182 protein-coding genes, 3 tRNA genes and 1 pseudogene (2 of these 186 only partly in view) are annotated in these 230,686 nt (G+C 56.9%); 74 read left to right on the top strand and 112 right to left on the bottom strand.

All coding sequences use genetic code 11. From position 1 onward, the window contains the following. Positions 1-1,377: the 3' portion of a YncE family protein gene (locus tag IEW09_RS15160; RefSeq protein ID WP_229739348.1), read on the top strand. It extends 105 nt beyond the left edge of the window; the window shows 1,377 of its 1,482 coding nt (coding positions 106-1,482); its start codon lies beyond the left edge, outside the window; it ends in the stop codon at positions 1,375-1,377. A 151-nt stretch (positions 1,378-1,528) separates the two neighbouring features. Here the strand turns inward: IEW09_RS15160 and IEW09_RS15165 are convergent, their stop codons facing one another. Together IEW09_RS15165 and IEW09_RS15170 are read right to left on the bottom strand one after the other, a co-directional pair. Continuing rightward, on the bottom strand, positions 1,529-2,380 hold the full coding sequence (locus IEW09_RS15165; RefSeq protein WP_188555025.1) for an anti-sigma factor: 852 nt from the start codon (positions 2,378-2,380) through the stop codon (positions 1,529-1,531). Next, positions 2,377-2,943, bottom strand: coding sequence for a sigma-70 family RNA polymerase sigma factor (locus IEW09_RS15170; RefSeq protein WP_188555026.1), 567 nt, complete (start codon positions 2,941-2,943; stop codon positions 2,377-2,379). Before IEW09_RS15170 ends, IEW09_RS15165 begins: the two co-directional genes overlap by 4 nt. Before the next feature lie 273 nt (positions 2,944-3,216). On the opposite strand from IEW09_RS15170, the gene IEW09_RS15175 reads away from it, so the two are divergent. Together IEW09_RS15175 and IEW09_RS15180 are read left to right on the top strand one after the other, a co-directional pair. Then, positions 3,217-4,005: a TlyA family RNA methyltransferase gene (locus tag IEW09_RS15175; protein WP_188555027.1), complete on the top strand. Its 789-nt coding sequence runs from the start codon at positions 3,217-3,219 to the stop codon at positions 4,003-4,005. A 260-nt stretch (positions 4,006-4,265) separates the two neighbouring features. Then, positions 4,266-5,123, top strand: coding sequence for an NAD(+)/NADH kinase (locus IEW09_RS15180; protein WP_188555028.1), 858 nt, complete (start codon positions 4,266-4,268; stop codon positions 5,121-5,123). A gap of 93 nt (positions 5,124-5,216) precedes the next feature. Here IEW09_RS15180 and IEW09_RS15185 read toward each other — a convergent pair whose 3' ends face one another. The 5 genes from IEW09_RS15185 to IEW09_RS15205 all read right to left on the bottom strand — a co-directional run bounded on the left by IEW09_RS15185 (position 5,217) and on the right by IEW09_RS15205 (position 9,883). After that, positions 5,217-5,957, bottom strand: coding sequence for an ABC transporter ATP-binding protein (locus IEW09_RS15185; RefSeq protein ID WP_188555029.1), 741 nt, complete (start codon positions 5,955-5,957; stop codon positions 5,217-5,219). A 42-nt stretch (positions 5,958-5,999) separates the two neighbouring features. After that, positions 6,000-7,097, bottom strand: coding sequence for an ABC transporter permease (locus IEW09_RS15190; protein WP_188555030.1), 1,098 nt, complete (start codon positions 7,095-7,097; stop codon positions 6,000-6,002). An 88-nt stretch (positions 7,098-7,185) separates the two neighbouring features. Next, positions 7,186-8,445 (bottom strand): ABC transporter permease, encoded by a 1,260-nt coding sequence (locus IEW09_RS15195; protein ID WP_188555031.1) that lies wholly within the window; start codon positions 8,443-8,445, stop codon positions 7,186-7,188. Further along, the gene (locus IEW09_RS15200) at positions 8,445-8,603 is read right to left on the bottom strand and encodes a hypothetical protein (RefSeq protein WP_188555032.1); all 159 of its coding nucleotides are present in this window, start codon (positions 8,601-8,603) and stop codon (positions 8,445-8,447) included. Before IEW09_RS15200 ends, IEW09_RS15195 begins: the two co-directional genes overlap by 1 nt. Positions 8,604-8,605: 2 nt before the next feature. Beyond that, the gene (locus tag IEW09_RS15205) at positions 8,606-9,883 is read right to left on the bottom strand and encodes a Fe-S-containing protein (protein WP_188555033.1); all 1,278 of its coding nucleotides are present in this window, start codon (positions 9,881-9,883) and stop codon (positions 8,606-8,608) included. 205 nt (positions 9,884-10,088) lie between these two features. Between IEW09_RS15205 and IEW09_RS15210 the strand changes: the two genes are divergently transcribed. Further along, the gene (locus IEW09_RS15210; protein ID WP_229739349.1) at positions 10,089-10,664 is read left to right on the top strand and encodes a hypothetical protein; all 576 of its coding nucleotides are present in this window, start codon (positions 10,089-10,091) and stop codon (positions 10,662-10,664) included. A 135-nt stretch (positions 10,665-10,799) separates the two neighbouring features. Here IEW09_RS15210 and IEW09_RS15215 read toward each other — a convergent pair. After that, a tRNA-Arg gene (locus tag IEW09_RS15215) sits at positions 10,800-10,876 on the bottom strand. 320 nt (positions 10,877-11,196) lie between these two features. On the opposite strand from IEW09_RS15215, the gene IEW09_RS15220 reads away from it, so the two are divergent. Then, positions 11,197-13,008, top strand: a complete 1,812-nt coding sequence (locus IEW09_RS15220) for a hypothetical protein (RefSeq protein ID WP_188555034.1) — start codon at positions 11,197-11,199, stop codon at positions 13,006-13,008. Between the two features lie 134 nt (positions 13,009-13,142). Then, positions 13,143-13,844, top strand: a complete 702-nt coding sequence (locus tag IEW09_RS15225; protein ID WP_229739350.1) for a PEP-CTERM sorting domain-containing protein — start codon at positions 13,143-13,145, stop codon at positions 13,842-13,844. 111 nt (positions 13,845-13,955) lie between these two features. Here the strand turns inward: IEW09_RS15225 and IEW09_RS15230 are convergent. Beyond that, positions 13,956-14,032, bottom strand: a tRNA-Arg gene (locus tag IEW09_RS15230). Positions 14,033-14,066: 34 nt separating this feature from the next. Beyond that, positions 14,067-14,333: a hypothetical protein gene (locus IEW09_RS15235; protein WP_188555035.1), complete on the bottom strand. Its 267-nt coding sequence runs from the start codon at positions 14,331-14,333 to the stop codon at positions 14,067-14,069. 43 nt (positions 14,334-14,376) lie between these two features. Between IEW09_RS15235 and IEW09_RS15240 the strand changes: the two genes are divergently transcribed. Next, positions 14,377-14,973, top strand: coding sequence for an HAD family hydrolase (locus IEW09_RS15240; RefSeq protein ID WP_188555036.1), 597 nt, complete (start codon positions 14,377-14,379; stop codon positions 14,971-14,973). A 120-nt stretch (positions 14,974-15,093) separates the two neighbouring features. On the opposite strand, the gene IEW09_RS15245 is transcribed toward IEW09_RS15240, so the two are convergent. Next, positions 15,094-15,582 carry a TlpA family protein disulfide reductase gene (locus IEW09_RS15245; RefSeq protein WP_188555037.1) on the bottom strand — a complete coding sequence of 163 codons (489 nt, stop codon included), beginning with the start codon at positions 15,580-15,582 and terminating at the stop codon, positions 15,094-15,096. A 30-nt stretch (positions 15,583-15,612) separates the two neighbouring features. Here IEW09_RS15245 and IEW09_RS15250 point away from each other — a divergent pair, with 30 nt between their 5' ends. From IEW09_RS15250 to truB, 5 genes are all read left to right on the top strand, one after another. Continuing rightward, a complete protein-coding gene (locus IEW09_RS15250; RefSeq protein WP_229739351.1) occupies positions 15,613-16,686 on the top strand; it encodes a glycosyltransferase family 2 protein in 1,074 nt (357 codons plus the stop codon). 83 nt (positions 16,687-16,769) lie between these two features. Beyond that, positions 16,770-17,180 (top strand): 6-pyruvoyl trahydropterin synthase family protein, encoded by a 411-nt coding sequence (locus tag IEW09_RS15255; RefSeq protein ID WP_188555038.1) that lies wholly within the window; start codon positions 16,770-16,772, stop codon positions 17,178-17,180. Continuing rightward, positions 17,177-17,599, top strand: coding sequence for a 6-carboxytetrahydropterin synthase (locus IEW09_RS15260; RefSeq protein ID WP_188555039.1), 423 nt, complete (start codon positions 17,177-17,179; stop codon positions 17,597-17,599). The genes IEW09_RS15255 and IEW09_RS15260 overlap by 4 nt, the downstream gene beginning before the upstream one ends. 13 nt (positions 17,600-17,612) lie before the next feature. Next, complete coding sequence (gene folE / locus IEW09_RS15265; protein ID WP_188555040.1) at positions 17,613-18,221, top strand: GTP cyclohydrolase I FolE; 609 nt, start codon at positions 17,613-17,615, stop codon at positions 18,219-18,221. A gap of 34 nt (positions 18,222-18,255) precedes the next feature. Further along, positions 18,256-19,131, top strand: coding sequence for a tRNA pseudouridine(55) synthase TruB (gene truB, locus IEW09_RS15270; protein WP_188555041.1), 876 nt, complete (start codon positions 18,256-18,258; stop codon positions 19,129-19,131). Positions 19,132-19,144: 13 nt separating this feature from the next. Here the strand turns inward: truB and IEW09_RS15275 are convergent, their stop codons facing one another. Then, entirely contained in the window at positions 19,145-19,855 is a 711-nt protein-coding gene (locus IEW09_RS15275; RefSeq protein ID WP_188555042.1) for an arylesterase, read from the bottom strand. A 61-nt stretch (positions 19,856-19,916) separates the two neighbouring features. Between IEW09_RS15275 and IEW09_RS15280 the strand changes: the two genes are divergently transcribed. The 6 genes from IEW09_RS15280 (at position 19,917) to IEW09_RS15305 (ending at position 30,869) form a co-directional block, all read left to right on the top strand. Further along, entirely contained in the window at positions 19,917-20,624 is a 708-nt protein-coding gene (locus IEW09_RS15280; RefSeq protein ID WP_188555290.1) for an ABC transporter ATP-binding protein, read from the top strand. A gap of 2 nt (positions 20,625-20,626) precedes the next feature. Further along, complete coding sequence (locus IEW09_RS15285; protein ID WP_188555043.1) at positions 20,627-23,209, top strand: ABC transporter permease; 2,583 nt, start codon at positions 20,627-20,629, stop codon at positions 23,207-23,209. 254 nt (positions 23,210-23,463) lie between these two features. Further along, positions 23,464-27,279, top strand: a complete 3,816-nt coding sequence (locus tag IEW09_RS15290; protein WP_229739352.1) for a TonB-dependent receptor — start codon at positions 23,464-23,466, stop codon at positions 27,277-27,279. Between the two features lie 87 nt (positions 27,280-27,366). Then, complete coding sequence (locus IEW09_RS15295) at positions 27,367-28,599, top strand: glycoside hydrolase family 88/105 protein (protein WP_188555045.1); 1,233 nt, start codon at positions 27,367-27,369, stop codon at positions 28,597-28,599. Positions 28,600-28,656: 57 nt separating this feature from the next. After that, positions 28,657-29,832, top strand: a complete 1,176-nt coding sequence (gene galK, locus IEW09_RS15300) for a galactokinase (RefSeq protein WP_188555046.1) — start codon at positions 28,657-28,659, stop codon at positions 29,830-29,832. After that, positions 29,829-30,869, top strand: a complete 1,041-nt coding sequence (locus tag IEW09_RS15305) for a UDP-glucose--hexose-1-phosphate uridylyltransferase (protein ID WP_188555047.1) — start codon at positions 29,829-29,831, stop codon at positions 30,867-30,869. Before galK ends, IEW09_RS15305 begins: the two co-directional genes overlap by 4 nt. Positions 30,870-31,165: 296 nt before the next feature. Here IEW09_RS15305 and IEW09_RS15310 read toward each other — a convergent pair whose 3' ends face one another. The 5 genes from IEW09_RS15310 to IEW09_RS15330 all read right to left on the bottom strand — a co-directional run bounded on the left by IEW09_RS15310 (position 31,166) and on the right by IEW09_RS15330 (position 33,516). Then, on the bottom strand, positions 31,166-31,354 hold the full coding sequence (locus tag IEW09_RS15310) for a hypothetical protein (RefSeq protein WP_188555048.1): 189 nt from the start codon (positions 31,352-31,354) through the stop codon (positions 31,166-31,168). 373 nt (positions 31,355-31,727) lie between these two features. After that, on the bottom strand, positions 31,728-32,168 hold the full coding sequence (locus IEW09_RS15315) for a DUF6526 family protein (RefSeq protein ID WP_188555049.1): 441 nt from the start codon (positions 32,166-32,168) through the stop codon (positions 31,728-31,730). A gap of 150 nt (positions 32,169-32,318) precedes the next feature. Further along, positions 32,319-32,666 (bottom strand): ArsR/SmtB family transcription factor, encoded by a 348-nt coding sequence (locus tag IEW09_RS15320; protein ID WP_188555050.1) that lies wholly within the window; start codon positions 32,664-32,666, stop codon positions 32,319-32,321. After that, on the bottom strand, positions 32,647-33,099 hold the full coding sequence (locus IEW09_RS15325; protein WP_188555051.1) for an SRPBCC family protein: 453 nt from the start codon (positions 33,097-33,099) through the stop codon (positions 32,647-32,649). Before IEW09_RS15325 ends, IEW09_RS15320 begins: the two co-directional genes overlap by 20 nt. 240 nt (positions 33,100-33,339) lie before the next feature. Next, positions 33,340-33,516, bottom strand: a complete 177-nt coding sequence (locus IEW09_RS15330; RefSeq protein WP_188555052.1) for a hypothetical protein — start codon at positions 33,514-33,516, stop codon at positions 33,340-33,342. A gap of 196 nt (positions 33,517-33,712) precedes the next feature. Between IEW09_RS15330 and IEW09_RS15335 the strand changes: the two genes are divergently transcribed. Continuing rightward, a complete protein-coding gene (locus tag IEW09_RS15335; RefSeq protein ID WP_188555053.1) occupies positions 33,713-34,183 on the top strand; it encodes a nuclear transport factor 2 family protein in 471 nt (156 codons plus the stop codon). 140 nt (positions 34,184-34,323) lie between these two features. Here IEW09_RS15335 and IEW09_RS15340 read toward each other — a convergent pair whose 3' ends face one another. Continuing rightward, the gene (locus IEW09_RS15340; protein WP_188555054.1) at positions 34,324-34,911 is read right to left on the bottom strand and encodes a hypothetical protein; all 588 of its coding nucleotides are present in this window, start codon (positions 34,909-34,911) and stop codon (positions 34,324-34,326) included. Between the two features lie 385 nt (positions 34,912-35,296). On the opposite strand from IEW09_RS15340, the gene IEW09_RS15345 reads away from it, so the two are divergent. From IEW09_RS15345 to IEW09_RS15355, 3 genes are all read left to right on the top strand, one after another. Beyond that, positions 35,297-37,402, top strand: coding sequence for a TolC family protein (locus IEW09_RS15345; RefSeq protein ID WP_373282827.1), 2,106 nt, complete (start codon positions 35,297-35,299; stop codon positions 37,400-37,402). A gap of 187 nt (positions 37,403-37,589) precedes the next feature. Continuing rightward, complete coding sequence (locus IEW09_RS15350; RefSeq protein WP_188555055.1) at positions 37,590-38,813, top strand: hypothetical protein; 1,224 nt, start codon at positions 37,590-37,592, stop codon at positions 38,811-38,813. Positions 38,814-38,986: 173 nt separating this feature from the next. Next, positions 38,987-40,000 (top strand): MBL fold metallo-hydrolase, encoded by a 1,014-nt coding sequence (locus IEW09_RS15355; protein WP_188555056.1) that lies wholly within the window; start codon positions 38,987-38,989, stop codon positions 39,998-40,000. Positions 40,001-40,088: 88 nt separating this feature from the next. Here IEW09_RS15355 and IEW09_RS15360 read toward each other — a convergent pair whose 3' ends face one another. Then, positions 40,089-40,595 (bottom strand): PEP-CTERM sorting domain-containing protein, encoded by a 507-nt coding sequence (locus tag IEW09_RS15360; RefSeq protein WP_188555057.1) that lies wholly within the window; start codon positions 40,593-40,595, stop codon positions 40,089-40,091. A gap of 195 nt (positions 40,596-40,790) precedes the next feature. Here IEW09_RS15360 and IEW09_RS15365 point away from each other — a divergent pair, with 195 nt between their 5' ends. Together IEW09_RS15365 and IEW09_RS15370 are read left to right on the top strand one after the other, a co-directional pair. Further along, positions 40,791-42,908: a thioredoxin domain-containing protein gene (locus IEW09_RS15365; protein WP_188555058.1), complete on the top strand. Its 2,118-nt coding sequence runs from the start codon at positions 40,791-40,793 to the stop codon at positions 42,906-42,908. A gap of 13 nt (positions 42,909-42,921) precedes the next feature. Further along, positions 42,922-43,464, top strand: coding sequence for an AAA family ATPase (locus tag IEW09_RS15370; protein ID WP_188555059.1), 543 nt, complete (start codon positions 42,922-42,924; stop codon positions 43,462-43,464). A 10-nt stretch (positions 43,465-43,474) separates the two neighbouring features. Here the strand turns inward: IEW09_RS15370 and IEW09_RS15375 are convergent, their stop codons facing one another. Beyond that, the gene (locus IEW09_RS15375) at positions 43,475-44,404 is read right to left on the bottom strand and encodes an NADP-dependent oxidoreductase (protein WP_188555060.1); all 930 of its coding nucleotides are present in this window, start codon (positions 44,402-44,404) and stop codon (positions 43,475-43,477) included. Positions 44,405-44,424: 20 nt separating this feature from the next. Beyond that, positions 44,425-45,357, bottom strand: coding sequence for a mechanosensitive ion channel family protein (locus IEW09_RS15380; RefSeq protein ID WP_188555061.1), 933 nt, complete (start codon positions 45,355-45,357; stop codon positions 44,425-44,427). Between the two features lie 146 nt (positions 45,358-45,503). On the opposite strand from IEW09_RS15380, the gene IEW09_RS15385 reads away from it, so the two are divergent. Beyond that, positions 45,504-45,872, top strand: coding sequence for a hypothetical protein (locus IEW09_RS15385; protein WP_188555062.1), 369 nt, complete (start codon positions 45,504-45,506; stop codon positions 45,870-45,872). Positions 45,873-45,974: 102 nt separating this feature from the next. On the opposite strand, the gene IEW09_RS15390 is transcribed toward IEW09_RS15385, so the two are convergent. Next, complete coding sequence (locus tag IEW09_RS15390; protein ID WP_229739353.1) at positions 45,975-47,600, bottom strand: S8 family peptidase; 1,626 nt, start codon at positions 47,598-47,600, stop codon at positions 45,975-45,977. Between the two features lie 215 nt (positions 47,601-47,815). On the opposite strand from IEW09_RS15390, the gene IEW09_RS15395 reads away from it, so the two are divergent. Together IEW09_RS15395 and IEW09_RS15400 are read left to right on the top strand one after the other, a co-directional pair. Continuing rightward, a complete protein-coding gene (locus IEW09_RS15395; protein WP_229739354.1) occupies positions 47,816-50,125 on the top strand; it encodes a sodium-translocating pyrophosphatase in 2,310 nt (769 codons plus the stop codon). A gap of 132 nt (positions 50,126-50,257) precedes the next feature. After that, entirely contained in the window at positions 50,258-52,441 is a 2,184-nt protein-coding gene (locus IEW09_RS15400; protein WP_188555294.1) for an alpha-ketoacid dehydrogenase subunit alpha/beta, read from the top strand. A gap of 65 nt (positions 52,442-52,506) precedes the next feature. Here the strand turns inward: IEW09_RS15400 and IEW09_RS15405 are convergent, their stop codons facing one another. From IEW09_RS15405 to IEW09_RS15460, 12 genes are all read right to left on the bottom strand, one after another. After that, entirely contained in the window at positions 52,507-54,219 is a 1,713-nt protein-coding gene (locus IEW09_RS15405) for a methyl-accepting chemotaxis protein (protein WP_188555063.1), read from the bottom strand. Positions 54,220-54,259: 40 nt separating this feature from the next. Further along, positions 54,260-54,595 carry an energy transducer TonB gene (locus tag IEW09_RS15410; protein ID WP_188555064.1) on the bottom strand — a complete coding sequence of 112 codons (336 nt, stop codon included), beginning with the start codon at positions 54,593-54,595 and terminating at the stop codon, positions 54,260-54,262. Positions 54,596-54,644: 49 nt separating this feature from the next. Further along, positions 54,645-55,247 (bottom strand): class IV adenylate cyclase, encoded by a 603-nt coding sequence (locus IEW09_RS15415; protein ID WP_188555065.1) that lies wholly within the window; start codon positions 55,245-55,247, stop codon positions 54,645-54,647. Between the two features lie 16 nt (positions 55,248-55,263). Continuing rightward, entirely contained in the window at positions 55,264-56,253 is a 990-nt protein-coding gene (locus IEW09_RS15420; RefSeq protein WP_188555066.1) for an L-threonylcarbamoyladenylate synthase, read from the bottom strand. Then, entirely contained in the window at positions 56,250-57,392 is a 1,143-nt protein-coding gene (locus IEW09_RS15425) for a DNA polymerase III subunit (RefSeq protein WP_188555067.1), read from the bottom strand. Before IEW09_RS15425 ends, IEW09_RS15420 begins: the two co-directional genes overlap by 4 nt. A 177-nt stretch (positions 57,393-57,569) precedes the next feature. Beyond that, positions 57,570-58,277, bottom strand: a complete 708-nt coding sequence (locus IEW09_RS15430; protein ID WP_188555068.1) for a hypothetical protein — start codon at positions 58,275-58,277, stop codon at positions 57,570-57,572. Next, entirely contained in the window at positions 58,274-59,182 is a 909-nt protein-coding gene (locus IEW09_RS15435; protein ID WP_188555069.1) for a hypothetical protein, read from the bottom strand. Before IEW09_RS15435 ends, IEW09_RS15430 begins: the two co-directional genes overlap by 4 nt. Then, complete coding sequence (locus IEW09_RS15440) at positions 59,182-59,712, bottom strand: hypothetical protein (RefSeq protein ID WP_188555070.1); 531 nt, start codon at positions 59,710-59,712, stop codon at positions 59,182-59,184. Before IEW09_RS15440 ends, IEW09_RS15435 begins: the two co-directional genes overlap by 1 nt. A 9-nt stretch (positions 59,713-59,721) precedes the next feature. After that, positions 59,722-60,447: a hypothetical protein gene (locus IEW09_RS15445; RefSeq protein WP_188555071.1), complete on the bottom strand. Its 726-nt coding sequence runs from the start codon at positions 60,445-60,447 to the stop codon at positions 59,722-59,724. Between the two features lie 224 nt (positions 60,448-60,671). Beyond that, positions 60,672-62,318: a glycoside hydrolase family 27 protein gene (locus IEW09_RS15450; RefSeq protein ID WP_229739355.1), complete on the bottom strand. Its 1,647-nt coding sequence runs from the start codon at positions 62,316-62,318 to the stop codon at positions 60,672-60,674. A gap of 190 nt (positions 62,319-62,508) precedes the next feature. Beyond that, complete coding sequence (locus IEW09_RS15455) at positions 62,509-63,297, bottom strand: c-type cytochrome (RefSeq protein WP_188555072.1); 789 nt, start codon at positions 63,295-63,297, stop codon at positions 62,509-62,511. A 133-nt stretch (positions 63,298-63,430) separates the two neighbouring features. Continuing rightward, entirely contained in the window at positions 63,431-64,654 is a 1,224-nt protein-coding gene (locus IEW09_RS15460; protein WP_188555073.1) for a PQQ-dependent sugar dehydrogenase, read from the bottom strand. A 357-nt stretch (positions 64,655-65,011) separates the two neighbouring features. Here IEW09_RS15460 and IEW09_RS15465 point away from each other — a divergent pair, with 357 nt between their 5' ends. Then, positions 65,012-66,046 carry an acyltransferase gene (locus tag IEW09_RS15465; RefSeq protein WP_229739356.1) on the top strand — a complete coding sequence of 345 codons (1,035 nt, stop codon included), beginning with the start codon at positions 65,012-65,014 and terminating at the stop codon, positions 66,044-66,046. Positions 66,047-66,078: 32 nt separating this feature from the next. On the opposite strand, the gene IEW09_RS15470 is transcribed toward IEW09_RS15465, so the two are convergent. From IEW09_RS15470 to tmk, 8 genes are all read right to left on the bottom strand, one after another. Further along, on the bottom strand, positions 66,079-66,573 hold the full coding sequence (locus IEW09_RS15470) for a DUF3455 domain-containing protein (RefSeq protein WP_188555074.1): 495 nt from the start codon (positions 66,571-66,573) through the stop codon (positions 66,079-66,081). A 94-nt stretch (positions 66,574-66,667) separates the two neighbouring features. Then, positions 66,668-69,064 (bottom strand): family 78 glycoside hydrolase catalytic domain, encoded by a 2,397-nt coding sequence (locus IEW09_RS15475; protein ID WP_188555075.1) that lies wholly within the window; start codon positions 69,062-69,064, stop codon positions 66,668-66,670. 761 nt (positions 69,065-69,825) lie between these two features. Further along, entirely contained in the window at positions 69,826-70,449 is a 624-nt protein-coding gene (locus IEW09_RS15480; protein ID WP_188555076.1) for a TetR/AcrR family transcriptional regulator, read from the bottom strand. Positions 70,450-70,451: 2 nt separating this feature from the next. Next, the gene (locus IEW09_RS15485; protein ID WP_188555077.1) at positions 70,452-71,198 is read right to left on the bottom strand and encodes an ABC transporter permease; all 747 of its coding nucleotides are present in this window, start codon (positions 71,196-71,198) and stop codon (positions 70,452-70,454) included. Further along, positions 71,199-71,984 carry an ABC transporter ATP-binding protein gene (locus IEW09_RS15490; protein WP_188555078.1) on the bottom strand — a complete coding sequence of 262 codons (786 nt, stop codon included), beginning with the start codon at positions 71,982-71,984 and terminating at the stop codon, positions 71,199-71,201. A gap of 124 nt (positions 71,985-72,108) precedes the next feature. Continuing rightward, on the bottom strand, positions 72,109-74,640 hold the full coding sequence (locus IEW09_RS15495) for a beta-glucosidase (RefSeq protein ID WP_188555079.1): 2,532 nt from the start codon (positions 74,638-74,640) through the stop codon (positions 72,109-72,111). A 144-nt stretch (positions 74,641-74,784) separates the two neighbouring features. Next, complete coding sequence (locus tag IEW09_RS15500; RefSeq protein ID WP_188555080.1) at positions 74,785-76,173, bottom strand: cytochrome P450; 1,389 nt, start codon at positions 76,171-76,173, stop codon at positions 74,785-74,787. After that, the gene (gene tmk, locus IEW09_RS15505; RefSeq protein WP_188555081.1) at positions 76,170-76,844 is read right to left on the bottom strand and encodes a dTMP kinase; all 675 of its coding nucleotides are present in this window, start codon (positions 76,842-76,844) and stop codon (positions 76,170-76,172) included. The genes IEW09_RS15500 and tmk overlap by 4 nt, the downstream gene beginning before the upstream one ends. 119 nt (positions 76,845-76,963) lie before the next feature. Here tmk and IEW09_RS15510 point away from each other — a divergent pair, with 119 nt between their 5' ends. Next, on the top strand, positions 76,964-77,116 hold the full coding sequence (locus IEW09_RS15510) for a hypothetical protein (protein ID WP_188555082.1): 153 nt from the start codon (positions 76,964-76,966) through the stop codon (positions 77,114-77,116). A 21-nt stretch (positions 77,117-77,137) separates the two neighbouring features. Here IEW09_RS15510 and IEW09_RS15515 read toward each other — a convergent pair whose 3' ends face one another. Continuing rightward, on the bottom strand, positions 77,138-77,509 hold the full coding sequence (locus tag IEW09_RS15515) for a hypothetical protein (RefSeq protein WP_188555083.1): 372 nt from the start codon (positions 77,507-77,509) through the stop codon (positions 77,138-77,140). Positions 77,510-77,526: 17 nt separating this feature from the next. Between IEW09_RS15515 and IEW09_RS15520 the strand changes: the two genes are divergently transcribed. Continuing rightward, positions 77,527-78,549: a nucleoside hydrolase gene (locus IEW09_RS15520; protein ID WP_229739357.1), complete on the top strand. Its 1,023-nt coding sequence runs from the start codon at positions 77,527-77,529 to the stop codon at positions 78,547-78,549. Positions 78,550-78,766: 217 nt separating this feature from the next. On the opposite strand, the gene IEW09_RS15525 is transcribed toward IEW09_RS15520, so the two are convergent. The 3 genes from IEW09_RS15525 to IEW09_RS15535 are packed head-to-tail and all read right to left on the bottom strand — an operon-like array spanning position 78,767 to position 81,205. Next, positions 78,767-79,579, bottom strand: a complete 813-nt coding sequence (locus IEW09_RS15525) for an ATP-binding response regulator (protein ID WP_188555084.1) — start codon at positions 79,577-79,579, stop codon at positions 78,767-78,769. A 52-nt stretch (positions 79,580-79,631) separates the two neighbouring features. Beyond that, a complete protein-coding gene (gene lpxD, locus IEW09_RS15530; protein ID WP_188555085.1) occupies positions 79,632-80,636 on the bottom strand; it encodes a UDP-3-O-(3-hydroxymyristoyl)glucosamine N-acyltransferase in 1,005 nt (334 codons plus the stop codon). Positions 80,637-80,665: 29 nt separating this feature from the next. Then, positions 80,666-81,205 carry a DUF6982 domain-containing protein gene (locus tag IEW09_RS15535; RefSeq protein WP_188555086.1) on the bottom strand — a complete coding sequence of 180 codons (540 nt, stop codon included), beginning with the start codon at positions 81,203-81,205 and terminating at the stop codon, positions 80,666-80,668. A gap of 194 nt (positions 81,206-81,399) precedes the next feature. On the opposite strand from IEW09_RS15535, the gene IEW09_RS15540 reads away from it, so the two are divergent. Then, positions 81,400-83,181 carry a tRNA nucleotidyltransferase/poly(A) polymerase family protein gene (locus tag IEW09_RS15540; protein ID WP_188555087.1) on the top strand — a complete coding sequence of 594 codons (1,782 nt, stop codon included), beginning with the start codon at positions 81,400-81,402 and terminating at the stop codon, positions 83,179-83,181. Positions 83,182-83,484: 303 nt separating this feature from the next. Here IEW09_RS15540 and IEW09_RS15545 read toward each other — a convergent pair whose 3' ends face one another. The 4 genes from IEW09_RS15545 to IEW09_RS15560 are packed head-to-tail and all read right to left on the bottom strand — an operon-like array spanning position 83,485 to position 86,982. After that, positions 83,485-83,694: a copper resistance protein CopC gene (locus tag IEW09_RS15545; RefSeq protein ID WP_188555088.1), complete on the bottom strand. Its 210-nt coding sequence runs from the start codon at positions 83,692-83,694 to the stop codon at positions 83,485-83,487. Next, positions 83,691-84,464 carry a cytochrome c oxidase subunit 3 gene (locus tag IEW09_RS15550; protein ID WP_188555089.1) on the bottom strand — a complete coding sequence of 258 codons (774 nt, stop codon included), beginning with the start codon at positions 84,462-84,464 and terminating at the stop codon, positions 83,691-83,693. The genes IEW09_RS15545 and IEW09_RS15550 overlap by 4 nt, the downstream gene beginning before the upstream one ends. A gap of 32 nt (positions 84,465-84,496) precedes the next feature. After that, a complete protein-coding gene (locus IEW09_RS15555) occupies positions 84,497-86,260 on the bottom strand; it encodes a cytochrome c oxidase subunit I (RefSeq protein ID WP_229739358.1) in 1,764 nt (587 codons plus the stop codon). After that, positions 86,224-86,982, bottom strand: a complete 759-nt coding sequence (locus IEW09_RS15560; protein WP_229739359.1) for a cupredoxin domain-containing protein — start codon at positions 86,980-86,982, stop codon at positions 86,224-86,226. Before IEW09_RS15560 ends, IEW09_RS15555 begins: the two co-directional genes overlap by 37 nt. Positions 86,983-87,053: 71 nt before the next feature. Between IEW09_RS15560 and IEW09_RS15565 the strand changes: the two genes are divergently transcribed. Then, entirely contained in the window at positions 87,054-87,371 is a 318-nt protein-coding gene (locus IEW09_RS15565) for a hypothetical protein (RefSeq protein WP_188555090.1), read from the top strand. Here IEW09_RS15565 and IEW09_RS15570 read toward each other — a convergent pair. The 6 genes from IEW09_RS15570 to IEW09_RS15595 are packed head-to-tail and all read right to left on the bottom strand — an operon-like array spanning position 87,368 to position 96,446. Then, positions 87,368-90,559, bottom strand: coding sequence for an efflux RND transporter permease subunit (locus IEW09_RS15570; RefSeq protein WP_188555091.1), 3,192 nt, complete (start codon positions 90,557-90,559; stop codon positions 87,368-87,370). The two genes, IEW09_RS15565 and IEW09_RS15570, sit on opposite strands and share 4 nt — an antisense overlap. Next, on the bottom strand, positions 90,556-91,848 hold the full coding sequence (locus tag IEW09_RS15575) for an efflux RND transporter periplasmic adaptor subunit (RefSeq protein WP_188555092.1): 1,293 nt from the start codon (positions 91,846-91,848) through the stop codon (positions 90,556-90,558). Before IEW09_RS15575 ends, IEW09_RS15570 begins: the two co-directional genes overlap by 4 nt. Positions 91,849-91,852: 4 nt before the next feature. Beyond that, positions 91,853-93,208, bottom strand: coding sequence for a TolC family protein (locus IEW09_RS15580; protein WP_188555093.1), 1,356 nt, complete (start codon positions 93,206-93,208; stop codon positions 91,853-91,855). Positions 93,209-93,229: 21 nt separating this feature from the next. Then, positions 93,230-94,285 carry a YncE family protein gene (locus tag IEW09_RS15585; RefSeq protein ID WP_188555094.1) on the bottom strand — a complete coding sequence of 352 codons (1,056 nt, stop codon included), beginning with the start codon at positions 94,283-94,285 and terminating at the stop codon, positions 93,230-93,232. Positions 94,286-94,344: 59 nt separating this feature from the next. Then, positions 94,345-95,760, bottom strand: coding sequence for a sensor histidine kinase (locus IEW09_RS15590; RefSeq protein WP_188555095.1), 1,416 nt, complete (start codon positions 95,758-95,760; stop codon positions 94,345-94,347). Continuing rightward, positions 95,757-96,446 (bottom strand): response regulator transcription factor, encoded by a 690-nt coding sequence (locus IEW09_RS15595; protein ID WP_188555096.1) that lies wholly within the window; start codon positions 96,444-96,446, stop codon positions 95,757-95,759. The genes IEW09_RS15590 and IEW09_RS15595 overlap by 4 nt, the downstream gene beginning before the upstream one ends. 181 nt (positions 96,447-96,627) lie before the next feature. On the opposite strand from IEW09_RS15595, the gene IEW09_RS15600 reads away from it, so the two are divergent. Then, the gene (locus IEW09_RS15600) at positions 96,628-97,392 is read left to right on the top strand and encodes a TIGR00266 family protein (RefSeq protein ID WP_188555097.1); all 765 of its coding nucleotides are present in this window, start codon (positions 96,628-96,630) and stop codon (positions 97,390-97,392) included. 8 nt (positions 97,393-97,400) lie between these two features. Here the strand turns inward: IEW09_RS15600 and IEW09_RS15605 are convergent, their stop codons facing one another. Next, positions 97,401-97,838 carry a DoxX family membrane protein gene (locus IEW09_RS15605; RefSeq protein WP_188555098.1) on the bottom strand — a complete coding sequence of 146 codons (438 nt, stop codon included), beginning with the start codon at positions 97,836-97,838 and terminating at the stop codon, positions 97,401-97,403. A gap of 41 nt (positions 97,839-97,879) precedes the next feature. Here IEW09_RS15605 and IEW09_RS15610 point away from each other — a divergent pair, with 41 nt between their 5' ends. From IEW09_RS15610 to IEW09_RS15620, 3 genes are all read left to right on the top strand, one after another. Continuing rightward, positions 97,880-98,656 (top strand): ABC transporter ATP-binding protein, encoded by a 777-nt coding sequence (locus tag IEW09_RS15610; RefSeq protein ID WP_188555099.1) that lies wholly within the window; start codon positions 97,880-97,882, stop codon positions 98,654-98,656. A 60-nt stretch (positions 98,657-98,716) separates the two neighbouring features. After that, positions 98,717-99,472, top strand: coding sequence for a hypothetical protein (locus tag IEW09_RS15615; RefSeq protein WP_188555100.1), 756 nt, complete (start codon positions 98,717-98,719; stop codon positions 99,470-99,472). 108 nt (positions 99,473-99,580) lie between these two features. Beyond that, entirely contained in the window at positions 99,581-101,173 is a 1,593-nt protein-coding gene (locus tag IEW09_RS15620) for a pyrrolo-quinoline quinone (RefSeq protein WP_188555101.1), read from the top strand. Positions 101,174-101,193: 20 nt separating this feature from the next. Here IEW09_RS15620 and IEW09_RS15625 read toward each other — a convergent pair whose 3' ends face one another. The 4 genes from IEW09_RS15625 to IEW09_RS15640 all read right to left on the bottom strand — a co-directional run bounded on the left by IEW09_RS15625 (position 101,194) and on the right by IEW09_RS15640 (position 105,490). After that, a complete protein-coding gene (locus IEW09_RS15625) occupies positions 101,194-101,943 on the bottom strand; it encodes a hypothetical protein (protein ID WP_229739360.1) in 750 nt (249 codons plus the stop codon). A gap of 232 nt (positions 101,944-102,175) precedes the next feature. Next, positions 102,176-103,285 carry a Gfo/Idh/MocA family protein gene (locus tag IEW09_RS15630; RefSeq protein WP_188555102.1) on the bottom strand — a complete coding sequence of 370 codons (1,110 nt, stop codon included), beginning with the start codon at positions 103,283-103,285 and terminating at the stop codon, positions 102,176-102,178. 140 nt (positions 103,286-103,425) lie between these two features. Further along, the gene (gene groL / locus IEW09_RS15635) at positions 103,426-105,093 is read right to left on the bottom strand and encodes a chaperonin GroEL (protein WP_188555103.1); all 1,668 of its coding nucleotides are present in this window, start codon (positions 105,091-105,093) and stop codon (positions 103,426-103,428) included. Positions 105,094-105,190: 97 nt separating this feature from the next. Continuing rightward, positions 105,191-105,490: a co-chaperone GroES gene (locus IEW09_RS15640; RefSeq protein WP_188555104.1), complete on the bottom strand. Its 300-nt coding sequence runs from the start codon at positions 105,488-105,490 to the stop codon at positions 105,191-105,193. Between the two features lie 341 nt (positions 105,491-105,831). On the opposite strand from IEW09_RS15640, the gene IEW09_RS15645 reads away from it, so the two are divergent. Together IEW09_RS15645 and IEW09_RS15650 are read left to right on the top strand one after the other, a co-directional pair. Beyond that, on the top strand, positions 105,832-106,353 hold the full coding sequence (locus IEW09_RS15645) for an Ig-like domain-containing protein (RefSeq protein WP_188555105.1): 522 nt from the start codon (positions 105,832-105,834) through the stop codon (positions 106,351-106,353). A gap of 15 nt (positions 106,354-106,368) precedes the next feature. Next, positions 106,369-107,106 carry an SDR family NAD(P)-dependent oxidoreductase gene (locus IEW09_RS15650; RefSeq protein ID WP_188555106.1) on the top strand — a complete coding sequence of 246 codons (738 nt, stop codon included), beginning with the start codon at positions 106,369-106,371 and terminating at the stop codon, positions 107,104-107,106. Between the two features lie 51 nt (positions 107,107-107,157). Here IEW09_RS15650 and IEW09_RS15655 read toward each other — a convergent pair whose 3' ends face one another. The 3 genes from IEW09_RS15655 to IEW09_RS15665 form a co-directional block, all read right to left on the bottom strand. Beyond that, positions 107,158-107,955, bottom strand: a complete 798-nt coding sequence (locus IEW09_RS15655; RefSeq protein ID WP_188555107.1) for a tyrosine-protein phosphatase — start codon at positions 107,953-107,955, stop codon at positions 107,158-107,160. 37 nt (positions 107,956-107,992) lie between these two features. After that, complete coding sequence (gene purQ, locus IEW09_RS15660) at positions 107,993-108,691, bottom strand: phosphoribosylformylglycinamidine synthase subunit PurQ (RefSeq protein ID WP_188555108.1); 699 nt, start codon at positions 108,689-108,691, stop codon at positions 107,993-107,995. A gap of 63 nt (positions 108,692-108,754) precedes the next feature. Beyond that, on the bottom strand, positions 108,755-110,086 hold the full coding sequence (locus IEW09_RS15665; RefSeq protein ID WP_229739400.1) for an alpha-amylase family glycosyl hydrolase: 1,332 nt from the start codon (positions 110,084-110,086) through the stop codon (positions 108,755-108,757). Positions 110,087-110,222: 136 nt separating this feature from the next. Between IEW09_RS15665 and IEW09_RS15670 the strand changes: the two genes are divergently transcribed. Further along, complete coding sequence (locus IEW09_RS15670) at positions 110,223-110,702, top strand: AI-2E family transporter (protein WP_188555110.1); 480 nt, start codon at positions 110,223-110,225, stop codon at positions 110,700-110,702. A 3-nt stretch (positions 110,703-110,705) separates the two neighbouring features. Here the strand turns inward: IEW09_RS15670 and IEW09_RS15675 are convergent, their stop codons facing one another. Both IEW09_RS15675 and IEW09_RS15680 read right to left on the bottom strand, forming a co-directional pair. Beyond that, positions 110,706-112,496, bottom strand: coding sequence for an ABC transporter permease (locus tag IEW09_RS15675; protein ID WP_188555111.1), 1,791 nt, complete (start codon positions 112,494-112,496; stop codon positions 110,706-110,708). After that, positions 112,493-113,842 carry an ABC transporter ATP-binding protein gene (locus IEW09_RS15680; protein WP_188555112.1) on the bottom strand — a complete coding sequence of 450 codons (1,350 nt, stop codon included), beginning with the start codon at positions 113,840-113,842 and terminating at the stop codon, positions 112,493-112,495. The genes IEW09_RS15675 and IEW09_RS15680 overlap by 4 nt, the downstream gene beginning before the upstream one ends. Positions 113,843-114,005: 163 nt before the next feature. On the opposite strand from IEW09_RS15680, the gene IEW09_RS15685 reads away from it, so the two are divergent. Beyond that, positions 114,006-114,389 carry a response regulator gene (locus IEW09_RS15685; RefSeq protein WP_188555113.1) on the top strand — a complete coding sequence of 128 codons (384 nt, stop codon included), beginning with the start codon at positions 114,006-114,008 and terminating at the stop codon, positions 114,387-114,389. Positions 114,390-114,455: 66 nt separating this feature from the next. Here the strand turns inward: IEW09_RS15685 and IEW09_RS15690 are convergent, their stop codons facing one another. The 5 genes from IEW09_RS15690 to IEW09_RS15710 all read right to left on the bottom strand — a co-directional run bounded on the left by IEW09_RS15690 (position 114,456) and on the right by IEW09_RS15710 (position 120,885). Further along, positions 114,456-115,043 carry an LbetaH domain-containing protein gene (locus IEW09_RS15690; protein WP_188555114.1) on the bottom strand — a complete coding sequence of 196 codons (588 nt, stop codon included), beginning with the start codon at positions 115,041-115,043 and terminating at the stop codon, positions 114,456-114,458. Positions 115,044-115,056: 13 nt separating this feature from the next. Beyond that, complete coding sequence (locus tag IEW09_RS15695; RefSeq protein WP_229739361.1) at positions 115,057-116,196, bottom strand: glycosyltransferase; 1,140 nt, start codon at positions 116,194-116,196, stop codon at positions 115,057-115,059. A gap of 84 nt (positions 116,197-116,280) precedes the next feature. Beyond that, positions 116,281-117,504 (bottom strand): glycosyltransferase family 4 protein, encoded by a 1,224-nt coding sequence (locus IEW09_RS15700; protein WP_188555116.1) that lies wholly within the window; start codon positions 117,502-117,504, stop codon positions 116,281-116,283. Positions 117,505-117,589: 85 nt separating this feature from the next. Then, positions 117,590-118,624 (bottom strand): polysaccharide biosynthesis/export family protein, encoded by a 1,035-nt coding sequence (locus IEW09_RS15705; RefSeq protein WP_188555117.1) that lies wholly within the window; start codon positions 118,622-118,624, stop codon positions 117,590-117,592. Next, positions 118,624-120,885: a GumC family protein gene (locus IEW09_RS15710; RefSeq protein WP_188555118.1), complete on the bottom strand. Its 2,262-nt coding sequence runs from the start codon at positions 120,883-120,885 to the stop codon at positions 118,624-118,626. Before IEW09_RS15710 ends, IEW09_RS15705 begins: the two co-directional genes overlap by 1 nt. Before the next feature lie 195 nt (positions 120,886-121,080). Here IEW09_RS15710 and IEW09_RS15715 point away from each other — a divergent pair, with 195 nt between their 5' ends. Further along, positions 121,081-122,490: a UDP-glucose dehydrogenase family protein gene (locus tag IEW09_RS15715; RefSeq protein WP_188555119.1), complete on the top strand. Its 1,410-nt coding sequence runs from the start codon at positions 121,081-121,083 to the stop codon at positions 122,488-122,490. A 78-nt stretch (positions 122,491-122,568) separates the two neighbouring features. Beyond that, positions 122,569-123,504 carry a UDP-glucuronic acid decarboxylase family protein gene (locus tag IEW09_RS15720; RefSeq protein ID WP_188555120.1) on the top strand — a complete coding sequence of 312 codons (936 nt, stop codon included), beginning with the start codon at positions 122,569-122,571 and terminating at the stop codon, positions 123,502-123,504. A 71-nt stretch (positions 123,505-123,575) separates the two neighbouring features. On the opposite strand, the gene IEW09_RS15725 is transcribed toward IEW09_RS15720, so the two are convergent. The 4 genes from IEW09_RS15725 to argJ form a co-directional block, all read right to left on the bottom strand. Continuing rightward, complete coding sequence (locus tag IEW09_RS15725; protein ID WP_308420562.1) at positions 123,576-125,450, bottom strand: capsule assembly Wzi family protein; 1,875 nt, start codon at positions 125,448-125,450, stop codon at positions 123,576-123,578. 97 nt (positions 125,451-125,547) lie between these two features. Next, positions 125,548-126,408, bottom strand: coding sequence for a thiamine pyrophosphate-dependent enzyme (locus IEW09_RS15730; RefSeq protein ID WP_188555121.1), 861 nt, complete (start codon positions 126,406-126,408; stop codon positions 125,548-125,550). An 87-nt stretch (positions 126,409-126,495) separates the two neighbouring features. Beyond that, positions 126,496-129,162 carry a pyruvate dehydrogenase (acetyl-transferring), homodimeric type gene (gene aceE, locus IEW09_RS15735; RefSeq protein ID WP_188555122.1) on the bottom strand — a complete coding sequence of 889 codons (2,667 nt, stop codon included), beginning with the start codon at positions 129,160-129,162 and terminating at the stop codon, positions 126,496-126,498. A gap of 172 nt (positions 129,163-129,334) precedes the next feature. Further along, a complete protein-coding gene (gene argJ / locus IEW09_RS15740) occupies positions 129,335-130,597 on the bottom strand; it encodes a bifunctional glutamate N-acetyltransferase/amino-acid acetyltransferase ArgJ (RefSeq protein ID WP_229739362.1) in 1,263 nt (420 codons plus the stop codon). Between the two features lie 98 nt (positions 130,598-130,695). On the opposite strand from argJ, the gene IEW09_RS15745 reads away from it, so the two are divergent. Continuing rightward, positions 130,696-131,391, top strand: a complete 696-nt coding sequence (locus tag IEW09_RS15745) for an L-ribulose-5-phosphate 4-epimerase (protein ID WP_188555123.1) — start codon at positions 130,696-130,698, stop codon at positions 131,389-131,391. 71 nt (positions 131,392-131,462) lie between these two features. On the opposite strand, the gene IEW09_RS15750 is transcribed toward IEW09_RS15745, so the two are convergent. Next, positions 131,463-132,536, bottom strand: a complete 1,074-nt coding sequence (locus IEW09_RS15750; RefSeq protein WP_188555124.1) for a Gfo/Idh/MocA family oxidoreductase — start codon at positions 132,534-132,536, stop codon at positions 131,463-131,465. Positions 132,537-132,842: 306 nt separating this feature from the next. On the opposite strand from IEW09_RS15750, the gene IEW09_RS15755 reads away from it, so the two are divergent. Then, complete coding sequence (locus IEW09_RS15755) at positions 132,843-134,552, top strand: tetratricopeptide repeat protein (RefSeq protein ID WP_188555125.1); 1,710 nt, start codon at positions 132,843-132,845, stop codon at positions 134,550-134,552. Here IEW09_RS15755 and xylB read toward each other — a convergent pair. Next, complete coding sequence (gene xylB / locus IEW09_RS15760; protein ID WP_188555126.1) at positions 134,549-136,018, bottom strand: xylulokinase; 1,470 nt, start codon at positions 136,016-136,018, stop codon at positions 134,549-134,551. The genes IEW09_RS15755 and xylB overlap by 4 nt on opposite strands. A 246-nt stretch (positions 136,019-136,264) precedes the next feature. On the opposite strand from xylB, the gene IEW09_RS15765 reads away from it, so the two are divergent. The 3 genes from IEW09_RS15765 (at position 136,265) to IEW09_RS15775 (ending at position 140,241) form a co-directional block, all read left to right on the top strand. After that, entirely contained in the window at positions 136,265-137,773 is a 1,509-nt protein-coding gene (locus IEW09_RS15765; RefSeq protein WP_229739363.1) for a TolC family protein, read from the top strand. A gap of 1 nt (position 137,774) precedes the next feature. Next, entirely contained in the window at positions 137,775-139,076 is a 1,302-nt protein-coding gene (locus tag IEW09_RS15770; RefSeq protein ID WP_229739364.1) for an HlyD family secretion protein, read from the top strand. Between the two features lie 145 nt (positions 139,077-139,221). Beyond that, positions 139,222-140,241 carry a VTT domain-containing protein gene (locus IEW09_RS15775; RefSeq protein ID WP_188555127.1) on the top strand — a complete coding sequence of 340 codons (1,020 nt, stop codon included), beginning with the start codon at positions 139,222-139,224 and terminating at the stop codon, positions 140,239-140,241. Here the strand turns inward: IEW09_RS15775 and IEW09_RS15780 are convergent. Further along, on the bottom strand, positions 140,215-140,937 hold the full coding sequence (locus IEW09_RS15780; protein ID WP_188555128.1) for an energy transducer TonB: 723 nt from the start codon (positions 140,935-140,937) through the stop codon (positions 140,215-140,217). The two genes, IEW09_RS15775 and IEW09_RS15780, sit on opposite strands and share 27 nt — an antisense overlap. Positions 140,938-141,109: 172 nt before the next feature. Between IEW09_RS15780 and IEW09_RS15785 the strand changes: the two genes are divergently transcribed. After that, entirely contained in the window at positions 141,110-142,699 is a 1,590-nt protein-coding gene (locus IEW09_RS15785; RefSeq protein ID WP_188555129.1) for a UbiD family decarboxylase, read from the top strand. Positions 142,700-142,943: 244 nt separating this feature from the next. Next, positions 142,944-143,477 (top strand): putative outer membrane beta-barrel protein, encoded by a 534-nt coding sequence (locus IEW09_RS15790; protein WP_263369179.1) that lies wholly within the window; start codon positions 142,944-142,946, stop codon positions 143,475-143,477. Between the two features lie 288 nt (positions 143,478-143,765). Here IEW09_RS15790 and IEW09_RS15795 read toward each other — a convergent pair. From IEW09_RS15795 to IEW09_RS15805, 3 genes are all read right to left on the bottom strand, one after another. Continuing rightward, a tRNA-Lys gene (locus tag IEW09_RS15795) sits at positions 143,766-143,841 on the bottom strand. A gap of 127 nt (positions 143,842-143,968) precedes the next feature. Beyond that, complete coding sequence (locus IEW09_RS15800) at positions 143,969-144,823, bottom strand: MqnA/MqnD/SBP family protein (RefSeq protein ID WP_188555131.1); 855 nt, start codon at positions 144,821-144,823, stop codon at positions 143,969-143,971. 138 nt (positions 144,824-144,961) lie between these two features. Then, complete coding sequence (locus IEW09_RS15805; protein ID WP_188555132.1) at positions 144,962-145,207, bottom strand: hypothetical protein; 246 nt, start codon at positions 145,205-145,207, stop codon at positions 144,962-144,964. Between the two features lie 237 nt (positions 145,208-145,444). On the opposite strand from IEW09_RS15805, the gene IEW09_RS15810 reads away from it, so the two are divergent. Next, positions 145,445-145,843 (top strand): FtsB family cell division protein, encoded by a 399-nt coding sequence (locus IEW09_RS15810; protein WP_188555133.1) that lies wholly within the window; start codon positions 145,445-145,447, stop codon positions 145,841-145,843. Positions 145,844-145,860: 17 nt separating this feature from the next. On the opposite strand, the gene IEW09_RS15815 is transcribed toward IEW09_RS15810, so the two are convergent. Together IEW09_RS15815 and IEW09_RS15820 are read right to left on the bottom strand one after the other, a co-directional pair. Further along, positions 145,861-146,706: an ABC transporter ATP-binding protein gene (locus tag IEW09_RS15815; RefSeq protein ID WP_188555134.1), complete on the bottom strand. Its 846-nt coding sequence runs from the start codon at positions 146,704-146,706 to the stop codon at positions 145,861-145,863. Positions 146,707-146,714: 8 nt separating this feature from the next. After that, positions 146,715-147,494: an MlaE family ABC transporter permease gene (locus IEW09_RS15820; protein WP_188555135.1), complete on the bottom strand. Its 780-nt coding sequence runs from the start codon at positions 147,492-147,494 to the stop codon at positions 146,715-146,717. 135 nt (positions 147,495-147,629) lie between these two features. Here IEW09_RS15820 and IEW09_RS15825 point away from each other — a divergent pair, with 135 nt between their 5' ends. From IEW09_RS15825 to hpnE, 4 genes are read left to right on the top strand one after another with little or no spacing between them, the layout of a single operon-like run. Continuing rightward, positions 147,630-148,685 carry a zinc-dependent alcohol dehydrogenase gene (locus tag IEW09_RS15825; protein WP_188555305.1) on the top strand — a complete coding sequence of 352 codons (1,056 nt, stop codon included), beginning with the start codon at positions 147,630-147,632 and terminating at the stop codon, positions 148,683-148,685. Next, positions 148,682-149,623: a squalene synthase HpnC gene (gene hpnC / locus IEW09_RS15830; protein ID WP_188555136.1), complete on the top strand. Its 942-nt coding sequence runs from the start codon at positions 148,682-148,684 to the stop codon at positions 149,621-149,623. The genes IEW09_RS15825 and hpnC overlap by 4 nt, the downstream gene beginning before the upstream one ends. After that, on the top strand, positions 149,620-150,516 hold the full coding sequence (locus IEW09_RS15835) for a phytoene/squalene synthase family protein (RefSeq protein WP_188555137.1): 897 nt from the start codon (positions 149,620-149,622) through the stop codon (positions 150,514-150,516). The genes hpnC and IEW09_RS15835 overlap by 4 nt, the downstream gene beginning before the upstream one ends. Continuing rightward, positions 150,453-151,913 carry a hydroxysqualene dehydroxylase HpnE gene (gene hpnE / locus IEW09_RS15840; protein ID WP_188555306.1) on the top strand — a complete coding sequence of 487 codons (1,461 nt, stop codon included), beginning with the start codon at positions 150,453-150,455 and terminating at the stop codon, positions 151,911-151,913. The genes IEW09_RS15835 and hpnE overlap by 64 nt, the downstream gene beginning before the upstream one ends. Before the next feature lie 12 nt (positions 151,914-151,925). Here the strand turns inward: hpnE and IEW09_RS15845 are convergent, their stop codons facing one another. From IEW09_RS15845 to ccsA, 11 genes are all read right to left on the bottom strand, one after another. Beyond that, positions 151,926-152,384, bottom strand: coding sequence for a cupin domain-containing protein (locus IEW09_RS15845; RefSeq protein ID WP_229739366.1), 459 nt, complete (start codon positions 152,382-152,384; stop codon positions 151,926-151,928). Between the two features lie 74 nt (positions 152,385-152,458). Beyond that, the gene (locus tag IEW09_RS15850; RefSeq protein ID WP_188555138.1) at positions 152,459-154,930 is read right to left on the bottom strand and encodes an ATP-dependent Clp protease ATP-binding subunit; all 2,472 of its coding nucleotides are present in this window, start codon (positions 154,928-154,930) and stop codon (positions 152,459-152,461) included. A 245-nt stretch (positions 154,931-155,175) separates the two neighbouring features. Further along, positions 155,176-155,892 (bottom strand): ABC transporter ATP-binding protein, encoded by a 717-nt coding sequence (locus tag IEW09_RS15855; RefSeq protein ID WP_373282831.1) that lies wholly within the window; start codon positions 155,890-155,892, stop codon positions 155,176-155,178. A 37-nt stretch (positions 155,893-155,929) separates the two neighbouring features. After that, the gene (locus tag IEW09_RS15860) at positions 155,930-156,409 is read right to left on the bottom strand and encodes a carboxymuconolactone decarboxylase family protein (protein WP_188555140.1); all 480 of its coding nucleotides are present in this window, start codon (positions 156,407-156,409) and stop codon (positions 155,930-155,932) included. Next, the gene (locus IEW09_RS15865; protein ID WP_188555141.1) at positions 156,402-157,688 is read right to left on the bottom strand and encodes an FtsX-like permease family protein; all 1,287 of its coding nucleotides are present in this window, start codon (positions 157,686-157,688) and stop codon (positions 156,402-156,404) included. The genes IEW09_RS15860 and IEW09_RS15865 overlap by 8 nt, the downstream gene beginning before the upstream one ends. Before the next feature lie 46 nt (positions 157,689-157,734). Then, on the bottom strand, positions 157,735-158,385 hold the full coding sequence (locus tag IEW09_RS15870) for a trimeric intracellular cation channel family protein (protein ID WP_188555142.1): 651 nt from the start codon (positions 158,383-158,385) through the stop codon (positions 157,735-157,737). 59 nt (positions 158,386-158,444) lie between these two features. Next, positions 158,445-159,452, bottom strand: a complete 1,008-nt coding sequence (locus IEW09_RS15875; RefSeq protein ID WP_188555143.1) for an NAD(P)-dependent alcohol dehydrogenase — start codon at positions 159,450-159,452, stop codon at positions 158,445-158,447. Positions 159,453-159,633: 181 nt separating this feature from the next. Further along, a complete protein-coding gene (hemC, locus tag IEW09_RS15880) occupies positions 159,634-160,599 on the bottom strand; it encodes a hydroxymethylbilane synthase (protein WP_188555144.1) in 966 nt (321 codons plus the stop codon). A 281-nt stretch (positions 160,600-160,880) separates the two neighbouring features. Then, entirely contained in the window at positions 160,881-161,900 is a 1,020-nt protein-coding gene (locus tag IEW09_RS18805; RefSeq protein WP_188555145.1) for a FecR domain-containing protein, read from the bottom strand. A 539-nt stretch (positions 161,901-162,439) separates the two neighbouring features. Beyond that, positions 162,440-163,759, bottom strand: coding sequence for a glutamyl-tRNA reductase (gene hemA, locus IEW09_RS15890; protein ID WP_188555146.1), 1,320 nt, complete (start codon positions 163,757-163,759; stop codon positions 162,440-162,442). Then, a complete protein-coding gene (gene ccsA, locus IEW09_RS15895) occupies positions 163,756-164,565 on the bottom strand; it encodes a cytochrome c biogenesis protein CcsA (protein ID WP_188555147.1) in 810 nt (269 codons plus the stop codon). The genes hemA and ccsA overlap by 4 nt, the downstream gene beginning before the upstream one ends. Positions 164,566-164,688: 123 nt before the next feature. Between ccsA and IEW09_RS15900 the strand changes: the two genes are divergently transcribed. Next, the gene (locus tag IEW09_RS15900) at positions 164,689-165,483 is read left to right on the top strand and encodes a glutaminyl-peptide cyclotransferase (RefSeq protein WP_229739368.1); all 795 of its coding nucleotides are present in this window, start codon (positions 164,689-164,691) and stop codon (positions 165,481-165,483) included. A 47-nt stretch (positions 165,484-165,530) separates the two neighbouring features. On the opposite strand, the gene IEW09_RS15905 is transcribed toward IEW09_RS15900, so the two are convergent. Continuing rightward, entirely contained in the window at positions 165,531-165,911 is a 381-nt protein-coding gene (locus IEW09_RS15905) for a VOC family protein (RefSeq protein ID WP_188555149.1), read from the bottom strand. Positions 165,912-166,094: 183 nt separating this feature from the next. On the opposite strand from IEW09_RS15905, the gene mutS reads away from it, so the two are divergent. From mutS to IEW09_RS15920, 3 genes are read left to right on the top strand one after another with little or no spacing between them, the layout of a single operon-like run. After that, positions 166,095-168,905: a DNA mismatch repair protein MutS gene (mutS, locus tag IEW09_RS15910; RefSeq protein WP_188555150.1), complete on the top strand. Its 2,811-nt coding sequence runs from the start codon at positions 166,095-166,097 to the stop codon at positions 168,903-168,905. 2 nt (positions 168,906-168,907) lie between these two features. Then, entirely contained in the window at positions 168,908-170,095 is a 1,188-nt protein-coding gene (locus IEW09_RS15915) for an anhydro-N-acetylmuramic acid kinase (RefSeq protein WP_229739369.1), read from the top strand. Further along, positions 170,092-171,696 carry an ABC transporter substrate-binding protein gene (locus tag IEW09_RS15920; RefSeq protein ID WP_229739370.1) on the top strand — a complete coding sequence of 535 codons (1,605 nt, stop codon included), beginning with the start codon at positions 170,092-170,094 and terminating at the stop codon, positions 171,694-171,696. Before IEW09_RS15915 ends, IEW09_RS15920 begins: the two co-directional genes overlap by 4 nt. Positions 171,697-171,799: 103 nt before the next feature. Here IEW09_RS15920 and IEW09_RS15925 read toward each other — a convergent pair whose 3' ends face one another. After that, complete coding sequence (locus IEW09_RS15925; RefSeq protein WP_188555151.1) at positions 171,800-172,888, bottom strand: tyrosine-protein phosphatase; 1,089 nt, start codon at positions 172,886-172,888, stop codon at positions 171,800-171,802. A gap of 121 nt (positions 172,889-173,009) precedes the next feature. Further along, on the bottom strand, positions 173,010-176,489 hold the full coding sequence (locus tag IEW09_RS15930) for a TonB-dependent receptor (protein WP_188555152.1): 3,480 nt from the start codon (positions 176,487-176,489) through the stop codon (positions 173,010-173,012). A gap of 149 nt (positions 176,490-176,638) precedes the next feature. Here IEW09_RS15930 and IEW09_RS15935 point away from each other — a divergent pair, with 149 nt between their 5' ends. The 3 genes from IEW09_RS15935 (at position 176,639) to IEW09_RS15945 (ending at position 189,971) form a co-directional block, all read left to right on the top strand. After that, positions 176,639-178,897 carry a beta-propeller domain-containing protein gene (locus IEW09_RS15935; protein ID WP_188555153.1) on the top strand — a complete coding sequence of 753 codons (2,259 nt, stop codon included), beginning with the start codon at positions 176,639-176,641 and terminating at the stop codon, positions 178,895-178,897. 595 nt (positions 178,898-179,492) lie between these two features. Continuing rightward, the gene (locus IEW09_RS15940) at positions 179,493-189,344 is read left to right on the top strand and encodes a pectinesterase family protein (RefSeq protein ID WP_188555154.1); all 9,852 of its coding nucleotides are present in this window, start codon (positions 179,493-179,495) and stop codon (positions 189,342-189,344) included. A 69-nt stretch (positions 189,345-189,413) separates the two neighbouring features. Then, positions 189,414-189,971: a PEP-CTERM sorting domain-containing protein gene (locus IEW09_RS15945; protein ID WP_188555155.1), complete on the top strand. Its 558-nt coding sequence runs from the start codon at positions 189,414-189,416 to the stop codon at positions 189,969-189,971. A 96-nt stretch (positions 189,972-190,067) separates the two neighbouring features. Here the strand turns inward: IEW09_RS15945 and IEW09_RS15950 are convergent, their stop codons facing one another. The 4 genes from IEW09_RS15950 to IEW09_RS15965 all read right to left on the bottom strand — a co-directional run bounded on the left by IEW09_RS15950 (position 190,068) and on the right by IEW09_RS15965 (position 198,225). Beyond that, a complete protein-coding gene (locus IEW09_RS15950) occupies positions 190,068-191,627 on the bottom strand; it encodes a DUF8769 domain-containing protein (RefSeq protein ID WP_505661220.1) in 1,560 nt (519 codons plus the stop codon). A gap of 63 nt (positions 191,628-191,690) precedes the next feature. Next, positions 191,691-192,848, bottom strand: a complete 1,158-nt coding sequence (locus IEW09_RS15955) for an acyltransferase family protein (RefSeq protein ID WP_188555157.1) — start codon at positions 192,846-192,848, stop codon at positions 191,691-191,693. A gap of 111 nt (positions 192,849-192,959) precedes the next feature. Next, on the bottom strand, positions 192,960-196,277 hold the full coding sequence (locus tag IEW09_RS15960) for a TonB-dependent receptor domain-containing protein (RefSeq protein ID WP_229739371.1): 3,318 nt from the start codon (positions 196,275-196,277) through the stop codon (positions 192,960-192,962). Positions 196,278-196,962: 685 nt separating this feature from the next. Then, complete coding sequence (locus IEW09_RS15965) at positions 196,963-198,225, bottom strand: hypothetical protein (RefSeq protein WP_188555159.1); 1,263 nt, start codon at positions 198,223-198,225, stop codon at positions 196,963-196,965. 542 nt (positions 198,226-198,767) lie between these two features. On the opposite strand from IEW09_RS15965, the gene IEW09_RS15970 reads away from it, so the two are divergent. The 6 genes from IEW09_RS15970 (at position 198,768) to IEW09_RS15995 (ending at position 209,456) form a co-directional block, all read left to right on the top strand. After that, the gene (locus IEW09_RS15970; RefSeq protein ID WP_188555160.1) at positions 198,768-199,112 is read left to right on the top strand and encodes an STAS domain-containing protein; all 345 of its coding nucleotides are present in this window, start codon (positions 198,768-198,770) and stop codon (positions 199,110-199,112) included. A 79-nt stretch (positions 199,113-199,191) separates the two neighbouring features. Further along, the gene (locus IEW09_RS15975) at positions 199,192-200,745 is read left to right on the top strand and encodes a Gfo/Idh/MocA family protein (protein WP_229739372.1); all 1,554 of its coding nucleotides are present in this window, start codon (positions 199,192-199,194) and stop codon (positions 200,743-200,745) included. A 267-nt stretch (positions 200,746-201,012) separates the two neighbouring features. Continuing rightward, positions 201,013-202,374 carry a hypothetical protein gene (locus IEW09_RS15980; protein ID WP_229739373.1) on the top strand — a complete coding sequence of 454 codons (1,362 nt, stop codon included), beginning with the start codon at positions 201,013-201,015 and terminating at the stop codon, positions 202,372-202,374. A gap of 226 nt (positions 202,375-202,600) precedes the next feature. Beyond that, positions 202,601-204,871, top strand: coding sequence for an alpha-N-acetylglucosaminidase (locus IEW09_RS15985; RefSeq protein WP_188555162.1), 2,271 nt, complete (start codon positions 202,601-202,603; stop codon positions 204,869-204,871). A 19-nt stretch (positions 204,872-204,890) separates the two neighbouring features. Continuing rightward, entirely contained in the window at positions 204,891-206,042 is a 1,152-nt protein-coding gene (locus IEW09_RS15990) for an acyltransferase family protein (protein WP_188555163.1), read from the top strand. Positions 206,043-206,129: 87 nt separating this feature from the next. Next, a complete protein-coding gene (locus IEW09_RS15995; protein WP_188555164.1) occupies positions 206,130-209,456 on the top strand; it encodes a TonB-dependent receptor in 3,327 nt (1,108 codons plus the stop codon). Between the two features lie 276 nt (positions 209,457-209,732). On the opposite strand, the gene ribB is transcribed toward IEW09_RS15995, so the two are convergent. From ribB to IEW09_RS16040, 9 genes are all read right to left on the bottom strand, one after another. Next, a complete protein-coding gene (gene ribB, locus IEW09_RS16000) occupies positions 209,733-210,956 on the bottom strand; it encodes a 3,4-dihydroxy-2-butanone-4-phosphate synthase (RefSeq protein ID WP_188555165.1) in 1,224 nt (407 codons plus the stop codon). A gap of 298 nt (positions 210,957-211,254) precedes the next feature. After that, complete coding sequence (locus IEW09_RS16005; protein ID WP_188555166.1) at positions 211,255-211,977, bottom strand: cupredoxin domain-containing protein; 723 nt, start codon at positions 211,975-211,977, stop codon at positions 211,255-211,257. Further along, on the bottom strand, positions 211,974-213,407 hold the full coding sequence (locus IEW09_RS16010) for a hypothetical protein (protein WP_229739374.1): 1,434 nt from the start codon (positions 213,405-213,407) through the stop codon (positions 211,974-211,976). Before IEW09_RS16010 ends, IEW09_RS16005 begins: the two co-directional genes overlap by 4 nt. 151 nt (positions 213,408-213,558) lie before the next feature. Continuing rightward, positions 213,559-215,454 (bottom strand): sensor histidine kinase, encoded by a 1,896-nt coding sequence (locus tag IEW09_RS16015; RefSeq protein ID WP_188555167.1) that lies wholly within the window; start codon positions 215,452-215,454, stop codon positions 213,559-213,561. Further along, complete coding sequence (locus IEW09_RS16020; protein ID WP_229739375.1) at positions 215,426-216,163, bottom strand: response regulator transcription factor; 738 nt, start codon at positions 216,161-216,163, stop codon at positions 215,426-215,428. Before IEW09_RS16020 ends, IEW09_RS16015 begins: the two co-directional genes overlap by 29 nt. A 304-nt stretch (positions 216,164-216,467) precedes the next feature. Then, on the bottom strand, positions 216,468-217,757 hold the full coding sequence (locus tag IEW09_RS16025) for an O-antigen ligase family protein (protein ID WP_188555168.1): 1,290 nt from the start codon (positions 217,755-217,757) through the stop codon (positions 216,468-216,470). Positions 217,758-217,813: 56 nt separating this feature from the next. After that, positions 217,814-218,200, bottom strand: a complete 387-nt coding sequence (locus IEW09_RS16030) for a c-type cytochrome (protein ID WP_229739376.1) — start codon at positions 218,198-218,200, stop codon at positions 217,814-217,816. A gap of 86 nt (positions 218,201-218,286) precedes the next feature. Then, the gene (locus tag IEW09_RS16035) at positions 218,287-218,652 is read right to left on the bottom strand and encodes a cupredoxin domain-containing protein (RefSeq protein WP_188555170.1); all 366 of its coding nucleotides are present in this window, start codon (positions 218,650-218,652) and stop codon (positions 218,287-218,289) included. A 188-nt stretch (positions 218,653-218,840) separates the two neighbouring features. Continuing rightward, the gene (locus tag IEW09_RS16040) at positions 218,841-219,134 is read right to left on the bottom strand and encodes a c-type cytochrome (RefSeq protein WP_188555171.1); all 294 of its coding nucleotides are present in this window, start codon (positions 219,132-219,134) and stop codon (positions 218,841-218,843) included. 462 nt (positions 219,135-219,596) lie between these two features. Here IEW09_RS16040 and IEW09_RS16045 point away from each other — a divergent pair, with 462 nt between their 5' ends. Next, a complete protein-coding gene (locus IEW09_RS16045) occupies positions 219,597-221,351 on the top strand; it encodes an ATP-binding cassette domain-containing protein (protein WP_188555172.1) in 1,755 nt (584 codons plus the stop codon). 184 nt (positions 221,352-221,535) lie between these two features. Here the strand turns inward: IEW09_RS16045 and IEW09_RS16050 are convergent, their stop codons facing one another. Both IEW09_RS16050 and IEW09_RS16055 read right to left on the bottom strand, forming a co-directional pair. Next, positions 221,536-222,555, bottom strand: a complete 1,020-nt coding sequence (locus tag IEW09_RS16050) for a hypothetical protein (protein ID WP_188555173.1) — start codon at positions 222,553-222,555, stop codon at positions 221,536-221,538. 171 nt (positions 222,556-222,726) lie between these two features. Beyond that, positions 222,727-223,665, bottom strand: coding sequence for a phytanoyl-CoA dioxygenase family protein (locus IEW09_RS16055; protein ID WP_188555174.1), 939 nt, complete (start codon positions 223,663-223,665; stop codon positions 222,727-222,729). A 501-nt stretch (positions 223,666-224,166) separates the two neighbouring features. Here IEW09_RS16055 and IEW09_RS18725 point away from each other — a divergent pair. The 6 genes and pseudogenes from IEW09_RS18725 to IEW09_RS16085 form a co-directional block, all read left to right on the top strand. Next, positions 224,167-225,021, top strand: a pseudogene (locus IEW09_RS18725) (nucleotidyltransferase family protein); the annotation flags it as partial. A gap of 449 nt (positions 225,022-225,470) precedes the next feature. Then, positions 225,471-226,286 carry a class I SAM-dependent methyltransferase gene (locus tag IEW09_RS16065; RefSeq protein WP_188555176.1) on the top strand — a complete coding sequence of 272 codons (816 nt, stop codon included), beginning with the start codon at positions 225,471-225,473 and terminating at the stop codon, positions 226,284-226,286. 251 nt (positions 226,287-226,537) lie between these two features. Then, positions 226,538-227,197, top strand: a complete 660-nt coding sequence (gene ribA / locus IEW09_RS16070) for a GTP cyclohydrolase II (RefSeq protein WP_188555177.1) — start codon at positions 226,538-226,540, stop codon at positions 227,195-227,197. A gap of 152 nt (positions 227,198-227,349) precedes the next feature. Beyond that, positions 227,350-228,846 (top strand): B12-binding domain-containing radical SAM protein, encoded by a 1,497-nt coding sequence (locus IEW09_RS16075; protein ID WP_188555178.1) that lies wholly within the window; start codon positions 227,350-227,352, stop codon positions 228,844-228,846. 66 nt (positions 228,847-228,912) lie between these two features. Then, the gene (locus IEW09_RS16080; protein WP_229739377.1) at positions 228,913-229,836 is read left to right on the top strand and encodes a class I SAM-dependent methyltransferase; all 924 of its coding nucleotides are present in this window, start codon (positions 228,913-228,915) and stop codon (positions 229,834-229,836) included. Beyond that, on the top strand, positions 229,833-230,686 hold the 5' portion of the coding sequence (locus tag IEW09_RS16085) for an amidohydrolase family protein (protein ID WP_188555180.1). Its footprint extends 403 nt past the window's final position; the window shows 854 of its 1,257 coding nt (coding positions 1-854); the start codon lies at positions 229,833-229,835; the stop codon falls past the right edge of the window. The genes IEW09_RS16080 and IEW09_RS16085 overlap by 4 nt, the downstream gene beginning before the upstream one ends.

The following is a 230,686-nucleotide window of genomic DNA, read 5'->3' on the forward strand; positions in this document are numbered from 1 at the left end:
GTAGCGCGGTTCGCATTGAGGTTCGCTCTGGTAGCGGCCGTATCGGCATCTCTTATCGGATGCGGCAACACCTATCGGCCGGTGGTCACAGCGATCAACCCCGTCGGCCCCGGTGCCCAGCCAACCAAATATGCGGTTGCTATCTCCACAACGGGAGCGAGCACGCCGGGCCTGGTAACGTTTGTCGACTTCTCGGGCGACACCGTTCTGATCACTGCCACCATCGGGGTCGATCCGTACTACCTGGCGCTGAGCAGCGACGGAACCACCGGCTATACCCTCAATCGGGACACGACCGTCAACAGCTTCGATATCTCGACCTCGTTGCTGAGCACCAACGTCAACCAGACGACGCTGCTCTCGGGCGCTAACCCCGTCAGCATCCTTCCTCTCAGCACTCACACCTATGCTGTCGAACCGGGAAGATCTGCGGTTGCGGACCTTACGGGAGTGCCGCCGAAGTTGAACCAGGAGTTTGGCCCGGTTGCCAACGGGACCTATATGGTCGGCATCAATGGCGCACCTCGTGTCTATGCGCTTGGTGCGGACAGCTCCGGCAACGGTCAGGCCTACACCATCGAGACCGCGACCAACACCTTTGAGCCCACGCCGATTGCGATCGGCAAAAACCCGGTTTACGGCGTCATGACGGCAGATGCAAAGCGCGTCTTCGTCATGAACAAGGGTGACGGCACCGTCAGCGTCATCAACGCGCAGACCAACCTGCTCGATACCATCCCCGGCACCGGCAACACGTACATCCCTGTCGGCACCAATCCAGTCTGGGCTGACTTTGCGCCTACCCGCAACGAGCTGGTCGTCGCCAACGCCGGCAACGGCACCACACCGGGAACGGTCAGCATCATCAGCATCCCGCTCTGCTCGGCCACCGCGCTGCCCACCAATCCAAACTGCGACCCCAACAACCCGGTCGACTCGACTCAGTTCGGAACAGTCCTTGCGACGGTCCCTGTCGGCATCAACCCGGTCATGGTCGCCGTTCTGCAGGATGGCACCCGCGCCTATGTTGCCAACGCCGGCGATCCCAGCCTTCCCTGTGCGGCGACAGCAGTTCCGGGCGTAAGCACAACCTGCTCGGTCTCGGTGATCAATCTCACCTCGAACACCGTCACCGCAACCATCCCCAGCCTGCCCGATACCGGAACCACCGGCTCGACCTGCGCGACGGCCACTACAAAGACCGTCTGCGGCCATCCGGCCTGGATCGCTGCCACAACCGGAACGCCTGCTGGAAAGGTCTACGTGACCTCGCTCGATTCGAGCAACATGTCGATCATCCGCACCGATGTCGACGCGATCGACACGACCATCCCCCTGCAGGGCAAGGGCGTCTCAGTTCGCGTCACCGCTCCATAGTTGTCTGATTGTTCTAAGCAGTTCCATTGGCTGCCTTCGCTAAGCGGAGGCAGCCAATTCCATTAAGCCCCCAAACCGCGCGTCATCTCGGCCGAAGGCCGCAGTAGAGAGACCCCTGTAATTAGCCTTTTGCCGCGTTAACCAAATACGCTCAGGCCCCAACCATAATGATCGGCAGTGTCGGAGTCTGCGACCCACCCTCGTTCTCGATAGTTACACCAAAGGCCTTCGCCTCAACTCCCTTAGGCAGCGGCGGCATCATCACGCTGGCATAGCCGTGCTCGTCAGGATGGAACGTGCCCGCAGGAATCGGATTGCTGCCATTGGCCGGAATCAGCCACAGCTCATAGACCTTGGCCGGTTCGAGCGGCTCCATATTGTTGGCCTGAAAGATCAGCAAGCCTTTGTCCGCAATGTAGGTGGCCCGCGCCTGCGGCACCGGTGCGGTCTGCGCCTTGGTCAGCGTCACGCGCAGGGCATTGCGATCGGTCATCGTCTCCATGACCTCGCGCGCGGTAGCAGCATCGGTGGTCAGTTGGGCGATCTGGTCCTTCTGCTCTGCGATCGAACCTTGCAGGGCAGTACGCTGCATGTAGAAGTTGCCCGCCGTCACCGCCAACCCCGCAGCCAGCGCCCATCCCAGCCAGGGAAAGACCCTGCCTGCAAATCCTCGCGGTGGCAGATCGTCTTCGGTAAGCGAGCCGCGCCCACTGAACCCGCGGATAGGAAGCTCCGGCTCGGGTTCGGCAGCAGTCTCGACAGGGATAACCTTCTTCTCGTGCGCCACCTGCTTCAGCAGGCGCTCTCTGGCGCTCTCCGGCGCGGCCTGCATCTCGACGCTGTGCGCGTAGACGGCCAGGTCGCCCTGCACCTCGGCCAGTTCGCGGCGGCACTCCGGGCAGCCAGCGATATGCGCTACGGCAATGGCATTCTCCTCCGCCGAGAGAAGCTGCATGGCAAATAACACCAGATTGTCGCGTTCAATGTGTCCGGTTGTGTTCATGCCGTGAATGCCTTTCTCAACGTCAGGAGCGCGCTGCGGATTCTCGTTTTTACCGTGCCGAGCGGATCGCCCGTCATCTCGGCGATCTCAGTGTGAGTCAGGCCATCGAAAAATGCCATCTCCAGCGTCTTGCGCTGCTCCATCGGCAGCAACTGGATGACGCCACGTGCTCTCTCGACCATCATTTCGCGTTCTGCCTCATTGGCTAGATTGTAGTTAGACGCGAGCGCAATATCATCGACGCATTCCGTGGGCCGCTTCCGTCGCAGCGCATCGATCGACCGGTTGCGGGATACCACCGCGAGCCAGCCGCCGAGACTTCCGCGGGTTGCGACAAAACCATCGGGACTTCGCCAGATCTGCATGAATACTTCCTGTAAGACATCTTCCGCTGCCGCGGGATCGCGAAGCACGCGCAACGCCACTGAATACACCACCTTCGAGTAGCGGTCGAACAGCGATGCCATCGCGTATTCGTCGCCCCGCTGTATCAGCGCAAGTAAGGCGGCATCATCCTGCGCCGACGACGAAGACGTGTTGGTGATGCCCGTCTCTCTATACATAAAACGCACCCGCGCCTGTACTGGATTTCAGAAGAAGGAACGATTCGGGGTCCGTTCGATCACTTGCCGCTTGCATCGTAGTTAGCTTCATTACAAATGCAACTTTACCTGAAACAGCACCGCATTTGTTATTCATCTCAACCTCACTCACACCCCAAACACACGTCATCTCGACCGAAGGCGGCGCTTTTGCCGCCGCAGCGGAGAGACCCCTGTATTTCGCCGTTGCTCGTTTTTCCTACTTTCAGGTTCTAATAGAGAGACGCAAAACGAATGACGGACCCAGCCAAAACACGCACCGAGAAGATACGTCTGGACAAACTCCTCGTCGATCAAGGCCACGCCGCATCCCGCGAGCGCGCACAGGCCATGATCCTCGCCGGTCGCGTACTCGTCGACGAGCAGCGCGTCGATAAGCCGGGAACAGCGGTCCGCGCGGACGCTCCAATCCGTCTGCTGGGCTCGGACCTGAAGTACGTCAGCCGCGGCGGCCTCAAGCTCGAACAGGCGCTGGCGCATTGGCAGATCGCATTGACCGGACTCGCTTGTGTCGACATCGGTGCCTCAACGGGCGGCTTTACCGACTGCATGTTGCAAAGCGGCGCGGTCAGCGTGCTTGCCATCGATACTGGCTACGGTCAGATCGCACAGAAGCTGCGCTACGACCCGCGAGTGACGCTGCGCGAGCGCACCAACGCTCGCCTGCTGACCGAGGGCGAGTTGTTGGGCAGCGGCTCAGTGCCGGCATTCGTCTCCATGGACGTCTCCTTTATCTCGGTCACGCTGGTCCTCCCCGCTGTACTGTCCGCGCTCTCAACGGCATCCGAGCCGTGGACGGGCGAGGCTGTGATTCTCGTAAAGCCGCAGTTCGAAGCAGGCCGCGGTCACGTCGGCAAGGGAGGCATCGTCCGCGATCCCGATGCCCGCCGTCAGGCGGTAGAGCGCGTTCGCGAGTGCGTGATCGAACAGGGAGGCAGCGGCATCGAGGTTATCGACTCCCCGATCCTCGGCATGGAAGGCAATCACGAGTACTTGCTTCACGCCCATTTCGGCAAAAAATAAATCACAAACCCCTGCCCCAACCAAAGCACGTCATCTCGACCGGGTGTCGGGTGCCCCATGTCCCGCTTTTGGGACATGGGTTGAATCACCCCAATGCACGCATCATCTCGACCCAACTAAAAGCACGTCATCTCGACCGAAGCCGCGCAGTTTTATCGCGCGGCGCAGCGGAGAGACCCCTGTATTTCGCTTTTGCCTTTGCTGTTATCCTTCCCGCCAACCCATAGAAGCAGAAACCGAAGTGCCGTTACACTAGCGATATGCCTCTTGCTGCAATTATCTCCAAGCCTCAGAAGCCGGAGCTCGCAGGAATTTTGCGCGAGCTTGTAAGCTGGCTCGAAAGCCATGGGTATCAGTACATCTTCGATCCGGATAGTGCAGCATATCTCGCTGGCGCCGTAGGCATTGAGCGGCCTGACTTGCCGAAACACAAGCCTGATCTGGTCATCGTTCTCGGTGGCGATGGCACCCTGCTGGCAGCGGCGCGCGCCTTCGCCCGCACCGTGACGCCAATCCTCTCGGTGAACCTTGGCTCGCTGGGCTTCCTGACCGAAATCCCATTGGGCGATCTCTATGTCACCCTTCAGGACTGGTGCGATCACCGCGCCGACGTCGAGGTTCGCAGCATGATGCACGCCGAACTGCGACGCGACGGCAAGCTGCTGCACCAGTGGGACGCCCTGAACGATGTCGTCGTCGCCAAGGGAACCATCGCCCGCATGGCCGACTTCATGGTCGAGATCGACGAGCAGCTAGTAGCTAAATTTAGAGCGGACGGAATTATCGTCGCTACGCCGACAGGATCGACCGCCTACAACCTCGCCGCCAACGGGCCGATTGTGATGCCTAACGTCAACGCGATGTTGGTGACCCCGATCTGCCCGCATCTACTTACTCTAAGACCTATAGTAGTACCTGGAGATTCCTCTGTAAGTATTCATATTGAAGGAGTTCCAAATCAGACGTATTTGACCGTCGACGGCCAGGAGGCAGTCGAGTTGATGCTCGGTGACATTGTCCATTGTTGCCGCTCGCATTACAGCGTACGCCTGCTGCGTCACACGCCGAACGGAGTCTTCAATGTACTGCGCTCGAAGCTGAAGTGGGGCGAGCGATAGCTCAACTGAGCATGTAACCGGTGAAATGCTGTTTTAGAGGTTACAGAATTTAAATGTAACCGGTAAATCAATCTTTAACCGGTTACATTGAGCTTAGCGCTTCAAAGTGACGACCTGCCCGCCGATAGGATGGCAGAAGACTTTTCCATGACTCAGGGCAATCTTGCGCTGCGCAAGTGCTGCCATTTCAGGGTCATGCGTGACCATGACAATCGTATGGCCATTGCGATGCAAATCCTGCAAAAGCTCAGCAACAATCGTCTGATTAGCCGCATCCAGATTTCCCGTAGGCTCATCCGCTAGCAGAATCGGCGGGTTATTAATCAGCGCCCGTGCAATACAAACACGCTGCTGCTCGCCTCCCGAAAGCTCACTGGGAAGATGTTCAGCGCGTGCAGCAAGCCCAACCCGAGCAAGCGCAGCGCGGGCTTCGGTCTCGTCGGTCATAGAGTGGAAGTACTGCGCCAGCATCACATTTTCCAATGCAGACAGATACGGAATCAGGTGGAACTGTTGAAAGATGAAGCCGATCTTGTCGGCGCGAAAGCGGTCGAGTTCCGTCGCGGACATCGTAGCTACGTTGACGCCGTCGATGCGCAACTCGCCCGAGGTGGGGCGGTCGAGGCAGCCGATGAGATTGACCAGCGTGGATTTTCCCGAGCCTGAGGGACCGGTGATGGCGACCCACTCACCCGCCACAATACTGAACGCCGCGTGATCGAGCGCACGGACGGCTCCGGCGCGACCGGCGTACTCGCGAGTGACTCCGCTGAGGGAGATGACGGCGCAGTCGGGGCGGGTTTCGCTTTCGATGGGGCTTAGGCTTTCGGGCATGGGTTCTCTTCTAGTTTAGCCTCTGGTTTGAAAAGCTCTTCATCATTCGCCCTTCAGTAACGCGGCTGGTTGAAGGCCGCGCAGAACGCGGACGGGGAAGAGGGCGGCGAAGGCTGCGATAGCGATGTTGAGCAGCAGCACCAGAGGAAGCACGGAGAGGCGTGGCAGCGTGGCCGTGTGGAAGTTCACCTGGCTGATGGCCCATGCGGCGGCAGAGCCAACGATGTATCCGAGGACAACTCCTGCGAGCGCGAGAACAAGGGCTTCGAGCAGAAACATGGCCATGAGCTGCGTCTGCGATCCGCCGAGGGCCTTCATCAATGCGAAGTCGCGGCGGCGTTCGAGCACAGAGGCGGAGAGGGTAGCCAGGACGCTGACGGCTACGGTGAGGGCGATGAGCAGTACCGAGCCGTACATGAGCGAGTGGGTGCGGTCGACGATGCGGGACTCGCCTTCGACGAGTTGGCGAACAGGTTGGATTTGTAAAGTTGGGAACTGGGCGCGGAGGCGGTTGAGTGCAGCCTCTACGGCGGCGGCTCCGCCGGGGATTTGGATTTCTATGACGGTAGGCGCGATGCCTGTCCATTCTGTGAAGGCTTTGAGCGGGATGTAGACGCGGCTGTCCTCGTCGCCTCCGGTCTTGATGCGGCCTGCTCCGGTAAGGGTAATGGCTTTGTTGGCGTAGGTGAGCTTGACGGCGTGCTCATCGGCGATGAAGTTGGCGGCGCGGTCACCTAGCAGAGCGGCGTCAGAAGCCGTGGGCCATTGTGTGAGGTCCCACCAGGCGTCGAGATGCTGGACGGCAGGGAAGTCGGTTCCGGCTACGACGACGGAAGTCCCGCGATCGGTGGTGGCTACGGCATAGGCGAAGGGAGCAACGAGTGCGTCTGGGCCTGCGGCCTTTTGAATCTCTGCTAATGCGTTGGGTGGCAGCGGAGAAGATGCCGAGGCGGTGACGACTACGTTGGCTCCGAAGTTACGAAACTCTTTGTGGAGTTTGGCGTTGAGGTCGGCGTAGAGCGTAAGCAGGGCAGTGGCGACGGCGGCGGAGACGGTGAGTGCTACCAGTGCGGAGAAGCTGCGTGCGCGGCGATGAGTCAGCGAGCGGCGCAACATACCGACGAAGCTGAGTTGTTTCATGCTGTCACCTGCGCGGACTGGTGTGGCGCAAAACCCATGTCCCAGAGTCGGGACATGGGGCACCCGGATTGTTGCTTGAGAAGATTTGTCATGCGTCCGCCCTGAGGATGGTGGAGGGGTCTATCTTGAGTGAGGTGCGGATGGAGGGGGTGCTTCCGGCGATCGCTACGACGAGGGCGAGAGCAACGACGACAGGGAGCAGAACGGGGTTGAGAATGGAGCCGGCTGCGGCTGCTCCGTCGCCCGCGAAGATGCGCGCTCCCAGCCATGCGGCGAGGCCGGAGCCGAAGAGGTAGCCGATGGTTCCGGCGAAGACGGCGAGCAGGCCTGTCTCGGAGTAGAAGAGGAAGGCGATGGCGCCTTTGCTGGCTCCGAGGGAGCGCATGAGGCCGATCTCGGCGCGGCGCTCGAGGATGGCGGTGGCCATCGCCGCGGAGACGGCGAATCCGGCGGCAAGCAGGGCGGCGGCGCTGATGAGCCACATGAGTCCGCTGATGCGTTCGAGGACGTTGCCTTCATTTTGCTCGACGCGACGGACCTGTTCGGCCTGTGCGCCGGGGATGGCTTCGCGGATCTGATAGGCGATGGAGTTGGCGTAGGGGCGGCAGTACCAAATCTCGTGCTGCTGGGGGGAGAGCGTGTCGGGGTCTTTGCGGGCGAAGGCGTCTTCGGGTTTGGTGCGGGCAGAGACGTCTACGCGGGAGACGGCGTCGGGAAGGTTGGCTAACTTCTGCGCGGTTTCAATAGGAAGAAGAAGACGCTTGTCGGTGGCGTCTCCGGTGGAGACGAGGCCAGTGATGCGGAGAGGAGTGTTGTCGGCCTGAACGGTGTCGCCGATGTGCAGGCCGGTTGCTGCTCCGGCGACGGCTTCGTTTGATGCGGACGGCCATGCGCCTGTGAGCTTCCACCATGGGTGCAATGGCGGCGCTCCGGTGATCATGCTGCTGCCGCCATTAGCGAGATTGTGATTGAACCAGAGGCCGGTAGCGGGGAGTTGCTGGCCATTGGCGAGGGTGAGCGTGATGGGAAGTTCGGGCGAGACGCCCGTGATGTTGTTGGCCCAGAAGATGGCTTTAAGCTTGGGTAGATCGCTGGCTTTAAGGTATGCGCCGCCGGTGGAAGGCTTGATGTCTACGCCGCCGATCTTGACGTCGAGCAGGTCGGCCTTGGGGGTAACAATGATGTTGGCTCCGTAGACGGCCAGCTCTTTGTGGATGCGGTCGCCGATGGTGGTGGCGAGGGCGAGCATCGCGGTGACGGCTGTTGTTCCGAGCAGGATGGCGACTCCGGCGAGGGCCTTGCGGCGACGCTGGCGGCGGAAGCTTTCCCCTAGGAGCCGGAAGAACATTAGTTGGCCTCCGACGGGAACTGCGACTGCAACCGCGGGTCCTTCGACTTCGCGCTACGCGCTACGCTCAGGATGACAGGTTTGGGGTGGGAAGAGAGCAGCGGAACCCACGTCCGAAGGTCCGGACGTGGGGCACCCAGATGGAGTGGGGTAGTCATGACTAGCGCTCGAAGACCGGGGCGAGGGCGCGGAGGTCTGCGGCCTGGATGACTACTTCGCCGCCGCCGATGGTGGATTGGAGCGGAATGGGATTGCAGCCGCCGGGCTGGCCCATCGACTGAGGCACGAGGGGGGAGGCGCACATCTTGCAGGTGATTCCCTGGCTGCTGATGTAGAAGCCGACCGGGCCGCAGATGTGGCAGGCGTCGGCGACGGAGACGATGTTGCCGTCGGGCTTTTTGTAGAGGAGAAAGCGGACTTCGACGCTGCCGCCCTTGCCGTCGTCGACGTGGACGCCGTAACGGTGGAGCTGGTCGTCGGTGATCTGCGAGGTGGGGACGATGGCCTGGCTGCCGACGAGGGTGACCGCCGTTGTCGGGGAGAGCGCGGTGGTGCTCTTGGCGTAGATGAACTCGGCGGTGGAGAGGAAGATGAAGACGAAGCTGGTGACGACGACGGCGGTCATCCACATCTTTTCGCGGCGCTGGGTCCACTCGGCGCGGCGCTTGTCGGCGGGAGTGGCGTTTGACGGAAGCTCGATGGGGGTGCGGCGTTTGTATTCGAGCAGCATCATGAGGCCGGCGAGGGCGAGCATGGTGACGAAGAAGAAGAGGTCGTTGCGGACGATGGGGCCGATGAGGCGCATCTCGGTGGTGCTGGAGGGGAGGACGCCGTTTTCGCTGAGCTCGTGCAGACCGCTGACGATGAGCTGGAAGGCTACGAAGTAGAGGATGACGGTGGTGACACGGAAGAAGCGCTGCAGGTTGATCTTGACGCTGCCGCGAATGAAGAGGACTCCAAAGACAACGGCGACGGCGATGCCGAGGAGGGTGCCGGTGAAGCTGAGAAGCTCGGTCGAGTTGAGGGTTACGGCGGAGAGGATGAGGACGGTTTCGACGCCTTCGCGCAGGACGAGCAGGAAGACGAAGAGGAAGAGGCCGATGTGGGATGGGCCGTCTTTGCCGCCGGTGAACTTGGCGACCTTGGATTCGATCTCGCCCTTCATGGAGCGTGCGGTCTTGTGCATGAACCAGATCATGCTGATGACGAAGACGGCCGCCGCGAGCATCACCCAGCCTTCGATGATGTCGGAGTTGAAGTTGAGGTGGGCGACGACGATGGCGACGCCGACGCTGGCGGCGACTGCTGCTCCGAGTGCCCAGAAAACGGTGCGCTTCAGCTCGTTGCGGCCGATCTTGGAGAGGTAGGCGAAGACGATGCCCACGATCAGTGCTGCTTCGACCCCCTCGCGGAGGGTAATGATAAATGCCTGCAACATAAGGTGTTTCTCTTCCCCCGAGGAGGTTTCTGCAAGACTTTCCGCAAGGCTTTCTGAGCGCTTGAAGGCTGGTCCCGATGCTGTGCTGGATTGGCCAGCGTTCCAGGTTCTAGTCTAATGCGGACTAAATTGGTCGTCAATTGGCGATGACGAATTTTTGGTGTGTTCACAATACTGAGGGTGGCTTGGGAGATGCTGTTTGGATATGTCAAGAATGAAGTGCGGTCTGTTGCTATTTGTGGTGGCGCTGTTGGCTGCTGCTGGGGTTGCCTGGGGTCAGAATGAGGTTGCACTGCAGCCGCCGGCTACGATTTTGATCATTCGTCATGCAGAGAAGCTGACCGATGGGCGACAGGACCTTTCGCCTGTGGGATATCAGCGGGCTGCTGCGTTGCCTAAGTTGTTCGATGGCTCGCGGTCTGATCTGCCCGTGCCGCAGGTTCTGTTTGCGACGCATGTGAGCAAGCACTCGAACCGTCCGGTGGAGACGATTACACCGCTGGCGGCGGCTTTGAAGCTGCCCATCGACAGCACGATTATGGATGACGATTATGATGCGCTGGCGAAGGAGCTTTTGAGTGGAAAGTATGCGGGGAAGGTGGTGCTGGTGGCGTGGCATCATGGAAAGATTCCGCAGCTTGCTGCCGCTCTGGGAGCGCAGCCGCCCTACACGCCGTGGCCTGCCGAGCAGTTCGACCGGGTTTGGCGGATCGACTACAAGGATGGGAAGGCTATATTGACGGATCTGCCGCAGTCGTTGCTGCCGGGAGATTCGAAGTAGTTTTTTGAGAAGAGAGATAGCGCAGTGGAGAGACAAAAAATACAGGGACCTCTCCACTGCGCTTCGCGATGAGCCTGCATGGCTACGGTCGAGATGACGTATTTTTAGCGGTTAGAGAAATTTGAGGGGGAGAGATGGTGCGCCCGGAAGGAGTCGAACCTCCGACCTACTGGTTCGTAGCCAGTTGCTCTATCCAACTGAGCTACGGGCGCACATTGCGTGAATGCAACTTTCAAAGAATAACGGAAATTTGCAGTTAGAGCAACCCCACATCGCTGCTGCTTTTTCCTGATGCTGTATTTGCAGATGGAGAGAAGGAGCAAACCTCCGACCTGGTTCGTAGCCAGTTGGATGTGCGGAATGCATCACATACCAGAACCTTTGTGCCTGCAAGTATGATGGGTCACATTGTTGGAGCTCTCTACGCGTTCTGTACGCTAGGCGTGTGCGGCAGGACGGCAAGGGAGATGAAAAAGAGCGACGAAGATCGCCGAAAGATTCCAAGGATTGCTAAGGTCTCCAAGGAGCAGCAATGAAACGCATTTTCTCAATTCTCTTTCTCTCGCTCTGTTTTGCTAGCGCTGCTCATGCGACTACCTGGTACGTGCGTACTGATGGCGGCACGGCCACCGAGTGTACAGGGAAGACGAACGCTCCCTATCCGGGGTCGGGTAAAGGAAAGGCATGCGCCTACAACCATCCTTTTTATCTGGTCACCAACAATACGGACGGCTCTAAGTTTGCCTGGAAGATTGCCGGAGGCGATACCGTCCAGTTTGAGGACGTAGGCCCGTACTACATCGGGCAGGCATTGAAAGGCGTTGGACAATCGTGGCTGGCCTGCGTGGGGGACAATCTGGATTGCGTGCTTCCTGCTCTTCCTGCTGGAACCGCAGCAAAGCCCACCAGATTTTTAGGAAAGAATGCGGGAAGCTGTCACACCGCCGGGCATACGGGAACGTTGAATCCTACCCAATGGATCGGGCTCAATGCCGATTTCTGGATGTTGAGCATCATGGATACGTCCAACGTGGATGTGGAGTGCTTCGACTTTACACAACCTGATCAGTGCTCGATGGGAGGAACGGGGTTCTTACCTCACGACCAGATCTGTTCTAACGGTGCCAATAATTTTGTGAAGCACGGTCTGATGCTGAGTTATCTGACCGGGCAAGGGCCGTCGAACGCGAAGGTCGCAGACCTCTCGATCCATGGGCTTGGAGGCGAGGCCATCAGTGGCGGCAAGATGAACAAAGCAGCCGGAGATGTGATGAACCTCACGGACATCTATCTGTATGGCAATGGCGGAGCTGGGTTCGACTCAGATGCCGGTGGGTGCGGAAACTCCTGCGAATCGGTCGGCACCGTCAACATCGCGCACTGGGTGGTGAACTGGAACGGATGTGTCGAGGTGAAGCCCAACGGCGGAACCATCGGCGGGAAGGGCTATACCGATTGCACCGACCAGTCTCATTCAGGGTATGGCGATGGCTTTACCATGATTGCTGAAGGCAACAGCACATGGAACATCTCCGACATCTCTGTGAATTGGAATACGCAGGACGGATTCGATGGACTGCACATGGGGGATGATCCGACTACGACTCCCCTCGTCAACATCTCGCGACTGAGCGCCCAGGGGAATATGGGGCAGCAGATCAAAACGGGTGGAGACATTACGCTTCGCAATAGTTGGGTCAATACGAACTGCCGCAGGCTGGCTTATCCGTTCGCAGATAATCCGGCAGACTACAACAAGGTCTTAGGCGATTTCTGCCGTGCCGGCCCGATTGGAAATGCCATCCAATTGCTCGACGGGCGCTATGCCATCATTCAGAACAACACTACGCTGGGTTATAGCCATACGATGTGGGCCTTTCTATGTGTCGAAGGGCAGAAGTGCGGAAGAGGAACGAAGGTCGTCTTCCAGAACAATCTGAACTATGGAACGCAGGACCCTAACTCGGGCGACATTGCGACACCGGCCGGGCTCTATTTTGGCGAAGACCAGTTTGCGATTACAAACCCATTCGCGAATCCGGGCAGCGCGATCGATCATAATCTGTGGTTCGGAGTGCGCGGAACCGGGCCGTTCAGAGCCTGCCCTCAGGATATCCACGAGAAAAATGCAGTGTGCAAAGATCCTTTGCTGATGGGTGAGGTGCAGACGGGGAAGGAGCAGGACGGCCTTACTCCGTTTCCCCGGGCAAACAGCCCTGCGCTGAAGGCGGGTGCGGCGATTACAGGAATCACTGCCGACTTTACCGGTGCGCCGCACTCTACGCCACCGGCGATTGGCGCCTTTTCTTCCCCGGCTGGAGCAGGCTTGCAGTCCCATCGGTGATCGTTCGGGCTCAAGCGGCATGCCATGACCCGTATCGACCTTGTGGGAAGATTTGTTCCTAATAACTACCTATCAATTGCATATATGAAGCGCATAGCCTCGGTTGGCATAAAAATCCAACTGAGGTTCCTTCGATGCGTTTAGCCGTCAGTTTCCTTGCCGCAGCAGCCTTGACTCTTGTGCTTACCCCCGCAGCCTTGGCGGACAGTATTCAACTTACGGTTAATTCGAGCTTATTGGTTAATGTATCGAGTCCAGATGATAATTTCTGGGGTCAATTTGTTAATGTCTCTTCAGAACCGTACATGTTGGGTCATCCAGAAATTAATTCCGCGGCTTCGATACCGTTTTCAAATATCTCAGTGCTTGTGCCGGATGGCAGTTTGATTACCTCAGCCGTTATGAGTATTGCTGTACAAACGAATACATTCCAAGCTGGCACCGGGATACTGGTGGCTAAAGGAGCGTTTGGATGGGTTATCGATCCTTCCATTCCATCCGTAGCACCTGTCTTTTCTTCGGCGAATGTGGACGCCATCGTAGACGACGCCTTCTATAATCATGAGTTAATTATCAATGGCAATGAGGTTTCAACGAATGTCCAAGATGTTGACCTCGATCTCAGTGGTGTTATCTTCCCGAATGGCTATAGCGGAGGAACTAACTGGGCTGGTTATATTGGAGGCTCCGGACAGGTGGATATTCCATACACCGTCCAACTGGATGTCACGTATACACCCGCACCCGTTCCTGAACCATCCAGCGTAGTTTTGCTCGGCACCGGTCTGCTTGGCCTTGCGGGAGTTGCTCGACGCAGGTTTCTCTCACGAGCGTAGGAGAGAGTGAATTATCTTTCTTGCGCTCGCTGAAGTTTGTGAAGTAGTCCTAATTTCGTACATAACAAACGAAAGCCCCTCATTCCTGAGGGGCTAACTTATTGATTCTTGTGGTGCGCCCGGAGAGATTCGAACTCCCGACCCTTTGGTTCGAAGCCAAATGCTCTATCCAGCTGAGCTACGGGCGCACATTGAAAACTAAAAATAATAATTGCTGCGAAGCTATTGTGCTGCCGTGGGCTCCGGCTCGGGGAGCGGAGGCGCGAACATGGGCATGGTCTCGACGATGTCGAGGCCAGCGCGGCGCAGGAGCTGGTGGATGACCGGCTCGGTGAGGCGGGTGGCGTCGTACTCGATGCGGACGGTCCTTTCGGCTTCGTTCAATGCGATGCGACGAACGCCGTAGACTTCGCGGATTTTAGCGATGGCAAGGGTAGCGGCCTCGGTGGGCGGCACTCCGTAGCGGTACAGAACATCAAGCTGGGTCATGCATTGATGATAGCAGCGGGCCGGGCTACGTAGAATTGAAGATATGGGGATTTCTCTGGTTGAGGGCACGTTTGCGGGGCTGATCTTTGATTGTGACGGGACCCTGGTGGATACAGCTCCGGCACATTGGGCGGCTTTGCAGGTGGGGCTTGATGCGTATGGGCTGACAGTGGCAAAGGAGTGGTATTACCCGAGGGGCGGCCTTACTCCCGATGCGCTGATGGATGACTATGAGGTTCTGTTGGGCAGGCCGGTGCCGCGTGAGGACATCCTTGCGCGACATCGGGCGGCGTTTCAGGCGGGATTACAGGGTTTGCAGGAGGTCAGGGTGGTTGCAGAGATTGCGCGTGAGTGGCATGGCCGGGTGCCGATGGCGGTGGCCTCAAACGGGCGCAGGCAGAATGTCGAAGCTAGTTTGACAGTGACGAAGCTGCTGCCGCTGTTCGACTATGTCGTGACGGCTGAGGATGTGGCGCGGGGGAAGCCCGAGCCGGATGTGTTTCTGGAGGCTGCGCGCCGGATGGGGGTTGCCGCTGCGGATTGCATTGTGTTCGAAGATACTGATGAGGGGCTTGAGGGTGCCCGCAGGGCGGGGATGCGCGGGATTGATATTCGCGAGTACTTCATGCCGGTGCGGTGAGGTTGTGAGGTTTGTGGCTGCGATAACGGCAAAATACAGGGGTCTCTCCACTACAGCGTGCGATGAAACTGCACGCCTCCGGTCGAGATGACGTAGTTTTCTTCGTGAAGACGTGGTGCTCTAAGAGGCCAGATCCTTCAGGTAGTTCATGATCTCGGGGCTGGTCCAGTCCTGAGCGGAGACGAACTTGCGGCGGATCATGCCGTTCTTGTCGATGACGTAGCTCTCGGGGATCTGCAGCGTGCCGTAGAGATGGTTGATGCGGGTGGAGGGGTCGCGGACGGTGGTGAAGTCGATGTGATGCTGGACGAGAAAGCGGCGATAGACCGCGTCGTCCTCGTCCTGGCTGACCGCGAGGACGGTGATGTTGGGCATCTGCTGCTGGAGCTTGATGAGGCTGGGAAGCTCGTCGAGGCATGGCGGGCACCATGTGGCCCATAGGTTGAGGACGACGACGTGGCCGCGGTACTTGCTGAGGTCGATGGTCTGGACGCCGTCGCTGACGGTGAACTGGGGCGCGGGTATGCCGATCTCGTGGGGATGACTTCCACGGTCGCATCCGGCGACCAGCAACAATCCAAGGACTACGCCTGCCCAGACTTTACGCACATTACGCTCCACTTCCTATAATACAAAGTCGTGAACTCAAGTGAGCTTGATCTTGAATTGAAGCCTGCGGCTGCGGAACTTTTGCTGTCTGTGATTATTCCTGCGCGTAACGAAGAGAGCGTACTGGGTGCGTGCCTGGCGTCGCTGGTGCGACAGTCGGAGCCGGGTTTTGCGCTCGGGTCGCAGTGGGAGTTGATTGTAGTCAATGATGACTCCACCGATAGAACGCGAGCGATTGCGGAGGGATATGAGGGCGTGGTGGTGATGGACGCGCCGCCGCTGAATTTGAATGGAGCCGGTGTGTTATCGGGCAAATCGAATGCGTGCTGGGCTGGCGCGCAGCGAGCGCGGGGAAAGCGGTTGCTGTTTACCGATGCGGATACGCTGCACGAGACGGGCGATCTTTCACGAGCGCTGCATGAGATGGAAAAGTATAAGGCGACGCTACTGTCGTATTCGCCGCGACAGATTGTGACCGGCTTTTGGCAACGGGCGGTGATGCCGCTGGTGTTTTCGGAGTTGGCGAGTGTCTATCCCATGAAGCAGGTCAACAATCCCGAGTCTGGTCTGGCGGCGGCGAATGGGCAGTTTTTGATGGTGGAGCGCGACGCTTATTTTCTGGTGGGCGGGCATCGGGCGCTGGGTTCGACGGTGCTTGAGGATGTGGCACTGGCGCACAACATTAAGAGCGAAGAGAGAACGATACGTTTTCGCTATGCGCCCGATGCGTTGTCGACGCGGATGTATCGCAGCACAGCGGAGATGATGGAAGGGTGGACGAAGAACCTTGCGCTGCTGTTTCCGCGGGCGATCTATCTGGCGGCGTGGCGGGTGCTCGATGTGCTGCTCTTCTTTGGCCTGCCGGGGCTGGCGGTGGGAATGTACTGGCTGCAGCCGTGGCAGCGGGGCGTGCTGTGGCTGCTTTGGGTGCGAACGCTGTGGCGGTTTTATTCGCGGGTGGCGCGGTCGAACTTTCCTGCATCTGATGTGGTGATCTCGATTCTTGGGGTTCCGCTGTTTGTGTATCTGTTGGTAAAGAGCGTGGTGGACCACAAGGTGAAGAAGTCGGTTGCGTGGAAGGGGCGCACATATAGCGGCGGATAGGTTTCGTATCCGCTCTTTGCGGCGGATATGATTGAAGGATGTATCCGTGCGGCTGCGCGGAGCGTCTAATAGAAAGAACAACGATGATCTTACTTACTCGCAAGGCCGAGTTTTCTTCCGCGCATTTTTATTGGAATGATGCGTGGTCCGCTGAGGAGAACCAGCGGGTCTTTGGCAAGTGCGCCAACCGCAACGGGCATGGGCATAACTACACGCTTGAGGTTACGGTTGCCGGTGAGGTCGATCCGGTATCGGGATTTGTGGTCGATCTGAAGCAGTTGAAGGACATTCTGGAACGCGAGGTGGTCAGCGTATATGACCATCGACATCTGAATCTTGAAGTGCCGGAGTTCGCGAAGAAGATTCCGACGACGGAGAACATCGCCATTGCGATCTGGCAGCGGCTCGATGGCAAGATTCCGAACGCGAAGCTGCACAGGGTTCGGGTGTATGAGATGCCTGATCTGTTTGCCGATTTTTATGGTGAGCGATGAAAGCCTATCTTTCACGGCGATATCATTTTCCGGCCTCGCACCGTTTGAACAGCGATGCGTATGACGCAGAAGGGAACCGGGCTGTGTTCGGCAAGTGCAACAATCCGCACGGGCACGGGCATAACTACACCGTGCAGGTTACGGTGAGCGGAGAGGTCGATCCGGAGACGGGGATGGTTTGCAATCTTGCTGATCTGGATGCGTTTGCGCAGGCGAATTTCATTGAGCGTTTTGACCACGTGAATCTGAACACGCTCGATTGCTTTCGCGAATCGGTTTCGACTACGGAGAATCTAAGTATTGAGGTCTACCGTATTTTTAGTAGCTTTACTGCCGCTCATCTGGAGCGGGTGCATGTCGAAGAGACGAGCAATAACTCCTTCGATTATGCGGGTGGTATAGATCCCGGTTTTATCTAAAGGAAGGTTTCTTATGGCAGGCACGTCGGCCACACTTGATTCCGTTTCGCTTGAAGCTGCTTCGACGCAGGAGCTGTACCGCGAGTTGCTGCGCCGCATGGGCGAAGACCCCGATCGCGACGGCCTGGTGCGTACACCGGAGCGTATGGAGAAGTCGATGGCCTTTTTGACGAAGGGCTATGCGATGGATGTAACCGAGGTCCTGCACGATGCGCTGTTCGATGTGGACTACGACGAGATGGTGATCGTCAAGGACATCGAGTTTTTCTCGCAGTGCGAGCATCATCTGCTGCCGTTCTTCGGCAAGGCGCACATTGCTTATGTGCCGAATGGCAAGGTGATCGGGTTGAGCAAGATTCCTCGGCTGGTCGACGTCTTCTCACGTCGGCTGCAAGTGCAGGAGCGGCTGACGAAGCAGGTGAGCGAGGCGATTCAGGATGCCATCAATCCGCAGGGCGTTGCGGTGATTCTGGAGGCGCAGCACTTGTGCATGATGATGCGTGGTGTGGAGAAGCAGCACTCGTCGACGGTGACCTCGGCGATGCTGGGTGTGTTCAAGGAACAGATGCAGACGCGCAATGAGTTTTTGTCGTTGGTGCGGCGGCAGGGAAACGGAATTTAGCGAATCGACGTTTAGCAACTAGACTGGGAGATGAATGAACGGTCTTCTGGTATTGGATAAGCCTTCGGGGCTTACGTCGCATGACGTTGTAGCTATTGTTCGCCGGGCTACGGGCGAAAAATCTATCGGACATCTCGGCACGCTGGACCCTATGGCAACCGGGGTTTTACCGCTGCTGCTGGGCAAGTACACGCGGCTGGCGCAGTTCTTCGGGCAGGCGGAAAAGTATTATGAGGGTTCGATTCGCTTTGGATTTGCGACGGACACCTTTGATGCTGAGGGAACTGCGGTAGGCGATCCGCAGCCGCCGACGCGCTCGCTTGAGGAGCTTCGCGAGTTGAGCAAGCGCTTTCGTGGCGAGATCGATCAAGTGCCTCCTGTTTACTCTGCGAAAAAGATCAATGGAGTTGCGGCGCATAAGCTGGCTCGTGCTGGGGTTGAGGTTGCGGTGAAGCCTGCGCGGATTACGATCCACGACTTCAGGCTGCTCGCGTTGCAAGGCGATGTTGCGACGTTCGAGATGCATGTGTCGGCCGGTGGCTATGTTCGCTCGGTGGCGCACGAGTTGGGGCAGCTTGCAGGATGCGGCGCGCATCTGGCTTCGTTGCGGCGGACGCGGGCCGGTTTGTTCACGCTGAAGGAAGCGGTGACGGTGGAGCAGTTGAAGCAGGCGAGTGGGCCGGAGGAGATTGCGGCATTGTTGCCGCATCCCCGGACGCTGCTGCCGGAGATGCCGTCGGTGACTGTCGATGAGCAGATGGCAGGGCGGCTGCGGAATGGAATGCAGGTGAACCTGCCGGAGTTCTCGCAGGCTCCGCTGGTGAAGGTGTTCACCAGTCCGACGGACCTGCTGGCGATTGTGCGGCGTGTGGCAGGGACGCTGATGCAGCCGATTGTTGTGATGGGCTGATCGTTTCTTCTGGCTACTTCTTCTTCAAAAGAGGCAATACCAGAGGCAAGACGTTTTTGGCTACGATCTTGTTTCCCTCTGCGGTGGCGTGGGTCTGGTCGGCCTGCATCATGCCGGGCGTGCCGTAGACGCCTTTGAGCAGAAAGGGAAGCATGGGAACTCGATGCTTCTTTGCCAGCAGTGTGTAGGTTGCGTCGAACTGCTTGATGTAGTCGGGGCCGTAGTCGGGCGGCAAAGTGATTCCGGCGAGCACGACCTTTGCGCCGCTGGCCTGTAGCGTGGTAACGATCTTGTCAAGATTGGCGCGGGAGTCTGCGATGGGCAGGCCGCGCAGGCCATCGTTGCCGCCGAGTTCGACAACGACGACGGAAGGCTTGAGCGAGAGAATGTGGTCGAGGCGGTCGACGGCGTCTTTGGTGGTGTTGCCACTGATGCCCTCGTTGACGACGCGGTAGTGATAGCCACGCGCGTCGAGGTCAGCTTGCAGAAAGTCCGGGTAGCTGTTGCCGGGGTCGGTTCCGTAGCCCGCGGTGAGGCTGTCGCCGAAGCAGACGAGCAGGGGACGGTTGTCGGGAGCTACTGCTGGAGGTGGCGTGGCGGGTTGCGGCTGTACAGTGGAGACTGCGCTGGTGGGCGAAGGTTGTGGCGCGGGTTGGTCTGACTTGCATCCGCACATGCCTGTGGTGACAGCCGCTAAGATAAAGAGAACTTCAATCTGCCGCATACGTATCAAATTATCAGGAGGAGCGACGCCGGTGAATGCTATGGAAGGCAGGACGGCTTCGATGGTCCAGGTGGACGGGTTGCACAAGTCGATCCGCAATGGATCGCGAACGGTAGATATTTTGAAGGGTGTGGACTTCTCCATTCCGCAGGGCCAGTTTGCGGCGATCATGGGGGCGTCGGGCAGCGGCAAGTCGACGCTGTTGGGGCTGCTGGCAGGGCTCGATACGCCTAGCTCCGGCGATGTGCGGCTGAATGGAATCGCGATCAGCTATCTGCCGGAGGACAAGCTGGCGCAGGTGCGGGGAAAGACGATTGGATTTGTCTTTCAGTCGTATCAGCTGATTCCTACGCTGACGGCGCTTGAGAATGTTCTGCTGCCTTATGAGCTGAATGCGGGCGAGACGCAGGACGGCCTGGCGCGGGCACGTGAGCTGCTGACTAGTGTTGGGCTGGGCGACCGGCTGGGGCACTATCCGGTGCAGCTCTCGGGCGGTGAGCAGCAGAGAGTGGCGCTGGCGCGGGCGTTTATTCTGCGGCCTCCGATTGTGCTGGCCGATGAGCCTACGGGAAATTTGGACAGCACCAATGGACAGCATGTGCTGGAACTGTTGTTGAACCTGAATCGGAAGGAAGGCACGACGCTGGTGCTGGTGACACACGATGCTGCGCTGGCCGCCTATGCCGACCGCAGGATTACGCTGCGGGATGGCTTGATTGTCTCCGACGAGACTGGTCGCAGCGCGACCGCGTCTGTGGAGAGCAAGTAGCGATGGCGGGGCTCTCGTACCGCTCGGCTATACGGATTGCCGCACGCGAGATGCGTTCGTCGCGGGGCAAGTTTTTCTTTGTCATTCTCTCGGTTGCAATTGGTGTTGCCGCGCTGACTGGTGTTCGCGGATTTTCTTCTTCGTTTCGCGCGACGCTGCTGACGCGGGCGCGCAGCATTATGGCGGCTGACGTCTCCGCAAGGATGTTTGAGCAGTCGACGCCGGAGCAGCAAAAGGGGTTGGACGCGATTGCCGCCGAGGGTGTGGAGACGACGCCGGTGACGGAGCTGCTGTCGATGGCGAGCTCGCCGAAGACGCTCGATCCTCTGTTGGTCTCGCTGAAGGCGGTCGATCCGGCGATGTATCCCTTTTATGGGACGGTTGAGCTTGCTCCTGCGGCTGCGTTGAAGAGCGTGCTGACGGCCAACAGCGTCGTGGTTGCGGACGATCTGCTGGTGCGGCTGCATATGAAGGTTGGCGACGATCTGAAGATCGGCAACAAGCTATTCCGCATCGCTTCGGTCGTCGTAAATGAGCCTGATCGGTTGTCGGGAAACTTTGCCGCGGGGCCTCGGGTGTTGATCTCACGGGAGGGGCTGGATGCGAGCGGTCTGCTCGCTCCGGGAAGCCATGCAGGGCAGCGATTCTTGTTCAAGCTGCCTGCTCCGCGCGACGGCAGCGCGATGCCGGATGCTAAGGTGGCAGCGTTGCGGGATCGCCTGGAGAAACTGCTGCCGGAGTCGCGGGTGATCGACTACCGCGAGACCAATCCTGCGCTGACGCAGGGGCTGGACCGGGCAACGAACCTGCTTTCGTTGATGAGCCTGGTGGCGCTGATTCTGGGTGCGATCGGTGTCGGCATGGCGATGCGGACCCATCTGCAGCAACGGCTGGACACGATTGCGATTATGAAGTCGCTGGGCGCAAGCTCCGGACAGATCATGAAGATTTACCTGTTGCAGACGCTGTTGCTGGGGCTGCTGGGAGGCGTGATCGGTGTCGCGTTAGGCGTTGGGGTGCAGATGGCATTTCCACATCTGCTCGCGGGCTTGCTGCACATGCAGACCGAGATTCATGTGCAGGGCCGCACGGTGCTGACCGGGCTTGGAGTAGGTATGCTGACGACGCTGCTATTTACGCTGCCTCCCTTGCTCGATATTCGCGGCGTGCGTCCGGTCCTGATTCTGCGAAGAGCGGTCGAGGAGAGCGACGATCCGTTTGTGACGGCGGTCTTTCGCAAGCTGCGCAAGAACGGCGTACAGGTGGGAGCTGCCATTTTAATTCTGGCAGGGCTGGCGGCGATTGCAGCGACGCTGACCGATTCTGCGATGGTGGGCGGAGTCTTTTCGCTGGGGCTGGTCTCCGTGCTGGCGGTTCTGCTGGCGGCTTCGGCGCTGGTGCTTGCCGGGCTGAAGCGCTTGCTGAAAGGGACACGGCTGAGGCTGCCTTCGGCGGTACGGCACGGGCTGGCGAACCTCTATCGTCCGGGTAATCCTTCGGCGGCTCTGCTGGCTGCGCTGGGTCTGGGCGTGATGCAGATCATGACGGTCTACTTTGTGCAGCAGGCCGTAGTGCGCGAGCTGCATATCAGCAGCGCGCCGAATCTGCCCAACGTCTTTCTGGTGGATATTACGCCGAGCGAGATTGACGGCGTGCGCTCCCTGCTGAAGGCGCAGCCGAGCGTGACCGCTCCGGCGGAGATGATGCCGGTAGTGTCGTCACGCATCATCGAGATCGACGGCGTGGCAGTGAGCCAGGCGAAGCTGAAGAACTTTCCCAAGCGGATGCTGCAATCGATCTCGCTGACCTGGGCGACGGCCCCGCCGCCGGGAACCAGTGTTACTGCAGGCAAGTGGTGGCAGGCGGCAGAAAGATCTCCGGTAGTGGCGGTGAATGAGCGGGATGCAGAGCGTCTGGGAGTGAAGGTCGGGTCGCACCTCACCTTTGCCGCGCAGGACTCGCGATTTGTCGCAACCGTTGTGGCGTTGACCAAGGCGGACGGGCAACACGCTTATTCGCGGGCGTCGTTTTTTCTGCCGCCGCCTGTGCTGGCAGGGCTACCGGCGGTTTGGTACGGAGGTGTCCACGCCGATCCGGCGCGAGTCGGGGAGTTGCAGCGGGCCCTTTACAAGAGCTATCCGACGGTGACGGTGATCAATGTTGCCCAGGCGTTGGAGACAGTGCGATCGGTGGTGATCCAGATCACGTATGTGATCCAGTTTCTGGCGGCGTTCTCCATCTTTGCGGGCATCGTCATCCTTGCCAGCAGCATCGCCGGGACACGGTATCGCAGGATCAGGGAAGTAGTGGTGCTGAAGACGCTGGGAGCGACACGGGGCCGGATCGCGACGATCTTCTCGATCGAGTTCGCGGTGCTGGGCCTGGTTGCTGGGATAGTTGGTATTACCTGTGCCAACCTGATCGCGCGAGTTTTGTTGCATCGAATGCAGATTGTGTTCCATTGGCAGTGGGGATGGTCGGCCGTGGCTCTGGTGGGAACGGCGGCGCTGACGGTGGCGACAGGGTGGATGGCCAGCCATCGAATCCTAGGCCAGAAGCCTCTGGAAGTTCTTCGAGAAGAATAGTTTAGGTTGTCTGTGCTGAATTCCATTAAGTCGTGATGTGCGTGTTTCTATAAGTTGGAATAATTTTTCTATTGACATTCATTTCTTCGCTCCCGTAGATTTCAATGCGGCTCGACAATTCCCAAATTGATCAGACCAAAAACAGAGGACGAGCTACATCATTTTCAAGGAGATCCCCGGGGATGCGATTTAAAGGCATGTTGCGCATACAGGACTTAGTCCAAGCAAGTTTGGCCAGATGGATGGGAGCAGGAGTGCTTCTGGCTGCATTCGTTGGTTGCCTGTTGTTGGTTGAACCTGCGATGGCCCAGACAGGCGGTCAGGGTGCGATTCAAGGTACTGTTACAGACGCAACCGGGGCTGTTGTGCCCAATGCGACGATTACGGCGAAGAACCAGGACAGTGGCGTCGTCACGACACGCGTATCTACCTCGGCCGGTGTCTACAATATCAATCCGATCATCCCCGGAACCTACAGCGTGAGTGTGACCGCTCAAGGATTTCAGTCGTTCAAGCAGCAAAACCTGGTTGTAGACGCCTTGAAGGTCACCGGCCTCAACGTAACGCTCACCATCGGCAACGCCAGCGAGACGGTTACGGTAACAGAAGCCCCGCCTGCGCTGGATACTACCAACGCTACCCTTGGCGGCGTCATCGAGAATTCAACTTATACGAATCTTCCGCTTCAGATGAACGGTCAGCAGCGCGATCCGACGGCGTTCGCCACCTTGTTGCCGGGAGCACAGTCGCAGGGCAGCGCGCGCGCTCCGATCATTGGTGGAACTGGAAACTACATTGCCGAAGTTTATGTCGACGGTCTTCCGACCACCACAGCCAATCAGCAGGGTGATAATCGCGTTGTCTCGAACTCGATCCCGGTCGAAGCTGTCGACCAGTTCCAGGTACTGACCAGCGTTCCCGGAGCAGAATATCAGGGCGCGGGCGCGTTGAACTTCACCATCAAGTCGGGCGGCAATCAGTATCACGGTACTGCCGCGGCCTATGTTCGCAATACGATCTTCGACACCTGGGGCTTCAGCGCCCCTGCCCTGACGCAGAAAACTGCTAGCGGAAGTACCGTTCAGGCTCAGAAGCCGGTTGAGCATCAGAATGAGCTTGTCGGAGCCGTAGGTGGTCCTATTCCGTTGACTCATAAGAAGGGCTTCTTCTTTGTGACCTATGACAAGTATCACGGGCGCAATGGAATCAACCCAAATACGCTTACCGTTCCTACTGCTTTGATGCGTACCGGCGACTTTACCGAGCTGTCCTCGACTGTGCCGGTCATCTATGATCCCTCTACCAACTCCTGTACTGCAAGTGGTTGCACGCGTCAGCCGTTCATGGGCATGAAGAACGGTATTCCCACGCTCAATGTCATTCCTGCCAGCCGCCTCTCTCCCATTACCCAGTACATGCAGAAGTTTTTGCCTGCTCCAACCAACGGCGGCATCGTAGGTAACTACCTCGGTGGCGTTCCTTCGGGATACGACAACTGGGAGTTTTTGAGCAAGGTTGACTACGATCTCACCCCTTCACAGCGTCTCTCGGTTGTGCTGACGCTTGGCAGCCGCAAGAATGTTCCGTTCACCGTTGGCGGAACACCGGCAGGCGTTGTTCTTCCGCTGCCCTACACGGCTGGCGGTTATGCAACCATCAAGCCGACCATCATCGACCTGGAGCACTCCATCGTCATCAAGCCGAACCTGGTCAACCAGCTCAAGTTCGGCTTCACCCGGTTCTCGCAGCCGGTTGAGTCGCTGACCGATGGCATTGCACCTTATCGTGCGGCCGCTGATATCGGAATCACCAATCTGCCAGCGGGACAGGCATCGGACGAGTTTCCCGGTGTGACATTCAATGCAAGCACGGCTTATCCAACGGTTCAGAGTAACTGGACTTCGAATGGTGCATCGGGCGCGACCCAGACGACCGTTCCCAATGCCTTTACTCTTGTGGATAACCTACAGTGGATCAAGGGCAAGCACTCGATGACGTTCGGCGTCCAGATGCAGTGGCTGCAGGACAACGTTGCTGCACAGCTTGGGCCTTCAGGCATCTTTACCACGACGTTTAGCCCGAACGACACGGCGAACTACACCGGTACTACGCTCGACAGCACTAAGTCCGGCTACTCCTATGCCAGCTATTTGTTAGGTGCTATCAATAGTTCTGCTACGACGATTCAGGCATTCTCTGAAGAAGGCGGACGCTACCGTCCGATCTCTCCTTACTTCCAGGACGATTGGAAGGTAAACAACAAGCTCACGCTGAACCTTGGTCTGCGGTATGACTTCTTCCCGCCATACCGCGAGGTGCAGGACCGCTGGAGCTATCTCAACCCAACCAAGATCAACCCTGCTACCGGAACGCCGGGTGTGCTCGAGTTCGCAGGTCATCGCGGAGCGGACATTAGCTGCGAGTGCAGCACTCCTGTGCACACCTATATGAAAAACTGGGGGCCGCGTGTTGGGTTCTCCTACTCTGTCAATGACAAAACGGTTGTCCGTGGCGGCTATGCTCTGGTGTTCTCGCGGGCAGGCGGCGTGGGTGGACGTGGCGGAGCCGGCAGCGGAACTAGTCAGGCCGGCTTTACCGCCAACCTGGTTTTGCCTGCGGCACAGACGACGGGAGCCAACGCGGGACCTTCGTATTACCTGAACAGCCAAAATACGGACTTCGGAGGAGCTGGATATCAGTTGACCTCGCCTGCAGCGCCCAGCGCCGCAAGTCTGATCATCGGAACGGGTAACTACATCAATGGTTCAGGCAGCGTGCAGACGGCAGGCGGCGCTCCTGGCTATGCCGATCCTTATCTGTCCGGCCGTGCTCCCGAGGTAAATTTCTATAACTTCGGCATCGAGCGCTCCGTAACTAATGACCTGACGTTGTCGGTGAACTATGCCGGCAGCAACGCACACTTCCTTGCGACCGGATCGAATGCTCGTGGTTACTGGGCGGGTCAGCTTGATCCGGCGTATCTGGCCGGACTGGGCGCGGTGCGCGCTTCGGATGGAAAGACTCCAATCCTGAACGCTCCTGCAACGGCTGCAAACGTCGCCATCGCGCAGACAGCGATGCCGGGAATTGCTGTACCCTATGCTGCCTACACGGCTGCTGCGGCCAAGAGTTCGGCCGCTACGGTTGCCCACATGCTTACTGCATTCCCTCAATACTCCGGAACCACGGATACCTGGGGTAACGTAGGAAACGTTAGTTATAACGCGCTTCAGATCTCGTTGAACCAGCGAGAGTGGAAGGGCCTCAGCTACACACTCAACTACACGTACTCGAAGAACCTTGGCGATGACAACACCTTCCGCAGCGGTTTCAATATCCCGGCAGCGGCGATGTCGAATGGCGTTGCCTATCACCAGGGCCGTGCTGATCGCTCCTACACGACAGTAGCCGTTCCGCAGAATCTTGCAGCGTACGGCGTCTACAAGCTGCCGTTCGGCAAGGGTGGTATAGGCGGAGACAACTTCCTGGTACGGACGCTCGCGGGCGGATGGTCGTTCTCGAGTATCTTTACTTACGGCTCCGGCGTTCCTCTGGCGGTTACCTATGCGGGTTGCACCGCACCTGGACAGGGTCAGTGTATGCCGGACCTGAACCCCAACTTCAGCGGATCGGCTCGTAAGAACGGTAGCTGGGGCAAAGGAATTACCGCAGCCACATTGGGTGCGGCGCCAAGCAAGGGTGGTACTCAGTACATCGATATCAACGCCTTCTCGGTTCCGACCAACTATGGAACGACTGCATCGGGTCAGACTGCTATCACTAAGATCGGCGATGCCCCACGCTCCGCACCGTACCAGTTGTGGAACCCAAGCACCTACGAGCTTGATGCAAGCGTTCGGCGCAGCTTCAATCTCACGCCCGAGCGTGTGAAGTTCATCTTCGAGGTTGATTGCTTGAACGTGCCCAACAAGAACACGTTTGGCGGAATCTCGACGGCATGGGTCGATCCAAACGCGAGTCCCACGGCTGCAGCCAACTCCAACTTTGGCTCAGTCGGTTCCGCAAGCGGAAAGCGAGACTTTCAGTTTGCCGGTCACGTCAACTTCTAATGTTTTATGTAATACCCTCCAGGCGGGTAGTCGCGCTGTTTGCGTCTGCCCGCATTTTTTTTGCAGTCTGACTTAGGAGAGAGAAAAATGGGTCGTTTTAGCTGGAAGTATGGCGTGGTTGTTCCGGTGCTGCTGTTGAGCGTTGGCTTCGGCGAGAGCGTGGCGCAGCAGGTGTCTTATGAGCATGCGACCGCGAAGCAACTGGCGGGAATTGCCAAGGACAACTCGCGGCACTTTGGCGACGATCCGGACGATCCGGGGCCGTTGGCTACCGATCTCTCTTACAAAATCTCGCCTGAAGCCGTAGGCAAGGCCATGCGCAAGGTTGCCGACTGGCAGCTCGCGCGGTCTCAGCCATATTTTGATCGCATCTGGACGTGGAGCATCTTGTATAGCGGATTTATGGCGACCTCGGAGTCGCTGAACGATCCGAAGTATCGCGATGCCATGATGGCGATGGGAACGAAGTTCGACTGGAAGCTGCGCTCGCACCTTCCGAATGCGGACGATCAGAGCGTGGCGCAGACCTATCTTGAGCTTTATCTGTTGAAGAAGGACCCTGCGATGATGCAGCCCACTCGCGATGAGCTGGATGCTGTTCTGGCCGCGCCGCGGATGTCGAAGATTCCGGGCAAGGAGTTGCCGTGGTGGTGGTGCGATGCTCTGTTCATGGCTCCGCCGGTTTGGGCGCGGATGTACGCGGCAACTGGCGACCAGAAATATATCTCTTATCTCGACGAAGAGTGGTGGAAGACCTCGGACCTGCTGTATGACACCAAAGAGCACCTCTACGCCCGCGATGCCAGCTACCTGACCAAGACCGAGGCCAATGGGCAGAGGATGTTTTGGGGACGTGGAAATGGCTGGGTAATGGGCGGCATCGCTCGGACGCTCGAGTATCTGCCGAAGGACGATCCGGCGCGCCCGAAGTACGTGAAGCAGTTGCAGGAGATGTCGGCGCGCATCGCTTCGTTGCAGGGCAAGGACGGGATGTGGCGCTCGGGGCTGCTTGACCAGAGCAACTACGCGTTACCGGAGATGTCCGGTTCGGCCCTGATGACCTACGCGATGGCGTGGGGAGTCAACGAGGGAATTCTCGACAGGAAGGTCTATCGTCCGGTGATTGAAAAGGCCTGGGCTGGGATGTTGCACCATGTCTACGCCGATGGTCGTTTAGGCTGCATCCAGCAGACGGGAGCCGAGCCTGCTCCGTTCAAGGCCAGTTCGAGCTATACCTACGGCGTCGGAGCCTTCCTGTTGGCAGGAAGTGAGATTCGGCGCATGGACAGCCATTCTTCGGCGGGTAAACGCGTACATTGAAGTCCATTTAGGTTGTAGGATGAATATGTCTTGCAATTTAAAGTTCGGGTGCTGTAGATGAAGCTGGATGAAGTAGGTGTGCTGCGTGTGCATCGGCAGCGGTTTGGGCAGGATGGGCAGGCGTTTGGAGCGCCTGCACGCGTCAATTTAATCGGAGAGCACACGGACTATACGGGCGGCTTTGTGATGCCCATGGCAATCGACTTCAGTACGGTTGCCACTATCAGTCCACGCGACGATGGACGTGCCGTCTTTTATTCGCTGAACTTTGACGAAGAGGTTTCCTTTGAACTCGCCTCTCTCGGCCGGACTCCGCGAGGGCACTGGAGCGACTATCCGCTGGGGGTGGTTTGGAGCCTGGCCCAGGAAGGCGTTGCCGTAAGCGGCTTTAGCATGAGCCTCGCCGGTAACGTGCCCGTAGGTGCTGGTCTGAGCTCTTCGGCTTCGTTGGAGGTTGCCACCGCGATGGCTCTGATGGCGCACGCGGGCAGGGAGCTTCCGCTGAAGACGGTGGCGACGCTATGCCGCCGGACAGAGAACGAGTTTGTCGGTGCGAAGAGCGGCATCATGGACCAGTTCATCGTAGCTGGCGGCGTTGCTGGACGCGTGATGCTGCTCGATTGCCGTTCGCTCGAGTTCGAGCTGCTGCCTTTGCCGTCTGAGGTGCGAGTCGTGATCTGCAACTCGATGGTGCAGCATGCGCATGCGGGCGGCGAGTATGGCGACCGGCGCGATGAGGTCGAGGCTGGACAGGCAGTTTTGCGGCAGTTGCGTCCGGGGATCGAGTTGTTGCGCGACGCTACGCTGGCAGACCTTGAAGCCTGCAAGGACAAGATGAGCGCGACGAGTTTTGCGCGTTGCAAACACATCATCAGCGAAAATGCGCGGGTGATGGAGGCGCGTGAGGCTTTGCTACATAGTGATGTCAAGCGGTTTGGCGAGCTGATGGTCGAGGCACATGCAAGTATGCGTGACGACTTCGGGGCCAGTGCGCCGGAGGTGGATACGCTGGTGGAGATTGCGGTGCGGCAGCCGGGTTGTTTTGGCGCTCGAATTACGGGCGGCGGATTTGGCGGATGCACGGTGAACCTGGTTGAAGCGGACAAGGTCGAATCGTTTGTCGAGGCGGTACGCAACGAGTACAAGGCTGCTTCCGGTATCTCGGCGAATTGTTTTGTCAGCGCTCCGGTGGACGGCGCGTTGGCGATGGCGGCGAAAGGCGGTGCACGATGAATCCATTAGCGCAAAAGAATCCTCATCGCCGGTTCAACCCATTGAAGCAGGAATGGGTGCTGGTTTCGCCGAACCGCACACAGCGGCCTTGGCAGGGGCAGATGGAGAAGCCCGTCGTTGCGGCGGCCCTGCAGTATGATCCCGATTGCTATCTTTGCCCGGGCAATGTTCGCGCGGGTGGTGCGCGGACGGACAAGTATACGAGCACGTATGTCTTCGAGAATGACTATGCGGCGTTGAAGCTCGACGCCCCTCGCTTTTCAAGCGATGAGGAAGGCAAGGGAATCCTGGTCGCCGAGGGCGAGAGTGGTGTGTGCCGCGTGATCTGTTTTTCGCCGCGGCATGATCTGACGCTGGCGAAGATGTCGGTGCCGGAGATTCGGAAGGTGGTTGATGTTTGGGCGGAGCAGTATCGTGAACTCGGCTCGCGGGACGATATCTCTTACGTTCAGGTCTTCGAAAACCGCGGTGCGATGATGGGCGCGAGCAATCCTCATCCGCATGGACAGATCTGGGCGAGCCGGTCGATCCCGAATGAGGTCGTGCTGGAGCTGCGTGGGCAGGGCGAGTATCTGCGCGAGCATGGCTGCTGCCTGCTTTGCGCTTATCGCGAGCTGGAACTTCGGCTCGGCGAGCGGGTGATTGCTAAAAACGACAGCTTCGTTGCCGTGGTTCCTTACTGGGCGGTCTGGCCGTTTGAGGTGATGATTCTGCCGCTGCGGCATATCGCGGATGTAGAGGCGATGACCGATGCAGAGCGCGATGACTTTGCCGCGATCCTGCAATCGGTGACCTCGACCTACGACCGCGTCTTCGATACACCGTTTCCTTACTCGATGGGTCTGCATCCCCGGCCCTCCGATGGGGAGGAGCATCCGGAGTGGCACTTCCATGCGCACTTCTATCCGCCGCTGCTGCGGTCGGCCACGATTCGGAAGTTCATGGTCGGCTATGAGCTTCTGGGATCTCCGCAGCGGGACATTACTGCGGAGAGCGCGGCTGAGGTGTTGCGTCAGGCGGCTGCACGGGCGGTTTGAAGTACCCCCACTGGGTACTTTAGTCTGCAAAGTCTTGATTCGATAGACTTTATTTTTCAAAGTATTGATTCTATGAGACTTATTTTTAAACTATTCTTATTGAACAAGTTAGGCCCAGCTTTTGGCTGGGCCTTATTGTTTCTGTATTGTTCCAGTTTAGCAAATCGGGTGAAACTGTTTTGCAGCTTTTCCAAGTCTATTTGGTTAGCGATAAGCTTTTTATTTTGTTTAGTTTATTGCGAATTGCCATGAGGATTTAGCCGATTGAGGGCTTGACATCCTTTTCGCGCACCGCTTCATGCGGCGCAGAGCCACGAATCTTCCTCCATGACGGGAGAAGCCTGCTTCTCTTGCTTGAATGGCGTGCCTCGAAGGCTCTCGATCCAGACGGCGGTGAGGGGAGCGTTCGGGCCTGTATGGGATGGCACCCAGACACACCGGAGTGTGGCGATATGTTGATGGATTCTGTTTGTTGTCTGCAGCATGATTCCTCCTTCACGCATGGCAACGTCCAGGTGCGAGGAGGCACGCCGGGCCATGCAGATCAATTGATTCTTGGAGGGCAGGAGGAAAAAACTCCCACTCGCCGGGTTCTGGTTAGATCGACCCGCGCAGCAAGTGAGAGGCTAGGAAAAACTAGTCGCAAACCGGAAGTACGCAGGAAGAGATCGCCTCCGAGCGACTCGGAGGCTCGTGTTTGCTTGAGCTTTCCATAGATCCTTTCGCAAAGGGGTTGTACCCCCTATGGGTTTTATACTATACCCCGGGTGGGTTTAGTCAAGGGCCCGAATTGCCGGAAGATTTGATCCACGCTCGTGCGTGCATTTTGAGATGAGTCGCTCGAGTAGAAGGTGCGGCTCAGATGCGGAGGTCGTCGGCTCGCCAGTTCTCGATGGCTTGTTTGATTGCTTTGGGTTCGAGGTTCTGGGTGAGGGTGCGGCGGGCGAGCGCGGGCAGCTCGGCATCGGAGGCGAAGCGAAGAGCGATGAGCTGGGCCGTGGTGAACTCGCCGATGTGAGCGCGCTCGTCGGGCGGCAGCAGTGTGGCCAGCCGGAGGCGTTCTTCGAGGCGGATGATGCGGTCCTGCGCTTTGACCGCCTGCATTCTGCCCAGCAGCGCCATCAGGATGAAGGCGATGGACATGACGACCCACCAGTGGAAGAGGTATTTGTGCGCGGGGTAGCGGTGGACGGTGTCGTAGATGGAGAAGAAGAGATTGATGACAAGGATCGGCATCAGGACAAAGTGAAAGGGCGGGAAGCGGCGCTTGTGGTTCTTGTAGTTTTGCGGCTCGGCCATGATCGGTCCTTTCGGCGATGAGAGTGAGTCTGATGCAGAGGTTGCAGGACTCCGAGGGACGAATCAGCATAACATTCGCGTGTGTTTTAAAGGTTGATCCGGGTGCGCCATAGTTGGCTGCGCGTGGTCGAGATGATGGCGGGGGAGAGATCAGTCTTCGACGAAAGATTTTAGCCTGGCGAGCGCCTGGTTCCATTGCTCGGAGACGAGGTCGAGGTACTGCCTGATCTCGTCGATGGGCTCCGGATGAAGCTCGAAGAGGCTCTCGCGGCCCTCGCGATTGCTTTGTACGATGCCCGCGTCTTCGAGGACGCGAAGGTGCTTGGTGATTGCCTGCCGGGTGAGCCGGGAGCCGTGCGTGAGCTGCGAGATCGAGTGCGGCTGCCGGTCGCTGAGCCTGACGACGAGCGACAGCCGCGTCTCGTCGCCAAGCGCGGCAAAGACGACAGCGGGTGGGTGTCTTCGGGTTGTGGCGCGGTTACGGCTTCTGGGTGACATGGCTTTCGATGTTCTTCATCTGCTCGGTCCAGCCGCCGTCGTTCATGCGGAAGGCCTCGAGGCGGCGCTCGCTGGGGAGCTTGTCGAAACCGGACTCGGTGACGGTGAGCAGAGTGCCGCCGGAAGCGGGCTCCAGCCTGAATTCGACCAGGGTCGAAGGCTCGTGCGAGTAGTCCTTGCTGGGGTCGATGGCATAAGGGTGCCACGTGAAGGAAAACAGATGCTCTGGTACAAGCGCCTGCACGACCGCTTCGAACCGGAGATGTTCGTATCCGGGATACGTGATGTTTCCATGTACAGGTTTTCCGGGCAGGAAGGGAGCTTCCAGCTTGACCCGAAACCATTCTCCGAACTCGCGGTAGTCAGTTACAGCACGCCATACTCGCGAGATGGGGGCTTTCAGCTCGATCTTCTTTTCGATTTGATTGCTCATCTTTGGGCAACCTCCTGGTTGCATATTAGCGTGGCTCCAGCCGAAAGCGCAACCATTTAGTTGCTCTTTCTGGCGTGATTGCCATTGGCATAGAAAGATAAGCGGCAACAACGCATCCGTTGTTGCCGCTTATCTTTTTCAGAACAGATTGAGGCTGCTCTCTCGACATATTCCGCACTATTTCAAGCCACTGTGGACGAGCGCAACGATGCAGGATATGGATGAGAGACAGCTGCTCGGTTAGCCGTTATTGTCGTCCTTTTTTTCAAAGTGATCAGCGATGGCTCCGGCGCCTTCGAAGCCGGCGACGGCTGCCGCGCCTTCGGTGAGGATCGATGCATTGGGATCCAATTTCTCGGCCCCTTCGACTGCGACGACAGCTCCTGCGATTTTTTCTGCATCTTCTAAAAAGCCCATGACTGACTCTCCTTACTGCAACAGCGAATGAATTCTACCGGGATGGTAGTGCGATTGAGGATATCACCTGTAGTTGCATCCGCTGAATCAGGGTTTTCAGGCAGCCAACAAAGTTTGGCCTAGATGAGAGATGACGGATCTGGATGGGGACAGGTTCTAGGATGGAGGAAGGAAGAGTTCCTTCAGGAGGGTTGTTATGGCAGCGAATGTCGCGCTTGTACCACCGTTTACACGTGAGATTGCGATTCAGAAAGTTCGGCTGGCAGAGGATGGATGGAACTCCAGGGACCCCGCGCGGGTCTCACTGGCTTATAGCGTCGACAGCCGGTGGCGGAACCGGTCGGAGTTCGTGAACGGACGGGAGGAGATCGTCGAGTTTCTGACACGGAAGTGGAGCAGAGAGCTGGAGTATCGACTGATTAAGGAACTGTGGGCATTTGATGTCAATCGGATTGCGGTGCGGTTTGCCTACGAGTCTCATGATGTGGAGGGGGACTGGTTTCGATCGTACGGCAACGAGAACTGGGAGTTCGATGAGAAGGGGTTGATGAAGGTTCGTCATGCGAGCATCAACGACGTTCCTATTAAGGAGTCGGAGCGGTTGTTTCACTGGCCGTTGGGGCGGAGGCCGGATGAGCATCCGGGGTTGAGTGAGCTGGGGCTTTAGGAATTGTTCCTGGCGAGGCGGCGAGGGCCACAGAAGCAAAGGCAAATACAGGGGTCTCTCCACTCCGCTTCGCTCCGGTCGAGATGACGTGTCGTAGGGGTGGCTTTACTTCGGTCGAGATGACGTGCGGTTGTGGGTGGTTACTGGACGTTGTAATAGAGGATGATGAAGGTGATCTGATAGGCGATGGTGAGAGTCAGGACGGTGAGTTGGATGCGGCGGTTGGGGGAGATCAGGCCGATGATGCAGAAGGCCAGATTAATCGCCAGGCGGATGGGGTATTCGATACCGAAGGAGTGGAGGTAGGCGGTGCCTTTGAGGGCGGTGTCGATGTAGTCGAAGACAAGGGTGCCTGCGAGCAGGGCGAAGAACCAGCGGCGACGGGAGAGGAAGTACTGCTCGTAACCGCCGTATTCGGAGATGTCGTCGGGGAAGAGAAGTTTTGAGAGCAAAAAGTAGAGAATGGCGTAGAAGATGACGAAGAGGTAGGTCTCGAAGTTCCAGGAGCGGATGGAGGCGAGCCGGAACTCCCACCACCAGAAGTGGGTGACCCAGAGCAGCAGAGAAGCTGCCCAGCCGAGGTGCAGGATCGAAGGTCGTTCGCGGCGGGGATGCTGGACGAAACGGGCAAATCCGGAGAGCAGGGTGGTGATGCACAGGCCAACGATGATGGAGATGATGACCCGGATGTGGAGGTAGATGTCCGACAGAGAGGGGGCGGCGGTCATTTTGGCTGGGATGATTCTACCCCCGGCCTTTACTTCTGGTTCTGGAGTAAAGGTTTATGTTCGGGAGCGCGGATGGGGGTTGGTATACTTGGCGAGTTGAAAATCAGGGTAAAGATTTGGCTCAGGGCCGGGAACGAAGCGGCGGATGGGTGCGTATTACTGCCCATGTTGGTTTGCCGAATCAAGGCTTTAGATTTTCTTTAAGAATCGTGCGGAACCGGCGGCGCGTCTTAAGTGAATTGGAAAAGTTGGATGGAAGCGGCAGCCTGGCCGATCTTTTGCCGGGTTGCTGAGAGTTGAAGGACTCCGGAGAGGTTGCCTGTGCAAAAGGGCCGCACCGGGGAAGATGCTGGCGAACAAGCCAGGGAAGAGTTGGAGAGCCATCGTGAGATTAAGGGACATGCAGGCAGCAGCGAGTATCGGACTGTTGCTGATGAGCGTGAATACGCAACTGGGACTGGCGCAACAGACGAATCCGACCGCGCCGGCGACGCCGCAGACGGTGGTGAACGACACGACCGGACAGCGTGGATTACCGCAGGCGCCGCAGCCAAAGCTGACCGAGCCGCTCTACATGCGGAGCACGAGCCATGATTATGCGCAGCCGAAGAGCCATCTCTGGAACCCGATTGCTCCTTATACGTCGACCGATGTTCCTGCGCCGCGGCTCGATAATACGCCGAACCTGGATGGGCTGATGCGGGACGGGAAGATCTATCTGAGCCTGTCGGACGCAGTAACGCTGGCACTTGAGAACAACTACGATATCGCCATTGCGCGGCTTAACCTCGACATTGCGGACACGGATATTCTGCGTGCCAAGGCAGGAACATCGCTGCGCGGTGCTCCGGCGGGCGTAGTCACGAACACGATCGGTGGATCGGGTACGACGGTGACGTCGGGCGGCGGTCCGGGTGGAACGTCGGCGGCGGCGGGCGGGGCTGGGGCCGGTGCTTCGGGCCTGGTGTTGAGCACGAACGGCGGCGGCCCGGCACCCGAACTGCGCGATCCGGTGTTGACCGGACAACTGGAGTATGAGGACACAAAGCAGCAGCAGAGCAATACGCTGTTCAGCGGCGGTCTGCCCCAGTTGACGACGGATACGGGAACCTTCAACTTCGGCTATCAGCAGGGCTTCGTTACCGGAACCGCGCTGAACGTGACGTTCAACAACACCCGCGTTACGACGGACAATCCTTTCACGACCTACAGCCCACAACTGAATTCCAGCTTCCGGGCAGAGGTGACTCAGCATCTTTTGCAGGGTTTCGGCTGGGGCATCAACAACCGTTTTGTCATCCAGGCGAAGAACGATCGCAGGATCACTGACTCGGCCTTCAGGCAGCAGCTGCTCTATACGGTCAATCAGGTTGAGAACATCTACTGGGGCCTGGTGAGCGCGTATGAGGACGAGCAGGCCAAGGAGCGAGCGCTGGCACAGAGCACGCAACTGACTTCGGACAACCGGAAGCAGTTGGAGATCGGAACGCTGGCACCGCTGGATGTGGTGAACTCCGATGCTGCTGTGGCGACGGACAGGCAGGCGCTGGTGGCTTCGCAATCGAACCTGGAGTATCAGCAGTTGATTATGAAGCAGGCCATTACGCGGAACCTGAACGATCCGCAGCTTTCGAGCGCGCCGGTCATTCCTACGGATCGCGTGAGCCTGGACCGTCTGCCTGAGGAAGATATGTCAGTGGAGGACCTGGTGAAGCAGGCTTACACGGACAATCCTCAGATCGAGCAGGCCGTGTTGAACATGAAGAACAACGAGATCACCATCAAGGCAGAGAAGAATGGCTTGCTGCCGACGGTGGACGCGTATGCTTTCTACGGCGGCAGCGGTCTGGGTGGCGCGCAGAATCCAGCCGTGATCTGCGACTTTACAACGTTTGCAAAGTGCCCTCCGGGACAATATCCCTCGACCAGCTATAGAAATACGTTCGGTAGCCTGTTTGACAGCTCGAGCCCCGATAAGGGCGTTGGCGTGAACATCACGATTACGCTGCGGAACCGAGCGGCACAGGCCGATCAGGCGCGGTCGCAGATGGAGTACCGGCAGTCGCAGATGCGGTTGCAGCAGCTCTATACGCAGATTCGGATCAATGTCATCAACGGACAGTATGCGTTGACCAATGACCGGGCCCAGGTGAAGGCGGCTGAGGCGGGACGCGATTATGCGCTCCAGAGCCTCGATGCCGAGCAGAAGAAGTACAAGCTGGGCGCGTCGACCTCGGCCAATGTGTTGCAGCAGGAACGTAACCTTGCGGCTGCGGAGAACACGCTGATCTCAGACACGGCAGTCTATGCGAAGGACCGTGCGGCGTTGTCGCAACTGCTCTCGAACACGCTGGATAAGTACGGCATCAGCATTACCGACGTGGCGAAGGGCGATGTGGCGCAGGCTCCGGTGATTCCGGGGCTGACGGCTCCAAAGCCTCCGGCTACGGCAAAGCCGATTACGGAGAATCCTGCTCCGCCTGCTCAGTAAGCGGGTGGAGTTTGAAAAAGGCCCGGGCTTAGGCTCGGGCCTTTTTTTATTGCTCCATTGAAGTTTGGGCGAGAGGATGCGCGAAGGCGAGCCTGACTACAAAAAAAGATGCAGAGACAGTTCTCTTAGCGGTTGTGCCGGTGTAAGCTTTTGCCTACCCCGGCCCAGCTTTATAAAGAGGTGTTCGATGAAAAAGTCTGGTCTTGTCATCGGGTCCGTTGTATTTGCTACGCTCGTCCTCTATCTGCTTGCCTACTATTTTTTGCCTCCACCTCCACCCTCACCTGCGCTGGTCGCGCTCTTCGCAGCGATTGCGATCGTTTTGGTGTGGGCCTTGCAGTGGCTCTTTCGAAAGAGGGGCTCAAAAGATAACAACCATCCGGTGTTGCTGTGGGTTGCTGTCTCGCTGGCGTTGCTTTGCTGCCATCCGGCTCACGCACAGACGCGAGCGTATGTGGTTTGCAAGTTCGACACCGGTCCTCATGCAGGCACAACCGAGGCTTTTCTGACGTCGCCTGGGATTGCTGTGGGAGATCCATGCAACGATGGAGCGGGCAACTCGGGAACGGTCACCTCTGTTCGTGCTATCGAAGCGTCCGCCGGTTCTGCAAGGGATACTACTTCCGGCGGAGCTATCAATGACGCTGCTCCTGCTACTGCGTCTCCGAGCGATTCGGCGCCAGCAGCTACCGCTGCTCCTTCCGAGCCTGCTGCTTCGGCCACGCCTGAACCCACTGAATCTGCTGAACCACCACCACCGCCACCTCCTCCCCCGCCTGCTATTGTGGCGGAGGCGGAGCCATCCTTGCCTCGAGTTACGGGAACGGCTGTATTGTTGCGAGGGCGGCCGGAGGACCAGGGATATGGGCTTTACAGCTATGCTCTGCTGACTCATCGTCCACAGCAGAGTGAGCTGCCCAGATACCACGCTTTTCTGATGGCGCTGGTGGGACTGCCCACCGCGCAGGAGGTCGGCGGCTACGTCGGCAAGACCCGGATCAACATTACCTACTTTCCGCTGACGGCAGCGCCGACGAGTTGGGATGTTCTCACCACGCAGGGGAGGGTTGATTATGTGCTTGCACATTACGACTACGCTCGTGGAGCAGTGATGCTGGCAAGCCTTCCGGAGAGGATCGGCACTGGCCCGGTGCTTGTGTCCGTCCTTAAGCCATTGAGTTCGAATCAGCATCCTCATCCGGTGCTGGTTCAGGATCTGAGCAAGGCGCAGCCGGTGTTGATGTCCGATTATGTTGCCGAGTTCGTCGATCAGGCGGCAAAAGACCACTTCTGGGAGGCGATCACGCTGGAGGCCTTCGAGCTGCACATGAGAAATCTTCTGGAGACGGCCGCAGTTGGGCTGGGTATGAGTAAAACCGCGGTTGATGGATGGGTTCATGAGGATAAATGAGTAGGAATGACAAGTAGATAGTGACGGTTAAAGAAGCTGTCGCTACGCGAGAGATGAGGCCCGGGCCTTCCGTGCCTCCTTTTTTGTTACGCTCAATCAGGCCGGTCCGAGGACAGAGATGGTTGTCTGTGAAATAGAATCGGCCGGTGGTCGATGAGGCATCGAATCAAGATATGACGATGTTGCGGAAGGCTAGGCGCTCGGGACAGAAGTTTTTGAATCCTGTTCTGACAAGTGTGGGGGAGTGGAGCACGATTCTGAAGGTGCTTCCGCTCTATTTGAAGAGCAAAGAAGAGAAGGTGCCGCGGAAACCTCTGGGGCCGTTTAGGACGGATGTGGAGGTCTATCGGCAACCTCCGGCGAGCGGTTTGCGCGTGACGTGGATGGGGCACTCGTCGCTGCTGGTGGAGATAGACGGAACGAATGTGCTGATCGATCCGGTGTGGGACGAGAGGGCGTCTCCGGTGCAGTGGGCTGGGCCAAAACGATTCTTTCCGGCGCCGCTGTCGCTCGACCATCTTCCCCGGATCGATGTTGTGTTGGTGTCGCACGATCACTATGACCATCTGGGAGAGGCGACGATTCGCAAGCTTTCGCGGATGGATTCGATGAGGCAGACGCGGTGGGTGACGTCGCTCGGGGTGGGTGCAATTCTGCAGCGGTTCGGCGTTGCTCGAGCGCAGATATCGGAGCTGGACTGGACGGAGAGCGTAACGGTTGCCGAAGGTGCGCTGGAGATTACGGCGGTGCCTGCTCGCCACTTCTCGGGAAGGAAGATGGGCAACCGGTTCGAGACGCTGTGGTCTGCGTTTGTGCTGAAGGGCGCGGCGCACAAGGTTTACTTTGGCGCTGACTCGGGCTGGTGGGAAGGGTTTGCCGAGATCGGCGCTGCCTATGGGCCGTTCGATCTGACGATGCTCGAGATTGGTGCGTTTCATGAGCTATGGGCAGACATTCACATGGGGCCGGATGGTGCGGCACGGGCCTTCGCCGCTCTGGGCGGCACAGGCTTGATGATGCCGATTCATTGGGGGCTGTTCGATCTGGCGCTGCATGGATGGAGACAGCCGACGGAGAGATTGCTCGAAATCGCAGCAGAGCAGGAGATTCTGTTGTGGATGCCGGAGCCGGGGCGTCCGACCGAAGTGGTGCGGGAGACCGAGTTGCGATCGGATTGGTGGCGCTGATCCCGGCTGTCGTTCTGATTGTGGAATATCGTTGCACAAAAAAGAGAGGTTGCCATTTGCGAGGCAACCTCTGCGAGGAAGAACCTCTTTAGGATGCGGAGAAGAACTTTCGACGTGTTATTCCTGCCAGACCAAGGATGCCTGTGCCGAGAAGAAGTAGGGTGGAAGGCTCAGGTGTTGCTGCGGTAGCGAGGGAGAAGGTTACGGGGACGGTTTGGGTGAAGTTATCTTCGTCATCGAGAAAGGCGAAGTAGCCGTCGCCGTTGTTGAAGATATTCACATCATAGTGATCGGGGCCGTTGATCTCGGTGAAGCTGAAGCCGTGCGAGTCGAGCGTTGGTGTTGCTGCCGGGAAGAGCAGGTTGTCGTTTCCATGAAAGTTGCCGGGAGCGATCAGGCCGGTGACGCCGGTGCCCATGATGCCGGAGATCAGGTACTCTCCACCGCTTTGAAGGGATGCGGTCAAAGTTCCCGATCCGCTGAAGGGTCCGGAGGAACCGGTAGCGGCGAAGTTGAAGGTATCTGCATGGGCCGAGGCAGCGATCGCCAGGACAGTGAGAAGAGCTAGGGAGGATAGGAGGGGGGAATAACGCATGAAAGGGCCTCGTTGGTGGCGTTCTGACTTGCGTGGAGCTATCTGTTGAGATGCCCGCAGTTATATGCAAAAGCGATACAACTTTGAGAAGCGATTTTCCACTATTTCGCGCGAAAGAGCGCCGGGGCTGGAAATAAATTCCGATATTGAAGGATGGTTCATGGAGCACGATGCGGGTGCTCTAGACTTAAAGCTATGAGCGAAAAGAAGAACTCTTTGGAGCGGGCGGCTTCGGCGTATCTGCGGTCGGCGATGCATCAACCGGTGGACTGGCAGGAGTGGGGTGAGGCAGCGTTCGCAAAGGCGCAGGCCGAGGACAAGCCGATTCTGCTGGACATTGGCGCGGTGTGGTGCCACTGGTGTCATGTGATGGACCGTGAGTCGTATGAGAACGCGGAGACTGCGAAGGTCATCAATGAACATTTCGTTGCAGTGAAGGTTGACCGCGACGAGCGGCCCGATGTGGACACGCGCTATCAGGCGGCGGTGTCGTCGATCAGCGGACAGGGTGGATGGCCGTTGACCGCGTTTCTTACGCCGGACGGCAAGCCTTACTTTGGGGGGACTTATTTTCCGCCGCAGGACCAGCATGGACGGCCCGGCTTTCAGCGAGTGTTGCTGACGATGGCGGAGGCCTTCGAGAAGCAGCGTGGCCAGGTGGATGAGTCTGCGGCCAGCGTGATTGCGGCGATCGAGCATAACGAGTCGTTCATGGGACGGGCTGGGAATCCGGGGCCGGAGCTGGTGCAGAAGCTGGTGGCATCGGCGGTGAAGCAGTTCGATCCGCGATCGGGCGGATTTGGGTCGCAACCGAAGTTTCCTCACTCGGGTGCGATCGATCTGCTGCTGGATACGGCTTCGCGCGGCGGTGGCAGTGAGGCTGCGAAGACGGCGGCGATGGTGACGTTGCAGAAGATGTCGCAGGGAGGAATCTATGACCATCTTGCGGGCGGGTTTCATCGCTACTCGGTCGATGAGGGATGGGTGGTCCCGCACTTCGAGAAGATGTCCTACGACAATAGCGAGCTGCTGAAGAACTATGTCCACACCTTCCAGACGTATGTGCAGCCGGAGTCTGCGCGGGTGGCGCGAGAGATGATTCGCTGGATTGATGAGTGGCTAAGCGACCGCGAACGCGGCGGCTTCTATGCTTCGCAGGATGCTGATTTTTCGCTGGAGGATGATGGCGACTACTTTACTTGGACTCGCGATGAAGCGGCTGCGGTTTTGACTGCGGAGGAGATGGCCGTCGCTGGACCTTATTACGACATTGGCGAGATTGGCGACATGCATCACAATCCGCTGAAGAACGTGCTGCACGTTCGCGTGACGCTGGAGGATGTGGCGCGTGCGAATGGCGTGACGGTGGAGGTGGCGCGGGAACGGTTGGCTTCGGCGAAGAAGAAGCTGTATGCGGCGCGGCTGGAGCGGCCTACTCCGTATGTGGATAAGACTGTTTACGTGGCGTGGAACGGGATGATGATCTCGGCTTATCTGGAGGCGGGACACGTGCTCGATCTGCCGGAGGTGAAGGCGTTCGCGCTGAAGTCGCTGGAGCGCGTGCTGCGCGAGGCGTGGGATGCGAGCAAGGGCATGGCGCATGTGGTGGCGTATGGCGAGACGGGCGGCAGTGCTGCTCGTGTGGCCGGTGTGCTCGATGACTATGTATTTGTTGGGCACGCTGCGCTCGATGCGTGGGAGGCTACCGGAGAGATGCGCTACTACAAGGCTGCGGAGGAGATTGCAGCAAGCGCGGTGGCGCGGTTCTATGACAAGACAGGACTGGCGTTCTTCGACACTGAAGCTCCGGCAGAGGGTGAGGTGCGGCTGGGTGCATTGGTGACGCGGCGCAAGCCTTTGCAGGATTCGCCTACACCTGCGGCGAATCCGGTGGCGGCGGCATTGCTGTTACGGCTGGCGGCGTTGAATGACCGCGAGGAGTATGCGGTGATGGCGCTCGAGACGCTGGAGACATTCGCAGGTGTGGTGGAGCACTTTGGGCTCTATGCGGCGAGCTATGGTTTAGCTTTGCAGCGACTCTTGTTGGGGACGGTGCAGGTCTGCGTGATTGGTGATGACGACGAAGCGCGGCGGCTGGAGGCGGTTGCGCTGGCTCGCTATGCCGTCAACAAGAGCGTAGTCCGGTTACGCAAGGAGCAGTTGAGTGCTCTGCCTCCTGCACTTGCTGAGACGTTGCCGCATCTTCCGGGGATCAAGGATGGAAGCGTTGCGGTGATCTGCACCGGCAGAGGCTGCCTGCCTCCGGTGCGAACGGTAGATGAGTTGATTGCAGCGATGAATCAGGCGTTATAGGAGATGTGATTGGATGCTGGTGGTGATCGGCGGCGGACCCGGCGCGGGGAAGACGACCGTGCTGGGCGAGCTGGAGCGTCGAGGGTTCAAGCATGTGGCCGAGGTGGCTCGGCAGATCATTCAGGAGCAGGTACGCGATGGAGGCAATGCGCTTCCGTGGAGCGACACGGCGCGGTATTGCGCTTTGATGCTGAAGCGTTCAATTGCTTCGTATGAGGAACATGCTTCCCGTGAATTTGCTTCGGTGGAGGTTACATTTTTTGATCGGGGAATTCCGGATACGCTTTGTTATGCGCGGTTAGTGGGGCTACCGGAGGACCAGATCGTTGAGGCCTGCCGGAAGTACCGCTATGCGCAGCGGGTGTTTCTCGCTCCACCATGGAAGGAGATCTATGCGCGAGATGCGGAGCGGAAGCAGAGTTTTGGCGAGGCCGAGCGAACGTATGAACTGATGACTCAGACTTATGAAGATTGCGGGTATGAGGTAGTGGAGATTCCTCGCGTATCGGTGGAAGAGCGAGTTGATTTTATTTTGAGCATGATGCGCGGCGAGTAGTCCGAATCACTCAGGGATTTACGGCGACTACTATTTTTCCGTATCTCTGTGCAGATGGAATGGAGTGGTTGTATATCTGCTCTGCATCTTGCAAGGGCACGACTGCTTTTACAAAGGTTCTTAGCGTTCCTTTATCGAGAAGGCTGGCGATCTCGGCCAGTTTTTTCCCATCGGGTTGGACGATGAAGAAGGCATCTTTGATCTTTTGTGGTGCATCATCGGGGATGTCGTCTGCGACTGTTACGACGCGTCCGCCGGAGCGGAGAACGTTCCAGGAACGGGCGAGCGTATCGCCGCCGACGGTATCGAAGACGAGGTCGATGTCGTGAAGGTGTTGATCGAATGGGGTGGCGCGATAGTCGAGCACCTGGTCGGCTCCGAGGCCTTCGACGAACGGAACAGTATCGCGTGATGCGGTTGCGATGACGTATGCGCCAAGCAATTTTGCGAATTGCACGGCGAAGAACCCTACTCCGCCTGCGCCGCCGTGGATCAATACACGCTGCTGCGGCTGAAGATGTCCGTGATCTGTAAGCGCTTGCCACGCGGTGAGGGCTCCAATGGGTACGGTGGCGGCTTGCTCGTAAGACAGAGACTTTGGACGCAGAGCGATGGAGGTGGCAGGGGCGACGGTAAATTCGGCGAGCGCGCCCTCCTGGTACCAGTCGTTCATGCCGTAGATGGCTTGTCCTTTGGTGAACGATTGAATGTTTTCGCCGCACGCTGCGATATCGCCTGAGAATTCATGCGTCGGGACCGCATTGGTTCGCGGCGATCCATCGGCTTTCTGTGTTGTCGGTTGCCAGTTCAGCTCGTCTGTAATGACTCCGGCTGCGCGCACGCGGATGAGTACCTCATCCGGTCCGGGTGTTGGCGTGGGTCGTTCTGAGGCTTGCAGGGAGAGGCCGTTTGCGGTGGAGACGGTCTGCATTACCTTCATGATTCCTCCAGTCTGTGCTCTTAACCGCCGATCAGCGGCTGCTGTGCCGGTGGCGCAGGGGGATTGGGTGCGCGCAGGATGAGCATGTTGGCCGGATCATTGCCGAGCGGGATGCCTTCCTTCTCGAAGGTGATGATGATGCGGCGGCGCAGCTCGCGCAGAACGGGGTCGCGCTGGTTGGCGCGGACGCGGATCTGGATGAGATAGGTGACCGCGCGGCCTTCGATCTTGTCGATGCCGAGAATGTTTGGATCGGCGATGGCGATGTCTCGGAAGGCAGTGTCGTTGCGGACGCCGCTGGCAAGGGTGCGAAGAACGTCGATGACTTTGTCGGGGTTGGCGCTGGCGTCTACGCTGACGTTCAGATTGGCAAGCGAGTAGTTGCGGGAGAGGTTGGAGACACTGGTGATCTGGCTATTGGGGATGATGTAGAGGGTGCCATCGCTATCGCGGAGGCGGGTAAGGCGCAGGGTAAGATCTTCGACGGTGCCCTGGAGACCGGCGATTTTGATAACTTCGCCTACGTTGTACTGGTCTTCGACGAGAATGAAGATGCCGTTGAGCATGTCTTTGAAGATCGACTGTGCGCCGAGGCCGATGCCGACACCGACGACGCCTGCGGAGGCCAGCAAAGGCGTGAGATTGATGTTGAAAATCGACAGAACATGCAGGAGGACAATGAAGCCGATCAGACTGTAGGAGGTGGCCCTGATGATGGCAGCGACTGTACGAATCTGCGCTGCGCGTTGTGCGTTGCCTACCTGTTTGTCGGCCCGTAGACGCATCCGGTTGACGAAGAAGATGACGATTCGTTGCAGGACAAATGCGAGAACAAGAATGAAGATGAGACGAGGCAAGTCTTTGCTGACGAAGTCGATGACATCGTTGTGCCAGTCTCGCGCAAGGATTTTTGAGATACGTTCGTCTTGCAGGGGCAATGCCTGGAGGAGCATGATTATGGCGTCTCGCTTTCGTGCTGACTGCTATCGATCGAAATTATCCGAGCTTCTATAACAGAATGCTTGAGCGATAGATAGGATGCAATTGTCCTGAAATAATAGGATGCAATTCCACAGGGAACGTGAGATGAGGGGGAAGTATGAAACTTCTTCGTGCGGCGGTGGTGGGAGTCGTTCTTCTGGTTGCGGTTTCAGGAACATACAGCAGCGGACAACTGGCGCAGCCGTTTCCGTCGCAGCAGCCTACGCAGGGGCGGCCAGGCGTGGATGTGCCGCCGCTTGGACCCTCCATCTCGCCGGAGATGCAGGCGCAGCAGGCGCGGTCGCGCAACAGCGATCGTCAGAAGCAATTGGTGGACGATACCAATAAACTGCTCGTTCTGGCCACGCAACTGAAGCAGGATGTGGATAAGACGAACAAAGATGTTCTTTCAGTGGATGTGATTAAAAAAGCCGATGAGATTGAGAAGCTTGCCCATAGCGTGAAAGAGCGCATGAAAGGTTTATGAATGTTAAAAGACAAAGACAAAATGCGGAGGTCTCTCCGCTACGCCGCGCGATGAGACTGCGCGACTTTGATCGCGATGATGTTTCGTCAGCTTGAGCGACTTCTAGTGAGCGGTCAGGGCCGCCTCGGCGTTGATCTGGGGAACGGGCAGCGACGGCGATGGAGTTGCGGTGGCATGCAGGGTGGAGATGATCGTGGCGGCGGTCCAGTCTGGGTGGGCGGCGCGCAGCAGGGCAGCGGCCCCTGCAGCGAGAGGCGCAGAGGCACTCGTTCCAATGGCCTGCACGTAGGGCGTGTGGCCGAGGGTGAAGCATCCGAAGCTATGTGAACTGTCAGAAGGTGGACCGTCGATGGTGGAAGGTTTACCCGAGCTGCAGGCTCCGCGCACCCATCCGCTGACGGCAAGGTCGCCGCCTTCGGGGTAGCTGCCTCCGGGTGCGGCCAGGGCGTTGAGCGATGCTCCGTGATTGCTGTAGTAGGCGAGCGCGATGGGGCCAGGAGTGCAGGCGGCTCCGGCGGCTGTGTTTTGCGCGCAGGCAGGATTGGTGGAGGCCTCGATGGCGAGCACGCCGCTGGATTGGGCGGGAAGCTCGGCGTAGCGAGGGTTGGAGAGATCGAGACCATCGTTCCCTGCGGCGGCTACAACAACAATGCCTGCCTGAGCGGCGTCGTTGGTGACCTGGTCGAAGGCTGCCTTCAGTCCGGCTCCTTCGCCGGTGGTGAGGTCGACGGTGGCGCCGACCGAGAGGGAGATGATGTCGGCATGGTTGTCGATGGCGTCTTCGATGCCCTGAAGAATCCAACTTAATAAACCACTGGCCTGACCGGAGGTACACTGGTCGGCGACAGAAGCGCTGCCTGAGCTGGTATCGGGCATGCGCTGCAGCACTTTGATGTTGAGCAGGGTTGCAGCAGGAGCTACGCCGATGACCTCTCCGGTACCCGGCCCGAGGGCTCCGGCTGCGAGCGACGCGGTCCAGGTGCCATGACCGTCCTGATCTTGAGGAGTGCCATCGTCGCAGGGGCTGGGGTAGTCGGCCTGATCGATTTCGCTTAGGTTTAAGGCCAGGTTAGGGGCGATGTCAGGGTGGTATTCGTCAACACCGCTGTCGAGGATGGCGATGCGGACGCCCTTGCCCATGGTTGTATCCCACGGTCCATGAGCAGGGCCTCCGGCGACGTTGTTGCCGTAGCCGCCTACCTGTTGAACGGCCCAGCCCTGGGGAGATGCGGTGTAAAAGGAATCGTAACTTCCGGGTTGGGTGGTTGAACCAATAATGACGCTGAAGGTGGCTGGGACGGCTTGTTTAAGCGTAAGCCGGTCGGCTGTCACGATGCGGTCGTGCAGGACGTACTGAACGTTGGGCTGCGCGGTCAGGCGGCGCATGGTCTCGGCATCGCTTTGCGCGGGTGCAAAATTTGCGGTGCTGTTACGGGCGCGAACAGGACTTGTTGCAGGGAGCGATTGGACGGCGGCGATGCCCAGCCGTTCGTTGCGATGGAGCAGGCGGGCCCCGGCGATGCGGGTGCTCACCTCAGCATCCATGGGAATGGTGCGGTTGCGATAGACAACGATATAACGGTTGGGAACGATAGGAGTCACTGCCGTTTGCCCATGCAGGCACGGCGAGACGAGCAGAAGGAAGAGGGCGAATAGCAGGATGGCGCGCGGCGATTCCGGATTCTGGGAGATTCGATGCTTCAGATGGATATTGCCGAGACCGTACACCGATGCACCTCGCTCTTGCTTGATCTCTGCATCGGCACGCGGCGCAGCAAGGACTAGCGTTTGACCGGAGCGGGCTGTTACTTTGGTTTACCGCATGGATGAAGAAGCACTGGTACTGCTCACCGTGTAATGCATTGACCCTGTTGGATTGCACATGCTCTAATGGCCGCCTTTGTGAAGCTGGTTGGAGATTCATGTTCTAAGGAGATCTTTGCATGGGAGTAGTAAGCCTTCTGGGTATGGTCGTTCAGGTGCAAGTTCCAGCTACCTCTGCTGGCATCTCCGGCGATGGCGGTACGATTTGCCTTTGGATGGCGATAGCCGTTGGGGTGCTGGCATTAGTTGCGGCCTGGATGCTCGCGCGGCACGTGCTTTGCTGCGAATCGGGAACACCGGAGATGCAGTCGATCTCGAACGCGATTCGCGAAGGCGCCGAGGCGTTTCTGCGGCGGCAGTACAGGACCATCGGTGTAATCGCAGTCATTCTGGCGATCCTGCTGTTTGTGGGATACCACATGTCGGCACGAACGGCTCCGTTTGCGATGAAGACGGTGATCAGCTTTCTGGTGGGTGCGGTGTGCTCCGGATTGGCCGGCTATACCGGCATGTATGTTTCGATCCGCGCCAATATTCGAACGGCCTCGGCGGCGCGCGGGAGCTTGAACAAGGCGTTGCAGATTGCGTTGCGCGGCGGCGCTGTGACCGGCCTGGTCGTGGTGGCTCTTTCGCTGGTGGGCGTTGGCGTGTTGTTCCTGCTCTTTGGCGGGCTGGAGAATCCGCAGTCGGTGCCGTACGAGCTGGTGGGATTTGGATTTGGAGCTTCGCTGGTGGCGCTGTTCGCGCAGCTTGGCGGCGGAATCTATACCAAGGCAGCCGATGTGGGTGCTGATCTTGTCGGCAAGGTGGAGGCGGGAATCCCGGAGGACGATCCGCGCAACCCGGCTGTGATCGCAGACCTTGTAGGCGACAACGTGGGCGACTGCGCAGGCCGTGGCGCAGACATCTTTGAATCGACCGCGGCAGAGAATGTCGGCGCGATGATTCTGGGCGCAGCGCTCTATCCCGTCTTTGGAGTGAAGGGAATTCTGTTTCCGCTGATTATTCTGGCGATCAATCTGATTGCCAGCATCGCGGGAGTCTACGTCGTGAAGACGAACGAGACGGAAGACCCGATGCGGGCGTTGAATCGCGGGTTTTATCTGACGTCGGTACTGGCTTTGATCGGGTTCGCCGTGGCGGTGTACACCATGCTCGACGGGCCGATGGTGAAACCGCTGTGGCTGCTGGGTTGCGGTGTGGTCGGCTTGATCACATCGTTCCTCTTCGTGTGGATCACGGAGTACTATACCGAGTCGCGCTACAGGCCGGTGCAGTCGATTGCTGCTGCTTCGTTGACCGGGCCTGCAACAAATATCATCAGCGGCTTGGCGGTCGGCATGGAGACGCCTGCGCTCCCGGTGATTGCGATCTCGGCGGCGCTGTTGTTGAGCTACTACTTCGGCGTGCAGGGCCTCAGCGGAGTCGCGGGCATCACCGACTATGCCAAGGGAATCTATGGAACGGCCCTCGCCACCATGGGAATGTTGAGCTGCGCGGCTTACATTCTGGCGATGGATACGTTTGGGCCGATCACGGACAACGCGGGCGGGATTATTGAGATGTCGAACCAGCCGGAGTCGATTCGCGAGCGCACCGACAAGCTGGACTCGGCGGGCAACACCACCAAGGCGCTGACCAAGGGCTATGCGATTGGCTCGGCTTCGCTGGCGGCGTTCCTGTTGTTCTCGGCTTATCTCGAAGAGATCAAGGTTATCGTGGCGGACAAGGTTCACCTTGCTGGCGGATACATGCCGCCGGGCTGGAGCTTCACTAACATCAATCTTGCGCAGGTGCCGGTGTTTGTCGGCGCGCTGTTGGGAGCGATGCTGACGTATCTCTTCAGCTCGATGGCGATCAAGGCGGTTGGGCGGACGGCGCAGATGATCGTGAAGGATGTTCGCGACCAGTTCAAGGAGAATCCGGGGATCATGGCCGGAACTTCAAAGCCGGACTATGGACGATGCGTCCACATCGTGACCGGAGCGGCGTTGAAGGAGATGGTGATGCCGGGGCTGCTGGTAGTCTGCATGCCGGTCGCGGTGGGGTTGATCTTCCGCCACTTCAGCGCGAGCTATCAGGCGACGTCGGAGATCTATGCGCCGGGAACGATTCTGCCGGTGCCTGCGATTGCAGGCATTCCGGTGAACCTTGCCGGAGCGGAGTCGGTTGCCGGACTGCTGATGGTTGGCACGATTGCAGGCATCCTGCTGGCGATGCTGATGAACAACGGCGGCGGCGCCTGGGACAATGCAAAGAAGTTTATCGAGACCGGGCAGTATGGCGGCAAGAAGTCGGAGGCGCACAAGGCTTCGGTGGTGGGGGATACGGTCGGCGATCCGTTCAAGGACACAGCTGGCCCGAGCCTGCATGTGCTGATCAAGCTGTTAGCTACGATTACGCTGGTTCTGGCTCCGCTGTTTGTTTAGTGGGCGTTTGTTTAAAAACTGGTTGCATCGCTTGACACACAGGCCGCCTTGGTGAGAGGCGGCCTTGGTGCGTGGGGATGGAATAAAGCAGCCTCAAAACAGTACAATCACACCTTGGCAGAGGCAATAACGATGGCTCGAAATATGGTGTCCAACTCGGTTGAAAAAAAGGTGGCGGAAGGAGAACTGACGCCAGAGCAGTTGATCCAGTTCTATCGACTGATGTACCTGTCGCGGCGGACGGACGATCGTGAGATTGTTCTGAAACGGCAGCAGAAGACCTTCTTCCAGATCTCGTGTGCGGGCCACGAAGCGTTGCTGGTTGCCGCCGGGATGGCAATGAAGCCGGGATACGACTGGTTCTTTCCGTACTATCGCGACCGTGCGATCTGCCTGGCGCTGGGCAATACCGTAGAGGAGCAGTTGTTGCAGGCGGTGGGTTCCGGCGAAGACATGGCCAGCGGTGGACGCCAGATGCCTTCGCATTGGACGAGCCGAAAGCTCAATGTAGTGACGCCGTCATCGGCGACGGCAACGCAGTGCTTGCATGCCATCGGCTGCGCCGAGGCAGGTCGATATTTTTCGCGCCATCCTGAGGCCGCGGCGAAGCACGAGGGCGACTACCGCGAGTTCAAGGATGTGAAGTTTCACGGCGACGAGGTGGTGTACGTCTCGATCGGCGAAGGCTCGACGAGCCAGGGCGAGTTCTGGGAGTCGCTGAACACCGCAAGCAACGGCAAGCTGCCCGTCGTGTACGTGGTCGAGGACAACGGCTATGCGATCTCGACTCCGGTGGAGGCGAACACTCCCGGTGGAAATATCTCGCGGCTGATCGCGAACTTTCCCAACTTCCACTTTGCCGAGATTGACGGCACCGATCCTATCGCCAGCTACAAGGCGATGGTGGAGGCGGTCGCCTATTGCCGCGCCGGACATGGCCCGGCGCTGGTGCATGGGCACGTTGTGCGGCCCTACTCCCACTCGATGAGCGAGGATGAGCGCGACTATCGCGCCCGCGCTGAGATCGATGCCGATGCCCTGCGCGATCCCATCTCGAAGATGCAGGTGTGGCTTCTGCGCGAGGGAATTCTCGACGCAGACGGAATCAACCGGTTAGAGCGCGAGGTCGATGAAGAAGTGTTGCGAGCGGCGGACCGCGCCGTTGCAGCCGCTGCACCTTCCACCGCGCGCGAGGCGATCCTGCGTCATGTCTATTCGGAGGATTTGAAGCCCACCGACAAGCGCTTTGAATCGAAGCCCGTCGCCGCTGTCGATCAGAAGGATCAGGTCGAACGCACGATGGCCGACCTCATCAATACCTGCCTCAAGGACGAGATGCGTCGCGATGAAAGAATTGTGGTCTTCGGCGAAGACGTCGCCGATGCCACACGCGATCAGGCTCTGCGCGCAGGAGAGATCAAGGGCAAGGGCGGCGTCTTCAAGCTGACGGCGGGACTGCAAAAGGAGTTCGGCAACGATCGTTGCTGGAACTCGCCGCTGGCCGAGGCGAACATCGTCGGCCGCGCCATCGGCATGGCGGTTCGTGGATTAAAGCCTGTGGTGGAGATTCAGTTCTTCGACTACATCTGGCCCGCGATGCACCAGATGCGCAATGAGCTGTCAGTGATCCGCTGGCGGTCGAACGGCGAGTTCAATTGCCCGATTGTGATCCGCGTTCCGATTGGTGGCTACATCACGGGCGCGATCTATCACTCGCAGTCCGGCGAAAGCATCTTCACGCACACGCCGGGAGTGCGCGTGGTCATGCCGTCGAATGCACTCGACGCACTCGGCCTGCTGCGGACAGCGATTCGTTGCGACGACCCCGTGTTGTTTCTGGAACACAAGCGGCTCTACCGCGAGACCTACGGGCGCGCCGTTTATCCGGGGCCGGACTACTGCATCCCGTTCGGCAAAGCGAATATCGTGCGACCGGGCAAAGATCTCACCGTCGTGACCTACGGTGCTGTTGTGCCTCGCGCATTGCAGGCGGCGCAGAAGCTGCATCGCGAAAAGGGAATCGACGTAGAGCTGATCGACCTGCGCAGTCTCTCTCCTTATGACTGGGAGACAATTGCCGAAAGTGTGCGCAAGACGAACCGCGTGATTGTGGCGCATGAAGACATGCAGAGCTGGGGATACGGTGCTGAGATCGCCGCTCGCATCGGCGACGAGCTGTTCCACGATCTCGATGCTCCGGTGCGCCGTGTGGCAGCGATGGATACGTTCGTAGCCTATCAGCCGATTCTCGAAGATGTGATTCTGCCGCAGCCGGACGATCTGTATCGGGCGATGGCAGAGCTTGTCGCCTTTTGATTGAAGGCGCTTAAGCAAAAAAAATGGGGTCCGCATTGCGCGGACCCCAAAGCGTTTGGGATAGGTTATGCGGGTTGAAAAGAAGCGGCCGTGCGCATCTCCGGCGCTTTGGGCGAGCGGATCAACCGCGAATCAGCGGGAGACTGCAACCGGAAGCGGTCTACCTGCTGCTCGAGTGCAACGGCGGTGCTACGCAGCGATTCGATACCTGCTGCTGTGGTGGCCATCTCGGTAAGGTTGTCGTGGCTGAGCGAGTGGATGGAGTCGAGGCTTGCACTCGACTGGTCCGCCGCGGCAGCCTGTTGCGAAGCGGCGATGGCGATCTGCGCGATCATGCGGTCGACGCGTTCCGCCATGCCGATGATCTTTTCGAGCGCCTCTCCAGCCTGCGTTGTGGTGACGACACCCTGTTGCACCGTCTCCGTTCCGCTCTCCATGCTGGCAATCGCGGTGCGGGTACGGTCCTGAATGCCCTGAATCATGCTGGCAATCTCGCCGGTGGCCTGCGCTGTGCTCTCGGCGAGGCGACGAACCTCTCCGGCGACGACGGCGAAGCCACGACCCTGGTCTCCGGCGCGTGCCGCTTCGATGGCTGCGTTGAGGGCGAGCAGGTTGGTCTTGCGTGCGATCTCGTCGATGACGGTGACGATCTGGCTGATGCGCCGGGAGTCGTCGCCGAGCAGGGTTACGGTCGATGAGGTATCGCTGACGGCAGTCGCGATGGAGTGCATGTTGCCGAGCACTTCCTTGACGATAGTGCCGCCGTCGCGTGCGGTCTCGGCAGCGCTGCGTGCGGTCTCTGCGGCGGACTGCGTATGCCGCGAGACTTCAGCGATAGAGGCAGACATCTCCTGCATGGCCGTCGCAGCCTGTTGGGTCTGCTGGCTCTGCTGATCGATGCGGCGGTGAATCTGGTCGCTGGCGGTGCGCATGGAAGCTGCGCTGCCAGTGAGCGAGCCGGAGGTATGCACGACCGTGCCGATGATGCCGCTGAGGCTGGTCTGCATCTGCTGCATCGCGGTGGCAAGCGAGCCGATTTGATCCTGACTCTTTAAGTCGAGTGCTTCGCCGGTAAGGTCGCCTGCAGCAATCGCGTTAGCTCGTTCTGCAACAAGATCGACGCCCTTGGTGATGCGGCGAGCGAGGAAGGTGGAGATGACGCCACCGACGATAGCGCCGAAGATGGTCGCGAGCCACAGCGTCAGCAGCGTGGAACGGTTAGCGCGACGCAGTTGGACGAGTTCTTCGTTCGTCTGCGACATCTGCGACTGGGCCAGATCGGTGACGGTGGTGAAGAGCGATCTCTCGAGCGGCAGAATCTGATTCTGCAAAGTGTCATAAGCCTGTGCGGTACCCTGCGAGGTCTTGGTCTCGTTCAGTGCCTCGACCTTCTCTTCGAGCGGCTTAAGCCTGGCCAGGCCGGATTGAAGCATGGCGAGTCGCGATGCGTCCGCGCCAAGGTCGAAGTGGGTGCTGTCCTGGCTCAGCTTGGCGACAGCAGCTTCGGCCATCTCAAACTGCTGCTTCCGGGACTCGCGGAAGCTGGCCGAGGTGGCCGGATCGAGTCCAAAGAGCATGTAGGACTCGAGGCTGCTGATCGTGCGGGTGAGATGCGAGTCGACGTCGCGGCTGCCCATGATGATGGGGAGGCGGCTGGTGGTGACGACATCGGAGAGATGGTTGGCCTCTTCGATGCGGACATGCGCCGTATAGGCGCTGAGGAGCATGGCGATGATAAGAAAGCCGGTGCTGAGGCCGAGCTTGGATTCAAGTTTCATGATGGTCCTTACCTATGCGGTGGTCGCCCGTGATTTTTGGCTACTGAAGATCGCTTTTGAAGTTGACTTCGACTTCGGACTCAGAGGTGTCGGAGCCGGGCTCGAAGCGCCACCGCTTGACGGCATCCTCTGCCGCAGCAGCGAGCAGCGGGTGGCCGGATTCGACCTTGGTTTTGGCGACGGTGCCGTCGGGTTGAACGGTGACCATCAGAACAACGGTTCCGCCGACGTGCATGCGACGGGCGAGCTCGGGATAGCTGGGGGAGACTCGAGTGACGACGGCTCGATGAACATTGCCGGCAAAGGCGGCTCCGGCGCAGAGGAAGAGACTTCCTACGACGAGAAGGGGACGGGAAGAACGGAATGAGACTGCCAAGTAAAACCTCCGGGATACAGAGGTTGTATCGGCAGAGATGGCGAGAGCTTTAGCGGGAGGTCAGAACAGGGGTGGGGATTGCCTTGAAAGTGAGGTGTTCGGCGGTGCTGCCCGTGCGCTGCTTCCAGGTGAGAAAGAGCGTGCCATAGCTGTCGGTGATGCAGGTCGTGGAGTCGATCCCGAGCTCAGCGATGGTCTGGTCGATCCAGTCGGGAGGGCCTTCGAGCTCGACGTAGTTGCCGATGGGTGTCTCGTCGATGACGAGATGGGCGGAGTGTTCGATAGTGTGCGACCACTCCGTGCGGAACTTTTCGTAGGTGAAGACGGGAGCGTAGCCGAGCTGCTGGAAGATCTCGGAGAGTGCGGGGCCGTCGGCGACAGTGGTTTCGGTCTCGATGCGGATCTTGTAGCGGGTGGTGTCGATGGAGGCTTGATCGGGCTGGCGCTTGTGAGTGACGGTGCAGAGCTCGCCGTACTGGCGGATGCGAAGAAGTTGTTTTTTTGCGCGGAGATCGCGGGCAGGCGTGTCGTAGAGGGTGTTGTGCTCGAAGGTGCGCGGCGTATCGAGATGGAAGCCGAGCTGGGGAAGACGGGCCTGAAGTGCGGCGGGATCGGAGATGGGGAATTTGAGTTCGATCTCTGCGCTTTGCATTGGTTGAGTATACGAGCTACTTCGTTCGCGCTGCTTTTTCGAGGCGGTCACGAATGGCGAGGCCGACTCCGCTGGCTTCGGGCAGCGGGCAGAGGATGATCGTTACGCCGCGGTTGTCGAGTTCGCGCAGACCGGCGAAGAGACGCTGTGCCAGCGCTTCGCCGTCGTTCCATGAGGCCCAGGGGAAGACTTCGGTGGAGGGTCTTGCCGTCCAGCCTTGAGGGAGCAGGATGCCGATTTTTTCTTCTACATTCCGTTCTTCCTGTTGGTGCAATTCATTCTCGCTGGCTACGAGGATCAGCTTTGCGCGAGGAGCGTAGTGGCGAATGCCGACGCCGGGCGAGGGAAGGCTGGCTGGATTTTCCTGCGGGGCTGCGATGGGTTGGAAGATGCGAACGGGGCCAGCGACTTGTTCGATCATCGCGGGAGTTATGGCTCCGGGGCGATAGATCAGCATCGGGTTTTGGTTGGGGTCGAGGACGGTGGATTCGACTCCGACTGTTGTTGGGCCGCCGTCGAGGACGGCGTCGATGCGGCCGTCGAGGTCTTCGAGGACGTGATCGGCGGTCGTCGGGCTGGTGTGACCGAAGCGGTTGGCGCTGGGCGCTGCGATGGGAACTCCGGCGGCGCGGATGAGGGCGAGCGCGAGCGGATGCGATGGCATTCTGACGCCGACGAGCGGTCTTCCGGCGGTGATTGCGTCTGGCACTTCGGGGGTTCGTGGAAGCAATAACGTTAGCGGTCCAGGCCAGAAGTTTTGGATTAACTTTTCTGCTTGAGTTATTGAAAATGCTAGTTTTGCAAGCATTGCCTGATCGCTGACGTGAACGATCAGCGGATCCCACGAGGGGCGGCCTTTGGCGGCGAAGATTTTGGCTACGGCGGCTTCGTCAAGAGCGTTGGCTCCGAGTCCGTAGACGGTTTCAGTCGGAAAAGCGACGGTGCCGCCTTCGCGGAGGATCTTTGCTGCTTGTTCTATTTCGCTGGGTTGGAGGCGAAGTGTCATCTTGCTGAGAGTGCTAGTTGTCCGGCGAAGGCGTCGAGGGAGAGCGAGCGCAGGAGGTTGCGGCGGAGGCCGCTGTAGACCTGATCGAGGCCGCGAGCCGCGCCTTCGATCCACTGGAAGGAGAGCGTCTGCGAGAGGCGGTCGAGTTCGGGGCGAAGGTCGGTATTGCGGATCAGCTCGGGCGTTCCGGCGCCGAGGAGCAGAAGGTCTTCGAGCAGGAGCGAGAGCGAGCGCAGCAGCGCGGTGGTCTTTTGCTGGCCTTCGGCTCCGGCGCGATAGGTTTCCGTCATCTTGAAGAGCGCGGTGTGATCGGGATCGGAGGCGGCGTTGCGAAGGAGCAGGAGAGCGTCGGCGCGAGCGGCGGTGTAAGCGGCGAGGTCGAAGCCAAGGGCTTTGCCAGCGGCTCCTTGCGCGAGCCGAGCGATGAGCGTGCGCTGCTTGGCGGGAACGTCGGGGCGACGGTCGGCGAGCAGCATCTCGATCTCTTCGACGGGTAGCGCGCCGAGACGAACGGTGGCGCAGCGGGAGCGAATGGTGGGCAAAAGTTCGCCGGGGTTTTCGGCGAGGATGATGATGTGGACTGTCGCTGGCGGCTCTTCGAGGACCTTGAGCAGGGAATTGGCCGCTTCTTTCATGAAGCTGGCGGCGGTGAGGATGAAGGTTTTTTTGGGCGCTTCGGAGGGAAGGTAGTGCGAGCGCTGGATGACGGTGCGGACCTGTCCGAGCTTGATGAGAAGCTGCGGCGGGTCGGGCGGAATGATGAGAACGTCGGGGTGAGGCTGGACGAGGACGCGGGTGTCTTTTTTGTCGGTCTCGCGCAGCTCTTCGCGGGCGGCCACGGCCTTGTCGACCTCGTCTTCGAGGTTAGCGGCGGAGGCGATGCGGGTGCAGTTATGGCAGACTCCGCAGAAGCTGGCGAGCGACTGGCCGTTCGACCACAAATCTCGCGGCTGGCGCTCGCACTCGACCGCCATGGCCAGCATGAGAGCGAGGGTGTATTTTCCGGCTCCGCTGGGCCCGGCGAGGATGAGCGAGTGCGGCAGGCGACCGGCGGCGATGGCGGTGCGCAGATGCTCAACGGCGCTGGAGTTGCCGAGGAAGTCGTTGAAGGTGGTGGGGAAGCCTGCGGTTTGTGTCATCTTCGGTGCGGTAACCTCCCCTGTACTTAAGTACTAAAGTCTTCAAAAGAAAGAACCTAAGTCCAAACTTTAGTCTGTATCCAGTCTGTATTTGATTCTAGCTTGGGTTAAATGAAAAGTCCCGGCAAATGCCGGCTCCCCCCTCAACTTCACTCCCTGATCCGCAGTGCAAAGACGCTAATGACAAGCCTCTGCATATCGATCCTGCAGCAGGTCCAGGGCTCCGGCAATCGACGTTACGATCACGATGCCTTCGTCTTCCGAACTCTCGCGCAGGTACAGCCGTGCTCTTCCCATCCACGACATCAACCGTGAAGACTCTTTATTCTCCAGGCCCTTTGCATCAAAAAACGGCATATAGAAGGGATGGGCGCGAAATGCCGGTTCCTGAATGGTCGGCAGCCAAAGCTCTCGCTGTTCGGCAAGATAAACCTGGATTGGCGCGTCGAGCAGGCAATAGAGCACTGTACCGCTCCCGCACAACAGACGAATCGCAGACTTCGCCGCCACAGCTCCGCCTGCCAGATGAAACGCCGTCTCGTGTTTCAACTTCACCGGGTCGTTCCATCTTCGCTTCCTGAAGTCGTCTGCACGCAGCATCCTTGGAGGCTCTCCATCCGGGCGAATTCCCAGGCCGATGTCGGGCATCCACTTTGCTCCGTGACTGACGAGCAGATCAACCGCACCGTTCCGATGCAGTTCCGCCCCTTGCAGCCACATCGCATGCTCCAGACTCATCGCTTCAGCCAGCTCCTGTAGCCAGGGCAGCAGCACCTTGGACAATCTCTCGCCCGCCTCCGCATCCAGCGGAAGCTTTTCAGTCTTCAATACGGCTGCTTCAAAAGGAGGCTCAATCGAAATACGCTCCAGCAGAACATGCTTCACTGCGCTTTCTCCCACAAGGGCCACTCAAGTCCCTCGTTTTTCAGGGCGAGCAAGACCCCGCGCAATACCTCGTCGAAGAACGGATCCTTGAACGCCATCAACACGCCGGCGTCTTTCGGACTCTCAAGCAGGTAACCCTCGAACAACTCAAACCACTTTGCCCGAGTCTCCGCATTCGCTTCGAGAAAGTGCTTTGCCTGCAGATAAGGCAGAACGAAAGGAATGCCTTCATACGCCGCATCCTGCCGAAGCGCCTCGCCAAATATCGTCTTGCTCTTTTCCAGAAACCCATCCTGCAACGAGTACAGCTCCTGCGCCAGCGCGGCCATATCGTTTCCGCTCTCGGCAAAATAGGTCTGCGCCGCTTCGGGCATATCAAACTCAGGAGGCTCCGTCACCGGATCGGGCTTTAACCAAAGCAAAAGCATGCCGCCTAGCCCAAAGAAATCCTGCCGCTGCCGCTCGTCCTGCTTATTCAGAAACCAGTACGTGTAATCGCCAACCCAATCCTCAAGCTTGAATCCACCGTCTTTGATTGACTGTTCAATATCCTCAGCCGTCGGCGGAGCGACCAGCCCGCCATCGGGCGGAATGGCAAAGCCCGCCAAAGGCTTGTACTCGCGGCTGGTCTGCAGAAAGCGTTCCGTCTCGTTCCGGGCAATCGTCTTGAAGCCGAGAAAGTTCTCCTGGCGCATGCCGCGCTCCGCCATCGCAGCTTTGAGCTTCGTCACAAACACAAGGAACCATTGCCGAACACGGAACGGCATCGGCAGCGGAAAGCCGCCGATCCAGTACACCGAGACATCTTCAATCGTGTTCGCTCTATGAAACGGCGCGATCTCCATCGACTCCAGACGCACCCGTCGAACGATCTCTTTCTCAGCAACTTCTTCCTGCTCTGCCATCAGTTTTCTCCGCGCAGAAAGTGCTTCACCGCGGCCGCCGCTTCGCTTTGCCCACCCTGATCGGTAAACGACCCCAGCCCAAGCCGCTGCCCATCGCGAAGTACAAGCACAAACCTGTTGCCGCCGGTATCGGTCTCGATGGTCGCGTCCTCAATATCGCTGAGCTGTCCTGTATCTCGAAAAGACATAAAGAACGGGCGCCCATGGTCCATCACATACGTGCCGGTCCCTCGATCCAGCGTCAGACTTGCCCCCTGCAAGATGAACCACGACGCATACCCGGCCCCCAGCAGAAGCAGCAGACCCACAACCGGCACCGCCCAGCCTCGGGACAGATCGCGTTGCGAATACGTCTTGCCTTCAAACTGCACTGACCCCGCGTTCGACCGCGTACGCGCAGCCAGGCTTCCCCCCAGTACGAACAAACCAATCACCGCAACCACGATGAAAAAAGCCGCAAACAGATACGAAGGCGGATCTTTAATCACGAGTTGCGTGCTGCTTACCTGCAAAATTCGGAAACCTGGCATCGAGGACCTTTATGCGAATGGACTGTCGGCGTTAGCGGCAATGCCGGCATTGCCATCGAACATGATGATCTTTGCGTACATTGCTGCAAGAAGAACCGCCGTCGCAGTCGTCTTGGCAACAAAAGCCTGAAACTTCGTATCCATCGCGGCTGAAGTCGACTTCAACACCACGGCCTTGGCCGCGAGCACACCCAGCTCGCCCTTGAACGTGGCGTGCACAAGCGCAGGCCCCGGAACAATCTCCATCTTTATGCCCAGCATCGTGAAGTACCACAGGCTGAACTTCGTGTGCTTCTCGAAGTACTGCAATACGCTGCTCTGTACATCGTGCTGCGTCGTCGGCTGGTGCTTCTGCTCCGGCTGATGGTGGTCTTCCGTCCGCGTATGCACAAACGTATCGTTCCGCGGAGCCACATTCGTATGATTATGCACGCCGATGTGCTTCGCGTTCGTCGTTCCGATAATGGTGTGCTGGTGGTTTTGCAGGACGGTCTCAGTCCGGTTGCCATGCACCGTCAGCCGGTAGTCGTCGAAGATATTTTCCGTATAGTTGCCATGGATCTGGTCCCACTGGTCTCCATGAATCAACGACACACTCTTCCCGGTCGTCTCGCTCAGCGCCGACAGGCTCGTCATCGCCCCAAGATTGAGAGCACCGAACGATGGAAGCTGGCTATCCTTTGCATGAGCATTGGCTCGTGTCGTTGTGCGAACGTCTCCGTCGAACACCCCCATCAGTCCCATCCCGGTTCAACCAGATTTAGTTGCTGGGCGGAAGTATAGTAACTGTTGATGAACAAGGTGTTACACCTCGCAAAACAATGCAGCATCGACATTAGGAGTGAACCCGAAGCCCGCAGGCCAGACACCTCGTGGACCGGAGTCGAAGGACCTGCACAGCAGCACGATCTCTTCGCTTCGAATTCATTGACATCCCTCTAACTGATACAGATAGAAATTTAGGACTTATGGAGACGGTACATTGCGACACCGTGTGCGGGAATCTCTGCTTGGAAGCTGTCTGGAAATGCGCCCAGGTCTTTGTGGAGCCAGAGATCGCGGACCGTATAGCGGCCCTGTAAAGCGAGTTGCTGCGCGGTCAGGGTTGCGGAGACGGAGCTGCTGCCCGTGTTGAAGACCGCGATTGCAATATCGCCCGATTGGAGAGGCTTGCTCCAGACCCGGATGCCTTCCTCCTGGTATAGCTCCTTGCCGCCTGCGCCGAGCGAGTCCTGATCGACTGCAATGACCTCCCGATTGGTCAAAATGTCGTGAATCTCCGGACTCATCGCACGCAGATCATTGCCGGCGATTAGTGGAGCGGCAATCATCGCCCATAGCGAAAAGTGGGTGCGATATTCCTCATTCGACATGCGCCCGTTGCCAACTTCGAGCATGTCAGGATCGTTCCAGTGTCCGGGACCGGCGGAGGAGGCGAGGACACTCTGCGCAAAGCCGATGGTCGTCATCGATTCATAGTTATCGCGAATGTCGCCTGTGGTGCGCCACAAATTGCCTCCGACCTGCGGCCCCCATTGCTCAACATGAGCGCGCCCGTACTGGCACAGGGCATAGACGATAGGGCGGCCAGTGGCTTGCAGCGCTTCCCCCATCTTTTGATATGCGGCCTGCATGTCGGCGTCTTTCCATACTCGCGAGGCGCTGCACCAGTCGTACTTCAGGTAATCCATGCCCCACGCGGCGTACATCTGCGCGTCCTGAGACTCGTGACCGTAGCTCCCTTCAAAGCCGCCGCAAGTGCGCGGGCCGGGTGAAGAATAGATTCCGATCTTCAATCCCTTGCTATGCACATAGTCGGCGAGCGCCTTCATGTTTGGGAAGTTCGGATTCGGCTGCAAAACCCCGGTCGCATCCCGCTTGCCCTGCCAGCCATCGTCGATAATGACGTACTGATAACCGGCGTCTTTCATGCCGGAAGACACCATAGCGTCGGCAATGCCGCGTACCGTAGCGTCGTCGATCTTTGTCCGAAACTTGTTCCAACTGTTCCAGCCCATGGGTGGCGTCTTGGCCAGGCTGTTATAGGGGACAGGATGCAATGCGGGTAGATCGATCTTAGGAAGCGTGGCGTAGTCCACCGCAGGAGCACGATAGGAGGGTGTCGGTGTGCCGCGCACTGCGGTCACCTCGCCGATATGAAACGCTGGGCGTGGGGGTCCGCCTGCGGCTCCGGACGTTCCGGCATCCGGCGGCGGCCCGGGCATGGCAGGCGTCAGTATCAGGCTGTCACCAACAATCCTGCCGCTTACCTCGCGCTTCGACAGCGTGCCGAAGGACTCCAACTCGACGGTGAAGTGGAAGGTATCGCCGGTCACCGAGCCGTCAACAATCGGCGAATCGCCGAACGGCAGAGATTGCTGACCGGTGATATGGCCATCATGAACCTTCAATACGTAGACGATCTCAAGCTGCCCCATCGGCATCTCGGCCTTTGCTACCCAGGTGCCGGAGATGTCCTTCGTAGCAGCCGCCTTGGAGCTTGCTTCGGCGGCAGAATCCTGACGAGCGAGCGGTACTTCAGCAGGGGCGATACGAAGAAATCCGCTGGTGACGAGCAGAGCGGCACACAGGTAGCGAAGGTACATGACTTCCTCCCGGCGAATGAGGCTTCCAGTTCTCGCGATTCCACGACATGCAAAGCGGAACCGCGGTGACGGAACGAGAATATTCGCTTGGGAAAGATCCGAACGTAACAATTTGTCACAACTGCAATTGATCTCACCAATAAGAATCAGGACTCATCAATGTGCTTTCGGAAAGTGAGAGGTGCCTGCATTATTTCTGGGCGGTATCGTTTATGGGTGGGAGGGAAGTGAGGTAACGGACGAGGGTGTCCAGGTCGTCTCCGGCGATTCTTCCGCCGTAGGAGGGCATGGGGTTGGTGTCGATGGTTGTGAACAGGGTGAGGTCGGACTTGGAGTAGGTGGCGGTCTTTCCTGAGGTGTCCCTGACCTGCACGTTTTGGTCGTCCTGGCTGAGAATGCGGCCGGTCACTGTTTTGCCATCGGCGGTGCTCAGGCGGACGAGTTCGTTGGCGGGGTCGAGGGTTGGCTTTGGCGTGACGATGGCCGCTCGGATCTGGTCGGGGGTGCGGCGCGAGCCTACGCCGTTCAGGGCTGGGCCGGTGTAGCCGCCCTGGTCGCCGATGCGATGGCAGGAGAGGCACTCGCTCTGGGTAATTAAGCTCTTGGCTTGCTCGATCTCAGAGGCGGTGAGCGGGGTGGCTGCGCCTGAGGTTGAAGGAGTTGCAGAGGGGGCTGGCGTGGCTGGGGCGGATCGATCGGTCGCGAAGTTTGTGGCGAGGTAGAGGTAGGCGTTGTCGATGTCCTGCTTGGTGCCGTCGGCGCCGCGGGCGGCCATGTCGTCGACGGATTTTCTCCACTCGGCCTTGGTCTTTTTGGCAACGGTGACCATGTCGGCGCGATGGCAGGCGGTGCAGTTGTGGATGAACTCTGCCTTGCCTTTGCCGTCGGGGAGGTTTTGGCCTAAGGCTGTATTGGATAGGCAAAGGCCGCACAGTAAGGCGCACATCGCCCCGAACACTAATTTGAATTTCCGGTTCATCTTGTCATCGCTCTTTGAGGGTTACGGAGGGGAGTGGGGCGGGTTCTTTTTGCTGGTTTGACCCTTGACTCTCCCGGGGGATGGATGTCTCCCGGTCCATCGTCTGCCTGAAACGATGGACCGGAGTATTGCGTTATTTCTTTGGTGTGAGATGGAAGAGGCCGCCCGGCTTGGCGTCCTCGATCATCCAGAGCGAGCCGTCGGGAGCTTCCTCGATGTCGCGGACGCGGCGGTCCATGTCCCAGCGCTCGACTGCGGTTGCTCCGCCGTTGCCGTCGAAGGTGATGCGGGTGAGCGACTTCGAACCGAGGCCGCTGGCGAGGGCCGAGCCGTTCCAGCCGGAGAAGGTTGAGCCTTTGTAGAACATGAGGTTGCCGGGAGCGATGACGGGCACCCAGTAGATGACGGGCTTGGTGAGGTCGGGGCGCGTGTCGGGGCTGGGGATGGGCACGCCGTTGTAGTTGTGTCCGTAGGAGACGAGCGGCCAGCCGTAGTTTTTACCGGGCTCGATGAGGTTGAGCTCGTCGCCGCCGCGTGGGCCGTGCTCAAGCTCCCACAACTTGCCGTCGGGGGCGAAGGCGAGGCCATAGGGGGTGCGGATTCCGCTGGCCCAGGTCTCGGATGGCGTGAGGTTGGGACCGGGGAAGGTGTAGGTTCTGATGATTGGAGCGGTCTTTGCGGTTTCGGTGTCGGATGGCGGGTCGATGACGGGCACAGTGGCTGCGCCGATCTTGCCGGCCATAGGATTGCCGGGGGCGGGCTTGCCGTCGAGCGTCAGGCGCAGGACTTTGCCGAGGGGCTGGTTGGGGTCTTGTGCGGGCGTCATGCGCTGGCGATCGCCGGAGGTTAGGTAGAGGAGCTTGCCGTCGGGAGAGAAGGCGACCGCTGCGCCGAACTGTCCGCCCTCGCCTCGCTCGCCGTCGTGCCAGATGACCTTGAGGTCTTCGAGGCTGGCGGTGTCTTTGGTGAGCTGCAGCCTGGCTCGGGCGAGTGCGAGGCTCGAACCGCCGTCACCGGGCTCGGAGTAGGTGAGATAGACGTTGTGGTCTTTTTTGTAGTGCGGGGAGAGATAGACGCCGAGCATTCCGCCCTGTCCTCTCCAGAGAACGGCGGGGGCGCCGGTAACGGGGGTCTTTGCTCCTTGCTGGGTGACCAGTTGCAGGCCGCCGGTCTTTTCGGTGATGAGCATTCGACCGTCGGGTAGGAAGGCAATCCTCCAGGGAAGGCTCAAAGTCGTTACCTGGACCACGTTGAATGGCAGGGTCGCCTCAGGCTTCTGTTCCCCTGCATTGACCTGCGCAGATGCGCCGCTCGCGGCCATGGCTAAGACTAGCCCCGCGATCGCTAAATGCTTCATCTCGTTCTCCCTTGGTGGATAGAGTGATTCGACATCTAAACCTTTTACGCCGTTGTTGTCGCTGTGATACTTCGATCTCTTTTAGAGTATCGCGGTTAGCAGATGCAGATATAGAATCGACGGCGGCCACAGCGGAATAGTTTCCGAATGGTTTTCTCTGCAGGAGATAGGGCCGCAGAGTCGCTTCTATCAGAGCTAATGGCACTTCGTTGTGAAAACGCGCTTCTCCTCATTATCGACCGATTGATGAAAAGCCGGTAAATAAGGCTTTCGCTATGATCTTCAGATGACCGAGGACCGCACATCTTGAACATCTCAGCTTCTCCTACCCACAGGCAGCGACATCAAGGCTTAGATTTGCTACGCGTCATCGCGATTTACATGGTGATGCAGATCCACACTGGCGAGTTCGAGTACATCGCCCCAAATGGGACCGTATTGCACACGGCGGGAGCCTGGGCTGTGGGATGGACGAACTCGCTGATGCGGGTCTGCGTGCCGCTTTTCGTCATGATTAGCGGATTTTTTCTTTTCCCCGTTGGGGATGAGCGCAAATTCTTTCGGAAGCGCTTTACCCGTGTGTTGATTCCGTTTGTCGTCTGGTGTGTGGTCTATGCCTTCTATTACTACGCGCAGGGAACGGCCTCTCTTCACACCACTTTGCTCAATATCGCGAAGATCCCTGTAAATTACGGCACGGAGGTTGGCCATCTTTGGTTTGTGTATATGCTGATGGCGATCTACCTTATCGCACCTGTGTTTTCGCCGTGGATTGTTTCGGCGAGCCGGAAGAGCATGGAGCTGTTTCTGGCGCTGTGGGGCATGACATTGTTGCTGCCCTTCATTCACCTCTACTTCTCATCGGTGTGGGGCGAGTGTTATTGGAATGCAACGCCAACTCTCTACTACTTCTCAGGCTTCCTCGGCTATGCCGTACTCGCTGCTTATATCAAGCGGTTCTGGATGGCTCCTTCGTTGCGTGTCGATTGGCTCGCGATCGGCATGGTTGCGGTGGGTTATGCCGCTACCGCCGGAGGATTTCTCTACAGACTCGGTTACGAGCACGAAGTAAAGAGCCTCGAGCTGACGTGGAACTTCACCACGTTGAATGTTGCGATCATGACAGCGGGACTATTTCTGCTCTTCCGAAATATTCGTACAGACCGCGAGAGCAGTCTCGTATGGCGGCTTATCGACGATCTTTCGCGCATGAGCTATGGCATGTATCTGGCACACATCATCGTACTCAACGCGGTTCACTCGTTGATGGCACCGCTGATTGGGAATGCGTTTCTGCGTATCCCTGCGATCGCACTTGTAACCTTCGTGATTACTTATCTTGGGGTCAAGCTGCTCTCGCTGTTGCCGAGGGGGAAATACATTGTCGGATAAAGGCTGCCAAGCGAATCCTATTTACGAGAAAGCTATTTTTTCGTGTCGAAGAAGGTATAGCTCGCCGAGTACGGTATGCGCACCTCGGCATCGGCGTGGGCTGAGTCGCATCCGGTGGATGGAGCTAGACCGCCCTTTGTTTCTGTGCGCCGCACGACATCCACCTGGCTAAGAAGACCCTCGCCGCCAGTCGAATGCACTGCAAGAATGAGCCATGGAATGGTCCCGGGTTGTTGCCGTACCTCCAGCGCTTTGCCCTGCACTTCACTTCCATCATCGAGATGCCAGGTTGGCCCCGCTATGTGCTTCCCAATTGCCTTGCCGTGCTGATCGAATAAGGTGGCGTCTGGTGCCTTCAACTTCCAGACCCAATCAACATCTTTCATACATGTATAAATCTGTACGCCTACTCCGCGAGCCTCAAGGACCATCGTTGCTGTCGTGGAGCCATCAAAATGGACGGTTTTCGCCTGCGCTCCAGGGGCCTGAGTAGCGGATGCAGGTTGTGCGCTCGCCGTGAAAGCCATCGCAAGCAGTCCTGACAGACAAACGACTTGAAGCGGGGATGATCTCATTTGGACTCAAAGATATCATCGTCCCGTTATCAGAATGTTTATCGCTCTATGGTGTTTTGCCTTTGCTGTCGGAGGGAATGATGAGGTCGAGCGCTCCTTCGGTGATGGGGTAGGAGCGGCCTTGCCAGCGGAAGGTGCCGCTGAGTCCGTGCGGCAGGTGGACGACAGCGTGGAGGCTTCCGTTGAGGAGGGTGTATTGCACCTGAATGGGGCCTTCGGGGTGAGGGTAGCTGGCGGTGAGTGTGTGCAGCGGGCCGAGGTGTGGTTCGATGAGGACGGTTTTGAAGCCGAGGCTGGCGGGCTGGATTCCGGCGACGATGTTGAGCAGGTCGAAGTTGGGGTGGGCGCTCCAGGCGTGGGAGTCGGAGCGGGTGGGCTCGGGCTGCTCGGCCCATGTGGTGAGGCCGAGGGAGATCATGTTTCGCCACGGCTGTAGCTGCTGGATATATTGATCGCCCATGCCTGCGTGTTCGAGCGCGCGGTTGAGGTAGAAGCGGTAGTAGTAGGACGCGGGTGAGATGGTTGCGGCGTTGGCGGGGTCGAGGATGTGGGTCATGATGCCGCGCTGGGTGGCGGCGGGTGCGACGTCGAGCCAGACGGCCATGGCGTTGGTGTGCTGGCTGTAGTGGTTGCCGTGTGGCGTGTCGGTGTAGAGATGAGTCTGCGGGTTCCAGCAGAGGGTTTGGATGGCGCTGACGGATTTGGCCGCGGTCTGGCGATAGCGCTGGGCGAGGACGGGGTCGCCGTAGGTGGACTCAAGCTCGGCGGCTTCGCGGAGGGCTTCGATGTAGTGGAGGGTGATGATGGCGGAGTCGCCGTTGGCGTCCTGCGGTGGCTCGCCGCCTTTGAAGTCTTCGGTCCAGTCGATGAAGGACCACCAGGGAAGTTTGCCCATGAGGCCGTTGGGGTTCTGGTGCTGGAGAAACCATGCGAGGACGGTGCGGGTGCCTTCGAGTTGCTGGCGGACGAAGGCGGGGTCGTCGCGGTAGAGGGCGTAGTCGTGCACCATGCCGATCCAGAGGAGCGAGAAGGGCGGGATGGCTTGGAAGAGAGAGGTGGGGTAGCGGCTGAGGGTGATGCCGTCGGGCATGCGCGAGTCGTTGATGGCGGTGATGGCTTGGCGGGCGAGGCGGTCGTCGCCGGCGTTGGAGTAGGAGATGAGGGCTTGCAGGCGAGTGTCGCCGACGTACTGGAGCCGCTCCCAGTAGGGCGTGTCCATGTAGGTGTCGTGGGCGTCGAGGCGGGCGGTGCGCCAGCCGATGTTCCAGATCTTTTCTAGCGAGGGATCATCGCTGCTGAATTGGGCGCGATGGACGAAGGGGAAGGCCGAGAAGAGGGAGCGGAATCGGTTGAGCTGGAGCGGCTGGTCGCCGGTGTGGATGTCGATCTGGAGATAGCGCCAAGTGCGCCAGACTAGCGGGGCGAAGGTTTGGCGGGCCGCGCCGTCGGCGATGTAGTCGTCGTAGATGCCGTCGATGTGCTTGCCGGTGATGTCGTTGCGGTTGCCCTTTTGGCCGTGGGCGTCGTAGAGGGCTTCGGCGTAGGTGAGGCGGATGGTGGCGGCGCTGCCTCCGCTGAGCGACAGCTCAGGATAGCCGGTGGTGAGGACGCCGTTGTCGATGAGGATGCTGGCGGTGGTGTTGGCGGGGATGGTGACGGAGTTGTCGGGGAAGCTTGCTGCGGAGTCGATGCCGGTGGTGCGGACGACCTTGCCGCCGGGCTGCGGGGTGTACTCCATTGGCGGGAGCTGGTCGGGGACGAGCTGCCAGTTGCTGTCGGCGTCGCGCGCGCCGCGTGAGGCTGCGCGGTCTAGCAGAGTGGCGGGTGCCCAGTGGGAGGGATCGGTGATGGGTGCGTCCCATGCGGCGTCAAAATCTTTTGCGTTGATGACCTCGATGGGTTCGGAGGCGTAGTAGTTGTGGGCGATGGGCTTGGTGAGCGGCTCGACGGTCACGCCATGGTCGATCTCGGTCTGCCAGCTTTGGTTGGTGTTGGCTGACTCGGTTTCGGGTGTGGTGCCTTCGAGCAGGAATGCGGTGCGGTTGGTGAATTGTGCGGCGGACTTGTATTCGCCGTAGTTCCAGACGGTGGCGGCGAGAATGTTGCTGCCGGAGTGCAGGAAGGGTGCGAGATCGATGGTTTCGAAGCGCCAGTGGGCGAGATCGCCTTTGGCGGAGCCGCGGCCTGCGGTCTCGCCGTTGACGTGGAGCAGGAAGGCGTTGTCGGCGCTGACGCGGACGATGAAGTGGTCAGGCTTGGCGGAGAGGTCGATGGTGCGCTGAAGATGCATGACTCCGGGGGCGAAGGGAGGAAGGCCGGGAGCGGTGATCCAGTGGGCGTGCCAATCCAGTACGGGAGCGGAGGAACTTTGTGCCGGGCTGGCGGCGCAGGATGCGATGACGATGAGGATGGTCCCGGCGAAGCGGCGCGCACGATGAGGCATGTTCTCTCCCTGATTTCAATACCGGTATATTGTGTGAAAAGTCGGCATGGAAGTTATAGCAGGATTTGGGTGGGGGCTACTTCGATTGGGACTTTGACGGGACCCAGGCATTAGCAGCGGCAATTTTGAAAAGAACTGCGTACAACTGTTTTAGGTTCGGCATGGACCTTGGTATGACGAGTACCGACTCCCTGCACAAGGACGGAACTCGACTCACTTCTCAATGGAGCAATCTCCAAACTTCACGCTGCCAAGCGTTAACGGAAAGGGACATTCTGGAGAGTACTAGCCGGACGTTCAACACACAGTGTGTGATGGAATGGGTCTATGCTAATGAGCATGGGCAGATGGGTTGGGCTTGCAAGCTTGATTTGGGTGATTGTTCTGGCGGTATTTCTAATCGCCCCGCTATTTCCGAAGTTATGGTTTTCAGATGTCTGGCCCACCACGTTATTAGGTCTCGCTATTGCGGATATCGTTGCGATTGGTCTAGCGACAAAGGCTGCTCTTTCAGTGAATCGACTATGGTGGTGGAGTGTCGGTGGCGGAGTTGTTGTATGTATCCTCCTTTTAGGCTCCATTGCAGGTTGAAACACATTGTCGAGTGTCCCACATCTCACTTTCGAGATGTGGTTTACGGTTACGACGCAAAGACCTGTCGGTATGACTTTCCCTATCACTTGTATATTCAGCACCGCACTTAAACCTCGTTATACCGGCAAAGAGCGGGACTCAGAATAGAGCTGCGGCTATTACTGGAGTCAATTCTGTTTTCTGGTGGAGGACTTCTGGTCTTTGCGTGACTGTTTTGCGAAGGCGGCTAGGAAGGCGTCGGCTACGTGGACTTCGAGGTCTTTGGGGGCGTTCTGGCCGAGGCGCTGCGCGAAGATGTGGCGGTACATCATGGGGCCGAGGAGGAGGGCGATGCCTACTTCGGGATCGATGCCGGTTCTCAGCGCGCCTAGCTTTTCGCCGCGCTTGATGGTGGTGGCGAGGCCGATGCGTGCCGGTTCGAGCACCTTGGCTCGCCAGGCTGCGCCGAAGGCCCGGTTGCGTGCGCTGTAGGCCATCAGGTGCGGCCAGATCTTGTCCTTCATTGCTTTGCGGTTAGCTGCGGGCTGGTAGCGTAGCTGGTCGATGAGGTCGGTGCGAAAGTCGCCGGAGTCGAAGATGGGGGGCTTCTCGTCGAGGCCGTGGACGTAGCCGAGGACTTCGAGGCAGAGCGCGTCCTTGTCGGGCCAGTGCTTGTAGATGGTGGCTTTGCTTACGCCGGAGGATTCGGCGATGGCATCCATGCTGGTGGCATCGATGCCATGCTCGGCAAATAATTCAGCGGCTGCTTCCACAACTTTGCGGTGTGCCTGAATGCTTCTGGGTCGTGCCATGTCTATGCTTCGATCTTCGAGAACAGGTAAGCTCCTGTGCCGAGGAAGGCACAGGCGATTGCAGCGAGGACGGTGAGATCGAGCATGGCGCTGAACTGCCATGTGTTGACGAGTGCGCCGCGCAGGCCGTCGACGCCATAGGTGAGCGGGTCGATGCGGACGATGACTGCCATGACTGCGGGCAGGTTGGTGAGAGGGTAGAGCGCTCCTGAAAGAAAGAAGATGGGGAGCACAAGGAAGTTCATGACGAGCTGGAAGCCCTGCATGTCTTGCAGGATGGAGCCGATGCCGGTGCCGAGTGCGGCGAAGACGACGGCGATGAGGATGACGAAGAGGAAAGCGAAGGGAATCGCCGTCCATGACTGGGGACGGAAGCCGGCGATGAGGCAGATGATGAGGATGAGCGTGCCCTGAAGAATGGCGACGGTTGCGCCGCCGAGGGTGCGGCCCACCATGATCTGCAGGCGCGAGACGGGAGCAACGAGTGTTTCTTTCAAGAAGCCGAACTGGCGGTCCCAGAGCATGGCGATGCCGGAGAAGACGGAGCTGAAGAGCACCGTCATGCCGACGACGCCGGGGGCCATGAATTGCAGATAGCTGCCGTGGCCTGCCTGTTTGAAGACCGGGCCGAAGCCGAAGCCGAGCGCCAGCAGGTAGAGGCAGGGCTGGCCTAAGGACACTACGATCTGCACGCGCGAGCGCACGTAACGCTTTAATTCACGCAGCCAGAGAATATATATGGCGCCCATCTATCGCCTCCACATCTTCGCCATCTGGCGCAGGCCATCGGCTGAGTTGGCGCCTTCGTCGCGCAGGGACGAGCCGGTGAGCGCAAGGAAGGCGGCTTCGAGAGAGTCGGTGTTGGTCTGCTGTTTGAGCTCCGTCGAGGTGCCGACGGCGATGATGCTGCCGTGGTCCATGATGGCGATGCGATGAGCGACACGGTCGGCCTCGTCCATGTAGTGCGTGGTGAGGAAGACGGTGGTCTTCTCACTTTCGTTGAGGGCCTTGACGTGCGTCCAGAGCTGGTTGCGGCTCTGCGGGTCGAGGCCGAGCGTGGGCTCGTCGAGGAAGAGAATGGCGGGCGTGTGCAGGAAGCCGCGAGCGATCTCGAGACGGCGCTTCATGCCGCCGGAGAAGGTTTTGACGTAGCTGTCCTTGCGCTCCCACAGCTCGAAGGTTTTGAGGAGACGCTCGATGCGCTCGGCGCGCAGCTTGCGTGGGACGTGGTAGAGCACGCCGTGGAGGTCCATGTTCTCGTAGGCAGTTTGCTCGGCGTCGAGGCTGGGGTCTTGAAAGACGATGCCGAAGCGCTGGCGGGCCTCTTTGGTCTTGACGGTGGGGTCGAGGCCGTCGAGCTCGATGGTGCCGCTGGTGGGACGGAGCAGTGTGGTGAGCATCTTGATGGTGGTGGTCTTGCCTGCGCCGTTGGGGCCGAGGAAGGCGAAGATCTCGCCCTGGCCTACGTCGAAGGAGATGTCTTTGACAGCGGTGAAGTCGCCAAAGGTCTTTACCAGGTTCTGAACGCGAATCATAGATAACCTCGGTCAGGGTACTGAAACAATACTGAACGGTATAGTTCAGTATTGTCAAGGAAGATTTTGATGCTTAAGAAAAATCGCCGCCCTACACGTAGCAAGGCGGCGTTGCGGAGCGGGCTTAGAAGGTGGCGTTGGCGGCGGCCTCCTTCGAGATTTCGACGGAGCCTTTGAGATCGAGCGATTCTGACGAGTCGCCGACGAGGATGCCGAACTTGCCGGGAGCGATGTGCCAGCCCTTTGCCTCGGTGTCGTAGTAGGCGAAGGAACGGCCGTCGAGCGCGATGGTGACGTGCTTCGTTTCGCCGGGTTGCAACGTCACTTTGTCGAAGCCCTTTAGTTCTTTCTCGGGGCGCTCGACTTTGGCGTGGCCGTCGGAGATGTAGAGTTGTGCGACCTCTGCGCCTGCGCGCTCGCCGGTGTTGGTGACGTCAAAGGAGACGGTGACGTTGGGAGAAGACGTTGCGTCTTCAGGCGTGACGGAGAGGTTGGCGAATTTGAAGGTGGTGTAAGAGAGGCCGTATCCGAAGGGGAAGAGCGGCTTGACGTGGTTGTGCTCGTAGCCGCGATAGCCGACGAAGATGCCTTCCTTGTAGTTGATGCGATTGCTATTGGGTTCGGTGTAGTAGTTGTCGAAGGTTGGGTTGTCCTGTGCGCGGCGCTCGAAGGTCGCGGGCAGATGGCCGGAGGGATCGACAGCGCCGAAGAGGACTTCTGCGAGTGCGGTTCCACCATCTTGTCCGGCGTACCAGCTCTCGATGTAGCCGGGGATTTGGTTGACCCAGGCTTCGCTATCGACGTTGCCACCTGAGGTGACATCGACGATGGTCTTCTTGTTGGCGGCTGCCATGGCGCGGATGAGCGCGTCTTGTCCGTAGGGAAGATCGAAGGTGCGATCGCCGCCCTCCGACTCGCTTTCGCCGTCGAAGCCTGCGGCGACGATGACGACATCGGCTTTGGCTGCGAGTTCTTTGGCTTTGGCGTTGACGATGCTGTCTTCGGCAACGATGGCTAATGGAAGTTTGTCGGGCGCGGAACCTCTTGGCCGTTCGCCGAGGATTCTGTTGGGGAAGTTGCCGGATGCTTCGGCGAGGATTTTGTGGGGGCCTGCGGAGAGCTGAAGCGTGAGGTGTGGCTGCATGGCGCGAACGATCTTCCAGTTGTCCATGATGAGCTTGCCGTCGAGATAGACGCGGCTTCTGCCGCCTTCGCCACCAGCTTCCATCGCTATGATGTAGCGGCCGGATTTAGGGGCGATGTAGTAGCCGCTCCAACGCTTGATCGAGCTCTCGTGCGAGTTTGGTTCATCGGTTGCGCTGTTCGGCGCAGTCTCGAACTTGAGACCGGGCGCGCCGTTCTTCGCTTCGGTGACGAAGCTGGTGGAACGAACGAGGTCAGTAAGCTCGGGTACGCCACGGTCGTAGAAGACGGTGACGCCCGAACCGGCGAGTGCGGTGATGCCTTCGAGCGGGCTGACGGTGTGGAAGGGTTTGACGCCCGCGCTACCGCCGCCGACGGGAACGCCGGGGTAGGCATCGGGGCCGACGACGAGGATGGATTTGAGCTGTGATTTATCGAGTGGGAGGAGCTTGCCTTCGTTCTTCAGCAGCACGAGGCCGCCGCGTGCTGCATCGAGTGCGGTCGCATTATTCTTCGTGTCGTAGGCGGAGATGGAGGTGTCGGTCTGTGGACGGTCGAGCCAGCCGAAGCGCTCGGCGGTCATGAGGATGTGACGGACTTTTTCGTCGATGGTGGCTTCAGTCACTTTGCCGCTCTTGACGGCATCGGTGAGGTTTTTGGGGTTCATGAACTTGCCGGTTGGCATCTCGAGATCGAGGCCGCCGTTGGCTGCGCCGACTGCATCGTAGGTCGCGTCCCAGTCGGACATCATGACGCCCTGGAAGCCCCATTCTTTGCGGGCGATCTCGGTGTTGAAGTATCCGTTCTGCGTCATGTGCAGACCGTTGGTGAAGTTGTAGGAGTCCATGATGGCGCCGACGTGCGCTTTTTTGACGGCTGCTTCAAATGTCGGCAGATAGATCTCTCGAATGGCGCGCTCGCCAATGATGGAGTCGGAGTCGTGGCGCAAGTATTCGGAGTTGTTGCCCATGTAGTGCTTGATGGTGGCGCTGACGCCCTGGCTCTGCATGCCGGTGACGTAGCCGACCGCGATGTTGGCGGCGAGGAATGGGTCTTCGCCGAAGTACTCGAAGTTGCGGCCGTTGCGGGGGGAGCGGTAGATATCGACTCCGGGGCCGAGCATGTAGTGGACGCCGCGTGCGCGAGCGTCACGCCCGATGCCTTCGCCGACGCGTGCGGCGAGGTCGCGGTCCCACGAGGCGGCGAGGTTGATGCCTGCGGCGTAGGTGGTGGAAGGGAAGCCAGCGTTGCTGCGAGTGCCGTAGGGGCCGTCGGACATCTCGAAGGCGGGAAGGCCGAGGCTGGGCATGGCGCGAACAGCGAAGCCGGTGCCGCCGATGTATTCGAGCTTCTGCTGGAGGGTCATCTTCGCGATGATGGCGTCGACGCGGCTGCGCATCGCGTCGGTGTCCGGCTGCGGCGCTTGTGCCCAGAGGGAGGCGGTGCATAGCAAGGCGGTGGACAGCAGGGCGGCGGTAATGGACGTTCTTCGCGGACGCAGATTTTGCTGCATGATGAGGTGCTCCTTATCGTTCTTTCGGTGGCGCAGGCAAGTGATTGGTTTAGCGGGTTTGTAAACGGCGATACTTTGTCCGTCTCGCATCATAGCGATTAATCGATTCAGTTGCATAGATTTGTGCGTAATCGAGAGTTGCGGTCAGCGGGGGAGGATCTGCATCCGCAGTGGCCCGTCAGGCCGCAGGGTGATCTTGGCCTGAACTCCGGGAGGAGCGGTGTCCGCATATCTCAAGCGCCAGTGCTGGGCGATGGTGGCGATGGCGAGAACGCCTTCCATCCACGCGAAGCCTTCGCCGATGCACTGTCGTCCGCCGCCGCCGAAGGGAAAGTACGCGAAGCGCGGGCGGTCTGCCTTGTTGGCTGGCGTGTGGCGATCGGGATCGAAACGGAGCGGATCGGGAAAGTACTCGGCGGTGCGGTGCATGATGTATTGACTGAAGAAGAAGTGGGCTCCGGGAGGGATGCGATAGGGGCCGAGCGTGATTGGCTTGGTGGACATTCGGCCCATCGCCCAGGCTGGTGGATAGAGACGCATGGATTCGGCGAAGACCTGCTCGGTGTAGCGGAGGTTGGGATAGTCGGCGAGGGTGGGAAGGCGTGCTTCGGTGCCGGCGCCGAGGACGGTATCGATTTCGGCGTGGAGTTTGGCCTCTACTTCGGGATTCTGGCTGAGGAGATACCACGTCCACGTGAGGGCATTGGCTACGGTCTCGTAACCGGCGAGAAAGATGGTGAGGACTTCGTCGCGGATCTGCTCGTCTGACATGCCTTGCTGAGTCTCCGTCAGAGACGCCTGATCGTCGCGTGAGGCGATGAGCATGGAGAGCAGGTCGCCCTTGTCGATACCTGCGGCGCGGTGTTCGCGGATGAGGCGGTTGACGACGGCGTCGAGGCGGCTGCGCGAGCGACGGAATTTAATGACGCCGGGGATAGGCAGATGCAGAAAAGATTCGAGACGGGGGAAGACGACGAGGAAGTTGTAGAGGTCCATGATGGTGTTGACCTCTTCGTTGATGCGGCGAACGTCGTCGGTGACTTCGGTGTTGAAGAGAGTACGGGCGATGATCTCGAGCGAGAGCGACATCATGGATGCGGAGATGTCGATGGTCTCATTGGGCTGCCAACGGTCGCGATGAGCGGCGGCGCTTGAGACGATCTGGTCGGCGTATGCGGCGATGCGCTGGCGATGAAACGCCGGCGCGACGATACGGCGCTGGCGCAGGTGGATAGGATCGTCGGAGGTGATGAGGCCTTCGCCCAGAAGCACCTTCATGCGGCGCACGGTACGCTCTTTGACGAAGGCGGGAGCCTGATTGATGAGGATCTCGCGAATGTATTCGGGGTCGTTGAGGAAGACGATGGGCGTGCCCATGAAGCGGTAGTGGGCGATGGGGCCGTAGGTGCGGTGAAGATGCTCGAAGAGAAGGATGGGCTCGCCGAGCTTGACCCACGGCTTGTTGGCGTAGAAGGGCAGGGAGTGTTTGAGGCCGGGCGGCAGGTTCCATTTGGAGTTCGCCCGCGGGGTCATGGCGTTGGTGCGCCTAGTCGGGTAGATACGATTTCGAGGATGTGGGTGTGGATCTCTTCGATGGGTGCTTCGTCGCGGATGGGATGGACACGGCGCGGCTCGCGTGCGGCGATCTCTTCGTATTTGTCGTAGATGCGTCGGTAGAACTCGTCGGACTCGCGTTCGAAACGGTTTTCGTCGGTGCCTTGCTGGCGGGTGTGGCGCTGGTTGCGGCGGCGGGCGCGGCGCAGCGAGCCTTCGAGCGAGGGCAGCAGTAGAAGGGTGAGGTCGGGTTGCAGGTTGCCGCAGGCGGCGGCGTGCATGGCGAGGATGCGCTCGCTGCCGAGCTGGCGGCCTCCGCCCTGGTAAGCCTCGGAGGAGTCGGTGTAGCGGTCGCAGAGGACGATGCTGCCGGAGGCGAGCGCGGGCTCGATGATCTCGGCGATGGCCTGGGCGCGGTCGGCGAACATCAGCGCCATCTCGGTGGCAGGGGCGATGGGGCCGAGCGAGGCTTCGGAGCGGGAGTCGAGCAGGATGCCGCGGATGCGGTCGCCGAGTGCGGTGCCGCCGGGTTGGCGCAGGGTGACGACGTTGCGTCCTGCGGCCGTGAGCGACGCTGCGAGCAGACGAAGCTGGGTGGTCTTGCCGGAGCCGTCGAGGCCTTCGAAGGTGATGAAATAACCGCGCGCCATGGAGACAGGTTATCTCAACGCGCGGGATTGGCATCCAAGGAGTGAGAGGCAACGTGCATGGTGCTGCCTGTGACCGCAAGAGTCCCTGTTTGGAGAAGAGGGGGCGGATTGGGGGTTTTATGATTCTTGTCTTCTTGTTTGTGCTGGCGCTGGCGATCGTTCTCTTTACAGTTCTGGGGGGAAGGAACCGGAGACGGAAACATCAGAACCCGGAGTCGGTGGTCAACGTGACCAATACGCCGCACGTTGGACGAGCTCCTGATGACGACTAACGTCTAGCGCTTGGTTGACTGCTATGAGCCGGGAGGTGCCTGCATGGTGGTCTTGGGGCTGGTCTGCCAGTGGACGCCGTCGGGAGCTATCGTGATTTGAACCGGACCGTCGGCCTTTTCGTTGAGATAGGGGCCTTCGGCCTTGTGGTCGTGGTGGGAGGAGTCGGTGTAGGTGATGTGGAGATTGCCTGTGCCAAGAACTTTGAAACGGTAGTGGAAATCCGCGCCGGGAGCGAGCATCTGAGTACCGAAGCTGGCACTGGGATAATCCACTTCGAGCAGCAGGAGAGGCTGGCTGGTGTGGTTGCTGACGGTCGCCTGTACGTGGGCGGAGTGGCAGCCAGTGATGGCGAGCAGGCAGGCGAAGAAAGCAGGGATGCGGAACGGACGCATGGCTTAAGGGTAACAGCATGGAGAACTCCTCATTGGACTCGGTGCCGTTGCAGGCTTGTGCGCTGGTAGGATTCCTTCAGAACTTTGAGGGCCTTTGGATGCATGTCAGGCACATTCTCTTGTCAGCCACGCTGGGCTTGCTGCTGGCTGGCGGTCATATCGCAGTTGCACAACATCCGGTTGCGAAGCAGAAGGTTATTATCGACACCGATATCGGCGATGACATCGACGATGCGTTTGCAGTAGCGCTGGCGTTTCGTAGTCCTGAGCTTCAGGTGCTTCAGATCGATGCGGGATACGGCGATACGCATCTGCGTGCGAAGCTGCTGGAGCATTTTCTGCGCGATGCCGGATTGCCGCAGGTGCCGGTGGCTCAGGGGGTGACGACGCATACGACCAATGTCTTTACACAGCGAGCTTATGCGGAGGAGCAGGCTGAGCCTTCGCATCCGTACCCCGATGCGATTGCTACGTCGCTGGACCTGATCCGCAAATCTCCCGGCGAGATTACTTTGATTGCGATTGCACCGCTGAGCAACATTGGAGCGATGATCGACCGCGATCCAGCGACCTTTCGCAAGCTGAAGCGCGTTGTGTTGATGGGCGGCTCGGTCCGTGTCGGCTACGATGGCAAATCGGCGCCGGAGCCGGAGTGGAACATCAAGATGGACATCGACGCGGCGCAGAAGTTATTTGCATCGGGTGTGCCTATTTTTGTGATGCCGCTGGATGCGACGATCCTGAAGCTGGATGCGGCGAAGCGTCAACAGGTCTTCTCGCATGGGTCACGGCTGACGGATCAGCTTGCGATCTTGTACAAGCAGTGGGGAAGTGAGACGCCCACGCTCTTCGATGCGATGGCGGTTGCTTATGCGATTGATCCTGCGTTATGTCCTACGACTCCCATGCGTATTCGCGTCGATGATCGCGGCATGACTATACCCGGAGAAGGTACGCCGAATGCCAATGTTTGTCTGCGGTCAAGCTCGGAGGGGTTCTTTCGGTTTTATTTGCCTCGGGTATTGCGGGCGAGGAAGTGATTAGAGCGGTTCTCCTCCGGATGTCGTTTTGGTGATTCGAGCAAAACGCAGATTCCCTTCGGGAATGACAAAGAAAAGAAAGCTACACCTCAGAGGAAATAGCTATAGAGCGTCCTTGAAGTCTTGAGCAAGCACCAGCAACAGCGAAATACAGGGGTCTCTCCACTGCGCTTCGCTTCGGTCGAGATGACGTGGCTAAGAGGTTGTACCTGAAAAATCAGGCGAAGGCTGCGGGGGAGCGGTCGAGGATGCGGGCGGTTAGGACGACTCCGCTGCGGTCGTCGTGCAGGGTGATGGGGAAGGCTAGGACGCTCCAGGTAATGTTCTGCTCGTCGGGTTTGGGGATGTTGAGCAGGCCGCGGTGGGTGCGGTCGATGTAGGTCTCGCGGGTGTGGGAGACGGTCTGGATGATCTCGTTCCAGTCGCGCATCAGGGTGGGCATCTCGATGGAGGGATTGCGGCCGGGGAACCAGTCGCGGGGCTGACCGAGGTACTCGGCGGCGGAGTCGTTGCAGTAGAGCCAGGTGCTGCGGCTGTCGAAGATCTGGACGAGTACATCGGAGCCGATGGCCATTGCGATGCGCGAGTAGAAGAAGTCGCGCGCGTCGACGACGACGGGGGAGCCGCGGCGCTTGGCTTCGAGCGAGCTGAGGGCGGAGAGGATGTCCTCGATGGAGCTGTGGCCTTTGAGTAGATGCATGTCCTCGGCTCCTCCGAAGAAGTGCTCGAGCGTGGCCGAGAGGATGATGATGGGCACATGCGGACGGGTACGGCGCAGCATGTGTGCAGCTTCGGTGCCGAACTGTCCGGCTCCGAGATGGTAGTCGAGCACAGCGATGTCGATATTGTTGAAGAGTTCGACTGCCTCTTCGATGGTGGAGGCGGGGATGCATTCGTAGCCGTGCTGGCGAAGGATGGTGGCGCGGAGAAACAGATTATCGGGCTCGTCGTCGAGCAGAAGGACGCGAACATGGGGAGGACTTAACGACATTGGGTTATCGTCGTTGCGGGTCTCAGGTGGATTGACCATCAGCTAACTATTTTGATGCGCTTCGATCGTCGGAGGTAATCCTGTCCGGCGGTTATTTTAGAGACTTGAGGCTGCGTAGAAGCTCGGGCAGCCGGTTGATAAGCGCGACCGAACGGAGCCACTGGCGGTTGTCGATAGCAGGGTAACCGCTAACGACTTTGCCGGGAGCGACGTCGCCGGGGATTCCGGATTGCGCGGTGGCGATGGCTCCGTCACCTACGGTGCAGTGTCCGGCGACGCCGACCTGACCGGCGAGGATGACGCCGCGGCCGATGGTGGTCGATCCGGCGAGGCCGACCTGGGCACAGAGCAACGTGTCATTGCCAACGGTAGAGCCGTGGCCTACCTGCACCAGATTGTCGATCTTGGCTCCGGCATGGATGCGGGTCTCGCCGATGCTGGCGCGGTCGATGCAGGCGTTGGCCTGGACTTCCACGTCATCTTCAAGGACGGCCGGGCCGGACTGCTGGATCTTGTGCCAGCTTTTGCCGGGGAGGACGCCCGCCTGCTTGGCGAAGCCGAAGCCGTCGGCTCCGATGATAGCTCCGTTTTGCAAGATGACGTGGTCGCCTAGCTGGCAGTGTTCGCGGACGACGGCGTGGGCGTGGGCGAAGAGGTGATTGCCGGCGCGGACGTGGGGGTAGAGGACGACGTGGGGCAGAAGGGTGGCGTTATCGCCGAGGACGACGTGGTCTCCGACGACGACGTACGCGCCGATGTGCGCGTTGGCTCCGATCTTGGCCGTGTTCGCGATGACGGCGGTGGGATGGATGCCGGGAGCGTAGACGGGAGGCTGATAGAAGAGCTCGATGGCGTGGGCAAAGGCGAGATAGGGGTTGTCGATGCGGAGGGTGGCGGTGGTGATCTCGGAGAAAGACGGCTCGACAAGGACGGCGGTGGCCTGGGTGGTGCGTGCCAGCGAGGCGTACTTGGGGTTGGCGATGAAGGAGAGGTCGCCCAGAGCGGCGGTATCGATGGCGGCAACTCCGGTGATCTCCGCAGTGGGGTCGCCGTGCAGGGTGGCTCCGAGACGTTGGGCTAGGTCGGCGAGCTTCATGGTTGGGATTGTAGCGCGGGGAGAGATTTCTAGTTAGTCCGGGTGTTGGGTGGAAGGGGTGTGTTGAAGAGCTCGCTCTGCAAGCTGGTGGCGGCCGACTTCGGCAGCGGCTTCTTGCGCGAGGGGGTGGTGATGACGGCGAGAAGCTGGAGATCGGTGATGGCGGTTCGCGGGACGTAGACGCGCTGGGTGTTGGAACGGATGTCCGGCGGGATGAGCTGAAGTCCGGCATCGCCGATGAGGTCGTCGAGCAAGGAGGCGTCAATGGGGGCGAGGCCCTCAAGCTGGTCCTCGGTACGGAAGGTGAGGCGCAGCCAGAGGCCTTCGGTGCGGGGACGGGCGAGGAAGGTGCGGCGAGTGAGCCGCTCAGGGTTCGCGGTGTCGTTCAGGTTGAAGTCGCGGACGTAGCAGATGTATTTGATGTCGGTGAGGCCGATGGAGATGACATGGCCGCTGAGGTCGAGCAGGTCGACCGTTCCATTGCGCACAAAGGCGGCCAAGGGCAGGTAGCCGGGGACGGTTTCTCCGGTGATGCGGCGCACAATGACCTTTTTGCGAGACGAAGACATGGTCTGGCGGATTGTCGCATGAATGGAAACACCGCAACGAAAAAGGTGCAGAAAGGGTAGCCAATCTGTCATCGTTGTGGTAAAGTGACGTTTTGTGCTTAGCTGCACAGATCTTTCTAAGCGATTGATTCGTCGCACTTTAGGGCGAGCGCCGCGTACCGGTTAAGACCCGGCATGGAGTGTACGCAGCAGATATGGCCGACTACATCTACCTGCTCGAAAACCGCCTCTCGCAAGCCCAGCAGGCGTCGCTACGGACGGTGCGCGAAGCTGCGCGTAACAAAGGGCTTACTGTATTTCTGGTAGGCGGAGCGGTACGTGACCTGACCAGTGGATCGCCGGTGCGCGATCTGGATGTAGCGGTTCAGGGAAATGCGCTCAAACTGAAGAAAGATATAGAGAAAGCTGGAGGCAAGATCTCCGGCGAGCATGAAGAAGGGCACACCTTCTATGCAAGATTTCCTGACGGCGTAAGGATGGAGATCGGCAGCACGCTGTCGGTGACCTATCCCAAGCCGGGCAAGCCGGTGTTCAAATCGGCGACGATTCTCGAAGATTTGCGGAGGCGTGACTTCACCGCCAACGCGATGGCGATCTCCCTGAATGATGGTTCATATGGTTTGCTGATGGATCCGCTGAACGGAGTGGCTGACATCGAAAACCGTGAACTGCGATTGGTGAGCAACTACGGCTTTATTGAAGAACCGGTGCGGATGATTCGTGCGGTTCGGCTGGCGGCACGTCTGGGTTGGCACATGGACGAGAAGACCCAGGAGCGCTACGAGACTGGCAAGAAGGAAGGCTATATCTCGGCGCTCGATACCTTTCATCGCGGCTATGAGACGGAAGAGATCTTCCATGAGGAAGATCCGCTGCGCGTGCTGAAACGGTTGGAGGCCGAGGGATGGATGAAGCATCTCGCCCCGACGTTGAGCGCTGCAAAGGCAAATGTACCGGAGCTGGAAAAGCTGCGGGCGAGCCACACGCAGTTGCAGCTGCAGGGCATTCATCCTGAGGGTTCGGTGGCTAACTTCTCGTTGTTGACAGCGAAGATGGCCCCCAAGGAAGTTTCTGCGCTGAAGAAGAGCTTCCCTCGGCAGGGTTTTGTGGGTGAGATCGAGGCGCTGGAGGGCGAGGCCAAGGAGTTTATCGCGCAGTTTTCAGGCAAGGGAGCGGCGCTGCCTTCGCAGGCATGGAAGCTGCTTTACTCGTCCAAGCCAGAGGCGATCCTGTGGGCGGCCCATACTGCCAAGGCCCCAGCGGTGAAGGCGAAGTTCGAGAGCTTCTATAAAGAGTGGCCGCAGGCGAAGCAGAAGCTGCCCCACACGTTGATGCAGGAGATGAGGATCGTTCCGGGCGTTCCTCGATACGAGGAGCTGCTGGACAAACTGTTCTTCGAGCTGATGGATGAGAAGCTGGGGACGGTGGAAGAGATGAAGGCTTACCTCGAGCCTTACTCGCCTCCTGCGCCTCCGCCGCCGGTGCACCTGCGCCGGGCGCGCGTGGCGAAGAAAGAAGCCAAGCCCGCGAAGAGCCGCAAGAAGGCTGTGGCGGCTGAGGGCGCTGAGGGAGTTGCAGAGTTGGAGGCTTCGGCGGAGACTCCGGTAGTGGCTGCGGCCAAGCCGGTAAAGGTCGCTGCTGCAAAGGCAGCTGCCCCGGCGAAGAAGGCTGCTCCGGTGAAAGTAGTGGCGAAGAAAGCTGCTGCACCAGCGAAGAAGACTGCGGCTCCGGTGAAGAAGGCTGCTCCGGTAAAGAAGGTGGTGGTCAAGGCTCCTGCCAAAAAGTCTGTCGCGAAAAAGCCTGCTGCTCCGGTGAAGAAGGTGGCAGCCAAGAAGCCAGCGGCAAAAAAGGCTGCCCCTAAAAAGGCTCCTGCTAAGGCTGTAGCGAAGAAGGCTCCAGTAAAGGTCGTTGCAAAGGCAGCGGCGAAGAAAACTGTGCCGGTAAAGAAGGCTCCTCCAGCGAAGAAGAAACGGTAGGTTTCCTTTCGATGGGAAAGATGGGCGACACCGGCGAGGCTGGTGTCGCCCTTTTTCTACGCCTGAATTTGGTTCGGGATCTGCCTCAAGATTGCACCTGCTTGTGTCGGTTTTGATAGATGGAACCAACGATGGCAGAAGCAAAGGCAAATACAGGAGGCTTTCCACTGCCCGATTCGACTACGCTCAGGGTTCGGTCGAGATGGCGTGAATTTAGAGGTGATCTGCACGGCAGATTCCTCCGCTTCGCTGCGGAATGACAGACAAATTTTATCTGCGTTTATCCGTGCGATCCGTAGTCGATTAGTTTTGCCGTTTGAGTAGAACGAGCGTGGCGATGAAGAGGCCGCAGCCTGCGCCTGCCATGAGGATGATGGCGTGGCGATAGGCTCGCTGGGTGGCTGGCGGCGTGGTGGCGGTGTTGTCGCGGCATTGGGTGCAGCCCTGCGCGAAAGCAGGAGCGGCGCTTAGAAGCGCGCAGGTGAGAATCGCACCGAATACTGTGCGCTTCATTGGAAGAAGACCAGCAGAGTGAAGAGGAAGAGCCAGAAGAGCCCCATGGAGTGCCAGTACCACGAGGCGCAGTCGACCATGATCTGCCGGGTTTCGAGCGAGTGCGAGGCGTAGAGGCCGATCAGTGCGGCGACGAGGCCGAAGATGCCGAGGATGAGGTGGATTCCGTGGACCCCGGTGATCAGGTAAAAGAAGTGGCTGCTGGGGTTGGAGAGGAAGAAGACGTGTTGCACGGCGAGCTGCGTCCAGGCGATCCACTGGCCGATGAGAAAGACGATGCCCAGAACGACGGTCGCTGCGACCCAGGGGATTGCGGCGCGGGTGATCGGCTTGCCCAGGCCGAGCCACTCGTCCATGACGTCGACTTCGTGGAACATGCGGCGGCGTGCGGTCTCCATGGTGATGGAGCTGAGGATGAGGACGACGGTGTTGAGCCAGAGGATGGGCGGAATAAGGGTCGGAGACCACTCGTTGACGTAGTTGTTGTAGGCGTCGAAGTGCCCGGTGTTTTGGCTGACGAAAAAGGTACTGACGATGGCGACGAAGAACATCAGGTCGCTGGCGAGGGCGAAGAAGATGCCCATGCGGTAGCGGACGAGGCGCTCGCGCGGGCCGCGACGACCGTTGGGACGGTCATTCCAGTTATCGTTATCGCCTCCGCCGCCGGTGCGCTTGTCGGTTGGCGGTCTGCGGCCTGAACCGTGGTCGTGGTCTTCGAGGTGGCGCCTCGGCTTCGGTTCGGTACTGGTCGGCGTGATGGTTGTTGGCATGACGGCCTTTCATCGCACGCTATGGAAACAGCTTACTCCGGTTTGATGTTCGGGATGCCATCACTTCTCCATTGCGGAAGAATTAATTCTTCGCCAGCCGTAGCCAGGTACTCGCAGGGTTGGCGATAGACGACGATCCGTCCATCAGACGTTTCAAAGGGGGCGTTGGGATGCAGGGCGGGGTGCCATTCGAGGGTGGTGGCCTGCCAGGGATTTGGCGGGGCTATTTTGCCGCGGTAGAGACTGTGAATGAGGTTGGCGAAGAAGAGGAGCTGGGCCGTGGCCAGGAAGATCGCCGACCAGGTGATGAAGCGATTGAGGGGCAGCGTTCCGGCGAGCAGGTGTCCAGCAGCGTTGGGAACGCCGATGAGTTGGGCGTAGTGGCGGGGCTCGCCCATCAGCCCGGTGAGGTGCATGGGCAGGAAGGTGGCGTAGGCTCCGACGATGGTTGTCCAGAAGTGGAGGCGGCCGAGGCGTTCGGACATGAAGCGGCCGGACATTAAGGGGAACCAGTAGTAGGTCGCGGCGAAGAGGCCAAAGATTCCTGCCATGGCCATGATGAGGTGGAAGTGAGCGACGACGAAGAAGGTGTTGTGCAGGTACTCGTCGAGGATGGGCTGGGCGAGTACGGGGCCGGTAAGGCCTCCGGTGATGAAGAGCGAGACGAAGCCCAGCGAGAAGAGCATCGCCGTGGTGTAGCGCGGGCGGCTGCGCCAGACGGTTACCAGCCAGCTTAGAACTTTGGCCGAGGCGGGAATCGCGATGGCCATGGTGGAGACGGCGAAGGCCGAGGCAGCGTAGGGATTCAGTCCGGCGACGAACATGTGGTGTCCCCAGAGCAGTATGCCGAGAAAGCCGATGAGCAGCGTGGTGAAGATCATCATGCGGTAGGCAAAGACGCGGCGGCGGCTGAAGTTTGCCAGCAGCATCGACGTCAGACCCATGCCGGGGAGGATGGCGATGTAGACCTCGGGGTGTCCGAAGAACCAGAAGAGATGAAGCCACAGCAGCGGCGAGCCGTTGCCGGGATGTCCGGCGGCGTGGATCACTCCGTTGACGAGATCGCCTGTGGGTACGAAGAAGCTGGTTCCGGCGTGGCGATCGCAGAACAGGAGCAGCAGCGCGGCCAGCAATACCGAGAAAGCAATGACGCTAAGCAGGGCGGCGGTGAACCATCCCCAGACGGTCAGCGGGATGCGGTCCCACGTCATGCCTTCGCAGCGTAGCTTGATGATGGTGACGAGAGTGTTGATGGCGCCGATGGTCCCGGCGATGGCAAAGACGGCGATGCTGGCCAGCCACATGTCCATGCCGAAGCCTTGCCCGGGCCCCGCGCTGGCTATGGCGCTGAAGGGCGGATAGGCTGTCCAGCCGGAGATGGCGCTGCCGCCGGGAACGAAGGTGGAGCTGAGCAGGATGAGGAGGGCGGTGGCGGTGAGCCAGAAGCTTATGGCGTTGGCGACCGGAAACGCCATGCGGCGAGCGCCGATCTGTGATGGAAGGATGAGATTGCCAAAGCCCGACTGCGGCGCAGTCGTGAGCACGAAGAAGAGCATGATGGTGCCGTGAATCGTGACCAGCGCGAGATAGTCTTCGGGCAGGATGGGGCCGTGAAAGGGAACGATGTAATCGGGCCAGACGAGATGGATGCGCATCAACAATGAGAGCAGCGTGCCGATGGTGACGGAGACCAGTGCGAGTACAAGATATTGAACGCCGATGACGCGATGGTTGGTGCTGAAGAGGTAGCGACGAAAGCTCACCGTTGCACCGCCTTTTGTTTTGCGGTGAGCCACGCGGCGAACTTCTCAGCGGGCAGCACGCGCAGGTTGGCGTTCATGCGGTAGTGTCCCATGCCGCAGACCTGAGTGCAGAGGATGGCGTAAGTTCCCGGTACCTTGGGCGTGAAGTGGATGTGGATGGTCATGCCGGGGACGGCGTTTTGCTTGAGCCGCATCTCGGGAACGGAGAAGCCGTGGATGACGTCGAGCGAGTTGATGCGGAGATCGACCTCGCGGTTTGCAGGCAGTACAAGCTCGGAGGTGACGATATCATCTGCGCCGTGATTGTCGGCTGGGTCGATGCCTAATGGATTGCCTGCGCCTGCGTCGACGAGCTGCGGTTTGGTGACTCCGAAGGTGTAGTCCGTGCCAGGGTAGCGGAAGTACCACGCGAACTGTTCGCCGACTACCTGTACCTGCAGCGCAGAGAGGTCTGCGCCGGTATATCGCGCGGCGGCCCAGAGGCGTTCGGCGCGGATGGTGAGGAAGGCGAAGAGAATGGCCAGTGCAGCGAGAGGAAGATATTCGACGTGCCAGCTTGTGGCCTCGGCGCGGCGGCGGGCGATGAGGCCGACGAGGAGGATGAGGTGTGCGAGTGCTGCCAGGCCGAGGATGATCCAGAGATTGAGCAGCAGATGGCGATCGACAGCCGGGCCATGGGTGCTGGCGTCGAAGGGAAGTCCCCATGTTGCCAGCGAGAGCGCGAACGTGCCGAGCTGGATCGAGAAGGGGATCACTCTTGCAGGATATCGCGTTCGCCTTCGTCTGCATCTGCATGGGCGAGGATGGGATGTTAAGCTGAAGATCGATGAGGTTGAAGATTGCAGCGATTCGTTCGGGCACAGACCCGGTGGGCAAGTTGCCTGAGGCCGCGTTTCACCGCTGGCTTGATAGTCCCTTGCATTGTCCGAAGTGCGATGTGACGTACAACATGGTCGTCGATTGGGATCAGGCCGCCGACCGCTGGTTCAGCGAAAGTTCGCGTCCGCTGATTACGCTGTTGCGAAAGGCTGTATTTATGGGGCACAGCACCGACCATCGCGTGACGCACTTCGAGACGGAAGGCGTTATCGTGAAGAGCTTCGTAGAGTCGGTGAGCAGTGAGCCTCCGATAAAACTTCCCTAAGCCTCGACGGGCGCTTCAGTCTTTCGTCTGCTGGTGAGGTAGTAGTAGACGACCGGCGTAACGATGAGGCTGAGGAGGATCGATAGCAAAAGGCCGCCGATGACGGCGATGGCGAGCGGCTGGAGCATCTGCGAGCCGGAGCCGAGAGCGAAGGCCAGCGGTAACATTCCACAGATAGCGGCGATGGCGGTCATGATGATGGGACGGAGTCGTCGCTGTGCGGCGTGCAGCATCGCATCGCGCGCACCGACGCCAGCCGAGCGAGCCTTTTCATCGGCGTCGAGCAGGAGGATTCCGTTCTTCGCGACGATACCGATGACCATGATGAGGCCCATGAAGCTGGCGACGTTGAAGTCGGTGCCAGTGATGAGCAAGGCGACGACGACGCCGGTGATGGACAGTATGGAGCTGGTGAGGATGGCGATGGGAGCTGAGAAGTTGCGGAACTCTGCCAGCAACACACCGAAGACGAGGGCAAGCGCGAGGATGAGCACGCGTGCGAGATCGGCGAAGGACTTCTGCTGCTCCTGATAGGTGCCACCGTATTCGACGCGGACGCTGGAGGGGATGTTGAGATTGGCTACGGCTTGTTTGACCTGCACCATAGCGCCGCCGAGGTTAGAGCCTTCGAGGCGTCCGCTGACGGTGACGAGCTGTTGCAGGTTTTCGCGAAGGATTTCATTTTGTGGCGGCAACGCTTCGACCTTTGCCATGGAGCCGAGTGTTGCCGTGTGGCCACTGCTGCTGTTGAAGACCGTGTTCTGAATGGCGTCGAGCGAGGCCCGATTCGCATCGGGAAGACGGACACGAATGGTGTAAGGGCGGCCGTTAAGGATGAGGGGATCGTTGGTGGGCAGGCCATCGAGGATGGAAGTCGCGTCTTCGGCTACCTCGGTTGGGGTGAAGCCGAGGCGACCGGCGACGACGGGATCAATCTGAAAGCTGGTAGCGGGACCGCTGATGGTATTGTCGATGCCGTTCTGAATATCGACCACACCGGGAATCTTTCCGATCGCGTCGGCCACGCGCGGCGCCAGCTCTTGAAGAAGCTTCGTGTCTGGGGAGAATAGCTTAATCTGTATCGGCTCGGGCGAGTTGGAGAGATCGCCGATCATGTCTTGAAGCACCTGGGTGAACTCTACGTCTAGCTGAGGAACATCTGTCTTGATCTGCTGGCGAACATCGGCCATGATCTCGTCGATGCCGCGAGAGCGGTTTGGCTTGAGGCGGACGGTGAAGTCTCCTGTGTTTGCCTCGGTCACAGCGGCAAGGCCCATCTGCAGGCCTGTGCGTCGAGAGGTGATCTCAACCTCGGGCGTGTTGTGCAGAATCTGCTCGACGTGCAGCAGGACGCGGTTGGTCTCTGCGAGCGAGCTGCCCGCGGGCATGAGGTAATCGAGGACGAAGGCACCCTCATCCATGGCAGGAAGCAGGTCGGAGCCCAATGCGTTGTAGCTGAAGTACGCTCCGACGACGAGCAGGACGCAGATGCCGGCGAGTGCAAGCGGACGGGCCAGCGCCCAGGTGAGAGTTCGTTCGTGAACGTGGAAGACGCGGCGCATGATGCGGCCGTTCTCTTCGTGGCTCTCTGCTGCCACAGCGGTGGGTTCCCCGGACTCTTCCGAAAATGCTGTCAGTTCGGTTGAGGACGTGGTCCTTTTGGATTTGTGGAGCAGTGCAAGTGCGAGTGCCGGTGTCCATGTCAATGCAAGTGCGAGTGAGGTTAGCAGAGCAGCGGTCATGGTCGCAGCGAGTGCACGGAAGAAGCTGCCTGTAACGCCGGTGACGGAGATGAGCGGCAGAAAGACGACGACCGGCGTAATGGTGGAGAAGACCAGAGGTGTTGAGAGTTCGTGGAGTGCCTTTCGGACTGCCTCGATACGCGATTCGCCGGAATCACGATGCACCACGATGCCTTCGATGACTACGATGGCGTCGTCGATGACCAGACCGATGGCAGCGGCGAGGCCGCCGAGCGTCATCAGGTTGAAGCTCTCTCCGATTGTCCAGAGAAAAAGAATTGTAACCGCTACGGTAACAGGAATGACTAGCCCGGCGATCAGCGAAGAGGTCCAGTCGCGAAGGAAGAGGAAGAGGACGACGCAGGCGAGAAACAGGCCGATGAGAATAGCGTCGCGAACGCTGGCGATGCTCTCGCGAACAAGCTCAGACTGGTCGTAGAAGGGCTCAAGCCTGACTCCGGGTGGCAGCTTTGTTCGCAACGAGGCAACCTGATCCGCGACGGCATTGGCTACGGCTACAGTGTTGCTGAGGGGCTGACGAGCGATGTTGAGCAATACGGAAGGCTGGCCATTCGCCGTGACCATCGTATAGACGGGCATCGTGGAAGGCTCGACCGTCGCGACATCGGCGACGCGCACGGGGGTGCCTGAAGGGGTCGTCTTGACTACGAGGTTTCCTAGTTCGGCGGCGCTATGCGCCTGTGCACCAATGAGTCCGAGGACAAGCTGGTGGTTTGCCTCATAAAGACCGGGGGAGTCGATGATGTTCGACGCCTGTACGGCATTGACCAGATCCAGCAGTGTGACATTGGCAGTCTGCAACCGGGCCAGATTGGGGATGATGTGAAACTCCGGGACCTGTCCTCCCTGAACCGTAACGGTGCTGACTCCGTTGACGCGGTTCAGCGGCGGTTTGAGATCGTAGGTGGCAATCTCCCATAGGCGGGTCTGCGAGACGGTGTCTTTGCCGCGGTCGTCGGCGGTGAGCGCGTAGCCGAGAATTGGGAATGTAGCGAAGGTGAGACGGTTGGTGGTGATATGGGCGGTTGCGGGAAGCTCCTGCTGCACTTTGGCCAACGCGGCATCGGTGAGTTGGAGCGTGCGGTACATATCGACGTTCCAGTCGAAGAAGAGACTGATCTCCGCCGATCCGCGGCTGGTGGTGCTCCGCACAGTCTGTAAGCCGGGGACGCTGTTGATGGCGTCTTCAATGGGCTTGGTGATGGTGACCTGCATCTGTTCGACCGGCATAACGCCGTTGTCGATGCCGATGACGACACGCGGAAAATTCGTGTCGGGAAATACCGAAATCGGCACCTGAAAGGCGGCGTAGATTCCGGCGAAGGTCAGCAGGACAAGCGAAAAGAAGATTGCCTTGGCCGAGCGGGAGAGCCAGAAAGATGACTCGGCCTGAACATCGGAAAGATGGGAGGCAGAAGCGCTCATTTGTCGTCTGCATCCTTTCCAGCATTCGGCTTGTCCTCGGGCGCAGTGCCAATCTTTACCTTAGTGCCATCGTCGAGCGCATAGGCTCCGGTTGTAATCACCATGCCCGAGGCTGAGACGCCATCAAGTATCTGCGCGCTCTCCGATGTCTGAATGCCCAACGTGACTGTTCGCTTATGGGCGACGCCATCCGGCCCGATGACCATGACGAACTTCGACGAGTTATCCTGCGTCGTTTGAATTGCATCTGCCGGAACGATCAGAGCATTCGTTGCTGTTCTTCCGGTAATGGTCGTATGCACGGGGGTCCCGGCCCTGAACAAGCCCTTCGGGTTTTCGAGCCGCAGCCAGACTTCAACTGTCGTGCTGCCTGGATCGAGCGCGGGACTGATCAGCGATACTTTTGCGGGAACAGGATCTGCGACACCGGGGATAGTGACCGTAGCTGCTGCGCCCAACGAGAGTTGCTGCGCCTGCATCTGCGAGATGTGCAACTTTGCGAGCAGGGCAGAGGTATCCATGACTGTGATCACTGGAGTTCCAGCGGCCGCGGTCTCTCCTGCAAATAGAGGACGATCGGTGACTACGCCGCTGATGGGGCTACGGATCTCGGTGTAGCTTAACTGCGCTTCAGCACCGAGATATTTACCCTTGGCAGAGGCTAGCTGTCCCTGCGCGCTTTGCAAGGCGGCTTTGCCGGCTACCTGTTCGATGGCGTCGAGACTCTGCTTTGCGATGTCATATGCCGCCTGCGCTTGCACCAGTGCTGCCTTTGCGGTATCGAGATCGCGACCAGGGATGGCGCCTTGCGCGAAGAGCTGCGAACGCGCACTGACGATGCTCTGGTTCAGGTTGAGATTTGCTTTGGCCTGTGCGAGGTCGGTCTGTGCCTTGATGAGATTTGCAGGAACCTGCGCGCGCGTCTCAGTTGCATAGGCGCCTTGCGCGGCGGTGTAGGCTCCCTTGTTGTCGAGCGCGGCGGCCTGCAGGTCGTTATTTTCGAGGGTAACCAGAAGTTGTCCGGCTTTAACGTGAGCCCCGCGCTGGACGTAAAACTTCTTGACTGGTGCAGTAACTTTGGGCGAGATGGCAGCCTGTGCCAGCGGTGCCAGCGTGGCGTCGGCGGTGATCTGTTCTGAGATGCTCCCCGGTGTTGGATGGACCGCCTTGACGTACACCTCCGACGTGGGTGCCACCTCCTGCTTGTTGCAGCCAAGAGGAAGAAGAATGGCGACGATGAAGAATGCAAGCGCAGGAAGTGCGGATCGTGTGAGCGGAGTGGGCTTCATGGTGTTAGATCGTTCCTGTCAGAAGCTGGAGATTGGCAAGCGCCATATGGTAACGGGTGAGGCCATCTTCACGAGCAAGCTCCGCTGTGGCGAGCGAGTTTTCCGCATCGACAACCTCAAGCACGCTGGACTCCCCGGCAGTGTAGCGGAGGCGAGTGAGTCGCAGGCTCTCGGCCGCGGTCTTGACGCTGAGATCCAGAGATTCGAGCTGATCTCTTGCTGTTGCAGCTTCGGAGTAGAACTCGTCGAGCTGTGCGATTAGCTGGCGCTGGGTTGAGGTCAATGCAACGCGAGCGGCGTCTCGCATGATCTCGCTCTGCTTGACCTTATGCTGCGTCGAAAACCAATCCCATACTGGAATATCGAAAGTAGCGCTTGCCGAGTAGCCCAGGTTGCGAATGCCCTCCGGGTTCTTAGCGGCAAACTGTGCCGCGTCGATGCCGTAGGAATAGTTGAGCGCAAGATCGGGCAGATAAGCGGAACGAGCGGCGGTCACAGCCAAATCGCTCTGGTGAAGCGAGGCTAGAGCGCTCTGCAGCTCAGGGTTGTGATGAGCTGCCGCAGCTTCCACATCGGAGCGGGCAGGCAACGCTGGTGGTGCTGGATCTGTTGCCACCGTGTAGGGCGAGCGCGGGTCGGGAAAAAGCAAGACGCCGAGATCGAGCCGGGCCTTCTGGGCCAGCACAATGGCATCGGCCAGATCACGGTTGCGCTGTTGTTGTTGCAGTTGTGCTTTGACGACATCGGCGTGGGCGCTCTCGCGAGCGGACTCTCGCTGCTGGGTGAGCGTAACAAAGCTGTCAGCTTCGGCTGCAGCGCGTTTGGCGACGGTGACTTTATTCTCGGCAGCAAGTGAGGAATAAAAGAGACCGACGACGGTGGATACCAGTCCCCGGCGCGCGATCTCGAGGTTTGCCGCAGCGAGAGCGGCTGCAGCCGAGGCCTGGGACGCAGCCACGAACTGTTGCACGCCAATGGTCTCGCTTACGACTCCCTGGCTGGTGTACTCGTGTACTGCGTTGTTTGCGATAAAACGCGGCGATGCCGGTGTGCCGGGAGTGCTGCCGGCTGTGAGAGTACCGGTTCCTTGGGTGTAGAGATATTGATTGTGATAAGTGACACTCGGGAGCAAGGCCGAACGTGCGATCGATCGGTCAAGCTTGCTGACTCCACTTGCGGCCACAGCCGCGGCAAAGCCAGGCTCGTTTGCCTTCGCGCGGCTGATGGCTTCGTCCAGTGTGATCGTTGGAGCCGATGAGCTGGCAGGTGGAACGGTCTGCACCTGCTGCGCCGAAGCGGTAGCAGGTGCAGATGCCAGACAGATGCAGATCAAAGCTGTTTCAACTGCACGAATACGCATAAGAATCAGAAGAAGACCTCGCTACCGTCCTACGACGAGTACTGTGAAGCTGCCTGGAACAACGGCAGGGCGAGGGCGGGGATTATCCGCAGTCGCAGCCGGTCGTGGTCCAAACTCTGCCGTCACAAGATAGATGCGGCCTGTTCCAGAATCAAAGGACATCGTACGCGCGCCCTTTTGCGTGGCGAGATTCTGCAGTACCGGATAGGTATCTTTGCTCGCGTCGACGATCGTCAGCGTGCCGTCGCCATTCGATGAGAAGGTAAGCTTGTGTGCCGCGTCGTATGCTGCGGCGTCCGGGCCGTCCCCAATGGCAGGGTTCGCGAGCGTCTTGCCTGTATTGGCATCGGTCACGGCCATTGTCTTTCCATCGCAAACGGAGAAGAGCCGCCGCCCGGCCTTGTCGATCGCCAGGCCAGATGGGGATTCGCAGTTTGTCAGGGGCCACGTTGCGGTCAGCGTCTTTGTGTTTGCATCGAGCCGCACAATTGAGTTCTTGCTCTCGATGTTGTCGAAGACGACACCCTTCCCGTCGGCTACAGGAAACTCGGGCTTGCCGGGAAGCGCAATGGTTGCGACGACTTTCTGGGTTGCCGTATCGATGACGGAGACGTTGCTGCTACGGCCATTGAAGGCCCATACCGTTTTCGTAACCGGTTCGAATACGATTCCGTCAGGATTCGTTCCGACTGGAATGGATGTTACCTTTTGCAGGCTGGCGCGATCGAAGACGACCACCGTTCCGGCGCGGCCGTCGCTGATATAGCCATACTTGCCTATGCCGTCGAATGCGACTCCATGAATGCCCTGTAAATCCTGGATACTGCCGACGACCTTTCCGGTGCGCGTATCGAGAACCTCAACACGGGTTCCGTGCGTTACATAGAGACGGTGCGCGCCGGCATCAGTGGCCAGATAGTCCCAACCGCCCTCGCCGCCAATCGTCCATTTGCTCTGAACGCGATAAGGCTTCTGCGCAATTGCGGTCATTGGTGCCAGAAGGACGCAGGTAAAGGATGTGGCCAGCGCAACCTTTCCTAAACTTTCAAAGATGCGGTTAACACTTCTCGATGTCATAGAAGCTCCAGGAGCTCGGCAGGATCATCTGCCGGCGTGTTTACTATCGCAGCCCTACCTTAAGTAACGATGAAGGTACTGACAGGGAAGTGAACAGTGACAGTAGTACCACGGCCCAATTCACTGACAATGTCGATATTACCGTGCGCCCTGATGGTGATGGCTTTGCAGATGGCTAGGCCGAGCCCGGTGCCGCCCGTTTTGCGGCTACGCGAGGGATCGCTGCGGTAGAAGCGGTCGAAAACATGCGGCAGCATCTCCGGTTCAATACCGCTACCGTCATCTTCTACGCGAATATCCACACTATGGCGTCGAGTCTGCACGACGGCGCGTACTTCCGATCCCTCCGTGCTGTGTTGTAACGCATTCAAGATCAGGTTGGAGCACAGAAGCTGCAATTGCTCCGCAGCCACGTCTACTACAACAGCGTCGTCGCCGTCGATTGAGATGTGCATGCCTTTTTCCTGCGCTACCGTTGCGAGCTGTTCTCCTGCCGCGTAGACGCAATCGAGCAATTTCGTCGCATGGGAGACACTCTTTGACTCCTCCTGGCTCTCAACTCTCGCGAGCGTCAGCATCTTGGCGACGATCTCCTCCATTCGTTCGCAGTCAGCCTGGCAGCGTTCGAGCCCAGCCTCGTACTCCATCGCTGTTCTGTGCCGCATGGTCAGCAATTGCACCGAAGACTTTGCCACGGCAACGGCGGTCTTCAACTCATGGGCGGCATCGCTGACGAACTGATGCTGCTGTTGGAAGGAGCGCTTTAAGCCATGGAGAACCGTCTCCAGCGCGCCCGTAAGCGGGGCCAGTTCTTTGATTCCTCTTGCCTGTTCGGAGGGCGCGAACTCCCAGGAGTCTACCGATACTGTTGCTGCCGCAGCAGCGAGTTGACGCAGAGGCTCCAGGCCGCGATTGAGCAGCCAGAACATCAGCACGCCGCTGATCGCCAGCAGCAACAGGCTTGCCATTGCGTAGAACTCTACTGCATCTGTGATGACATCCCACACATGTTCTGTCTCTGACCCATAGATGACGGTAACGTGTCGCGGGATGCCGCCGCCCTTATCGCCGGGATCGACGATTCGTACACCATGTACCCGAATGGCGCGATAGTGTCTTCCGTTGATCTTTGCCCTGAAGATGCCGTCATCGTTCATATTCGGCGCGACGTCTCCCGAACCTCGCCAATTGCTGGAGCGTCCCAGAACTCGGCCGTTCGCATCGGTGACCTCATAGATGTCCCTGCTCGGAAGACTTCGCTCTGTCCCATCGAGCATCACATTGTCTCCCGCGTCTTCTGCATCCTGCACCGCGCCAAGCAGAGAGTACGCTCTTCCGCGCAGCATGATGTCGAATGCATGGAACTGCGTGTGTCGCTCGTAGGCCAGTGCGAGTCCGGTGATCGCCATTGCAGACAGCAATTCCACCAACAACACTGCGATCACCAGCCTTCGCGTCAGCGAATAGGGCCTCATTGGCTCTCCTGTCGGTCCATTACCATGCGATAGCCGCGCCCGCGAAGCGTCTCGATGCTTGGCTGTTGTGATGCTGCGTCCAGCTTGCGGCGCAAATTCGACACATGCGCCTCAATCACGTTGGAGTGGTGCTCCCAGTTGTAGTCGTACAGATGCTCTAACAACTCGCGCTTCGACACGATGACTCGAGGGCGATGAATCAGATACTCGAGGATGCGGTACTCCATCGGCGAAAGCTCTACTGCCTTGCCGGAGCGATACACCGTCTGCTCGACCGTATTCAGTTCGAGGTCGGCCAGTCGAAGCACTGGGCTGGCGACTCCTTTGCCGCGCCGGATCAGCGCTTTGGCGCGCGCGATTAACTCTCCCAGATCGAACGGCTTGCTTAGATAGTCATCGGCGCCCGCATTCAGAAGCTCGACGATCGAGGTGGCCTCCCCCTTTGCCGTCAGAATCAACACCGAGGTCCGGTCACCCTTCGTGCGAATCTTCTTCAATAGGCTGAGCCCATCCAGCTTTGGCAGCATCAGGTCCAGCACGATCAGGTCATAGCATTGGTTGCCCGCAAGATCCAGTCCGATTAAGCCGTCTTCGGCGTAATCGACCGCGAACCCCGGCCCATCGCGTAGTGCGGTGGCCACATTTTCCGCCAGCCGCCTCTCATCCTCTATTAACAAAACTCGCATGCGAGCATCATTCCACCATCGCAAACTTAAGCAAAGCTGAAGCTCCCGATGTAACTCTGTACACCGAACTTCATCTCACCAAACAGGGAACCGCTCCGTCTTAGTCTTCGTACACATATAAAGTGTTCGTGGCCAGTCCACGAGACGCGATAGACTCGATACGCCGTAGCACAGGAGCCCCATGCAGAATCGCATCCTCGGCACCACCATGCCAGTCCTTGAGTTTTCACTAGGCCCCAACGACGCCATCATCTCCGAGGCCGGCGAACTCTCCTGGATGTCCGCCTCCATCCAGATGACGACCCATACTCAGCACGCTGGCGGTGGCGGATTCTTCGGTGCCATTCGCCGTGTCGCTGGCGGCGGCTCGCTCTTTATGACCGAATATCGCGCTATCGGGGCAACGGGTGAGATCGCCTTTGCTACTCGCGTCCCTGGCCATATCCTTCCGGTTGAGGTCGCAGCAGGGCATGAATACATGGTCCATCGCCACGGCTTCCTCTGCGCTACATCGCAGATCGAACTTGGCGTCGGCTTTCAGCAATCGCTAGGCGCAGGAATCTTCGGCGGCGATGGCTTTTTGCTACAAAGAATCAGCGGGCAGGGGACGGCATGGCTCGAACTTTCGGGCGAAGTCATCCTCAAGGAGCTTGCTGTAGGAGAGACCATTCGAGTGCATCCTGGCCATGTTGGCGCGTTCCAGTCGTCGGTCGGTTTTCAGATTCAGCGAGTCCCCGGCATCAAAAATATGATCTTCGGTGGCGACGGCGTCTTTCTCGCCGCTCTCACCGGTCCTGGCAAAATTTGGCTGCAGACACTGCCTATCTCCAAGCTCGCCCATCAGCTTATGGAGTACATGCCAGCCCAGCGCGGAGAACAGGCCACAGAAGGCGGCGTTGTCGGTGGTATCGTCGGCTCCATTCTCGGTGGAATGGGCAATCGCTAAATGGTCAGTTAGGACGCTTGCTTATTACCTCGTGCCATCCAGGCATCCACCGACCATCCGTTATATTGCAGTAAAAGCAGGAGCACGAAGTACACCAGCGCGTAGGTCAATTGCAGCCCTGCCGCTGGCCAGTCCTGTACCAGCGCGGAACCGAACGTCAGCACCATGATCAGCAGGCTTCCCGCAACCAGCGTGGCTCTCGTCCGCAGGCCGATCAGCAGCAACAATCCGAGAAGTGCCTCAATCGCAGGCAGCACCATGCCGAACGACCATATGCTCCACACCGGTAGTGGGGCGTGCGCGAACTGGCCTACGAGCTTCGACGCAAACACTCCCGGCCCAATCAGCATGCGGCTGATGCCATGCATCAGCAGGTTCAACCCCACCACAATTCGTAGCAAGGCATACGCCAATTGTTGATCGCCGTTCTCCAATGCAGCTTCCATCATTCCTCCATCGTGCAAAAACATCTATCCTTAAAGATAAGATGCCACCTTTTCTTGAACTGACACACGTTAACGTAGCGCGCGGCAACAACATGGTGCTCCACGACATCAACCTCAGCGTCAACACGGGGGAGCACATCGCCATCCTCGGCCCCAACGGCTGCGGCAAGTCCACCCTCATCAAGACCATCACCTGTGAGTGTTATCCCATTGTTCAGCCCGAGACCGGCGTCAATATCTTCGGGCGCAGCCGCTGGGATCTGACCGAGCTGAAGAAGCGGCTCGGTGTCGTCTCCGCCGAGCTCCCCGGCAAGCCCACGCTGCACACCACCGGCCGCGATGCTGTTCTTACCGGCTTTTTTTCGAGCAGCACTCTTTGGCCCAACCTTACTGTTACCGCCGCTATGCGTGAACGTGCTGATGAGGTGCTCGAACAGATCGACGCTGTCAATCTCGTCAACAAGCCTGTAGGCGAGATGTCCGCAGGCCAGCAGCGCCGCATCATGATTGGCCGCGCCCTTGTCGGTTCTTCGCAGATGCTTCTTCTCGACGAACCCTCCAATGCGCTCGATATCAGCGCCCAGCGCGAGCTTCGCAACCTTCTTCGCAAGCTGGCACAGCAGGGAACCGGCATTCTTCTTATCACGCACCATATCGCCGACATCATTCCCGAGATTGATCGCATCCTTCTGTTGCGTGATGGCCGCATCATCGGAGACGGCCCCAAATCCAAGCTGCTCACCGCGCCAACGCTCAGCGATCTCTTTCAGACAGAAGTTGAGCTTACGCAAAGAGACGGTTTCCACCACGCGTGGTAAACAGCATCTCATTGATTTGTTATGCTTACCGCACGAAAAGCGCTGTGATGGAGGTATCGGTTGAACCAGAACAGAGGAAGCGGAGCAGCCCACGCTTTTGCTGCACTGATGCTCATTCTTGCAGTGGGCATCGTGCATGCGCAGACAATGGTCAACCGGGTCTCCTTCACCGGCACGGTAGGGCAGAGCCGAATCGGCATGACGCTGCTAATTAATACTGCGGGAAGTGTCGTTGGTGGCCACTACTTCTACGCAAAGTATCTTAAAGACATTCCTCTCAAAGCTGGCACGCAAGGCTCGGGGATCATTCTCTTTGAACCGGAGGGCGGCCAGTTCGCGCTGCGGTTTAAAGGCAATGGCAGCGAGGCAGGCAAGCCGCTCAACTTCGAGAACAGCGTCGGCATGGAAGGCCGATGGATGAAGAACGATAGTTCTTATCCGGTCTCTCTGCAGATGGAGCAAAGCTCGCAGGCTCCCACGAACGCTCGTTGGTATCAGGACGTCACCAGCGAAAGCGATGCAGCCTTCGAGGCCCGCGTGCAGAATTTCTACAAGGCTGTCCTCGTCGGGGACCGTGCCGCTGCTGCCCGCTACGTCGATTTTCCTCTGCGCATCAATCGCAATGGCAAAAGCCGCATGGTCAACACCGCAGCCTTGCTATCCGCCCAGTGGAATCAGATCTTCACCCCTGCATGCGTTGATGCGTTCAAGGCTGGCATACCGCATGACCTGTTTGTTCGCAACGGACAGGCTATGCTCGGGGACGGCGTAGCCTGGTTTGGCCCCAAAGGCGCGCAGGCGATTAATATTCCCTGATAAATCAATCAGGTTTAGGTATGTAGTAAACTATACAAATAGTAGCGGCACGACTATTTTCAGCTTGGCTCATGGAATCGGCAGTCTTCTGTGAAATGCGAGGTGACGATGAGACTGGTCGGATGCAAAATGCTCAACAGTTGCTGCGTCGTTGCGGTCTTTGCTCTTGGACTGGCTGCGAAGGCACAGATGACGACGGCGCAGTATGACAATGCGCGCACGGGCGCAAACCTGAACGAAACCAAGCTGACGCCGCGAAACGTCAATTCGCAACAGTTTGGAAAGCTCTTCACGCTGAAGGTGGACGGAGATATCTACACGCAGCCGCTCTTCCTTGCAGGCGTGGAGATTCCGGGGAAGGGAAGGCACGATGTCGTGTTCGTCGCGACGGAGCACGACAGCGTGTACGCGTTCGATGCCTACGGCAAGCCCTCTACGCCGCTATGGCAGGTATCTTTTCTGAAAGATGAAGAGACCACCATTCCGATGAGTGATGTTGCATGTCCTTTCATCGCGCCTGAGGTGGGGATCACATCGACTCCAGTGATCGATGCGAAGACTGGAACGCTCTACGTTCTTGCCCGAACGAAGCAGGGGCACGTCTTCGTCGGCAATGTGTACCATCAGCGACTCCACGCTCTTGCCGTTACCACCGGGGCGGAGAAGTTTGGCGGCCCGGTGGAGATACGAGCCACTGCACATGGAACCGGAACCGGCAGCTCGGATGGCACGGTGAAGTTTGAGCCTTTGCGAGAGAATCCTCGGGCTGCTTTGCTGCTCGCAAATAACACCGTATATCTCTCCTGGGCGTCTTCCTGCGATGTCGGGCCTTATCACGGTTGGGTGATGGCATATGGGGCTCAGAGCCTGAAGCAAAAAGCTACCTTCATTACTTCACCGGATGCCGATGACAGCGGCATCTGGGCGAGCGATACCGGACCGGCTGCTGATAAGGAGGGCAACGTTTTCGTCGCGACCGGTAACGGAAAGTTCGATGCCGCGAAGGGTGGCCGCGATTATGGGGACACTCTTTTGAAGCTGAACTTTAATGTCAGCAGCGCCAGGCCTGCCGACTATTTTGCTCCGTTCAACGTGGATGAGTTGGATGCGAACGATGGCGACCTGGGTTCAGGCGGCCCGATGCTTTTGCCCGATCAGTCCGGTCCGCATCTGCATCTTGCCGTTGTCGGCGGTAAGGCTCCACTGATCTATGTGGTGGACCGCGATCATATGGGGCACTACCAGCCAGGCAGCAACAGCCACGCTGTGCAGACCATTAAAACCGTCGGCGGTATCTATGGATCGATGGCATACTGGAATCACAACGTCTATGTGTTGAGCAGTGGCGATTCGTTGCGAGACTTCGCGGTCAAGGATGGGAAGCTTTCACTTAAAGGGGCCAGCAGCTTCCAGTTCGAAGACCACGCGGCCACGCCTACCGTCTCCGCCAATCGCGACAAGGACGGTATCGTATGGGTGATGAGTTCCAAGGGCTGGAATTCAGGAGACAGGACAGCGGTCCTTTATGCGGCGGACGCCTCGAACGTTGCCCATGAACTTTACAACAGCAATCAGAATGCCGCCCGCGACCGCGCTGGTGCCGCTCTCCGCTTCAATGTTCCCACTATTGTGAACGGCCACGTCTATGTCGGCGCAAAGCGAGAGGTGGATGTCTACGGTCTGCTTCCGGGGAAGCGGTAAAGCGTCTTTTACATATCAAGCTATGGACGGGTTAGCCTTGCAGCATCGGCGAGGCTCAGGTGTTGCGGGACGATGTGGATCGCCGTGCGGGTCGTTTCCTGGTCGCGGGTGATGCTTTTCAGAAGAAGGATGCGAGCGTCGACGTGGACGCTGATGTGCACGCTCTTCCAGTTCTGCGGATCCACCTGCGCCCGTTCCAACTCGAAGTGACCTCCACTATTTACCTTGCCCAGCAAGCCGAATCCGAACTCAACCGGCTGTGTGATTCTGGCTTCGAGCTTGCATAGCCGGTCTTCAGGCTCTTTGATGGAGACTGTGCCTTCGAGTACATGGATGACGCGCTCTTCGTAAGTTGAAGGTTGAAAGGCAGGGTTGGGTCGAAATGAAAATCGAGTGCACGCGTTCTCTTCGCCAGCAGACGAGATGAGAAACGCCTTGGGCAAAATTTCGAGCAGTTGGGTTGCTTTTACCTCGTCGTCGTAGTGGTTTGCATTCAGCTTGCGGAAGGCTTCGGGGTGGGCAACGATGCCTTCGATGCGCTGCTCCTCCGCCTGCGTCTGCGCAGGGGTCAAAGACCGTCCATCTACCGACAGTAGACGTCGCAACACGCCGTCGTCGGTCTCTACTGCTTTTTCCTTCCAGAGATGACCGCCCGTCCTGCTGGAGCGTTCCTCCGAGATATACGTGAAATGGTGCTCCTGTGCCCGTGCAGCCTTTTCATTCGCGGCCATCTGTACCACGACATGATCCTGCTGGGCTCTTGCCGGCATGGATGCCAGAGCAAAGCCAGCGATACCGAGGGCAGCCCAGGGAACACAGTGCAACATTAAACGGGATACGTAATATCTTTGAAATTCGGGTATGGATACACCTCTTGACTACACACTTCCATGATCAAGTGAGTTGCTTAAGACATCCTTAAGAAACGATCACACGATGTTGCGAATCCAATCGCCTTGGATGAGTTCAGTATGCCAGAAGAGAATCCCGAGCGCAGCGAGCTTATAGCGCCACAACCCCCGCCGCCTTGTAGATCCGCTGCATGCACTCCATGTCCCGCAGCCCTTCTTCGCCCGGAGTCTTCGGTGTCTTATTTTGCAGGATGCACTCGGTAAAGTGATCCGACTCCCGCGTGAACTGCTTCGGATCGGGTTCCGTGTTCGGCTCATCCAGCACCGTCGCCGGAGAACCCTTCACGCCATCGTGATAGTTCGCCTGCAACCGCAGGCCCTCGTAGCCGAACGAACCCACCTCCAGCCATCCCTTCGACCCATACACGCGATAGTAGCTGCGCATGCCCGCGCCATAGGTCGTGCAGCAGCTGGCCAGGATGCCCGAAGGAAACTTCGTCGTCCAGGTTGTATTCTCTTCCACCGTATCGAAGCGTCCGTCGTGGTCGATGGTTGAAACCGATGCGGTAAAGCTCTCCGGCTCCTCGCCTGTCAAATACCGCGTCGCGTTCAGCGAATAGATGCCGACATCCATCAGCGGGCCGCCGCCGCTTAGCGCCTTGTTTAATCTCCATTCGCCCAGGGTTTCGTAGAAGCCGTTGGCGCTTTCGATCACCTGCACCTTGCCCAGCGCTCCCTGCCGAATGAGGTCAATTGCCCGCAGATTGGTCGGCTCATAGTGGAGACGGTAGGCGATCATCAATTTCACATTCGCTGCCTTGCAGGCTGCGATCATGTCTCGCGCATCGCTCACGCTGGTGCACATCGGCTTCTCGCAGAGCACATGCTTGCCCGCCTTTGCTGACCGGATGGTGTACTCCGCGTGCATACTGTTCGGCAGCGCGACGTAGACCGCATCGATGCTCTTGTTGTCGCGCATCCGGTCCATGTCCTCGTAGCTGTAGATTGAGCTTTTGGGTACGCCAAGCCGAGCCGCAAACTTCTCTGCCTTGTCGCGGTGCCCGCTCACCAGTCCGGTAATCTTCGATGCCGAAGAGCCCTGCACTCCGCCGATGAAGTGGTTTGCAATTCTCCCCAGGCCAATCACACAATAACCGATCTGCCGCTCGCCGCCCTGCGCCTCTACGTTTGCCGAAGGCAAAATTTGCGCCGCTAATCCCATTGCACCTAGCTTAGAAAACTCCCGCCGTGAAAGACTCATCGACACTCTCCCTAACGCAAACTTTCTGCTAAACAGATTTAGAGAATCCTACACGCTTTCTTCCAATTTGAGATGAAGCCAAATAGCGAAGGCCCCGGATCGCTCCGGGGCCTTCGCTGTTACAACAGTTGCAGCAGCTTTTAGTACATGCCGTCCATGCCGCCGCCGTGTCCGCCGCCCGCAGGAGCTTCCTTCTTCTCAGGAATATCCGCGATCATGGCTTCGGTGGTCAGCATCAAGCCAGCGATAGAAGCCGCATTCTGCAGGGCAGTGCGCGTCACCTTCGTAGGATCGATGACGCCGGCCTTCACCAGGTCCTCGTAGGCGCCCGTTCCGGCGTTGTAGCCGTAGTTGTGCTCCTTCGATTCGTGGATCTTGCCGATCACCACAGCGCCCTCTTCGCCTGCATTGGAGACGATCATGCGCAATGGCTCTTCGATGGCGCGGCGAATGATCGATGCACCGATCTTCTCGTCGCCTTCGAGGCTCTTGATGACATCCTCGACAGCCTTGGTGCAGCGAATCAACGCCACGCCGCCGCCCGGGACGATGCCTTCTTCGACCGCAGCGCGGGTTGCATGCATCGCATCCTCAACGCGGGCCTTCTTTTCCTTCATCTCGGTCTCGGTAGCCGCGCCAACCTTGATGACGGCAACGCCGCCAACCAGCTTGGCCAACCGCTCCTGCAGCTTCTCGCGGTCGTAGTCCGAGGTGGTCTTCTCGATCTGGGCGCGAATCTCCTTCACGCGGCCCTCGAGCTTGGCACCATCTCCGCCGCCATCGACGATGGTGGTGTTGTCCTTGTCGATGGTGACGCGCTTGGCGGTGCCGAGATCTTCGATCTTGACGCCCTCAAGCTTGATGCCGAGGTCCTCGGTGATGGCCTTGCCGCCGGTCAGGACTGCGATGTCCTCAAGCATGGCCTTGCGGCGATCGCCAAAGCCAGGAGCCTTGACCGCAGCCACGTTCAGCGTGCCGCGCAGCTTGTTGACCACGAGGGTTGCGAGCGCCTCACCGTCCACGTCCTCAGCAATGATGACGAGCGGCTTGGCGGTGCGGGCAATCTGCTCCAACAGGGGCAGCAGGTCCTTCATCGACGAGATCTTCTTCTCGTAGATCAGAATGTAAGGGTTCTCGAGCGAGACTTCCATGCGCTCTGCATCGGTGACGAAGTAGGGCGAGAGGTAGCCGCGATCGAACTGCATGCCTTCCACGGTCTCGAGCTGCGTCTCCATCGTGCGCGACTCTTCGACGGTGATGACGCCATCCTTGCCCACGGTCTTCATCGCGGCGGCGATGATCTCGCCGATCTGCGAATCAGAGTTGGCCGAGATCGTTCCGACCTGGGCAATCATGTCGCCCGAAACCGGCTTCGACAGCTTGCTCAGAGCGCCGCCCTGGGGAACGCCGTTCTCATCGCGCTTGCCGATGATGGCCTCAACAGCCTTGTCGATGCCGCGCTTCAGCGCCATCGGGTTCGCACCGGCAGCAACTGTCTTGACGCCCTCGCGGTAGATGGCCTGGGCCAGAACCGTGGCGGTCGTGGTGCCGTCGCCGGCAACGTCCGAGGTCTTCGAAGCCACTTCGCGGACCATCTGCGCGCCCATGTTCTCGAGCGAATCCTTCAGCTCGATCTCCTTGGCCACGGTAACGCCGTCCTTGGTGATCGTCGGCGAACCGAACTTCTTCTCGATGACGACATTGCGGCCCTTGGGACCGAGGGTCACCTTCACCGCGTCGGCCAGAATGTTGACGCCGCGCAGGATCGCCTGACGTGAATCTTCTCCATGCAGAATCTGTTTTGCCATTGTGTTGCTCCTATTTTGGTCAGCGACCAATCAAGTTTTAATGAGGCGTGCGAAACGCCGATTAGGCGGCGAAGCCGCGGTATACAGCACGAAGTGCTTACTTCTTGAGGATGCCGAGGACTTCTTCTTCGCGCATGATCAGAAACTCTTCGCCGTCCAGCTTGATCTCCGTGCCCGAGTACTTGCCGAACAGGATGCTGTCGCCAGCCTTCACGTCGAGCGGGAACACCTTGCCCTCATCGTTCGACTTGCCCTTGCCGACGGAGATGACTTCGCCCTGCTGTGGCTTCTCTTTTGCGGAGTCCGGAATGATGATGCCGCCACGAATGCTTTCGCCCTCTTCGACGCGGCGGACCAGGATACGGTCGTGCAGCGGTGTAAATGATGACTTCGACATTGCTTACATCTCCTTGTTACGAAATTGGTTGCGAGCGTTATTGCGAGCCGGTTGTGATTTTGCAGACGGGGTCTACCGTCCGCAGTGCAATCGCATGAGTCACTGAAAGCTTTCCAGAGAAACTCATGAAAAATTGGTTGGAGCTGGCCGTTGCAAGAGCGAGAGACGCTCGTTAGCACTCAAGCCTTCCGATTGCTAACGATAGGCCAGTGCCCCCATCGCTGTCAACTCGCTTACGTGAAATGTGAGTTAAAGACACTCAAGGCTCGTGACGCCTTTTCCTGTTTTGAGGGATTCATGGGGGATTCACGGTTCAGCCTGCAACGTCGTAGAATAGCGCCATGTCGTCACGCCGCACGGTTTGCTCTTTTTTCGTTCTTGCCGCATGTATCGCGCTCCTTGCCTCTACTCAGGCCTTTGGCCAGTATCGTGGCCGCAAATACAAGGCGCCTCCACCGACCTCGCACATCGAGGTTCAGGTGACCAAGAAATATAACGGTAAGCCTATTCCCAACGCGGGCGTGGTCTTTAATCCTTCGAAAGACGGCAAGGATTTGGGAAGTCTTGAGGTCAAGACCGATCCGGACGGCAAGGCCGTCATTGATGTCATCCCTACCGGCAGCACTGTCCGTGTACAAGTTATCGCCGATGGCTTTGCCACCTATGGACAGGACTTTCTGATCGATCAACCGACCAAAGTGATTGATATCTCCATGCTGCGCCCCCAGGCGCAGGTCTCGGCCTATGAGGATAACGACGGGAAACTTTCACAGCGCAAGCCTGGTGTTCAGGAACCGATCCGTCCCACGCAGCCAACCCAGCAGACAGCTCCTGCACAGAGCTCTCCTGCACCCCAGTTCTAGCCGGTGACTGTCCCCATGGCAGATCGGGAGAGGCCGCTTGCGGGCAAGACGGTAGTTGTTACTGGTGCCGCCAAGCGCATTGGACGTGCCATTGCGCTTGCTCTTGCCGAGAGCGGAGCGAACGTCGCGATTACCTATCTCGCCTCGCAGCTTGAGGCAGAGGCTACCGTGCAGGCGATTGCGGGCTACGACGTCGATGCCTTTGCTGTCCGCTGCGATCTCCGCGATCCCGAGAGTATCGAGCAAGCTGTGATCTCGGTGATTGAAGAGTTTGGGCAGCTTGATGTGCTCGTCAATAATGCTGGCCTATTTGCCTCCGAAGCGCTGGAGAAGATCTCGGTCGAGCAATGGGACGGAATGTTCGCCACCAACACGCGCGCGCCCTTTCTTATGGCGAAAGCGGCGCATTCTCATCTGCGTGCGGTGAAGGGCCGCATCATCAATATCGGTTCTCTTGGAGGACTGCACCCCTGGGCCACTCACGCCCATTACTGCACCTCAAAGGCCGCCTTGCACATGCTCTCGAAGACCATGGCCAAGGCCTGGGCTCCCGAGATCAGCGTAAACTGTATCGCTCCGGGCATGATTGTTGAGGGAGAGGTCGATGAGGCCTACGAGCATTTTGCTCGCAAGACTCCGATGCAGCGCAATGGCACTGCTCAAGACGTGGCGGCTGCCGCCCGGTTTTTCGCTACAGCTCCGCACTTCATCACCGGTCAACTGATAGCGGTAGATGGCGGGTTAGGGCTTTAGCGGTAATGTTTTACTGCAATAAATTCATGTAAATAATTGAATTAATGTTGTTTATTTGAATCTATCTGCAAAGCGCTGCCACCAGCTTTGATCTTTGTACTCTTCGTAAAGATTAAGCGGTTCGAGCTGGGATGGCATGGGCTTACCCATAAAAGCAGCCAGAGGGTTGGAGTTGCAGAGCAGATGGGCGTAGTCCGGCCCATATTTCTTTGCGACGATATCGAATGCCTCGCGCATTAGCGGAGGACGGGAGCCGGTGTTGTGAGCATCGGTGGCCAGGAAATGTACCCAATGGTTGGCCAATAGCTCGTGAGCCATCTTCTCGGCGCGCTTGCCCATGCGTCCAACCACAGAGCCTGCGGTGACCTGAATCAGCAGACCGCCGCGCAGCCACTCCAGGAGTCGCGACTGGTCGTTCTGTAGGGTTCGATTGCGCTCCGGATGCGTCAGGATAGGCGTCATGCCCGCAATCTGCATCTGGTAGAAGACTTCGGTCAGGCCTGTGGGCAGGCCGTAGTCGGGAAGCTCTACCAGCAGATAGCCGAGCCCATTGATGCTGTACCGGGCAGGCTCAGCTTGGGCTTGCTCGATATTGTCGAACGATAGGTGGAAGTCGCATCCTCGGCCCAACTTCAGGGCAATGTCTTCCTTATCCAAGAGCCCTTGCAGCTCCGCGATTTGGGCAGCAACGCCTTCGGGATCATAGTCATACTCCGCATTGGCATGGGGAGAACAGACAACATGCGTAATTCCATCTGCTGCTGCCATTCTGGCCATGGCCAGCGAAGTTTCGACGCTGGTAGCACCATCGTCGAGGCCCCACAGAAGGTGATGGTGGATATCGATCATCGCAGCTAGGTTACCATTGTGCCTCGATTCGAGGTCACTATTGTGCGGCCGCCAGTGACTGGGCCATCGACTGGAAGAGCAGCAACCCGTCTGCCGAGCCCAGCAGCGCTTCGCTCGACCGGTCGGGATGCGGCATCATGCCCAGAACGTTGCGGCCTTCGCTCAGAATGCCGGCGATGTTCTCGAGTGACCCGTTGGGATTGGCCGCAGCGGTAATCTCACCCTCAGCTGTGGCGTAGCGGAAGGCGATGCGGTCCTGTTGTTTGAGTGTTGCCAGCGTCTCGGCGTCGCAGAAGTAGTTGCCTTCCATATGGCCGATGGGCATCTGTAGCACCTGGCCCTTGGCAAGCCCATGTGTAAAGGGAGAATCAGCGGTCTCGGTGCGCAGATAGGTCTGTTTGCAGATGTAATTCTGGCTGGCGTTGCGCATCAGCGCTCCGGGCAGAAGACCAGCCTCGCACAGGATCTGGAAGCCGTTGCAGATGCCCATGACCAGGCCGCCGTTGCGCGCAAAGCGGCTTACCGCCTGCATCACCGGGGCAAAACGGGCGATCGCGCCCGTGCGCAGGTAGTCGCCATAGGCAAAGCCGCCGGGCACAAGAATGGCATCGCAACCCTGAAGGTCTTCAGAGGCGTGCCACAGGTATGTGACCGGTTGTTGGGCAAGTGCATCGACCACGTGATGCGTGTCGTGATCGCAGTTGGAGCCGGGGAAGACCAAAACGCCGAACTTCATAGGTTAAGGATAGCAGGCTGATTGCCAGTAAAGATAGCATCGTAGTTTGTTGTCGTTGATGGATTAGGCCGGAGCATAGATGGCAAAGCCGCGAGGCGGTGCAGCGAACTCGGCATTGCCGTCGCCATCGGTGGTGCGCTCGTCAGGATGCGCGGTGTCGTGGCCGTCCCAGGCGATGGGCGCGAACTTCCGTTTCTTCCACTGCGTCTTCACCGACGTTCCCGACCACTGATTGCCAAGGTTGTTGAGCACATAGATTAAGCCCGGTTGCTCGCCGCTGTCGTCCTTCCAACCGACGCGCTGCATAATGTACAGGTCAGGATCGGCATGTAGGATCTGGGAGTCGCCACCGGCATATTTCAGGTGCGCCTGTATTAGCGCATCGATGCCATTGGGTGTTCCCGGACGTGCTAGGCCATTGTTGTAGTAGTCGTACCAGAAGATGCAGGGATAGCCTTCGTGAACCATGATGAAGGAGTAGGCCATCATCTTGTCGTTGACGATGGCATTGTCGCCCATGTCGTGGTTATCGACAAACGTGACTGCGTGCATGGGGCGCTTCATCACCACGGCGCCGTCATCGGTCAGATTGCGCAGATCGTAGTTTGGAGTGTCGCAGACATCTTTCAACTTGTAACGCAAAGCGAAGTCGAATGCGGAAATCTGGTTGTCGGTAAGGGCGTTGACCTTGTCGATCCACGCATTGATGTCCTCGGCTCCAGACCAGTATTCTCCGACGACATAGGGCATGAACTCCTTGCCGTCCTTGACGTAGCGATATTTCGAGAGGATGCCGATCATCCACGCGCCGAAGCCTTTGACGAAGTCGAAGCGGAAGCCGTCGAAGCCCAACTCTTCGATCAGCATTCGCGCATAGTCAAACATCGCAGTGTAGACGAGGGGATTGCGGTGGCAAAGATGAGGGAAGCTAGCGTAGTTCTCTTCGTCGGGCATCATCACGCGCTCGTAGCGGCTGGGATGGAAGCAGTTCCAGTCACGGGGAAAGCGGCCGCTTTTGGGATTGAACTTTGTCCAGCGCTTCTGGCCGTCGAGAGGATTGATTTCCTCTTCGTCGGCGCCGGAGTTGTGGTTGATCACCATATCGGCATAAAGCCCGATGTCATGCTCATGTGCCTTTTTGATGAGCGCTTCGAGTTCGGCGCGGTTGCCAAAGAGGGTTTTCGTGCCGCCTTTTTGGTCGAAGTCGCCAAGGTCGAAGTAGTCATAAGGGTCGTAGCCCATCGAGAGATTACTGGATGCCTTGGAGACGGGCGGCAGCCACAGGGCGTTGATGCCAGCCTTTCCCAGGTCTTCGATCTTTTCAGAGAGGAAATTCCACCAATGGCCCTCTTTTTTCTCTTGCTTTGGGGCATCCCAATAGAAAGCCTGCATCATTACGGCCACGGTGTTACTCCTTCAAATTTTGTCGAAAAGGGAAGCCGCAAAAGAGAATGCTGCGCTCTTGTCCAGTGCGTCTGCGCTATAGTTCTGTTTCAACAGGTCTGATGCATCCTATGAGGACGAGGTTGGAATGGAGCCAGGGAACGGCAATCTGGGCACACACTTGAAGACGGCTGGTGGCGCGCTGGTGAACTGGTGGCGGGCCGCAACTCTGGATGCACTGATCGTCGGCGTGCTGTGGCTGATTGGGTTGGAGTTGATCCATGTGCCCTTTGCACCGCTGTGGGCGGTCTTGGGCGGTATGCTACAGATCATTCCTACCTTCGGCGGCATGATCGCTCTGATCGGGCCGGTGCTGGCCGTTGCTTTCAGCGGGCACGATGAGTGGCGACTGGGGCTGGTTCTGGGACTTTACGGTGTCATCGTCATTCTTGAAGGGCTTGTGATCGGCCCTTATGTTCTGCACCGGACGACGAAGGTTCCGTGGTGGGCGGCGTTTCTTGGGCCGATTGTGCTGGGAATCATTATCCCGTTCTGGGGAGTGTTACTTGCACCGCCGCTGCTTGCGATCGTCTTTGCCTTTCGCAAGCCGGCGGTGCCTGGTCGTTGAGGATTAGCCTTCGAGTTTGTAGCGCGTCTCGGCGAGCCGGTAGAGAGGCCGCCAGACCAGACGATTGATGGTGACGACCATCAGCGCCATGACGATGGTGGCTAGTAGCAGAATGTGAAATTGGCCGCTGTCGGTTGCGGCGCTAATGACTGCGCCCAGGCCAACGGTTTGGTAGGTGTGATTGTTGAGGCTGAAGTACTCCGCGATGATGCTCGCGTTCCATGCACCGCCGGAGGCAGTTACCATGCCGGTGATCAGATAAGGGAAAATGCCGGGAAGGATGACGGTGCGCCAGCGCTGCAGCGTGGTGAAACGGAAGAGGGTCGAAACTTCGCGCAGATCGGAGGGGATGGCCATCGCTCCGGCGATTACGTTGAACAGCACGTACCACTGTGTTCCAAGCATCATCAACACGACGGAACCGATGCCGAGTCCGCCGCCGATTTTGATGAGAGCGAGCAGGATGACGGGAAAGAGAGCGGGCGCAGGGATGGAGGCCACCACCTGGACCAGGGGCTGCGCGATGCGTGCGAGCCTGGGATTGAAGCCAATGGCGACTCCCGCGGGAATCGTCCATGCGGCAGCCAGAAATAGCGATAGATTTACCCGGAGGAAGGTTGCCAGCGCACCTTTTAGAATCTCGCCGAACTGGCCCTGATGCACTTGTCGCAGAAGACCGACTGCCTGCCATGCCGCATAAAGTATGGCAGCTACTGCGAGCGTCAGAAGTAATATGCGCAGCCAAGATGCAACTTTGCCTCGTGCTGAGGTAACAGAGTTGTCATTGGCCACCATCCGAGCCAGGCGTTCCCTGCGGACATTCGCGAGATGGCGGTAGACTCCTTCCGTCAACGGCACGACGGTGTGCCGTTTCAAATTGCGAATCGCGCGAGAGTGCTGGAACAGGTGAAGCAAGGGAGAGCTGACACGCGCAGTGGTCTCTACCTGCTCGAACTTGAACTTGTCGCTCCACGCGATCACCGGTCTCCAGATAAGTTGGTCAGTGGCGACGATGATGGCGATCATGGTGAACAGGCCCCAGGCGATAGCGCGATCATTTCCTGCGCCCGCTGCGGTTTGCAGATACGAACCAAGACCCGGGAGACGGAAGTCGTGCTTGCCGAGTACAAACATCTCGCACGCCATGAGAAAGAACCAGCCTCCGGCGACGGAGACCATCGAGTTCCACACCAGTCCGATGGTGGAGTAAGGAAGCTCAAGCTGAATGAAGCGCTGCCAGCGGGAGAACTTGTAGATCTTCGAGGCTTCGCTCAATTCACGCGGGATGCTCTTGATTGATGAGTAAAAGCTGAAGGCCATGTTCCAAACCTGGCCGGTAAAGATGAGTACGATTGCGCCCATCTCGAGGCCAAGCTGCCGTGTAGGGAAGAGTGCGACCATGGCCAGCATAACGCCGGGTAGAAAGCTGAGCACTGGAATTGATTGCAAGATGTCCAGACCTGCGATCATGAAGGCTTCCAGGCGCTTACTATAGGCGGCGACATAGCCGTAGCCCACAGCAAAGACAAGACTGAGCAGGTAAGCGAGGCCGATGCGTACCACAGAATAAAAAGCGTATTGGGGCAGGGCGCGAGGGCTCAGCGAGATGACGATCTCTGGTTCGGGATGACCGAACCAGTACTTCGCAATCTGCATGACGCCGTAGAAGCAGGCAAGGCCGAGGCCCGCGACGCCCAGGTCGAGGACGAAGGGCCAACTGCGCTTGAGCACCTGCGAGCGAGCGAAGATCTCGCGGCTGCGGTTGCTGCTGAAGCTGTCGGGCAGGTTGATCATGCATCGATCTCCGCAGAACTTTCGTGCTCGGCCTCATTCAGCTTTTCGGGGAGGATGAATCTTCTGCGGGATACATCGAAGTCGAAGAGCTCTGCGTAACGACCCCAGTTGATGGCGGTCTCGAGTTGCATGATGGTCTCGTCTTCGCTGAACTGCTCGTCGAGCATGTCGTGGAAGAACTCTTCGGGAACGGAGCGATCGCTCTTGGCCTCGAGCGCACGCACAATCTGTTTGAGGAGAAGCACGTTTTCGAGCGCGGCGGTGCGGAAGAGTTCCTTCTGGCGAAGGATTTCGGAGTTCGCGTACTCGGCGCCAGTAGGTGTGATGGCTGCGTCACCTTCGGTTACGGTGAGGAAGCCTAATAATTGAGCAGCATCGACGATGGGCAACAGGTCGTCGATCTCGAAGGCCAGGTCGTCGGCGAGACGATAGATATCGTCTTTGCCTTCGTGGTCCAGCACAAGCTCGAGCAGACCGGCGATGCCGCCGGGACGGGCGTGCGGCAGCATCTGGTAGTGCATCTGGCGCTGGTTGCGAGACGGCTTGTCGTCGAGCGGACGCGGTAACGCAGGTGGCTTGGTTTCGGGTTGCGTAAGAACTTTGTAGATATAGTCGACCAATTGCGTAAATGCTGCGGTCTTACGGTCGCGCGGGTGCGAGAGGGAGACTCTGAAGTCGGTGCGTACGTGGCCGGGATTGCGGCCAAGAACGATGATGCGGTCGGCCAGCAAGACCGCTTCTTCGATATTGTGAGTGACGAGAAAGATGGCCTTGGTGGGGATGGTCTTCTTCTGCCAGAGCTCCAGGAGTTCGCTGCGGAGATTCTCGGCGGTCAGGACGTCGAGCGCGGAGAATGGTTCGTCCATGAAGAGGACCTCCGGTTCCACGACAAGGGCGCGAGCGAAGCCTACGCGCTGGCGCATGCCGCCAGAGAGTTCTTTGGGATAGGCTGCCTGGAACCCGTCGAGACCGACGGTGTCGAGAATTTTGAGGCTGCGTTTGCGCCTTTCGGCGGCATCCATGCCTCGTGCTTTGAGAGGAGCTTCGACGTTTTCGAGAACGGTGAGCCAAGGAAAGAGCGCGAAGCTTTGAAAGACGATGGAGACGTTGACATCAGCGGTGGCGATAGGCTTTTCGTGCCAGTAGACGACGCCTGCTGAGGGAGCAGAGAGTCCTGTCAACATGCGCAGCAGTGTCGATTTTCCCGAGCCGGAGGGGCCGAGAAGCGCGACGATTTCGCCTGCGGGAATGGACAGGTCGGTTGGAGAGATGACCTGGATACGGTTCTCGCTTGGCTGCGGGTAGTATTTCTCGACCTGTTCGGCGCGTATGATCACTGGCTGCATAATTTTTCTAATATTATTGAATTTGATCGCTAAATTGAGACGGTTCGTTCGTGTGTCAATGCTGCGGTCAGCGTATCATTAGCTTATATACAAAAAGTAAAAGCAAGCTTATGCAGTTGCATTTACAACTGAACGTTGAATCTTTGACTTGAGGACATACAGCATGGCAGATCCGACATCCACCACAACGCCTAAGCCCAGAGTACTTGTCGCCGATGACGAACAGGTGATTGCCAATACTCTTGCGATCATTCTGAATCAGGCGGGCTTCGAGGCGCGTGCTGTATTCAGTGGCGAGAAGGCGGTTGAATCGCTCGACAGCTTTCAGCCGGACATGCTCATTAGCGATGTCATTATGACCGGCATGACCGGCATTGAAGCCGCAATCATTACGCGGAATAAGCTGCCAAAGTGCAAGATTCTATTATTTTCCGGCCAGGCAGCGACCGCAGACCTGCTTGAAAAAGCACGTACTCAGGGCCACGAGTTTGAGATTTTGGCCAAGCCCGTTCATCCGACAGATCTTCTGGCGAAACTCCGCGGCTAAATCGTTCCTAAAACAATTCTTTGATTAGATTGGGGGCTCCTGAGATTTCTTCTAAAAGAGGGTGTCTCAGGGCCTTTTTCGCTCTTTAATTTTGACGGCAGGGGTTCCTCCGTAGACCGTCCATGGGGCGAGATCCTTTGTTGCAACGGAACCTAGACCCAGCACTGCTCCTTCTCCCACATTGACTCCCGGTGCAACTGAGGCGCGGGCGCAAATCCAGGCATAAGCGCCAAACTCCATGGCGTAAGCCAACAGGGGGAAGGCCGCGTCGTCATAGTCGTGCGTTGCGCCGCAGATGTAGGCATCTTGCGAAAGAATGGCGTGCGAGCCGAAGTTGATAGGTGCGGGATTGTAAATCTCAACGCCATCCGCGGCAGTTACCTGATCGGCACAGATCAGGTTCCACGGTGCCCATACCTTCGATTTCGGATAGAAGTGGCAGTTTGGTCCCATGGCCGCTCCGAAGGAACGGAGGAGAAACGAACGCCAAGCATGGAAGGGCCTAGGTGATGTTCGATAGAGAATGACCCAGCAGATATTCCAAATGACGCGGCGTATCCGATTGCCAGTGGAAAAGGCGGGACGAAGATAGGGGTCGGCCGCGGTCTCCGCCGAGATGTGATCGTTCGCGTTGTAGTGAATCTGCCTGGACATCGTCTTTGCGATCTTACGAACGTTGGATTGCCGCTTCAAATAAGCGGATGATGGTCTTTGCCGTTTGTTGCATATCGTAACGCTGATTGAAGCTGCGCAATGCCTGATCTGCCATTTGCTGCCGGTCCTGCGGTGATGTTGCAATCCAGCGTTGCAGCAGGCGCAGCGTTCCGTCGAGAGTATCCTGCTCCATGAATCCTGCGCCGTCCGCTGCGATCTCTTCAGCGATGTTTACCTTGTCGGATAGTAGTACGGGAGTACCGCACGCCATCGCTTCTGCAACGGCAATCCCGAAGTTCTCTTGGTGAGATGGCAGGATGAAAGCCTCGGCGCCGTAGAAGGCTCCCCACTTTGCATCGCCGGTGGCCATGCCCGGCCAGTGGATGCGATCTGCAATACCGGCGCTGGCGGCAGTTTGCTGTAATTCAGCGCTCCATTGTTGCTGGTCGGGGCCGGCCATCACCAAGTGAAGTTGGGGATCGGTGGCAGCTACCTTTGCAAAGGCTTCGACCAATAAATCGCAACCTTTTTTACGATGGATTCGACCCAGGAAAAGAAGATAGCGCTTGTCCTTTACCTGCGGGCACTGGTTGAAGAAGATCTGTTTCATTGCCTGCGGATCGCCCGCGGGTCCCTTGGCGCCGTAAGGTACCACATAAGGATTCCAACGATGCAGCCAGAAGCTCTGCTCGGCAAGGTGCTTCTCTGCCTCTGAGGTGAAGAGAACCCGATACGCTCCTCGTAGATTCCAATACTCAGACAGCAGCCAATAGGGCCATTTTTTTGCGTGCTTCAGCGGAAAGGCGTGCTTGAAGTAGGGGTCCAGCATGCCGTGAGTGAATACCATATATGGAGTATTCGTTCCGGCGAGTGCGCGCCTCGCGGCCAGCCCACAGTATTGCCACAGACCATTCACAATGATGCCGTCAAAACGATGCCGGTTGGCCTTGATCCAGGGAACGAGTCGGTTGTTGTAGCCGTAGGTAGAGCCGACAGGGCCAAGCGGATGAACAGGGAATATAAGGGTTTTCAGCCAGGGCGAACCGGGGTCATCGAATGTTACGACTTCGCCGACGTAGCCGATGGAGGCATAGCTCATCAGCACCCGAACCGACTGCGAGGGGCCGCCGGCGGCAGGATCCAGAGTTCCCATGATGTGAAGGATACGCATCAGTATTCACACTTATTGTGGAGCATAAGTAGCACTCCTTTATAAAAGGAGTGCGTTGCAGTGAGGTCAGGCGATTATCTTATGCGTCGTGCATGCAATCGCCTGACGCAGACTTTGGATATCCTGTTCGAAACTCCAGTTGCTGATTCGTTCGAGCCCTCGTTGTCCCATCTGAACCGCCGTCTCTGGCGTCGCCAGTGCTCTGCGAAGAGCAGCGGTGAGAGCATCAACGTCACCGGCTGGAAAGACACAGCCTTCAACGCCGTCTGTGATAAGGTCTGGCTGGCAGCCACAGTCGTCGGAGAGGATGACGGCGCGTCCAGCATTCATCACCTCGTTCACGATGAGTCCCCAAGGTTCATGACGGGAGGGAAGAACAAATACTGTTGCAATATCGAAGAAGCGAGGCAGCTCTGACTGGTTCCTAAACCCGCAAAAACGAATTCCGCTCAGTCCGCTCTCGGCTGCTTTCCTCTCGAGCGTGGCCCGTTCTTCTCCGTCTCCAACAATGACGAAATAAGGATGTGGTTCGACCCCTGGGGCTGGAGCGAGTCTCTTATAGGCTTCGAGAAGATCTTCGCAGCGCTTGCGCGTTTGCAGCTTTGAGGCAAAGAGAATGACAGGTCTGGTTGGATCCAGATTGAGTTCCTTTTGCAGTTGCTCACGATGTGGCCGCGCCTCGTGGCTGCGCTTTTGAAAATAATCGTTGTCGACAGCGTAAGGCACCAGGTATTGCGGGAAATCATCTCCAAAGTAATAGTGCCAATAAGCAGAGTTCAGTGTTCCGATCGGAAGAACTCCATCGATAAACTGCTTGAGGAGCTTGAAGAAAAGTTTTTTTGCTATCAGCTTGGAGCCGCTGCGCTCTCGGTCTCGAAGCCATGACTCAGCACGAAGCAGCACCGGTATTCCCAAAGATTTGGCAGCTAATATTCCGTGTAGTGCGTTGACGGTGGAATATCCATGAACCCAAACTACATCGAAGGGCTGTTGATCCTTGCCTCCGCGCAAACGTTCGAAGATGCCGTAGCTGAGTGGGCGAGCTATCCCTATCGTGGCATTATCGCGGAATGAGGGCAGGAATTCATGACGATATCCATCTAGAAGAGGGACATCCCACTTTACTCCCACTCCTCCAAAGCCCTGATCTTTATAGCCGCGAACAGAAAAGTCGGAGCCGAATAATACAGTCAATTCGATGTCAGGCTCTTGCGCAATTCGTCGCAATAATGGCGCCTGATATTGAATCGGATGGCTTACAAGATAAGCAAGTTTTACTTTTTGGGTCATATCGTCGCCTTGGCCGTTGGCCGCAGTTATAAGATTGCCTATTTTTGTGAAGCGCTTACACGAGTAGCGATATTCATCTAACCGACTACGGACGAGTTGCGTAGAGTAACAGCGTACCCAGACCTATCAAAACGCCAGCCCCACCACCCTTGATGGCTGCCTTCATCTGGCTGGTCGGCAAGAGGACGATATCATTTGCCTGTAATACCGGGTCGGGAGCTTTTCCATTTAGCACTTTTTTGATATCGACATCGACAACCTTGCGTGTAAGGCCTTCTGTCCGAATAATCCGCAGGTCATTCAGCTTGCCCTGAAATCCGACACCACCTCCCAAAGAAGCTGCCTGCATGAGAGTTAAAGGTGCATTCTGTTGTATTGGAATGGCACCCTCGATTTTGAACGCTCCGAGGAGATAGACAACGCCAACGCGAGGAACAACGATGGTATCGCCAGGAAAAACAGGTACATTTCCGTTGGCGCTTTTGGCGGGATCGGTTCCCAGGTCGATCACGATTGGCTGGGGATTTCCCGGTCTGTCGATCGTGATAATGTGACTTGCCGTTGGAGGCAATCCACCTGCTGCAGACAGAACATCCAATAGTCGTCTTTGACCTTGTACGGGCACGACGCCGTGAACTTCTCCGGTGAAAGTGACCGACTGGCCAGGTGCCTCGGCAATCTCAATTGTTACCTGTGGGTCGCGATACATGCCAGCGGCCTTTAAGCGGGTTGCAATCAGGCTTTCTGCTTGATGCACGGTCAAGCCTTCGACATGCAGGCGCCCTATCAGCGGTAGCTGGACTGTGCCATCCAGGCTTATCCGCACAGAAGGCGTGTAGTCCATTGTGCCGTAGAGGCGCACCGTTATGAGGTCGCCTTGCCGCAAGAAGACATCGCGACCGGCTGGATACAGAATCGCCGGATCGGTAGTTGGGGCAGCTGTTGGGCTAGCCGATTCGGACATACTCACGGCGGGACCACTAAATTGTGCGTTTGCCGTAGGGATATAAAGACACAGGGCGGCCATGGCAATGATAGTCAGAAGGCGAAGACTCAGAATGCCAGATCGCAGCGATACTCGATTGTGGCTTATTAGATTAAAAGGATTCTGCCTGCTCATTATTCAGCCTCCCGAGATCCGCGAGTTTTCCCCTCGGACGCACCTTGAGGTTCCCAGCTTCCAGAGTCGGCACTGGAGTAGGAGTAGCCTGAATACCCATAGTAGCCGTAGTAGTCAGGAGAATTTAAATCGACTGCATTGAGCACAATACCGGTGATCGGAGCACCGGAGCGTACCAGAAGGTCGCGGGCACGGCGCACGATGTGCTTGCTTGATTTGCCATGACGAACAACCAGCACTACTGCATCCGAGTGCCGTGCGAGGATGACGCCGTCCGTGACAGACAGGATCGGAGGCGTATCGATAAGCACATGGGTATAGATCTCGCCGCAGTGCTGCAGCAGGGAATCCATTGCCTGCGAGCTAAGCATCTCCGTTGGGAAGGGTGGCATGGGACCGGCAGGTAGAACGTCCAGATTTGGAACTTCGGAAACGTTCTGCGCTGCGTTTTCAAGTGTGCTCGCTCCGGTAAGAACGGTTGTCAATCCAACCTTTCCGCTCATCCCGAAACGATGATGAACGCTGGGGCGACGAAGGTCCGCATCGATCAGAAGAACTCGCGCATCTCCCTGGGCCAGGATGCACGCTAGATTTGTAGAAAGAGTGGTCTTGCCCTCAGAAGGAGTCGCACTCGTAAGCAAAATAAATTTGGGAGGATGTCCAGCAGTGGACAGAAGGAGCGATGTTCGCAGCGCACGGAAGGACTCGGAGAACTGCGACTTCGATTGCGACAGCACAATGAGATTCTTTTGAGCTGTCGTTAGCGAAGCTCCCTGCTCCACAGAAGTGCGACGTGCCCGTGGAATGACTGCAAGAGAGGGAAGCTCCGTAACATTTTCAACTTCAGTGATGGTGCGCAGACCGGTGTCCAGGCTATCCAGCAGGAAGGCGATGATAATTCCGCCAATCAGTCCGAAGATGACACCAACCATAACGATCTTCGATGAGGAGCGGAGTGTGGGACTGGCTGGAGGTAAAGCCTGATCGACAATGTCGATCTCCATCGATTCGAGACCGGCCTCAACACCAGCGGTGCGGAGCTTTTGCAGCAGCCCTTCGTAGAGGGTGCGGTTCGCTTCGTACTCGCGCTGCCGCAAGGTGTATTCGATCAGATCGTCGCGCAACTTATATGCGTCTGCCTTCTGTGATTCAAGGGCGGCATTGGTCTGATTTTCATTGGCGCGAGCTACAACGAAGTTTTCCTTCGCTTGTACCAGAAGGCGATTTTGCTCTTTGGCTACTTCGCTGCTTAGTTCCGTGATCTGCGCTTTAACAGATTTGGCTTGAGGATGATTTGGTCCCAGTGTTGCTTCTAGCTGGGCATAATTTGCTTTGGCTTCGGCAAGCTGCGTTCTGAGCTGATTAAGTTCTACAGCAGCTCCGCCTGGTAACGCATCGATGGAACTTTCCATCGTATCCGGGTCCATTCCACTAAGAACGCGGTATCGCGCTTCGGCAATAATCCGTGCAAGCTTTGCGTCGCCCGCAGCTTTGGAAAGATCCTCCAATGAAGTAGCAATTTGATTATGACTTGGATCAAACCCAAGGATGCCCAGGCGACGCTGGAGATCCATCATCTGTTCCTGAGACGTTTCGACCTGCTGCTTCAAGTCGTCCAATTGACTGGAGAGCCATTGCGAAACTCGTTGGGTAGATGCAAATCTTGTTTCGTAGCTTCGTTGAATATAGGCAGAGATGACCTTATTTACGATGTCTGCGGCAAGCTTGGCGTCCAGGCTGCTATAGCTGATGTTGATAATCTCTGTCTTCGGAACGAGTACGACACGGAGATTGGTTTGCAGTCTGTCGACAGTGGCCTGACGTACAGCCGGGTCATCGAGCGAGCGGTGCGTTACCGGACCTTTAGCGTCAAGAAAGGTTGAATTGTTTGCCAGATCCATCTCACGAGCTACGGTCAAGAGCAATGAATCGCTCTTAAGGATCTGGATCTCGGTCAGCATCTTTGAAGCAGTGTCGGTTCCCCCAGTGATTGCCTGTGCTGCATCCAGGCGAAACTCATTAGAGGAGCCAGACCTGACCTGGATCTGTCCAAAGGCGCTATACAGTTTTGGCTGGGTCTTTGCCTTGTAGACACCATAGATTAGGCCAACCAGCATGGCTACGATGACGATCCAGCGCCGCTTCTTAAGCGTAAGGAGCGCTTCGGACAATGTGTTGTCAGCGGCGGCTGTGCTGAACGCGGGGGATGCATTTCCCGTGATGTCTCCGCCGGGCGAAGGCTGCGTATTTTGGAAAGACATTCCCTGTAGTCTACTAGAGTGTGACTTCCGTAAGGAAGATGGATTACTTACTTTCTATAAATAGACAAACTAATTCTGACAAATAAATGAACTAATTCTTGACAAATGAGAAGGGGCCATCCCTAGTAGCTGCCAATTCATCCAAAACTCACTAAGACCAGATATTATTGAATATGAGGGATATTTCATCGAATTATGGATAAAAACATTCAAATTGCCGTTGTCGGATCGGGATATGTTGGCCTGGTTGCCGCCGTTTGCTTTGCAGAGATGGGACATACCGTTATTTGTGTCGATAACGACGATCGCAAGGTTGCAGCTTTGCAGGGGGGCGATACTCTTATTCACGAGAACCACCTTCCAGAGCTTCTCGAACGTTACCGTAATACGAAAATTCGTTTTATGTCGGATCTGGGGGAGGCCACTCGCGAGTGTGAGGCTATCTTTATTGCGGTAGGAACACCTCAGAGCGAGACCGGCGATGCGGATCTTTCCTATGTCGAGGCGGTTGCCTGTGAGATCGCTCGTTCTATTAATGGATACAAGGTGATCGTCGAGAAGAGCACCGTTCCCGTCTATACCAACGAGTGGGTGCGGCGTGCGATCGAGCGCAACGGAGTCGATCGTAACCTGTTTGATGTTGTTTCGAATCCTGAGTTTCTGCGCGAAGGTACTGCCGTTGCCGATTTTCTTCATCCGGATCGGATTGTTGTGGGGGCTGATAGCGACAAGGCAGCAGCATTGTTGCAGGAGATCTATGCTCCATTGACGAGCGGAGAATACTATAAGCTGCCAAATGCGATTGAAGGTCCGTGCGGCCCCACCGAGCCGCCGCCTTTGCTGCTTACTTCAACGAAGAGCGCCGAGATTATTAAGCATGCTTCAAATGCTTTTCTCGCATTGAAGATCTCGTTTATCAATGCCGTTTCGAATCTGTGCGAGGCTACGGATGCCAATGTCGAACAGGTTGCTCTGGGTATGGGACTGGATAGTCGTATTGGGCCGAAGTTCCTTCGCCCGGGTATTGGTTATGGAGGTTCCTGCTTCCCCAAAGATGTGGCAGCCTTCCGTTCTGTGGCAGAGCAGATGGGCATCGACTTCAATCTCTTGAGCGAAGTTGAAAAAATTAATGTGCAACAGAAGAAGCGTTTCCTGGCAAAGGTCCGTTCGGCTTTGTGGACGCTGCGTACTAAGCGGATTGGTGTACTTGGTCTGGCCTTCAAAGGGGAGACCGATGATATCCGTGAATCGCCGGCGATCGATCTGGTTGAGATGTTGCTTGGCGAGGGGTGCTCGGTCACGGCCTTTGATCCTGCCGCTATGAAACGCACTCAGGATGTGCTTCCTGCTACTTCGCATCTCAAGTACGTGAACAGCGCCTACGAGGCAGCGCAGGATAGCGATGCACTATTGATCCTGACAGACTGGCCGGAGTTCGCTTCTCTGGATCTCGACCGCTTGAACAAGATTATGCGCTATCCGATCATCATCGATGGTCGTAATCTCTATGATCCCCATGTCGTTGCTCAGCATGGATTCACCTACCTCAGCATTGGACGGCCAGCTTCGAATCCTATGAGGGAAGCTGTTCTTGCAGCCAAGTAACCAATTGGCTCTTTGACAAAACATAAGTCTTAGATCGGCCAAAGGTCGCTACCAGCTAAAGAAAGGTAACAAAGATTAATGCCTCAAAGAATTTTAGTCACTGGAGCCGCCGGGTTTTTAGGCTCACATCTCTGTGATGCATTGCTGGCTAAGGGAAATACTGTCATAGGTGTAGATAACCTATGCACGGGAAATACAAATAACCTCAAACATCTTGCAGCAGAATCAAAATTTAGTTTTATAGAGCAGGATATTTGTAATGCATTTGATCCTGGAAAAGTAGATTTCATCTTTAACTTTGCTTCGCCCGCAAGCCCTATTGATTACACGCGGCTTGGTGTTGAGACACTTTTTGTAGGCTCGACAGGTACGATCAATACGCTAGACTTGGCGAAAAAATATGATGCCGGGTATCTTCACGCCTCAACCTCTGAGTGCTATGGCGATCCGCTGGTGCATCCCCAGGTTGAGACATACTGGGGAAACGTGAATCCGATTGGGCCACGGTCTGTCTACGATGAAGCCAAGCGCTTTTCTGAGGCAGTTGTAATGGCCTATCACCGCTATTACGGCGTCAATACTCACCTCGTTCGCATCTTCAATACGTATGGTCCACGTCTTCAGGTCAATGATGGTCGTGTGATCTCGAATTTCATGGCGCAGGCGCTCCGTGGTGAGCCGCTCACTATCTACGGCGACGGTTCGCAGACACGCAGCTTCTGCTATGTCTCCGACCTTATCGAGGGGATTGTTCTTCTTGCCGATTCGGAGGAGCATCTTCCGGTCAATATTGGAAATCCTGATGAGTGGACGATCCTGGAGTGTGCGCAAGAGGTGCTGGCTGTTACCGGCGCGAAGACAGAGATCATCTCGAAGCCTCTGCCGCAGGACGATCCAACTCGACGGCGTCCTGATATCACTAAAGCCAAAACACTTCTCGGCTGGGAACCGAAGGTAAGTCTTCGCCAGGGCTTGGAGAATTCACTGCAGTATTTCAAAGATTGCGTAAAGTGATTACATTCGATTGACGAATACTTAGGTAAAAGAGCCCAGCCAATTGGCTGGGCTCTTTTGCTTATCAACCCTCAGGGCTGAGGATAGCTATGTAATTTCGGAAACCATGTGAACTGTACCGCAGCCGTAGTGTCCTTCTGCAGACCAGACTTATAGATGGGAGCTTTCCATCCTTCATACTGCACCCATCCATTGAGCTCCAGATCTTGTCCGAATCTTTTCACTACGCTGACTTTGAACTGGTTCTGTGTCGTTCCACCTGGAATGAAGTCCTTTGGTGTCTTCTTATTGAGATATTCCAGTTGCACCGATTCGTTACCGGAGAGGTGGTAAGTTATCCATGCTTGCCCACCTTTTGCCTCACGGCCAATCCAGTCGCCCATGATGTATCCCTTGTTCGTATATCCCTGGACTTGAATCGTTTCGAAATAGTTGAACTGTCCTGCGAAACTTCTCGATACCCCGGGATCAGTTGTGACGCCCTCTAATCTCAGGTCCAGTTTGTGAAACTTGGGAAACTGGGAGATATAGAGGCCAGTACGGTAAGCAGCACGTCGAGGAGCGCTAACTGGGGTTACGTCGTCATGCGCAATCGAGTCGATATATAGGGTGGCATACTTTCTGACGAAGGGGAGACGGTAAGAGAAATTGAAGTCACTGTAACGAGCCCCCGGATCATTGCGAGAATGCTTCTCTTCTGAAGATGTATCGCTGGTGTCGAAGAAGCCTTTGAGAAAAGTATGCAGTGTGACAGGGGCGTGACCTTCTCCGCCAAAGATGATCGTCCGTTGGAAGCCAAACTCAAAGTTTACTGTTGGACGAAAAGAAAACATCTCGGAATGTACCCAGGGGCTATTCGGTGATGTATGTCCCTTGAGACTGCCAATGAAAAAATCGTACCGCATGGGGCCAAGAAGCTTCGACAGTAAAAATATATTCAGCGGTTCAACTCTGTTGACCCGGAATGAATAGATGTTCTCCGCATTGTTGGACCAGGCCAGGGCGCCGCCAGCGGCAGGCCCAAGCCAAGCATCGGTCTTTCCAGCCGATATCTCATGTCCAAGCAGATGAATGGAGAGAGCGCCTTCTACTAAGCGAAAAGGATTTTGTGCCTGGATAGGGCCAGCGGGAATTGTAGCCTGAGGCTCGTTGGGTGGAGCATAGGGAACGATGGTATCAATGGCTGATAGCTGGGTTGCGAGTGCGTTGGAATATCCCGCTGCCGATGGAGCATGCTGGTATTCGCCGCGCAAGTAGAGCGAGAACGGTCCCCATTCATTCACGGTTGAAAAGCCAGTGATGTTATTGAAGCCCGATTGGTAGGGGCGTCCGTAGTCGTTATTGATGGTCTGGCCCAGGTGATAGCTATCACGCAAGGGTGTTCCACCAATTCCCATAAAGCGTGTGTAGGTGGATTCGATCCCATAAATGGCTCCACGCGCGGTGTAGCCAGAGGGAACCTCGGCGTCGAACTCGGTCAGGAGCTTCGCCAAAATGTCTTGCGCCTCTTCGTTATCGCTGTGGATGATGTCGTATTTTGAATCCTGAAGCATGTGGAGCGCGCTACGGCGCGTCCATGGACGCATGCCCAGAAACATGGTGTCGAGAAATCCCATGGAGTAAAGCCGGGTCATAGCTGGATAGACCCAACTATCTACCGGAATGTAGGTTGATCCGTAACGATCCGGCAACTTATCTTCATCTAGCGGCCCATAAGGAACATAAGCGGTGAAGGGATTCTCGGGTGTGGCTGTTGCGGGTGGTACAGCGGGCTGATCGGTCTTCTGAGGTGATGGAATCGCCTGAGTTGCAGTCTGACTTTGCGGTGCATAAGCCGGCAATGCCGCCGGCGCGGACTGCGATGGGGATGTCGATGTCTGTGCAAACATCGTCGAGCCTGCACAGGCGACAAGAACCGCAATGGGAAGGTAGGCTTTTTTGCGCACTTGCACCTCAAACTTTTCTATTTGAATCGTTATCTCCAGTGTATCGTCTCAGCCTCTGGAGTTTGCTGTGCAGGCAGGTGAGGGAAGCAAGGAACGTTTATGAATGCTTTGCTGCTGCCAGCTTTTTGCGAAACGAATCGCTGACATGATTTACCCAGTCTTTGCTGGCAATGTTTCGTCCTGTCAAAAAATTTTTCATGTAAAAGATAGGATCATTAATTTCGTTGCTTCGTTGCTCTGCGTTGCAAGAAATGCATTCGATCAATACCGGGCCATCTTCACCACGAGACCGGCCAATCGACTCCTGTGCCACGCGATACAGCGCGATGGCATCGCTTGCGTCTACAGGAATTCCCGGAATTCCAACTGCCCGTGCCTTTGCACAGATATTTGTGGCTTCACCTTTGCCGCTTGCTTCAGGGAGAATGACAAAGATGATTGGCAAATTTAGCTTTGCCGTCAGCGTAAGAAGTTGTTTCCAGGATCGTTTTGGCAGCTCCGCATAATAAGCGTAAGCCATCACAATATTATTTTGCTTCTGGCTCTTGAGAGTGAGCGCTGCTCCCATCGCCATATTCAGACGGTCCTCTGCATCCTCAACCCAAGGTAGTTGGCGTGTCACAATGGTTGATTCGGTCGATATCGCATTTTCGATTTGCGCGTTGGAGATTACCTTAGCGATATGACTAAGAAGGGGACGGAGCGGAGCGCCGAAGAGAAGATCCATGGTCGCGCACATGCGAGCGTCGCTGACAAGATCGCCCTGTCTTAGCTCGATAGCTGTGGCCACGCGGCACGCCTCCTCTCCAGATGCAGAGGACAGTCGCTGTTTTTTTATCTTTCGCTGTGCTTTGGCGATATGCTCATTCAGTAATCTGGCCTGAGCCATCACGGTGTAAATTTGTCGGAGTTTTTTGTTGGGAACCAGTGGATTTTCGTGCGGCGCTGTTTCGCTCAAGCCAGATCTCCCATTACTGCTGCACTTCTATAAAACGAGGGCTCCATGAGGAACCCTCGTTTGAGTTAAGCTTCCTGCGATCGCAAGCTAGGCTTTTGAAGGATCGTCGCCCTCAACATTGAGACCGAGCTCTGCCAATGCCTTTTGTGCTTGCTTAGGCTTGAACTTGCCCTCGCGGGAGAGCTTCGAAAGAGTTGCCCCGACGATGGACTCCGCGTTTACCTCAAAGTGGCTGCGGAGATGCTCACGATTGTCGCTGCGGCCAAAGCCGTCAGTCCCCAACGATACAAGTCTGTTTGTCAGCCACGGTGACAGCTGGTCAGGCACAACCTTCATATAATCGCTGGCCGCGATGATGGGCCCGTGTGTTCCTGCGAGCGTTGTTTGCAGGTAGCTCTGGCGCTCCTTCTCGGTCGGATGGAGACGGTTCCAGCGCTCTACCGCCAAGGAGTCGCGACGTAGCTCGTTATAGCTGGTGACGCTCCAAACATTGGTCTGTACGCCGTACTTCGTCGACAGGATCTCCTGCGCACGAAGAACTTCGTTCAGAATCGTTCCGCTGCCGAAAAGCTGTGCAACTGCCTCGCCTTCGATCGCCGGCTTCAGCTTATAGAGGCCACGCAGAATGCCTTCGGTGACGCCCTCCGGCATAGCGGGCATGGCATAGTCTTCGTTGTACATCGTGATGTAGTAGAAAATGTCTTCGCCCTTCTCGTACATCCGGCGAATGCCATCCTGCACCACAACGGCAAGCTCGTAAACGAATGCCGGGTCGTAGGTAACGCAGGTGGGGACAGTGCTTGCCAGAACGATGCTGTGCCCATCCTGGTGCTGTAGTCCCTCGCCAAGCATGGTGGTGCGTCCTGCTGTGCCTCCCATCAGGAAGCCCTTGCCGCGCGAGTCGGCAAAGGCCCAGACCATGTCTCCGATACGTTGAAATCCGAACATTGAGTAGTACATGTAGAAGGGGATGGCCGGAATTTTGTAGTTTGCGTATGCCGTGCCTGCCGCAGTAAATGAAGCCATGGAACCGGCTTCGGTAATGCCTTCTTCGAGAATCTGCCCGTCCTGCGCTTCGCGGTAGTAGAGCAGCATGTCGGCATCGTGGGGGCTATACTTCTGGCCCTCGGGCGCATAGATGCCAACCTGTCGGATTGCTGACTCCATGCCAAAGGTGCGGCCTTCATCAGGCAGGATGGGCACGATAAGCTTGCCGATCTTCGGGTCTTTCAGCAGATGGCGAAGAATGCTTACAAAGCCCATCGTGGTCGAGACGGCACGCTTATTGGAGCCTCCGGTCCACTCGGCAAAATAATCCAGTCCCGGCGCGATGAAATCCAGTTTCGGTACCTCGCGCTTGGGCAGATATCCGCCTAGCTCTTGGCGTCGCTGCTGCATATATACGATCTCGGGAGCATCTTGTGCTGGGCGATAGGGCGTTCCGTGCGATGCTGCCTCTTCGGGAATGGGAATGTCGAACCGCTTCACAAAGGCAGCCAGCTCGGAATCGACCATCTTCTTCTCGTTGTGTGTGGCATTGCGGGCCTGCGACGAGCCCATGCCATAACCCTTTACAGTCTTTGCAAGAATGACGGTCGGGCCGCCCTTGTGCTCGATCGCCCGCTTGTAGGCGTTGTAGATCTTCGCCGGATCATGACCGCCGCGATGTAGACGCTCAAGCTGCTCATCGGTTAGATCGCGTACCAGCTCAAGCAGTTCCGGATACTTGCCAAAGAAGTTTTCACGCAGATAAGCACCATCCTTGGCCTTGAACGTCTGGAAGTCTCCATCTACGCACTCTTCCATTCGTCGCAGCAACAGACCCGTATGGTCGCGCTCAAAGAGCGCGTCCCAATCAGAGCCCCAGATCACCTTGATGACGTTCCAGCCTGCGCCGCGGAAGTGTCCTTCGAGCTCGTCGATGATGCGCTTGTTGCCGCGCACAGGGCCATCGAGTCGCTGCAGGTTGCAGTTCACCACAAAGATGAGGTTGTCCAGATTTTCACGGGCAGCAACGGCAATCGCTCCCAGGGTGTCGACCTCATCGGTCTCGCCGTCGCCGACAAAGGCCCAGACCTTGCGCTCAGTCGGCTGAATGAGGCCGCGATGCTCGAGATAGCGCATGAAGCGCGCCTGGTAGATGGCATTCAGCGGGCCGATTCCCATGGACACCGTAGGGAAGTTCCAGAAGTTGGGCATCAGCCAAGGGTGCGGATAGGAGCTCAGACCCGGCGTTTCGCGCAGTTCGTGGCGGAAATTTTTGAGGTGGCTATCATCGAGCCTGCCTTCGAGGTAAGCACGAGCATAAACTCCGGGTGATGCGTGACCCTGGAAGTAGACGAAGTCTCCCGGTTGGTCTCCATACTTGGCGCGGAAGAAATGATTGAAGCCGACCTCAAGCAAGGTAGCAAGCGATGAGTACGTCGAGATGTGACCGCCGATGCCGGCGTCCTTTTTATTCTGACCGTGTACCATTGCCATTGCGTTCCAGCGAATTAGCGCTTCGACACGGCGCTCGAGCGCTCGGTCTCCCGGATAGGGGACCTCATCGTGCTTGGCAATGGTGTTCAGATAACGCGTCGTCAGCTCACTCGACGTCGGCACCCCGGCCTGCTGCGCTCTTTGCCGGAGGGTTTCGAGAAGTTCGGCGCCCTGTTCCCAGTCATTGGCAATGACATCGTCAAACGCCTCAATCCACTCGGACACTTCTTCGGAAAAATCAATCTGGGCCGGAGTTTCAAGTTTCATCGTCATAAGCAATCCTTATATCCCCAGTTGCCGGGGTTGTAGATCAGCGCTCCAAATGCACTGCTTCTAGGATAGTCGTCTTCGGGTAAAAACGTCACTAAGGTTCCGTTTTTCAAAGGAAAATCAATGAATGCGAGTTGATAATCGACCGCAGAAGATTGGGTTACAGAAACAAGTTCTATGTGGAGTAGTCGGCATTGATCCGCACATACTCCGCAGTAAGATCACACGTAATAAACCTGCACTCGGAGTTGCCTTGCCCGAGGTCCAACGTGATGGTGTATTCACGCTGCTGCATGGTCGTATGGGCGGCGGCTTCATCGAAATGAGGTGTTCGCATCCCAAGCTCGAAAACCGGCTGCGTCCCGATCCTGATGTTCACCTTCTCTGGATTAAATGTTGCACCGCTGTACCCGGCGGCTGCCAGCAGACGGCCCCAGTTGGGATCTGCGCTTGACCAGGCAGTCTTGCAGAGCGGAGAGTGGGCGATTGCCTTGGCAACCTGCTTTGCCTCCACCGGTGTGCGGGCTCCAGTAATGTGCAGCGTTACGACATGACCTACGCCCTCACCGTCATCGACGATCTGGTGAGCCAGGGAATAGCACACCTGGTTGAGCGCGTTGGCAAAGGGCTCTGTGGTCTGTTCGTTGAGCCTGGTCCGGGTATCTCCGCTGGCCAGCAGTAGAACGGTGTCGTTTGTCGAGGTGTCGCCGTCGATGGAGATACAGTTAAAGCTCTGCTCCACGGCCGGAGCCAGAAGTTTATTCAGCTCTTCGGTCGAAGCCGACAGATCGGTGAAGAGATACACCAGCATGGTGGCATGCGGTGGACCGATCGGGGCACCGAGTTGGGGATGAATCATGCCCGCACCCTTTGCTGCGCCGAAGATATTGACCTCGGCTCCGTCGATGGTAACGACTGCGCGAGCTATCTTCATACGCGTGTCGGTCGTCATGATGGCCTGAGCAAACAGTTCAGCGTGTGCCGGGGTATCGCCCAGCGCAGCTTCGACGGCGGGCAGAGCCGCGATTACTTTTTCGGCTGGAAAGGGAACGCCGATGATGCCGGTCGAGGAGGGAATAACTTCGTCGAAGATGCAATGAAATGTCTCGGCGGCGGCGACACATGTCTGCACGCAGGTATCGATGCCGGCCTGTCCGGTGGCGCAGTTGGCGTTGCCTGCATTGACCAGAACGGCTGCGACTCTTCCACCGGTAACTTGGAGATGTCGGCGACCTACGGTGACCGGAGCCGCAACGACCTGATTTTTTGTGTACATTACTGCCGCATTTGCGGTTTTGGGGGCAATCGCTACAGCTACGTCCAGCTTTCCACTGGCTTTGATGCCGGCTTTAACTGCACCCCATTTGAAGCCGCGGGGAAGGGGCTGGACGTTCACTTCTTGCTCCAGGTTCATGACCTTATTTTGCTCGATGCTCATAGACTTACTTTATCAAGGGAAAGCGCTTTCCAAAGTGTTTCGGATATTCTGGAATAATTGCAGGCCATTGTGCGGAATTGCTTAGAAAGAGGATGTTTATGTTGCTTGAAGAATTGCGGAAATCGGTGCTTGAGGCCAATCTGGAGCTGGTGCGACGAGGGCTTGTCCTCTATACGTTCGGCAATGCCAGCGGTGTGGACCGCAAGCAGGGACTAGTCGTGATTAAGCCCTCCGGCGTCGACTATGACGAGCTCCGACCGGAGCATATGGTGGTGACCGACCTGAACGGCAAGATCGTTGAGGGAACACTGCGTCCCTCCTCGGATCTCGATACGCATACTCTCCTCTATCGCGAGTTTGCCGATATTGGAGCGGTCGTGCACACCCACTCGGAGTACGCTACCAGCTTTGCCCAGGCAGGAATGGCGATCCCGGCACTCGGAACGACGCACGCCGACTACTTCTATGGATCGGTTCCGGTGACGGAAGAGCTTACTGACAAGGCAATCGGCGGACGGTACGTGCACGAGACCGGACTGGCCATCGTCAATCGCTTTAAAGGGATCGATCCGCTGGCCGTGCCTGCCTGCCTGGTGGCCGGTCATGCTCCCTTTGTCTGGGGCAAAACGCCGCACGACGCGGCGCATAATGCAGTGGTGTTGGAGGCCGTGGCGCGGATGGCATACCGCACGTTGACTTTGCAGGCTGATTGCAAGGGCGTTTCACAGGCTCTTCTGGATCGGCACTACTTCAGGAAACATGGGGCTTCGGCGACCTATGGACAGTCCTGCTGATCCTGAACGCAACAAGCAACAACGGCCCCATCTTCATATGGTGAAGATGGGGCCGTTTGTTATCTATAGGGTTAGAAGCTTACGGCGAGAGTACGCGCCTGAGCAGAGCTTTCCCGTGCCATTTCGAGCAGCTTGATGACGCGGTAGGCGTCTTCGGGCTGGACCGCTAGCTTTGCCTTGTCATTGATGGCGTCGCGTACGTTGGCGTAGTAGTTGCGATAATCTCCGGTCTCGGTCCTGACGGGGGTGCGAGTCAGCGTGGTGGGGTCGGCTGGGTTGGGAGCTACAGTCAGAACTCCCCATTCGGACTCTGGCTCGTTGAGCCATACTTTGGCATCGCCCATGCGTGGCACTTTAGCTCCTCCAAGGAGGGCTGGCTCCTGCGGATCGAGACCGTACTTCTTGAAGCTGCCATGGGTGCCGTGGAGCAGAAAGCGCGGAGCGGCATCGCAGGCCAGCATGCTGGCTCGGCAGTGGGCGAGCAACCTGGGATAGTGCAGAGTGATGTCGAAGGCATCCTCGATCTCGGTTAAGTCACGATCTTTGCGAACGCTGGCGGTGATGGCTTGGGGCGCGCCGAAGAGGGCCAATGTCTGATCGACGAGATGAGGTCCGAGATCAAAGAGCATGCCGTTGGCTGCATTTCCAGACTCCTTCCACGTCGCCTCGCGAGGCAGCGGACGGAAGCGGTCGAAGTGGGACTCGAAGGTGACGAGTCTGCCCACGGCTTTCTGGTCGACCAACTTGCGGACAGTAAGGAAGTCACCGTCCCAGCGGCGGTTATGGTATGGGGCAAGAACGAGGTTGCGGGACTTGGCGAGATCAATCAACTCGAGAGCTTCGGCGCTGGTGGCAGCGAAGGGTTTGTCGATGACGACGTGTTTACCGGCTTCGAGGGCCTGCTTGGCGAGCGTGAAGTGAGTTTCGTTAGGCGTGCCAACAACGATGAGCTGAACGGACGGATCGGCAAGGGCCTCTTCGACGGAGCGGAGGATGCGGGTTTCGGGATAGGCCTTGGCGGCTTCATCGCCGCGGCGCTGCACAATGGCTTCGAGCCTGAGGCCGGGGACGGCGTGGACGAAGGGGGCATGGAAGACGCGTCCGGCGAGGCCGAAACCGATGACTGCAACTCCTATATCTGACATTGCTGCTCTCCTTGATTGGTTGTGCACCAGTGTTTCATAGTGGATGGTGTAGGCCAAAGGCACGGAGCCATCTTTGGAATATGCCTGTGATTGATAGGATGGGTCTGTGGCTTGTTGGCGCATGATCGGTATTTGGGATGCCAATGATGGCGCGGGATTCTTAGGCTCACGGCGGCGTATTTTTTGAGATCTTCCTCCAGAACAAAACGACCCGTACCGCAGAGCCGCGTATCGCGCTGGAGCACTCTCTCCGATTGGTGCTTTGCGCATCAAGGGATCGTCTTTGCTGTTGCGGGTGCGGTGTGGGTGCTCGCACTTTACTGGAAGGCGCTGAGCGCTCCCTTCGTTTATGACGACGTGGACCAGATCGTCAATAACCCAGCGCTGACCTCGTTGCGGTTGACCTTTCATCGGTTCTGGCTGGCCCCCGTCTCGTTCAACAGCGAGATTGGCGGCGCGGGAAGCGCGACCTATCGACCACTTTATTGGATGAGTCTTGCGCTCGACCGCTGGATATGGGGCTTGCACGCCAGCGGATTTCATCTTACGAACCTTGTCCTGCACTGGCTCAATGGAGTGCTCGCATTTTTGCTGCTACGGCGGCTGCGGGTCGCACCTTGGGCTGCCGCAATAGCGGCGCTGCTTTGGCTGGGGCTTCCGATCAATACCGAGGCGGTGACTTGGATCAGTGCACGGGGCTATGTGCTCTGCACCTTCTTTGTGCTGCTGGCGTTGTTGGCTGCAAATGGCTTTCTGCGCGAAGGCAAATCACGACTTCTGCTAGCAGGATACTTTGCCGCTTCGCTGGCCGCGCTGCTGAGCCATGAAGAGGGCGTGCTCGTTCTTCCGCTGGCGCTGCTGGTGGCCTATGCGACCAACCGGCTGTCGCGCAGGCTGGCAGGTGGGCTGGTGGCTGCATCGATCCTATCCGGGCTGATCGATATCGCTCTAAGAGAGGCGGTCAAAACAGGCTCCGGGGGGACCGGTGCCGCCTTGTGGGCCGTGGGGCTGGCGTTCTGGCGCTATATGCAATGGATGGTTCTGCCCGTGCATATGAGTGTGGAGCGGTCGACCTCGATGCCCGCCAATGCAGCTTCGCTGGGAACAATTGCAGGCTGGCTGGGGCTGGTGGCGCTGATCGCCGCGATTGCTCTGCTGCGGAAACGAGAGCCGGCTGTTTCCGCGGGACTCGCCTGGGTGGTGATTGCGTTGCTGCCGTTTTGTGGCTTTGTCACGATCTATCAGGGGATGGCGGAGCGGTTCGAGTATCTGGCTGCTGCCGGGCTGGCGCTGGCTGCTGTTGCATTGGTGTTGGGGCTAAGCGGTCGCTGGCGGCGGATTGCTGTGGGCTTACTTGCAATCTGGATGATATGGGGAGCGTGGCGGACATGGGCACGGGTGCTGAACTGGCAAAGCCCGGCGGGGCTCTATGCGAGCTCGCTGGAGGCAACGCCGAGGAGTCCAGTACTACTCTATAACCTGGGGTTGGAGTTCCGGCGAAGCGGCGATGTGCTGAGCGCGGCGAAGCTCTACGGGCAGGCGGTAAAGCTACAGCCTCGCTATACGCGGGCGCTCGCAGGGCTAGGAGATGTCTATATACAACTCGGCGAGACTCGGGATGCAGTGAATTACTTTGAACGGGCGCTGGCTCTCAATCCCACCGACAAGGAGACGGTGATCGACCTGGGCGAGGCTTTACAGCGCATGGGCGACAAGCAGGGAGCCGAGGTTCAGTTACGTAAGGCGATTGCGCTCGACCCGTCGCAGGGCGAGGCTTATACCGATCTGGGCGCATTGCTGGCCGATACGGGGCGGATCGACGAGGCGATTCAGTGCTTCCAGACGGCGATCAAAAACAAGCCTGACGACGCGACACCTTACTTCGACCTGGCGGTGATGTTTCAGCAGCGCGGCCAGGATGAGGTCGCGCTGCCGTTTTACAAGAAGGTGTTGGAGCTGAAGCCGGGTGACCCGGATACGATCCGGAATGTCAGCAAGCTGCATTTGGAGCGTTAGTCGGCCAACGAGCGCAGGGCCGGATAGACCTTACGGTATTGCCGATAGGCTTCGTTCATTGCGGCGGCGTTCTGCGGAGCGATGGTCTGAGCGATGCGAATTGTGGAAGCACAGGCCGCCTCAACGCTGGGCCATGCGTTGACGCCGGTTCCGGCGAGGAGAGCCGCTCCAAAGGCTCCGCCCTCTTCGGCTTCGAGCAGCTCCACCGGCTGGCCGTAGACGTCGGCCTGAATCTGCCGCCAGAGCGGGCCTCGTGCTCCTCCCCCGCCGAGGCGGATGCTCTCGACCGGAATGTGCAGCTCTTGAAAGAGAGTAAAGGTGTCGCGCAGGCTCATGGCTACACCCTCCAATACAGCGCGGACGAAGTGGGCCTGGGTGTGGCTGGCCGTGATCCCGACAAATGCGGCGCGAGCGTTGGGGTCGAGATGCGGTGTGCGCTCGCCAAAGAGATAGGGTGCCCAAAGCAGGCCGTCGCTGGCGGCGGGAACGTTTGCGGCAAGTGCGCTGAGCGTGTCGTAGCTGCTGGCAGCGGCGAAGGTATCGCGGAAGTAACGCAAGCTGAGACCGGCGCCATTGGTCACTCCCATGACGTGCCAGCGGTTAGGGGCAGCGTGGCAGAAGGTGTGCAGGCGGCCGAGGCGGTCTTTCGTGGGAGTGTCGGTGGCGGCAAAAACGACTCCGCTGGTGCCGATAGTGGCGGAGACCGAGCCGGGCGCGAGGATGCCCATTCCAACCGCTCCGGCACCTTGATCGCCGGCTCCGGCAGCTACGGGCGTGCCTGTGGCCAGACCTGTGGCAGCGGCCCCCGCGTCGGAGATGTGGGCGCAGATCTCGGGGCCTTCGAAGAGACGGGGAAGCCACTGCAAGGGAATCCCGGCAGCTTCAGCCACTTCAGCAGACCAGCGGCGGTGGGCCACGTCAAGCAGAAGTGTGCCGCTGGCCTCCTGCATGTCCATCGCGAGCTCGCCGGTGAGGCGGTAACGGACGTAATCCTTGGGACAGAGTACATGGGCAATGCGGGCAAAGATCTCGGGCTGGTGATCGCGGACCCAGAGTAGTTTGGTAAGGGTGAAATTCGGCAGGGCCGGATTGGCGGTTAGTTCGATCAGGCGTTCGAAGCCGATTTTTTCCGTAAGCCAGTCGCATTGGGGCTGAGTACGCTGGTCGCACCAGATCAGTGCCGGGCGAAGAACCTCGCCATTGGCGTCGAGCATGACGCAGCCGTGCATCTGGCCGGTCAGGCCGATGGCTTCAATTTCGCTGCCTGCGAGTTCGCTTTCGGCCATGGCTCCGGCGATGGCTTCGCGGGCGGCCCGCCACCAGTCGTTGGGATCCTGTTCGGCCCAGCCGATGTGTTCGGAATGAATGGGCTTGTGTTCCGCGCTGCTTGAGGCGATAACTTTGCCGTTACGGTCGATGAGGATTGCCCGGGTGCCACCGGTTCCGACGTCTACTCCAAGAAACATGATGGTTTCCTTTTAGTCTTGTAAATGCTTTTAGTAGCAGTGTATCCGGTACGATCAGGTCGGGCGAGAGACTGCTAAGATTCTGCCTGGATTTTGCATACGATACTTTTTGAAGATTCCGGATGACTTAGCGCATCTCAATATACGAAGAGAGAGACATTCGGTATATCGATGACACAGGGTGTAAACGTTTCTGTGTGATCAAAACCGTAGGATTAGTGTGAGAGATACAGGTAACATTCACGTATGAGCCAAAGCATGAGAGTGCGTTACTCCCGGAATCTGGTTGCTGCGCTGGCGATTGGTCTGCTAGGCCTGCCCGCATGGGCGCAGCAGGATACAAGCCAGACTACGGCCAGTGGACCGAGCACAGGGCAGACCAGCTCGCCGATCGCAGCGGCGCAGCAGCAACTTTATACAGCGTCGGGTGAAAATGGAGCGCAGCCTACGCAGGATTCATTTCGGGGCAGCGTCGTGGAAGGGAAGTCGACGGGAACGATGATGGACCTGTCGCTCGACGAGGCGATTCAACGCGGTCTTCGCAACAACCTGGGGATCATTCTGCAGTCGTCGACACAGAAGAATGCAGGAGGCCAGCGGCTCGAAGAGTTGCAGGCGTTGCTGCCTACGGTCACCGCCTCTGGCAGCGTCGAGGTACAGCAGATCAACCTCGCAGCCGAAGGCCTGAAATTTCCCGGACTGAACCCGATCATCGGGCCATTCCAGGTCGTGGACTTCAGGGCGTTCCTGACGCAGAACCTGGTAAACGTTTCGGCGCTCCAGAATTACATTGCTGCGAAGCATAACTTTGAAGGGGCAAAGCTGACTGCCGATGACGCTCGTAATCTGGTGGTGTTGACGGTAGGCAACGCCTATCTGCTGTGCGTCGCAGATGCTGCACGCATTGAGGCGGTCAATGCGGAGATGGCGACCTCTAAGGTTTCACTCGATCAGGCGACCGACGCGCACGATGCCGGGACCAGCCCCAAGCTCGATGTGCTACGGGCGAAGGTGGACTATCAGAACGAAGAGCAGCGGTTGATCTCGGCGAAGAACGACTTGGCAAAGGATAAGCTGGCACTGGCACGGACGATCGGCCTGCCGCTTGACCAGGAGTTTCGGTTGACGGATCAGGTTCCGTTCGCCGCGCTTGATCATGTGAATCCCGATACAGCTTTCGCGCAGGCATTGGCCTCTCGTAAAGATCTTGCGGCTTCGGCGGAGCAGGTGAAGGCGGCGCGTGCGGAGAAGACTTCGGCGTGGGCGAGCCAGCTTCCCGTGGCCAGCTTCTCGGGCGATTTCGGCGACCTGGGAACGACGCCGGGGCACTCTCATGGAACCTACTCGGCTACCGGCAAGATCAGCGCGCCGGTTCTGCAGATCGCCAAGACTCGTGGCCAGGAGCAGGTTGCCGACGCTCAATATGAGCAGGCGAAGGCCAGGTTGGCTGATCAGGCGCAGCAAGTGAATGCGGATGTTCGTGACAGCTTGCTGGACATTCAGGCGGCCGAAAAGCTTGTCGAGGCGACGCACTCGAACGTCGAGCTTGCCAACGAGGCCCTGAGCGATGCTCAGCAGCGGTTTCATGCCGGTGTTTCGGATAACCTCGCTGTCTCTCAAGCGCAGTCGCAGACGGAATTAGCCAACGATCAATACATTAGCGCGCTTTATCAGCATAACGTTGCCAAGCTCTCGCTGGCGCGGGCACTGGGCATAGCGCAGACGAATTACAAAGATTATCTCGGAGGGAAGTAGCTTGTCAGACCAAGTGGATCAAAATCACGACGGACAAACCGCGGAGATCAATGGAACAGGTCACCTTAAATCGCACAACGATGCGGGCAGGGGCGGCCGCAGTGGCGACGAGGAGTCTGCGCAGCCTGAGAAGTCGTCGCGCCGAAAATTTATCGTCATCGCGGTGCTGATCTTCCTGGTGGTGGGTGCAGCTTTGTTCTACTGGCACTCCACCTTCACCGAAGATACTGACGATGCCCAGATCGACGGCAATCTCTATCAGGTCAGCTCGCGTGTGACCGGGCAGGTTATCAAGGTCTATGTAGACGATAACCAGAAGGTCCAGCAGGGACAGTTGCTTGCAGAGATTGATCCCAAAGACTACCAGGTGGCTCTGGAGCAGGCGGAGGCAAACCTCGCCAGTGCACAGGCTGCTGCCATTCAGGCCAATGTCAACGTTCCCATTACCAGCACAAGCGTAAGCACGAACCTGAGCACGACGAGCTCTGATGTGCAGGCTGCGCAGGCGTCAGTGGCGCAGGCACAAAAGTCGGAGCAGGCGGCGGAGGCCCGCGTCGACCAGGCAAAGGCCAATGCCTTGAAGGCCAAGCTGGACGTCGAACGTTATACGCCATTGGTCCAGAAGGATGTCATTTCTAAGCAGCAATATGACGCTGCCGTGGCACAGGCTGACGGTACCTCCGCTGCTGTCATTGAAGCCCAGTCGCAGGTGATCGGACAGCAGGAGGCGGTGCGCGAAGCACAGCAGAAGCTGGCGCAGGCACGTTTTTCGGCGAACGAGTCAGTAAAGAATGGTCCGCAGCAGGTGAGGGTGCAGGAGGCGAAGGCCAACGCGGCTCTTGCCGAGGTGCAGCAGGCGCAGGCGAAGGTAGACCAAGCCAAGCTTAACCTGAGCTATACCCACATTACGGCTCCCACGACAGGAATCGTCAATAAGAAGAACGTACAGGTGGGTGCCAACCTTTCGATCGGACAGGACCTGCTGACGATCATTCCCCTGACGGATCTGTGGGTTACAGCGAACTTCAAAGAGACCCAGATTCAACACATGCACCCTGGGCAGGACGTTACGATTGAGGTGGATGCACTGGGCGGACGCAAGTTCCACGGCAAGGTCACTCAGATTGGCGGAGCCACCGGATCGCGCCTGTCTCTGTTCCCGCCAGAGAACGCCACGGGTAACTATGTGAAGGTGGTGCAACGCATTCCAGTTCGCATCGACTTCAATGACCTGCAGAAGGAAAATGGGGATTACGCGCTTCGGCCAGGATTCTCCGTCACTCCTTACGTCTCAGTTAAATAGAGAGAAGAACGGAGCAGAGCAGGTCAACCCCTTCTCGCAACAATTCTGAAGCACAGCCTCACCAATCTTGGTGGGGCTGTGTATCTTTAACGGCGAGGGCCTCGCATCCAAGCGGCGCTCTCGCTCATCTACAAAACATACCCTTATGCCGATCGCGATTGTATTTTTCGTCCATTACGCCTACCTGATCCTGTTCTTCTGGGTTCTGGCAGAGCAGCTCGGCATACCCATTCCCAGCATTCCGGTGCTTCTCACAGCAGGAACACTCAGCGCTACCCATAAGATTCATCACAGCTATGCCTTGGCGGTTGTGTTGGTGGCGTGCATCCTGGCCGATACATTATGGTTTGCCCTGGGGCGACGTTATGGCAAAAATGTTCTCCAGCTCCTTTGCCGATTGTCGTTTGAGGCTTCCACCTGCGTAAGCAAGACCGAGGGATACTTCTCCAAGCGCGGCCCGGTCACGCTGCTGATTTCGAAGTTCATTCCGGGCTTGAGTACGGTTGCCGCGCCGATTGCGGGACAGACAGGAATGCCGTATGGTCGCTTTTTTATATGGGATCTCGCCGGATCGATCTTGTGGGCGGAGGCCTTTCTGCTCAGCGGGCGTTTCTTCGGCGACCTGGCAAAGCGCAGTGCACGGTTCTTCCAGCTATTGGGTCACTTTGCATTCATCATCTTTATCGTCATGGTGTTCGGCTTCTTTGCCTATCGCCTACTCAAGCAGCGCAGATTTCTGCAGCAGGTTCGCAGCATGCGGCTTGAGCCGGCCGAGTTGAAGGCTATGATCGACAACGCGCATAAGCAGGGTAATATCCCACCCTTTATCGTCGATCTGCGCCATCCTCTCGACTACCTGCCTGATCCGCGGGTGCTGCCGGGCGCGCTGCGCATTGGGCCGAATGAGATCCGGCAGCATAGCGAGATCATTCCGCGCGACCGCGATGTAATCCTCTACTGCACCTGCCCTAGCGAAGAGACCAGCGCCAAGTTGGCGATGCAGCTTCACAAGATGGGCATCTACCGTGTACGGCCGTTGCGCGGCGGCTTCGACGGATGGAAGGAGGCGGGGTACCCTCTTGAGGACTACATCGAAGACACCCCGCAAGTGCAGCCGCTGTTGACGCAGATCACACCATCAACTCCCCAGCCGGAAGTTCACTGATATCGTTGTCTGTACTTCAGTAGGGATGCCGTTGAGACGGTAAGGTTGATAGCGCGCTGTGCGGATGGCATCGATGGCGGCAGGCTGCAACATGGCAGGGCCGCTAACCACATGGAGACTCTCAATCATTCCAGTGCGGGAGATAGTGGCTTCCACAACGACCGTTCCTTCTACATGCGCTGCTCTGGCGATCTCAGAATAGACAGGACGAATTGGAGTGATAAGCATTCCGGCCGAGACGCCGGAAGATATGCGCACCGGGGCCTTCGATGTTTGCGTTGCAGCGACTGTTACGTGTGGCGCATGGGCCGTGTTTCCAATGGAGATGTTGAGCGATGTTTCATCTGTCATGCCGCTGCCTGATGGCATGGCGGTGATAGGAGGCGCATCGTCTGTTAATGGAAAGAGTCTGGGGAGCATCGACCGTGTCTGGAGAGCTTGTGTTGTAGTCGAAGCCAGAGCATCGGAGGCTGCTGCTGCCTGAACAGGCCTAATGGGAACAGGAGGTCGTGGAGGCGGTGGCATAAGGATGTGTGGCGTTGCAGCCACGAAGGCAAGCCTCTCCGGATGCAATAAAGGCAGCGCGATGATCAGCGCAGCTAAAGCAAATTGGAAGCTTATGGAGACTAGAGCCGTCCATCGCTCTGGTGAAGAAGCGTGACGAACTTGCGATACGACCAGACTGCCCTCGAACATAAAGCACCTCTCCATCTCGGCGGATCAGGTGCGCATCTGCGAGGAATGCGTACTTGCTACGTTAGACACCATCGCACCGGAAATGTTCCCGGACGCGACGCTTTCAAAACTTCTTATGCAGAACCCGTTACCATAGAACTTTGGCCGTGGTATGCCGCGGCAGGAGAGGGAATTGGCTTACAACGATCTTCGCGACTGGATAAAGCAACTCGAAAAGGCTGGAGAGCTGAAGCGCATCACGGCTGAGGTCGATCCGATTCTTGAGATGGCCGAGATTGCAGACCGCGCCGCCAAGTTGGGACGAGGCACAGCGAAGGCCGGTGGCCCGGCACTCCTGTTTGAGAACGTCAAGGGCTATCCGAAGGCGCGCGTGTTGATGAACCAGTTTGGCAGCGAGCGGCGAATGAAGCTGGCTCTCGAGACCGATTCGCTCAATGACATAGCCGACCGCATTCGTGAACTGCTGCATCCGGTTTCGCCGACAAGTTTTATGGACAAGCTGAAGATGCTGCCGAAGCTGGCAGAGGTTGGAGGATTCTTCCCTAAGCTCGTCGCTGCCAAGGACGCTCCCTGCAAAGAGGTCATTCATCGCGGTGAGGATGCCAATCTTCTTGATTTGCCTATTTTGAAGACGTGGCCACAGGATGGTGGCCGCTTCATTACGTTACCGTGCGTGATTACGCGCGATCCGAAGTCGGGTAAGCGCAACATCGGCATGTACCGAATGCAGGTCTACGACGGCAAGACGACAGGCATGCACTGGCAGCGTCAGAAGGTTGCCGCCGAGCACATGCGCGACCGGCTACGCGCTACGACTCCCGATGTTGCAGGCGGTGTTGATCTCATGGCATTGACGGCAGGCGGAACGGCTGCAGCGGCTTCTCTCGCCTCGTTGAACGCAACGACACTTACGAAGATTCGCAACGACCGCATGGAAGTTGCAGTTGCGATTGGCACCGATCCTGCGACGACCTTCTCTGCGATTGTTCCCGCGCCGCCTGAGGTTGAGGAGTACTTGATCGCAGGTTTCCTGCGTCAGAAGCCGGTTGAGTTGGTAAAGGCGGAGACAGTCGATCTCGAGGTGCCCGCTCACGCGGAATACATCCTCGAAGGTTATGTGCAGCTCGGCGAGCTGCGAACCGAAGGGCCGTTTGGCGATCACACTGGCTTCTACACCATGCAGGATGACTATCCGGTATTTCATGTCACTGCAATCACGCATCGCAAGCAGCCTGTCTATGCCGCCACTATCGTCGGCAAGCCACCTATGGAAGATGCGTGGATGGGCAAGGCAGTGGAACGAATCTTTTTGCCGCTGATGCAGATGACCTTGCCCGAGATTGTGGATGTCAACCTTCCTCCCGAAGGTGTCTTCCATAATTTGATGATCATCTCGATAAAGAAATCTTATGCGGGTCATGCGCGAAAAGTAATGAATGGCATCTGGGCGATGGGGCAGGCGATGTTTACAAAATGCATCATCGTCGTCGATGAGGATTGTGACGTGCAGGATCTGGCAGAGGTCGTTCTTCGCACGACGAACAACATCGATCCAGAGAGAGACATTCAGTTCACGCTGGGACCGGTGGACTCTCTGGACCATGCGAGTCGTCTGCCAAACTATGGTAGTAAGATGGGAATAGACGCGACGCGGAAGTGGCCTGCGGAGGGATTCACTCGCGAGTGGCCCGCGATGCTTGCAATGGAACCTGAGGTGAAAGCACGCGTAGACGCGTTGTGGAAAAAGCTTGGAATAGAGTAGGGTTTTCAAAAAAAATCTCCCCCTAACTCCTGATAGTTATTGAGTTTGTAACCGTTTTATTGAATTCTCACACATCAACATCAAAAAAAATGGGTTTCTTTTTTTAGCGGGAAACATTCGCTATGTGTTGCTGAGCAACGTGTTAACTCTACTTTGCTTCTAACCCACTTAGCGGGTTCTCCCGGAATCTCTGTTTGGAGGCATTATCTTGAAACGACATCATCTGGTTGGCTTATTTCTCTTCTTGTTCGGTTGCTCTCTCGCCTCCCAGGCTCAAGCAGTTCCCATGGCCACGCGTCTGGGCGGATTACAGGTAGGTGCAGGCTTTAGCTTTGCTGTGCCTGACTATGGTCCGACTTATATCAAGGGCTATACGATCTATGGAGATGCCGATCTGTGGCGTCGTGTCGGCATTGAAGCAGACGTGCACCAGATCAATGTTCTAACGCCAACGGATATTGGCGAGAATACTTATCTCGTCGGACCAAGATTTACTCTGATGCGCCGAGACCGTGTTCGCGTCTACGCGAAAGCTCTCGGTGGAGTGGGTCGTTTCGAGTACCAGAAGGGCAATCCACGCGCTCCATACAATCCAACCACTGATACCTTTGGCGTATTCTCTGTAGGAGGCGGCATCGAATTCCGTGCCTCACAGCATATCAACATTCGTGCCGTCGATATCGAGGCGCAGAAGTGGCCTGGTTATGGAACGCCTGGATATCCGGCACATGGATTGACGCCCTTTGTTACCACGTTTGGCGCTGCATATTCTTTCTAGCCTTTGTTGAAATTAGGGCGGATTTCCCCTTTGTGTAAAAGCGAACAGGACTCCTCTGACTCGAGGAGTCCTGTTCGCTTTTAGCTTAATTTCTAATTTTTACGCCTGCCTTCGATAGAAACCTAATTACAAGGAAGAAAGAGCCGCGAGACTAATCTCGACAGGGACGCTGCATAAGCGCGAGTAGGCCCAGGCTCGGCTGACACGTTGAAAGGAGTATGTCAGCTTCAGTGCACGAGTGCGCCGACAGGCTCCGTGAGTAACACTCTTTCGGAAGAGAGGGAAAAGTGGTGGACGCGGTAGGGATCGAACCTACGACCAGTCGATTAAGAGTCGAATGCTCTACCAGCTGAGCTACGCGTCCACATTGACCTCAAATGCATGAGGAGGAAGGGGATTGAGGGGCACACCCTGAAACCAGTCTGCCACAATCAATCGACTTACTTAAGATAACACAGCTTGCAGAGTGAAAGCACTCTGCAAGCTGCTGATTAACCAACAAAATCTACATTTGCACGAAGAGGAATGATGCCGCGGTCGAAGCCCATATCCAGAAGCTTGCGAATGGCCTCTTTGCCGTCCTCGCCATAGTTCAAGGTGCGCTCGTTGACGTACATGCCGACAAAACGGTTGGCCAGCGTAGGATCGAGATCGCGGGCGAACTGCATCGCGTATTCCAGCGCCTCTTCGCGATGGTCAAGAGCATGTTGGATGCTGTCCCGCAGAGCGTTCGTTGTGGCTAAGAGGGTCTCCTGGCTAAACGAGCGGCGAATGGCGTTGCCTCCAAGCGGGAGGGGAAGTCCAGTCTCTTCGCGCCACCACTGGCCAAGGTCGAGCAGCTTCACCAAACCGTCGTTCGCATAGGTTAGCTGGCCTTCGTGGATGATGAGTCCGGCATCGAACTCTCCCGAAACCACAGCGGGAATGATCTTGTCGAACGGCACAACAGCCGTCTCAATCTCCGGGGCGAAGAGCTTCAACGACAGGTATGCCGTGGTGAGCGTGCCAGGAACGGCGATGCGTGTCTTCTTTACTTCATCGAGCGTCAATTTGCGGGGCGAGACGATCATCGGCCCATAGCCTTCGCCAACGCTGCCGCCGCACGCCATCAGGGTGTACTTGTCCTGTAGGTAGGGATAGGCGTGAAACGAGATGGCGGTGACATCGTAGAAGGCTTCATTGATGGCGCGATGATTCAGTGTTTCGATGTCGGTGAGCGTGTGGTTGAACTTGTAGCCGGGGACGCGGACCTTGTTGGTGGCCAGGCCGTAGAACATAAAGGCGTCGTCGGAGTCCGGGCTGTGGGCGATGTTGATCTCTCGAATGGCAGTGTTCGCAGTAGTCATAATTCGGTAGTCCTTGGAAAAGTAAAAGGTAAGAGACGCAGCCCGGCATTGCCAGTTCATAACGTCGAAAGTTTCATGTTTCTAGGCTAGGAGCACCGCCGCTGAGGTAATGAGTTGCATAAATAGGGGCTTTTCGCATTAGCCGCGTTCGGTTGAGGTGAGCTTGTCGTAGGAGTGAGTGCGGTCCTGCGAGGATACATGCGCTGTGGAGCTATGAGGTAACGAGCTTTTACGCTCTTCCGCGGCGTCGAACAGATATTGGCTGAACTCCGGCTTCGACGAGTTGTTGAACTTGTGGCTGGCGCGAATGCGCCGTGTGATTGCCACCGCCGCCCATATTAGGGCGATAAAACAAAGAATCGAGATGGCAAAGAGAATTCGCATCAATAAAAGTTGACCTGATAAGAGGATACCAAGATTGCATCGGCTCGTGCAGCCGATACGCCCTTCCTTGCAATTTGCCGTGGAAATTCAAGCATGATCCCGCTGCGGCTCGTCGCTAGACTGGCTGGCAGTACAAACTTGGTACATTTCGAAGAGATGGAGCTTTTACACTTGACGGAGTTCTCTATCAAATTTGTACTGGGATATAGAAGAATTTTGCACTGAGTTTTTACAAATATGACTCGATCCACCACAACAGGCGCAGGGGCAAAGCGGTCAAGCGCTGTCGTGCGCCTATATCGGCAGATTCACGGCGGATGGAGAAAGATCGCTACCGGTGCTGCTGCGGTGCTTGCGCTTGCCATGGCTTACCATGTCATCTTTGGCCAGAATGGCCTGACGGTCTATCAGCAGAAGCGTCAGGAGACGCAGATGCTGGCCAAGCAATTGCAGACTTTGCAACATGAGAACGAGATGATGAAGGGTCACGTCGACCGCTTGCAGAACGATCCCAATGCGATCGAGCATCAGGCCCGCGAAGAGCTGCATTACACGCGGCCCGGTGAGGTGATCTACACGCTTCCTCCCGATCCTGCGTCGAAGGATGCTGCCAACCAGAACACCGCGAAACCCTAGAGCTTCCAAGAAGACCGTTAGGAGATATAGTCCTTCAACCAGGGATCGGTGGTGTGGACGAGCGCTTCGGTTGTGCCGTCAAAGACTACCTTGCCTTCGTTCAGCACAAGAAATTTAGTGCTGTCGTCGACTCCATTGTTGGGAATCAGCTCCATCCTGCCCGTCGTCGGGTTAAAGCGGTTTCTGGCCAGCGTGAATGCATCCTGCAACCGGTGGGTAATTAGCAGCGAGGTCGTGTGCGAGACGTCGCGCTGCTTGACGACCAGCTCAATGATGGTGGTCGACGTGATTGGGTCGAGTCCGCCTGTAGGAGAATCGTAGAGAATCAAATCGGGATTGGAGATGATGGCACGCGCAATGGAGACACGCCGTCGCATTCCGCCCGAAAGCTCCGATGGAAACTTGGCGATGGCTGGCTCCAGTTCGACAAATTGCAGAGCCTCTACCACGCGCTTGTGCGCTTCTTCTTCGGGGACGCCATCTTCGTGGAGGCGATAGGCTACATTGTCTTCCACTGAGAGCGAATCGAACAACGCCGACTCCTGAAAGACCATCCCGATGCGCGCACGTAGTTTGTAGAGGTCCTTCTCGGGCATCGTCGTAATTTCCTGCCCAAAGACCTTGATTGTTCCCGAGTCCGGCCGCAGCAACCCATTGGCCAGCTTCATCAGCACGGATTTACCGCAGCCCGCTGGTCCAAGGATGATGCGTGTCTCGCCGCGCTGTACGTCAAACGAGATATCTTCTAGCACCGGTTTCAGGTCGAATCTGATGGAGACGTCGCTATAGGCGACGACCGGGCCAGGCGGATCGGCATCGTGCTGGCTGAGAGAAGATTTCGTATTGACGAGTGCTTCGGTCATGGGTTGAATTACCGGCCAAAGATGCCGATCATCGCCCGGCTGACGATGAAGTCGACGATGATGATGAAGACCGACGACACGACAACGGCCTGTGTGGTCGAGCGGCCAACGCCCTGCGTTCCGCCCTTGGTTTTGAGACCGAAGTAGCAGCCGACCGTGGCAATGATGAACCCCGAGAAGAGCGGCTTGGTCAATCCCTGGACGACATCGCCGTAGACCAGAGCACGGTAGGAGCTGTGGAAGTAGCTGGAGGCGTTCAAGCCCAGCAGGGTCACACTGACGAGCGCTCCGCCAGCGATTCCAACGGCGTCCGCCACAATCGTAAGAAAAAAGAGCATGAAGATGGTTGCGTAAAGACGCGGCGTGACCAGTTTACGGATTGGATCGGTTCCAAGCGCCCGCATGGCGTCGATCTGCTCGGTCACCTTCATGGAGCCAAGCTCGGAGGCCATTCCCGAGGCGTTGCGTCCGGAGATCATCAGCCCGGTGAGGACGGGGCCAAGCTCTTTGACCATCGAGAGCGCGACCAGGTTGCCGGTCATGCTGATGGCGCCGAACTCCTGCAGGGAGGTCGCCGATTGCAGCGCCAGTACGCATCCTGTAAAGAAGCCGGTCAGCACGACGATCGGCAGCGACCCGAAGCCGATCGAGTCCATCTGGGTGAAGATGTCGGGCCAATATCGCGGACGTGAAAAGATGTTCGAGATCGCATGCCAAGAGAGCAGCGCGTAGTCCTGAACGGCGGCGACCTTTTCCTTAGCGAATTCCTCTGGGGAGACGAAGGGCATGTGGTTATCAGGCTCAATGTATCAGATGCAGGGGCGGTCTTGAAGATTGCATCTTCTTGGAAGGATTGAAGAAGTTCTTTAAGCAGTGTCTGGATTGGCCTTAGAAATGAGAAAATAGAAAGAATCATGGCTGAAATGACAGCGGCGGTGTTGTACGGCAAGCAAGACTTGAGATTGGAACAGGTGGCGGTCCCGCGCCCGGCGGATGGAGAGTTGCTCGTTCGCGTTGCGGCAGCGTTGACCTGCGGTACCGACCTCAAGGTCTACCGCCGTGGCTACCATGCCCGCATGCTCAAGCCGCCCATCCGCTTTGGCCACGAGCTGGCGGGAGTCGTCGAAGAGGTTGGCGCCGGTGTGACCAAATTTCGCAAGGGCGACAGGGTCGTTGCCCTGAACTCCGCGCCCTGCGACGCCTGCTTCTTCTGCACTCACGGGCAGCAGAACCTCTGCGAAGACCTTCTGTTCAATAACGGCGCCTACGCCGAGTTCATCCGCGTCCCGGCACGGATCGTCGAAAAGAACACGCTGCTGATTCCTGATGACGTCCTCTTCGAGCATGCCGCCCTCACCGAACCTCTGGCCTGTGTTGTTCGCGGCCTCGAGGAGAGCGGAGCCAAGGCAGGGGACACCATGATCGTCATCGGAGCCGGCCCTATCGGCCTGATGTTCATGCATGTCGCCGAGATCCACGGCGTTAATGTCATTGCTGTCGTCAAGCGCGAAGATCAGATCGCCGCCGCAAAACTGTTTGGCGCCTCTAGCGTGGTGCAGATCTCAGCCGTCGACGACGTGGTCGCCGCAGCCCGTGCTCTTACACCGCAGGGCCGTGGTGCCGATATCGTCATCGAGGCTGTAGCTACACCCGCTACGTGGGAGTGGGCCGTCGATATGGTACGCAAGGGTGGCGTGGTGAATTTCTTCGGTGGGCCGCCCAGTGGCACCAAGGTGCAGCTCGACACCAACCGCTTGCATTACGGCGACATCACCCTCAAGGCAAGCTTTCATCACACCCCTGCAACGTGCCGCACCGCATTCGAGCTGGTCACCAGCCGCCGTTTCAAGTGCGCCGACTACATCACCGGTCGTGCCGGTCTCAGCGATGTTCCCGCCATCTTTGCCCGTATGCTCGATCGAAGCGGAAGCACGCGCGAGATCAAGACCGCCGTCTTTCCTGCCGGGGTGCCTAAGTGAGTGAGATCACGCTCGCCGAACATGCTCTGCTTGGTGCGCCGCACGAGTACCTTACTCCGCTCGAACGGCCCACTCTCGCCGAAGCTCAGGCCTGGTGCCGCCACCTTGCGACGACACACTATGAGAACTTTCACGTCGCCACCTGGTTTTTGCCGCGCAAGATTCGGCCTCACTTCGAGAGCATCTACGCCTACTGCCGCGTAGCCGACGATCTCGGCGACGAGGTCGACGATCCCGAAGTCGCCTTGCGTCTGCTCAACTCCTGGGGTTCCATGCTTGACGAGTGCTACGACCATCCCGAACGCTCCATGCATCCTGTCTTTGTCGCACTGCACGAGACCATACGTGAGTGCGGCGTTCCCCGCCAACTCTTTGCCGATCTGCTGCATGCCTTCCGCATGGACCAGGTGAAGACCGAGTATGAAACATGGCACGAGCTTCTTGAGTACTCCCACTACTCCGCCAACCCGGTAGGCCGTCTGGTCTTGTGGGTCTGCGGATATCAGGACGAGTCGCTAGGTCTGCTCTCGGACAAGGTTTGTACAGCATTGCAACTGGCGAACTTCTGGCAGGATGTTACCGAAGACGCCGACCGTGGCAGGCGCTACATCCCCGCACAGGCGATGGCGCAGTTCGGCGTAGAAGATGGCCAGATTGAGGGCCGAGTCTTCACCCCGGAGTTCGGTGCGATGATCGAGAGTCTCGTCGTTGGAACTCGTGCCATGCTGCGCGATGGCAGCGTCATCAGCTCCCGCGTCGACAAGGAGCTGGCCGTCACGCTCGATCTCTTCAGCAAGGGCGGCAACGCCATTCTCGACGGCATTACCGCAGAGAAGTTCGATGTGCTGCGGGGCAGACCAGTCGTCACCAAGACTAAAAAACTGAGCCTCCTGGCAGGTGCGTTGATCGCCAAGATGCGGGCGGGGCTTGCCACGTGAACCTTGCGGAAGCCTATGCCGCCTGCCGCATCATAGCGCGGCGAGAGGCCAAAAACTTTTACTACGCCTTCCGCGTGCTGCCCCAGCATAAGAGCGACGCTATGTGCGCGGTCTACGCCTTCATGCGTCGCGCCGACGATATCTCCGACGACGAATCGCTCCCCATCGAGCAGCGCAGACAGGCCATGAGCAACTGGGTCGAGTCATGGCGTACCGCTCGCCGCACCGGAGCCTCTGACGATCCGGTCTTCCTCGCTCTCAACGACACACAAAAGCGGTTCGCAATTCCCGATGCTTTGCTCGAAGAGCTGGTGCAGGGAACCACAATGGATCTCGAACCGCAACCTGTCGCCGTTCAGACGTTCGCCACCTTCGACGACTTGTATCGTTACTGCTATCTCGTCGCCTCGGTCGTCGGCCTGGTCTGCATCCGCATCTTCGGCTACACCGATCCCCGTGCAGAAAAGCTCGCCGAAGAGACAGGGATCGCTTTTCAGCTAACCAACATCCTTCGCGACGTCAAAGAGGATGCGGAGCGCGGGCGAGTCTATCTGCCGCAGGACTGGCTACATGAATTCGGCCTCGACACCGAACGAGTGATCGCACTTGCGCAAGGTGCTGCGCTCCAGCCCGCAGACCGAGCTCTGCTGCGCCAGTTAGGTGCAAAGGCCGAAGCCTACTACGCCTCCGCGAACGAGTTACTGCCACTGATCGATAAGGACAGCCGCGCTGCGCTCTGGGTTCTCGTTACCATCTATCATGGCCTGCTCTACCGCATCGGCAAGCTCGACAGCGACGTATTCTCGCAGCGGGCCAGCGTCCCCAAGGCATCAAAGCTGTTGACTCTAACCCAGGGCATGGCAATGGCCCTACTCAACCGGGCAACATCGTGAGCGACTCCAATCAGCGCGATGTAATTGTTGTCGGCGCAGGCGTAGCCGGTCTGTCAGCAGCTGTAGCGCTCGCCGATGCCGGCGCGGATGTCACCCTGCTCGAACGCCGCCCCTACATCGGTGGGCGTGCTTACTCCTACGATCATCCCGCCCTCGAAGAGACCATCGACTCGCAGCACGTCGTGGTCGGTTGCTGCACCAACATCCTCGACCTCTGTAATCAGGCAGGGATGGCAGACACCATTCGCTGGTACGAGGAGCTGACCTTCCTCGAGCCCGGCGGCCGCCGCAGCCTGCTGCGTCCCGGCAGTCTTCCTGCGCCCGCGCATCAGGCCGTCAGTTTCCTGCGCGCCCCCATGCTTTCGCTGCGCGATAAGTCAGCAATCGCTACTGGCCTCGCCCGTTTCTTCCGCGGCTATCCTGCCGACGACACCGAAAGCTTCGCCACATGGCTCAAGCGCACCGGCCAGACCGAGCGCGCCATCCGCCACTTCTGGGAGCCTGTCGTCGTCGGCGCGCTCAACGATACCTTTGAGCGTTGTTCGGTCAAGTATGCAGGCAAAGTCTTCCACGAATCCTTCTTACGCTCCGCACCAGCCGGACGGCTCGGCATTCCCGCAGCCCCCTTGAGCGAATTCTTTAGCCCCATCGCCGATCTGGCGCGTCGCAAAGGCGTCGCCGTCAAGCTCAAGGCCGGAATTGAAAGCATCGAGCAGGTTCCGGGCAATCGCTGGCAGGTGCAGGCAGGAGGAGAGACGTACACGGCCTCCTCGGTCGTTCTGGCTACGAGCTTCAAGCAGACAGAGAGCCTTCTGATGAGTCTGAGCGCTTCGACAGGCACAGAAGCGGTGCAGAACGTCGACTTCAGCAGATTCACCGTCGCTCCGATCACGACAGTTCATCTCTGGTATGACCGTGATGTGACTGGCCTCGATCACGCTGTTCTGCTCGACACCCGCATCCAGTGGGTGTTCGCTAAATCGCGCATCCGTCGCTGGCCTGCGGAGCGCGGCAGTTATCTCGAGCTGGTCATCAGCGCCTCGTGGCCCGAGCTGGATATGGGAAGGGAAGAGATTCTTTCTTCTTCGATTCAGGAGCTGGAGCAGTTTTTTCCTGCGATCAAGCAAGCTACATTGATCAAGAGCGGAGTTCTCAAAGAAGCTCGCGCCACCTTCTCCGTTACTCCCGGCCTCGATCGTTTCCGTCCAAAACAAGCGACGCAATGGCCCGGCCTTTATCTCGCAGGCGACTGGACGGCAACAGAGTGGCCCTCCACGATGGAGGGCGCTGTTCGCAGCGGCAGGCTCGCTGCCGGCGCTCTGATGGGCGATGCCAACCGCTTCATGGCCCCGGAGCTTCCCGCCCAAGGGCTCATGCGCTGGTTGAATCGTCAGTAATTCAGGTGGACCTTATTCTGGCGGGCCGACCGTCACCACAAAATAAGTCGCCGGTGTGTCGCCGACATTCTTGATGAAGTGCTTGTCTCCGGCGACGCAGATGCCGACATCGCCTGCCACCATCTTGCGAGTTACGCCGTTGGTCATCAACTCTACCGTGCCCTCGCGCACTAGCCACAGTTCGTTGTGCAGATGCGTTCCAATCGGTTCGTGCGGAGCGCCCACAGCTTGTGTCGTCTCGTGCATCTCCAGTCGAAGATTGCCAGCCTTTAACATTCCTGCGACGTAGTGACGAGAGACTCGCTCCTGCGAACCGCCTGTCTTTGGCGGCTCCGGCGGAAATACGCCCGATTGAAGCACAGGCAGATTGCTCTGGGCCACGGCTGACTCCGGCATCGCTGCCGAACAAGCCAGCAGTGCTGGCAGCAAGGTTGCAAATTGACGACGATCCATCGAACTTTTAGAACTCATTGAACGAGATTTCCTCCGTCTTAAACGATACGCCCCGGCTCTGGCCGGGGCGTATCGTACATTTGCATCTTCAACTAAACAGCGGTCAGCGCAAGGCCAGCTGCCTTCTCTTCGCCATCCGCCGCAATAGGACGGTAGAACAGCGCGTTGTTTTCCATGTAGACCTCAAGGAACGCAGGCCGCTGCACGATACCCCCGCCGATTAAGGCTTCCGAGAGCGGATCCTCAACGTACTTCTGCAACGCGCGACGCAACGGACGAGCGCCGTAGGTGCGGTCAGAGGCAGTCTTCTCGATGATCCACTTCTTGGCTTCATCGGTCACAGAAATCGTGATCGCCTTATGCACCAGGTTCACGTTGAGCTGCTGTACCAGCAGTTCGAGAATCTGCATCAGGTCCTGATCCGACAGCGAGGTAAAGATGATGATCTCGTCGAGACGGTTCAGGAACTCCGGATTGAAGGTGCGCTTCACCTCTCCGCGTACGAGCTCTTCCATCTTGTCGAGCACCATGTCTTCCTTTTCGCTCTGGAAGCCAAGCCCCTGCCGCTTCTGCAGATGCTTCGCGCCAATGTTCGAGGTCATGATGATGATCGTGTTCTTGTAGTCGACCGTATTGCCAAGGCCATCGGTCAACTGGCCATCTTCAAAGACCTGCAGCAGCAGGTTGAAGACATCCGGGTGCGCCTTCTCGATCTCGTCGAGCAGTACAACGCAGTACGGATTGCGCTTGACGCGCTCGGTAAGCTGGCCGCCCTCTTCGTAGCCGACATATCCCGGAGGCGAACCGATCAGCTTGCTGACCGAGTGCTTCTCCATGAACTCCGACATATCGAAGCGAATCAGCGACTTTTCCGAACCGAACAGGAACTGCGCCAGCGTGCGCGCCATCTCGGTTTTGCCGACACCGGTAGGTCCAAGGAACAGGAAGCTGCCGATCGGACGTGCCGGATTCTTGAGGCCTGCACGTGAGCGGCGAATCGCCCGTGCCAGCGCCGAGATCGCCTTGTCCTGCGAGATCACGCGCTTGTGCAGCTCTTCTTCTACGCGCAGCAGCCGTTGCGTCTCCTCTTCCTTCAATGAAGTAATAGGAACGCCTGTCCAGCGGCTGACAACATCCTCGATGTCCTCGCGCGTCACAATACCTGCCGACGAATCATCAAGGTGATACTTGTCGCGGAGAGCCCGCAGGTTCTCGCGCTCCTTCCGCTCCTCGTCCGAATAGAAACGCGCCTTCTCAAACTCATGGTTCGCAATGGCGTTTTCCATCCGGTGCACGATGAACTTGATGCGCTTCTGCACCTCGGTCAATTCTTCCGGCAACGAAGTCTGCCGCAGCTTTACTCGCGCGCCCGCTTCGTCGATCAGGTCAATCGCCTTATCGGGAAGGAAGCGGTCGGGAATATAGCGGCTCGAGTGCGAGACAGAGAAGGTGATCGCATCATCGGTGTAGCTGACAGCATGGAACTTCTCATACTTGTCTTTAATGCCCATGATGATCTTGATCGCATCTTCTTCGCTGGGCGGCGGAACCTTCACGGCCTGAAAACGCCGCTCGAGCGAACGGTCCTTCTCGATCGATTTGCGATACTCCGCCGGGGTCGTCGCGCCAATGCACTGAATCTCGCCACGGCTCAGCGCCGGTTTCAAGATGTTTGCTGCATCGAGCGAGCCTTCGGCCGATCCTGCGCCGACCAGTGTATGCAACTCGTCAATGAAGACGATGGAGTTCTGGTTCTCCATCAACTCCTTCATGATCGTCTTGAGGCGCTCTTCAAACTGCCCGCGATACTTGGTTCCAGCGACGATCAGCGAAAGATCGAGCGCCAGCACCCGCTTATCGGCGAGGAAACTGGGCACCTCGCCGTCAGCGATCTTCTGGGCCAATCCTTCGACGATGGCGGTTTTACCAACGCCAGGCTCGCCGATCAGGACAGGATTATTCTTCGTCCGGCGGCATAGGATCTGGATGACACGATCTACTTCGGCATCGCGCCCGACCAGCGGATCGAGCTGCTGATCCATCGCGGACTGCGTAAGGTCGCGCGAGAACTCTGCCAGCATGCTCTGCTCGCCGCGCTGGCTCTTGCTGCCACCTTGTGCGGTGGGCACCTTCTCCTGCGTCGTTCGCTGCAACTCCTCGCGAATGGCAGGCAGCCTTAAACCACGCTCGGTGAGAATTTCGGCAGCAAAGCACTTCTCTTCGCGTAGTAGTCCCAACAGCAGATGTTCCGTGCCGATGTGTTTGTGAGAGAGCCGCTCGGCTTCTTCCGCAGCGTAGGCCAGCACTCGCTTGCACTCGTTCGACAGAGGCAGATCGACCGAGGTCGAAACCTTCTCCCGAATGGTCGTATGTCCTTCAATCTGCTTGCGTATGGATTCAACCGATGCGTGCGACCGCAAAAAGCGGTTCGTCAACGCCTTGTCCTCCCGCAGCAACCCCAGCAACAGGTGCTCTGTCTCGATATAAGGCGACCCGAACTGGCTGGCCTCGTACCGAGCAAAGAAGATCACCCTCCGCGCCTTCTCCGTATAGCGTTCGAACATGTTCTCCCCTTCAACGCCGGCCACCACCCAGCCCGAAGGCCGCATAGCGCCGTTGGTACCTTACCCATCCCTGCGTCGACTGCCCGCAAGGACAATCAGGCTACTTCAGACTGCGAAGCATCCATCCCACTTCTATCAGTGTAGTCGCCTGCGCAACACATCTGGAAATACCTCAAAAGTTATGCAATACCCTAGCACTGTCTATTAGATGAGTGCTGTGCAAAAAAGGCACCAAACCTGGTGCATCACTCCAGCACCTCCTCCAACCGTCCTTCTTTAAGCCGCAGCATTCGCCCGCAACGTCCTGCAAATTCAAGACTATGCGTGACAATTACGCTGGTTAGCCCATGAGCTACATGCAATCCCTGAATCAGCCCAAAGACCGTCTCCGCCGTCTTTCCATCGAGGTCCCCGGTCGGCTCATCTGCCAGAAGGATCTTCGGTTCCGTCACCAGCGCCCGCGCCAGCGATACCCTCTGCTGCTCGCCTCCGCTCAACTCGCCGCTGCGATGCTCGGCCCGTTCCGCCAGCCCGACCTCACCCAGCCAGACCCGCGCCCGCTCCAAGGCGGACGAACGCCCCATCCCGCGAGCCAGCAATGGCATAGCAACGTTTTCCAGTGCCGTAAACTCCGGCAGCAGGTAGTGAAACTGCCAAACATACCCAACATCCCTGTTCCTGAAGTCCGCCGCCTGTCCCGCAGAGAAGGTGCTCAACCGGCTGGTACCGCACCAGACCTCGCCTGCCGTCGGCCTGTCCAGCGCGGCCAGCAGATGCAGCAGGGAGCTCTTACCCGCGCCGCTCTCTCCAACGATGGCCACCATCTCACCGGCATGAACCACCAGATCGAGGCTGCGAAAGAGCTCCAGCTCCCCGCGTCCGGCAGCGCCGGGAACAGCGGCATAGGTCTTCGTCAGCCCCTCGGCACGCAGCACGACGGTCGCCTGGGTTGTACCCGGCAATGGCTCCAGCGTTCTCTCCGAATCTCCCCCAATGCGCTCAGCCACGGATCGCTCCATCAACCTTTGTGCCGGCGTGGCCGGGATACGCTCCCAGCGAAATCGCAATCCGGTTCCACGCATTGATCGTCGTAATGGTCAGCGTAAGATTCACCGTCTCCACATCGCTGAAGTGCGCTCGAACCTGCTGATACACCTCGTCGGGAGCATGGCCTTCCTGAATATTCGTCACCGCTTCGGTCCAAGCCAGCGCCGCCCGTTCCCGCTGCGTATAGCCATCCGAGTTGCGCCACTCCGCCAGTCGCTCAATTCGCTCTGCCGGTTCATTCAACTTCCGTAGTTCGGCAGCATGCAAGTGGACGCAGTACTCGCAGCCGTTCATCAGCGAAGCGCGCAGTCTCACGAATCCAAGCAATGATGCCTCGAGCCCAGTTCCTGTATTCAGATAATGCTCGAGCGCGCGCATCTTCTCCAGGCCTTCCGGTGCCAACTGCCCATACTTCAACCGTGGTTCACTCATAGCGCAAAGCCTCCGCAGGCAGCACCTTCGCCGCCGATCTCGACGGATACAGCGTAGCAATCAAGCTCACTCCTAGTGATACCGAAGCCACAACCACGGCATCCCAGATTCGCGGCGCAAACGGCAGATAGTCGATCGAATAAACCGAAGCATCCAGATGGATAAAGCGGTAGTGCCCACCCAACCAGCTCACGCCATATCCCAGCACCAATCCAATCACCGTGCCGATGATGGAGATCAGTAATCCCTGCAACAAAAAGATCCGCCGAACCTGCTCCGCCCGCACGCCGAAGCTCATCAGCACGGCGATGTCCTTGGTCTTCTCCATCACCATCATCGTCAGTGCAATCAGAATATTCAGCGCCGCCACGCACACGATCAGCGCCAGCACGATAAATGTCACATACTGTTCCAGCTTCAGTGCGCGGAACAACTCGCGGTTCTGCTCCATCCAGTTCGTTGTCTCAAAGCCCGGTCCCGCAGCCTGTTCAATGGCTTTGCCGATCCTGTCTGCGTGATAGAGATCATCCACCTTGAAGCTGATCACCGAGATCAGATCAGGCTCACTGAAGAGCTTCTGCGCATCCGACAACCGTACAAAGGTATAGCCAACGTCGTACTGATAGAACCCCGATTTGAAGATTCCCACAACGCGAAACCGCTGATAGCGCGGCACCAGCCCCAGCGGCGTCAGTTCTCCCTGCGGACTCGTCACCAGCACGTCGTCTCCAACCCCTGCGCCAACCGTGTCGGCCAAATCCTTCCCAATCACAATCGGCGGAATGGCTTGCACCGCCACCGAATCGTGTGCCCCATCTCCCGTTTCTGGGACATGGGCTTTCGAACCATCAACCGGCTCTAACTCCTTAGCCGATCCCTCGGTCACCGACTGCAGCAGATCGCCGACCCTGCGCTCATCGGCAGGAATCACTCCTTTGACCAGCGCACCGCCGCTCCTCGCTCCCCGAGAAATCAACACCTGCCCATACAGCCCGGGAGCAGCCGCGGTCACATGAGGAAGCTTTTCCAGCTTCTCAAGCAGAGGTCGCCAGTCGCGAATGCCATCGGCCTTAATCCGCATGAGGTCCACATGCGACGTCGAACCCACCAGTCTCGCCTGCAAGTCTTGCTGCATTCCATTCGTAATTGCCAGCGCAATAATCAGCGAGGCCACTCCGGCTGCGACGCCGATCACCGAGATCGCCGTGATGACCCCCACCACTGCCTGTCGCCGCTTGGCCCGCAGATACCGCGTCGCAATAAATAATTCAAATCGCATTGAACCCCAGCTTACTATCCGCCGCCGCTCCGCACGCAGGCAATCTCTAATGCGCGATCACGCGGGGCAGGTTCCAGTGCTGCCACACCGCAACCATGCGAAGCACAAAGCAGGCAGCCGCGCCCACGCTCATTACAAGTCCACGAGGCAGCTTTATTCTTATGCCCACCACCACAACAATCGCGCCAGCCAACGCCGCGGCTGCGTACACGTCTGTTCGCAACACGGCGGGAATTTGTGCAAGCAGCACGTCACGAATCGTGCCGCCGCCTACCCCGGTCACGCCTCCCATCAACACCGCGATCAGGGGATTGATGCCAAATTCAAGCGCCTTCTCCGCTCCAGCCACAGCGAAAAGTCCCAGGCCAGCCGCATCGAGAGTGATCATCAATGGCTGCGGGACGTTTTGAAAGAACTGGTAGAAAAAGAAGACCGTGCCGCCGCCGGCCAGAGCCGTCGCACCATAGCGCCAGTCGCGAATGCTGTTGGGCGGCACCGCGCCGATCAGCATGTCGCGGATGATTCCTCCGCCCAGCGCAGTTGCAAACGACAGAACCAGCAAGCCAAGAATATCGAGGTTCGCCCGGATCGCCGTCATCGCTCCTTCCACGGCAAAGACATATGTTCCCAGCAGATCGACCGCTAGCAGCAGGAAGTCAGGATGATATCGGGCAAACCTGCGCCGAGCTTCCGTCATGCATCCTCCGAAAAAAGGCGAAAGCCGAAGCTCTCGCCTTTTCATCTCACACGGCCATGCTAGTTGGCCAGAACCGCCCTGTATCTCACTTGATTTTTCTTCACCTTCGCCACGGCATCGTTTGCCTTGTTCATGGCAAAGCGCTCGGTAATTGCTTTGACTCCGTGGCGCGCAGCAACATCCAGCATCTCGTAAAGATCACGCGGGCTGCCGGTCGGGCTTCCTGAGATAGCCCTTTGCGCTCCCAGCAGCGAGAACGCCTGAATCTGTATCGGCGACGGAGGAACGCCGACCACGCAGAGCATTCCCTTGGGACGAAGCGCATTCACATACCCTTGCCAGTCCTGGTCCGCGCTCACGGTCGAGAGCAGAAAATCGAACGACCCCGCGACCTTCTTCAGCGCTCCCGTGTCCTGCGTGTTCAGGAAGTGATGTGCTCCCAGCTCCCGCGCCTCTGCTTCTTTGTCCTTCGAGGTCGAAAATGCCGTCACTTCGGCGCCAAACGCCTTGGCAAATTGAATTCCGAGATGCCCCAGCCCGCCAATTCCAATCACGCCCACACGAGACGACGGACGGATCCCATGATTTCGCAGAGGACTATAGACCGTAATTCCCGCACATAGCAGCGGAGCCACATTTTCGCTCTCAAGCACTGCGGGCACCGGAATCGCGAATCGAGCATTGACGCGAATCCTGTCCGCGTAGCCTCCATTGCGCCCGACGCAAGTGGGTTGCGATTTGGCGCAGAGGTGCTCATCGCCCTGGCGGCACCACTCGCACACACCGCAGCTATCCGCCTGCCAGCCCACGCCGACCCGGTCTCCCACCTTCCGGTCTGGTACGCCGCTGCCCACGGCAACTACTGTTCCCACGATCTCATGGCCTGGGATGAATGGATATTTGCTGAATCCCCAGTCGTTGTCGATCAGGTGGATATCGCTATGGCACACACCGCAATGCGAGATCTTGATCTCGACTTCGTTCGCCTGCAACTCACCTGGGTCGTACTTATAGGGCAACAAATGCGCACCGGCCGCGTGCACAGCCAAACCATGTATCTCACTCATTTGAAGTCTTTCCTTTGGGTGCCTGATGTACTCGTCCACACCCGTTGTCTGATGCTACAACATCACCCTTGACAAAAATATTTCAACCCTCGAGTGCGGTTGGCATAAAGCTGCAAAATCTTGCGAGATAAGCTGTTGCGCTCGTTGCCGGATCAGGGAAGCGGTTCAACTTAATGGATTCTCAGGCATTTAGCAATTCCAAAGCGCCCTTCGACTTCAGATCGTCGGCCACCCAGCGACCCAGGCATTCTGCCGTTGTGTCGAGGGGGGCGGCAGTGTCGATCTGAATCATGGCTTCGCCGTCCGGTGCGAGCACCTGGGCAAACATGCGCCACTTTTCGAACTCCGGAACACAGTGGATGCCAATGGGAATTGAGCAGCCTCCGCCGAGAGCGTCAAGGGCGACACGTTCGGCCTCGACGCAGAAGCGCGTCTCAGGATGATTGAAGCAGGCGACTGCCTGACGAATGTACGCGTCGCGGCCTTCGTCGATGACGTGCTCGGTGCTGCGGGTTTCGATGGCCAGCGCGCCTTGACCGGGCGCGGGACAAAGTTCTTCGGGGGAGAAGCGATGATGCACCCATTCGGCGCGCTTGAGACGGTCGAGACCGGCGGCGGCGAGAACCAGAGCGTCGCATTGGCCAGCTTCGAGCTTCTTGAGGCGCGTGTCGATGTTGCCGCGAATGTCGACGAACTCGACATCGGGACGCAGGGCGAGAAGTTGGGCGCGGCGGCGCGGGCTTGTTGTGCCGATTTTTCCGTTCAGGGGCAGCGTGTTGAGCGACCAATAAGGCTCGCAGACCCAGACATCGCGGGCGTCGGCGCGTTTGGGAATGGCCGCGAGGGTGAACTGCGGCGCGAGTTTTGTGGGCAGGTCTTTGAGGCTGTGGACGGCGAGATCGATGCGACCTTCTTCGAGCGCTTCCTCGATCTCCTTGATAAAGATGCCTTTGCCATCGAGGTTTGGGGGCGCGACAAAGCCGGGTTGCTGCATGCGATCGCCGGTCGTGCGAATGACCTCAAGCTCGACGTGATAACCAGCGTCGCGCAGGGCATAGAGAATGTGATTGGCTTGCCAGAGCGCAAGCTGGGAGCCGCGTGAACCTATGCGGATAGGATTTTTGGGGTGGTTAAATTCGCTGCTCATAGGTTTTGTTTTGATTGTAGGCGAGTGATTGCATTTTGGTTAATTGCGATAGTTTTCGACTTTTGAAGGTGGGTCCCCACCCCCTGTACTTAAAGTCCAAAAGTCTTCAAAAGAAAAGGCTTAAGTCCAGACAAGGGTACAGACCTTTTTCGTTGGCTGCGTTAAACAGCCCTGATCTGCGGGGAGGATTTGTCAAGTTTTCTTATGCTGGTATGGGGCGGTCAGGCGGCAAAAAAAATCTGCCGGCTGAGAGATCAGCCGGCAGATAGAGGCTTTGTGGTTTAGCGGTGTCCGCCGCCGCCACCTCCACCACCGTGGAAGCCGCCGCCACCGCCTGCACTGCCGCCGCGAAAGCCGCCTCCGCCTCCCTGGTAGCCTCCGCTGGGGTGAGCGACGACGTGACCGTTATCACCCCTGACGGGGCCGGGATGAGGATGGCTGTATCCATAGTTTCCGCGGTAGCCATAGAAGCCGGGACGACGATAGACGAAGCCGCCGCCGTAGATGTAGTAGGGCGAGTAGAAGCCAAAGCCGAAGGGGTTCCAGAACATTCCGTCTCCGGGGAGCCAGGTGTAGCCGAAGGGGCCGCCTGCCCAATACCAGCCGGGGGTGAAACCACCGTATCCGGCGTACGAGGATGCAAGATCGATGTTGGCGTCACCGAGGTAGGCGGAACGGAGGCTGCTCCATTTATAGAGGTCGTCGTTCTTGGCCTGATCCTTGTCGAAGCGTTGCGGTTTGATGGCTTCGCCGTTCAGGACGAGCTGACGGCCGCCTTTGACCTCGACGGGTTTGATGTTGGTCTGGAGGTTCTGCCCGGGATAGACGGCAGCCTTGCCGTCGAAGACACGGACGATCGAGTTGTTGGCGTCGAAGCCATAGAGGCCATGCTGGAGCAGTTGGGTCTGGCCGTTGGGGAGATCGATGAGGACGGTGTTCTGCTTGTAGATCTGGTCGACCTCGACGCTGGCGTTGCCGCGTTCTAGCCTGACTTCGGTGTGGGTCAGATCGGGCGAGACCATCTGCACGGTGCTGTCGTCTCCGAGGCGAAGGAAGATGCCGGGAGTGAGGAGTATCTCAGCTTTGCCGTTGGCGGTGGCAATGACCTGGCCGGGCTGCATCTCGGTTCGGCCTACGGAACGACGGGAGAGTTGGTGGCCTTCTATCGAGGCTTGTCCTTCTACGTAATTAAGAGTGCCGGGGCTGGCTGGGTTCGCGTTCTGCCCATATTGGCCGAAGGCGGGCGCGCACAGAGTCGCCAGAGAGAGAACCAAGAGCGCTTTGAAGTTTGGTGTCGACATTGTTGCAACCTCTTTACTTTAGATGCGGCGATGACTGAAAGGTCACAGGGAAGAGGTTTGGAAGCTATTGAAATAGCAGGAGATAGCGCGCTAATCGAACGCAACTATTTTTGAGATTGCGGGTTGACCTCTCAATATGCTGCGTTGAGTTCAACGTGCCGGCTCTTTCCGGAGAGCGCGGGTAAAAGGTATTCAAGACGAAATACAGGGTCTCTCCACTACGCTGCGCTTGCACCCCAACGAGCAAGCTCGTCGGGGACCCCGCAGCTCCGGTCGAGATGACGTGGGTTTGTGGTTGGTGGAGAAGAGTGACAACAATGGGATTCGATGACATACCCCAGGGGCTAAAGCCCCCTTTCCCTTGATTGTTTTGAGAGGCCAAGGCTGAAGCCTTGGCGTACCTAGAGGCAACAGCAGAGGCAACGGCAAAAGCAACGGCAGAGGCAACGGCAAAAGTGATGGCAGAGGCAACGGCAAAAGCGATGGGAAATGTGGGTGTTTTTCGCTGCGCTCAGAATGACGAGCTTTTTGTGGGACTCTTAGTCTTCTGTGGGGTCTGATTTTGGGTCGGATTGGCCGGTGTAGAGGCGCTGGATGTCGGCGAGGGTTTGGGCGTCACCTTGTTGGGCGGCCTGACGGATACCGGTGAGTGGGTGGTGGAGGAACTTTGCTGTCAGCGAGCGGGTGAGGGCTTCGACGGCTTCGCGCTGGTCGGGAGTGAGGTTGGCGAGTTTGGATTGAGAGCGGCGCAGCTCGGCTTGGCGGATGGTTTCGGCGTATTGCTGTAGCGACTGAATGACGGGAACGGCGTTGAGGGTTTGCAGGCGCTGGAGGTACTTGTCGACCTCGCGGGTGACGATGGCCTCGGCGGCTTCGGCTTCGCGGCTGCGGTCGGCGAGATTGGCCTGGGCGACCTGCTGGAGATCGTCGATGTCGTAGACGAAGCAGCCCTCGACCTCGTTCATGCCGGGATCGACGTCGCGGGGAACGGCGATGTCGATGAAGAACATGGGGCGGTTGCGGCGGCGGTGGAGAAATTGTTGACCGTGCGAGCGGCTGAAGATCTTTTGTGGCGCGCCGGTGGAGGTGATGACGATGTCGGCGCGGTCGGCCTGTTCGTAGAGTTGCTCGAAGGGGATGATCTGGCCGTTGAACTCTTTGGCGATCTGCTCGGCCCGCGATTGGGTGCGGTTGGCGACGAGGATGGAGGCTGCGCCTTGTTGGATGAGATGACGTGCGGCGAGCTCGGACATCTTTCCGGCGCCGACGAGAAGGACGGTCTTGCCTTCGAGCGTGTCGAAGATCTTGCGGGCGAGATCGACGGCCACGGAGGCGATGGAGACGGAGCTGGAGCCGATCTGGGTGTCGGTGCGGACGCGCTTGGCTACGGTGAAGGCGCGTTGGAGCAGACCTTCGAGCGTGGTGGCTACTGCGCCTACTTCGCGGCCTGTGGTGTAGGCCTCTTTGACCTGGCCGAGAATCTGCGGCTCGCCTACGACCATGCTGTCGAGCGAGCTGGCTACGCGGAAGAGATGGCGGACGGCTTCGCGCTCGCGGAACTCGTAGAGGTGAGGCTGGAGATCGCTGGCGGGGATGTTGAGGTATTCGTAGAGGAAGTTGAGGGTGCCAGGGTTTTCGGGCTGGGCTGTATCTTGTACGGTGAGCAGCTCGACGCGGTTGCAGGTGGAGAGGATGATGGCTTCGCGGATGCCGGGCTGATGGGCGAGGGCGCGAGTGGCGTCGGCTAGGCGCGAGGGAGCGATGGCGAGGCGCTCGCGGACCTCGATGGGCGCGGTGTTGTGATTGATGCCGAGCAGGATGACAACAGGTGAGCCCGGCGCTGTGGGATTTTTCGTCATGGCGCGGTGAACCTGTGTACGGCCGAAAGTTGGTTGGCTGCCCATACAGCGAGGACGACCAGGAAGACGAAGCTGGAGAGGTAGACGGCGCGGCGTCCACGCAGGCCGGAGTGGCGGCGGATGAAGATCATGCCGATGTAGGCCAGCCACATGGCGAAGGAGAGCAGGACCTTGGGGTCGAGGAAGTAGGTCGAGCCGATGGTTTGTTGCGCGATGACGGAACCGATCAGCAGGCCGGCGGTCATGCAGGGAAGGCCGAAGAGGAGTGTCTTAAGGGCGATCTGGTCGGTGGTTTCGAGTGGGGGCAGCCACTTGAAGGCGGGAGACTTTTGCTTGAGGCGGCGCTCCTGCACGAGATAGAGCAGGGAGGCGAGCAGCGAGAGGAATAAGGCGGCGTAGGCGGCGAGGAGGAGTGCTACGTGGAGGAAGATCCAGCCGGTGTGCAGGTGAGGGAAGTAGGTCGCTTCTTCGCCGGGACGGAAGGCGGGGATGAGGCCAAGGAGGAAGCAGATGGGAAGGATGAAGATGCCGAGGGAAACGGTTTTGTATCGGGCGCAGATGAAGAGGAAGGCCAGCGCGAGGACGAGGCCGAGGAAGGATTGGGTCTCGTGGGTGTCGACGGGGAGGCGGTGGTGCGCGGCGTTGAGCATCTCCATCAACGAGACGAAGTGGAAGAAGATGGCTGCTGTGGTGGCGGGGATGGCGATGTGACGCCAGCGGGGACGGTCGTACAGCGCCGCCGGAAGGACGGCGAGCGAGGCAAACGCGTAGAGGAGGACCGCGACTCTGAGCCAGAGGAGGGACATGGTTGGTTCGTTCGCTTTGTGGCGAAACTTAAGTATATCGGGTATGGAGGGCTTGAGCGGCGGTTACGTCTTTCGGCTAGTCTTAGGGATGTCTCTCTGCGTGCAAGGATGTTGAGAATTGCAATGAAATTAGCTGGATTCCGATTCTTGTTATTTGCTGTGGTGTTGCTTGTGGCGGATGTTGCGGTGGGGTTTGCGGCGGGGGCGAGTGCACCGGTAGAGGGGTATCGGGTGGTGCATGCTTATCCGCACGATGGCTCGGCGTTTACGCAGGGGCTGGTGATGATCGATGGGATGCTCTACGAGGGGACGGGGTTGAATGGGCGATCTTCGGTGCGGGCGGTGGATCTGGCTACGGGGCGGGTGCTGCAATCGGTGAAGGTGCCGGACAGATATTTCGGCGAAGGGTTGACGGACTGGGGCAGCAATTTGATCGAATTGACGTGGCTGGCGCATCGCGGATTTGTCTATGACCGCTTTAGCATGCGTCTGGTGAAGACATTTGAGTACAAGGGCGAGGGATGGGGGCTGACGCATGACCGCCAGAATTTGATTATGAGTGATGGAACGCCGGTGCTGCGGTTTCTCGATCCGGTGACGTTTAAGGTGGTGCGGACGCTTGCGGTATCGGATGGCGGGAAGCCGGTCAAGGAGTTGAACGAACTGGAGTACATTCACGGCGAGATCTATGCGAATGTGTGGCAGACGGACAGGATCGCGCGTATTTCTCCAGTGACGGGCGAGGTGATCGCGTGGATCGATCTGAGCGGTTTGCTGGGGAATGAACCGAGGGATGGTAATGCGGTGTTGAACGGCATTGCGTATGACCAGAAGAACGATCGCCTGTTCGTGACTGGAAAGCTCTGGCCGAAGCTGTTTGAGATCAAACTGGTGCCTGAGACATCGGCCTCGAAATAAAGAGAGGACAGTGCCTGAGAAATATCTTCATCGGGCACTGCCGGTACTTATCGAGTCCGTTCGCCTACATCGATGCGGTTGCCGTCTGGGTCGGCGAAGACGAAGGCCCGCTGGCCATAGTCCTTTTCCGCAAGGGACTTGATGATGCGTACCCCTGCGGATTGACATTTGGCGTAAAGAGCCGCCGCGTCATCGACAAACATGTGGGCCACATTCACGACCGTAGCCTGATGATCACGCTTCTGGCTGAGGTGCAGCTCGGCAGCATCCTTTTTGAGCACCATAAAGCCGACCGGGCTTCTGTTTTCGAATATCTTCTTGAAGCCAAGTACTTGTGAATAGAACGCAAACGCTGCTTCAATATCCCGCACGGCGATACAGGGCGCTATGCGGCCAAATACGATCTCTTCAACTGGTTTTTCACTCATCGCTTCTGTCCTTTTGGTGAGCCGAAGGCGGCGATGCGCCCGCTTGGGTTGGGAGCGGTATCCAGTAGCAGAATACTATGCGCTGGTTCTACAGCCAGCTTGCTGCAAGGTTTCACGCCGTCGGCAACTTCCAAGGAAGGCAGCGGCGAGCGCAAGGGTGCGGTATTCTGGCCATTCCTGTTTATGGCAACTGAAACGACAAATGACTCGACCCTGACGCCGGTGATGCGGCAGTACTTCACCGCGAAGGAGCAGTATCCCGACTGCCTGATGTTCTGCCGCATCGGCGACTTCTATGAGCTGTTCTATGAGGACGCGATTACCGCTTCGCGCGAGCTGCAACTGACGCTGACGGCACGTGACAAAGAGAAGAAGCAGCCGATGTGCGGCGTTCCTTTTCACTCGGCGGAGGGTTATTTTCAGCGGCTGCTGCGTAAGGGCTACCGCATCGCCGTCTGCGAGCAGATCGAAGATCCCAAGCTGACCAAGACGATTGTTCGCCGCGAGGTGACGCGGGTGCTGACGCCGGGGACCGCGGTCGATCCCGCATTGGGTGCGGAGCAGAGCAACTACCTGGCCAGCGTCGTAGTCTTCGATCGATGCGTCGGGCTCGCACTGATTGATCTCTCTACGGGAGAGTTTCGCGCCACCGAATTTTCAGGCGCAGATGGCTGGGCGCTGGCCGTCGATGAACTGGGAAGAATTAAGCCGGTGGAGTTGCTTTATGCCCAGAATGGCCTGACCGGGATAGCGGGGAAAAAACAGGTCCTCGGCTTTGTGAAGGATGAGAAAGTTTCACGCGGTCGCACGGAGAGTAATGGCGATCCGAAAACCCACGTCTCAGATGCGGGACGCGGGGCACCCGGTCTGGAAGAGGAGGAGGAGAGCTCGGCTGGACTCGATGCGATTCGAACCAAGACACCGCTTGAAGATTGGGTCTTTACCGCCGACTATGCCGTGCCGCTGCTTAGAAATCAGCTTCGCGTGCAGTCGCTCGATGGCATAGGACTGAGCGGGCACGACGCTGCGGCGATAGCGGCAGGCGCACTGCTCCATTACATGCGCGCGACCAAGCAGGGAGGTCTCGAGCACATCGATGGCTTGCGGTTTTATGAGCGATCGACGTGCCTTGAGCTCGACGCGGTCAGCGTAAGAAATCTCGAGCTGGTCGAACCGCTCTTCTCGGGCGAGTCTGCACAGACAACCCTGTTCTATACGCTCGATGCGTGCTGCACGCCGATGGGCAAACGCCTGTTGAGGTCCACGCTACTGCGTCCTTCGAGTGATCTGTCGGAGATCAAGGCTCGATTGGAGGCGGTGGCAGAGGCGACTGCCGATCTGCGCAAGCGCGAAGAGCTGCGGCGGTCGATGAACGGCATGCTCGATCTGGAACGTCTGCTGGGCAGGATTGCGCTCGATTCGGCGGGACCGCGCGAGGTGATGGCTCTGGCGGGAACGCTGGGATGTTTGCCGGGGATTTTGGCTGCGGTGAATTTGTTTGAAGCTGGGCTCTGGCGGAAGCTGAGTGGCGTCGCTGCTGCGGAAACCCATGTCCCAGAGGCGGGACATGGGGCACCCGATTCTGGCGCCGGCTTCGATGCGATGGAAGACCTACATGAGCTGATCGTGCGCTCTATTGCGGATGAGCCTCCCGTGTCTCTGGCCGACGGCGGCGTGATTCGCGCGGGAATCGATGCGGAACTGGACGAGTTGCGCGAGTTGTCGCGTAGCGGACGGCAGGCGCTGGTGGCGATCGAAGAGCGCGAGCGGCAACGCACGGGGATTGGATCGCTGAAGGTTCGCTTCAACACGGTCTTTGGCTATTACCTCGAGGTGACCAAAGCGAACGCAAAGTCGGTCCCCGCCGACTACGAGCGGAAGCAGACGCTCGTCAATGCGGAGCGCTTCACAACCCCTGAGTTGAAGGAGTACGAGACCAAAATTCTGACCGCGCAGGAACGCAGCGGCGAGATCGAGCGCAGATTGTTTGCCGAGCTGCGGCGGCAGCTGCTCGACGCTGCAAAGCGCATGCGAGATACAGCGCGTCGCGTGGCAGAGATCGACATGCTTGGCTGCTTTGCTCATCTGGCGGCGCTCCGCGGATGGACACGCCCTGAAGTCGATGCCGGCGGCGTGCTCGAGTTTGCCGGAGCGCGGCATCCGGTGGTGGAGCGGCGGCTCGAAGAGAGTGGCAGCACTCGCTTTGTGCCGAACTCTGTGCATCTCGACGCAGATGCGGGACCTGCGGTGCTGTTGATTACTGGACCGAATATGGGCGGCAAAAGTACCTATCTTCGCCAGAGCGCTCTGCTTGTAATCATGGCGCAGTGTGGCTGCTTCGTCCCGGCAGAGCGCATGAGAGTAGGGCTCGTCGATCGTATCTATACACGCATCGGCGCAAGCGACAACGTGGCGCGTGGCCGCTCGACCTTCATGGTGGAGATGACGGAGACGGCGGCGATTCTGAACACTGCGACGAACCGAAGCCTGGTGCTGCTCGACGAGATGGGTCGTGGAACGGCCACTTACGACGGCCTCTCTCTCGCATGGGCGACGGTTGAGTATCTGCACGATCGTATCGGCGCGCGCACGCTGTTTGCCACGCACTACCATGAGTTGACGCTGCTGGCCGAGCGGTTGTCGCGGCTGACGAACCTGCGGGTGACGGTGAAAGAGACGCAATCGGGGATTGTGTTTCTGCACACGGTCGAGGCGGGTGCTGCGAGCAAGAGCTATGGCATTGAGGTAGCGCGGTTGGCTGGCTTGCCAACGCCAGTGATCACTCGCGCCCGCGAGGTGCTGAAGGTGCACGAGCGCGCAGAGACACAGCAGGTCCGCGAGTCTGCGCCATCGACGCCGCAATTGCAGATGACGATGTTTACGCCGTTGTCGCAGAAGATTGTGGATCGCCTGGCCGAGGTCGATGTGGACGGCTTGACTCCACGTGAGGCGCTGAACCTGCTGGCCGAGTTGCAGCGCGAGTTGAAGGGGTGACGATGCCGAAGTCAATGGTGGTAGCAGGCGTGATGAGCGGAACTTCGGCGGACGGAGTGGACGTGGCTCTGTGCAGAATCTCTGCTGCCAGAGATTATGGAGACTCGCCCCGAATCAAGTTGCTTGGCCACGCCGGGTTTCGCTATTCAAAGGCAGTACGAGCGGCGGTGCTCGCAGCGATGGATGCAAAGAATGCGTCTGTGGCAGACCTCTCGCGGCTGAACTGGAGACTGGGCGAGATTTATGCGGACTGCGTGGAAAAGGCGAGCACACGCTTGGGAATTAAGATCGACCTGATTGGATGTCATGGACAGACGATCTACCACCAGGCGGTAGCGGAAAAATATTTAGGATCTCCAGTCCGATGCACATGGCAGATGGGCGAGGCAAGTGTGATTGCTGAGCGCCTGCGCGTGCCGGTGGTGAGCGATTTTCGCCCAGCAGATATGGCAGCAGCAGGACAGGGCGCGCCTCTGGTGCCTATGCTGGACTATGTGATGTTTCGGTCTGCAAAGGTAAACCGAGTCCTGCAGAATCTTGGTGGCATCGGAAACCTCACGGCCATTCCGGCAGGCTGTGCCATCGACGGCGTCATGGCGTTCGATACCGGTCCGGGAAATATGGTGATCGATGCCTGCATGCAGCGCCTTCGCGGAAAGGCCTTTGATCGCGGCGGAGCCGTGGCGCGGCAAGGGAGGATTATCTCTTCTGTATTGACGAGCGTTTTAGCTGAAGAGTATTTCTCTGCTTCACCTCCTAAGAGCTGCGGGCGCGAACAGTTCGGAGCCGACTTCGTCTCACACGTTATTTCGGTGTGCCGAAAGGCACGCGCGAACGATGCGGATATCGTCGCAACGGCAACGGCCTTAACCGCGGAGTCGGTATCGCAGGCTTATCAAAGATTTGTTTGGGCGCACCTGGGAACCGCCGCTCCGTTGGCTAAGACGGAGTTCGTGGTCGCCGGAGGCGGCGCAAAGAACGCTGCGCTGATGACGATGCTTGGCGAGCGTCTGCAACCGCTCGGAGTAAAGATACGGTTGATGAGGGAGCTGGGTGTTCCGGGACAAGCCAAAGAAGCGGTAGCGTTCGCAATGCTGGCGTGGTTGACGTGGAACGGTGTTGCCGGAAACGTCGTCGCAGCCACAGGAGCGAAACGGCCAGTCGTGCTGGGCAAGGTGACTCACGGATGACGCCGCCGGTCTTCTTCGCGAGCAGGCACGTTGGTGCAAAGAAGGCGCGAAGATTTGTCTCGTCATGCAGTTGGCTGTTGTTGTTCATCTGTTTCGTGCTTGCTGGTTGCCGCTCGCAGAACGACACTCCCGGAACCGTAGTGATGGTCATTGAGAGCAGCCCCAACAACCTCGATCTGCGGCAGGGAACTGACGCGCAATCGGCTCGGCTTGGCAGCCTCATCTTCGATTCGCTGGTACGCAAGGACGAACATTACAATTTGCGACCGTGGCTCGCCACTAGTTGGGAGCAGCCTGACGCGCTGACGTGGGTCTTTCATCTGCGCGACGGCGTGTACTTTCACAACGGCAAACCGCTGACGGCTGATGATGTGGCCTACACGATCAACAGTCTTATTGATGGAACGCTGGTGACGGGGAAGAGCGGCAACTTCGCCTCTGTGCTGAAGGCTGAGGCGCGCGATCGGCTGACTGTTGTAGTGCACATGAAGCGGCCTGATGAGGGACTGCTCTTCAATATGAGCGACGGCCTCTTCGGTGTCGTGCCCAGCGGCACTGGAAGCGACTTTGGCTTACACCCAATAGGGACGGGGCCTTTTGAGTTTGTAAGTGCCGTGCAGGACAAAGACGTAATCCTCAAGCGGAACCCGAACTATTGGATGCAGTCTCCACCGCCGCCCGCAGGCGCGCATCGCGTCGAGCAGGTTCGTTTTGAAGTGGTGCCCGATGCAATCACAAGTGCGTTGGAGCTGCAGAAGGGATCGGCTGATCTCGCCAGCAATGTTCTGACGCTCGACATGGTTCACCAGCTTCGTCGCGACCCCAATCTGCAGGTGGAAACAGGTCTCGGTTCGCAGGCCTTCTACCTCACCTTCAATGTGACCGATCCTTTGTTGAAGGACAAGCGTGTGCGGCAAGCGGTGGCTTGCGCCATCGACCGGCAGGCCATCGTGCACGACCTGTGGCGCGATCAGGCGAGGGTTGCGAATACACTGCTGCCGATCGGGCATTGGGCCGCGGCAAACGAATCGGAGATGGTGCAGTATCCGCACGATGTTGCGCGTGCGCAGCACCTGCTCGACGAAGCAGGCTTTCATGCGGGCAAAGACGGTGTGCGTCTGACGATCACGCTGAAAACAAGCACAGATGAGTCGACTCGTCTGATGGCGATGGTGTTGCAGCAGCAGCTGCGGACAGCTGGGATTCGCCTGAATATACGCTCGGCGGAGTTTGGAACCTTTTACTCCGATGTCACGCGCGGCGCCTTCCAGATGTATGCACTCAAGTGGATCGACAGCAACGAAGACCCCGACATCTTCCACTACGCCTATGCGACGGAGAGCTTTCCGCCGCGAGGAGGCAATCGCGGACGGTACTCCAACCCGAAGCTTGACGCTTTATTGAGTGCTGCTGCATCGGAGACCGACCAGCAGAAGCGCCGTGTCGAATACATTGAGGTGCAACAGATTCTCGCTGAGGATCTGCCATCGATTCCGCTCTGGTACCCGAACAACGAGGTGGTGCACACACGGCGTGTTCAGGGCATTCGACAACGTGGATCAGGCAGCTTCGAGTTTCTGCGGGATGCATGGGTGCAATAACGATATTTTGGACAGCATAGATTTTGAAAGTATGAACTTACGAGAACCGATGAGCCGCTTATCTGGGAACGGCTCATCGGTCACGCTTGCACAATATCGAGGACTAATTGGTCAGTAGACGGTTGCGCAGTGTCTCTGCATCCGCGTCGGAGACGTGAAGCGCTGTGCGCCGATAGTTGTCGAAGGAGCCATACTTCGTGTCGATTGCTCGAAGCATGGAGCGGAGGTATTCGGGATCGGCGGCCATCATGACTTTCTGCTGCTCGGGAGTTAGCTTCGTCATGAAGCTGGCGCTGTTCCCGCTTGCCGCCGTCATTTTTTTGAGCGCGTCTGGGCCAGCCTCTCTGATATAGCGATTGGTCAGAGCATAGTCATTGAGCACAGTCTGCTCGGGTACGCCGAGGGTGAGTAGAACTAACGCGCTGAAAACCCCCGTGCGATCCTTGCCTCCGGTGCAGTGATAGAGCAACGGCAGTGATCCATCTTTGAGCTTTGCAAAGAGTTGGGCATATTCAGGTGCAGCGGAGAAGGCGAAGTTCGCGTAGATCTTCGTCATCCAGTCACGAAGCTGATCGGGCGTCGGGTTGGTAGCGAGCAATTTGCGCATGGACGCGGTGGCGTCCTGATTCTTTTCGTCGGTGCCTATGGGCAGAGATATATGCTCAACCTGGGCATCGGGAATCCAGGTTTCAGGAGCAGCAGCATTTTCGCTGGGGGTGCGAAAGTCGCAGACGGCATGGATACCAATCTGATTGAGGTAGTTATAGTCGGCTGGCGTTAGGTAGGTCAGAACGCCGGAACGATAGAGCATTCCCCAGCGCACAAAGCGACCGTCAGTGGTTTCGTAGCCGCCGAGGTCGCGGAAGTTAGGTGTTCCTTCAAGCGGAAGATGGCGGATGGATACCTCGCGTTGTTCTCCGCTATCAGCCTTGAGGAAGAAGAAGACTCGCTCGCCGGGTTTGCCTGCCTGCACTGTTGCGGTAGACTCGCCGGTCTTGAGAAGTGCGGGACCGACAGGGTGCTGAGCATCGGTGCTCGCATAGATCGTGACCGCATGAGTGTCGCCGGTGAGGGTATAGCTGAGCTTGTATTTGTCGACTCCGATTTGGGTGCAGTCAAGATGGGTAATGTCGGCATGTACGAATGTGGAAGCGGCGACGAAAAAAACAGTCGCAACAATCTGTTTCAACATAAGGTAATCCTCTCAGGGTGTATGTTTGGTTGTTTATTGAAGCCACGGCGCATCGTTGCATTTCGTATCTCGCTACCCGGCCAGTGGTAGTTTCGATGTATAGCTGGGAGCTAGATTGCGACTAGAAACTGAGGCGAAGTCCTGCCTGTATCTCTCGCGGTGTGTTGGCCTGGCTCAGGAAAATCTGACCGAAGCTCGACGATGCGATGCTTGTATTTGGTCCGGCGAACTGGACGCGGTTGAAGGCGTTGAAAAACTCCATACGGAAGTCCAGCGCATATCGCTCTGTGAAGAAGAGTTTTTTGGCTGCGAGCATATCGAAGTTCTTCGTGCCCGGGGCGCGTACGTTGGCCAGATAACGCGGCGCGTTACCGAACTGGAACGATGGTGTCGGAGTAAAGGCAGCGGGGTTGAAGTAGTAGCTGCCATTCTTCATGGTGCGTCCGCCAGGTACTGCAGTCGAAAGGCCCGTGACATTGGGACGCATTGATGTGCCACCCCCAAAAGAGTTCGAGAAGTTGGGACTCGAGACAGCGATTGGTGCACCATCATCGTAGGTGAAGAACGCGCCTAGGGTGAATCCACCCGCGGCCTGACTAACCCATCCTTGGTTGGCGAGGGGTTTGCCGTGGCCGAAGGGAAGCTCGTACTGACCGCTCAGGCGGATAACGTTGGGCAGGTCTTGCTGTGAGATCGAGCGCTCACAGGGAATGCAGTTATTGTCCTGCGCTTGCGCGGTGACAAAGTAGTCGCCGACGTCATCCATCATTTTGCTATGCGTGTAGGTGAACAGAAGAGCGAGGCCCTGGGAGAAGCGGTGTTCCACTGAGAGTTGCATTGCGTGATACGACGACTGACCAACACTCGACGTCGCGGTCATATTTTGGAATTGCGGATGTGGTCGCAGCAGTTGACCATATTGCACTGTTGGCGCGCTCAGCAATGAGGTGCGGTCCGTGATGACTCCGTAGAAGGGGTTCGGCACGGTGGCAAGGAGCTTGGAGCCGAGCGAGAGATCTGCGTCGGGAAGCTGGTTGTAGTTGACCGGCGTATATAGATGCAGGCCGTTGTTGCCGACGTAGCCGAGCGTCACGACAAAGTTGCCGGGCAGTTGCCGCTGTATATCGAGCGACCACTGCTCGCTGTAGCTGATCTTCTGTTGGCGCGGAATACCGGAGATGCTTTGTCCGACGAGCGTATTCAGCCCGAGCGAATTTCCAGTTGGCTGCGTAAGCCCGTTGGGGAAAGGATTGGCCTGGTTGAACTGTGGAGTGACACCGTTAGCGAGTGCCGGGTTCGATGTAGTAGCGGCTGCGAAGCCTGCACTCGCATTGGCGAGATCCGCGGGCGGCGCATGAAAGATTCCGAAACCTCCGCGTACTACTGTCTGTTCGTTCCAGCGATATGCGAAACCGACGCGCGGGTCGAAGTTTAATTTCTGTGCAGTCTGCAGGCGCGGACCTACGCCGTTAGTGCCAACGAAGCCCGGACCGCCGGTGAGATTGCCAAGCGAGCTGACCTTTGAGTTGAGTGGCGATGGCGATGCCAGATCAAGAAAGACGTATTGGTTCTTGTTCTCTTTATCGGGCAATTCGAGGTTATAGCGCAGGCCGTAGGTGAGAGTCAGCTTCGGCGTGATGTGGTAGTCATCCTGCGCGTAGAAGGCGTAGTACGGATGGCTGTAAAGAAAACCGGGTGCGTAGCCGCTTGTAACCGTACCTGTGCCTAGTAGTAGATCTGCGATACCTGAGCCTGAATCGCCTACGGCCGCTTGTGGATTAGGGCCGCCAGTGAAGTTGCTGTTCGCTGTGACCGAAACCTCTTGCGCAATGTTCAGTCCGGTGGGGAAGTAGCGGAAGTCGAAGCCATACTTCAGCGAGTGTTTGCCTTTGAGCTGTGAGAGCGCGGCGGCGTACTGGTAAACAGTACCGAAGTCGGTCTCGAGACCACCTTCGGGGCCGATGCTGCTGATACGGTTCGCTGTAACTACAGGGAAGCTGAGCGCTGTGAGACCTGCAACTACATTGTTGTTGAAACCGAGCTTGGTCGGGTTATATCCAAGCGACTCTGGCGTGCGGTTCGATTCCTGGTGAGCATAGGTGAAGTGATGTTCGAAGACGAGATTGGCATTCAGCACCCAGGTATGGTCGCCCATAATGTTGTAGCCGGGGAGTCGCTGGCTGCCGGGCTCGTATGAAAGGCCGTTGCCGTAAGGGTCAGGATAGATGTTGTTACGCTGAAACCAGTTGAAGCGGGCGAAGATCGAGTGCGCGTCATTGATGCGATGGTCGATGCGCAGGTTGACGATGTTCTGGTTGCTCGCTGTCGTCGCGTTTGAAAAATAATTATTCACCGAACTGAGCCCCTGTCCGGGCTGGTTGGGAGATGGATAGTTCGAGAGGATGTTGACTCCTGTCGCATCAAGGAACTGCGAGGGAATGACGTTGCCCTGAAAAGGCGTACGAATGTAGCGCGTCGTGCCAGCAGGAGCAGTAGGGTCAAGCATGGTCGAACGCGGATCGTAGATGACAATCAGGTTACCGTTAGCATCGCGGGTCTGAGAGAAGTCTCCCTTGCGCTCAAGCGCGGTGGGTACGGTGCCGAGAAAGCTGCCAGCCTGGCTTTGACGCAGCCCCTCGAAGGTCGAGAAGAAAAAGGTGCGGTTGGTGCCGTTGTAAAAACGCGGCAGAATGACCGGACCGCCGAGCGCATAGCCGAACTGGTTGCGCTGGAAGTGCGGTTTTTTGAGACCAGCGGCATCGGAGTTGTAGCTGTTGGCATCGAGCGTACTGTTGCGCAGATACTCGAAGACGCTGCCATGGAGCTGATTGGTGCCGGACTTGGTGGCAAAGGTGACGATACCTCCGCTGGTGCGCCCCCACTCGGGTGCGTAGGCGGTGGTCAACACTTTGAACTCCTGTATGGCGTCAACCTGCGGAACATCGGCGATGGCGTTGTAGTCATACAGTGTGGTGTTTGCTGCACCATCTAAGAGACTTTCAGTGGTAGAGAGCTTGCTACCGTTGATCCGGAAGGTATTGGTATATGCCTGGCTCTGGTCGTTATTGCCGGACTCTGGGCTATAGGCGGTGACGCCTTGTGCAAAATTTACCAATTGCAGCGGATTGCGGATATTCAACGGTGTGTTCTGTACAAACTCACTCTCGATCACATTGCCACGATCGGGATGATCGGTGACAAGCTCGGGTGCAGTGGCGTTGACCTGGATGCTCTGTGACTGGCTCTCGGGCGCGAGTGTGACGTCGACCGAGCGGGAGCTGCCAACCTCGAGCTTGATATTTTCGAGAGTGAACTTTGCGAAGCTCGGGGCCGAAGCGCGCAGCACATAGTTGCCCGGTGCGATGGGGGGAAAGAGGAAGTAGCCATCGTGGTTCGTTGTGACTGAGCGCGTCTCGCTGGTGGTATAGCTGGTGATTGTGACGGCCGCGCCTTCGACGGGGAGGCCGGCATTATCCATGACGTGACCGTTAACAGCGCTGCTCTGCGCGAAGGCCGCAACGCCTGACAGGACACAACATAGAACTATGCGCAGACCGAAGAGAACAGACGCGATCCATGTGCGGCGAGAAGAAGGTTGCAAGGATTTCATTGGAGAAGCGATGTAGAGGCTCATGCCTTCAATCTGGCAGTCTCCTGAGGAAAATGCGTCGTATCGGCCCGTAAAATGGGGTTACACGCGGGGATAAAGCCCTTCAACAGATATTAACGTTCGATGATTAACCTTTGGTTATGATCCGACATGGCGAAGTTGACGCTCAGATGCAGCGCATTCTGGAGTCGTCGATCTTCGTTAGTGCTGCACGGTCAAGACAGTTTCTTGAGTTCTGCGTTGGGCGCGCGATGCGTGGCGAGACCTCCGATCTAAAGGAGACGACGATTGCCATTGAGGTCTTCCTGCGCGCGGCGGATTACGATCCAAAGGTCGACCCCATCGTACGTGTGCATGCGCGACGAGTGCGCGAAAAGCTTGATCAGTACTATCGCACAACCGGTGTAAACGACCCGATCAGGATTAACCTGCCTAAAGGCGGCTATGTTCCGCAGATTCTTCGAACGCTTCCCATTCGCAGAACCGAGTTCGCAGATTGGGGAGAGCAGCTTCCGGACGAACGTCTAGCATCTCTCTATGATTGCAGAGCCTCCTCGATGCATCATCTTGCGACCAGCGCACGAGTTGCCGAGCCTGCATTACGAAAACTAAAGTTAATGACCGGCGTAATCTTTGCCGCTCTGGTGGGCTTTGCCATCGTCTGGATATGGTGGGGACAACGGCACGTTGCCGCCGCATCATTCAACGCCTTGAGCCCCGTCGATCTCTTTGCCGGAAACACGACCGATTCTTCGTGGTCGCCTGACGGCAAATGGTTGGCAGCGGCCATGATTCCGCGCGGTGAAGATACGTCGCACATATACATTCAGAATGTACGCAACGAAACTCCGCCCGTGCGCCTGACCGAAGGTTCACTTTCGGAGACGAGGCCAGTGTGGTCGCCTGATAACCACGAGATCGCTTTCGTACGTCGCATCGACATTTCGCACTTCGAGATTGTGCGCTTCAACCTCGCGACCAGGGCCCTGAGCGTCGTGGGCAGATTCGTCTCTTACTGGCCAATTCTCGAGGATCATCCTGCGCTCGACTGGTCACCGGATGGCCGGTCTTTGCTGACCACGGAGCAACCCATTGCAGGCAATCCGATGCGTATCGTGTTGGTCTCGATCGCGACAGGCGAGCGTACCTTCGTCACCTCGCCGCCGGTAAACTCAAGTGGAGATATCGATGCGAAGTTCTCGCCCGACGGTCGATGGATTGCATTTCGGCGCGGCGGCCTCGGCGATCTCTACGTGGTCTCGGTCGAAGGCGAGCAGGTAAAACCCGCGACACGACTAACCTTCGATACCAAAGGGGTACGTGGCATTGCATGGATCGATCATGGCCGTTCCATCCTCTACGGTACCCAGCGAAGTGAGACTGAACCTTATGGGCTATGGAAGATTGCCAAAGATGGCGGTATGCCGCAGCCAGTGACGCCGGCTGACTTCGACGCCATCAATCCAGCAGTTTCTCCTAGCGGTGCGCTGGTCTTTGAACATAGGCAGCTAGTCACGGAATTGATGGAGCAGCCAATCGCGACAGGTGGTGATGCACATCTGTTGTTGACATCGGATAAGTCCGACTCCTCCCCCGCCTACTCTCCAGATGGAAAATCCATTGCATTTGTCAGCACACGCACGGGATGGGGTGAACTCTGGCTCTATCGCACAGGCTCGAGCGCGCCGGTACAGTTGACACACTTTCGCGGCGAAGGCCTGGTTTTCATCCCCTCCTGGGCACCTGACGGCGGTTCACTCGCATTCAGCTTTCGCAAAGATGGCGCCACGAACATCATGGTGTATAACCTCGCCAGTGGCAGCATGCGTACACTCACCGAGACGCGCCATCGCGACTTCAATCCTGTTTACAGCGCTGATGGCAGGTATCTCTTTTACTCATCAAACGACGACGGCACATCGCGGATATGGCGCATGCATGCCGACGGTACGGGCCGAGCCGAACCGTTGTTCGTCGAGGCAGTATCGAGCTTTCTTCCATCGAGCGACGGGCGCTGGCTCTACTTCATCGAGCAGGACGCACAGCTTTCACTCTGGCGCAGAAGCCTTATCGATGGCTCGACCGAGCAGATCTTTCATGTTGCCGGCCGCGCGACCTTTGTGGATAATCTTGCGATTGCTGGCAATCGCGTGTATCTCGCGGTGTCACAGAGCGACCTGTCTGTCTCAGACCTCTTCGAGATCGACTCTACTGCGAAGCATGCCCACGTCGTTGCTCATCTGCGCGATCTTCCTCCGCTTTCCGAGTCCGGAATAGCCGGCTTCTCGATCAGCCCGGACGGGCGCACGCTGATTGTCGATCACACGAGACACTACGCGACCGAACTGTATGAGGTAAAGCAAGGCCTAACCATGCCTGGAGAACAATACGGCGATTGATTCAGAAGCGTGTGTCCGGAAATCGATGGACGCTTTCTACGCTCATCTCTATTGAGATACCGATTGCCGCCTTTTATCCCTCATTGCGGTTTTCCAGCCGCAGTCCTCTACTTTTTCGCTGGATAGATGATCTTGCTTTGACCTTGTTGCTAAATTGGTCCTTCCACACAATCCGAATAAGTAATTACCAGGTATCCGATCCAAGGATGGCGGTTACCATCGGTTGAAGTCTGCCGAATCGACTCGGGTTGATAAATTTTCTCCAATTAATGCTGCAAAATTCTGCAAACTCTTTGTCGTTCGCACTTTTTGGAGATGGACGATGATTGAAAACTTTTCTTGACAAGCAGCTCTCCTGCCCCTTAAAGTTCTCCAGTTCCTGATTTGTAGTTGAGAAATGGACAGACCAGTCATTTTCGTGATCTGTAATAGGTCAGGTGTCTAGAGCTTTGTTGGTCGGGACATGATTCCGTTCTATCGTTACCAGTTTTTGTAGGGAAGCCGTTTTGGAGACAGGTGATAGCCAGACCATCGCCCGAATCTCTTTCTTGTGGTTTTTAGCAGTCTGCGTTTGATAACGAGAGTGAGCAAGTCTATGAAGAGCATTGTCTCCGCCCTGCGGATGTTCCGCAGCATGCCTGCCCTGATGTCCCTTACATTGCTTGTCGTTGCCTTCGGCACGGCGAACTCGATTGCACAGATTGGGCCTGTGGCACTGCCCAATACCATCACCACAGTTGCCGGAGGCGGCGTTACCACGACCGCGGGCGCATCATGTGCTGTTGGCAGTCCCTATAAAGCGACCGATGCCTTTGGCGATGGTTGCCCGGCGAGCATGGCCAGCTTCGGCAGCGATGGCCGTGGCGGGCTGGTGGTCGATGGTGCGGGAGATGTCTTCGTCAGCGATGTGAACAACGAGCTCATCCGCTGGATTAACAGCCGCAGCGGCATCATCAACACGCTCGCGGGCGCAAGCAAGGCATGCGGCACTGCCAGCGGCCAGCAGGACAAGTTCGGCGACGGCTGCCCGGTGTCCGAGACGACGGGCTTCAACTCGCCGCGCGGGCTGGGGATCGACGCCTATGGAAATATCTTCAACGCTGGCTATAACGACCATGCTGTAAATATCATCTGCCGGTCGGCGTCGCCGCTGTGCCCGAATACAGCTGGCACGAAGCAGGTCGGCTCGATGTATCGCATCGCCGGATGCATCGCAGGGGCAACCTCAGGCGGCACGGCCACGGCGGGAACAACGGCAGGTACGAGCGGCGATGGCACGGTAGCAAGCCCGTTCGGCAACCTTGCCGGCGATGTTGCAGCGTGGGGAACGGGAAGCACGGCCTACGGCACCTGCTCGACTACGACAGGCGGACTCAACGGCGCGCGCGGCGTAGCTGCAGATCGTTACGGCAATGTCTACATCGCCGACACCGGGAACAATCGTTATCGTGTGGTAGTTGGGCCGGCGTCGTATAACGGCGTGGTCAATCCGCTGGCGGGCGTACTGAGCCTCGATCCGACATATGCTTCGCTTACGCCGGAGACTGCGGCGGGGAGAATCTATCCCATTCTCGGAGGGTTTACAGCGCCGACAGCGTCCGGTGTGGCCTGTGCTGGAGCGGGTGGCGGAAGCTCGCTTGACAGCAAGGGCGACGGCTGTCCGTTTTATCAGACAGCGGCGGGCAGTGGGCCGCAGGGCATCGCCGTCGATTCGTTCGGCAATGTGATCTTCGGTGACGACGGCAGCTCGCTACTACGGGTTCTGTACATGGGTGGAGCCGCGATGGCCAACGCGATCACGGTGAACAATCCCACAGTGACGGCTCCGGTGGTGGGCTCGGTATATGTGCTGGCCGGAGGTGGAGGCAGCGGCGTGGGGTTGACGCCGTCGAAGGGAACGAGCACCAGCATCGACTCGAACATCTTCAAGGTGACGATTGGCGCGAATGGAAACATCTTTATCGGCGACGGCTCGCAGGTACTGTTTTACGACCTGAGCACGGGATACATTCGCAAACTGTTTGCCGCGGGCGTACCCTGCGCGACGGCGTTGAACTCTATCGGCGATGGTTGTCCTGCGGGGCAGGCGTCGTGGAGCGGAGGCTCGGGCCTTGGCGTCGGCCTTGATCCCGAAGGCAATCTTTACATCACGGATACGGAGGCCAGTTCGCTGGTGCGTAAGATCGCGGCGACGAGCCTGGTTCCTCTTACCACCGGTGCAAGCCTGACGCAGACGATTGTGCTGCATGGAGCCGCGGGAACTACGGGAATTGCGGCTGCTCTAGCTGCGGCATCGCCCGACATCTCGGCAGGAAGTGTGAGCTGCGGGAGTGCAGCAGCCGATGCGACGATGGATTGCACAGTGCCGGTGACTTTTGCACCGGCGTCTCCCGGAGAACATTCGGCGGCGCTGCTGGCTGCATCGGCGGGGAGCAACGGTTCAGCGAGCTTCGCTTTGGCGGGAATGGCAACCGGCGCCGCGGTTGCCGTGGATTCGACGGCACCTTCCACCACAATGATGGGTGCAGGCATTGCGCCGGTCGCGGTCGCGCTGGACGGATCGAGCAACCTCTATGCGATTGATGACAACTCCGGCAAGCTGTGTACGATCAGCAAGGCCAACGTAAGCAGCACCATCAGCGGCACGCTTCCGGCTAACCCCAGTCAGATTGCTGTCGATGCTGCGGGAGATATCTACGTTGTGGGCAGCGGCAGCAGCGGCATTACGAAGTTCACGTTGACGGCTCCGGGAACCTACTCGCAAAGCACGATCAACTACGCTCCACCGCAGAGCCCGGCGGCACCACAGGGAATCGCGGTCGATGCCGAGGGAAATCTCTACGTCTCCGACAAGACCAACCTTGCGGTCTATGAGATTGCAGCGGGTTCGACGTTCGTTCCATTGCAGCCACTGTCGACGGTTGCGTCCGGGCTGGGAAATCCCACGACGCTGGCGTTGGACGGGCAGGGCAATCTGTACATTGCCGATCAAGGCGCGGGCTCGGTGGTCAAGGTTTCAGGAGCGACCGGAGCGCAATCGACAATCCTGAGCGGCATCAGCCCAGCAGGGATTGCGGGAGATGCAGCGGGCAATCTTTATGTGCAAGACAGAAATACGGAGTCGGTGATTGAGGTGCCGGTCTCGGGGCCGCAGACAACGGTTGCGACAGGACTGACTGCGCCAACCGGGCTCGCTGTCGATGGCAGCGGCAACCTGTACAGTGCGGACTCGCACGCCAATGGCATCGCCGAGGTCGAGCGCAGCCAAACGGCGTTCGACTTTGGAACCAGCATTACGACAAGTTTTAGCGGCACATTGACCAACGTCGGCAACTTAGCGGCGACGGGGTTTAACCAGACCGACACGGCTGACTTTCAGATCGCCTCTTCGGGTGGAAATGGATGCACGCTTGGTTCTGCGTCGATCGAGCCGGGATACGCATGCACAATCGCTGCGAGTTTCACGCCCTCGGCAAGCGGGACCGGGCCGGTCTCCGACGTGCTGAGCATGACTCCGGCGTTGAGCATCGGTTCGCTGACACTCTCTGGCACCAAGACCGGAACAGTGGTGACAACGGCGACAGCGATTTCGGCGGAGACGCCCGCGAACCCGGTCTACAGCGCGAGCGGCACCGAAGTTAGCTTTACCGTAACGGTGACTCCTAGCTCTGGTTCGGTCTCGGGCACCAATGTACAGGTGACGGTCGACGCGGGCAGCCCGCAGACCTTTGTGCTATCGGGAACGACGGCGACGGTCGCCCTGACTGGGCTAAGCGCGGGGATGCACTCGATCACGGCCTCGTATCCGACACAGGCTGGAATCGTCGGGTCGACTTCTCAGGCCAGCATGTTTTCAATTGCGCAGGCATCGACTGCGGTGACATGGACTCCTGCGAGCACGACACAGGCTTTCAGCCGTGCCATTGGCGCCGGTGTGCTCGATGCAAGCTCGGGCGGTCTGGCTGGTTTTTACACGTACACGGCGACTCCCGTTGGCGGCAGCGCGCTTTCAATAGATGCCAGCACATATCTTCCAGTGGGAAGCTATGCGCTGGCGGTTACATTTACTCCCGCGGATTCGGTTGACTATATCGGCTCGACAGCATCGGTTGCTGCTTACACGGTGACCAAGGCAGACACCACGGCAGCAGTTGGAGCAACCCAGAGTCTGGTGGCTTCCGATGGCACGGGAAACTACATCTCGGTGCAGGCGGCGGTGAATGCTCTGTCTCCGGTCAGCGGCGGATCGGTGTACATCAAGCCGGGAACGTATACCGGTTTCGTCACGGTGAATACGCCGTTTGTATCGCTGCGCGGTCTGGGCGGAAATCCGGCCAACGTCGTTCTGACTAATGAAGACGGTGCGTTTTCTGCGCCGTTCCTGCCCGGGCAGGGAGTGGGCAACAATGGCTCCTCCGGAGATCAGGGTTCGAGCACAATGGTGGTCGCCAAGGGCAGCCTGAACGGCACGACGTATATTCCCAATGGCTTCTACATGGAAAACCTGTCGGTCGCCAATACCTATGACACCGATAGTACAAACTCCAACACCAATGCGTTGGTAGGCGGCGTGTGCACGGCAGGCCAGGCGGCGAATAACAACCAGGCGCTGTTCAACTCTGGGACGTTGTGTAACTCGCAGGCGCTGGCGCTTTGGATTACGTCGGACCAAGCGGTGCTAAACAATGTGCAGCTAAGCAGTTTGCAGGACACGCTCTATGCCGGTAGCCAGGGTTGTGGCTCGACCTGCGTGGCAGCTCGCCAGTATTTTTGGAGGGGACGAATCAATGGCGATGTGGACTACATCTTCGGCGATGCGGCGACGGTCTTTGATCATACGGTCTTCTACACGGCGTATCACGGCACGGTGACGGGAACAGACACGATTGAAGCGCAGAACAAGAAGGCGCAGACCGGCAGCGCGTCGGATTATCTGAGCGGCTACGTTTTGAACAGCGCCTATCTGCTCTCGCAGAGCGCGGGCATGAGCTCGTTGTACTACGGCCGTCCATATGGGCAGTACTCCACCTACATTATGTTGAACAGCTTTGTGGACCAGGTCAATCCTACGGGCTGGATCGAGTTTTCGGGTGATAGCAACCTTCCGACCTCGACCTACGCCGAGTTCAACACGATGCCGTATACCGACCCGGCTACAGGCTCGCTCGATCCCAACGGCTTTGTGTACGCGGGCGCGGGAGGAAGCTTGGGTGCGGGAATCGCCGGGCCGCGCGAGACGATCTCGACCTCGCCGGGAACTCCTGAAGCAGAGAATGCCATCAAAACAAGTCTCACTGCGGCGCAGGCTGCACCTTACTATCCTGTGGCCTTTCTTTCGAGCACGGTGCCGACGCCGAGCCCTTCGTTCGCAGGATTTGCGACCAACTGGGATCCTACTGCCGCGCTGGCTGACGAGATGAACGCCTTTGTGCCATCAGGTAGTTCCATCACGATTGCCCCCGGCAGCAGCGTCACCATTCTGGTGCGTCCACAAACACCGGGCGCGGGTGCGATTCCAATAGGAACGTATACCGTCTCCGATGGTGGAACTGTGCTGACCTCGGGAACGCTCGACGCATCGGGCGAGGCGTATTACACCACCAGCACGCTGGCGGCAGGCAATCACTCCATTACGACGACCTATAGCGGTGATGCCAACTTCAACGCATCGTCGAGCACGACGCCCTTTGTCATCAAGGTCGTCGCCGCACAATCGACGACGGCGGCGCTGACTACGAGCGCCACGCAGGCGACCCCGGGGCAATCGGTGACGCTGACGGCGACCGTTACTGGCAGCGGAGGAACGCCGACGGGATCGGTGACGTTTGCCGCGGGATCGACCTCACTAGGCTCGATCGCATTGCCCGTAAACGGTGTCGCAGTATTGACGACCACCAACCTTCCCACCGGCGTCAATCTAATCACAGCGACTTACAGCGGTGACAACAACTTCGGCGGGTCTTCTGCTTCGGTGACAGTGACGGTTGCAGGGCAGTTCAGCTTCAGCGTTCCATCGCTCTCCTTCGCCAGCCAACTTGACGGCACCAACTCTTCGGCTGCTTCGGTGACGCTGACGAACAATACTGGTGGCGCGGTCAGCGGATTCTCCATCGCTGCTTCTTCGGGCTTTACTATCTCGAACAACACTTGCGGCGCTACGCTGACGGCTGGGCAGAGCTGTACGCTCGGTGTGGTGTTCGCTCCGGTATCAGGACAGAGCGGAACGATCAGCGGCACGCTGACCGCATCGGGCGGCGGCTTCTCCACGTCGCTTGCACTCTCGGGTATAGCGCAGGAGCCTGCTGCGGCTGCGGTCGCTACAGGAGACACGCGGACGGTGGTTGAACCGAGCTTTCCTTCGGTCTGCCAGTCGTTGACGGCGAGCTTCCACGATGCGAACGAAGATGTTCCAACTTCGGTGGAGGCAGTGAGCACAAGCCTCGATCAGGCGCGCCTGCAAGCTGCTCTGAATGCCTGCACCGGTACTAACCAGGCCGTCGAGCTGTCAATGGATGCGGCGGGCGACAACAGTTTTCTCACCGGCCCCATCACGATTCCCACCGGCGTAACGTTGCTGGTCGATCCCGGTGTGACGCTCTACTTCTCGCGCAACGCTCAGGACTACGACACGACCCCGGGAGTTCATAGCTGCGGTACGGTGAACGCCAACAGTAACACTGCAAGCTGCCAGAACCTGATCAGCATCAGCAACGACAACAACTCCGGCATCATGGGTTACGGCAAGCTCAACGGGCGTGGCGGCGATGTCGTCCTCAACAGCTTCCCCAGCGCAGGATATGAAGGCACCACTACGGGCAAGAGCTGGTGGGACCTTGCCAACGATGCCAACACGCTGAATGGAAGCCAGCAGAACCCACGCGGCATCCAGATCTCGAAGTCCACCAACATTACGCTCTACAAGATCACGTTCAAGAACCCGCCGAACTTCCATATCGCAATCAATACGATCAATGGCCTGACGGTGTGGGACATCAAGATTGTGACGCCGTTCTCGGCGCGCAATACGGACGGCATCGATCCAGGCAATGCGACCAACGTTACCATCAAAAATTCCTGGATCTCGGATGGAGACGATAACGTCGCGGTCGGTGCTCCCAATTCTGCTTCGGCAAATATCTCGGTTGTTGATAATCACTTCTACGCCGGCCACGGAGAGTCCATCGGCAGCATCACTACCGGCGGAGTCACCAACGTGCTCTTCGATCACAACCAGATGTATGGAGACGCGGATGTAGACGGCAGCAACTCTACGGCAATCCGCATCAAGTCGGCCAACGACCGTGGCGGCGTGGTGCAAAACATTCAGTACTCCAACTCCTGCTTCGTCAATCACGGCACGCAGGTTCAGTTCACGCCGCTCTACAACACCAACGCGGGAACGCTCACGCCAAACTTCAAAAACATCCTATTGCAGAATCTGCGGTTCTCCAATCAGGGTGCAGTCGCTACCGGCTCGGTGACCTTCCTTGGGGCCAGCAACAACGGCACCGTCAATCCGCTGGTCGTGACGCTGGATAATGTGACCATCGATACGCTGGCCAGCTCCAATCTCATTGCTCCCAGCAACGCGCAGATTACGCTTGGACCGGGACAGGTTTCGAGCACGCTGACGTCGCTGTTGTTGCCCTACAACGGCAGCAATGGCAATATCATCACCGATGCCCGCACCACACCTGCGTTGATTGCACCGGACTGCACCTTCACCTTCCTCGCGCCGGAGCTAACCGGGCCGAATGGTTTAAATCAAACCGTCACGGACGGCCAGTTTCCCACTGCTGTTGTGATTCTTACACCAACCTTCGCCAGTCAGAGCTATCCCTATCCAACAGGGACGGTCACGTTGACCGATGAGAGCGGCAGAACTTTCACCGCCAGCCTTCCCGGAACAACTGATACTGTCTTTATTCCCATTACCAACGCGCCCGCGGGAACACATACCTATACCGCGAGTTACTCCGGCAATACAACGTATGCTGCGATTTCAAGCTTTGGCAGCTACACCGTCACGGTGAACTCCGGCAATCTGTCCGCGACTACAACGACGTTGACCGGCGTGCCCTCTGCGACCACTTTCGGAGCCGGATTCACAGCCACCGCGACGGTTGCGGGCGCGGCGAAGCCATCAGGTGCGGTGACGTTCCTGGTCAACGGTGCAACCTATGCCACTGTTCCTTTGGCAAACGGAAGTGCGTCGTACAACTTCAACCTGCCACTGGGAACATATTCGCTTAGTGCCGTGTATAGCGGCGATATCAATAACGCAGGCTCTGTCGCTGCGACAACATCGGTTCTGGTGAATGCAGCCAACACGATGACGAGCCTGCAGTCCTCTGCTACAACAGGAACGGTAGGAACGCCGATCACGCTGACGGCAACCGTCAGCTCGGTTGCGGGCACACCGAACGGAACGGTTCAGTTCAGCTACAGCACCAGTGCGAACTCTGCAGGCACGCTGATCGGCAACGCCACGCTGACTAATGGCGTCGCCGTCTACAGCGCGCTTCTGCCCGAAGGAGTCGACAACGTAAGTGCAAGCTATGTGGCCAGTGGAAACTTCGGCGGCTCAACCTCGACTCCGCCGTTGAGCATCACCATTAATCCTGCACCGCTTGTTCCTGTCTCGGCTGCTCCAGTGGCGCTGCCTTACACCATCTCCACCATTGCGGGTGGAGGAAGCTCTTCGACCTGCACCGGCTCCGTCGATAAGTTCAACGACGGCTGCCAGGCGACCAGCGTGCAACTCTCGGGCAGCGGGGCCGACCTGCGCAGTGTCGCAGCCGATGCCTCCGGCAACGTCTACTTCACCGATGCGGCGGCGGCGCTGGTTCGCAAGATCTCTGCCAACGGCGTCCTCACCGACTTCGCCGGATATGTCTCCGGAACGTCTTGCGTCCCCACGGCCACCGTCGGCTGCGCGCCAACTATGGTCAAGCTCTCCGGTAAGCCTCGCGGCATTTATATAGATACGCTGGGCAATCTGTTCATCGCAGGCTATGGCGATAATAAGGTGCAGGAGGTTCGCGCAGCTGACGGGCTAATGTATCTCATCGCCGGAACAGGCAGCGGTCCGGCCAACACCACCGATAACGCTGGTGACGGCGGCCCTGCAACGAGCGCTTTGATGAAGGGGCCACGCGCAGCATGGACCGATGCAGCGGGCAATATCTACATTGCCGACTCAGGTGACAACCGCATCCGAGAGGTATTGAATCCACTGTCGGGGCTTGGCGTGGCGGGCAACATTCAGACGGTCGCGGGCACCGGAGTCAACTCCTCGACTGGCGATGGCGGACTAGCAACAGCAGCCACTATCTCCAATCCGCAGGGAGTGGCGGTCGATGCCAACGGCAATATCTACATCGCGGAGTCGTCGCATGTTCGCGCCGTCTGCGTTACCTGCACGGCGGGTAGCGGACTCTACGAGCTGCTAACGAAGCTGGGCGTGGCGTCGCCAGTCAACGGCAACATCTACACGGTCGCAGGCACATCGACGACGGGCAACACAACGTTTGCGCCGGGTCTGGCGAACACCGTCAACATGGGGCCGCAAAAGATCTCCATCGATGCAGATGGCAATCTCTACATCGCGGACTCGGCCAATAATGTCGTCTGGTTCGAAGATGGCCGCAGTGGCTACACCCGCGTCATCGCCGGCGGGGGCAGCTCGACCTCGTGCAGTCTCTCCGCCATCGGTGATGGATGCGTTGCCACGCAGGCCATTGTCGGCTCCAATGGAGGCAACGGCTTTGGGCTGGCGCTCGATGTTCAGGGCAACCTCTATATCAGCGACTCCACGAACTTCCGCATTCGCAAGGTTTCGAACAATCTTTCCTTCGCTTCCACGCAGGTAGGCACGCCTCTTGCTCAGACCATCCAACTGCACTTCACTCCCGGCGATTCGCCTACCAGCTTGTCGCTCACATCACCCGACTTCACGCTCAGCGCGGGAAGCTGCATCGTCAACTCGCAGGACAATAGTGATGATTGCACCTACACCGCAACCTTCAACCCCACCACCGACGGTCTGCGCTCGACATCATTCACCGTTTCGACTGCGTTGAATAATCCCGGAACCTTTGAACTTACAGGCACGGGCACAGGGCCTATTCCTGGTACGGTGCAATTGATTACCACGGCCGTACTTACACAACTTACTGATGGCAGCTATCAGGCAACTGTCACCATTACGAACAACGGCACTGGAACCGCGCAGAACGTAGAGTTAACCTCTGCCACGCTGGGCTCTGCTGCCGGCACGCCGCTTCCTCTGGCGGCTGGAGATATAGCACCCGGAGGCGGCAACACAACAGTTACCCTCAACTTCCCATCGTCTGCGGGAGTCGCTGGTGCAGCCGCCGTCGAAAAGTATTCAGGGAGCTATACCGGCGGGACCTTCGGCGGCAGTATTCGTGCCAAATTGCCCTGAACATCAAGATTAATTATTCGATGAGATCAATCGCTTCATTCAAATAAAGGACACGGGGAACAAACCATCATGAAAAAAGCAACGTTCACTCTTTCAACACTTCTGGCTCTGTTGTTGGTATTTGGAGCTTCCGCATTTGCGGACACTCTCAACTTGAGCCTCACTGATCCCATTCAGTCCGGAGCTCCCGGCTCTACCGTGTCCTTCATGGCCACAGCATCGGCTCCCATCACCAATGGAGCCACCCTATATCTCAACAGCGACAGCTTCAACGTCGATTCACCGCTTACGCTCGATGACAGTGGATTCCTTCTGAACTTTCCGTTCACCCTCGATCCGGGGGACAGCTTCAACGGCCTCTTATTCTCTGTAGAGATTCCTGCAGGAGCCGCGCTTACGACCTACAACGGCTTCTTCAGCATTCTCGGCGGAGCGGACGGAAACGCCTCTGACATTCTTTCGACGGTCTCCTTCCAGGTAAACGCTGTCGCGGCGAGCGCTGTCCCTGAGCCCAGCAGCATTTTCTTGTTGGCCACCGGCGCTCTCGGAATGGTTTTTCTATTCGGTGGACGGTCCGACCGCGAATCGACCTTCGCGCGTGTGTTTCCATCCTCCAGACAACTATAGTGATGTCACATAGGAAGCTTTGTTTACCGGCTCTCCCGGTATAAGAAATCTCCGGGAGAGCCGCATCAAACAAAACCTATGCGTCGATCCAAAACGCTACTGAATCGTGTGCATATTCAGTCGAATGGAATGAAGCCCCGTATACGTAGCATCGACACAGCCTCCGCAATTCTTAGGCCTAATCGCCGTGAACCCTTTCGCATCGGTTTGCACTGCAACGTCAAATCCCGGCAGAGTCCATGCATCTCGGAGCACGCCTGAGGTCTCAGAGCCGGTGAAGATGCGAAACCTTACATCGCCATCGGTGGCGACAGTTATGCCGCCACGATCTGCTACAGAGTCGATGTTTGGAGAGCGGGTGATCTTCATCCATCCAATCTGACCGGAGGGCATGCGCCATTGAGCTGTGGCAGGATGAAACTGCGTTTTGTTGCCTGTGTCCTTCGTGCGGCTCGTGAACTCTCCGCCCCAGATTGCATGATTGCCAATCCAAGTCGTGGCAGTGCGGCGTGAATCGATCGTTCGATTGATGAAATGCGGCCCCTCGAATTTGCGCAGCTTGGCGAGTGCCGCGTCCGGCACATGAGTCCCAAGAAGCGTGACCTGGGGCGCGAACCATACATCTGCAATCTGAAAAGTGTTAAGTGTCAGGTGCATAGGGAGCGGAGCCTTATCGGCACTTAAAATGCTTCGCATCCATACTCCGCTTGGGGTTACATATTGCGTCATATCCATGCCATAGGAGCGGTCGTAAGGTCCTGCGATATTGCGCAGATTGGGTTGGTAGAAGTCGGCGATGTCTGTCCATAAGCCTGCTTCCATGTCTCTTGCGATCTCGCGCATATGGGGTGTCGATCCATACTCTCGCCAAAGAGCGAGACCATACAGATCGACCCCATAATAAGTCGGTGCATTGAATTCATCAAAGGTCCGATATTGCTGGAAGAGGCGATAGACTTCATTCGTCCATGCTGTGGACTGACTGAGCCAGGCCGCATTCTTATCGTGCACCGCGGCAAAGTCCCAGAGTGCCCCGTACATGAGAGCGATATTGCTATAAGAAGGAACGAGACGTCCATCGTGCATCTCGCCCGAGACGGCTGCGTCGATAGCGCGATACATGCGCTCTTTGAGAGGTGCCGGGATGCGTGTTGGATACTCGATCAAAATCATCTCAAGCGTGGTGCCGACGAAGTGACGCCAGTTTGGATCGTATCCCCGGAAAGCCGGTTCTCCGACAGGCGGCAGAGGTTCTTCTGGCGTGCGCTTAAAGGTGCCAAACCACTTCGCCTTGGGATCGAGGTATTGCTGATCGAGCACTGCGTTAAGGATGTCGATGGCGCGCTGCGCATCTTCAGGATGGTCTCCGGCGCGATCGCGAACCAGCAGGCCGAGAGCGTACCAACTGGACTCGCGGACCATATAGCTCCCGCGAACATTGGTGTGGCCATCGTGAGGGCGGAGGACAAGGTGTGTCCGTGGATCATAGCTCTCATCGAACAAGTGCATCGATTCACTGAACAATTCTCTATCAGCCACTGGTAGAGAGCCTGATCTGAGGTGAAGTGTGGGTTCCAGTTGAGCTAGAGCTGTGCCTGTTGTGACTACCATGCAGAGACATATCAACCAGAATGTATTTCTCATCATTTTCATCATGACTTAGAACTCAAATCGATCTTCGAGCAGTGTAAATAGTTAGATATTGAGTGCGTGAGGCTGCTAAAACTTCAGAAAAATTTTATGCCGGTAGAGATAAGTTGCAGGCAAAGCGCAAACTATAACAAAGACGAAAGAGTAGATCGCCGATAGGAATGCAGATGGGCCGAGTGAGTGCGGCAAGAGACGAAAGAAAAATTGTTGAAGCGACTCTCCGCGAGAAAGAGTGATGACCCCAAGAACGATGGCCAGCACTTCAGAGAAAACGTAAGCCGCAAGTGCATTCGTGCCGAAGATCAACCAGGGAGCAAGTCCTTTGCGTAGCTTCGGAGGGCCGTCGATCGCCCAGAAAAATACCGCCATAAGTGCCATAGAGACACCCGTTGTGAAGATCGCAAAAGAGCTTGTCCACAACCGCTTATTCAATGGAAACCAATGAGCCCAGAGAAGTCCTGCGGCAATGAAGAGAGCGCCGCTAAAAAACAAGATCACGAATTTCTGCCACGCGGCGCGGGGAGTAAGAAGAAGGGAAGCAGCTAGAACGCCGAAGAGGGTGTTGGCCAGGGCAGGTATCGTACTCAAAAAACCTTCCGGGTCATACACCGTGTGATGGTAGAGGTGCGCTGCGGGCACCAGGAAGCGGTCAAGCCATGAGGCGAGATTTCCTGCCGGATCAAGAATGCCGACATCTACGCCGGGTAAGCCATATCCTGGCACACGCACATGCAACATCAGCCACCAGTAGCCAACAAGCGCAAGAATAGCAACGCCCGAGCTTGCGATCACTCCGCCGAAGAGGTAAGTAACGCTCGCCAGGAGATAACAGATCGCGATTCTCTGCAGTACGCCATAAAAGCGAAGATTGCCTATATCGAAGAATGGCAGAGCATTCAGCAAGAGCCCTATGCCAAAGATCAGGAGCGTGCGCTTCAGGACCTGAAGCATAATCACTCCACGCGCTACTTTTTGCGAGAGCCGCTTGCGAAAGGACAGCGTGATCGATACGCCGACCATAAACAGAAAGCAAGGGAAGACGCAATCCGTGAGCGTACATCCGTTCCACGCAGAGTGACGAAGCTGCGCGTAGGAAATATTACTCGCACCCGCGTTATTGACGAGTATCATAAGCGCGATCGTAAGGCCACGCAGCACGTCGAGCGATACCAACCGCTGTGATGCAGGAGTAGATAAGCCTCCGCTTGATAGGTTCGATTGATTCAAGACGCGCTTCTAACCTGTTTGAAGTCTGAGACTGGAAGTAGTTTGAGCATGAAATAAAGGATGGCTATGGCATGGTTCGCGAGCACGAACCATGCCATAGCCATTAGGAGGTTAGAAAGTAAACTTTCCTGCGAACTCTACGGTCCGCTGCTCATAACCGGGGGTTCCGGATATGGAGGTTATGGTCCCGACCGTTGACGGATTGCTGATCGACGCGTTCGGTGTGCCGAAGTTGGGGTGGTTGAATACATTGAAAGAGTCTGCGCGAAGTTGAATGTTATAGCGCTCCGCGAAGAGTATGTTCTTCTGCAGACTCATGTCCCAGTCCTGGAAGGCAGGGCCACGGAGCATATCGTATCCAGAGTTTCCGTATGCGGCACCGGCGATGCCGGCAGCATTGGTGGGAGCAGTGAACGCAGCCGGATTGAACCACTGCGAGCGGCTCTTGTGTGCAGGGTAAAGATGAGCGCCCGGAACGACGCTGGCACGTCCACTAACCAGTCCGACATACGTAACTGCAGGACTGCTGTTCGGCACCGTATAGCTGCCCGGTGCGGAGTAGGCGACAGAGAACGGTTGCCCAGTCTGAATGGTGGTGATGCCGGAGATCTGCCAGCCGCTGACCAGTTTATCGACAAGACCGCCCGATTTTCCGAGTAACATTTGGCCACGTCCAAACGGCAGCAGATACGAGTAGTTGACAGTAAGTGCCTGTGGCGTGATGCCGCCGACGGAGCCGTAAGAGTCGTTAGGTGTTGAGCCCGATGCGTTCTGAATATTCTCGGTCCCTAGAACGCGCGTCCATTGATACTCCGCACCCAGGGTAAATCCATGGCTGTACTGCTTGTGAATACCAATCTGCAACGAGTTCTCATTGCTATGGAAGATTGGAGCCATCAGATAGTTGATCGCGGAGAAGGGCTGCACGTTGTAGGTGGTTTGCACGCTCGCAGTCGTCAACACTGGCTGGCTGGGCAGGTTGATATTAGGAGCATAGTTGCCCGAACCGCCGTAGTTGTTCTGCTTGAGGTTGTGTTGTCCGACGTAACCGATGCGGATGTTCAGACCTCTCTGGAACTGGTGCTCGACGGCAAGGTTGTACTCTTCGGTATACGGCGTCGAAAGTTTCGCTGAAGCATATACCGATGGGTTTGCCGTAAAGGAGCCAGTGGCCGAGAAGGGGTTCGCCATCGTGAACGAAGGTGTACCGCTTGAATTTGTGAAGGTCTCCGAGCTGGTGAAGGGAAGAGTCCCGAAGGGTGCGGTTCCAACATATGAAGCCGGTAACAGGTTGTAGTAGATTCCGAAAGCGCCGCGGATGACCGTATTCGGCGCGGCTTCATAGGCAAAGCCAAGACGTGGTGCAACGTTGTTTTTGTCCTGTCCGAGGTAGTCGAATACGTTAGTCGACAGGCCCACAGAAGGCGCGAGCACGGTAGGCACCGAGGTAAGGAAGTTAGGGATAGCGGACGCAGGATAGGCGTCGGCGAAGACCACAACCTTTTGCAGTGACGGAACGTAGAGAGAGTTGTTGCCATATGGGTTGGGACGGAACCATTGCAGGTCATAGCGCAGTCCTGCGTTGATGGTCAGCTTCGGAATGGGCTTCCAGTCATCCTGGATATACATCCCATATTGAGCAGAGATATTGCGAGTGATGTAGTTGGTAGGGGTAGCGTTGGCTGTCGATGTCGGATAGCCGAGCAAAAAGTCGGCCAGAGCGACGCCGGTGTACTTGTTATTCGTAAAGGTATAGGAGCCGCGTTGCGGGGTCTGTGCGGAGTCGTTCCAGTGATTGTCGTAGAGGTACGAAAAGCCAGCCTTGATGGTGTGCTTCGGAAAGACCTTGGTCACTGCGGTATTGAACTGTCCAACTTGCTCCAGATCCTTTGAACCGGCCTCCGATACAGACTGGATATTGGTAATGCTGATCTGCGGCGCACCCTGAATCAGCTCAGAACCCAGGCCGGGGATGATCGAAGAGAAGTCGGTCTTATAGTTCTGCGGCGTGCGGTAGATCGGCAGATGAAAGAACGACGCGTAGGTGTCGATCAGCAGCGTTGGGGAGAAAGTATGGGTGTAGCCCAGGATGAAGTTGCTGTTGTGCTCGCCATCCTGCGCGTTGCCGCCCTGCAGACTATCGCTGCCCTGGGTTGCATTGGGGCCATAAAACGCGCGCAGATAGGTGAAGCGAATCTGGTTATTGTCGTTGAATTTGTGATCCAGACGCACGGAATAACGTGTCGACTTGCTCAGCTCCTGAACCTCTTCGAACGTGTTGACACCGCAACCGGCTTGGGTCGGCTTGGGATAAAGGATGGTGAGCAGTTGCTGATCGACAGCACTCAGCGGCGTATTAATGATGTTGCCCGGATAGGGCTGCCCGGTGACCGGGTTTTTAATGATGGTGCTGGTGGTTGAGCTGGGAGCGCAGGGGCCGCCCGCAAGCAGCTCGCTGAAATCGCCGCTGCGCTCTTTCAATGTAGGTTGCTGTGTGTTCAACGCATAAGACTGTGTGAGGCGAAAGCCTTCAAACGCGAAGAAGAAGAAGCTGCGGTCGCGGCCGTTGTAAACCTTCGGAATCAGGATAGGGCCTGACAGATTGCCGCCGTATTCGTTTCTCTCGTAGGGAGGACGCGGCTGGCTGCCGGAGAAGAAGCTCTTTGCCGAGGTTCCCTTGGAGCGGTTGTACTCCAATACCTCGCCATGCAATTTGTTTGTGCCGCTGGCACTGACAACGATGATCTGCGAAGGCTGGTTGAACTCTGCTGGTGCGCCATTGCTGAGCACTTTGAATTGCGAGATCGCGTCGATCGACGGAACCTCGCCCTCGCCGCGCTGCAGGGTGACTTCCTGATTCGTTACACCATCGAGTGTCGAACCGAGCCCGCCATAAGCGTTACGACCGCCAGTGCCGATGGCGGCGGTGACGCCGCGGGTGGCGAGCTGGTCCTGCGCTCCGGCATTCTGCACGCCGGGAGCAAGAGCGATGAGGCCGATGATGCTGAGACGCCCATTGAGCGGTGTGTTCTGAATGGCCTGGCTATCGACGACCAATCCAATTGAAGAATCGGCGGTCTGGATGACAGGTGCAACGCTGCTGACGGTTACGCTCTCGTTCTGAGATCCGAGCTGGAGTTGAGCGTTCACCTGGGCGACCTGGTCGATTGCAAGGGTCAAATGCTCCTGGATGAAGCTCTTGAACTCGGCCTTGTCGATCTTGACGGTGTATTGGCCTGGGGGGAGCTGTGGAACGGTGAAAGAGCCCACGTCCGACGAGGTCACAGTATGGACGGCATTCGTCTCGACCTGGGTGACGGTGACGGTTGCGCCGGGGATGGATGCGCCAGTGGAATCGGTTACCGTGCCGGTAATGGAACCCGTAATACCCTGGCCGAAGGCGGCGGGAAGCAGCATACCGATTGTCATGAGCCAAAGACATACGTGTACCGCAAGCCGTATCGCTCTTTTGCCCACCTTTTGCGAGATCACTTGGTCTGGCTTCTCCGTAAAATATTTCATCTTGCTCCTCTCAACTGGCCGGTTCTTTGAAGAGTCCCGTGCCATTCCTGTGAATCGCGCTTCATCCTTAACTCTTAGTGAGTCAAAAAAATGCTCTGATTCAGGTGGAAGTCATGCTGCCTATCCGCACGGACGACGAGCAAGTCAATTTACAGTGAGAGTGAAGTAAGAACTGTGTAAGAAGATCGCTTTTATCCGGTTTCAAGCCGTTCGTTCCTTAGCGAGCGGCTGGTAAACCGCTCATTTCAAAACTCAGGGTGCCCCGTCGGTGATTTCTGTATGAAGCAGTCATGGGCGATGGATCGGCACACCATTCAATTGGATCTACTTGATGTAAAACCTTCCTTCCTCCGCTCCCGGGGCATGGATATGAAGTCAGGAACCGACTCCGTAATATAGCTGGCCCTCGTCGCTGGATTAAAGGGAGTTAATCGAGGGTGTGGGAGACCTGTTCATCGCCGTGGAGGGTATCGGACACATGATCTTCAAGAGATATGTATCCATATTAAAGATAGAACCTCAGCGCCCGGCGTCCTTGCCCTTCCCGGTAGAGCTTTCGGGGCGCCGGGAGCTTTGGACGGACGTGCTAACGCTATCGTTGGTGCACTCTGGAAGCCACAATTTCGGTATGAAGCGTCGTCCCAACCAGTCGCGAGGAGGCAAGGACGAGTTCAAAGTAGGGGAAGTGGCCGGTTGGCATCCTCTGCCGAATCTGAGCAAGCCCCTCGGGTGAGGTGATGAAGTCACCGGCAGCCCTGGTCGCCTGAGAGTCCACTCCGGAGATGATCAGCACATAGCGTTGGTCTGTCAGATTCGGGAGAAAGGAGACGACACTATAGCTTCGGTTGGGGTCCCGGCCAGTCTCATAGACGGCTTCCTCGCCTGGCTGCGGTTTTCGATTCACAATAAACGAGCGTTGGATGCTGGGGTCGTAGTCCAGAAAGAAGTTCATGCGATCTCGGTAGAGATCAACCCATGGGTTCGACTCGCGTCCGCCGATGAGAATGACGTTATCGGCTTTGATACTCTCCGCCGTATAAGAACGGGCAGATGCCAGTTTCAGAGCGGACGAGTAGCCATCCAGATCCATAAACCGCTTCGCCGCCTGAAAGTCCCCGATGCTGCCGTTATTGCGTTCCAGTATGTGCTTCAGGGCCGATTTCGTTCCAGGCGGCAACCCCGGTTGATCCGCGAGATTCATGTACTTATAGTCGAGGTAATCGTCCAGCGAAATGGTTTGCCCCAGAATGTCCTCGGCCAAAGCGAAGGACGTGTCAGCCGTAACGATATCGATTCGATCACCCGAAGAGAAGAAGTCAGCCCAAAGCGAGTCTTTCAGAGCGTCCGTCTTCCACGGTTGCAACTGAACCGCCAGCCGGTGGTTCTGCCATAACAACAAGCCGCAGACAAAGACCGCTATCGACAGTGCGATGAGCACAGGCGTGAGATGCTTCCGCGCCACAGGGAGAGCGGCGACCGGAGTGGCTTCAGGAAGATCGAGTGCGCTCGGTGGAGTTGCAGGAGAAGCTTCAGTCGCCGGCGGCAGTAGCGCAGGAGTCTCCAGCGTCTTCGCCGTAGCAGTGGAGCGTAGAAAAAAGATCGGCAGGTAGCCGCCTCGGGGAATCTCGATCGCAATCGTTTCGTGAGATCCCTCTTCGCTGAAGTAGTGGATCAGCCGCTTGCGCAACTCCGAGACGTTGACCCGAACAATGTTGTCGAGGCCTGTATCGTAATCTTCGGGGCGGCCAAACACCGCTGCGCCAATCATCTGTTCCCGTATGGTATGCGATGGAAAGTCCTGAGCATGCTTTCCAATGTATTCGAGCAACTCGCGCAACCGCGAAGCGCGTTTCAACTCCCGGCTATTGATTACCCGTTCAAGCAGCTCCTTACACTCTAAGGATCTTGGGTCCAGTTGTATTACTTCCGGGGTAACCGTAGACACTTCGCCTCCCACAGACTGATTGGAAGCTCTCATTTTATCTCGCAGTCATCTAAACTGCGGCGCCTCTCGGACACCACACGTCGCGTTGTATCCATAAGCATGTTCTTCCGGAAGAGGATCAAGAGAAAGACGCACTATTAAGTGATTGACGAAGGAAAACATAACGATTGAGTGCAGGTTTTTCGTTGTAAATGATTGCAATAAATAGGCTTAACGGCGAAGGGACGGACGGAGGTTTTACGTTGTCCGGGTACCTTCCACTATCAATGCCTCCGCCTTGCGCTTGGACAATGGATCAGTGGTCGTCGCTCGCGACTCTGACTTTCACTATGCTTTATGGGCTGGATGCTGGAAGTACGATAGTAGTCAGCTCTGCAACTCTTCAAGAGAGGTACAGAATATTCATCTTGCTGTAATCAATGCTTTGGCAGCAGAATCCTATACTCTCGGCTATGCAAGATCGAGAGTTGAGCTTTAGCTCCTTCAATGGAGCGAAAGATGGCGTACTTATCGTGGCTCTGGATGGGCCATTGCTGCTCGGCAACATGTTCGACTTTCAGAGCGCGCTACGAGATCTGAAGCCGCCGTGCCTCATTCTTGATCTAAGCAACGTTCCCTACATGGATTCTGCCGGTCTGGGAGTGCTGATGAATTATTACGTTTCGGCACAGAACAATCACCGCGAGCTTTTGGTCGTGGGAGTCAACGAAAGAATCCAGGCCTTGCTGGAGATGACCAAGGTCGATAAGATCCTCAGGCTATACCCGTCATTGGAAGCAGCAGAGGCTGTCTCGTAGTTAGGGTTGCTCGTCATCTGTGATTGAGCGGGACCATCCGAACGGCTAAGGTCAGCGATGGGCGATGTATCATGGGCGGGTGTCGAAACCAACCGAAACATTGCCCGCTCTGCAAGTTCCTGAGACCGCCGAACTCTCGCGTGTCGATCGCCGTGAATTTATCAAAACCACTTCTCTGGCTGCCGGGGCGCTCGCGTTTGGCTCGCCTGCGCTTTTGCGCGGACAGAATCTGAACAGCAAGCTGAACATTGCCTGCATTGGAATCGGCGGGAAAGGCCGAAGCGATACAGATGCCTGCGCAGGCGAGAACATCGTCGCGTTGTGCGATGTGGATTCAGGCTCCGTGGCTTACGAGACGCAGACCCAAAAATATCCGAGCGCGAAGTTCTATAAGGATTTTCGGGAGATGTTCGATCAGATGGGCGACCGGGTCGATGCGGTGACGATTTCGACGCCGGACCACATGCATGCGATTGCAGCGTCGATGGCGATGAAGCGGAAGAAGGCGGTGTTCTGCCAGAAGCCGCTGACGCAGACGATCTATGAGGCACGCTATCTGCGGAAGATGGCGCACGAGAGAAAGATTGTTACGCAGATGGGCAATCAGGGCAGCGCCTCGGACGGTTTGCGCCGCGCGGTGGAGACGATTCAGGACGGGCTCATTGGACAGGTACATGAAGTCCACGTCTGGACGAACCGGCCGATCTGGCCGCAGGCGATGGACCGTCCAGCCGGAGAAGACCCGGTTCCTGCGAGCCTGGATTGGGACATGTGGATAGGGCCTGCTCCCATGCGGCCCTATAAGGGCAGCCGCGAACCAAAGGGGCGTGATGGAATTTATGAGCCGTTTAACTGGCGCGGCTGGCAGGATTTCGGCACCGGCGCACTGGGCGACATGGCCTGCCACACAGTCAATGTGCCGTTTCGCGCTTTAGATCTCGGTTACCCAACGGAGATTGAAGCGATGCCTTTCGGAAAGATGAACAAGGAATCGTATCCCGTCGGCTCCAAAATCCGCTTCGCTTTTCCCAAGCGTAAGGGCCACATTCCCCTCGAACATCCGCACCTGTTCCACCACGACAGAAAGATCGAGCACGATCCGGTGACTCTCTTCTGGTACGACGGTGGACAGCCTAACCCTGCGCTTCGTGGAGGCCATGACCTGACGAACAAGCCGCCGGTCGAGCTGACTGCCGACATCCTTGCGTTGCAGGGCAAGATTCCCGACAGCGGCTGTCTGATGATCGGCGACGGAGGCACAGTCTTTTCACCGGACGACTACGGGACGAATTTCTTCATCAAGCTGAAGGGCGAAGAGAAGTTCGTTAACTATCTCAAGCACCCGGCGATGGCGCAGTATCCGGAGCGGATTCCTCGCAACCCTCATCCGGGAAATCTGGTGCAGGCGCACGCGCTGGAGTGGATCACGGCGATCAAAGAAAACAAGCCGGAGATGTGCTACTCGCGCTTTGATGTCGGCGCGCGTCTGACGGAGATCATGCTGCTGGGCTGCGTGTCGTTGCGTACCGGCCAGAAGATCGAGTGGGACGGGCCGAAGATGGTTGCGAAAAATTGTCCGCAGGCGGCACCGTTTATACGGCGGCAAGACCGTTCCGGGTGGGCCCTTTCCTGATGTACTTATCCTCGGCAAAAACGAACAGGCGTTGGCCTGAGAATTACTGTTCGAAATAAATGGGAACAGCATGTTGATCCGAATGCTTAGGTCACATTCATACTTTCAGGACTGCTGACTGAAAAAACGATGCCTACTTCCTTCCGGAGATCCGGCTGGAGCCTGATGCTTGGTTTCAAGGAGACGAAGATACCTCTCTGGGGCGGGATATGGGTTCAGATCGCAAAAGGTCAGTCGGCTCGACTATTATCCTGACAGGAAGAAATTGTGATTGATTCGAATTCCATACCCAATCAAGAGCCATCTCCAGGAGTCGAAGCGCCCCTACGGATGGTCGATGAGCGAATGGAACTCCTGCAACAGGTCTTATCTTCGCGCACCTTCGCTAAATCTGTGCGGCTCGCTCGGTTTCTCGAATTCATCTGCTTACGCACGATTGAGGGCAACTCTCGAGAGCTCAATGAGCAGCAGATTGGCATTCACGTCTTTGCACGGTCACCGGCGTATAGCGCCTCGGATGACAGCATTGTCCGGACACAAGCGCGACTGCTTCGCCAACGACTGGAAGAGTACTTCGAGCATGAGTGCCCAACCTGTCCTGTCGTGATCTCAATTCCAAAGGGCGGGTACGTTCCGATCTTCGAGCCGCGAAACAATGCTCCAAAAGCTCCTGTTCCCGCTCCCGGATCGTCCACAAAGACAGACGAATCTCAAGTAAGTTCTTCGGTTCTGGGAAGCAGGGAACAGACCCCCGCTGATAGGAAGCATGGTCGGCGCTGGATATATGGCGCCACTGCCGCAGGAGGAACAGCAGTTCTTCTCGGACTGCTAGCCTTTTATTTCTGGTTCGGTAGTCGGAATCAGGGGCCATCCGAGGCGCTCTGGTCAAGCATCTTTAACAGTGGGCGTTCCGTTGTTATCGTTCCATCGGACGATGCTCTGGTTCTTTTTGAAGAGCTGACGCAGGCCGCAGTTCCTCTCGACGAATATCTCAGCGGAAGCTACTTGGAGAAGTCAAACCTTCCGCATGCTGGAACGACGACTCTCACGTCGGACTGGTTTGCCGCTCACCAGTACACAAGCAGTGCAGATCTGAACCTCGCCATGCGATTGAGCCGATTGCCCGAGGCCGGTAAGGCGAAAGTAGAGGCACGCAATGCGCGCGTCTTACGGATCGACGACCTCAAGAGCAACAATGTGATTCTGATCGGCGGAATTGGAGCTAATCCCTGGGTTGGACTGTTCTCTGATCGTCTGAACTTCGATGTCAACTATGATTGGAAGTCCTCGGAAGGGTATGTCTTAAATAAGCATCCTGCGAAGGGGGAAGCCCCGATCTATCGGGACGCTATCTCCGCTGATGGGACCCGGCGCAGTTATGGTGTGCTTGCCTTCCTTCCGGGAATCGAAGATAACGGGCAGGCGTTGCTCTTTGAGGGAACTGGTATGGCAGGGACAGAAGCGGCGGCAGACTTTCCCTTTAATCCCATCTCATTTCGAAGTTTTGCTCAACAGATCGGAGCCACCTCGGGCAAGACGCCGTACTTCGAGGCTCTGATTGAAACGACAAGCATCGCGGGTAATGCCCCTGAGGCGCGCCTGGTGGGCTATCGCTTGATCAAACCCTAATCCTCTGGGGGTTATTTTCTTTCATTCTATTGATGGATGGCTTATCGGTCGGGCGACTTAGCTCATCCTTAATCAAGATACGTCTCACCATATTTTTCTCTAATTAAGTGAAAAACCATATTAAAAACATCGATTTGACGGTGAAAAGCGGGTCGGAAACGGTGAAATTGCTTCACAGCCCTAAATGGGAAGTGAATACTCGGCACATCGAGGCACTCTTCCATTCATGTGGACACGACGTAAATTTATCGAAGCTTCCTGTGCTGGTGTAGGGGTAGCACTGGCTACAGTCGACCTGGATGCGACGACGCGAGAGTCTGCCGGCCAGGCACGTCCACGAGCCACCCGCCCAACCTATTCTTCTCAACAGACAGCAGTATCGTCTGCCCGTGGTGTACTCACCCGTCAGCTTGGAGTACGGGCGGCCGAGTTCGATCTGGCATGGATTCCGCTCGCCGAGGGTAGGGAGGTCTATGAGATTGAAGCAACGGCAGGACGTGTAAAGGTCTCAGGGAGCAGCGGGAGTGCTCTCTGTCGGGGAGTCTATAGCTATCTCCGGGAAGCCTGCAATGCCATGATTACCTGGAGTGGACGCCATCTGGAACTCCCTTCCACCCTGCCGGAGTTCGCTCATCGACGCGTTGCCTGCCCCTACAAGTTCGTCCAATATCTGAATCCTTGTACCTACGGTTACACGATGGCGTTCTGGGACTGGGCACGGTGGGAGCGCGAACTCGACTGGATGGCTCTGCACGGCATCAATATGCCGCTCGCCATGGAGGGGCAGGAGGCGATATGGCAGAGAGTATGGCTTTCGCTCGGACTGACACAGGCGGAGATCAACCAGTTTTTCGTCGGTCCCGCTCATCTGCCATGGCACCGCATGGGCAATATCGACAACCTTGATGGTCCACTGCCGCAGAACTGGATCGACGAAAAATGTGTCCTTCAGGGAAAGATTCTTGACCGCATGCGTGAACTGGGAATGAAGCCAGTAGTCCCAGCCTTTGCCGGATTCGTTCCACAGGGTTTCAAGCGGCTACATCCCGATGTCGAGACCTTTACGCTGCTCTGGCTGCCGGAGGAGTTCAAGACAATCCCGCGCAGCACCAGGACATTCATTCTTCATCCCGGTGAGGCGGCTCTCTATCAACAGATCGGCAAGAAATTTATTGAGGAGTACAAAGCCGAGTATGGCGAGGTCGAATACTACCTCGCAGACACCTTTAATGAGCTTGCCGTGCCGGTCAGCGAGGACCATCGTTATGACGACCTCGAGCGTTTCGGACGAACGATCTTCGAAGGCATACAAGCTGGTGATCCAAATGGCACATGGGTTATGCAGGGCTGGCTCTTTGTCTACGACTCCGCATTCTGGGACAACCCGTCGGTTGAAGCTCTACTGAGAGGTGTGCCGAACGATCGCATGTTGATCATCGATTACGCCAATGACCTCGCGCCTTCTGTACGCGGCAAATATGCTCCCGGTCAATGGAAGCTGCAGAAAGCGTTTTTCGGCAAGCAATGGATCAACGGTATGGCCCATACCTTTGGTGGAAACAACAACATCAAGGGGAATTTGGAACTTATGGCGACAGAGCCCGCAGCCGTATTGGCGAGCGAGCAGCGGGGAAATCTGGTCGGATGGGGCATGTGTCCTGAAGGAATTGAGAACAATGAGGTTGTATATGAGTTGATGACCGACGCTGGATGGCGCAGCGAAGCGATCGACCTCACTGTGTGGATTCCCCAATATTGTATGGCGCGTTACGGTGCTTGTCCTGCCGCCATGCATCAAGCCTGGACGTTACTGCTTGAGAGTGCCTACAGCGCTCATATCTGGATGACAAAGCAGGCATGGCAGGCAGAGCCCGGCGACCACCCGGTTGCGGCCTCAGTCGATGCGGGGCCTGCATTTGAGAAGGCTGTAGAACTTTTTCTCTCCTGCGCGCCGGAGCTATCGCACAACGAACTCTATCGCAACGATCTTATCGAGCTGGTGGCTCAGGCTGTGGGTGGACATGTCGATCAGGCGCTGGCGTTGGCAGTTCAGGCAGCCGATGCAAAACAACACGCAGTCTCGGATGAGAATGCTGCGCGTGCTATCTCGTGGATGAACCGCATGGACGCCCTGATGAATCTGCGTCCAGATCGTCGCCTGGAATCGTGGACACAGGCCGCGCGCTCATGGGCCAGGAGCGACGATGAGGCCGCCTACTATGATGAAAATGCGCGACAACTTATCACCACGTGGGGATGGCCGGAGCTCTCGGACTATGCCTCCCGCGTCTGGTCCGGGCTTATCCGCGATTACTATGCCGCACGTTGGTCGGCGTACTTCAAGAGCCGCCGCTCAGACAGCAGGTTCTCGCTCGATCTGTGGCAGCAGACCTGGCTGTCGTCACCCTATCGTCCGAGCGCTCCCATGCCGGTGCCAGATTTGATCACCGACTCGCAAAAGCTGCTCGAAGAATGTCGCTGCTATGTCACATCGTAGAGAAGGAGAGGAGGTATCTATGTCGCTCGGCTCTGAAACACTGCATCTCGCGCCCAAGCCGTCATCGCGCCTTCTATCGATCGATGTCATGCGCGGCATCACGATTGGGTTCATGATCCTCGTCAACAATAACGGTCAGAACAATCTGGCCTACCGTGCGATGAACCACTCTCCATGGAACGGATTTACACCCACCGATCTGGTCTTCCCCACGTTTTTATTTATTATGGGTGTCTCGATTGTGCTCTCCTTTGGCGCTCGCAAAGCACAGTCCACCCCGAAGAGTGAGCTCCTGCTTCACATCCTGCGGCGCTTTGTTTTGCTGGTGCTGCTGGGCCTTGTAGTAAATGGATTCCCCTACTTTCATCTCCACACCTTGCGAATATATGGTGTGCTGCAACGCATCGCAGTCTGCTATCTGTTGGCCAGTCTGCTGCAGTTGCTGACGGAGCGCATTGCGCCGCGGGTCGCACTCTTTGTGCTCGCGCTTGCAGGGTATTGGGTTCTACTGCGCTGGGTTCCGGTACCCGGCCACGGCATGCCAGGTAGAGATTTTCCTCTACTCGATCCGGATATCAACCTCGTTGCCTATGTCGACCGGCACATCTTTCCTCATCGTCTCTTCGAAGGTACGCGTGATCCGGAGGGTCTGCTAAGCGATATTCCTTCGTTCGCCAGCACGTTGTTGGGGATGATTGCCGGTTGGTGGCTGAAGAGTGTGCGCCCATCCTTCGACAAAGTTAAGTGGTTGGCGATCGGCGGTGTGTTGCTGCTTGCAGCGGGGCTGCTCTGGTCGCAGAGTCTTCCAATCAACAAAAAGCTCTGGACGAGTTCGTACGTTCTCTACGCAGGAGGCTGGAGTGTTTTGATCCTGACCGCATGTTATTTTGCACTGGAGATCAAACAGTGGAGAGGGCAATGGACCTATCCGTGGGTGGTCTTCGGCACCAATGCGATCACGGCATACGTTCTCTCTGAACTACTTTCCTCTGCCGTCGCAGTCTTTCATGTCAACTCAAATCAGTCATTGCAACAGTTCGTCTACTCCGGCTTCTTCTACCACATAGGGACGCCCGCATTTGGCTCGCTCGTCTACTCGATCCTCTTCGCGGCGATCTGCTGGATACCGGCATGGTTACTTTATCGCAAACGCATCTTCATTAAGCTCTAGTACTTAGCATCTCTACCTCGGCCACTTAATGCATTATTTGCAAAATCAATCGAAGACCTTACACAAAGTTGGAAGGAGTTCTACTACATGACGAAACTTCTAAAGATCCTATGTTTGATAGCAGTCGTTGTCTTTGGCGTTAGTCTGACGGCAACGGCTCAGAGCACGTCTGCACAACTCACCGGAAAGATTACCGACGCGAGTGGCGCTGTGGTCCCTCATGCTCGAGTGACCGCAAAAAACACCGGCACCAACCTCACGAAGACTGCTGAAAGTAATGATGTTGGAGTCTATTCCCTCGTTTCGCTCCCGCCTGGTGAATATTCCTTGACCACGGAAGCTCAGGGTTTTGCTACCCGCATTCAGACCGGAATCGTACTCACCGTTGCGCAGGCTGCAACTCTGGACATTGCGCTTCAGGTTGGAGGCACGCAGGACACCGTTACCGTCAATGGCGGAGCAGAGCTTATCAACACAACCACGGCGGAGATCAGTCAGGTGATTGGCGAAGACTCCATTAAGGATCTACCGCTCAACGGTCGAGATCCTTCGAGCCTTGTGAATCTTTCGGTTGGAGTTACCAACGAACTGGTCTCGCAGGCATCGACCCTGCCGGGTTCTAATTCGTTTCCACTTGAATCCGGTGCTTCTGCGGGCGGCCAGCGTCAGGGCAGCACATGGTATCTTCTCGACGGCGTAGCCAATATGGATACGTTTGCCCTGCTCGCCGCACCTTTTCCAAATGCAGACGCGACGCAGGAGTTTCGTGTCATCTCGAATAACTTCGATGCACGGTACGGCTTCGCACCCAGCGCTGTCGTAAGCATCCAGACCAAGTCGGGCACAAATCAGTTTCATGGCGGAGCATTCGAATTTATTCGCAACAACGACCTGAATGCATCGAACTGGTTTAGCGGCGCCGTCGATCCTCTTAAGCGCAATCAGTTCGGTGGTTATGTCGGCGGTCCCATCTTCAAGGACAAGCTCTTCTTTTTCACAAACTATCAGGGAACGAGAAGCAGCTATCAAGCTTCCACAAACTCAACCTACACTCCGACGCAAGCCATGCTCAATGGAGACTTCAGCGCAGTTCCGGCTGGCGATCTTGACGGTCCGCTTGCGGGAGTCTTCCATACTGTGAATGGAAAGCCGAACCAGGTCGATCCCAAGCTCTTCAGCCCCGGTGCTCTTGCCATTGCAAAATCATTGCCACTTGGGCAGGCTCCGTCGACAGGTTTGACTAACTACGGTTCTCCTGCGCAGAAGTTTACCTACAACGAAAATACAACGCGCTTTGACTACACGATCAATCCAAATCAGCGCGTCTTCCTGCGCAGTTTTACTTATCTCTATAACCAACCTGGTGCATCAATCCCGGGAGATATCCTCGCTGGCGTCAATGGTCAGGATGGAACGTATCTCAACCTGGTCGCTGGCCATACCTGGACGGTTACACCGACTTTGCTGAATAGCGCGACACTCTCCTGGGCAGAGATTGACTTCTCCACCGGCACCATCGAGAAAGACGCGGGTGGCAGTCCGATCTGCCTTTCCAGATACATCAATGTATCGGACCCAGTAGGGCAGTGCTATATCGGTGGCCTGTCTGCGTTTGATGGCAATGTGCTTTATGGTGGTGGACTCGGCTTCAACGCCTTCACCGGCAACCCGAACGACACCCGCCGTCGTTACTGGTGGTTTACCGATACGGCAACCAAGACGATCGGCAAGCATACGCTTACCTTTGGAACAGACATCATGCATCGCTATGGCTTTGAGTTCTATGGCGGCAGTGTCAATCCTAACGTCAGCTTCAACGGCCAATTTACGGGCTTCCCCTTGTCGGACTTCCTGCTGGGATACCTAAGCAGCATGAGTCAGGGAGCTGGAGAGAGCGGTAGCGAATCTGGCTACATGATCGGGCTCTATGCGCAGGACCAGTTCAAACTACTCTCGAACCTAACTCTCACAGCCGGCCTGCGTTGGGATCCAAACTTTCCGCTTCAGGTCGCCGGCGGTCGCGGCGCAGCCTTCGTTCCGGGGCAGCAGAGCACGCGATATCCCAATGCTCCGCTCGGCCTAGTTTTCCCAGGAGACCATGGCATCAACAATGGCCTCATGCCGACCACCTATGGTTACTTCGAGCCTCGTATCGGTCTAGCGTGGCAGGTACATCCCGATACGGTCGTCCGTGCTGGCTTTGGTCTCTTCACCACTCCACTAGAAGATGCTTTCTACAATCACGTTTGGGATACGGCCCCATTTGCGCCTTCGTATGGGCTCAATGGAGGTGCTACAACGCCATTATCCTTCGACAATCCCTGGAGCGGCTTTACCTCTACAGGAGGCAAAAGTCCGTTTCCGCCATTCGCCTCACCCTCGCAGCTTCCTCCTTCTAATGCTGCGTTCATTACACCTCTTGCTGTTCCTGCGGTATTCTCCAGCAACTTTAAGTTGGGCATCACTCAAAGCTGGAATCTCTCGCTCGAACAATCATTCGGCAAGCAGTTTGTCCTGCATATGGCATATGTAGGGTCAGAGTCCTTCCATCAGGCGACTACGGTGGACCAAAATCCTGGAGGCTTTGTCTGCCCTCCTGGTGTGCCTGCGAACCCCAACACCTGTAATGACGTACGATCCACCTATACGAACTTTGCCCAGATTATTCAGGTGCAACCTGCGGCAACCTCCAGCTATAACGCGCTTCAGGTTGGCGTGGAAAAGCGTTTCTCGCATGGTCTTCAATTCCAGTCCAACTTCACCTGGTCACATGACACGGACGTAGGCGGTTCAGGCGATCCATCCTTTGAATCCAGCGTCAGTGATCCCCATAATGTTGGCCACGACTACGGGCCGTCGAGTCTGAATTATCCCGTTGTCTCCGTATCAAACCTGGTCTACAGATTCCCTCTGCTGGCCCACAAAAATGCTTTGATCAAGAACACCTTAGGTGGTTGGGAGATCTCCGGTCTCTATACCGCACAGTCCGGGCCTCCTTTCACCATCAACGGAGGACAAGGCAACAACAACTCTGGATTTCTTGTAGGTCAGGATCGTGCAGATGTTGTTCCCGGTCAGCCCCTCCAGGTTCGGCAAGGTGGTAAGAGTCACTGGGTTAACCAGTACCTCAATCCTGCTGCATTTACGAACAACGCGTATGGCACCGCTGGAAACTCCAAAAAGTTCTCGGTCCAGGAGGCTCCAATCAGCACTGCTGATCTGGCAGTGATCAAGAACTGGAGCATCTATGACCGCTATAAGATTCAATTCCGTTGGGAGGCTTTCAATGCATTGAACCATCCCAGCTTTGGCCAACCGGATTCCAACCCTGGTGACTCAAACTTCGGCCAGATCACATCGATTGGATCCGTAGCCCCGCGCGTTATGCAGGGAGGGCTAAAGTTCTCCTTCTAAGGATGGCAAGCAGTACGCCACTACAGAATTGATATCTAGTTCTGTAGTGGCGTAAATCGTGAACTTCTGGACAAGCAGAACACCGTGGCAGAGTAAAAGGCCGTTCGGGAATGGACCTCCCTCTAAAGGGAGGTCCATTTAATCTCCACAAGGCGTCTCGCCGCAAGCAACTGCCTTCAACAAATGATCCGCGAGTGCAACTCGATTGCATTTCAACGGAGCAAAAATCACACGTGCCACTGCGCGAATCGAAGCGTATTCCGAAGCACATGCAAATCATCTATTTGTTATGGTCTCTACTGGTCGAGATATTCGTACTCCGATTTGCGGTGCACTTCGACGGATGCGGGTTTCGTTCGAAGAGATTGGGCTATGCTCGACAATCTCGATACCGTAACCTTCGAGCGCGGCAATCCGGCGGGGATGATTGGTTAGCAGATGGATACGGCGAAGATTGAGGTCGAGCAGAATCTGAGCTCCGACTCCAACTTCACGTTGTATGTGTCGGAGATACTCAGGGCTGGTAAAATTTTCTTCTTCGCGGTGGAATTGCATCTTATTAGTACCTTGGTCGTTTTCAAACGAAAACCCGAGCGAATTTTGATGCAGATATATCAGAGCTCCGCGTCCTTCATCGGCAATTCGTTGCAAGGAGATGCGAATATAAGAAGCGCATTCGCACGACGAAGCGTGAAATACATCTCCAGCAAAACAATGAGTGTGCATTCGAACCAACGTCGGCTCATCTGAGCAACTTAGGTCACCATGTACCAAAGCCACATGCGATTCTTCATCGAGATCGGAACCGTAAGCAATCATTGAGAACTCGCCAAACTCGGTTTGTAAAACAGCTTTTCCTTTGCGATAGACACAGCGCTCATGGGCCATTCGGTGGCGAATCAATTCCGCGACTGTGATCATCTTTAGGTCATGCTCTCTGCAGAAATCTATAAGATCCGGCACTCGTGCCATAGTCCCATCATCGTTCATGATTTCGCAAATCACACCTGCAGGGGTCAATCCGGCCAGCCGGGTTAAGTCCACTGATGCCTCGGTTTGCCCGGCACGGACGAGCACTCCGCCGTTTTGTGCTCGGAGAGGAAACACATGTCCTGGACGGCCCAAGTCGGAAGGACATGCCTGAGGATCGATTGCACATCGAATTGTCTCGGCCCGGTCGTAGGCGGAGATGCCTGTAGTGACACCTCGCCCCAGAGCATCGATAGACTCTGTAAATGCAGTGCCGAAACGTGCCGTGTTTTGTGCGCTCATCGGCTGAAGCTGGAGATAATCCAGACGCTCCGGGGTCATCGCTAGGCAAATCAGCCCACGGCCGTACTTGGCCATAAAATTGATTGCTTCCGGAGTGATCATTTCCGCCGCCATGGTGAGATCGCCTTCATTTTCGCGGTCTTCATCATCAACAACCACAACCATTCGTCCCGTACGGATCTCCTCGATAGCTGTTTGGACGTCAGTAAACGGAAAGCGTGTATCCATGAGATGACCTCGGTTGCAGCAGAAGCTGGCGAAGCATAAGAGGAACTATCTGACTCCTGTTTCTTGTGCTATATCAGCGCATTGCTGTGTGCCGATGCAGTTAGCCATCAGCTAACAAGCAATGTAGTACGCAGAAGAATAGGAGTTGTCAGCGTGCTGTCATTCGATTGTCACGGAGGAGAGACGCTAGAGTTGAACTATTCAATGTCGATTTTGTGCGGGTGTAGATATAGCAATTGTGGCCGAGGCGTCTGAGAGGCAAATAATACTAAATTCTGGATCGATAAAAGGTGCGACATCAATAGGTTGATCGGGCATCTGGAGTGTAGGCTTTACCATACATGTTGGAGTGGGGTATGGTTCCGGCACCGGCTATGGGAGCATTAATCACTCCGAGGTCGACCATATGAGTAGAAATATGTATAGGACGACTTAAGCCTTCAAGGAAAGACTGAGGTACGCTCTCAATCCACACATGTAATTTATAGTCTCCGGGTGGGATACCGCGAAGCAGAACTGAATCTTGTGTGTCAGCCGCTGCGTAAAGTGGGGTATCGAGAGCTATGACGACAGCACTCATCTCCGGATGAATATTGCAGAAGATATAGGAAACACCTACCTTTGAAAAAGTTACCGACTTACTTGAGCCGGCCTCGTAGAGGCCCAAATCGAATCGCTTACCTTCGAAGAGCGAGAAGACGTTATGAAAGAACGGGTCTTCATTTGGAAAGTTAACCACGCTGCCAGCAGGAATCACCTGAAGGTGGGGGAAAAATATGCGGTTCTTTTGGAGTAGGGTGTAACGACTGTGAGGCGGGAAAGGAAGGGCGGGCGTATTTGCCAGCGGCTCCAGCCAGATTACAGCCGGTGCAGCGAGATGCTTCCCGGGCAGGGAAGAGGTAATGCGAAGGCGCAATTCCGCAGGTTGGCTTGTTTCAGGGCGATTCTGAGCGTACACAATCCCGAACGCCAACATTGCAGCGCAGAACGTCCATTCTCTGACTCTCTTTTTGTTCTTCAAAATTTATATCCCGCTCCCAGACCGATGATGTTGCTGCTAGCTGAAGGGCCGGCAACCGGAGAACTCTCGAGATGCCGATACTCCAGTGAAAACTGTAAGTAGGCGCTTGGACTATAAATTACATTGCCAGTATAAGTGTGGCTTCTGGCAAGTCTCTGGTACATGCTATCGGCGGCGATGGTATAACGCCGCAACTCATTGGTGAAAGCGTTGTCGACTCCGAAAGCAGCATTGAATTCCAACCGTTCGGAGATTCTTTCCTTTAATTGTGCCCACCCTCCCACATCGTCTAGTGGCCGGAAGTAGTAACCGCCCGTGTCGGGATCGATGCGGTAGGCGAAATCTTTGTAAGCTCCGCCTCCAACTCCACCGAGAGCCTGTCCACGATAGAAGCTTCCGGAAAACTTCAGACGAGCAGGCAGAAAGAGGAGAGCATCGAGGGTTCCCGCCCAAGAATCGTAGCCGTGCCCCAGTACACTGGAATAGTGAGGTGCGAAATATCCGCCTACACCAAAATGACTACGATCTTTGTCGTTATTCACTGCCGGTCCTTGAAGTGCAATACGCGCCTCGACACCGGGCCATCGGCTTTGCTCTGCATTGTTAGGAGGAGTTATGGTCGATGTACCGGAGATGGGTATAGGCGGTGACAGAGGAGCGTCGCCGACATCGATCAACGCAGCTTGCAGCCGAATATTTAGAGAATCGGACGGTCCGAAATCCTGGGTTATACCGACTTGTGGGTTCCACGTCCAAAGATTGCCGGACCAAGCGAGAGCTGGTATAGCTATGGCTGTCAGCGAAGTTGGAGTATCGGGGCTAAAGATCGGATGATCCAGCGCGAAATAGGCTTCCGTATGCCGCCATTGCAGACCTGCGTGAGCGGTATGAAGGCGGAGCAGAGTGCTATTGGCGTTATAGTAACCAGAATAAGCTGTCGTGGAGGAATTGCCGGATACCGGACTACCGTCGAAATCCACTCGTAGATCAGCATAGCTGCGAGCGCCAAACAAAGTAGGGCCATGGGCGTCGAGCCCGAGAACCGTTTGGCGCACAGAAGCGCCAGTGCTGCCGGATCCTGGAAGCGCTACTGTTGGCGTCGCCGCCATATCGACTGCGCCCGTATTCACAAAACCGTTCAACAACAACAGGCCGGTGACCTTTATCGGATACTTGGATTCACTCTCAACTTTTGATTGTTCCTGAGTCGCAATCTGAGATTCCTGCATTGCCTGGCGCTCGCGAATATCCTCGATCGCCGCAGAGGTGGCTTCGGGCTTGGCTTGTGACGACGTAGAAGAAGCAGAAGGTGATTGCGTACCAGCATTTGCTCCGCTTTGCGCCATTTGATGCTGCAATTCATTCAATTGCTTCCGCATTTCGTCCAATTGACGTTGTGACTGTTCCAATTGAGCCTGTGTGCGAGCCATGGCAGCAGTTAATGTCTGGATCTCCTGTGAGAGGTTTTCCTGAGTGGTGGCCTGTGCACAGACAACTTGTACTGGAATTCCGAAAACTATTAGGACGAAGGACAAGGCTTTCCAAGGGCCTCGAAGATCCAGACCGAAGCGTCGAGTTTGGTTATGTCCGCACATTCTCATCTGGGATTACCTGATCATGACGGTTATCTTCTGACGCAGGGAGTGTATTCTGCATTGGAACTTCGCGTGTCACCTTCATCTGGAAGATCGTCTCACCAGGACGGCTGCTAAGCAAAACGACGTTCCCTCCGTGTTCGATGGCAATACAGTGCGCAAGCGTAAGTCCAAGTCCTGTACCTTTGTGTTTTCCTTCACTCACGAAGGGGTCGAAAAGACTCTTGCGAATTTTCTCTGGAACGCCCGGACCGTTGTCTATTACATTGACGATAATTTGATGCTCTTGTGTCTCTAGCGCGATCACAACCTTGGCTGAGGCTCCTATATTGCGGACAGACTGGCAGGCGTTGAGTAGCAGATTCGATATGGCTCGCTCTATCTGCTTTCCATCTACGACGACGGCAGTTTCCGTAGGTTCGCCATAGTTTGTCGTCAGTGTCACCCCGTCCGCATCAGGATGAGCCCGGACCAGAGCCGTCGCCCGTTCGACCAGAGTTGCCATTAGCTCTGGCTGCCTCCTAACACTTGTACCGGTCCGGCTGAAGATTAACAGTGACTCAATCATGTCCGTTGTGCCATTCACGGCTGTTCGGATGTCTCCAAAGATTTCGGTGCGCTCCTTTGCGGAAAGACGATCAGAGGCGAGAAACTCCGAATTGGCGAAGATCGCGGCGAGATAATGCCGGAGATCGTGAGAAACGGAACTCGCCATTCGGCCTATTGTCGCAAGCCGCTCGGATTCGAGCACCTTCTGATTTGCTTTCTGAATTTCATTACGCATGCTGGCGAAGGCTGTGCTTAACTGCCGCACTTCTTGAGTACCGTGGCGAGGTACACGGTGCTTGACGTCCCCTGAACCAAACGCGCGAACACTCCGAGAGAGCTCTTCGAGCGGACGTGTCACCAACCGCGAAATAACAATCATCAGCATGGTGCCCGAAAGAAGAGCCAGAAGGCCAATGACAAGGACCATACGATCAATCCGGCTGATCGAGCGCTCTGCGGGTTCGAAAGATTTCAGAACGACCAACTGCAATGGCGATGTGGCAGTCGCGGAAAGATCCTCGGTGGCTGAGAGAAATTGAGCATTCCCTAGTTTCACTACAGCAGGTCTTCGGGATATGCCGGAAAGAGCGCTGGATTGCTTCGCCAAACTTGCCTGCACATCTGGCGTAAGCGTACTGGCTACGATTTGACCACCACTCAGAAAAGTCGCTTCTACCCCGGTTGGCTGGCTGATTTGTCGCACCGTGCGTTCAATAGAAACACCACTCAAAACATATCCCAATAGCGTTCCAGCTTGATCGCTGCCGAAATAGAGCGGGCGTATCGCACAGGCGTACAGTGATCTACCATCGATCAAATAGCGCTTCGTCGCAGAAGCCAGTAAAATCTTCATTCCTTGGCGAAGCGTATTATCGTCCGGAGCATTTCTTGCATAGGCTGCCACAACCCGTCCGCTTGGATCGGCAAGCATAAAGAGATCGGTACCACTGAGTTGCCAAAACTCGGCGGCTCCATCCTGAATCGTAAGATCGTCTCCACTAGTCATGAGTGCTTTCAGGGTGGGCAATTTTGCAAGGAGGGCATTCTCACGCTCCAGGGCTCCCAGCCTCTCGGCCTGCAGGTTCTGGAAGGCAACGACCGAGTGATCCAGATCCTGGGAGAAATCGTCTGTCACCTGCTCTCTCAACTGGTGGCGAATCAACAAAAGACTAGTTCCGGTCACAAGAGCGATCACTAACGCCATGGTGACGATAAGAAGCACATACGTTCGAAGGCCCTGCTTCTCTCGTGTGCGCGTTACTTGCCTGAGAGCTTCAGCTTCTGGACATTGGTCGGTATGAACGTCATGGGACAAATTTGTATCCTGCGCCATAAATTGTCAGCAGATGCTTCGGATTTGCTGAATCCGGCTCCAGCTTTTGACGTAACTTCAGGATCTGATTATCCACGGTACGGGTAGTTGGATAGAAATTATATCCCCAGACTTCATTAAGTAGAACATCGCGTGTGAGGACGCGTTCGGCATTTTCGGTGAAAAACTTCAGGAGTTTGAATTCGTGAGCAGTGAGAACGACAGGCCTCCCACTGCGTCGTACGGTCATTTTCTTAAAGTCAACTTCACAATCAGCGAAGCGGTAGATCGTCGGAGGTGCCGGCTTACGTTGTCTGCGGATGGCGGCCTGGACCCTGGCTGTGAGTTCCCTTGGGCTAAAAGGTTTAGTGACATAATCATCGGCTCCCAATTCAAGAAGCAACACTTTATCCGCGACTTCCGTAATTGCGCTGAGCACTATGATCGGAGTTTCAGTGGAAAGTCCCTTGAAAGTTTGACAGAGTTCTCGTCCGGAAATATTGGGAAGGATTAGATCGAGGATCACTGCGAGTGGATGCTCTCGGCGAAACAAATCCAGCCCGGTTTGACCGTCGCCCGCGACAATAGCGACATAGCACTCCTCAGTAAAGATCCTGCGCAGCACCTTTTGCATGCGAGGATCATCTTCAATGATAAGGATGGTGCCGAGGCTGACCGTCGGTAGGATTTCGTTTTGGGCTTCTGTTGTCAATTCCATCTCATGGACCATGATCTAGATCCTCATCATTCTATTCTGTCTGCAATTAAGCCCATTTCTGCTTAAAAGAACACAAAATTACAATCGGATGACAATTTAGAGATCTTGGATAGGATTTCGCTCTTGTTTGAGGTGCTTGTGCATGTATTTCGCCAGATCTAACCGTAGCGAATACTCAGTACGCTCATACACTGGCGTCAATCACGGAAATCAAAAGATATTTATCTTCAGCGAGCACCCACATTAGGGGTCATTAGCAAGCAATATTGCTTGCTAAAATAGCCGCGAGTAGCATGCCGTTGCCGAGATCTCTCACTTAAGTTGAATCTTCATTTACGATCGATAGATTCTGAGAAAATACCGCCGCAGGAAATTGCTGAACAGCCATATTCATGTAGCTTCGCTTCGGCGAGGTGCGCACATCTTCTACCTGAAAACTAATCATCACGACCGCCCAGAGTGGAAGCAGTAGATCAAACGGATTGGCTTCAGCCAGGCCACGAATGAGTATAAAAAGCAAGATGCTCTGAAAAAGAATCCTTATTGCCCCTGGACGAAGGCTGCGAATTTGTTGGTACAGGCTCCAATATACCTCCGCGAGTATGACGACACCCAGCACGCCATAGGCATAAAACTGCTGCAAAAATTCATTTTCTGCGTGTCGTGCTTCGAATAGATCTCCTCCAAAAGGAGGTACAATCTTCCACCACGAGTCAAAGCCGTGTCCTATCCACAAGGTCCACGGATGAGTCGACATTGCGCTCACAACATAAAGCCAGATGGCAGTACGGCCTGTAAGCGTCTCTGCTTGGTTGCCAGTGGTTGTATAGATATTGTAGTAATTTTCAAAAAGTTTCCAGAAAATGAGTATGAGCGCAATTGCAGTGGTCATAAGAAGAGCTTTTGTCTTCCGGTTAATGGAGCGATCTTTAATAACGAGAAAGCTTTCGCTCACTAGAAAGGCCACCAACGTTGTCTTGCTCAGGCTGCGAAACAGAGTAATTATGAGAAATGATTGAACGACCCGCCATTGCCCGTCTCTTTGACGCATGAGATATTGCGCAAAGAAAATCGCGAAGGCACAGAGATTTCCAATCTCATTTGTATTAAAAAACTGTTCATCTCCAAGTCGAAGATCGGCTTGAGCAGGCATGATCCACGCAACCAGCGCGAGACAACATGCACTCCATATAAATCCCTTCATGAGCGAATGAGACACTCTCAGTGTCGAGTCGCTGCGAAGGAGCAAAATCATAATCGTGGCGTCAGTGACGAGCCCACACCAATAGACAGTAGAAGTCGGCAGGGAAGCAGTATCGCTCCAAGTTAGGCTGCAACCAGAAATCAAAAGGAAAATAACACCCCAACGAATACTCGATAGCCTTAGCATAGAGCGAAACGTCGTGTGCATGGCGCCGAGCGAATCAAAACAGACTAGAGCAAGCAATAGCACTTCCAGGCCCAAATTTAGTCCAGTGCCTGCACTTGGCTCAATGGCTAAAAGGCGTACGGACATTAGAACAATACATAGACGGAAAGAGAAAAAAAAACCGACCGCAAATGCTATGCCATTGATTTGCCCGTATTTGACATTCTCTGCGTCCATGATTAAGTCGTTGCGACAACTCCTCACATGCAAATGACTCAGGCGAAGAATACATATCAGTGCGTGTAAATATCCGGTACTCCCTGGCTGCCGGCAGGTGGCAGATGACGTAGGAATACCACGATCGACCATAGTTCATCGTCACTCAGAGTTCCTTTGGAACCCGGCATTCCGGAGGGGCGAATTCCGTAGTCCATGATCCACTTCAGCTGTCCATCCGTATAACTCTGCACTTCTGGAGAAGTGAGCAGCGGAATGGGAGGGGATATGTGATCAACGAAGGGGACACCTGTGTTTTGGCCATCCATTCCATGGCAGGCAATGCAGTAATGCGAAAAAGCTTCCTTTCCATCGGCCCAGGTCTGTGATGTATTGGGCAAGGGGTTCTTTTGATTTTTGTTGCCGATGAAAAAGTGATGCTTAGCGTAAGTTATAGTCTTCACCTCTAGCTTCCCTGGAGGACTTGTTTTGCATCCTGTTAATTCAACGAGGAAGATGATAGCGATAACTATAAAAGGGACGCGCATTTCTAATCCACCACGTGCAGCTTCAAACTCATAGAACCATGACCTGAGCCGCAAAATACGGAACAATGAGCGATAAAATCTCCGGTCTTGTCCGGCGTAAACTTCACCTCTGCTGTGCCACCCGCTTTAACCTTGACAGTGACATTGAGATCGCGAAAACGAAGCCCGTGAGCAACATCCACACTCTTTAATACGAGCACCACCGGCTGCCCTTTTTTCAGAGTAATTTCTTCAGGATTATAGGAAAACCGTTTAGCGGTAATCACAATTCGTTGGGGTGCGATCTGCGTCTGAGCCTGCAGAACTGGCAATGAAGCTACTGTTAGTGCTCCTATGGCTAGTGTTAGGAGCAAGAACTTCTTTTTCATAATTTCTCCTTGAAGGTGTCGTTGTATGGGCGTTCGAAGTGATTGACACTGAAGGACTTTCTTTGCTGACACATCTACCACTCTTCTTGTTTTACCGTAGCGGCTTCTGGCATAACGCTTGTCATACGGTCGTTACTCAATTGTCAGAATGCTGTCACCTAAGGTTCGGTGTAGGGAGCGCGAGTATGCTAGGGATTAAGAAACCGTAAAAGAGCCTCGTAATCTGCCTCACTAAGGTTGGCGCGTACACGCATGTGCCTGACGATCGTACCGGAAATGCCCGACGAGAAGCCTTCTGGCGCATTGTGGCATCGGGAGCAATTCTGCTTAAAAACCTGTTGTCCCCGATCTGGATTGACGGCATGCACGGCCTTGGTAGAGAGGGGAGGATGCTGCTGCTGAGGCGGACTCTTCGTCTGACCTGTGACGGCAGTTGCTGCAAGTGCAAGACATTCCACCATAACTAGCTGGATGCGCGTCATTGTTCCTCCTATTAGAGATCAATATTTAATTCAATCGATTAGAATCCCGTGACAACACAGAACAGGTACGAGCGTTATTACGAGAAACCTGGGACTATGAGCTATCGGTCAACGCCGTATCTATAAATACGGTAAGAATTCTAGGAAAAAGTTATGTCATGGAAGCGTCTGAAGTTTGTAACTAAATTGTCCTTTTGGGAAGGCGCGACATCGCAAGAAAATTGTTACGCTGATATCTTCAGTCTGATCTTCATTAGCCGTGTTGACGGTGTCTTCTGTTAAATCGCAAGCAAAATGATAAAGACTTCGATTACTTTCTGAACCGAGCCGCGCAACAAGAATTATCGATGATAAAGTGTCTCGGTATTCAAGGATGCTGCGCACACTTCGATGACATTTTGTTGACATTTCAACGACCCAAGCCTGACAACTACGAGACGCACAGATTGATAGCTTTGAGTAGTGAGCAACCAAGTGTCTAGACATCCTGTCAATAATGCTGCCGAGGTTGGCGATTCTACTGTATTCAGTGGAAATTTGGACATAGCGATAAGGCTCTTAAGAAGACGGCAGCGGATTGCGCTTGTGCTGATAACCCTGGAGAGGATCATGGTTGGCTTCTGCGACCTTGCCGTTGCAGCAGCAATGTATCTGCTGTTTCTTTTATTACAAGGACGCCCACCAGTACATCAGTTCTGGTGGGCACCAAAGAAAACTCTTTACGTAGCTGAGATCACGGTTATTCTTGTTCTTCTTCGTGCCTTGATGGATCTGTTGTCGACACGCTCCATCATTCACCAGATACAGAAACTCTGTACAGATCTGCTTCTTCGGTTGACACAGGGCTATAACGAGATGCATTGGGGGCGGTTCGTTGAGTCCAACCGCAGTGAACTTTCGAACCACGCTCTTTACTCTGCGCGCGAAGCCGCCGAATTTTATCATCGCTGCATTGAGTTTACAGCGGCTGTAATAATCGTAGCCGCCATGACTGCAGCGCTTGTATACCAGAGCCCAATCGCGGCATGTGGATTTGCTTTTGCGCTTAGTGCATTTTATGGATTCCATCAACTGTTTATCCGGAACAGGCTTCAACTGGCAGCGGAAAATCGTGAGATATCGCTGCGTATGCTTCAGAAGAACTTGGCAGATATCTTCTCGTCGGGAAAGGAGATTCGCACTTACGGAAATCAGGCATTCTTTCATAACCGAATTCGAGGACAGGCAGAACAGGTAGCGGCCAGTAGTTTCCGTATCAAATTCCTTCCACAGATTGCGAGCAGCATAGCTGATCAAGGTGCAGTGCTGCTCTTCCTCTGTATTATTGTTGCCGTTCAGCTCCGTCATGGAGATGCACGTCAGTTGTTGTCGCTTCTGGCGTTTTATTTCGTACTTTCTCGGCGCATGATTCCCCTCATTAGCCAAATCTCAGTCATTGTTGGTCATATAGAAAGTTCTTACGAGAATGTACGGATAGTAGACACCGAATTGAATGAGTGCCATAAATACCGTGCATGCGTATCACCGGTTCGACAGCCCGACTCCGGCTTTGTCGCACAAATTAAAGACGTGAGTTTCTCTTTCCGCAAAGGTACGCCAATCTTACGAAATGTGAATCTTCTTTTGCGGGAGGGTGAGACGGTCGTACTTCACGGACCATCCGGAATTGGTAAAAGTTCTCTGCTCAACTTGATTGCTGGCGTATCGCAACCTGCAACGGGGATGATACAAGTTGACCGTACGAGTATCGCGTATGTACCACAGGAGATCGTGCTTCTAGACGATTCGATACGGAGCAACCTGCTGTTCGGACTACCGGATAAGAGTAAAGATGAGTTGATGAGAGCGCTTTCGACTGCACAATTGGCGGGATTTGTGGCAGCACAGCCGCTCGGGCTGGAAACAAGCGTAGGCGATAACGGAGCTTTATTTTCGGGTGGGCAGCGGCAAAGGCTGGGTCTTGCACGTGCTATATTGCGCGGAGCCAAGTTACTACTTCTAGATGAAGCTACCTCCGCACTGGACGCAGAGAACGAGCGACAAATACTCGATAATCTAAGTGCCTCCGGCAACGCAGTCTTACTTGTAACGCACCGCGTTCACACGCGGGCCTTTGGTCACCGGGTGTTCAAGCTTCAGGGAGGTTGTCTGATAGAAGAATTTCCTCAGTTGATATCAGATAATGAGCAGCCAATAATAGCCGACATCGAATGCTAGAACTGGTAAATGACTTCGCTTGTTATAGGGAAATGTGACTCAATATATTTCAAGATTGTCCTTCGTCTGTTCTGCTCTTCTACGGCTGTATATAAAGAGCATCTGTATTGGTATACTCATACGGTGATGTAAGTATGCGTGTTACTCATCACACTAAAAGATCATGACACGAATAGCCTTCTAGCTATTCTGATTTACCCTTCCAGGCTGGAAAGAGAAAACGGTAAACGATTCCGGTCTCCCATATGTTTTCATTCCCCGAAGAAGAAAACTGCCGTGAATAGCTCGTAAGGATTCGCGTATTGTGCGGTAGGTTGTAATCCAACCCGAAGTCGGCACGTTGTGTGTTCACAAGAGGGACATTATCGCTGACGATAGTGTCGCGGCGGAATGTCTGTTGCATCCGGAATAGGGGCTCGAAGCGACCGATCCAGCTATCAAGGCCACCGAACCTTTGGAGACGGTAATCAGCCTCTACCCAGTACCCTTGAGCGTGATGTCCGCGGGCGAATTCGGAGCGTAGACGAAAAGCAGTATTCGCGGGTTCCCACCAGAGATGCGCGCCATAGAAATTTTCTCGTGTTCCCTGTAACTGACGATCATAAGAAAGACCTATCTCCAGATGCTTCTCCGGTAGATAGAGGCTACTACGCCCGCCGAAGGCGCGCGTGGAGTCGAACTGCATATTTCCACTGCTGGTGGAGAACCAGGCGTTGTAGCTGATGGAGTACTTGTTATGGGCAATGGCAGATCCGCTCAGCATACCGCCTACTCCTGTTCCCGTCATTACACCAATTCCTGTAATGATCGGGCCATCCTGAAAGTTGCTAATCCAGATTGGTGATAGGCGGTCATTAAAGGTGTTAAAGGGAATCAAAAAACTACCTGCGATGGCGGTGACATGCGGAGACAGAAAGTAATCTCCCTGAAGATAAGTAAGTGCAATAAAACGGCTATGACTATAGCCCATGCCATTCGGAGAGAAGGTATCACCCAACGCAGCGCGTGATTCGATCAGGAAACGGCTGCCAATAGGTATGTCGATCAGCGGCTCGATAATCGGCATATAAGTTGTATTTCCCCCTTTGGTGCTCGTAAAGAACCCAGCTCCCCCCGAGATAAGTGGGGTGTTTTGCGCGATGCCGTAACGACCTGCGCAGAATACAGTCAGAGCAAAGATGGTAACCCTTGTTAATCGGGTCATTTTAGAGGGAAGAAAGGTGGATATCGGGCTCTGCATAGAGCCACAATAGCTATATATGATGTTCAACGTGTCTCTGGATCGTCTGTCTTTTGTCAACTGATTGTCATTTTCGTAGCGGTGAGAACAGATAAGAAGAGTATGAGTCGTGCCAACACCCTTCTCGCACCGTGTTTAATTGAGCTGACTCAGCATCCTGTTATATCGCGCTTGCTTCGCGGGGGAATCTGCCATCTTCGAAAGCTGTTCTATCTCAACTTTGGAGGGATGGAGTTCAAGAGGCAATCTCCTCCAGTAATACTTTAGGGCGTCGGAGCTCCAGCCTGCATATGTCTTTTCCCAGGACTTGCCGGAATCTCCGGCAAAAACCAGATTAGCTGGATTTAATATTCGTTCGTAGTTTTGAAATCTGCAATCAAGTGAAATACGAAGTTGATTCGAAATATTCGGAGATGCTGCATGCACAGTTAGACTGTGAAAGATGAGCACATCGCCTGCATTGATTTGACCGCCTACCCAATCGCCTCCAAGATCAGCATTTGTTGGAATTTCAGGGATACGAAGATTCTCATCATCGTGTTTCATATAACCGAGATGATGAGAGCCTTCCACAACTCGAAGAGGTCCCACATCGACTGGGCAATCGTGAAGCGGAATCCACACAGTGAAGCATTCAGTATCTCCGCCCATGAATCGATAATCTTGATGTGCATGAACGGTGAGGTGCTTACAGTGTGGGAAAATCAATCGACCAATCGGTTTTGGATGAATCAAAAGCTGGTTACCCACCAACATTTTCATAACCTGTTGCAAAACCGGATGATGCGGCAGTGCATGAAATAGTTCAAGGTTGAAAATGTTCTGATAGGTCTGTTTAAACGTCGGATTTGGATCACCGCAGGCCGCACTGAGATCAGCAATGTGTTCCAGCGGATCGTAACCTGGCAGAAGCCAGCCTGCAGCGGAGAGAATTTGCGTAATCTTCCCGAGCAGCTGAGTGACGTGGTCACGAGGCAATAATCCTCGCACAAGCACATACCCTCTAGAGTCAATTTCCTCTTGTAGGGTGCTCGAAGTGAGATCATGCGCCTTCATTTCACGAAAGGGCTTCATTCGTTTGTCCTCCATGGTTTATGACCTTGGTCATTTCTCCGATAGATTCGATGGCTTCGGTAAATGTATTGAGCATCGTTAACCCAGCAATTAAACTTACAGGCCCACATATTCTGCTGAAACGAACGTGGCTTTTGACATCACATAGAAGTCACAATAGTGATCTGCTTCAACCGGGGTGTCTTCGGCTAGTCTTTTTCTTGTCAATTCATTGTCATCCCGACTTCAGTGATGAAGAGGAGGAGTGCCTCAGCCTCAATACGTTCGATTGGCAGTTTGTAGCGGGAGGCAAAATCAACAAAAGAGTGACAATCACTTTACATAAACATGACAAATATTCAGGCGAAGCTTAGTTAGGCTTTGAAGTAAGCTTTTCTCTTGAACTCGACATGACGGAACTGAAAATGAGGTGATGTTGCATTGCCCTTGATATCCGGTAGGCAGTCGTCAAGCAAAGCAGAGTTTTGCGATCTATATACATCAACAGTCGTCCACAGGAAAATGGATAGATTTAGTGATGTTAGATATGTCAGTTTTCCACTTGCGTGGATCTGTCGTATCACTTCACAGTTATTGTGTGACGAATGGCCAGTGCGAGAGGCTGCTCTGTTGATCTTCTGTAAACCCATTTCTCACCAGTGCTTCCGTTTGCAGAGTCTTTCGGTAAGGGAGTGGAGAAGCTTGCTGCACTGGCTGGATATCAGTGGATTGGCGCTGTACTTTCTACATCGAATCGTTGAGCTGCAGTTAGTCGATTGGCTCCCCCCTCACGTATTGGAACGCTTGCGAGGAAATCTTGCCGACAACACTGAACGAACTCGAGGTATGATCGCAGAGTCGATTGCTATCCAGCAGGAATTCCAAACATCGCGTCTTTCCTATGCCAACCTGAAAGGCTTGTCGCTCTGGCCGAGTTCTGTACCAAGGCCGGAACTGCGGTCCCAGTTTGATCTGGACTTTCTCTTAGCGGAAGATAGCGCTCAGGAAGCGAGGAGAATTCTCGAACGGAGAGGCTACCGTCTATACGTTGCAAGTGGCAGGAGTTGGGAGTTCAAGCGTAATGAAAAGCCGGGGATCTCCTTGAAGGACCTGTACAAGGCTTTGCCGTCTCATGCTGTTGAATTGCATATCGAATCCACGGGGCCAGACCGATTCTCCTCGCTAGAGCGGGTAGAAAGACGTGAACTGCATGGGTATATGATGCCGGTGCTCTCGCCGGTTGACCTGTTCTTAGGACAGGGGCTTCATGCTTACAAACATGTGTGCAGCGAGTTCTCACGCGTAGCCCATCTGCTAGAGTTTCGTCGTCATGTCCTCGTTCGTCGGAATGATCAAGCCTTTTGGAGCGAGCTTCGGTCAACAGCGGAAGGGAATCCTAGAGCAAGGCTAGGGCTCGGAGTGGTCGTGTTGCTGATCGCGCATGTCATGGGAAATTTTGCTCCAGAAGAGCTAACAGACTGGACAGTCAAGTGTCTTCCCCGATCCGCGCGACTATGGGTAGAGACATATGGAAGGCGAGTCGTCTTTGGTAGCATTCCGGGTAGCAAACTGTATCTATTGCTGCAGAAGGAGCTCGAGATTGCAGGAGTTCCGGCGAAGCGGCCACTTCGCCAAATACTGTTGCCCCTGCGTTTTCCCCCTCCCGTTATACGAGCGTTTCCGAACGAGACTCTCACAGTGCGACTTCGCCGGTATCGTATGCAATTAGGCTTTATCCTCCTTCGTCTACGCTTCCATATCGTAGAAGGACTTCGCTACGCATGGGAGTCGCATCGTTGGCAGCGGAGAATCGATCGGCTTGAATCATGACGACTCCTTTGCGTCCGGCCGCCGCTGCCTTCAACACGGTCGCGCCGATTTTTGATCAACGCTTCGGTCAGTGGCTAAGCGTAGCTGCACAGCGCTGTGCGGTACGTACAGCGCTGCTGCGAAGATTTCCAATGGGAGGCCATATCCTGGAATTGGGTGGGGGGACGGGGGAGGATGGTCTATTCCTTGCTGAGCGCGGCTTCAATATATTTCTCACCGATCCTTCGCCTGCCATGGTGTCCTTGGCAAAGGCAAAACTGGCTCCGTTCGGCGCTCAGGTCGAAGTTGCAGGGGGAGAAGATCTGGAAGATTTAGCATCGCGTTATCTCTCCACAGGTGGTGCATTGTTTGACGGAGCCTTCTCGAATTTCGCGCCGCTTAATTGCGTTGTTGATCTGGAGACGGTGGCATATGGGCTTGCACGACTGCTCAAACCAGGCGCTGCGGCAATGCTGGTACTTTTCGGTACTTTCTGCCCCGGTGAGATGGTGACAGAAGTGCTTCGGGGGAGGCCCCATTTGGCGCTGCGGCGTCTTTCGCGCGTCGAAACGCCAGCGCGCCTCTCCAAGCACGCCTTTCATGTCATCTATCATCGCCGTGCCGCATTGCTTCGTGCCTTCGCGCCGTGGTTTGTCTTGGAGAGGCGTCTTGGCATCGGTGTTATGGTGCCACCTAGTGCAGCTGAGCCTTGGATATCCAATCATCCGCGGCTTCTTGCTCTCGCGGAGAGAATGGATCGCGTTGTTTCTCGTCCGATGGCAATCTTCGGAGATCATATCCTTTATCAGTTCCGTCGAAATGCCGAGAAATAAAATCTCTACATCACGTCATGGTCAATACGCCATGATCGTTCGATCTTTCACGACGCAGGTAGCTTTCCTATTCTGATCAAGCGTTCCCCAGAAATCTCTGGTATCCACGCGCTTCGGACATTTGAATGACGAACTTGAGACATTCTGACGACATGCAGAAAGAGATTGCTGCGATACGCTTCACTTACAGAACGAATAAGTCATGATTTATATGAAATATGAATGACAGGTGAGGAAATCAGGCTGCGTTGATGATGCTAAAGCAAATCGCCGATGTGAACTTTCCAACGCTCTGGGCAGACTTCCGTCTATTAGCCTTTGAAAAGGTCAACGCGGGTAGCGCAGCAAGTGAGGAACGTCAAGAAACTGCGCTGGCATTGCTTCTCGGAGACATCCATAGTTTTCCTCCGGTTGTGCGCATTCATTCTCAATGCATGACAGGGGATGTCTTTCATTCTCTTCGGTGTGATTGTCATGACCAACTGCATCTGGCATTGAGCCTGATCGCAAAGAAAGGCGTCGGCGTATTGCTTTATGAGCAGCAAGAAGGCCGAGGCATTGGTCTCATGGAAAAGCTTCGGGCCTACGAACTTCAAGATCAGGGACTCGACACCATTGAAGCCAATCTTCGCCTGGGGCATGCTGTTGATCTGCGTGATTACGCGCTTCCTATTGAGATCCTTCGGTTCCTCAATGTCCGCGCGCTTCGCCTGATGACTAATAATCCAGACAAAATCAATGCTGTCCGCTCTGCAAGAATTGAGATCGTCGAACGTTTGAGCGCAGATGTTCCAGACAATCCTCATTCAGCACACTATCTTGTGACAAAACGGGAAAGACTTGGCCATCTGTGGTCTTCAGATAGCAACTTCAGTTCATCTCAGATCGTACTTCCCGTCACGAACGAATGACATTGAACTGACAATTCCGCGACAAACTTCTAAGTCTAGCGGACTACGCTGAGTTCCATAAGGCGGAGTGTTTCGCGCGAGCTCATCCACCTGTTGTTTGGCAGAGGCCGGATGTCGTACGTGCCGATACACAGGTATTTCGAGGTGACTTTTTGGCACAGATTTTAGTAACGCATTCCTATCATCTTCCCTATGACCCGAAGCAATCGCGCAAAATGCAGCCATACATGCCACTTGGTATGCTGTATGCGGCTACGGCGCTCCGGGAGAACGATTTTTCTGTGGTTGCGTTTGATTCGATGCTTGAAGCGCCATCTACTGGTTTAAGTGAAATGCTGGCGGCTCATCGACCCAACATTGTCGCTGTCTATGAAGATGACTTCAATTTCCTATCCAAAATGTGTCTTACTCGAATGAGAGAGGTCGCGTGGGAGATTGCGCAAGCGGCGCATGCAGTTGGCGCTATAGCGATCGTACATGGTTCCGATTCGACGGATAACTCTTCGCTATTCCTGCAAAATGGCTTCGACTATGTGCTTTGCGGAGAAGCAGAACAGACTCTTGTGCAGTTATGCAGTTTCATCTTGCGTGCCGCTGATGTGCCAGAGATAGATGGTCTTGTAAGACTTGATACAAACGGCCAAACCATCCGAAGCGTACAGAAGCTCTCAAAGAATCCTACGTGGTCAGAACTCTCCTTTCCCGCACGTGATCTTATCAACGTGGAGCCATACCGAATGGCGTGGCTCGAAGCTCACGGATATTTCTCAGCGAACATGGTGTCCAGTCGCGGATGTCCCTATCAATGCAACTGGTGCGCCAAACCGATTTCTGGCAATAAATTTCATTTACGGCCAGCCGCTACTGTTGCCGAGGAGATGAGGTTGCTGAAAATGGAAGCCGGGGTCGATCATATCTGGTTTGGTGATGATGTCTTCGGATTGAATCATCATTGGGTAGAGGAGTTTGCCTCAGAAGTTACGAAAAGAAACGCAGCAGTTCCATTCAAAATACAGTCTCGCGCTGACCTGATGGACAAACAGACTGTACAACATCTCAAGACAGCAGGATGTGCTGAAGTATGGATGGGAGTTGAATCGGGATCGCAAGCAGTATTAAATGCAATGGACAAGGGACTGAAGCTTTCTTCTGTGATTGCCGCGCGCAATATACTAAAAAAAGCTGGCGTTCGCGCTTGCTATTTTTTGCAGTTCGGTTACCCCGGCGAAACATGGGCCGAGTTGCAGGAGACCATCGCTTTTGTGCGTGATACGCAACCTGACGATATCGGCATCTCATTTTCGTACCCGCTACCAGGTACTACATTTTATGAGCGTGTGCAAGCTGAATTGGGGCAGAAACGTAATTGGACTGATAGTGATGATCTCTGCATTATGTTCACTGCAGCCTATAAAACCGATTTCTACCGTGCTGTACGAGATGCTCTGCATGCGGAAGTAGACTCCTGGCGAGACCCGGAAGAGTCGGACATGACGCGTGCCCGGATTAAGGAATTGTGGAACAAAGTCACTGAATTGGAGCCGGTGAGCCGCGACGCAGATTCCTCTGTCTCTTCTGAGAAAGTAGCCACTTTTACCTCAGCTTCGTTTGTGCCTGTCGAGGCTTTGGCATCTGTTAGGGGGAACTAGATGTGTCCATCTCCCACTTCAGGAAATTCACCCAGCACATTGTTGGCACATAGCATTGCCGGCGATATGGAGCATCTGGGAGTCCGTCTGCAATGTCCTTGTTGTCAGGCTGACTTAATTGGGTTCGATTGTTTCTCATGCCAGTTCCATCTCCAAAATATTAGCGGCATCTTAAATGCACTGCCGCCAGAGCGGGCGGATCATTATGCACGCTTCATAGAAGAGTATGAGGGAATACGGGCTGCAGAGGGCCGTGGCAATGAAAATGAATCTTTCTACCTCAGTCTCCCTTATGTTGATATTTCCGGAAGGAATCGCAAACAGTGGAGGATCAGAGCACGCAGCTATGACTATTTGATAGAGCACGTGCTAAAGCCGAACTTACCAGCGGAGGGTGGGCAGATTCTAGATATAGGGGCTGGAAATTGCTGGATGAGTTTCCGGCTGGCACTTGCAGGTTACCACCCAATTGCCTTAGATTTGCTCACCAATGATTCCGATGGCCTAGGAGCAGCAGAACACTATCGAGGATATTTGTCGAAACTTTTCCCGCGCTTCCGAGCGGAGCTTGCACATCTGCCGTTCCAGAATGAACAGTTTGACGCAATCATCTTTAATGCCTCATTTCACTACGCCGAGAACTATGAAACTGCCTTGTACGAAGCACTTCGATGCGTCAAAGCAGGCGGCATGGTAGTTATCAGCGATACGCCTTGCTATGCTCGCGAGGAAAGCGGCAAACAAATGGTTGCAGAACGCCAAGCCGATTTTCTACATCGCTATGGCACAGCATCGGACTCTATCAAGAGTCTCGAATACCTGACAGACGAGCGTCTACGGACGCTGGAAGAACGAATGTCAATTCGCTGGATCACCTATTCTCCCTGGTACGGTTTCAAGTGGTCTATGCGTCCACTTGTGGCAAAGTTGCGACATAGACGCGAGCCATCACGATTCCGCATCTATGTCGCACAGAAAGAGCCGAGATGAGTCTTTATGCAGTAGCTTCCGATAATGGCCATAATGAACAAGTAGTAGTTCATGGAGTTCGCTATGCCGAAGGACCTGAAGAAAGTAAATGCGGCTCCATAGAGATCACCGCCGGTTATATTAGTCGCATCCTGCGCTGCTCGGCGCTTTCATTAGAGGCTAAATCGGACAGCATCGGGATTGATCTCAGCGGATTCCTAGTCATGCCCGGCCTTATCAATGCTCACGACCACTTGGAGTTTGCTCTTTTCCCGCGTCTCGCCAATCCGCCTTATCGCAATTACATTGAATGGGGAGAGGACATACACGAAAAGTTTCCCGATGTTATAGCAAAGCATCGGGCGGTTCCAAAAAATTTGCGCGTATGGTGGGGCGGTATACGAAACCTGCTTTGCGGAGCTACAACAGTGAGTCATCACAATCCCCTTTGGCCAGAGATGCAAAGGGATGATTTTCCCGTGAGAGTCGTTCAGCAATATAGCTGGGCGCATTCGCCGGCACTTGGTGGTGATCTTCGTGCAGCGCATGCAGCCACGCGTGAAAGCAGTCCTTTTATTGTGCATGCTTGTGAAGGAGTGGATGAACTGGCACGGAAGGAGCTTTGGAGCCTTAATCGATCAGGACTTTTGGACGCCAGGACTGTAATTGTTCACGGCCTGGCTATTGACACTGCCGGAGTCGAACTTATGCGGAAGCGCAGAGTCTCGCTGATAGTTTGCCCCTCTTCAAACAATTTTCTTTTTGGCGAGCTTCCAGACATGGCACTTCTTGGCGGACTTGAAAATGTAGGTTTAGGCAATGACTCTCCGCTAACTGCGGAAGGAGATCTCTTGGATGAAATCCGATTTGC

The organism is Edaphobacter dinghuensis (genome assembly GCF_014640335.1).
Classification (GTDB): Bacteria; Acidobacteriota; Terriglobia; order Terriglobales; family Acidobacteriaceae; genus Edaphobacter; species Edaphobacter dinghuensis.

Excerpts from the sequence above, each read along its gene's own strand:
- IEW09_RS15165 (WP_188555025.1), bottom strand. The coding sequence starts at position 2,380 with ATGAACACAACCGGACACATTGAACGCGACAATCTGGTGTTATTTGCC.
- IEW09_RS15170 (WP_188555026.1), bottom strand. The coding sequence starts at position 2,943 with ATGTATAGAGAGACGGGCATCACCAACACGTCTTCGTCGTCGGCGCAG.
- IEW09_RS15175 (WP_188555027.1), top strand. The coding sequence starts at position 3,217 with ATGACGGACCCAGCCAAAACACGCACCGAGAAGATACGTCTGGACAAA.
- IEW09_RS15180 (WP_188555028.1), top strand. The coding sequence starts at position 4,266 with ATGCCTCTTGCTGCAATTATCTCCAAGCCTCAGAAGCCGGAGCTCGCA.
- IEW09_RS15185 (WP_188555029.1), bottom strand. The coding sequence starts at position 5,957 with ATGCCCGAAAGCCTAAGCCCCATCGAAAGCGAAACCCGCCCCGACTGC.
- IEW09_RS15190 (WP_188555030.1), bottom strand. The coding sequence starts at position 7,097 with ATGAAACAACTCAGCTTCGTCGGTATGTTGCGCCGCTCGCTGACTCAT.
- IEW09_RS15195 (WP_188555031.1), bottom strand. The coding sequence starts at position 8,445 with ATGTTCTTCCGGCTCCTAGGGGAAAGCTTCCGCCGCCAGCGTCGCCGC.
- IEW09_RS15200 (WP_188555032.1), bottom strand. The coding sequence starts at position 8,603 with ATGACTACCCCACTCCATCTGGGTGCCCCACGTCCGGACCTTCGGACG.
- IEW09_RS15205 (WP_188555033.1), bottom strand. The coding sequence starts at position 9,883 with ATGTTGCAGGCATTTATCATTACCCTCCGCGAGGGGGTCGAAGCAGCA.
- IEW09_RS15210 (WP_229739349.1), top strand. The coding sequence starts at position 10,089 with ATGTCAAGAATGAAGTGCGGTCTGTTGCTATTTGTGGTGGCGCTGTTG.
- IEW09_RS15220 (WP_188555034.1), top strand. The coding sequence starts at position 11,197 with ATGAAACGCATTTTCTCAATTCTCTTTCTCTCGCTCTGTTTTGCTAGC.
- IEW09_RS15225 (WP_229739350.1), top strand. The coding sequence starts at position 13,143 with ATGCGTTTAGCCGTCAGTTTCCTTGCCGCAGCAGCCTTGACTCTTGTG.
- IEW09_RS15235 (WP_188555035.1), bottom strand. The coding sequence starts at position 14,333 with ATGACCCAGCTTGATGTTCTGTACCGCTACGGAGTGCCGCCCACCGAG.
- IEW09_RS15240 (WP_188555036.1), top strand. The coding sequence starts at position 14,377 with ATGGGGATTTCTCTGGTTGAGGGCACGTTTGCGGGGCTGATCTTTGAT.
- IEW09_RS15255 (WP_188555038.1), top strand. The coding sequence starts at position 16,770 with ATGATCTTACTTACTCGCAAGGCCGAGTTTTCTTCCGCGCATTTTTAT.
- IEW09_RS15260 (WP_188555039.1), top strand. The coding sequence starts at position 17,177 with ATGAAAGCCTATCTTTCACGGCGATATCATTTTCCGGCCTCGCACCGT.
- folE (WP_188555040.1), top strand. The coding sequence starts at position 17,613 with ATGGCAGGCACGTCGGCCACACTTGATTCCGTTTCGCTTGAAGCTGCT.
- truB (WP_188555041.1), top strand. The coding sequence starts at position 18,256 with ATGAACGGTCTTCTGGTATTGGATAAGCCTTCGGGGCTTACGTCGCAT.
- IEW09_RS15275 (WP_188555042.1), bottom strand. The coding sequence starts at position 19,855 with ATGCGGCAGATTGAAGTTCTCTTTATCTTAGCGGCTGTCACCACAGGC.
- IEW09_RS15280 (WP_188555290.1), top strand. The coding sequence starts at position 19,917 with ATGGTCCAGGTGGACGGGTTGCACAAGTCGATCCGCAATGGATCGCGA.
- IEW09_RS15285 (WP_188555043.1), top strand. The coding sequence starts at position 20,627 with ATGGCGGGGCTCTCGTACCGCTCGGCTATACGGATTGCCGCACGCGAG.
- IEW09_RS15295 (WP_188555045.1), top strand. The coding sequence starts at position 27,367 with ATGGGTCGTTTTAGCTGGAAGTATGGCGTGGTTGTTCCGGTGCTGCTG.
- galK (WP_188555046.1), top strand. The coding sequence starts at position 28,657 with ATGAAGCTGGATGAAGTAGGTGTGCTGCGTGTGCATCGGCAGCGGTTT.
- IEW09_RS15305 (WP_188555047.1), top strand. The coding sequence starts at position 29,829 with ATGAATCCATTAGCGCAAAAGAATCCTCATCGCCGGTTCAACCCATTG.
- IEW09_RS15310 (WP_188555048.1), bottom strand. The coding sequence starts at position 31,354 with ATGCTGCAGACAACAAACAGAATCCATCAACATATCGCCACACTCCGG.
- IEW09_RS15315 (WP_188555049.1), bottom strand. The coding sequence starts at position 32,168 with ATGGCCGAGCCGCAAAACTACAAGAACCACAAGCGCCGCTTCCCGCCC.
- IEW09_RS15320 (WP_188555050.1), bottom strand. The coding sequence starts at position 32,666 with ATGTCACCCAGAAGCCGTAACCGCGCCACAACCCGAAGACACCCACCC.
- IEW09_RS15325 (WP_188555051.1), bottom strand. The coding sequence starts at position 33,099 with ATGAGCAATCAAATCGAAAAGAAGATCGAGCTGAAAGCCCCCATCTCG.
- IEW09_RS15330 (WP_188555052.1), bottom strand. The coding sequence starts at position 33,516 with ATGGGCTTTTTAGAAGATGCAGAAAAAATCGCAGGAGCTGTCGTCGCA.
- IEW09_RS15335 (WP_188555053.1), top strand. The coding sequence starts at position 33,713 with ATGGCAGCGAATGTCGCGCTTGTACCACCGTTTACACGTGAGATTGCG.
- IEW09_RS15340 (WP_188555054.1), bottom strand. The coding sequence starts at position 34,911 with ATGACCGCCGCCCCCTCTCTGTCGGACATCTACCTCCACATCCGGGTC.
- IEW09_RS15350 (WP_188555055.1), top strand. The coding sequence starts at position 37,590 with ATGAAAAAGTCTGGTCTTGTCATCGGGTCCGTTGTATTTGCTACGCTC.
- IEW09_RS15355 (WP_188555056.1), top strand. The coding sequence starts at position 38,987 with ATGACGATGTTGCGGAAGGCTAGGCGCTCGGGACAGAAGTTTTTGAAT.
- IEW09_RS15360 (WP_188555057.1), bottom strand. The coding sequence starts at position 40,595 with ATGCGTTATTCCCCCCTCCTATCCTCCCTAGCTCTTCTCACTGTCCTG.
- IEW09_RS15365 (WP_188555058.1), top strand. The coding sequence starts at position 40,791 with ATGAGCGAAAAGAAGAACTCTTTGGAGCGGGCGGCTTCGGCGTATCTG.
- IEW09_RS15370 (WP_188555059.1), top strand. The coding sequence starts at position 42,922 with ATGCTGGTGGTGATCGGCGGCGGACCCGGCGCGGGGAAGACGACCGTG.
- IEW09_RS15375 (WP_188555060.1), bottom strand. The coding sequence starts at position 44,404 with ATGAAGGTAATGCAGACCGTCTCCACCGCAAACGGCCTCTCCCTGCAA.
- IEW09_RS15380 (WP_188555061.1), bottom strand. The coding sequence starts at position 45,357 with ATGCTCCTCCAGGCATTGCCCCTGCAAGACGAACGTATCTCAAAAATC.
- IEW09_RS15385 (WP_188555062.1), top strand. The coding sequence starts at position 45,504 with ATGAAACTTCTTCGTGCGGCGGTGGTGGGAGTCGTTCTTCTGGTTGCG.
- IEW09_RS15395 (WP_229739354.1), top strand. The coding sequence starts at position 47,816 with ATGGGAGTAGTAAGCCTTCTGGGTATGGTCGTTCAGGTGCAAGTTCCA.
- IEW09_RS15400 (WP_188555294.1), top strand. The coding sequence starts at position 50,258 with ATGGCTCGAAATATGGTGTCCAACTCGGTTGAAAAAAAGGTGGCGGAA.
- IEW09_RS15405 (WP_188555063.1), bottom strand. The coding sequence starts at position 54,219 with ATGAAACTTGAATCCAAGCTCGGCCTCAGCACCGGCTTTCTTATCATC.
- IEW09_RS15415 (WP_188555065.1), bottom strand. The coding sequence starts at position 55,247 with ATGCAAAGCGCAGAGATCGAACTCAAATTCCCCATCTCCGATCCCGCC.
- IEW09_RS15420 (WP_188555066.1), bottom strand. The coding sequence starts at position 56,253 with ATGACACTTCGCCTCCAACCCAGCGAAATAGAACAAGCAGCAAAGATC.
- IEW09_RS15425 (WP_188555067.1), bottom strand. The coding sequence starts at position 57,392 with ATGACACAAACCGCAGGCTTCCCCACCACCTTCAACGACTTCCTCGGC.
- IEW09_RS15435 (WP_188555069.1), bottom strand. The coding sequence starts at position 59,182 with ATGGCAGAGCAGGAAGAAGTTGCTGAGAAAGAGATCGTTCGACGGGTG.
- IEW09_RS15440 (WP_188555070.1), bottom strand. The coding sequence starts at position 59,712 with ATGCCAGGTTTCCGAATTTTGCAGGTAAGCAGCACGCAACTCGTGATT.
- IEW09_RS15445 (WP_188555071.1), bottom strand. The coding sequence starts at position 60,447 with ATGGGGGTGTTCGACGGAGACGTTCGCACAACGACACGAGCCAATGCT.
- IEW09_RS15450 (WP_229739355.1), bottom strand. The coding sequence starts at position 62,318 with ATGTACCTTCGCTACCTGTGTGCCGCTCTGCTCGTCACCAGCGGATTT.
- IEW09_RS15455 (WP_188555072.1), bottom strand. The coding sequence starts at position 63,297 with ATGAACCGGAAATTCAAATTAGTGTTCGGGGCGATGTGCGCCTTACTG.
- IEW09_RS15460 (WP_188555073.1), bottom strand. The coding sequence starts at position 64,654 with ATGAAGCATTTAGCGATCGCGGGGCTAGTCTTAGCCATGGCCGCGAGC.
- IEW09_RS15470 (WP_188555074.1), bottom strand. The coding sequence starts at position 66,573 with ATGGCTTTCACGGCGAGCGCACAACCTGCATCCGCTACTCAGGCCCCT.
- IEW09_RS15475 (WP_188555075.1), bottom strand. The coding sequence starts at position 69,064 with ATGCCTCATCGTGCGCGCCGCTTCGCCGGGACCATCCTCATCGTCATC.
- IEW09_RS15480 (WP_188555076.1), bottom strand. The coding sequence starts at position 70,449 with ATGGCACGACCCAGAAGCATTCAGGCACACCGCAAAGTTGTGGAAGCA.
- IEW09_RS15485 (WP_188555077.1), bottom strand. The coding sequence starts at position 71,198 with ATGGGCGCCATATATATTCTCTGGCTGCGTGAATTAAAGCGTTACGTG.
- IEW09_RS15490 (WP_188555078.1), bottom strand. The coding sequence starts at position 71,984 with ATGATTCGCGTTCAGAACCTGGTAAAGACCTTTGGCGACTTCACCGCT.
- IEW09_RS15495 (WP_188555079.1), bottom strand. The coding sequence starts at position 74,640 with ATGCAGCAAAATCTGCGTCCGCGAAGAACGTCCATTACCGCCGCCCTG.
- IEW09_RS15500 (WP_188555080.1), bottom strand. The coding sequence starts at position 76,173 with ATGACCCCGCGGGCGAACTCCAAATGGAACCTGCCGCCCGGCCTCAAA.
- tmk (WP_188555081.1), bottom strand. The coding sequence starts at position 76,844 with ATGGCGCGCGGTTATTTCATCACCTTCGAAGGCCTCGACGGCTCCGGC.
- IEW09_RS15510 (WP_188555082.1), top strand. The coding sequence starts at position 76,964 with ATGATTCTTGTCTTCTTGTTTGTGCTGGCGCTGGCGATCGTTCTCTTT.
- IEW09_RS15515 (WP_188555083.1), bottom strand. The coding sequence starts at position 77,509 with ATGCGTCCGTTCCGCATCCCTGCTTTCTTCGCCTGCCTGCTCGCCATC.
- IEW09_RS15520 (WP_229739357.1), top strand. The coding sequence starts at position 77,527 with ATGGAGAACTCCTCATTGGACTCGGTGCCGTTGCAGGCTTGTGCGCTG.
- IEW09_RS15525 (WP_188555084.1), bottom strand. The coding sequence starts at position 79,579 with ATGGTCAATCCACCTGAGACCCGCAACGACGATAACCCAATGTCGTTA.
- lpxD (WP_188555085.1), bottom strand. The coding sequence starts at position 80,636 with ATGAAGCTCGCCGACCTAGCCCAACGTCTCGGAGCCACCCTGCACGGC.
- IEW09_RS15535 (WP_188555086.1), bottom strand. The coding sequence starts at position 81,205 with ATGTCTTCGTCTCGCAAAAAGGTCATTGTGCGCCGCATCACCGGAGAA.
- IEW09_RS15540 (WP_188555087.1), top strand. The coding sequence starts at position 81,400 with ATGGCCGACTACATCTACCTGCTCGAAAACCGCCTCTCGCAAGCCCAG.
- IEW09_RS15545 (WP_188555088.1), bottom strand. The coding sequence starts at position 83,694 with ATGAAGCGCACAGTATTCGGTGCGATTCTCACCTGCGCGCTTCTAAGC.
- IEW09_RS15550 (WP_188555089.1), bottom strand. The coding sequence starts at position 84,464 with ATGCCAACAACCATCACGCCGACCAGTACCGAACCGAAGCCGAGGCGC.
- IEW09_RS15565 (WP_188555090.1), top strand. The coding sequence starts at position 87,054 with ATGAGGTTGAAGATTGCAGCGATTCGTTCGGGCACAGACCCGGTGGGC.
- IEW09_RS15570 (WP_188555091.1), bottom strand. The coding sequence starts at position 90,559 with ATGAGCGCTTCTGCCTCCCATCTTTCCGATGTTCAGGCCGAGTCATCT.
- IEW09_RS15575 (WP_188555092.1), bottom strand. The coding sequence starts at position 91,848 with ATGAAGCCCACTCCGCTCACACGATCCGCACTTCCTGCGCTTGCATTC.
- IEW09_RS15580 (WP_188555093.1), bottom strand. The coding sequence starts at position 93,208 with ATGCGTATTCGTGCAGTTGAAACAGCTTTGATCTGCATCTGTCTGGCA.
- IEW09_RS15585 (WP_188555094.1), bottom strand. The coding sequence starts at position 94,285 with ATGACATCGAGAAGTGTTAACCGCATCTTTGAAAGTTTAGGAAAGGTT.
- IEW09_RS15590 (WP_188555095.1), bottom strand. The coding sequence starts at position 95,760 with ATGAGGCCCTATTCGCTGACGCGAAGGCTGGTGATCGCAGTGTTGTTG.
- IEW09_RS15595 (WP_188555096.1), bottom strand. The coding sequence starts at position 96,446 with ATGCGAGTTTTGTTAATAGAGGATGAGAGGCGGCTGGCGGAAAATGTG.
- IEW09_RS15600 (WP_188555097.1), top strand. The coding sequence starts at position 96,628 with ATGCAGAATCGCATCCTCGGCACCACCATGCCAGTCCTTGAGTTTTCA.
- IEW09_RS15605 (WP_188555098.1), bottom strand. The coding sequence starts at position 97,838 with ATGGAAGCTGCATTGGAGAACGGCGATCAACAATTGGCGTATGCCTTG.
- IEW09_RS15610 (WP_188555099.1), top strand. The coding sequence starts at position 97,880 with ATGCCACCTTTTCTTGAACTGACACACGTTAACGTAGCGCGCGGCAAC.
- IEW09_RS15620 (WP_188555101.1), top strand. The coding sequence starts at position 99,581 with ATGAGACTGGTCGGATGCAAAATGCTCAACAGTTGCTGCGTCGTTGCG.
- IEW09_RS15625 (WP_229739360.1), bottom strand. The coding sequence starts at position 101,943 with ATGCCGGCAAGAGCCCAGCAGGATCATGTCGTGGTACAGATGGCCGCG.
- IEW09_RS15630 (WP_188555102.1), bottom strand. The coding sequence starts at position 103,285 with ATGAGTCTTTCACGGCGGGAGTTTTCTAAGCTAGGTGCAATGGGATTA.
- groL (WP_188555103.1), bottom strand. The coding sequence starts at position 105,093 with ATGGCAAAACAGATTCTGCATGGAGAAGATTCACGTCAGGCGATCCTG.
- IEW09_RS15640 (WP_188555104.1), bottom strand. The coding sequence starts at position 105,490 with ATGTCGAAGTCATCATTTACACCGCTGCACGACCGTATCCTGGTCCGC.
- IEW09_RS15645 (WP_188555105.1), top strand. The coding sequence starts at position 105,832 with ATGTCGTCACGCCGCACGGTTTGCTCTTTTTTCGTTCTTGCCGCATGT.
- IEW09_RS15650 (WP_188555106.1), top strand. The coding sequence starts at position 106,369 with ATGGCAGATCGGGAGAGGCCGCTTGCGGGCAAGACGGTAGTTGTTACT.
- IEW09_RS15655 (WP_188555107.1), bottom strand. The coding sequence starts at position 107,955 with ATGATCGATATCCACCATCACCTTCTGTGGGGCCTCGACGATGGTGCT.
- purQ (WP_188555108.1), bottom strand. The coding sequence starts at position 108,691 with ATGAAGTTCGGCGTTTTGGTCTTCCCCGGCTCCAACTGCGATCACGAC.
- IEW09_RS15665 (WP_229739400.1), bottom strand. The coding sequence starts at position 110,086 with ATGATGCAGGCTTTCTATTGGGATGCCCCAAAGCAAGAGAAAAAAGAG.
- IEW09_RS15670 (WP_188555110.1), top strand. The coding sequence starts at position 110,223 with ATGGAGCCAGGGAACGGCAATCTGGGCACACACTTGAAGACGGCTGGT.
- IEW09_RS15675 (WP_188555111.1), bottom strand. The coding sequence starts at position 112,496 with ATGATCAACCTGCCCGACAGCTTCAGCAGCAACCGCAGCCGCGAGATC.
- IEW09_RS15680 (WP_188555112.1), bottom strand. The coding sequence starts at position 113,842 with ATGCAGCCAGTGATCATACGCGCCGAACAGGTCGAGAAATACTACCCG.
- IEW09_RS15685 (WP_188555113.1), top strand. The coding sequence starts at position 114,006 with ATGGCAGATCCGACATCCACCACAACGCCTAAGCCCAGAGTACTTGTC.
- IEW09_RS15690 (WP_188555114.1), bottom strand. The coding sequence starts at position 115,043 with ATGTCCAGGCAGATTCACTACAACGCGAACGATCACATCTCGGCGGAG.
- IEW09_RS15695 (WP_229739361.1), bottom strand. The coding sequence starts at position 116,196 with ATGGGAACTCTGGATCCTGCCGCCGGCGGCCCCTCGCAGTCGGTTCGG.
- IEW09_RS15700 (WP_188555116.1), bottom strand. The coding sequence starts at position 117,504 with ATGACCCAAAAAGTAAAACTTGCTTATCTTGTAAGCCATCCGATTCAA.
- IEW09_RS15705 (WP_188555117.1), bottom strand. The coding sequence starts at position 118,624 with ATGAGCAGGCAGAATCCTTTTAATCTAATAAGCCACAATCGAGTATCG.
- IEW09_RS15710 (WP_188555118.1), bottom strand. The coding sequence starts at position 120,885 with ATGTCTTTCCAAAATACGCAGCCTTCGCCCGGCGGAGACATCACGGGA.
- IEW09_RS15715 (WP_188555119.1), top strand. The coding sequence starts at position 121,081 with ATGGATAAAAACATTCAAATTGCCGTTGTCGGATCGGGATATGTTGGC.
- IEW09_RS15720 (WP_188555120.1), top strand. The coding sequence starts at position 122,569 with ATGCCTCAAAGAATTTTAGTCACTGGAGCCGCCGGGTTTTTAGGCTCA.
- aceE (WP_188555122.1), bottom strand. The coding sequence starts at position 129,162 with ATGACGATGAAACTTGAAACTCCGGCCCAGATTGATTTTTCCGAAGAA.
- argJ (WP_229739362.1), bottom strand. The coding sequence starts at position 130,597 with ATGAGCATCGAGCAAAATAAGGTCATGAACCTGGAGCAAGAAGTGAAC.
- IEW09_RS15745 (WP_188555123.1), top strand. The coding sequence starts at position 130,696 with ATGTTGCTTGAAGAATTGCGGAAATCGGTGCTTGAGGCCAATCTGGAG.
- IEW09_RS15750 (WP_188555124.1), bottom strand. The coding sequence starts at position 132,536 with ATGTCAGATATAGGAGTTGCAGTCATCGGTTTCGGCCTCGCCGGACGC.
- xylB (WP_188555126.1), bottom strand. The coding sequence starts at position 136,018 with ATGTTTCTTGGAGTAGACGTCGGAACCGGTGGCACCCGGGCAATCCTC.
- IEW09_RS15765 (WP_229739363.1), top strand. The coding sequence starts at position 136,265 with ATGAGCCAAAGCATGAGAGTGCGTTACTCCCGGAATCTGGTTGCTGCG.
- IEW09_RS15775 (WP_188555127.1), top strand. The coding sequence starts at position 139,222 with ATGCCGATCGCGATTGTATTTTTCGTCCATTACGCCTACCTGATCCTG.
- IEW09_RS15780 (WP_188555128.1), bottom strand. The coding sequence starts at position 140,937 with ATGTTCGAGGGCAGTCTGGTCGTATCGCAAGTTCGTCACGCTTCTTCA.
- IEW09_RS15800 (WP_188555131.1), bottom strand. The coding sequence starts at position 144,823 with ATGACTACTGCGAACACTGCCATTCGAGAGATCAACATCGCCCACAGC.
- IEW09_RS15805 (WP_188555132.1), bottom strand. The coding sequence starts at position 145,207 with ATGCGAATTCTCTTTGCCATCTCGATTCTTTGTTTTATCGCCCTAATA.
- IEW09_RS15810 (WP_188555133.1), top strand. The coding sequence starts at position 145,445 with ATGACTCGATCCACCACAACAGGCGCAGGGGCAAAGCGGTCAAGCGCT.
- IEW09_RS15815 (WP_188555134.1), bottom strand. The coding sequence starts at position 146,706 with ATGACCGAAGCACTCGTCAATACGAAATCTTCTCTCAGCCAGCACGAT.
- IEW09_RS15820 (WP_188555135.1), bottom strand. The coding sequence starts at position 147,494 with ATGCCCTTCGTCTCCCCAGAGGAATTCGCTAAGGAAAAGGTCGCCGCC.
- IEW09_RS15825 (WP_188555305.1), top strand. The coding sequence starts at position 147,630 with ATGACAGCGGCGGTGTTGTACGGCAAGCAAGACTTGAGATTGGAACAG.
- IEW09_RS15845 (WP_229739366.1), bottom strand. The coding sequence starts at position 152,384 with ATGAGTTCTAAAAGTTCGATGGATCGTCGTCAATTTGCAACCTTGCTG.
- IEW09_RS15850 (WP_188555138.1), bottom strand. The coding sequence starts at position 154,930 with ATGTTCGAACGCTATACGGAGAAGGCGCGGAGGGTGATCTTCTTTGCT.
- IEW09_RS15860 (WP_188555140.1), bottom strand. The coding sequence starts at position 156,409 with ATGAGTGAACCACGGTTGAAGTATGGGCAGTTGGCACCGGAAGGCCTG.
- IEW09_RS15865 (WP_188555141.1), bottom strand. The coding sequence starts at position 157,688 with ATGCGATTTGAATTATTTATTGCGACGCGGTATCTGCGGGCCAAGCGG.
- IEW09_RS15870 (WP_188555142.1), bottom strand. The coding sequence starts at position 158,385 with ATGACGGAAGCTCGGCGCAGGTTTGCCCGATATCATCCTGACTTCCTG.
- IEW09_RS15875 (WP_188555143.1), bottom strand. The coding sequence starts at position 159,452 with ATGAGTGAGATACATGGTTTGGCTGTGCACGCGGCCGGTGCGCATTTG.
- hemC (WP_188555144.1), bottom strand. The coding sequence starts at position 160,599 with ATGAGCAGCGAATTTAACCACCCCAAAAATCCTATCCGCATAGGTTCA.
- IEW09_RS18805 (WP_188555145.1), bottom strand. The coding sequence starts at position 161,900 with ATGTCGACACCAAACTTCAAAGCGCTCTTGGTTCTCTCTCTGGCGACT.
- hemA (WP_188555146.1), bottom strand. The coding sequence starts at position 163,759 with ATGACGAAAAATCCCACAGCGCCGGGCTCACCTGTTGTCATCCTGCTC.
- ccsA (WP_188555147.1), bottom strand. The coding sequence starts at position 164,565 with ATGTCCCTCCTCTGGCTCAGAGTCGCGGTCCTCCTCTACGCGTTTGCC.
- IEW09_RS15900 (WP_229739368.1), top strand. The coding sequence starts at position 164,689 with ATGAAATTAGCTGGATTCCGATTCTTGTTATTTGCTGTGGTGTTGCTT.
- IEW09_RS15905 (WP_188555149.1), bottom strand. The coding sequence starts at position 165,911 with ATGAGTGAAAAACCAGTTGAAGAGATCGTATTTGGCCGCATAGCGCCC.
- mutS (WP_188555150.1), top strand. The coding sequence starts at position 166,095 with ATGGCAACTGAAACGACAAATGACTCGACCCTGACGCCGGTGATGCGG.
- IEW09_RS15915 (WP_229739369.1), top strand. The coding sequence starts at position 168,908 with ATGCCGAAGTCAATGGTGGTAGCAGGCGTGATGAGCGGAACTTCGGCG.
- IEW09_RS15920 (WP_229739370.1), top strand. The coding sequence starts at position 170,092 with ATGACGCCGCCGGTCTTCTTCGCGAGCAGGCACGTTGGTGCAAAGAAG.
- IEW09_RS15925 (WP_188555151.1), bottom strand. The coding sequence starts at position 172,888 with ATGTTGAAACAGATTGTTGCGACTGTTTTTTTCGTCGCCGCTTCCACA.
- IEW09_RS15935 (WP_188555153.1), top strand. The coding sequence starts at position 176,639 with ATGATCCGACATGGCGAAGTTGACGCTCAGATGCAGCGCATTCTGGAG.
- IEW09_RS15940 (WP_188555154.1), top strand. The coding sequence starts at position 179,493 with ATGAAGAGCATTGTCTCCGCCCTGCGGATGTTCCGCAGCATGCCTGCC.
- IEW09_RS15945 (WP_188555155.1), top strand. The coding sequence starts at position 189,414 with ATGAAAAAAGCAACGTTCACTCTTTCAACACTTCTGGCTCTGTTGTTG.
- IEW09_RS15950 (WP_505661220.1), bottom strand. The coding sequence starts at position 191,627 with ATGATGAAAATGATGAGAAATACATTCTGGTTGATATGTCTCTGCATG.
- IEW09_RS15960 (WP_229739371.1), bottom strand. The coding sequence starts at position 196,277 with ATGACAATCGGTATGCTGCTTCCCGCCGCCTTCGGCCAGGGTATTACG.
- IEW09_RS15970 (WP_188555160.1), top strand. The coding sequence starts at position 198,768 with ATGCAAGATCGAGAGTTGAGCTTTAGCTCCTTCAATGGAGCGAAAGAT.
- IEW09_RS15985 (WP_188555162.1), top strand. The coding sequence starts at position 202,601 with ATGTGGACACGACGTAAATTTATCGAAGCTTCCTGTGCTGGTGTAGGG.
- IEW09_RS15990 (WP_188555163.1), top strand. The coding sequence starts at position 204,891 with ATGTCGCTCGGCTCTGAAACACTGCATCTCGCGCCCAAGCCGTCATCG.
- IEW09_RS15995 (WP_188555164.1), top strand. The coding sequence starts at position 206,130 with ATGACGAAACTTCTAAAGATCCTATGTTTGATAGCAGTCGTTGTCTTT.
- ribB (WP_188555165.1), bottom strand. The coding sequence starts at position 210,956 with ATGGATACACGCTTTCCGTTTACTGACGTCCAAACAGCTATCGAGGAG.
- IEW09_RS16010 (WP_229739374.1), bottom strand. The coding sequence starts at position 213,407 with ATGGCTCGCACACAGGCTCAATTGGAACAGTCACAACGTCAATTGGAC.
- IEW09_RS16015 (WP_188555167.1), bottom strand. The coding sequence starts at position 215,454 with ATGGCGCAGGATACAAATTTGTCCCATGACGTTCATACCGACCAATGT.
- IEW09_RS16020 (WP_229739375.1), bottom strand. The coding sequence starts at position 216,163 with ATGGTCCATGAGATGGAATTGACAACAGAAGCCCAAAACGAAATCCTA.
- IEW09_RS16025 (WP_188555168.1), bottom strand. The coding sequence starts at position 217,757 with ATGGACGCAGAGAATGTCAAATACGGGCAAATCAATGGCATAGCATTT.
- IEW09_RS16035 (WP_188555170.1), bottom strand. The coding sequence starts at position 218,652 with ATGAAAAAGAAGTTCTTGCTCCTAACACTAGCCATAGGAGCACTAACA.
- IEW09_RS16040 (WP_188555171.1), bottom strand. The coding sequence starts at position 219,134 with ATGACGCGCATCCAGCTAGTTATGGTGGAATGTCTTGCACTTGCAGCA.
- IEW09_RS16050 (WP_188555173.1), bottom strand. The coding sequence starts at position 222,555 with ATGACCCGATTAACAAGGGTTACCATCTTTGCTCTGACTGTATTCTGC.
- IEW09_RS16055 (WP_188555174.1), bottom strand. The coding sequence starts at position 223,665 with ATGAAGCCCTTTCGTGAAATGAAGGCGCATGATCTCACTTCGAGCACC.
- IEW09_RS16065 (WP_188555176.1), top strand. The coding sequence starts at position 225,471 with ATGACGACTCCTTTGCGTCCGGCCGCCGCTGCCTTCAACACGGTCGCG.
- ribA (WP_188555177.1), top strand. The coding sequence starts at position 226,538 with ATGATGCTAAAGCAAATCGCCGATGTGAACTTTCCAACGCTCTGGGCA.
- IEW09_RS16080 (WP_229739377.1), top strand. The coding sequence starts at position 228,913 with ATGGAGCATCTGGGAGTCCGTCTGCAATGTCCTTGTTGTCAGGCTGAC.